Here is a 225,691-nt window from a genome sequence, read left to right on the forward strand (position 1 = left end):
AGTCGGTCGAACCCCGCGTCAGCGAGTTGTGAAAGGGTCTGTTCTCGGCCGGCCGACGAGAAGAACATCTGGCCGCCCATCCACCCACGACGGACGGTTTCGAACCGGCCTCCGGGAAGCGTCATGAGCAGCACCCCATCGGGTTTCAGGACACGGGCGAACTCGTGGTAGACTGCCGGGTGCGCCTCACGTGGGACGTGAAACACGGCGTGATACGCTGTAATCGCGTCGACTGTCTCGTCACGAACTGGAATCGAGCGCATGTCGGCCAGCACCAACCCGGCGTCTGGAACGACTTCGCTGGCGAGTTCGAGTCCGCGTCGAGAGAAGTCGAGTCCGAGACTTCCCGGCGGGAGATTCGCGAGTGTTCGGGCACCATCACCGCATCCAACGTCGAGGACGACGGGATTTTCGGGCAGGAAAGCGACGAGTTCCGACACCAGTGCGGCATCAGACCCCGTCGGGTCTCGTGTTCGAGCGTACGTCTCAGAGACAGACTCCCACGCCTGTCGAACCGCGTCTCTATCCATGGCAGTGGTAGGGAGGGAGACGAGATAACCGTCGTCTGAGACGACGAGAAAAACGCGTCAGAACCCACGACAAACGATGCGTGCGCGTCGGTCTCTCTCAGAGAACCGACCCGTAGACGAACGACCCGACGAGCGTCGCCCCGGCCATGACCCCGAGTCCGAACCCGAGGATACGGGCCATCGCACGACGAGCGTCGGGTTCTGTCCATCCCGTATGCGTGTCGAGATGCTCTTGCATCGCCTCGATACCACGGCCGAGTGCGACAGCACTAGACCACCCGAGAAGCCCGAATCCGAAGACGAGCGACCCGAGGGCGAACGCAGTGTCGATGGCGGCGGTCAGGTCACCCAACAGGGTGGCCCCGACCAGCGCGACAGTGACGACGGCCACGCCAGCGACGAGTGCCGTTCCGACGAGATGGAGTCGAACACTCGCCTGTTCGGTGAGCGGTGGGCGTTCGTCCGCCGGAAGGTCGGGTGCTGTGGACATCGAGCGTTAATCGACCGCTTCGCGCATCCGTGGGTCCAGCGCGTCGCGCATCCCGTCTCCGAGGAGGTTGAATCCCAGCACGGTGAGTGCGAGGAAGAACCCTGGGAAGAACGACCACCACCAGACGCCAGTGAGGAGGCCCTGACTCACGCCGTTCGAGAGCATCAGCCCCCACGACGGCGTCCCGGCCTCGGCACCGAACCCGAGGAACGAGAGCGCCGCGAGGTCGATGATAGCGAGGCCGAAGTTGAGCGTACTCTGCACCGTGATGGGTGCGAGACAGTTCGGCAGGACGTGTCGAGCGAGGACACGTGGGTCTGCCGCACCGAGCGCGACAGTCGCGTCGATGTACTCGTTTTCGAGGACGGTCAGCGCTGCCCCGCGAACGACGCGGGCGAACCGCGGCGTGTAGACCAGTGTGAGCGCGGCCACCGCCCGCCAGAGACCGAGGTCGTCTGGGAAGATGGCGACGAGTGCGAGCGCCAAGAGCAACGACGGGAACGCGAGTAACACGTCCATCGTCCGCATGATGACGTTGTCCGTCACGTCGCTGTAGTAGGCGGCGATGATGCCGAGACTCACACCGAGCGTCGTCGACGCCGCGACGGTGACGGTTCCGAACAGCATCGCGTACCACGCGCCGTATGCGACTCGCGGCAGGATGTCACGTGCTTGCCCGTCGGTTCCGAACGGGAAGTCGAGACTCGGCGCAGCGCGGTTCGGGTTCGTCCCCAGTTGCGACTGGGTGATGACGTCGAGGTCGACGAACAGTCTGGCGTAGATGGCGATGAGAACCATCGCGACGATGATGGTAATCCCCGCCAACGCCAAGCGATTCGAGAGGAGTCGGGAGACGAACGGCGACGCTGTGAAGCGGTCGACGAGACCACGTTCTTTGGCGTCCACCGTCGATTTTGTCGTCGTTTTCGTGTCGGTGCTCATTGTTCGATGCGTGGGTCCAGGATGGAGTAGGTGATGTCGACGCCGAGGTTAACCAGCGTGAACAGGAACGCGAATGTCAGGACCGTCCCCTGGACGATGGGATAGTCACCGACCTTGATGGCTTCGACCAAGAGCGTCCCGATGCCGCCGATGGCGAACACCGTCTCCGTGAGCACTGCGCCGCCGAGGAGGCCACCGAACTGGATGCCGATGACCGTGATGACGGGAATCATTGCGTTGCGGAAGCCGTGTTTGAGGACCGTAATCTTCGCACCTTGGCCCTTCGCCCGAGCAGTCCGCATGTAGTCTTGCCGAATGACCTCCAGCATCGACGAGCGCATCATCCGTGAGATGAGCGCCATCGAGTAGATGCCGATGACCGACGCTGGGAGAATCATGTGCCTCGCTGCCGAGACGAACATCTCCCACTCGCCGGCGAGGAGCGTATCGACGGTGACCAGACCCGTGACGCGGATGGCCTCGACGTTGTAGAGGACCGAAATCCGGCCGCTCGTCGGGAGCCATCCCAACGTCTGGGCGAACAGCAAGATGAGAAGCGGGCCGCTCCAGAAGATAGGCACGCTGATACCGGCGAGCGCGCCGATACGGGTCGTGTGGTCCGTGAAACTGTCCTGCTTGACGGCGCTCAAAATCCCGAGCGGGATACCGAGGAAGATGCCGATGAGTTGCCCGTAGATGGCGAGCTCCAGCGTAACCGGCAGTTTGTTCGTGAGAACCTCACGAACCGACGTGTTCCGCTGGATGATGAAAGACTCGCCGAACTCGAACTGCGCAGCGTTGGCGAGGAATCGGCCGTACTGGACCCAGATTGGGTCGTTCAGTCCGAGACTCTCTCTGACCTGCTGGACGAACTCCTCGCTCGCCCGCTCCCCAGCGATCGTCAGTGCTGGGTCGCCCGGAGAGAGGTGCAAGACGGCGAAGACGAGCGACGCCACTCCCACCAACACCGGGACAAGCAACAGCAGCCGCTTGAGTACGAATCGTGTCGAAATCATGGAATGGAAAGACGAGGTCAGGCCCTATTCGAGCGTGACCAGGTTGAGGTACGGACCGCTGATGGCCGCAATCTGGAATCCACTGACGCGCGTGGAGACGCCACGGAGTTCGTCGGCGTAGTCCAGGTAGACCCACGGTGCCTCGTCGTGGGCAATCTGGTTCGCCTCGAAGTACAGCGACTCGCGCTCGGACTCGTCGTAGGTCGACTGGCCCTGCTCGACGAGGTCCATGTACTCTTGGTTCGCCCACGCAGAGCGGTTACTGGTGTTGTAGCCTTCGGTGTCGAAGCTAACCCAGTCCTGCCCGTCGGTGAGTTGGTCTTCTTCCACCTGCGGGTGGAGCAGGACGTACATGAAGTTGTCCGGGTCGGCGTTGTCGGTGTACCAACCGAGGAAACAGGCGTCGTGGCGTCCCTGTGCCGTGTATTCGAGGAACGGACCGAACGACTGCTGGTTGATGTCGACTTCGATGCCGACGTCGCCGAGGTTGGACGCGACGGTCTCTGCGGTCTGAATCGGCGACGGGTTGTACCCACGTGGGTTCTGGAACGTCGCGAGTTCGAACGAGAAGCCGTCACCGTAGCCGGCCTCTTCGAGGAGGCTCCGTGCCTGCTCGGGGTCGTACGGGTACGGGTCGAGGTCGGTGTTGTGACCGAGGACGTTCGGTGGGAGTGGCTGGCTCGCCTGCGTCGCGAAGCCGGAGTAGATCTCGTTGACGATTGCTTCCGTGTTGATGGCGTAACTGACTGCCTGACGGACGCGCTTGTCGCGGAACTCCTCACGGCTGGCCATGTTGAACGCCATGTAGCCGATGTTGATACCCTCGGTTCGGACGAGGTCGGCGTTACTCGCGTTCTCGACCTGAATCGACGACTGTGCACCGAGACCGTCGATGATGTCGAGTTCACCGCTCGCGAGTGACTGCGCACGCGTGGAGTTCTGACCGATCGTCACGAAGACGACTTCGTCCACGTTGGGACCGTCGCCCCAGTAGTCGGTGTTCGCCGACAGACGGATGAGTTCGTTCGCGTCGTCGAGGTTCTCGAGTTGGAACGGACCGGTACCGACTGGGTTCTTGTTCAGGTCCGTGCCGAGTTCCTCGATTGCGGCCTTGGAGTGAACGGCAGCCGCGAACATCGCCAGGTTGCGCAGGAACGGCGCGTACGTCTGGGTCAGCTGAATCGTCATCGAGTAGTCGCCGTCGACCTGAATCTCGTCGATCCAGGCACCGAGCGTGAACGGACCGTAGGCGGAGACGTAGTCGTCGCCACCGTAGTACTCGTAGTCGCTGTCGACGAAGCGACGGTACGTCGCGACGAAGTCCTCTGCGGTGAACTCTTCGCCGTTGTGGAACGTGACACCCTCACGGAGCGTGATGGAGGCCGTCTGGCCTTCGAGGCTGTACTCGGTCGCGAGTCCTTGCGTCAGCGTGGACTGGCCCGGTTCGAAGTTGATGAGCGTGTCGTAGAGCTGTTCGGTGACCTTCGCGACCTCACCACTCGTACTGTTCTGGAAGTCGAGCGTCGGGGAGTGACTCCCGCGCCCGTAGCGGAGAACCTGTGGGGACCCGTCGTCGCCACCGTCGCCACCCTCGGTCTCGGTTTCGGTCGCGTCGCCGCCACCGTTTCCGCCTTCGGTGGTGGTTTCGTCGCCGTTTCCGCCGCCGGTACAACCAGCGAGTGCCGCGGTGGCCGCGGCCGTCCCCGCCGCGCTCAAAAAGCGACGTCGGGAGACGTTATTGCCATCTTGTGACATACGAGTAACTATCTATCACAGCCTATAAAAATAACGAAGCGACCGTTAGGTGAATGCGAGACAACACCGCCTCTGTCCGATAAATGTGGGTGAAAATACAATACTCGATTTGCTCGAAATCGAGTAGTGTCCTCGTTAGTTATTCAACAGGTGGCACGCCGCAGGATGTTCCCCAGTTCCAAGTTCGGGAGAGTCTCGTTCACAGACACTTTCGAACTGGTCTCGAAGGACCTCACTCGCCCGGTCCCAGTCGTCGTCCACGACGAATCCGAGTGCTCGGTCGACGACGTCGGTCAGGTTGGGAGAGAGCGTGTGTGAGAGGTGTGACTCGCGGAGTTCTTCGACGACGGCGCTTTGGTCGGGCGCCCCACCATCGGCAGAGACCTGCGTGGCCTCGGCGTGACTGCCCTTTGTCGCTTCGTCGCGCGCGGTGGCAACGTCGAGCGTCTCACGCTCGATTCGCTGACGGAGGTCCATCACCTCGCGATAGGCCGCCTGTTCGATGTCGAGGTCTTCGGGTGGGATGACCTGTGGACACCGCGTCCGGAAGTGACAGCCAGACGGTGGGTTGATGGGACTCGGCACGTCGCCTTCGAGGATGATTCGGTCGTCGGTGGACGCCGACGGGTCCGGTTCGGGGATGGCCGACAGCAGCGCTTGCGTGTAGGGGTGCTGTGGGTCGTCGAACAGTGCGTCGGTCTGTGCGACTTCGACGATTTCTCCGAGATACATCACGGCGATTCGGTCGGAGATGTGGCGAACGACCGAGAGGTCGTGTGCGATAAAGAGGTAGGTGAGACCGAACCGTTCTTGCAAGTCTTCGAGGAGGTTGAGAATCTGTGCTTGGACACTCACGTCGAGCGCCGAGACGGGTTCGTCGGCGACGATGAAATCTGGGTCGACGGCGAGTGCACGGGCGATGCCGACACGCTGGCGCTGACCGCCGGAGAGTTCGTGTGGGTACCGGTCGTACTGGCCGACCTCTAACCCGACGGCGTCGAGCAGTTGGTTGACGCGGCGACGTTGTCGCTCACGGTCTGACTCACCTGCAGTGACCGACACGTCGATGGCCGTCACCGTCTCGCCCTCGCGTTCGACTTCGACGTCGACTCTGAGGCGTTCTTCGATGGAGACGTCCACCTCGGTTCCGGTGACGGCCACGTCGACGTGTGCCGTCGCGACCCCATCAGACGACCCGACGATGGCGTCTATCTCGTCGGAGACGCTGACGGTGACGCGGTCGGGGTCGATGCCCGAGATGTCGACGTCAACTTCGCCACGGACACCGGGGGTAGACGCCGGTAAGTCGTGAACTTTCAGCGGTTCTCGGATGGTCTGACCGACGGTCATCCGCGGGTCGAGCGACGACAGCGGGTCCTGGAATATCATCTGCATGTCGCGCCGTGTCTTCCGAAGTTCGTCGCTGTCGAGGTCCGAAAGGTCTGTCCCGGCGAAGACGACGCGACCGTCGGTCGGGGGCGTCAGATGCAGGAGACTGCGACCGGCGGTGGACTTTCCACACCCGGACTCACCGACCAGACCGAGCGTCTCACCTTCGAAGACCGTGAAGTCGATTCCGTCTACCGCTTTCACGCTCTGCCTCTCTGTCCCGACGAAGCGGTCCAAGAGGCCTTCTCCTTGCTGGTAGTACTTCTGAAGCCCATCGACTTCGAGCAGTGGTTCGTCCGACGGTTCCGACGTCGATTTCTCCCCGATGTACTCCGTCCCGTACTCGTCGGTGTCGAAGTCGTCGAGGACACACTTCGCCCGATGTTCGGTCCCGGTGGGACCGTGTTGCTTGTACGGAATCTCGCCGGCCGTACACTCCGGTTGGGCCCACGGACATCGCGGTGCGAAGTGGCACCCGTCGGGCATGTCGATGAGGTCGGGGACGTTGCCCTCGATGGGCGTCAAGCGCTCTTTTTCTTCGCTCGGGAGCGATTCGAGAAGCGTGTAGGTGTAGGGATGCGACGGGTTGTGGAATATCTCTTCGACTGGCCCTTCTTCGACGATTTCTCCGGCGTACATGACGGCGACGCGGTCACACGTCTCGGCGACGACGCCGAGGTCGTGCGTAATCATCAGGACAGACATTCCGAGCTCCTCTTGGAGGCCGTCGATGAGGTCGAGAATCTGCGCCTGAATGGTCACGTCCAGCGCCGTCGTGGGTTCGTCCGCGACGAGCATTCGGGGTTGGCACGCGAGAGCGATTGCGATGAGGACGCGCTGGCGCATCCCACCGGAGAACTCGTGTGGGTACTCGTCCACGCGAGCACCGGGTTCCGGGATGCCCACCGATTCGAGCACCTCGATAGTCCGCTCGACGATTTCGTCGTCGATGTCGCGGCTGATTCGCGGCAGTAGTTCGCGAAGCGCGTTGAACCACGAGTCTTTCCGGCGACCACCGTACTGGTGGAGTCGGAGACTCTCGGCGACCTGTTCGCCGACCGTCAGCGAGGGGTTCAGCGAGGTCATCGGGTCCTGGAAAATCATCCCGATTTCGCTGCCACGGACGGTGCGGAGAGCTTCTTCGGGTGCCTGTACGAGGTCGATGATATCGCCATCGACGAACTCGGGGTTGTCGTACTGGGCGCGGAACTCGTCTGCGAGATGTGCGCTCTCCAGTTCGACGCTCCCAGAGACGATCTCACCGGGGTCGTCGACGAGTCCCATCGTCGAGAGGGCCGTCACACTCTTTCCGGACCCCGATTCGCCGACCAAACCGACCGTCTCGCCTTCACGGACAGTGAGGTCGAGTCCATCGACTGCCTTGACACGCCCTCGGTCTGTCGAGAACTGTGTCCGGAGGTCCGAAAGAGAGAGCAGATTCGTCATTGTTTGTCAGTGACCATCATATGATAAAATATCTTTTTAATTATTACTGGACCCGAGCACGTCGACACAACTCGCGTTCGACTCCTGAGACGACGAGACGTGGTCTCTGACCTCGTCTCTGCCGCTCTCGTCTGCGGACCCGACAGCAAAGCGAAGGTTTAGGTAGCGCACTCAGACACCATGCCACATGGAAGAACATCCGCTCTCGGATTCGTCGAACACCTGGGAAACGGTCGTCGAAGAGTGTGAGGCAGTCGCGGACGAGTATCGAGAGCGCGACTGGCACGTCGTCGTCGCTCTCCCCGGAGACGTGGTTCCCGTCCCCGCACCGGGTGACGAAGTCGTCGACCACGTCGGCCTGGATGTCGTCGTCGGTGACGACGTCTACCCCGACGTCGAATCGGCCGTCGAAGGCGTGACCATCGACGAGTACGAAGCCTTCCGTGCAGTCAAAGGCGGACTCGTCTACCTCACGCTCGTCCTCCGTGCCACCGCAGACGAAGTCGCGATTTGTCTCCCGTTGTACTACCGCCTCGCAGAGACCGACCGGATGTTCTCACTGCTCAAAGAGGGCGAGACGATGCGGACGAAAATCCACCCGCTCGACCCGGAGAAGGGCGTCGAGTTCGTCCACGAAGACCCGAACCCGTTGCTTCCGCCGGACTGGGACAAGAGCGTCGTCGACGAATAGCGGGCGACAGCGCCCTGGGAGAGCGTTCTCAGGACGCCTGTTCGGTTGCTTCGTCTTCGTCGTCCGTTTCGCCTTCACCGTCTGTTTCGTCCGCGTCGTCGTCTGACTCACTGTCGTCGGTCGGTTCACCGGTCGTTTCGCCGGTCGTTTCGTCGCCACGGACGTCGAGCGAGACAGGGTCGTCTGTCGGGGTCTCGTGGGTGAGCAGTTCCTGTTCTCGGAGTTCTGCTGCGCGGAGTTCTGCTCGCGTGTACGCGTCGTAGATAGCGAACAGCCAGACTGCAGGAAACAGGAGGAACCCGACGAAGACGAGCGTCGAAAACGCCGCGAAGACCGTCGCCACGATGAACACGAGTCCGCGTTCGAGTTCGCGGTTGTATATCTGGCCGAGTCCAGGGAAGACCGCCGAAAGGAGGGCCGCGACGAACGGGTTTCCGCCTTCTAAGAGGTCGCCGAGCGCCGAATCGACCGACGATTTCGGCGGCGCACGCTGACGCACCCCGCAGGCTGGGCAAATCTCTGCTTCCCTGTCGATGATGGCCCCGCAGTTGCGACAGAATAGCTCGTGTGGGCCGCGGTCGCGACCCGCCGTGTCAGAATCAGACGACATACTCGAGATAGTCCTCCGACAGTCCTAAAGATACCTCACGGGAGACCCGCGGGTCACACGCAGTACATGAACGGGTTGACGAGTGCGACACGGTCGCCGTCTTCGAGTTTGGTATCTAACCCCTCGAGGTTCTCGTTGAAGTTCCCGTTCACCATCACCCGTGCGTACGCCCGAGTCTGTTCGCCTTCGGGATTCTTTCGCCACGTTCCGGGGGGACGTTCGACCGTAACCCACCCGCGAGTCGTCGCCTCTGCGTCTCGCTTCGCCATCACCAGGTCGCGGACGTCGTACTCGTCGAAGAACGCGTCGAGGAACTCACGGAGGGTGTCGCCCTCGAAGGTGTACTCCAGTCGGTGTGTCCCAATCGCCGTCCGCACGTGGCCGGTGAACCGCGCTTCGACCGTCGTCGTCGTGTGTTTCCTGCCCGCTCTGGCCTGGATAGCCCTCGAATCCATAGGTCGATATACGCGGGCAAGACCCATGAAGAAGTTGCCGAACGTATTCGTCCTATCGAACGGTCTCAGACCCGTTATCGACGGAACCCGAGAGACTGTTCGTGTCTGTAACACTGTATGTAAAGTAAGAATGTTGACATAGTTTGATTATGTTACCCTGTCTATAGTGAGTTATGCTGGTATCGTGTCGTCACTGGGTACAGACAGTGTTTACTGCGACTGACTTGCCCGGATTCGACGAGTGTGCCGATGGGAACACCGGCCGGAATAGCGGGCGGGGGAGTCTCGGTCGGTCGGTCTGAAATGTACTGGGTAAGACAGCGATTCGCGGGAGGAGTTCGACCATGACGACCGTTCTCGTGACCGATGGGCAGGGTCGAACCGCGCTCGCAATCGCTCGGTCACTGGGTCGCCACGGCGTGCGCGTCGTCTGTGGTGCGTCGACTCGACTGGCGACCACGTTCGCCTCGAAACACGTCGACGAACGGTTCGTCTATCCAGACCCACGGGTGTCCCCCGACGCCTTCGTCAGCGCACTCTACTCGTACCTCCAGAACAACGACGTCGACGTGCTCCTCCCGGTCGACCACGAGACGACCTACCTCGTCAACCAAAACCGGGGGTTACTGGCGGAACACACGGTGGTTCCAGTCGCCGGTGCCGACTCGTTCGACCGCCTCGTGCGGAAGGATTTCGTGATGGACCGAGCAGCGGCGTTGGGAATCCCACATCCGAAGACGGTCTATCCCACGAGTGCCGACGAAGCAGACGAGTTAGCCTCGGAACTGACGTTTCCGGTCGTCGTCAAACCACGAACGTCGGCAGGGTCGAAAGGAATTCAGTACGTCGACGACCCGTCGACGCTCCGGGAGGCGTACCAGGCAGTGAGTCGGTGGGATTCGGCCCCGATAATCCAAGAACAGGTCCCGAGAGACGGTCGCGGGATGGGAGCGGCGTTCCTCCGGTGGGACGGCGAGATAAAAGCCCGATTCGAGTATCAGCGACTCCGCGAGTTTCCGCCGAGTGGTGGTCCGTCGACACTCCGCGAGAGTATCCACGACGACCGACTGTTCGAAGCGGGAAAGAAACTCCTCGAAGACGTGGACTGGCAGGGTGTCGCCATGGTCGAGTTCAAAAACGACCCGCGGACGGGTACGCCGAAGTTGCTCGAAGTGAACCCTCGGTTCTGGGGGTCGCTCCACCTCCCGTATCGCGCCGGCGTCGAGTTTCCGTGGCTCTTGGTGCAGTGCGCACTGGGAGAGGACCCCGACCCCGTGCTGATGTATCCCGCCGGTGTTCGCTGTCGGTACTTGCTCCCTGGCGACCTGATAAACCTGTTCAGCAGACGCGACAAAGCCGCCCTCCGAGAGTTCTTCCCCCTCGTCGAAGACGGGGTCTACTTCGATATCATCGACCGGTCGGACCCACTCCCAGCAGTCGTCCAACTCGCCTCGATGGCACGGCAGTCACTCGACTATCTGCCGTCACGGCGGTCGGCACCGAAACCGACGACGGTTATCCCCACCGAGATGGACTCGATTACTTCCCGTCGGTGACAGAACGACTATCACCTCACCGACTGTGTGAATTACCATCATGACTATCGACGTGAGCAAGCAGGTGTACGAATCAGAGGCGACTGGCTGGCAGCGTGGACTGTACGACGACATCAAGACGACGTTTCGGGCCCCGGTCGTCAACTGGTTCTTCCGGACACTCATGGCCAACCAACCGGAGTTTCTCCGATACGCGTGGGGGCAACTCAAACCAGCCTTCGAGACACGAGCGTTCGCCCAGTACGAGGTGACGTATCGCGATACGGTTCTTTCTGTCCTCGAAGACGACCACGCACTGCCACAGTACACCCCAACTGCCGTCGGTGTCTCCCCGGCGGAGTTCCGCGAAGCACGTGGACAACTCGCGACACTCGACACGGTGATTCCTCGCCTCGCCTTCGTCTTCGAGCTACTCGACACCGCGCTCTCCGGCGACGCTGTTGGTTCGTCCCCCAGCGAGGGGTGGGAATCGACTGCACCCTTCCCCGACCTCGACCGAGAACAGAGTCGGTCGGTCACGATGACTCCATTCGAGGACGTACCCGACTCACTGGCGGATACAGTAACTGCCATTCAGAACCTTCACGGATTCGACTCGGGCCTCCCGACGATCTACCGAAGTCTCGCCCAGTGGCCGTCTCTTCTCGATACGATGTGGAACGACCTCGAATCGGTTCTCGAATCGGACGCGTTCGAGGTGGCCTGCGTCTCGTCGTGGTCGCACGCCGAAGCGCACGTCTCGTCGCTCCCCTACACACCGCGACTCGCCCCGTCTGACCTCCGAGATATCGGTCTGACCGACGACGACGTGACCGCACTGCAGGAACTCGCCGACCAGTTCCGACACGGCCCCGTCGAGACGGTGCTTCCGGCAGTGACGCTCTACGCGAACGTGCTCGGTGCGATTGGCCCGCGACAACTGTGATGACGACGGAGTCGTCGTGTGCTAATACAGCCGTGGAGAGGTAAACGATAACACGACACTTTCCGTTGATACTTCTCACTGAGTTCGACGTATCGCTCGCCTTCGACGCGACTGACGAGAGGTGGGAGAGTGGGAGAGGGTCACCTATCCGAACGGGTCTCCCTCGACGCAAAACGCGAGAGGTGTCCAAAACTTCCAACCTATCCTTTTAAACGAAAACTTATAGTTATTTAGAATATACAGTGTGCTAACACGTGTTTTCGGTATGAGAAGAAACGTAGAGATACTCCTTGTAATCTGCCTCACTCTCCTGGTCGTTACTGCACCCGTGACTGCAGTGACGACTGTCGGTCGGGTAGACGGGGCAGAGTCGGGAGTTGGGGCGGGGCAGAAGGGTGCGCTCGAAGCAGAGACACAGGTCGACGCAGTGTCGAGCGTCGACGCGAGTATTCTGAACTTCAATCAAGATTCTGGACAGTACGCTCCGGGAGAGACCGTCACTGCGGGGGTCGAAGTCAGAAACACTGGCGACTCGACACACACGTTCTTCGTCGGTTACAGTGTCAAGGGTCCGAACGGAGAGTGGTACGACAACGACGGGGGGACGGGTCAAACAGTCACACTCGACCCCGGTGAACGGACGTGGATTACCGTCTCTTGGACCGTCGAGGCTGGCGCACCGGCAGGTTACTACGACGCGGTGACGTCCGTCTGGAAGGAAAGCGACCCAGACAACCTCTACACTCGCCTCGATAGCGAAGAGCGGACCAGTTCTTTCGAAGTCATCGAACCCAGTGTCGATGCACAGATTACTACCTTCGACGTCGACGCTGGCGACTATACAGAAAACGAGAACGTCGACGCGACCGTCCGAATAGAGAACACGGGGAACGTCGAACACACCTACTTCGTCGGCTACAGCGCCCGTGGGCCGGATGGACAGTGGCGAGACAACGGTGGGGAGACCGGCCGGACCGTCACACTCGCCTCCGGTGAGGCGAGGTCCGTCTCGGTCGACTGGGACGTCGAGTCGGGTACGCCAGAGGGGTACTACGACGCGAAGGCGTCGGTGTGGAAAGAGAGCGACCGCGACAACCTCTACACTCGCCTCGACACCGCCGGTGACAGCAACGCCTTCGAAGTGGTCGAACCGACCGACGTCGATGCCGAAATCGTCGGTACGAGCGTTGACAGTGGGTCGTACGTCGAAGGAGACACAGTCGACGCGACCGCACGAATCGAAAATACTGGGAACGTCGAACACACGTACTTCGTCGGCTACAGCGTCCGTGGGCCGGACGGACGATGGTACGATAACGACGGGCAGACCGGCGGGACGGTCAGGCTCGGTCCCGGTGAATCAACCTACGTCGCCCTGAACTGGGACGTCGAAAGCGGCGCACCGGTAGGAACGTACGACACAAAAGTCTCGGTGTGGAAAGAGAGCGACCGTGACAACCTCTACACCCGCCTCGACACACAGGGTGACGGAAGTGCATTCGAAGTCGCAGATTCCGTCTCCGTCGACGCGCGGGTTTCCACTCTCGACGTCGACACCGGGGAGTACCGTGACGGGGACTCGGTTAGGGCGACCGCACGAATCGAAAATACTGGGAACGTCGAGCACACGTACTTCGTCGGCTACAGCGTCCTCGGACCGAACGGAGAGTGGCGAGATAACGATGGGTCGACAGGGGGAACGGTCAGGCTCGGTCCCGGTGAATCGACCGACGTCACTCTGAACTGGGACGTCGAAAACGACGCGCCCGCAGGAGCGTACGACGCAAAAGTCTCGGTGTGGAAAGAGAGCGACCGCGACAACCTCTACACCCGTCTCGACACAGAAAGCGAAAGCAGCGCGTTCAGCGTCGCCGACACGACCACCGTCGACGCTCGTATCACGAATTTCGACGTCGACAGCGGAGAGGTCACCAGTTCGGACCGAATAGAGGCCACAGTCCGGGTCGAGAACAATGGAGATGTCGAACACACGTACTTCGTCGGGGTCAGTGTACAGGGGCCCGGCGGCCAGTGGAGAGACAACGATGGAGAGACCGGGACCACAGTAACGCTCGGCCCTGGTGAGTCGAGGAGCGTTTCGACAGAGTGGCGTGTAGAGGACGACGCGCCCGCAGGAGCGTACGACGCGAAGGTCTCGGTGTGGGAAGAGAGCGACCGTGACAACCTCTACACCCGCCTCGACACGGAGACCGACTACGACGTGTTCGAAGTAGGCAGCCAAACACGTGCCGACGCTCGCATCACGGGAATCGAGCAAGAACGTGACAGGCTCGAGCCCGGAGCGTCTGCGACGGTTACTGCGACGGTCGAGAACACCGGCGACGTCGAACACACGTTCTTCGTCGGATACAGCGTTCTCGGCCCGAACGGACGATGGTACGACAACGACGGGACGACTGGGAAGACAGTGACGCTCGGCCCAGGCGACTCGACCGCTGTCACTCTGTCGTGGGACGTCAGAGAGACCGCTCCAAGCGGAGAGTACAGCACCAAAGTATCTCTCTGGAAAGAGAGCGACCGCGACAGCCTTCACACGCGACTCGACAGTGAACGTCGAGACGAATCGTTCGTCGTCGTCGACCCAACTGCTGTCGGCGCCGAGGTCGTCGAGTTCGTTCCCCCATCGGGAGAGTTCGCCGCCGGCGACGCCGTCGAAGCAACGGCAACCATCGAGAACACCGGCGACGTCGAGCACACGTTCTTGGTTGGTTACAGCGTCCGTGGGCCGGAAGGGGCGCTGTGGGACAACGGTGGACAGACTGGCAAACCGGTCACGTTGGGTCCGGGAGAGACGGCCACCATCTCACTCACGTGGGACGTCGAAGAGGACGCACCGAGCGGACCGTACGACGCAGTCGTCGCAGTTTGGGAAGAACGTGACCGCGACACGCTCACCACGAAAGTCGACGCTCGTGAACAGGACGAGGCATTCACACTCGTGAGACAGACGCCGACGACGACAGGTGGTGGCGTCGAGACGTACGAGGTTCACGTTCGGAGTGATGATGGCCCAGTCGAAGGTGTGACAGTCGACTTGTTCGGTCCGAGTCGGCTCACTGCCCAGACAAATACGAACGGTGTGGCAGTGTTCGAGAGCCTCCGAGAGGGTGAGTATACGGTCTACGTGACTGGAAGACAACTCGCCGACGGCCGCTCGAAAGAGGTGAGTATCAGTCCGAACAGGGCGCGGTTGCAGACGACGGTTCTCGCGTCCGTCACCGAGAAGCAAGAACGAGCGAGTCTCGAAGGGAACGTCGACTACTCGTTCCGGTACGACCCTCAGTGGGACGTCGACGTCGAGGTGAAGATATACACCCAGTACGACAGCGCCACGGCCGACGTCTCAGAAGACGGGTCGTTCGAATTCGACGAGACGTTCGCTCCCGACAAGCGGTACACCATGCACGTGTTGCTCGACGGAGAGAGCGTGAGTTACGAACAGTTCAGGCTCAATCCAGGGCCGAACTACCGGCAGGTTCCGATGGTCCTGGACGCGTACGAATACGACCGCTTCTCCAGTCAACAGGCGCCCAGTTCGGTCATCGAACAGTTCCGAGAACTCGGTAGCCCGACCAAGTCGGCACGTGACAATATCTTCGGAGAGGAGACGAGTTTGCCGCAGGCGAACGAGTACTGTGCGAACACTCACACGACCGCGGACACCGAGTGTCTCGCCTACGCGAGGCACACCGACCCGCACTTCGACATCATGCTCAGTGCGAGTTCTGCTGGATTCTACGAGGCGCTTCAGGACACACTCAACGTGGTCAAGAACACCCCACAGGCGATTCTCGCGATGGTTCGACTGCTGAACCCGTTCGAACTCGGAAAGCAGGTCGCTCAAACCACGATTTTCTTGATCGAGAATCCCGACATCGTCTCGAAGATCGCTAAAAACGCCCCGAAAGCCATCCACGACAAACAGCGGCAGTACAACACACACCCTCGCGGAACGGAGAAATCGAAGGTGTATTCGTCGGCGTGGTGGGGTGGATACATCGTCTACCAAGTCGCCGAAATCGCCGTCCTTCGAGGCGGGGGGAAGGCAGTGAAAGCCACGAAATACGGCACGAAAGCTAGCACCATCGCTGGCGAGGCGAAGTCGATGCTGAAGATAGACGCTGGACGAGAGCTGATTGTTCAGCATATCACCCGCAAATGGCGGGCGAGAAACGGAGACGGGACGACAACGACTGCACTGAGTTCCGACCTCGCGAAGGCGATGGACGACGACTCCACGGCGTTGGAGGGAGATTGGGGCCCCGATAAGAAAGACGACGACCTGGGTCCCGACCCCGACGGGAGCGCCAAATTCACCAGTGCGCTGACGTTCAACGAGAAATACGTCTTCGCACACCTGATGGTCAAAGAAGGCGTCGACCCCGGCCGAATCCAACAGTTCAAACGACTCGCTGGGGCCGATGGCGCGGCGTTCACCAAGCGGGCAATCGACGAGGGTGACCCAGAGACACTCCGTCGACTCTTCACGATCGACAAGACGGGCGCTGACACTAACTTCGACACCTGGCGCGTTCAGGTCGCCCGTCGTCTCGCGACGACAGACAGCGACGCGTACCCAGATCTTAAACTGTACATCGACCGGACGTACAGAGTCTCGGACCATCCCAAAATCAAGGGCGCAGACAGAAGCGACAGTAACGACCCGAGTATGTTCGAAGCCGTCGACGAGAGTCAAAATGACCACACTCGGTTTACCAAGGCCGCTGCAGAAGCAGACACTGCGCTTCGGTACAGCGAACGAGACGACGTCACGTACGTCGAACTAAACCCACGAAAGTTCGACGACAGCAAGAAAGACGTCGACGTCCGAATCAAGACCGACGACGGGAGCGAAATCTACGCTGAGACCAAACACCTCACGGCCGATAATCTCCTGACGATTCGTGATAACGTCGTGAACATCAATGGAAAGTTCACGGCGAACACGAGAGCCTCCGGGGCAGACGCCACGATTCCGAGAAGTGCCGAGCGAGTCGGTGAGATATACATCGATTCGAAGGAACTCTCTCGAAGTGAGGTCCTCGACACGATTAGTTCGACTGTCGAAGCGGCGGACGATGTCGGGATTACTTCGGTGAGGGTCTACTTCAGACGAGACGGGCAGAGTCCGTTCTCTGACCGGGAACCAGTCGTCGGGAAGTACGATACCGCAGACGGTGAGTTCGAGTGGGAACAGCGCTCCTCGTCTCGATCGATATCGTCCCCCGACCGACTCGGTGTTCAGATGGTGGCCGAGGTCGCACCGCTACAGACGACGGGAACGCACGCAGTGGCGTAGTTTCCGACTCGTCATTCGACGTCGAAGACCATCTCTTTGAACAGGTCAGTAGCCTGGTCGGACCTGTACCCACGGACGTCCGATGTCACCACGAAGTAGACCACCCGACCGTGTCGGTCGAGAAGTAGCGTATTGTACTCCCCATCGTCGGTCCTGTACGTGACTCTCGTTCCGGAGACGCCAGCAGAGATGTCGGCCTCGCTCACCTGTTTGTTCTCGAATTCGAGGCTATCTACGAGGTTTTCCGCGCCTGCTTTCGCACTTTCTCGGTCGGAGAACACGGCGACTGCAGAGAACACCAACTGAGCCTGAGGCGAGTCGTCCCTCTGGCTCGAGTCCGTAAACACACGCTCGTGTCTGAGTCGGACACCATCGGTATCGAACCGAGTCACCTGACTCTCGGATTCGTTCAAGCGTTCTTTTGACTCACCCGAGAGCGAGTACGTCCCCGGCATCTCTGCCAAATTGAGTACCATCGACCCAGTCTCGTACTGCTCGATGGTCGGGGTAACCGTGTTGGTTCCACTCGCCTCTTCGGTCACGCTTTCCGAAGCGCCTCCCTGGCCAAACCCGAATCCACTAAACGCGCTACACCCGGCAAGCAGCACGAGTAGCACTGTCGCCAAAGCCGCCGTTTTCAGTTGTCCTCGCATACGTCTCCTCAACTCGTTAGATGGTTACTCGATGGGGGGTGTTAAGAAATTATGAGAAACCGACAGGTGCTCGGTCGGACCGACCTTCGGTTCGGTGTTCGCAGTAGTGGCTGCGCCGACCTGCTCGGCGTCGCCATCGCAGGGGGTTTCGAAATCCTCTAACTCTCAAAAGCGATATTTTTGAACGCGATTTCCCACACTCAAGTATCATTTACGCAGTTACGCTGATTCTCGAAATGTGCGTTAGAACGCTTCAAACAACTGTAAAAGACCCAATTACTGCTGCCTTCCGACGAATCGACAGCACGGTCAAATTTTAAATATGAACGTCTGACAACTCCGGAGTATGACTACCAGCGGTGATACCGAGGGGACTGAGCGGCCCACTCCGACGCTCGAATTCGGCCCAGCGTCGACGTCCGAGGACGACGGAAGCGTTCCCGCACCGGTACCCCCAGACGACCCCGCGGCCTGGTACGCACCGTCGGTTCGGTCGCAGTACGAAGTCGCACCCGATACGGTCGTAACCATCAGCGACGCGGCCCACGGGTTCGAGTACGACGTTCGCGAACCGACGGTCGGCACACGGGAGTCGCAGGCGTTAGAGACCGTTCGAGACCACTTTTCGACGGTCGTCCGGCGGCGACCACTCACTCGTGAAGGTGCCGCAGAACGCGCGTCTGCTGGTCTATCACCGAAGTATCGTCGCATCCTCGACAGACTCCTCGACCTCACACCGTCTGCTCGGCGGCGGGTCGAACATTACGCACTCTCGGACTTGCGTCTCCTCGGTGACGTGACACCGCTCGCACTCGACGGCCGTATCGAAGTCGTCGATGCCGGCCGTGGTGACGGGTCCGAACGACTCGTCGTCCACACCGAAGATTTCGCACCCGCGACGACGACGTTCGACTCGGACGTCGCCTTCGCGGACCGTATCGCCGCCGAGCGTATCCAGCACTACACCGTCCCCTTCGCCGGATACGACGTGGACGTCGTCGTCTACCGTGACCGCCTCCTCGGTGACGACCGCTTCGCCACCAAGTACGCGGTTCTCGAACCGGACCTCGTCCCAGGGGACACCGAACTCATCGAGGAGTGTAAAGAACGTATCTGGGAGGCGAACGTCGACGACGTCGTCTCCGACCGCGTGGGGTTCGTCCGCGAACGTGCCCGTGAGTTCCTCTCTCGCCGACTCACCGCCCGAAACACGAAGGCGTGGGTCGACGCGACACGATTCCGGGTTCGGTCCGCACTCGCGGAGTACGGACTCGCCCTCCCGCCGGTCGACCGGCGCTTCGCAGAGGACCGACTCGACGATTTGGTCTACTACGTCCTCCGTGACTACGTCGGAGAGGGAATCCTGACGGTCCCTATCCGGGACCCACATCTCGAAGACGTGGAGGCAAATCGCGTCGGAGAGCGCGTGAAAGTCATTCCGAGAGCGAGCGTCACCGGTCGAGGCGGCCTCCGCGTCCCGACGAACCTCGTCTTCGAAGACGAGACCGAGTTCACCAACGTCGTGACACAGCTCGCGGCCGCAGACGGCGTCGAGTTGAACGCCTCGAACCCGAGTGCGAAAGTGAACCTCCGTCCGGGGTCGGTCGGTGGCGACCCAGCGAAGAACCCAGACGAGACGATTCGGTGTGCGGTTGCGTTGCCCGTCATCTCCGAAGGCGGCCCGCACGTCTCGATACGCAAGCAGTCCGGTGACGTCCTCACGCCGGTCGACCTCGTCGAATCCGGGTCGCTCTCGACCGAACTCGTGACGCTGCTGTGGTTGTGTTACGAACACCACCGTGTCGTGCTGTTTTCGGGGTCGACCGGCGTCGGCAAGACGACGCTGATGAACGCGCACATGCCGTTCATCCCGTACGACCATCGCCCGATAAGCATCGACGAGGGGTCCAGAGAGGTCAACCTGCCACACGAGACTGGTGTCTCGCTCACGACGCGTGACCACGAATCCGAGTTCAAGCGCGTCTCGATGGCCGACCTGATGACCGAAGCGAACTACCTGAATCCGGACGTGGAAGTCATCGCCGAAATCAACACGCCGGCGTCGTTCGCGACGTTCGCAGAGACGTTGAACACCGGCCACGGCGTCATCGGTACCACACACGCCGCCGACGTGGAGACGCTCGTCAACCGCGTCATCGAACAGGGACTTCCCGCCTACTTGCTCCGCGAACTCGACCTCGTCGTATTCCCGCACAAGGTCGATGGCGAGCGATACGTCGCCGAAGTGGTCGAACTCGTCCCCGAGTCGGAGTACGACGAAACGTGGGGTCGGCGCGGCGTCGTCGAGAAAGACGGGCGAACACTCCACTGGAACACCATCGCGCGACGGACACCCGACGGGTCGTTCGACCTCTCGTACGAACATCCGCAGTTGGGTGACGACCACCGACGCGTCGGGATTCGACTGTTCCATCGCATCGCCGACGCCACGGACCGAGAGGTCGAAGCCGTCGAACGTGAGTTCCACCGCAAACACCGATACGTGGAGTACCTCACACAGGAGAGCGTCACCGACGTCGACCAACTGTTCGGGTTCCTCTCTGACCTCCGAACCGACGAGGCCGCGACGGTCGAACGCGTCCGTCGCCGGATGGCCGAACGCGACGCGGCAGGAGAACAGTGAGCGAGTTCGACACCAGCCTCGGCGACCGAGGAGTCGGACACGTCCGTTCGCTGTCCGTCCTCGACAGGGCGCTGTACGCGCTGTTCGCCCGGCACGTCGACGCGTCACGACACGACCGAGACAGGCGACGCTACCGCGGGACCGACCTGCGGATGAGTTTCGACCTCTATCTCGCGCGGGCGTACGGTCTCGCGTGGCTCGTCGGGTTGTTCGTCGCGCTTCCGACGGCGCTCGTCGTCCTCGCGGTCCCCGACAGTGCGATAGACGGCGTCTTGAGCGTTCTTCGCGCCGTCGTTCCACTCGTCGAGCGCGTCTCGATACCCGTGGTGCCGCGCGTTCCCGTCGCGGCGCTTGCTGCACTCGGCGTGGCGGTGGCGACACGGCGTGCGGTCCTCCTCGTCGCCGGACGCTATCTCGGGTGGCGGGCCGCCGCCCGACGAGAGAACATCGAGCGGACGCTCCCCGGTGCTGTTCGATATCTCCACGTCCTCTCGTCGGGGAGTGACGGCCCTCGAGAGATGCTTCGGCGCGTCGCCGAGACGGACGCCTACGGCGAGACCGCAGTCGCCTTTCGGGGCGTCCTCAACACCGCCTCGCTGACCGGAAACGTGAACGAAGGACTCCGTCGCGTCGCCCGCGACACGCCGTCCGAGGGGATGCTCTCGCCGTTCCTCTTGAAGTTCCGCGAACACGCCGGACAGGGTGAAGACGCACTCCGCAACTACCTTCGGATGGAGAGTCGGATGCTCGGTCACAGACAGGACCGCGCTCGCGACAGAGCAGAAGGGTTCCTCGAACTCCTCGCGGAGTTGTTCATCGTCCTCCTCGTGTTGCCGTCGCTTCTGGTCATCGTCCTGACGGTGATGAGCGTCATCGCTCCCGGACTCTCGGCACCCGTCGTCACCCCGGTCGGAACGACGACTGTCAGAGGTGTCGTCGTCTACGCCAGCGCGGCGTTCATCGTCGGTGTCGGGCTTGGTGCGAGTCTCCTCGTCGCCGGACTTCGACCACCGGACCAATCTATCGAGTACACCCGCCCCGAACGAACGCTCGACACCCTCGCCACGGCAGTTACAAATCCGGCGAGTGCCGCAGTCGTGTTCGCCCTTCCAGCACTCGTCGTCGCCGGGGGCACTGCTCTCGTCGGTGCCGACGCGGTCGGTATCGCACTCGCTGGTTACACCGCCTACGCGATACCGGTCGGTCTCGTCGGCGTCCGACGCGCCCGCATCGACGACGCGAAAGACCGCGAGTTGAAAGACTTCGTCCACGCCGTCTCGGGACACGTCAGCCTCGGCCGCCCCTTCGCGGCGGCGGTCGAGAACGTCGGAGAAGACGTCGACCTCGGTCCGCTGAACGCGGACGTGGCAGACCTCGCGCTCAACCTCAGACTCACCGCACCGAGCGCGGGAACCGACGTCAACCTTCGAACCGCCGCGCTCGAACGCTTCGTCCAGCGTGTCGGGACACCGATGGCCGAGCAAACGATTGGACTCGTCGTCGGTGCGCTCGACGGCGGGAGCGACACCGGAACCGTCTTCGACACGCTCCAGACCGAGATTGGCCGTCTCTACCACGAGAAGCGGGCGCTGCGCTCTGGACTCCTCGTCTACGTCGCCGTCGGGTGGACCACCGCACTGTTGGTCGTCGGTATCACCGTCGCCGTCAACGTTCACGTCTTCGACGGGTTCGCCCAACTCTCGTCGCTCTCGACGACAGGGTCGTTCGCCATCAACGCTGGAGCAGTCGACCTCTCACGTGACCGCTACCGCATGTACGTCGTCACGCAAGCGACGATGCTCGCGTCCGGGTGGTTCGCCGGGATGGCGAGTCGTGGCCGATACGAAGCGTTCCTTCACTCTGCTGTCCTCGTCGCTATCTGTTACCTCGTCTACGCGGGAGGTGGGTTGATTTGAGCGCCGAGACGGAAACTCGACGCGGCGTTAACACCACCACCACCAACACCACCACCACCACCACCACCACCACCAACACCGCCATCCGCGGACAGGCCAACGTCGTCGGCGTCGCGCTCTTGCTCGGCATCGGCGTCGTCGCAATCGGCCTGCTGACTGCGAGTGTCGGCGGTCTCGTCGACGCCCAACTCTCGACCGCCGACGCCGACGCGGCGACGAACGGGTTCTCCTCACTCAGAGACGGTGTCTTCTCGGGGGCGAACGGGACCCACCCGGTTCGTGTCACGGACGGTGACCTCTCGCGGGTCAACCGAACCGTCCGCGTCGTTCCAGACGACGGAGTGAACAGAACCTACGACGCCGACGGCTACGTCGCGACCTTCGGTGGCCATCGCGTCGCGTTCGTCGGTGGTGCCGTCGTCAGAGGGACTGCAGAGAATGCACGTCTCGTCACGCCCGTTCCACTCTCGTCTGCCGGTGACGCGGCGTTTCTTCCGCTTTCGACGCTAACCGGAGAGTCGACCGACGGCGGCGGCCTCGGAGGCGGGGCCGAACTTCGAGTCGAGTCGAACCGGACGGTGACCGACCTCCCGGCCGGTACGTACACTGTCGCCGTCGAAACTGCGACGCCCGAGGCGTGGGAACGGTCGTTCGAAGGACGAGGGTACAACACGACGCGAACGGATTTCGACGGTGACGGCGTGCCGAGTGTCGTCGCAGCGATTCCCGGAGAGCGAACCCTCGTTCTGGCGGAGTACGACGTCACGGTGGTGGTCACTCGTGGATAGCGACCGACCGGACCGAGAGAAACGAGTTGGCCGCGGCAACCGACCGGACCGAGAGAAGCGAGTTGGCCGCGGCAACCGACCGGACCGCGGCCACACATCCTCGCTCCACACTGCTCGGCGTGCAGTGGTTCCAGTCGTCGGGAAGGCGCTGGAAGCCGCAATCGTCGTGCTGTTCGTCGGCCTGTTGACGACCACGCTGTTCGGTGGTGTCGTCCCCGACCACCGCGATGCAGTCGCTCACGAACTCTCGGAGCGGGCACTCTCGACGGCGACAGACCGCGTCGAGACGACCGCTTCGGTTCCCGAGTCGGCGATTCGTGGAGACCGACTCGCGGCCGTCGACGTGCCACGAACGATTCGTGGAAGCACCTACCGAATCGAATACGTGCGAAACGCCTCGTTCGGAAGCGACCCAAATACGACGACACCTGCACTGGTCCTCGACCACCCACGTGACGCGTTCGACCGACAGGTCCCGGTCACACTCCCGTCGTCGGTGACCGTCTCTGGGTCGTGGGACAGCGGGAGTGACTGCCAGGTCCGCGTCGTCGTCGTCGGGAGCGACGAGACGACACTCGAACTCCAGAACGGAGCGACTCTGGGGACGGGAGGCCGCGATGCCTAAGCCGAGACCGTTCGTCGAACGGGGAGGGCCGAACCCATTCGAGACTCGCCGTGGACAGACGACGCTCGCAGGCCTCGCAGTCGCGCTCGTCCTCTTGACGACGGTGACTGCAGGTAGCATCGTCGCCGCCGACCGGGCACTCGCAGACGCAACGAGTTCGCCGCTCGAACAACATCGGGCCGAACGTGCCGCCGAAGCACTCGTCACGGACGGGCCGATAACGACGTCGGACGGGTACGTCTCACCCTCGCTCGCGAACGAGACGAACGCGTCAGAGCTTTCGACGGCAGTTCCTGCGCTCCGTGGCGTCTCGTTTACTGTCCGCTTTGCCGGCCGAGAAATCGCCAGACAGGGGACGGTCACTGACGGCAGTCGTGTCTCACGCGGTGTCGTCGTCGTAGAGACCCGCACCGACAGCGAGCGCATCGAACTCGAAGACGGGATGGTGGGAACGCTCGACGGCCAGACCGACGAGATTCAGGTCGACATCGACCCACGGAACAATACGACCGTGCGAACGATTCGGGTCGACGACCGAGTCGTCCTTCATCGGCCGACTGGACTCCGTGGCACACACACTGTGGCCGTCTCCTCGTATGCGTCCCCCGTGGTTCGCGTCGAAGCCGCAGGCGACGACCCGGAGGGGACGGTTACGGTGACTGCGACAGTGTTCGAGACGCGGACCGAACGAGTCGAGGTGAGCGTCGATGCGTGACGGAGCTCCCTCGCCACGCGCGTATTCCGACTCACGTTCCCGTGGACAACTCTCGTTGACCGTGGTCGAAGCAGTAGTTGCCACGCTCTTCGTGCTCGCTGTCGCCGCGAGTTTTAGCCTGTTGCCGACACCGACGACCACGCTGTCGCTCGACCAGCAAGCGGCCGACGCTGCATCGCTGGTGGCGGAAGCGCCGTCAGATGGCCCTGGAACCATCCTCGGGGCCGCCTGTTCGTCGGCAGGAAACTTCGACGCACGGAGCGGACAGTTGCACACCACCGCGTCGATGGGCCTCCCAGACGGAGCGTTCGTGTCGATTCGGACATCGCTCGGGTCCGCTGGGAGACCACCGCCAGAGAGTGCCCGAACTGGGAGCGCCCGTGCAGTGGTTCCCGAGTGCACTGCGACGATCGAGGTGTGGTATCCGTGAGTCGTCGCTGCGGCGAGAGACGGAGTCGAACCGGTCTCTCAGGCGACGGCCGGGGGCAACTCGTCCTCGTCTCTGGCGCCGTCGTCGTCGTCGCGTTGTTCAGTCTCCTCGTCGTTCACGCCCAACTCGCACCCGTTGGTGGGGGGTCGCCCCCGCCAATCGACGACGTCGCGACGGCGACCGACGACGCTGTCGAGGCAGCGACTGCAGGCGTCGCTGGGAGATACGATTGGGCGGCCAGAGAGTCGGCAGTCGGCGATTTCGACTCTCGGCTGGACCCCAATCTCGTCAGAATCGAACGGGCCTACACCGGCGACGGCGGTGTCGCGCTTTCGACGAACGACTCCGCTGCCGCGGGATGGGCGCTCAGAAACTGCCCAGACGGCCCCGCCCGAGAGTTCGGCTCGTGTGTCGCCGACGATGGCGTCGTCGTCCAAGAACGAGCGGGCGAGACGGCAATCGTCGCCGTCGCCATCGACGTGGTCGTCGCGACACCGGAGACGAAGACAGACCTGACACTCGTCGTCCGGCCCGAGTGATGTGTGGTAGCGACTGGTCGCACACTCACCACTCCAACCGACTACGGCAATTATTGACAATAGTTAACATGCCACAAGACGTACGGCTACCTGGTGTCTGCCCCGGAGTGGCAACGCAAGACGCGACCATCCGGTCGGCGACACGATGGAGAAACACGTATGGCATCAGCAAGTACACCGACACGCACGCCCGAAGCGGCCGAACTGGTCGCACGGCGATACCCTGAAGACGTAGCGACACAGGGCAACATCGACCTCATCGACGAAATCTGTACTGAGGACGTCGTCGACCACAGTCCACTCGGAGAACTCACGGGGCGTGAAGAACAGAAAGCGCAGATTAGGATGCTTCGTGAGGCGTTCGCCGACTTCTCGGCGACAGTCGAAGACGTAGTGACAGAAGGCGACGTGGTCGCCATGCGGATTACACTGCGAGGAATGCACAAAGGCCCCTTCATGGGTGTCGAAGCGACCGGGAACACGTTCGAAGTCTCGAACATGGTGTTCACGCGCGTCGAAGACGGACTCATCGCCGAGCGGTGGGTCATCCCGGACATGATGGGAATGCTCACCCAACTCGGCATCGTCGAACTTCCCAAGATGTAGTCGCACGGCACGACTATTTTTCAGTCGATTCCACGGATTCACTCGGTCGGGCGGTCCGCAATCGGCATCGTGTAGCAGACGGCAGTCCCCGTCAAGACGACGGTGCCGTCGTCGCGCGTAATCTCTGTTTCGAGTTCGGTAATCGGCTTGTCCTCGCGGACCTTCGTGACCTCGACCCACCCAGTAATCGTGTCGCCGGGGCGGACGGGAGCGGTGAAGTTCCAGTTCACGTTGAGGAACACCGACCCCGGACCGGGGAGGTCTTCGGCAACGATAGCGTTGAGAAGCGCGCTCGTGACGCCGCCTTGTACGACGATTTCGCCGAACTGTGACGCTTTGGCGACCTCCTCGTCGTGGTGGAGTGGATTGTAGTCGCCGCTCAGTTCTGAGAACAGTTCGATGTACTCCGGTTCGATGGTGCGCGAACGCTCGGCGTACTCTCCAACTCGCGGTGGGCCACGCGGCCAGACGTCGTCGATAGCGGTGTCGTCCATACGAGACTGATTGGCGTTCTGAGACGATAGCCGTGCGGGACGTTCGACGTCGACGGCTACGACTCGCTCACGAACGACGTCGAGAGAAGTAAGAGCGAGGGCGGCCGGGCACCCGCCCACACTCCACGGACACTGGGGAAAACTCCCCGGTATACGCAACCCAAGTGCAGGTATCTACCTGCAGTATATCCGTACATTCTCAGAGGTTAAAACATTTTTCAAATGTCATTTGCGCAGTGGGCACAAATAGCGTGGTGTCACTGTTGGCCGTCGGAACAGACCCAAGTACACATCAGTAGTGTCTCCCCTCCGGAAAAACCGTCCGCTAGCAGCAGCGAGCAAACTGGCGGATAGTGGACGACCCTGGGGACACTCAGTCTGAGACGATGTCTTCTTCCAGGCCGGCAACTGCGGTCATCACTTCTTCGATCTCCTCCGGAGGAACGTCGAACTCCTCGAGTGCGCCCTGGAGATGTTCGGCGGTCACCGCGAAGTCCTCGTGTGACAGCCCGAGGTGGTCGTGTGCGGCGCGCATATCTTCGCCCGTGTACTCGACGGGTCCACCGGCGACAGAACTGATGAACTGCGTCTGGTGTGCTCGCTGTGCGACCATGTCCACGTCTTCGAAGTAGTGTGCGACTCGTTCGTCAGCAAGCATCCGGTCGTAGAACTCGTCGACGACTGCTGAGATGGCGTCACGCCCACCGAGGCGTTCGTACAGTGATTGGGTGCCCGACATAAAGGGGATATTAAATCACTATGTGATAAGTTTATCTTGGAATGTAAGTTATCTGATTGAAACTATTTTATACGATTACATAACATATTATCGTCTACGTGTGATTACGACTACCTTCCCCCTGTCTTCGGCCCGGGCACCCCATCGACTATCGCCGCGAGCGTCTGGAGGTCGCTGAGTCGTGCACGGAATCGTTCTCAACCAGTTGAAAAGCTTCGTCGTCGAGACGTACGACCGCGATACGTGGGCGACGTTACAACGTGAAGCGGGACTCCCCGGACGGCTCTACGTCCCGGTATCGGAGTATCCCGACGAGGACGTCCTCGCACTCGTCGAGACGGCGTCCGAACTGACGGAGATACCCATCCCGGACCTGCTCGAAGCGTTCGGTGAGTTTCTGGTCCCCCCACTCCTCGAAACCTACGGTGTCCACGTCGACAAAGAGTGGACCGGACTCGAACTCATCGCCAACGTCGAACGATACATCCACATCGCACTCCGAGCGAAGCAGATTTCGACGTACACCCCGCCCGAACTGGAGTCCGGATGGCGAGACAACGACACGGTGAGCGTGGTCTACGACTCAGACCGCCAGTTGTGCCACCTCGCGAAGGGGATAATCAACGGTGTCGGTGACCACTTCGACGAACCGTTCGATATCGAAGAACCGACCTGCATGCTCGACGGCGACGACCACTGTGAACTCGTCGTGAGCCACGCCGAAGGCGCCTGAAACGGGCCATCGATTCGGTCGTTCGACCGAACGCGACGACCATAGCGATGAGGACTCACGTCCGTGACCCCGGCCGAAGCAGAGCCAACGAGAGGGCATTCAACGCCCCATTTACGCCCGTTAAAGCCGGCATATAATGCCAAAATAGTTTTTCAAACGGACTGTCAATATTGTGCGAAGGTTTATAGTATCAGATGAGACATTCGTGGCATATGGTAGATATACTCGGTCTCCTTCTACCTAGGTTCATACGCCGACGGTACGCACTTCGGTTCGGAGTGGTACTGGGCAGCATCGGCGTTGTCATCGGTGCGGTGGCACTAGGTGTGGGGCGAACAACAACGTATCAAATTCCGACGGACATCGTCGCTGCGGCCGTCGGCGGTGTCGTCGTGAGTGGGGTCCTCGGCGGGCTGATGGTTCGGAGTACGATGAAATCCGTCAGTACCCTCGATTCGAGTACCGAGGAGTTGAAAGACGGAAACTTCGACGCACAGGTCGAACAGAACCGAATCGACGCCATCGGGCGTCTGTCGGGGACGGTCGCCGCCTTCCGCGACACTGTCGTCGAGCGACTCGAACAGACGAGTTCTGACCGAGACGAACTCGAAAAACAGATTCGGAGAATCGAAGCGATTGCGGGCCACTACACCGACGACCTGGAGACGGCCACGTCGGACCCGTCGGTTCGCGTCGACGAGAGCGCCACGAACGAGGCGATGGCGACGCTCGCACTCACGACGAACGAGATTCTCGACGCGCGCGAAGCACAGGCCGCCGAACTGGCGGACGCCCGCCAGCAGATTACCTCGCTCCAAGAAGAACGCGACCGGCTGGACATGGAAAACCAGCAACTGAGAACCATGGCGATGGAGTACGCCGAGGTTCTCGAGGCGTGTTCGGAAGGAGACCTCTCCCAGCGGATGGACGAGGACGTGGACAACGAGGTTGCTGCACGGTTCGCGGCGCAGTTCAACGAGATGATGTCCGGGTTCGAGGAGTCGATGGTCCAAGCCGAGAACTTCGCGAAAGAAGTCGCGACGCTGAGTAACGAAGTCACCGTGAGCGCCACCGAAGTGCGCGAAGGGAGTGAACAGGTCTCTGGTAGCCTCCACAGCATTTCTGACGTCGCAGAGACCCAGTACGACAACCTCGAATCGGTCGCCATCGACATGAGCAACCTCTCTGCGACCATCGAAGAGATCGACGACTCGTCGAGCGACGTCGCAGACCTCGCCCAGCAAACAGTCGAAACGGGCCGTGAGGGGCGAGAGGCCGCCACCGAGGCAATCACGGGGATGAAAGAAATCGAGCAGGAGTCTGTCGATACGGTCGAGGAGATCGAGCAACTGGAGTCCGAAGTCCAGCAAATCGACGACCTCATCGACTTCATCCGTGAGATTGCAGAGCAGACGAACATGCTCGCACTGAACGCCAACATCGAGGCGTCTCGTGCCGGCGAGTCCGGGCAAGGGTTCGCTGTGGTCGCCCGCGAAATCAAGGAACTCGCAGAGGGGACCAAAGAGGCGGCGACGGACATCGAGACGCGTCTCGAAGAGATTCAGTCACAGACCTCCGAGACAGTCGAAGAGGTCCGCGATACGCGAGAGCAAATCGCCCGACACACTGGCTCTGTCGAGAACGCCGCGGAGGCACTCAACCAGATTGCCGAGAACGCACAGGAGACCAACACCGGTGTGCAGGAGATCAGCTCGGTGACGAGTCAGCAGGCCGAAGCGACCCAGGAGGTCCTCTCTGCGGTCGATAACGCGACCGAGATTAGCGCCGAAACGGTCGAAGAAGCAGAGACCGCCGCGGTCGGTGCAGAAGAACAGACGCACGCACTGAGTGCAGTCTCCGAGCGTGCAGGCGCACTCGCGACGCAAGCGAATCGCCTCTCAGAGACGTTCGACGAGTTCCACACCGAGATGTCGGTCGTGTTGGACGCAGACGAAGACGACGATTCCGCCGTCGACGATGCACTCGGCGACTCCGACGCCGAGGACGAACCCGTCGGAGAAGACGAACCCGTCGGCGAATCCACCGAAGAAGTCGCAGACGACCCGACCGATTCGACTGCAGACAGCCCAGCAGAACTGGCCGAGGAACCAGACGCAGTGGCTGAAGCGGACGCCGACCCACTGGCTGAGGAACCGGGCCCGTTGGCTGAAGCGGACGCCGACCCACTGGCTGAGGAACCGGGCCCGTTGGCTGAAGCGGACGCCGACCCACTGGCCGAAGAACCGGACTCGCTGGTCGAAGAGCCAGTTGGCGACGACCCTATCGACGACGAGTCGACGTTCCGGTTCGACGACGACGCCAACGACCCGATCGTCCTCGACGACGTCGCCGAAGAAGAGGAGACGCCAGACGAGCCGGAGACCGAATCGAGCGAAGAACCAGACGGCGAGAGCCACGAATCGACTGTAAACAACTCAGCAGAGCGATGATGCAACCGAGAACCGCGTACCACTGCTCAGTGAGGGGGGAACGATGAGCGAGCAGTCAGTCGGAATCGACGACGACGAGAGCGTCTCGCCGGAGTCGGTCATCGAGTTCCTGGAGTTTCGACTCGACGGGAACCGGTACGCGCTGGAGTTGGGTCGGGTCAGCCAAGTCATCCGAAAACCACCCACAACCCGTGTCCCGAACGCTCCAGATGGCATCTACGGGTCGGTGACGGTCGAAGGCGACGTCGTCGTCGCCGTCGATACGTACGCAGTCGTCGGACTCGACCGACCATTCGCTGACCCCGAGAACGCCTACCTACTCCTGTTGGACAGTAGTGACACACCGCAACCCGTCGGCCTCCTCGTGGAGGCAGTCGACGGTATCGAGCGACGTCACGTCGAGTCGGTCTCGCCACCGACCGAGGGAGGCGCTCCACTGGACGACCGCTGGTTTCGGGCCGCCATCACGGACGATGACGCCCCCGACATCCACGTCTTCGACAGCCATCAACTCATCGCCGCGCTCCACCCGGTGGATGCGCGATAACACTGCGGACCGAACACACAGACAACGACAGATGAACACAACCGAACCGAGGTTAACGTAGGACGCACACATGTCAATCGGGATTTTAATCGTCGACGACTCCAGCTACATGCGAAGTAGGCTGAAGAGCGCGCTCGACGATGACACGTACGAAATCGTCGACGAAGCACAGAACGGCGCTTGGGCAGTCCAGAAGTACAAAGAACACGGTGACGACATCGACATCGTCTTGATGGACATCGTGATGCGGAAGGCCAACGGGGTCAAAGCCACCGCGGCCATCAAGCATCTCGACAAAGACGCCCGTGTCATCATGTGTACGAGCGTTGGACAGCGAAAGAAGATGGAACTCGCTGCACGGGCAGGCGCAGACGGCTACATCACGAAACCGTTCGACGACGACGAGATAGTCAAAGCAATAGAGAGTATCCTCTCAGACGAATCATGAGACACTCAGTGGCACCGTCAACGACCATCGCCGGCAGTCGAGGGAGGCCACCGTGAGCCGAGACGACGAGTTCGTCCGTGAGACACGGGCGTCCGTCCGGCAGTTGACGAACGGCCTCGTGGAACTCGAACGCGACGGCAGTAGTCGTGAGTTGGTCGACGAGTTGTTCCGCACGGCACACACGCTGAAAGGCAACTGCAGTATGGCGGGACTCAACGGCGCGAGTCGTCTCGCTCACACGGTCGAGGATTTCCTGAGTTGCCTTCGTGACGGGTCACTGAAGCCGAATCCAGACCTGATAGACGCTGCGCTCGCGGCGGTCGACGACATCGACGCCAGCCTCGGAGAGTGGCACAGTGGCGACGACCTGACCATCGACCCCGAGCCGTCGTCCTCGGCGCTCCGGGAGGAGATGGACCGCTATCGAGACGAGTCACAGGTCGCAACCGAGACGGCCCCCGAGTCCGCCGACAGTTCGGACGACTCGGCCGGAGTCCCCGACGAACCGACGGACGAGTTCGACCCGACCGTCGTCGACGCCCTCGAATCCGCGAGCGGGTTCGACGACCTCGAAGGGTTGCTCGCAGAGATGGACGACCCCGACGACGAGGACGCAGCAGGCGACGAACAGGCCCGCTGGGGGACGTTCGACAAGAGAGAGTCGGTTCCCACCGACAGTCCGGAGTCAAACCGACAGGGCGACAGCGACGACGCGACCGAGACGACACAGGAGACGCCCGACGAATCCGAAGGCAGTCGGGAGACCCCACCAGGGAAAGTCGAGTCACCCTCACCGTCGGGGTCGATGAACGAGTTCGACTCCATCAAGAGCGGCGTCGAGCAGGGCGACGTCTCGTCGCTCGACCGCGAACTCGACGAAATCGAGTTCGGAGAGTTCGACCACGACGACGGCCTCTCGATTCAACAACTCATCGACGGGGAACTCGACGACGAAGACCTGCCGGACGAACAGGCAGACACTGACGCCGACGACGTCACGGACCACCCGGCGAGTTCGTCGGCCACTGCCGACACTGCGAGACGAGACGACGCCATCCGACCCGAGGACTTCGGCTACGAGTCGGCCACCCCATCGACGTCCGACAGTGGTTCGAGTGCAGGCGACAGTGGTTCGAGTGCAGGCGACAGTGGTTCGAGTGCAGGCGACAGTGGTGCGACGGAGCCAGAAGGCGTGACGGCAGCTGCTGGCGAATCGAACCCGTTCGAAGGTGTCGACATCGTCGACCCAGACGACGAGTCGGGAGCCGATTACGTCTCGTCGGTCGATATGGGTGCCGACGCCGACACCGACGCAGTCACCTCGGACGAACCATCCGACGTACGGACCGACGAATCCGACGAGGAACAACCCATATCGTTCCCCGACGGAGAGACGTTCGGGCCTGCCGACGACGAACCCGGAGTCGCCGAAACGAGTACGGACAGCCCCTCCGAAGACGGCCCCGAAGTTGCAGAAGCGAGTACGGACAGCCCCTCCGAAGACGGCCCCGAAGTTGCAGAAGCGAGTACGGACAGTCCCGCCGAAACAGGTACAGACAGTCCTGCCGAAGCGGCCCCTACTGACGAAGTCGTCGCCGACACGCCAGACTTCTCAGAGACGTTCGAAGAGGACGACTCCGGCCCCGACGAGATATCCACCGACGACTTCCCCGACGAGTTCGGGGGAGACGGAATCGCCTTCTCGGAGGGCGATTCCGAAGCAGCCAGTTCGGGAGACGTTCCGGACGGCGACCTCGACTTCCCCGAAGGCGAGTTTTCGGACGACTTCTCCGGGGCAGACGCAGAAACGGCCGACGACGGCCTCGAGACCGACGTCACAGAAGAACTTCCAGACGAGTTTGCCGACGAGACGCTCCCCGACGAGTTCGACGACGGGTTCGACCTTCCCGACGACTTCCTGGGTGGAGATATCGGCGTCGGAAGCGAGCGTACCCGAGCGGACGACGTGGGTCCCGAAACCATCGACATCGGGGTGGCTTCAGAAGGAAGTACCGAAGACCTCGACTTACCCGATATCGACCTCCCAGACGTCGACGAACTCACCGCGTCCACCCTCGGCGACGAGGACGACGCCGACCGTGCGGCCACGAGCGTCTCGTTCGAGCGCGACGAACACACGATGGCGTTCGAATCGCGGTTCGCCGAACGCTTCGGCGGGAGCGTCGGCGACGACAAAATCCAACTCGTCCAGGTGGCGTCGGCGACGATAGAAGAGAGCAGTCTCGACGCCGCGAGATACCAATCCAGCGGAACGGCGGACTACCCACTCGACTTTGGAGATACACGTGAGAGCGACCAGATTCAATCGCTCACCGTCGACGTCGAGAACGCAGACTCGCTGTTGAACCTCGTCGAAGAGCTATCGTTGACGCAACTGCGTATCAAACAGTCAGACGGTGAGGACCTCGACGACCACCTGTCGGTGATGGACTCGGTGACGGGTGAACTCCGGCGAGCGGTGATGACGCTCCGCTTGATGCCGCTTTCGACGGCAATCGACGGGCTTCCGCGGGTCGTCCGCGACATCGCCCGCAAGCAGGGCAAAGACGTCGCGTACGAGGTGTCCGACGAGGGTGTCAACCTCGACCGAAGTATCGTCGAGAAACTCGGTGACCCACTCGTTCACCTCGTCCGCAACGCCGTCGACCACGGTATCGAACCACCGGACGAACGCGAACGACAGGGCAAGCCACGCGAAGGGAGTATCGAACTTCGCGCGTGGCGTGACCGCGAGCGAGTCGTCATCGAAGTCGAAGACGACGGCCGCGGTATCAGCGCAGAGCGAATCCGCCAGCAGGCAATCGACAACGACATCATCTCCCGAGAACGCGCCGAGCGCATGTCGTTCGACGAGGTGTACGACCTCGTCTTCGAACCTGGCTTCTCCACTGCGGAGGAAGTGACCGACGTGAGTGGCCGTGGAGTCGGGATGGACGCCGTCCGGCGGACCGTCAACTCGCTCGACGGGACGGTCGACATCGACAGCGAACCGGGATCGGGAACGACCGTCAGAGTTCGCCTGCCCGTCTCTGTCGCCGTCTCGAAGATGCTGTTCGTCGGTGTCGGCCCCGAACAGTACGCGATTCCGGCGAGCGTCGTCGCAGACGTCGAACTCGTCGACGAGTCCACTCTCGGCGACGACGGAACAGTCGCCGTAGACCGGGCCGACGAGGCGACAGACGACTCAGAGCGCATCCCGTACCGTCGCCTCAGCGACGCACTGGGTGTCGAAACGGAGGCGACGGGAGGCGCGTCAAGGGAATCTGTGGTGGGTGACGTGGGCGACGCGAGCGGTGCGAACACGCCCGAGGACGTCCCAGCAGGCAAGCGAGTTCTGGTTCGGCTCGACCGCGAGACACGGAACTTCGCACTCGTCTGTGACGAGGTCGACGACGCCCGTGAGGTCGTCGTCAAACCGTACGAGAAACTGCTCGGCGGCGTGCCCGGAATCAGTGGGGCGACGATGAGTGGGGATGGAACGCTGGTGAACATCATCGACGTAACAACACTATGACGGAAATGGACCAAACGACGGAAGCGGTGCACCGAATCGACATCGAAAAGCTCGGCGTCCTCAACTATCTCGGGAAGTTGGGTGTCACCGGTGTCGAATCCCGACTCGGCAAACTGGCAGGCAAATCGACCGCAGTCAGGTCGGAAGTCGTCAAGAACGGCTACGTCGACGATTCGAGCGTCGACCTGGCGTTCCCGGACGAGAAACGCCTCGGCGTCAGAGTCGGCCTCAACGGCGTCCCACACGGGTGTATGCTCGTGTTGTTCCCGCCGGCGAGTGCGAAACGGGCCGTTCGGATGATGCTGGCGGACACGAACGAAGACGTCGCAGAGGTGTCGAACGACATGGCGGTCAGTTCCATCGTCGAACTCGGCGGGATGGTCGCAAACGGCTTCCTCGACGCACTGGCGGACACGTTCGACCAGCACATCGCCACGTGGCCGCCAGTCACGCGAAATAGCCAACTCCCACAGATTATCGAGCGCGCAATCACCGACGAAGAAGACAGAGGCCTCTACCTCGAAACCAAGTTCCACATCACGAGTCACAACATCGACGTCGAACTCTATCTGTTCCCGGAGAACGAGGTGTTCGTCGAGATTCTGAACCGACTCGACATGGACGCGGTCAGTGCAGGAGGCGACTCGTGAAGTTAAACGTCAACGCACTCGGCACGTTCTACGAGATGGCCCGTGAAGGCGCTGGTCTCGCGGCGACGCGCCTGAACTCGATGTCGGAGTTCGAGAGTCGCGTGAAGGTGACGCGACTCCACTTCACCCACCGCTCGGAGATACGCAACGAACTCGACGACGGGAACGAGAAAGTCGGGATTCGCGTCTCGTTAGACGGCGAACTGTCCGGGTCGTCGTTGCTGTTGTTCGACCACGAGAGCGCACGCTCCGTCGTCGGAACGCTCGTCGACGACGTCGACGAAGAACCCACGAACGAACTGGCGACGAGCGCCATCGTAGAACTCTGTCACATCATGAACAGCGGGTTCGTCGATGGCTGGGCAGACGTCTTGCAAGCGGAAATCGACGTCTCCGCTCCGGAGTACGTCATCGGCGACACTGCCACCGCGTTCATCGACGAAGACGAGTTCGAGAAGATGCACGAAGAGTTGGCACTCGTCTTCCAGAGTCAAATCGAGACGACGGGAACCGAGTTCGGATTCGAACACTATCTCATCCCCGAACACGACTCGATTGCCCGGCTCTTCGAGACGCAGACAGAAGACGAGGGAATCGAGTACGACAAACTCGCTGGATTCGACCAGATGGCACAGCACGGTGCCACCCGCGTCGCCGAGAATCTCACGCGGATGACGAACATCGAGATGGACGTCGATATCCGCCGTATCAACTTCATCTCGCTCGACGCCATCCCCGAGACGGTTCCGAACGAACCGCTCGTCAGCGTTGCGTTCAGTTTCAGCGGGACGCTCGGCGGCTATCTCCTGTTTCTGTTCGAACCCCAATCGGCGAACGAACTCGTCGCCGCAACCGTCGGTGACTCACCCAACGGTGGCTTCGGCGCGTTCGAACAGGACGCCATCAAAGAGTTGAGCAACGTCATGACGAGCGGCCTCCTCGACGGGTGGGCGAACATGCTCGACGCGACTATCGACCACTCGACGCCCGCGTACTCACACGACATGGGCGCGGCCGTCGTCGACCCGCTCATCGTCGGTCTGAGCGAGGTTCAAGAGTTCGCGTTCGTCTTCGACACCCGAATCCACGCCGTCGACAGAGAGTTCGACGTCGACATCTACGCGATTCCAGACGAGACGGACCTCGAAGCGGCACTGGACCGACTGGACGAACGGCGTATCGACGAATCGCTCGAACACGACGTCGAAGAGACCGAGTTCGTCGCCGAAGAGTTCGACCCCGACCTGGTCGAAGAAATCGCCGCTGGCACGTTCGAGGAGGTCGAAGACCTGTGAAGACGTTCAACTTCGGCACGGACGACGACGAAGAAGAGACGCGCGAGGAGCGCCTCGTCGGCGTCTCGGGATATCACGTCACGAACGAAGGAGAGACACTCGTCGCCTACGGCCTCGGTGCCTGCGTCGCAATCGCGCTCTGGGACACCGACACCGGCGTCGGGGCACTCGCACACACGCTCTTGCCGCGACAAGATTCGGGTCAGGGTGCCTCGTCGGGCAAGTACGTCGACGCCGCCATTCAGACGATGCTCCGTGAGATGGTCGAGGCAGGTGCTGGCTACTCGTCTATCGAGGCGCGACTCGTCGGCGGCGCAGATATCTTCGAACTGAAGGCACTCGGAAAGGGTGTCGGCAGGAAGAACGCAGCAGTCGCCCGCGAAGAACTCGACCGACTCGACGTCCCCATCGTGGCAGAATCGACAGGTGGGGAACACGGGCGAACCGTGGAGTTCGACACCTCGACCGGACGGGTCGAGGTCACCACAGCGCACTCAGACGAAATCGAAGTGCTGTAACGGTTTTTCGACGGAACCATTCGAAGAAAGCCGCAGTCGTCGGACTACGCCGACGACTCACGTCTCGAGAAACAGGCTCTCCAGCGCAGTTGACTCGCTTACTGGTTGGTAAACGAGAGCGCGAGCGGAGTGCCGTTTGCCAGGTTGTCGCTCACCGGGCAACGCGCTTCGACCGTCGAAAGCCACGTTCGAATCGTTTCGCCGGAGGCGTCTACGTCGGCCGTGACGTTCACACGAATCTCTTGGAACCCAGCACGTTCGTCGTCGCTTTTTCCCATGAACGTTGCGGGGTCGAGACCGCCCTCGAGGCTGATTTCGAGATTTTGGACATCGAGGTCCATCTCACGGGCGACCACGTGGGCGGTGACGTTCAGACACCCGGCGAGTGCGCCGAGGAGGTATTCGACAGGGTTCGGTCCGTGGTCGGTGCCACCGAGTGAGTCCGGTTCGTCGATGACGAACTCGAAGCTTCGAGTCGAGACACGGGTCTTGGTGGGGGATTCTGCCTGCGCACTGACGTCGAAGGTCAACAGTTGAGGGGGAAAGTCTACGGACATAATTGTACTATCACACGCGGAGGTGATAACCCCAAATAACACTTCTCAGCCCCCGAGAAGCGTGTTAGTGGTTCTCTGGCCTGGACAGAGTCACACCGGGGTCAGTGGCAGTATCAGCTTAGTCTTCGAGCACGTCGTCGAGTCCCCACTCTGCCGCACGTGCGCGGGCCTCGTCTCTCGCTTCTGAGCGAATCGCCTCGATGGCGTCTTCGTCGGCGAGAAACGCCTCGACTGCACTCTGGTCACGACCCTCTTCACGCCGGGGTTCGGGAGCCGCGTCGGTCGTCTCCGTCGCCAATCGCTCGTCGCCGGCGAGGACTCGCGCCGGTTCGCCCGGTGGCACGCGAAATTCGGTCGTCTCGTGTGCGTCGGAGAGTTCCTCGGAGTCGACGGCGTGGACTGCGACACGGTTCGGCCCGGTGACCGCGAACCCTTCTAACCCGTCACGTCCGCCGCGGTCACGTTCGGTGTCGTACGCGAGGACCGGAATACCCTCCTCGAAGGTGACGACACCGCGAGTCGCCTCCCCGAGAAGCAGCGCGTCTTGGGGTTCGAAGACGACGTACCCGGTGAGTTCCTCGTCGAGGACGGTTCGGAGGACGTCACCGGGGTCGTCGACGACCCGTGACCGAAGCAGCGCCCCTCGTGGAATTCTCATACGCGGTCGGGGACGACGGCACTTTTGAACCGCTCTGCGACGTCTCGGCCGTCGCCGTCGCGGACGTCTAACCGGGCGGCCGCCTCTCGGAAGGCGTCTGCCGCTGGGTCGTCCGGGGCGTGTGCCAAGAGCGGTTCACCTGCACGCCGGGCGGCGCGAACTGCGTCACTCTCTGGAACTGACGCGAGCGCCTGCCCGCCGAAGTACCGGCCGGCCTGCTCGGCAATCCGGTCGACGTTCTCGTCTGGCCGGACGCGATTGAACACCACGCCTGCCGTGTCGGTTCCGTAAGAGTGTGCGTACTCTTGGACCTTCAGGCCATCAGAGAGCGACGGCACCGTCGGTTGCAACACGACGACGATGCGGTCGGCCAGCACGATGGGTAAGACAGCGCTCTTCGACCCGAGCGCCGCCGGCGAGTCGAGCAAGAGGACGTCGGTGTCGTGGGCGAGTTCTGCGACGACGTCACGAAGTCGTGCCGGGTCGGCCGCCTCGAACGACGCCAGACTCGTTCCACAGGGGACGACCGACATGCCGAAACGCTCGTAGACGGCGTCTTCGACCTGAACGTCCCGTTCTTCGATGAGTAAATCGTGGAGTGTGACGTCGGCGTCGTCTAATCCGGCGTGGAACAGCAGATTCGCCATCCCCGTGTCGGCGTCGATGACAGTCACGTCGTATTCGGTGGCGAGCGCCATCCCCAGCGCGAGCGTACTCGTCGTCTTTCCCGTGCCGCCCTTTCCGCTGGCGACGGCGAACGCCTCGACCATGACCCCACGTGTTCGGTGATTTTGTATAAGTGTTCGGAAGGCTGAGAGGCAGACGTCGTGGGGACCTCTTGCCAAATAGTAACAATCATTAATAGACACCAGATTCTGTGGACGTGTGTAGAGCAATGATTCAGATATCGTTCGGTGCGTTTGCTTTTGTGGTCGATGAATCGACGATAGCGGCGTTTGCGACGCTGCTCACGGTCGCCGTCATCGTCTATCTGAATCGGTAGCACCGCCGTCGTCGGGTGAGTGAGTGGATATCGACCGCGGGCCCGGTTCAGACTGCTTCTGCGAGGGCGTCGAGAAGCGCGTCGTTTTCGTGTGGTCGCCGGACGTTGATTCGGACGTGGGAGTCGAGACCATTGTAGTAGCGAGCGTCTCGAACGGCGAAGCCACGCGTTCGAGTCTCGTGGAGGACCGTGTCGACGTCGTCGGTTCGGAACAAGATGAGCGAACTGTCGGCAGGGTAGACGTCGTAGCCGAACGAGTCCAGTTCGTCCACCATCCGTTCGCGTTCCCGTTGGATACGGTCTCGGGTCTCTTCGAGGAAGTCGTGCTGTTTGAGACAGTAGGTCGCCGCCTCGACGGCCGGTAACGACAGCACCCACGTACACCGGGCACGGGTGAGTGCCTCGCGGAGGTGTCCGGTCGCCGCCGCGGATCCAGCACGGAGTGAGGGCACGCCGAAGACGTTCGTCACCGAGTGAAGGGTGATGACGCCGTCGAGGCCGGCCGTACTCGGCAGGCGGGTAAAGCCGAGGAACGACTCGTCGACGATGAGCGGCGTGTCGGCCCGACGGCACTGTTCGACGAATCTTCGGAGTTGGTCCGTCGAGTACGCCGTCCCAACCGGGTTACTCGGATGGCTCAAAATCACCGCAGTGTGTTCGTCGGGGTCGACTTCCTCGAAGATGCGGTCGTACCGGACGTGAACCGGTTTCCCACCCTGTAACCGAACTTCGCGAGCGTACTCACCGCAACACGGCTTGGGAATCACGACAGAATCGCCGGGTGAGACGGTCACCCCCAACGCGAGTCGGAGCGCCTCGATGACGCCCGCCGCTGGGACGACGTGGGCAGGGTTACACCCGACGTAGTCGGCCGCCGCAACCCGGAACTCCGAGTAATCGTCCAGCGAGTAGCGTCGCGACGTGGAGAACGCCGACTCGTAGATACTCGCGAGCCCCGGCGGTCGCTCGGGGTTCGACCCGAGACTGAAATCCACGAGTGAGTGGTCTGCGGTCCCACCGTGTGTGACGGGGTCGACGTTGGGTACCGAACCGGGGTCCATAGATACGTCTGGATACCGATTATATTCAATTCTTCTTAATAGACCACATATTTACCACTGAACGTTTCTTGGCCATCACCCGAAATTATCTACCCTTCGAATCGGTGTCACCGTCGCCCGGTCGGCGGCGACGACACCGAACCGTGCGGACTCGACGCTCTGTGGAATCGACTCGTTCGCGTATCGGGAGTCGAGACTGGCCAGAACTGCGTCGCGGACACAGATTCGCGCTGCGTGACCGACTGGTGTCGCACTCCCCGTGAACGTCTCCGGTTCTCCAGCGGGGTCGCAAGCGGCCACGATGGCGTCTGTCGTCGTCCCTGGCGACCCACATCGAGCCAACAGCGTCGCCGCCTTCGCTTCCGCAGCAACTGCGACGAGATTGGCCAGTGCCCCCGGTTCCAGTGACCGCGACGTCCCGACGACGACGTTGACAGTTCCGACGTGGTCCGCCTCGGTGTCGGAGGCGTTGGTATCACTGCCAGCAGAACCTTCGTAGTCAGCAGAATCGCCCTTGCCAGCAGAACCCTCGTCGCCAGCAGAATTGCCCTCGCCAGCAACTCCACCGGCACCGACATCCATCGGCAGTGCCGCCGGATTCGACACGCCAGCAGTTGCGATAACTTCGACCGGGCCGTATCGGGCGCGCCGGGCGTGCTGTTGGTCTACGCCAGTCAGCAGCGCTGGGCCGTCTTCGTCGAACCCGGCGTCAGAGAGTCGCTGTGCGACGTAGCTGTCGAGGTCAGTTTCAGGCCACCCCTTCGGAACAGTGACGTTGTAGGCTACGGGGCCGCGAGACTCCCCGCCGTCGTATCCAGTCGAGAGCCACCGCGTCTCGGGGCAGGAGATTCGACAGACACCGTCGCGGCGAGTCGTCTCAAACATCCGTGAGTGCGCGGAGTAACTCGTCGTTCTCGTCGGGGCGTTTCACGGCGACGCGGACGTGTGAGTCGAGCGTCGGGAACGTCGTCGCGTCGCGGATGGCGACACCCCGTTCGCGGGCCGTCTCGACCACGGTGTCCACGTCTCGTTCACCCACGTCACACAAGAGAAACGGCGCGTCCGACGGGTGGACGTCGAACTGTGGCGACAGCGAGTCGGCCAACCGCTCGCGCTCGCTCGCGACTCGTCTGCGGGTCGCTTCGACGAACTCGGTCTGTCGCATGCAGTAGGCCCCGACTGCGGCCGCCGGCGTCGAAAGTGACCACGACCGACGTGCGACGGCGAGTCGCTCTCCGAGTTCGCCCGTCGCGACGGCGAACCCCGCGCGGATACCCGGAAGTCCGAACAGTTTGGTCAGCGAGCGAGCGACGACGACACCCGGTTCGCCGGCCAGACTCGGCGCGTCGGTGAAGTCGAGGAACGCCTCGTCGACGACGAGGGTCGTCTCCGACTGGCGACAGTGGTCTGCAAACGCACGCAGACGGTCGGAATCCGCGAGTTCGCCGGTCGGGTTGTTGGGCGTACAGACGACCGCAACCTCGTACGGAGCGGGGTCGGTGTCGAGGAGTTCGTCGGCCGCGACAGCGACGGGGTCGGCCCCCTGAAGTCGAATCTCGCGGTCGTACTCACCAAAACTCGGTTCGGGGACGAGCGCGGAGTCACCGGGTGCGAGTGTGACTTCGAACGCGAGTCGGAGCGCTTCGAGGCCGCCAGCGGTCGGAACCACCGAATCGGCGTCGCATCCGACGTAGTCGGCGGCGGCCGCTCGGAACGTCGGGTAGTCGTCGTCTGGATAGCGGGTGGCCGCCGAGAGTGCTTCGGCGTACACCGCTTCGACGCCGTTGGGCCGGTCCGGGTTGGTGTTCGCACTGAAATCGAGCACTGACGAATCGGTCGCCCCGCCGTGTGGGACGCGTGTTGTCCGAACGACAGCGTCAGGGTCCATCTTCGACTCCGTCGACGGCCTGCGGGTCGAGTCGGGACAGCACGTCGAGCGTCGCGGCCTCTACGTCGTCGACGACGCCCATCCGGTCGGCGAGCATCAGCGCACCGCCCATCCCTGCTCCTTCTTTCGCTTCGCCGGCGGCGTACCGGTCCAGCGGGGTCGTCTCGAATCCAGGGTCGGTGACGACGAGGTCGACGTCGAGTTCGGCCGCCGCAGATTCGAGTTCGGGCACGTCGTCCGCGAGGTACGACGTCGTCGCCAGCGTCAGGTCACCCGCCGCACCTGCGTGTCTGGCGAGTGCCGACGCCGCGAGCAGTTGGGTCCCACCGCCCAGTGTCACGTCGCTCCCCGATTCGAGCGCCCCTACGGTCAGTCCTGCGACGACCGGGAGGACGGGGTCACCGACGTACCGCGTCGCGAGTTTCGGTTTGTGTGCCGCGTCGCCAGGCGACAGTCCGGCCGACTCGAGCGCCTCGGCGACGACGTCCTCCTTGAGACTCGTCGGATTCGATGGGAGCGACGACGAGACGGGGAACGTCTCACCGAGCGCGCGGAACACCGCGAGGGCCGTGGTCGTTCCGCCGGGGACGGTCTCGCCGATGACGAGTTCGTCTTCCGGGAGGGCCAACCCCATCCGTCGGGCCGCCTCGAACGCGCCAGGTGCGGTCGGCACGGGTTCGGGTTCGCGGATGTCGCGTCCGGGGCGCGCACCGACGTCGATAGTCGGTGCGGCGGTCGGTTTCGCGAGGCCAGCGTCGACCGTGAGCACGTCGAAACCGGTGAGTTCGCGGACTGCACGTGTGATTGCGGCAGGCGTCGGACACCCGGTCGGACTGACGGGCGTCACGGGCGACCGGACGGTGTCACCGTACTCGATAATCTCTGCGTCCGCGCTCGGGGTGTGACCGACGAGCGTCGGGTCTGCCCCGGCGGCGCTGATTTCGGGTATCTTCGCCGTTGCCGTCGTCCCGGCGACGAGGACTACTCGCATCGGTCCTCCGCGAGTACGATATCTCTCGGGCGGTTCACGTTGAGTGCCAGTCTGAAGTCGGTAGTGAGGTACACGGTCGAATCTGTGTCTTCGGGTTCGGTGTGTTCGCTGTTCGGGTCTGCTTCGGTGTGTTCGCTGTTCGGGTCTGCTTCGGTGTGTTCGCTGTTCGGGTCTGCTTCGGTGTCTGGACCGACGACGCCCAGTCCGGTCGGGCAGACTGCCCTGCCGCGGTAGTCGAAGACGAGTGAGTCGTCGAGACTGCTGCCCAGTGTTCGTTTCTGTCCGACGGGGACGCACGCCGTGAGCGACCTCCCCTCGGCGGCTTCGATGACTGCGTCGACGTGGTCGGGAGTCAGGAGTGGCAGGTCCGCGACGACGGTCACGACTGGTCGGGAGACCCGGTCCAGTGCGAATCCGAGGTCGGAGACGTAGCCAGCACCGGGTGCGTCGATACAGTGTACGCCGAGTTCGCTCGCGCGCGTTCGCGTCTCGGGTGTGTGTGGTGAGGTGACGGCGTGGACGGTCTCGACTCGCGACGCACGGAGTGCCTCGACGATGCGGTCGAACATCGGTCGGCCACAGACTTCGACGAGCGGCTTTTCGACTGGCGCGGCGAGACGGGTTCCGCGGCCACCACACATCACGAGAGCGTCCACGTCACCACCCCCACGTGAATCGCCGTCGCGCGAGCGAGTTCGTTCGTCGCGCCGATGAGGTCACCCGAGACGCCACCGAGGTGGTTCCGTCCCCACGCTCGAACGAGGAGGGCCACGACAGGCCCGCAGAGGAGTGTGACGACGATGGCAAGGAGACCAGTATCCGGTGCGAGTGCGACGACTGGAAGGCAGACCACAGCAACGGCGAGGAGTCCCGATGGGGCGTTCTCACCGACGAGTGCCGACCCGAGACCGTCGTGTGCTGGTGTTCCGAGGCAGACGAGTGTCGCCATCCCAGTTTTCGCGCTTACTTCTGCGGTGAGTGCGATGACGACACCCACCGTTAGGCCGAGTCTACCCGTCGTGAAGCTGAATCCACCCGTTGGGAGGCCGAGACGCCAACCGACACCGGCGAGACCGAACGCACCCATTGCGAGGACGACCAGCGTCACTCCGAGTGCGAGGAGGCCGCCAACACCCGTCTGAGAGTCTTTCAGCACAGACAGGCGGCGCTCGGCGTTGCCGTGGACGACGGCCGCGTCACCGAGGTCGGCGAGGCCGTCGGCGTGGGTGACGCCCGTCACGAGGTAGAGCGTCACGAGGTAGAGCGCCGCGGCGGTCGGAATCGGAAGCGGGAGCAGAAATGGGAGTGCAGCGAGTCCGCCGACGACGTAGCCAACCAGTGGGAAGACGACGGGTGCTCGTCTGAAGGCGTCCCACTCGGCTTCGCCACCGCCGACGGGGAGACGCGTGAGGAATCCGAGGCCACCACGAACCGCGTTCAGAACCACACGACCACCCCCGTGAGGGCGAAGGCAGTGAGTCCAGCGCGGGAGACGAGTCGAACCCCACGCGTCGCGACCACCGTGTCGGGAAAGTCCGGGCCAGCAGCTAACAGATAGTGACCGGGTTTCTCGAGTCGCGTCCCGAGCAGTGTCGCGAGCGTCGCCATCGGCCACCCGGAGTTCGGAGAAGCGGGACGACGAGCGAGTGTCCCGACTCGCGTGAGAACACCGGGCGACCCGGCAGCGATAGCCAGCAAGAGCGCCGACAGACGGGCCGGAAGCCACATCACCGCGTCGTCGAGTCGTGCCGGGACGGTCCCGACTGGTTTGTGGTGATATCCGAGCATCGAGTCGAGTGTGTTTACGGCTTTGACCCACGCCGCGGCCCCCGCGCCGAGGGGGAGCGAGACCGGTGCGAGGAGTGCAAACGCGAGAAGTGGTGCGACGAGTCCGTCAGCGAGGTTCTCGGCGGCACTCTCGACCGCAGCGCTTCGAATCTCGCCTGCGGAGAGTGACGACGGGTCGCGGCCTGCGAGGGCGCGCAGTTCCACTCGGGCCGTCTCGACGTCTGTCGCTGTTGCGGAGACGACTGTCGCTGTCGTATCGACCAGCATCTGCAGACTCGTCGTCGAAAAGAGCGCGAGTGCGGCGACGCCGACGCCGACCCACGGAGAGACGAGTGACGCGCTCCACGTCGCGCCCGCGACGATACCCGCCGCAAGCACAGGGAGTGCGACTGCGACGAGCGTGCCGACTGCAACTGGATGTGACCACTCGCGGTCGAACGGTCCGATGGCCCTGCCGAACAGGGCAACTGGATGGACCCGTGCCGGTGGTTCTGCGAAGACGCGGTCGAGTACTGCGGCGATAGCGACGGCGACTGTTACGGTCACCGCCACGAGTACCTCCCATCTCGAAGGTCGTTCGCGAAGTCGTCGAGTGTCGTCGTCTCGAGGGTCACAAAGGTGCCGCCGACGTCCTCGACACCGCCATCTGACGCCGGGTCGTCGCCGACGTGGACCAACGCCGACGGGTCGACGTCGAGATTTCGGGCCACTGCTTCGAACGCCTGCGGATGGGGCTTTCGCCACCCACAGGCGACGCTCGTCGTGATGGCGTCGAACCCACGGCGGTCGAGGTCAGACCTGATGAGCGTCCGCGCGACGAGTTCCGGAACCGAGCAGTTCGACAGGAGGCCGACTGGCCCGGCGTCGCGCGCCGCTTCGACCGCTTCGACAGCACCGGGTCGCGTCGTCACGTCGGGGTCGAACGCCGTGATGACCGCGCGCCGAGCAGCGTTGTCCGGTGAGTCGACACCGCGAGAACGCAGTGTCGCCGCGACGTGTGCGGGGAGTGGAACCTCCGCACCGTCTGGTGCGTCGATGTGAACCTCGCGGTAGGCGTCGTCCCAGTCGTCGGGAACTTCGGCACCGTACTCTCGGAGTGCGTCTGCAACTGCCACACCAGGGTCTTCGGGATACGCGACGTCGACGAGCGTTCCGAAGAGGTCGAACGTTACTGCCACTACAATTGCATTGGTGAAACTCTACTTGAATTTAGCGAAGGGCGTGGGCAGACAGTCGGAGAGCGCTACACGCGGATGGTGTTCGACTCGATGTCTCTGGGGAAGTACGTGAGCGTCTCAGTCCCAGACTCTGTGACGAGGACAGTGTCCGAGTGTCGATAGCCGGCCGTCTCGGTGTAGAGGCCCGGTTCGATAGTGTACACCTGTCCGACGCCGACGTCGGCGTCAGATTCGGTGTGGTCTGTGACCGGGTCGGCACAGTGGTCGGCCCACCCGCGGTCGATATACGGCGGTTCGTGCGCGCCGAGTCCGATGTTGTGTCCCACGTGGTGTTGTGCGAGGTTGGACACGCCCTGTTCTTCGAAGTACTCCCAGACCATGTGGTCGACGTAATCGATGGGGACGTCAGGTCCGAGTGCGTCGATAGCGATCTCCTGTGCTTCGCACATGAGTTCGAAGTAGTACTCGTCTTCGTCCGACGGGTCACCGAGGAACATCGTCCGTTCCAGTTCGGAGTGATAGCCGTCGACGTTCGCCGTCGCACCGGTGATGATGACGTCGCCTTCGGCGAGGTGTTCGTTCGGTGTGAACCCGTGAGGGCGGGCGGTCTGCGCCCCAGAGATGTAGCCTGCACGAACCGGCCCGGACCCACGAGTCCGGACTGCGTATCTGTCTCCTAGCGTGTCGAGCATCGCGCGTGACGCCTCCATCGACGCCCGTTGTGAGACGGTAATCGGATGAGCACCGACTTCCGTGAAGTCTACGAGATACTGGTGACCGAGGTTGGCCCACCGAATCGACTCGCGGATACACGTGACTTCTGCGTCTGTTTTCTCCCAGCGCATTCGGTCGGCCCACGACTGTTCGACTACCTCGAGCGACGCCGAGAGTTCGGCCCCGTGATAACCCATCGTTCCCGGTGCACCGTCCATGTCGGCAGCGACGCGACCCACCTCGAGTTCACGGAGCGTCTCGACGACCGTCCCCATCGGGTCTCCGCTGGGATAGTCGAAGTACGACCGGATCCGGTCGACGCGCGGTATCTCGGACGCGCGTTCGTATTCGAGTCTCGGAACGACGAGTTCGACCCGGTCGTCGGTCACGACGAGGGCGACTGGACGCTCTGTCTGGACGTGGTTGAATCCCGAGAGATACTCGATGTTCACCGCGTCGAACCAGATTGCGGCATCCGCGTCGGTGTCTGCGAGACTCCCCCTGATCGCATCGAGGCGCGCGGCAAACTCACTCGAAGGAAGACGTGAAGACATAACTGTACTATCATGTTGTGTGTGCATAAGTGACGTGCTCGAATTCACGCTTCTGAACGGGTTATCGTCCTATTCACGAGAAATACCGCCCCCTCAGAGAGTTATGCACCGGGGATACCCAACCACCCCGAGTATAGATACACGCAGTCCATCGACTCGGTCGATGAGTCTGCTGGGAACCGAAGCCCCCGACTTTACACTCGAACGCACCGCCGGCGACGAAGTAACGCTCTCTGAGACGCTGGAGAGCGGTCCGACTGTCGTCCTCGTCAACCGTGGCCACTGGTGTTCGTTCTGTGCCGAACAGCTCCAGACGTTCGACGAAGTCGCCTACGACCTCTGGTTCAACGACGGCGTCGACGTGCTGCCGGTCGTCACGAGCGACGTCGGCGACCTGACCGAGATGCGAGACCGGTTCGACCTCGACTTCCAACTCGCGGCCGACCCCGACGGCGAGGTCGCAGACCAGTACAGCGGCACCGAAGAAACGAGCCACGGTGTCACCGGCATCGCGGGAACGTACGTCGTCGACGAAGACGGAATCGTCCAGTACGAACAGGTTGCAGACCACCCCGCCGACCGTACCTACGGGAACTGGGTTCGCTACTTCGTCCGTAACGACTACGAAGATATCTTCGCGTAAGGACACCGTTCACGCCGTCGCGTACCCGACACCGTCCACGCGCATTTTTTGCCCCCGACGGTTCGGACTGTCTCGTACTCCCCCACTCGGGGGCGACATGCTCTCTCCCTCGAGAGCGACTTCCGTCGTCGGCCGACAGTCGGTGGTGACGAGGAGATGCCAGTTGGCCCATGCGAATAGTTATCTCGTCAGTTTACCGATGGGGCGGTGATGGATATCGACCCAAAACACGCTGTCGACGATATGTATCGACTGCTGACGAGCCTCATTATCCCCCGCCCGATAGGGTGGGTATCGACACGAGGTCCCGACGGAGTGGACAATCTGGCACCGTACAGCTTCTACATGGGTATCATCGAGGCAGAACCGCCGGTCGTGATGTTCTCGGCCGAACACCGAGCAGACGGCACGCTGAAAGATTCGGCACACAACGCCGTCGAGACGGAGGCGTTCGGCCTCAACCTCGTCACCGTCGACCTCGTCGAACAGATGGACCGGTCGAGTGAGCACGTCAAGCCGGGCACCGACGAGTTCGACGTCGTCGGACTCGAGAAACGTGCGGCAGACACCGTGGACGTCCCACTCGTGGCTGCAGCGAAGGCGACGATGGAGTGTACGCTCTACGACACGATGGATATCGGAGACCACACCGTAATCTACGGAGAAATCCAACGCATCCACGTCGACGACGAACTCCTGACCGACGGGAAAATCGACGTGACGAAAATCGACGCAGTCGGCCGACTCACTGGGTCGTACTACGCCCGTCTCGACCCGTTCCAAGTCGACCGAGAGTGGGAGTAAACAGCCGCGGCAGTCGACGCTCCCCTCGGAGATACCTCACCTCAGTTGCGAGTGAATTGGGGGTCATCGCCGCGGCTTACAGGAGACCGCAGAAACGTGTTTGCGCTGTTTAGTCTGGAATTGAATCGAGCGACTGTTCGTGGCGAGTGGGCAAACCACAGTGATTTGAACTCACTCGTTCACTGCATTCCGTGACATGACCGACAGTGATAGCTGGATGATAGTTTTACGAGAACAGAACGTGAGAGTACGGTATGAACAGCACTGACAGCATGTCCTCACGTTCGTTCCTTCTCCTTTTGCTGATACTCTTTGGAACACTCTCGTTACTCTTCGTCCTCCCATTCCTCCAACCCGTCCTCTTGGGTGGTCTGCTGGCGTACCTCGTTTACCCGGTTAACCAACGGCTCACTCCCCGATTGGGGCGCACCGCTGGGTCCACCGTGACGACGCTCGCGACGGTTACCGTCATCGTCGCTCCACTCCTCTTCATCCTCGGTGCTGCAGCATCTCAGGCGGCCACACTGCTTCGGGGTGCCGAACTCCCCGACTCCGAGGCCCTCGACGCATTCTCTCAGGAGCAGTTCGGGACGAACGCCCCAACTGTCGACTCACTCTCCGGGCCGGTCAGCAACGCAGTGCAAACCGGTATTGGTGGAATTCTGGGCGACATCGGTGGAATTCTCGGTGGTATCTCCGCGTTTCTCGTGGGGGCGTTCATCCTCCTGTTCACTCTCTTTTTCCTCCTCCGAGACGGCGACAAGCTCATCGCTTGGCTCCGAAACGTCCTCCCACTCGATACAGAGACGACCGACGAACTCTTCGAGCGCACGAACGACCTGCTCTGGGCGGCCGTAATCGGGAACGTCATCGTCGCCGCGGTGCAGGCGATACTGACCGTCCTCGGCTTCCTCGTCATTGGGTTCGACAACCTCATCTTCTGGGGCGTCGCCACGTTCGTCCTGTCACTGCTGCCCGTAATCGGCGCATCCGTCGTCTGGATTCCGGCAGTCATCTACCTCGTCTTCGTGGGGAGCATTCCGGAGGCAGTCGGACTCCTCATCTACGGCACGTTCATCATCAGTGGGTCGGACAACATCATCAGGCCCCTCGCGATGGAACGCGGCGCGAAACTCAACTCCGGTATTCTCATCCTCAGTATCTTCGGAGGAGTCGCAGTCTTCGGATTCATCGGTCTCTTCGTCGGCCCCGTCGTCTTCGGGTTGACGAAGACCATCGTCGAACTGCTCGCTGACGAACGTCCCGAGCCAAGCAGTTCGTGAGGTGCGACGCACACCGATTTGAACTCACTCGCTCACGGGAGCGGAGGACAAGCCACGCTCACCACTTGGATTCAAGAGAAGTCCGCTCTCCCCGTTCCCGCGAGTTTCACGAGCGGGTGCTCGTGACGAGCAACGCGAGTCACGGTGATTTGAACTCACTCGCTCACTCCGTTCGCTCGCTGCTCAAATCGAGTCGAGGTGGACGTTTCACTGCTCACGTTGTTCGCAGGAAAAGTCCGCTCTCCCCGATTTGAACGGGGGACAAGCCGATCTACAGTCGGCTGCTCTGCCAGGCTGAGCTAAGAGCGGTCACTGAATTCTATCCGGTGGACGGTTTTAACGATTATCATTCGACCCGCTCACGTGTGACCTCTGTCAGACGGAGGCGAACATTGATAAGGTGACAAATTGATTGCCGGATAGATGACGAAAATCACGTTCCGCGCCGACGATGACCTCGTCGAGCGACTGGATACCCTCGACACCTCGAAGAGTGAGGCGATGCGCGAGGCACTCCGCCAGTACCTCGACCAGGTGGAACGTGGTGGTGAAGACGCGTTGGAACAGTCGACACCCGAGACGCGCACCTACGAAGACGAAAGCGAACTCGACGCGGTACTGTCCGCACGGGTCGAATCGATCGTAGACGAACGACTCGACGAACGACTGCCACCCCTCGTCGAGGAAGTAGTGACGACTCGCACTGCCAACCGAGAATCCTCCGAGGTGAACGTCAATATCAACATCGACGGTGTCGGCGCTGAGTCCGGCGTAAACGCGGAGTACGGTCCAGAAACAGCTTCGTCACAGGTGCGTAAGACACCGGAAGACACCGAGGAAACGACGACCGACGAGACAGACACGTCGTGCAATCAGTGTGGTGAATCGGTAGACGCAACTCACGTCTACTGCCCGAACTGTGGCGAGAAGGCAACGCACCGTGTCTACTGCGAATGTGGTGACGAGCTTCGGTCGGACTGGGCATTTTGTCCCGATTGCGGCCGTCGGACTCCTGCTGCCGACGTCCTCGAATAGTATAATCACCGATTAAGCCCCGTATACGGGCAATTCAGGTGTTGTCTTACAATCGGCGTTACATTTATATCCTATCGCTCTGTGGTGACTTACGCGTAAGACGGTTGTCTTACAGCCACCCAACGGCGGCCCGAAACTCGGCGCCGTACGTTGGTTTTGGTGCGTAAGACACTCGCACTTGTGTGCGGCGCGCCGTCTTACCGGGGGAATGAAAATATGGAGCGTGTGACACTACGAATTCCGAAGCAGCAAATCGAGGAGGTCGAGCGAATGGTCGAGACGGGGGAGTTCCCGAATCGGTCTGAAGCCATTCGATCCGCCGTTCGCGAGATGCTCAACGAACAGACTGCCGACAAACGCCAGCGCGAATCTACCAGCAAGCGCAGCTGGGCGAAGGTGTAAAACGATGCAAGATATCGTTCGCGAGGCGATGGAGCGAGACGAGGCAGAGCGCAAGACCAAATTAGAGGACACTGACGACGACCAGTTCGGTGACCCTCGTATCGTCATCGTCGGCTGTGGTGGTGCAGGTAACAACACTATCAACCGACTGTACAACATCGGCGTCGAAGGCGCTGACACGGTCGCGATCAACACCGACAAACAGCACCTGAAGATGATCGAAGCGGACACGAAGATCCTCGTCGGGAAGTCCCTGACGCAGGGTCTCGGTGCCGGTGGCGACCCCTCGATGGGTGAACGCGCCACCGAGATGGCACAGGGGACCGTCAAAGACGTCCTCGGTGACGCCGACCTCGTGTTCGTCACTGCGGGGATGGGCGGTGGCACCGGGACCGGTGCAGCACCCGTCGTCTCCAAGATCGCAAAAGAGCAAGGCGCAATCGTCGTCGGCATGGTCTCGACTCCGTTCAACGTCGAGCGTGCCCGCACGGTGAAGGCCGAGGAGGGACTCGAAAACCTCCGCAACGAGGCCGACTCTATCATCGTACTCGACAACAACCGCCTCCTCGACTACGTCCCGAACCTGCCTATCGGTAAGGCGTTCTCGGTCATGGACCAGATTATCGCCGAAACCGTCAAAGGCATCTCGGAGACGATTACCCAGCCGTCGCTCATCAACCTCGACTACGCCGACATGTCTACCATCATGAACCAAGGCGGCGTCGCGGTGATGCTCGTCGGTGAGACCCAAGACAAGAACAAGACCCAAGAAGTGGTCAACGACGCGATGAACCACCCACTCTTGGACGTCGACTACCGTGGCGCGTCTGGTGGTCTCGTCCACATCACGGGCGGCCCTGACCTCACACTCAAGGAGGCCGAGGGAATCGCGAGCAGCATCACCGAGCGACTCGAAGCAGCTGCGAACGTCATCTGGGGCGCTCGCATCCAGGACGAGTACAAAGGGAAGGTCCGCGTCATGGCCATCATGACCGGCGTCCAATCGGCGCAGGTTCTCGGCCCGACGACGCAAAAGCAGGCCGACAAGTCTCGCCAGAGTATCGAAGGACGGCAACAACACACGGAGTTCGACAGTTCGCAGCGTGCCCAAACGGCACAGAACGGAACGTGGTCTGACGGTGGACGAAACGAGACCGAGAAGAACCACGGTCTCGACGTCATCAAATAACCGGCAGACTCGGTAGACTCGTTCGGACACACATCGCGTCCGTTCGACACGGTACTGTCGTGGGTTCGGCCCACTTTTCGACTATCGCTACTCGAAGACGAAGAGCGACGCCACCGGGCGGGAGACGGACTCTCTGGCGTCTCTTACACTGCCTCTATCGACTCGATGAGACGGCACTTTCGGCAGATGTCGCCCGCAGTCTTCGACCCACAGCGCGCACACTCGTTGAGGTCGACCTGCCCGTCGCCGCGGTACTCTTCTGCGACCAATCCGGCGAGTTCTTCGTATCCTGCCATGATCGAATGTCGGGTCCCAGGATGGTTCTCTTCGAGTTTCAGCAGTAGTTGCTGAATCTCGCCGCGGTAGGCCTCCGACGAGTGTGGACACTCGGTGATGTGTGCAGGGAGATTTTTCAGGTGTGCGTAGAGCGCGACTTCCTTTTCGGGAACGTCGCGGAGTGGTTTGGCTCTCGGGACGAAGTCACCGCCGTCTCGGCGCTGTTCGAAGTCACCGATACTGGCGTCGAAGTGTTTCGCTACCTGCCGAAGGTCGCCTTCGAAGAAGTTCATCAGTGCGGTCTGTGCCTCGTCGTCGAGGTTGTGGCCCGTCAGCAGTTTGTCCGCGCCGAGTTCGTCGGCGAAGCGTTCGAGCAGGTCACGTCTGAACACGCCGCAGTACGCACAGGCGGCCATGTTTTCGGGGTCTTTCTCGACGACGTCGTCCATCTGCACGCCGAATTCGTCTTCGTACGAGACGACTTCGTGGTGCATGTCGAGGTCTTCTGCGAGTTCGACGCAGGCGTCGACGGATTTGTCGCGGTAGCCTTCGATTCCTTCGTGGATGGTCAACGCGACGAGTTCGATACGCGGGTCGCGCCCGAACGTCTCGTCGAGGATGTGGGTGAGGACGACGCTGTCTTTCCCGCCAGAGAGCCCGATGACCCAGGTCTGTGGGTCCTCGGGTGTCGCGTCCCGCGGGAGCATGTTGTCTTCGCGGATACGGCGACGCACGCGTTTTTCGACCGAGGCACAGAAGTGGTCGTCACAGAGATGTGCCCCAGAGTAAGCCGCGTGCATCACCGCGTCCCGACTGCACTTGTCGCACTCCATTGCCGGACGCTTGCTTGGCAGGAGGGATACGGGTTTCGCCTCGCGACAGGCGTGAGTTCCTGTCGCAACCGGTTTTGCCGTTCGCTTCTCACAGACACCCAATGGAACGAGACACCGCCCTCGACCGAGTCGAACGCGTGGTCGACGCCGTCGAATCCGAGACGCTCCCGGTTCCGGTCCGCGAGGTGTGGGTCTACGGCGACGTGGCCCTCGGACTCGACCCGCTGGACCGACTCGACGTGTACGTGACGAAAGACATCCTTCTTCGGGGTGACCCCGACGCTGCCGCCGAGTTCGAAGAATCACACGGCGTGAAGGGAGTCGGCAAGAGCATCCGCGCCGAGTGGGCACGCGAACACCCCGACTTGATTCGGGCGAACACGAACGGCTACGCCGCACCCGAGAAGTGTCTCGCCGCACACCTCCTGCCCGACGACGACGAACCGGCCCACCTCGAAGTGTGTAACGCCTCGTTCGAAGACAACGTCACCCAGCGACTGAAGGGTGCGATGGCCCGCGAGGCGTACGAGCAGATTCTCGACCCGCGCGGCGTCTGTCTCTACGCCGATGGCCAGCGTTCACCGAGTGCGATGGAGAAACTCCGAAACGGCGAGTTCGCCTTCCCGACACTCACTGCCGCATTGGAGATGCTCGGGGTGGAGGGTGACGAGGCAGAGGCGGCAGTCGAGGCGATGCGGGCCCACCGCGCCGAACAGACAGGGACGACAGTTCGTGGCGACGTCGTCTGAAGTCATTCTCTCCGGCGTGACGACTGGTTGTATCGGGCACCTTCCTCTCTGGCTCGGCGTTCCGCTTCTTTTCGGTCCATCGTTGGGAGGTTCTCGGTCTCCTGTTGCATCGCCCAGTAGAGGACGACCGGGACGCCAACCGCGAGGGCGAAAAAGAGCACGAAGACGAATCCGTCGGCGGCCATACACGTTCGTCGAACGGGACCGTCGTAGCTGTTTGGGCATCAGATTTATGCCATCTTCGAGAGCAACTGTCGGTATGAGCCCTCCAGCAGACGATGACCGAGAAGGCTGTCCGAAATGCGGCCACGCCGAAGCCGAGACAGACACGATTGCGACTTCGGGGAGCGGGTTGACGAAGATGTTCGACATCCAGAACCGCCAGTTTACCGTCGTCTCGTGTACGAACTGTGGCTTCTCGGAACTCTATCGCGGCCGCTCCAGCGGTAACATGATAGACCTCTTTTTGGGCTAGCGACGGCCCCACCCCCAGTCCGAGTGAGATTCGTCCGACGTGTCAGACCCGACCGGTCGTCACGTCGAACGGGACGACTTCGGCCCGGCGGTACTCCCCGTCTCGAATCTGTTCGACCACCTCGCGACCCATCTGCCGCCATTCACGCCGAATCGACTCGTAAGACACGTCGTCGAGTCCGCGTCGGAGGTCTGCTTCGTGGCGGTCGAGACCCTCACCGGTCGCTTTCTGTGCCGCACTCTGGATATCGCCTTCGTCGTACGGTGGTTCGGTCAGTTTTCGGTGGTGGTAGCGTCGAGTTCCGACGACTGAGAGGCCAGCCTCGTCGAACAGTTCCCGAACGCGGTCACCCAGTGCGACGTCGGTCTGGACGCCCGCGAGGAACGCCTCTCTAACAGAGCGTTCCAGTGGTACTTCCGCAGCAACGGTCGAATCGACGCCGACGGCGGCGTTGTCGGGTTCGACCGTCGCCACGAGGTCCGACGAGACACGCACGAACTCCCGTAACGCGGCCACTGGGTCCGGGAGGTTCACGAGCAACGCCTGGCAGACCACGAGGTCGAAACTGTCGTCGGCAAATGGGAGGCGTGTGGCATCGCCGGTGACTACCTCGATTCCGGGGCGGTCGGCAGCGACCGAGAGGAGCGAGTCGTCGGCATCGACGCCGACGACCTGCGCGTCGGATTCCTCGGCGAGGACGCGCGTGAACTCACCCGTGCCACAGCCCACGTCGAGGATACGCGTTCGACTACCAAGATTCAGGTCGTCGAGGGCGCCCCGCGAGTCGTCCCACATCCCCTGTCGCGTCCGCTGGAGATACGATTCCGAGAAACGTCGCACACTCGAAGTCGGGTTCCGCGAGACAAAAAGTCAGTCGGAAGTCAGTCGGAAGTCAGTCGGAAGTCAGTCAGAGCACAGTCCGAAGTCGGTCCGAAAACAGACGGAAGTCGGTCGGGGTAGTGAGTCGAATTCAGTCCGCAGTTCAGTTCGCGTCGGCGCGGTACTGACGGACGCGTTCGATGTTCCACGCGTAGCTCTTGCCGTCTTCCGTCGGTGTCTCCAAGACGAGTGGGACGTCGTTGTCGACGATTGCGGGGTGGTTGACGAACGCGCGCATGCCGTCTTCGCCGATGAGACCCTCACCGATGTGGGCGTGTTCGTCTTTGTTCGTCCCGCAGGCGTGTTTCGAGTCGTTCAGGTGGACGCACTTGAGGTGTTCCAGACCGACTTCTTCGTCGAGTTGTTCGAACGTCTCTGCGACGCCTTCGGGTGTCGAGAGGTCGTAGCCTGCGGCGAACGCGTGGGCGGTGTCGAGACAGATGTCGAGGTCCTGTGCAGAGTGTTCGAGGACGTATCCCAGGTGGGCGAAGTCGTCACCCATCTTCGTTCCTGACCCGGCGTCGGATTCGAGGAGGATGGTGACGCCGTCCGGCACGTCGATGTCGTCGAGGACGGAGACGGCGTTGTCGAGACCCTGTTGTTCGCCCGCACCGGTGTGTGCTCCGAGGTGGACGTTCACGTACGGGATTCCGAGTTTGTCGGCCATATCGACTTCCGTCTGCATCGAGGCGAGTGACTTCGAGCGAAGGCCGTCTTTCGGCGTACAGAGGTTGACGAGATACGAGGTGTGGATGACCCACGGTCCGTCGAGTTTGCCGGCAGTTTCCTCGCGGAACAGTTCGGCCTCTTCGTCGGAGATATCGGGGTCTCGCCACACTTGCGGTGAGGTGGTGAATATCTGTCCACAGTTGCCGCCGACGGCGACTTGTCGGAAGACAGCGTTCGCGACGTTGCCGTGCGGTGGCGTCTCCTCGTCAGAGGCGGTCTTCGAACTAGACATCGAGACGTGTGCGCCCACTTGCATGCGAAACCCCACGGCGTACCCGAACAAAGGGACTTCGGAGTCGGCTAATGGTGAGGCGGAACGAATATCAGGAATAGTTACCATTTGTATGTATGACTGGACTCGCCGTCGGCGAGACTGCCGACGACGTCGAGCTGCCGCTCGTCGGACCATCGGGTGACGTGACAGACCGGTATCTCTCGGAACTCGTCGCAGACAAACCTGTTCTGCTGTGTTTCTACACCGCCGATTTCAGCCCCGACTGTACCGACGAGTGGTGTGCATTCCGTGATTTCGACTGGTTCGCCGCGGGGCAGCACGTGACCGTCGTCGGGGCGAGCAAATCGAGCGTCGGAATGCACCGCCGATTCATCGACCGGCACGACCTGACGTTTCCGCTGTACGCCGATACCGACCTCGAACTCGCGTCGAAGTTCGACGTGGTCTACCGGACGTTCGGTGTCTCGAAGCGTGCCCACAGGTCGTGTTTCCTCCTCGACGAAGACCTGACTGTCCGCTATCGCTGGATTGGTGACCACTGGTTAGACCCGACGCGGGACGTTCCACCACTCACGGAAGTTCACGAAGGAATCTCTGAAGCCTTACAACTCGAACCCGCAGAGAGTTTCGGGTTCTGACACCAGGTTCTGAGACCACTCCCGCGAACCGATTCCGAGACAACTACCGCGAACCAGGCCTTCTGCGGACCCAGTCGTCGGTTGCGTACTTTTCTTCGACCTTGGTTCGTGCTGCGTCGAGTTCGTCGTCGGTCCACGAGCCGTCTTCGGCGTCGACGAAGTCGGCCAGCGAGTCGGTCACTGCCTCGACGAACGTCTCTCGGGAGACGTCTGCGAGTTCGTCGATGCCGACGACGCGTTCTCGGAACTCTTCGGGCGTCACGTCGTGGCCGTCGAACACGCCGAGATGCGTCTCGGCGTCGACCGAGTAGGTGAGAGAGCCATGTTGGACGACGGCGTCGCGGCGGCGGTACTGAGCGTTGCCGGCGACTTTCCGGCCTTCGGCGACCATGTCGTGTGCGGGGTGGAGCGCCCGGAGGTAACACGCCGGATGCCAGATGACCGGGACGTCTTCGTCGACGAAGTCCACGTCGACGCCCACGGACCGAATCGCGTCTAAAATCGGTTCGCACAGGAGGTGATAGCAGTCGATGAGGTCACCCGGTAACTCCGATTTCGGCGCGACGATGGAGTACGCGACGTCGCCGTGCCTGTCGTGGTAGATGCCGCCGCCGCCGGTCGGCCGGCGTGTCACGTCGATTCCTTCGCGTTCGCAAAACTCCCAATCGACCGTCTCGGGGTCTTCACCGTAGCCGAGAGAGAGACAACTGGGTTCCCACGAGTAGACCCGAACCGTTCGCGGACCACCCGCCGCGGCAGTCTCTCCCGCGACTTCGTCGAGGGCCATCTGCATCGGACCGGGGCGGATATCCTCACGAATCAACCGCCACTCTCGGTCGGCGAGTGCGCCCTGCGAGTCGTTCATAGTCGAGGGTTCGGCAACGCGCGAGAAAGCGATTTCGGCGCAGACCCGCAGACGCAGGTCCCCACGGACTCACGACGATGGAACGAACGATTCGTTTACACCCCCCGGAACAGATGGCTAGCGTATGCACTTTCACCGCGTCGCTATCGCCGCGGCCGACCCAATCTCGCTGTGTGAGTTCTACACCGAGACGCTCGGGTTCGGCGCCGTTTCGGGGTCACAACGCTCGGTCACCGCTGGGGAGACCACGCTCTGGTTCGAACTCGGAGACACCGACGCCGACCACCTCGCTTTTACCGTCGATGCCGACGTGGAGTCGGTTATCGCGTGGGTAGACGAACAGGTCGGTGTTCTCGAGACCGACGAAGGACCGAGTATCAGATTCGACTTTCTCGACTGCGACTCCGTCTACTTCGAAGACCCGGAGGGGAACATCATCGAGTACATCTGTTACGACGGCCAGTCCTCGGGGACCTTCGACCCGGAGACCGATATCGTAGGCGTGACAGAAGTCGGAATGGCCGTCCCCGACGTGCAATCGTTCGTCGCGGAGTTGACAGACGCCCTCGACGTGGAGATTCTAAGTGAGTTTGGCGGCGGAACCGTCGCGTTCATCGGTGACAAGACGGGGAGGTTCGTCGTCGCCCCCACCGGTCGGCCGTGGTTCCCGACCGACAGAAACGCCGCGCTCGACCCAGTTTCCGTGCAGTGTGACGCAGAAGGGACGTTCGACCCCGAGGGACTGCCGTATCGGGTGAACGTCCAACAGTAACGCGACGAGACTGTCCTTTCGAGCGGCGAGAGAAGCGGAGCGGCATCTTCTCGGGTCAGAGGTCACTGCCAATCTGCACGCCGTTGGCCGATTTCGTATCGTCGCATGAGATTTATCGAACGTCGGTTCGCCGACTCGCGGCCCTTTTACGCCTCGCCCGCGGACACAGGGGCATGGTACGGAACGTCGCCGGCGTGATGGCCGAACTCGAGTCTGAGGATTTCTATCTCCTCTCGGGCGTCGAGCAGGGCATGCGCTTTAGCGAGTGGGTCAATCGTGAGAAGCTCCCGAAGAACTCGGGGATGACCGCCGAAGAGGTCGACTATCGCATCGACCGCTGTATGACCCGCGACCTCGTCGAGCGCAAGACCATCCAGTACGAGGGGTACAAACTCACGGTCGGAGGGTACGACGCACTCGCCTTGCGGACCTTCGCCCAGCGAGACACCATCCAGGGATTCGGCGCGCCACTCGGCGTCGGCAAAGAGAGCGACGTGTTCGAGGTGCAGTCGTTCAAACCGCTCGCGCTGAAGTTCCACCGCGAAGGCTACACGAACTTCCGCGAAGTCCGCCGCGAACGGGATTACACATCCGACAACCACCACGTCTCGTGGCTCTACACTGCTCGCAAAGCGGCCGAACGCGAGTACGAAGCGCTGGAGACGTTGTTCCCGAAGGTGTCTGTCCCGCGTCCGGTCGACCACAACCGCCACGCAATCGTGATGTCGAAACTCGACGGCGTCGAACTCGGGAAGGCACGGTTGGACTCCGAACAGGTCGTCGGGGTGCTCGACTTGGTGCTCGACGAGATGGCCTCGGCGTACGAAGCAGGGTTCGTCCACGCGGACATGTCCGAGTACAACGTTGCCGTCAGCGAGAAGGGAATCACCATCTTCGACTGGCCACAGGCCGTCCCGACCGACCACGAGAATTCCCGCGAACTCCTCACGCGCGACGTGAAGAACATCGTGAGCTACTTCCGGCGGAAGTATCCCGCCGAGATGCCCGACGACGTCGACGTCGACGACCTCTCCGACGCGATCGCTCGAAACGAGTTCGAGAGCGTCCGGAACTTCAGCGCCTAAGCCCCGTTTCGGACCACGTTCTGTGTCTCCCTTCGGTACCGAGTGCTCGGTGGCACGCCATGCGATAAATCGAGTATCGCGATAGAGAATCAGCAATCGTCACGTCTGAACGAGTGACTGGTCAGAAACCGACTCCGAACAACTGTATACACGGCAAGTGGAAACCCCTTTCTCTGAACAGGTTTAAAAAGAGATTGTCGGGTAAAGCCAACATTTTCAAAATATCTCCATAGATAATTTGACCCCCGCCATTATGTGGTCAGTTCCACACGTTTGGTCGTGGACCAGTCACTTTCCCGGATTCTCCCGGCGCGATTTCACGAACAGTACTTGTACAAACTCGTCGCGATGTTGAGTGTCCTCGTCGTTCTCACGTCGGGGGTCGGTGCGTATACCTACTTCACCGTCTCCGACGAGCTCCACGAGTCAGTCCACGCGGAGTTAGAGAACACCGCCAAACTGCAGGCGGACGAACTCAGCGTCTGGTTAGACGAGCGAACACAGATTACGCGAATGTTGTCGGGATACCCCATTCTCGACAGTAAAGACCCCACAAAGATATCCGCGTTCCTCACCGACGAGATGACCAAGCTCCCCGACGACTTCGTCGCCATCCACTACGTAGACACGGCGTCGAACGAAGTCCTCGCGAGTTCGGCACAGGCGCGCGTCGGAGGGGCTGCAATCGCCACCGACAGAAAGTACATCCACGGGTCGGACGCGTTCTCGAACGACGACGAGGTCGCGATTACCGAGATGTACCAAGAAGGTGGGGAGACGCACATCTCCTTCGTGAGCCCCGTCGCCGACGCAGAGAACCGCGCCATCGTTCTCGTCTCGTCTGCCGCACATCTCCGAGAAGTCTTCCACGCACCGTTCGAAGGGTCGTTCGTCCAAATCATCGACCGTGAAGGTGTCGTCGAGTTCGACGAACGGAACTCCGTCAGCGGCGACGCGTACGGCGAACAAGACGCACAGTTGCTCACCGATGGCTTCAGCGGTGGGTCTGGTGCCTACGAAGCGGAGGCGAACGACGCCTTCGGTGAGAAGCACGTCGTCGCCTACGCGAGCGCAGACGACCTCGTCGTCGCCATCCACGCACCGACGAGTTCCGCATACCACCTCCAACAGACAGTCATCACCGACATCGGAATCCTCCTCGCAGTGTTGCTGGTCGGCATCAGCGGTGTTGCGATGGCGCTCAAGCGTGGGATGCTCGACCCACTCGATGGCCTCGAATCGAAGTTGACCCGTCTTCGCGGTGGCGACCTCCAAGTCGACCTCGAAACGGAGCGACGAGACGAGTTCGGGTCGGTCCTCGGTGCGGTCGATTCGCTCCGAAACGACCTGGTCGACCAGCGTCACGACGCAGAGCGGTACAGCACCGTGATGGACACGGCCGCAGACGGCGACCTCACCGCTCGAATGAACACAGACAGCAACTCCTCCGACATGCAGACCATCGCGACGTCGTTCAACGAGATGGTCGACGAACTCGAGACGACCGTCGGGTCGGTGATGGAGTTCGCAGACGAGGTCCAGATACGCAGTGACCAGGTCGCACAGGGTGCCCGCGAGGTCAACGCCGCGAGCGAACAGGTCGCCCAGTCGGTCGAACAGATATCACACGGTGCGGACGAACAGTCGGGACGACTCACGCGTGTCTCCGAAGAGATGGACACGCTCTCGGCCGCCGTCGAAGAGATTGCGACTGCCGCAGACCAGTTAGCCGCGAACTCTGCAGAGGCGGCCGAACTGGGAGCAGACGGACAGGTCGCCGCAGAGGGTGCGCTCACCGGGATGGACGCAATCCGGAGAGAGACGCAATCGACAGTCGACGACGTAGCCGAGTTCGGTGCGCTCACCGAAGAAGTCGGAGATATCGTCGGTGTCATCGGCGACATCGCCGAGCAGACGAACTTGCTCGCGCTCAACGCGAACATCGAAGCGGCCCGTGCAGGCGAAGCAGGCGAAGGGTTCGCCGTCGTCGCCAACGAAGTGAAGCAACTCGCAGAAGCGACTGGAGAGTCGGCCGCCGAAGTCGAATCGCTCATCGAGGACATCAAGTCACAGCGCGAGACGGTCGTCAGTGGTGTCGAACAGATGAGCGAACGCGTCACCCAAGAATCCGAGTCGGTCGAGACGGCGATAGACGCACTCGACGACATCACCGAACGCGTCGAAGAGAACAACACGAGCGTCCACGAAGTCACCTCCGCGACGGACGCCCAGGCGACGTCGACAGAGGACGTGAGTGCGATGGTCCAAGAAGTCGCGAGCGTCAGCGAAGAGACCACCGCCGAAGCAGAGACGGTGTCCGCGGCAGCGGAAGAACAGGCCGCCTCACTCAATCAGGTCTCGACGAGTGCGGAGACGCTGGCGTCGAACGCCGAAGACCTCCACGATCTCTTAGACCAGTTCGAGGTCGAGACCCACGGAAACGCACGGGAAGACACTCACGAACAGTCCAGTAGCGTGAGTTCGGTCGTCGATTCGAGCGTCGGGTACGGCGCCCAGTCACCGGCCGTCAGCGACGGCGGGTTCGACAGGTAAGAGCGGCACACTCGCCGAGTCGGGTACATTCGCCGACTACGGCACATTCGCCGAGTCGCGGCACATCCGTCGACTCACCGTGAGTTACCCCAGGTTCACTCGATTTCTTCGGTGTGGTCAGACCTGGCCAGTGTCTCGTGAACTGCGAGGACGAACGCAGGGACGACGACCATGAAGACGTGTTCTTCGAGGGGGATTCCGAGGAGTTCGACACCCGTCCGCAGTGGAATCGAGAAGACACCGACTTCGAGCGTGTACCAGTCCCAGACGTACGCGACGGGGTAGACGACGGCGACAGTTCGAGCAACTCGACGAACCGCGTCACGTCCGGACCGCACGAGCAACGCGGCGGCAATCGTCCCGAATAGAATCTCGGTTACGAGATATGTGTACGGTCCGAAGACGCCGATATCAGGGAGTGAAACACCGGAGAGCGGGCGGAACGCCACGGCGACGACGAGGAGGGCGAGAAAGACGTACGACCCGCGGACGAGCATCATGGTCGCGAGTCGCGGCGGGGCAGGGCGGGCGAGGACGACGACGAGTGCGAAGGCGAGTGCGGCGACTGCTGCGAACGGCGGAAACGTCCCCGAAATAGACCCGGCGACGACGAAGAAGATACCAGCACCGACGAGTGCGTACGCGAGTCGAAACGAAGCGTCCAGTCCGAGTGCGACCGCGACGGTCCGCTTGTCGATAGACTCGTCGTAGTCGTAATCCTTCGCGTCGTCGATGATTTTGATGCCCGCGAGGACGAGAAGGAGGACGCCCGCGAACGCCAGTGGCATCGCGGCGAGCGTCCCCGTCTGGACGTAATAGCCGCCGAGGATAGCCAGCGCGATACCGAGTGGGTAGCCTCCCGTCGTCGTCACGGGATTGGTGTCCAACTGCGGGGCGTGGAAGTAGCCCAACAACCACCCTGGGATGGTGAAGGCGAGAACTCCGACGTCGACCAGAGCGACGAGTGCCCCTGTACAGAGGACGAAACCGAGCGTCGCACCAGCGATGCCGAAACGACATCCGCGCGGCGTCATCGGGTGGTCGTCGTCCTCACCGCGCTGGTAGAAGTCGACGTATCCGTCCTTGACGTGCGCGGTGTACACGCCGAAGAACACCGCGGCGGCGTAGAGTGTGCCGGGGACGATGGAGAACTCGCCAGCGAGGACCGCGCCGAACCACGACGCTGCCACGGGAGGGAGCATGAACACCGGGTGCACCTGTGATGCGAGTGCACCGACTGCCGCTTTGACCCCGGTGTCGTGACGTGCGATAGACATGTAGTGACATACGACGGTCGACGCCAAAAATGGTACAGCGAGCGCACCCGTCCTCGACGTGGCGTCTTCGAGCGGGCAATCGGACGGGTTTCGAGCCGGGAGAGTGTCGCGCAGACTGTGAGAAACAGCCGAAATCGTGCGGTCAGGAACTCGGGGTGAGTTCGACGTATTCGGCCTCGAAATCTTCGATGAACGCACCGAGCCCACCGATACTGTAGGTTCCGTCGTCGGTCTCGATGACGAGCGTGTTTTCGACCGGGAAGGAGTTGGTCGCAGGTTCGAGCAGTCCCTGTCGGATATCGACGATTCGACCGTGGAGTTCGGTCGGGCCATCGGTGTGGACCATCCGTCCGTGGGCGGTCACCGTGAGGTCGGTTCCGGCCCGGTCACAGAGTGCCGCCTGCAGGACGGCGTGACGGAAGTTGTGATACGTCGCTGGGAGTGGGTCCGGTTGGGTCGTGTACGCCTCGGCGGCCATCGGCCAGTAGTTCCCGAAGAACGACCCGACGATGACGGGGCCGAGATGTGGTTGGGCGAAGACGATTGCTTGCGACTCTGAGTTCGAGCGAGCGACCATCTCACCCGGTGCGACGAGGCCGATGCGCGAGTCCACGGTGAGCATCGTCGGCATGAGTTCGTGCCAGACACGCACCAACGACGCGAGTCCGTCGAGCGACAGGTCGTCGTGTGGTTCGACCCCACTGACGACGAGCGAGACGAGCACGCCTCGCTCACGGGCGGCGCGTAACTCGTCTGCAACCTCGTCGAGAACGTCGTACGGGAGCGAGAGCGTAATCTCGGACTCGGAGCGGGCGATGAGTTCGGCGATTCGTTTGAGAACGGTGACTCGAGATTTGATGACCTCGAACCGTTCTTCGTCACGGGCGGTCGTCGTGTATCGTTCTTCGAGCGCCGGTTGCATCGACTCGACGCTCTGCGAGAGCGACTCGACGACCGCTGCGGGAGGCAGTGGGCGAATCGTCGTCGGAACGACGTGGTCGTTCACCTCGACGAAGCCACGCGCTTCGAGTTCCTGACTTACGCTGTAGACGTAGCGCTTGGAGACTCCCGCCGCGTCAGCAATTTGGCTCGCCTTCGCCTCCCCGAGTTCGAGAAGCGTCAGATACGTGTCGATGACCTTCTCGGAGAGGCCGAACTGCTCGAGAAGGTCGGCGAGTTCGCGGTCGTCCATAATCGAACAAACATCGACGCTGGTACTTAATCACTCGAATCTCCAGCGACCCGAGGGTGCGGCGACACTGAATCTCGTCGCCGACGTGACGGGTTCGACGCCCGTCAAAAGTGTGAAGGAACATTACACCAAGATTATTATCCGGGGAGGACGCAGGAGACATCAATGCAATTACGAGACGCACTGGCCGACTACAAACGGCACGCTGAGCACCCGACTCGGTTTCCGGGTGAGCGACGGACGACGAGTGGTCTCTTCTCGGGACTCGGTGGGCGACTCGTCCACGTCGAACGAGACGGGTCGCTTCGTGACTTCGGCTATCCACTCTCTGGTCGGTGGGGTATCGAGCGCTCACGATTCGGAGTCCGACCGGTCGATGGCGACTCGGGTGTCGTCTGGTTCGACGAGGACGCGACGCAGTGGTACGCCGGAGACGGTGGACTCGTCGTCACCGAACACGAGACGCGATACGGCGACGTAACTCAGCACGACCTGACAATCGACGACGCCCACGTCACGCGGTTCGAAACCGACGCCCCCGTCGAACTCGTCTCGTTCGTCCACTTCCAACCCGATGGCCGAGACACGTTAGTCGGACAGTTGCTCCACGGCGACGCCGTCGAAGCGTACCACGCTGACGAACACGACTTCCTCGCCGCACAACCCTCGTTCACCAGCGTCGAAGGCCGCGTCCCTGAACAGTTCGGAGAACTGCTCTCTGACACCGAAGTCGAACTCCCGCGTCCGCTCTCTGACAACCGATACGAGGAAGGTCAGTTGAGCGGAGCAGTCGTCGCCACCGTCCCGTTCGAGGCGGGCGAAGCGACGGTCGGAACGCTCCTCACCGACGAAACCGAGACGAGTCGCGACGAGGCACTCGAACGTGTGCGCGCGCTCGTCTCACTGGGCCGAGAGAGTCTGCCGGCGCGCGCCGAAGCGCAAGTCGATGGCTCGATTCCCGACCACGACGAGGCCGCCGCGATGCGTGACGACGTTCGTGTCCTCTCTCTTCTCTCAGGGTCGCTCGGTCTGCGTATCGCCGGCCCCGACTTCGACCCATACTACGCCTACTCCGGTGGCTACGGATACACGTGGTTCCGCGACGACGCGGAGATATCGACGTTCCTCCTAGAGTCCGACCACAAACTCGGCCTCGGTCTCTCCGAGTGGCACGAACGGAGTGCCCGTGCGTACTGCCAAACACAGCGTGACGACGGGTCGTGGCCGCACCGCGTCTGGCCATTCGATGGCTCCCTCGCACCCGGATGGGCGAACGCCCGTCTCGAATCGGGTGACGACGCCGACTATCAGGCCGACCAGACGGGGAGCGTCATCGCGTTCCTCGCGACGTACTACGGCGACTGCGACGACCCATCGCTCCGTGCCGACATCGAAGCGACACTCGAACGCGCGCTCGATTCGCTCGACGAGACGCTCGGTGACGACGGCCTCCCGGTCGATTGCCAGAACGCGTGGGAGAACATGACCGGCCGGTTCAGTCACACGACGGCGACGTTCCTCGAAGCGTACTCGGCGCTCGCGCTGTCAGCCCTCGACGACGACCTGACCGACCGCGCCGCAACGCGCGCACGGGAAGTCTACGAGAGTGTCGACTCCCTCTGGAGCGACGACGCCGACTGCTACGCGCTCCGTCTGGTCGACGGCGAACTGGACGACAGATACGATTCGGCCGCGCTCGCACTCGTCTCTGCCCACCGCACCTACGACCGACTCGACGGCGTGGACGACGAACGCCTCGACCGACTCGCTCGCCACGTCGAGTCGATATTCGACGGTCTCTGGCACGACCCCGACGAGAGTGACGTGAAAGGACTCGTTCGGTTCGAGGGCGACGACTGGCGGATGCGCGAACAGACCTCTGAGAAGATTTGGACCGTCTCGACGGCGTGGGGTGCGAACGCGGCGGTCGAACTCGCTGCCCTCCTCGCGACCCACGACGACGACCGAAGCGCGTCGTTCGCAAACGAAGGCCAGGCGCTCCTCTCGCTCGTCCTTCCCGACGGACCGTTGTGTACCGACGAGGGCTACCTCGCAGAGCAGTTCTTCGACGACGGGACACCCGACAGCGCGACGCCGCTCGGCTGGCCCCACGCACTCCGACTGGCGACTTTGGCGACGCTCACAGACGAAGGGTTGCTGTAACACCCGGCCACTGCTCTGAAAACACGAACTGTCGGTTCACGCCTCCACGAAGTAGAGAATTCAGTTACTGAATCGGTGTCGTTCGGTACTGAACCGGTGTCGTTCGGTACTGAACCGGTGTCGCCTGTTACTGCGTCGCCGTCGCTTTCTGCTTCGACTCCCGGTAGAGCAGCGACTCGCCCGTCTCGGGGTGGAAGACGTGGAGGTCAGACTCGTCCAACGTGACGCCGAGCGTCTCACCGGGGGAGGGGTCGACGTCCGAGTCGACGCGGGCGATGAAGTCGGGACCGACGTCGAGGTGGAGGTAGTTGTCCGACCCGATTGGTTCGACGACACCCACCGTCGACTCGACGACGTTCGGGCCAGTCGAAGTCGTCTCGACGTCTTCCGGGCGGATGCCGACACGAAGCTCGTCTTCGCCCGTCGCCTCACGAAGCGTCGCAGAGAACGACTCGGAGAGGCGGTACGAGAAGGACCCGTCGTCGTCGACGAGCGTGAGTCGGGTGCCGTCGCGTTCGACACGCACGTCGAGGAAGTTCATCGACGGCGACCCGACGAACCCGCCGACGAACTCGTTGGCTGGGTTCTCGTAGACGTCTTTGGGGCGGCCGGCCTGCTGGAGGCTACCGTCGTTCAGGATGACGATTCGGTCGCCCATCGTCATCGCCTCCTCCTGGTCGTGAGTGACGTACAGCGACGTGATGCCGAGTTCGTTCTGGAGGCGCTGAATCTCCGTCCGCATCGTCGTGCGGAGTTTCGCGTCGAGGTTCGACAGCGGTTCGTCGAAGAGGAACACGTCGGGTTCGCGGACGATGGCGCGGCCGAGTGCGACGCGCTGTTTCTGCCCACCGGAGAGTTCGTCCGGTTTGTCGTCCAGCAGGTCTTCGATGCCCATCATCTCCGCCGTCTCGCGGACGCGCTCGCGACGTTCGTCTTTCGAGAGGTCCGTGCTCATCCGCAACCCGAACGCCATGTTCTGCATGACCGTCTTGTGCGGATACAGCGCGTAGTTCTGGAACACCATCGCCACGTCGCGTTTGCGGGCGTTCTGGTCCGTAACGTCCTCGTCACCGATGTGAATCGACCCACCGGACGGCGATTCGAGTCCTGCAACCATCCGAAGCGTCGTCGATTTCCCGCACCCCGAAGGTCCGACGACGGTGATGAACTCACCGTCGTCGACGTCGAGTGAGAGGTCTTCGACCGCGACGACGCGACCCCTGTCGTACTCCTTCCGAAGTGTTTCGAGCGTGAGACGTGCCATTACTCCCCGTCTATCCCCATCGTCCATAATCGTTTTCCTCCATTCTGAATTTGTGATGCAATAGTTCGTATTAGATTTATTCGATGCCCGTATGTCGAGATATTCTGTGTTCTCGGCCCCCAGACAATATTTTACAACTCGGATTCGGATAATCATATTGCGTCAGAATAGCCTCTTTTCCTAACTATTAAATATATGAACACATAGTTCATCATAGATTCGCAATGTCAATGAAGCGCCGTGAAATTCTGAAACGACTGGCTGGCACGACGGCCGTCGGGGCACTCGCAGGGTGCGTCGGCGTCTCGGAGACCGACTCGACGTCGACGCCCGAGGAGGGCGGTTCCGACGGTTCTGACGAGTCCGACGGGAGCGAAGAGACCACCACGCAACAGGAGACGGGAGCGTCCGTCCCCGCTGGAACGTTCAAGCTCTGGCACCAGCGCGCGGAAGCAGAGAAGAAGGCACTCGAACAGAACGCCGAGGCGTTCTCCTCGGAGACGAAGCACACTGCAGACCCCGCCGAGATTGCCGACCTTCGGAAGAAGACGACGTCGGCTATCCCCGCCGGACAGGGCGCGAGCATGTTCGACTGGGCACACGACTGGACCGGCGAGTACTACCAGAACGGCTTCCTGTCGGACCAGAGTGAGAACCTCGACGTCGACCTCTCTGTGTACACCGAACCCGCACAGAAGGCAGTCCAGTTCGACGGCGCGACGCTCGCGCTCCCGTACGCCGCAGAGACGGTGGGCCTCATCTACAACAAAGACCTCGTCGACGAACCGCCGGAGACTGTCGCCGAGATGAAGGCCATCATGGAGGAGCACCACGACCCCGACAACGGGAAGTACGGACTCAGCTACCCGCTGAACGCCTACTTCATGAGTGCGTGGCCCCACGCCTTCGGTGGCTACTACTTCGACGAGTCGAACGTCGAACTCGGCCTGTCGAACGAGGCGACGCTCGAAGGCTTCCAGTTCGTCCTCGACAACTTCGTCCCGTTCCAGCCGAAAGACACCGGCTACGGTCCGCAGGCGTCTGTCTTCCTCGAAGGCAACGCCCCGTTCGCCATCAACGGCCCGTGGTTCCTCGGTGACGTGAAGTCCAACGAAATCGACGCGGGCATCGCACGACTCCCCTCGCCAGAGGGCGACGCGGAGCCCAAACCGTACACGACGGTCAAACAGCTCTACTTCACGACTCGAGTGGACGACGACGAAGCGAAAGCCGCCGCAACCCGCGCGTTCGCCGAGTGGTACACGACGAGCACAGAGGTGCTCTCGAACAACGCCGAAGAGTTCGGTTACATCCCGGTGTACAAAGAACTCGCCAACAGCGGCGACCTACCGGCGGCCGTCGAAGGCTTCTCGAAATCCGTCAAACTCGGCACCCCGATTCCGTCCCACCCGAAGATGGGTGACGTGTGGGGGCCGCTCGAAGACGCCTTCAACAGCGTCAAAAACGGCGACGCAGAGCTGAAGGCGGCGTTCGAGAAAGCAGAACAGAACATCCGGTCTAACTGGGAGTAAGGAGATGAGCGTCGTCGACAGCGCCGTCGAGCGAGCCAAGAACACCCCAGTGGTGACCAAAGAGGACGCACCCCTCTTACTCGTCCTGCCGGGGCTGTTCATCTTCCTCGCGTTCATGCTCTTTCCCATCATGTACCTGGTCTACCTCTCCTTCACCAACGCAGAGCCGGCCACGCTGTTTCAGGGGAAAGAGCAGTGGGTGGGCTTCGCCAACTACGTGAAGGTCCTCACAGACGGCCAGTTCTGGAACTCGATGTGGGTGACGTGGCTGTTCGTCGGCACGTCTGTCGCACTCAAGGTGCTCGTCGGTATCGGCGTCGGCCTCGTCGTCACCGGGGCGCGGGTCCGCGGCAAGCGATTCATGCGAGCACTCATCATCATCCCCCTGGGCCTGCCAGGTATCTTCACCATCACCATCTGGCGCGGTATCTTCAGTTCGGCCGAGTTCGGACTGGCGAACCAGTTCCTCCGACTGGGTGGATTCCAGTCGGTCGCGTGGCTCTCGGAACGCTGGATGGCCTTCGTCGCCTACAACGTCACCGAGGCGTGGTTGGCCTACCCGTTCATGGTCATCATCACCGTGAGCGCACTACAGGACGTCTCCGAAGAGCTCCACGAAGCGGCGATGATAGACGGGGCCGGGTTCTTCGCTCGGTTCCTGCACGTGACGCTTCCGTCTATCAAACGTCCGGTGCTGTTCGCGTCCATCCTCACGGCCGCGGCGTCGTTCCAGCAGTTCCTCATCCCGTACGTGTTCAATCAGGGCGGTCCGTCGCGGACGAACGAACTGCTCATCGTCTACGGCTACCGCGAGGCGTTCCGCTTCCAGAAGTACGGTGAGGGAGCGGCAATCATGCTCGTCGCCGTTCTCGTCATCGGTGCGTTCATGATGTTGAACGTCTGGAAAGGCAAACTCGCAGACGGGGTGGACGACGCATGAGCGTCCTCTCCGACATCGCCGCCGAGGTGAAAGACGACGTTCGCGCAGTCGCACAGACGCCTGTCGAGGCAATCAAAGACGCCCGATACACGCTCGACGGCATCCGGGAGGGGCGTGTCAGCGCCGCGTCCGTCGCCAAGACGGCGGGGGTCACCGCAGGCGCAGTCGTCGTCGTCGCGCTCCTGTTGTTCCCGCTCTACTGGGTCGCCGTCGGTGCCTTCTCTGGGACCGGTGCGTCGCTCTACTCGTCGAGCGGGATTCGCCTGTGGCCGAGCGACCCGACCATCAGGCCCTTCCTGTGGGTCGTCGGTGACATCATCGTCCCGAGCTATCGGATTACGTTCGGCCTCGGTGGGTACGAACTGTTCGTACAGACGCCGAAACTCGCACTCTTAGACGTGTCGAACTACGGCGTCACCGAGACGTCGAACTTCAAGAAGTTCTTCGTCAACAGTCTCACCGTGGCCATCCCGACGGTGTTGCTCGCGATGAGCCTCATCGTCCCCGGCGCGTACGCACTGTCGCGTCGGAAGTTCATCGGTCGCTCGAAGATTCTCTACGGCTACGTCCTGTTCACCCAAATCGGCGGAGGACTCGGCGTCGCACTGCTCATCGCGCTGTACGCACTGTTCGTGCAGTACGGGTTCAACGACAACAAACTCGCCCTGTCGGCGTACTACGCGGCGACGGCGGTGCCGTTCAACACGTGGCTCTTGAAGACGTACATGGACGGCATCCCCGTCTCCTACGAAGAGGCCGCGATGATGGACGGCGCGCCGTCGTGGAAGATTGTGACCGAGATAATTCTGCCACTCTCCAAGGCGGGACTGGCGACGGTGTTCATCTTCACCTTCCTCACCGGGTGGACCGAGTTCGTCGTCGCCCAGACGTTGCTCTCGACGGACAACTACACCCTTCCGGTGGGACTCTACTCGCTGGTCGGCCGCTACTCCATCCCGTGGGCACGGTTCTCGGCGTTCGCACTCACGTTCGCCGCACCCATCATGCTCATCTACCTGTTCGCACAGCGCTACATCGAAGGTGGCCTGTCGTTCGGTGGGATGGAAGGCTGAGGGCATCCTGCCGGCACCTCGATTTTCGTTCTATCGACCCCTGTCGGAAGCACTCGGAGCGGTGACGTCCTCTCTGCTACGACTGCAGATTCTCACGGCGTAAGAGTTTGCACGTGGGGAGATATCGCCAGGCAACGTCTCTCTAGGCTGCTATGAGTCGAAACTGGACACGGTGGCTCACTGGTGCAGGTATCCTGCTCGGAGTCGCAAGTGGTGCGCTGTGGCGGTGGCAACAGCGACTCCTCGCTGACCTCGCGGCCGGGAGCGAACTCGTCGAGACCGAACACGGGACGATCGAAGTCGCCACACGTGGGTCTGGCTACCCGGTACTCGTCCTCCACGGCACCCCCGGTGGATACGACCAGGCCTTGTTCGCAGGCGAGGCCATGTTCGATGGCGTGCAGGTTATCGCCCCGTCTCGGCCGGGGTTCCTTCGCACGCCGCTGACCGACGACGGGTCACCCCGTGCAGAGGCCGCCCTGCTCGACGCGTTGCTGGACGACCTCGACGTCGAGGAGACGCTGGTCGTGGGCATCTCGGGTGGAGGTCCGGCAGCGCTCCAACTCGCCGCGGAGTACCCCGAACGCGTCTCGGGGCTGATTTTGGGGGCGGCGGTGACCATCGAAACCGAGTCGCGGACGTACGGTGTCCCCGTCCACCCACTGGTCGACCCGATTCTCACGTCGGCACCGGCTCTGGCCCTCCGCTCGGGGGTGTTCGGCTTGCTCCAGCGGTTCGCTCCCGACCGACTCATCGAGATTACACACAGTAAAGCGTCGACCCTCGAAGGAGATGACCTCGAAGCGTACGTCGCGTTCGTGACGTCGAACCCCGAGCATCGCCAGCGGTTTTTGGATATGGTGTCGACGGTACGTCCGGCCGGCGCACGCGTCGAGGGGACGCTCAACGACGAACGCTGGTTCGAACACCTCCCGCTCGCTGACTACGGGGCGATCGAATGCCCAGTGCTGGTGCTTCACGGGGAGTTCGACGCACCAGTCCCGATGACTCATGCGACTTTCGTGGCCGAACGAGTGCCAGACGCCGAACTGGTTCGCCTCGAAGGCGACCACTTCCTCATGGTCGGCCCAGATGCCGAACGAGGTGGCGAGGCGATACAGCGGTTCTCCGAGTCGATTATCGCTACCAGCGAACAGCGAACAGTGTGAACGTCACCGGTCTCGCTTGCGCTAGCAGACGCGACAAGTAACGTCTGCAAAAAGAAGGCAGGATAGTACCTCGGTACCACTGATGGCCGCCGATATCCAGAACCGCGTCACGCACGTGACGAGATGGAGTCTGTGGAGAGGGTTCGAATCAACGGCCAACGAGTCGTCTGTAAAACGTCGTCTCGACGCTGTACGTCAGATAACTCGCCACCCCGAGCGCAGCGACGATCGGCACGAGAATCGTGACGAACGAAGGCGAAACCCCGATGTCGAACACCGACACCCCGAGAATGGAGAGGACGACCGAACCAAGACCCACCAAGACTGCGAGTGCGAGCACCGACGGCAGGAAGATGACGAGAAATTCGGCGGACCGGTCCCCGTCGCGCCCGGTATCACCAAAGGCGTACCCAGCAAGCGCGCCGAGACAGACCCCCGCGACGATTCCCGGTCCACCGCTGAGACTGTAACTCGTCTGTGTCGCAGCGAGGTACGCGCCGTAGACGACGAATCCAACGACTCCGAGAACCAGTCCGACGACGGCACCCCGTGCCGTGCCCAGTAACTTGTCGCGATGGCGACGGTACCACTCCGTCTCGACTCGATAGGCGAGCAGGTACGCCCCGCCAAACGCCGAAATCGCCGCGAGCGTTGGAAGGACGAAGAACGGCACGGTGAACAACCGGTCACCAAGCAACCACTGAAACGCCGCCGTCGGAACGATGGCGAGCGCCCAAGAGACGAGCAGTGACCCGACGAAGACGACGCGGTTGCGGTGTGCTGGGGCCGACGTCGCGGCCCGACCGCTCGTCACCCAGCGATAACCACCGAGTCCACCGACGAGGAGGGCAAGCGGTGCGGCGACCTGAATCGAGAACACCCAATCAGGAGCGTAGAGCACGTCCGTCGTCGCTCGGTAGTAATTTCGGAGCAACCGGGCGACGGTGTCGAGGACGAACGCCTGCACCAGGCCCCACTGGAGGGCAGTGACGAGTGCCTGTTTCTGCGTGGAGGGGGAATCCGGGGACGACATGTTCGGATACTCTCGGCAGTTCGTATTATAACGTGTTGACAGAATTGCCCGGCAAATCTGTCCCGTGTCGCACACCCACACACCCGCTCACAATCCGAAGTTCTTAACCCTCACCCTAAGGTAGTTTCGCCAACTCGCTGGCACGCGGGCCCGCCAGTGGGCACCCGTCACGAACGGGACGAAATGTGGCCGAGGGGAGACTCCCCGAACGCTGAATCGCAAGCGCCCGCGGTGATATACAATGGCAAAAAGCTTCTATTCCCACATCAAGGAAGCGTGGAAGAACCCGAAGGAAGGCAAACTGGCCGAACTCCAATGGCAGCGCAAACAGGAGTGGCGCAACCAGGGCGCAATCGAGCGCATCGAGCGACCCACCCGCCTCGACAAGGCGCGTGAACTCGGCTACAAGGCCAAGCAAGGAATCGTCGTGGTTCGCGTCTCCGTCCGCAAGGGTGGCGCACGCAAGCAGCGACACAAGGCTGGCCGCCGGACGAAGCGGCAGGGTGTCAACCGCATCGGCCGCCGCAAGTCCATCCCACGCATCGCCGAGGAACGCGCCTCGCGCAAGTACCCCAACATGCGTGTGCTGAACTCCTACGGCGTCGGACAGGACGGCTCCCAGAAGTGGCAGGAAGTCATCCTCGTCGACCCCGAGCACCCCGCAATCCAGAACGACGACGACCTCAGCTGGATCTGCGACGATGCCCACGACGGCCGCGCCTTCCGCGGTCTGACCAACGCGGGCAAGAAGAACCGTGGCCTCCAGAACCGTGGCAAGGGTACGGAACACGTCCGTCCCTCCATCACGGCCGGTCGCCGCCGCGGCAAGTAACGCCCCGCGCACCGCACAACCTTCTCTCTTTATCGACTGTTGAGCGACTGCGCTAAATTCACACAGACTACCTGCCGAGGCTCTGTTGAAAAACCCTTAGTCACTGATAGTTTGGCGAGGTCGTGATGAATACAGCGCGCGTGTGTGTCAGGGAGCTGGATAGTGTTTAATTACCCTTGACCAGTTGTTCTCTAAATGACGAGTGAGGATTCAGCTACTGATGATTTACGCGAAATTTTCGTTCAAGAGGCGAGATACAGTTCCCCATGGGCTGTCGTTTGTATCCTTGGCTGGGCGATAGTGGGAGCGATTATCTCCTTGTTCAGACAACACCCTGTAATCACTGCTGGACTTGCAGTAGCTTCTTGGGGCGTCCTTGTAGGCACAGTCGTCTCTGTGAGATGGGTTGTTGGGATAGATTGGGGAATTCTGAAGGCCAATCAAAGAATGGTCTGGCTGATTAGTGGAGAAATCTTCATAGGTTTCGTGATAATGCTCGCAGTACTATTACTCGGGGTTCCCATCGAAGTGCTGTTACTCTACGGCGTGGTCGCAGGAATTGGAAATTACTTCCTCAGCCAATAAACTGCCGGACTTTCGACCCCTATCTGCTGCACCCACCCTCTGTATATTGCACGCCGCTGTTGACACCCCCCTGATAGGTTTCTATGGGCGTGCTGAATACAGGGCGCGAGTCGGTCACGCGGTGACAAATTCAGATATTCAGCCCTCGAGCGAACGCATCTCTGCGGAATTCGGTTGAAGAACGCGATTCAGTCGTCGAGGGGCGCTGCCAGCACGGACGCCCGACGCCGGGCGAAAGACGTCGTCCCGTAGACGAGGATGATAACCAGCGCGAATAGGACGTTCGTTCCGGCGATGACGTACGCCGACAGCAATTCACCAGTCACGTTTGGTTGAAGCGCGACCAACCCGTTAGACACGTTGAGTAAGCCATGAAGCACTGTGACAGCGAGAACGCTGCCACCCGTGTTGTTGAACAGCCAGGTGTAGATGAACGCGGTGGCGACTATCGAGACACCCCACAGGGCTAACGGAAAGCCGCCGTTCGCCCCATCTACGAACCGCAGCGGTAGGTGCCACAGGAACCAGCACACCCCAAGGACGAGGCTGGCGACGGCGGCACCGAACCTGGCCTGTAACAGCGGCAGAAAGTACCCACGCCAGCCAAGTTCCTCCCCCAAGGCGAGCAGCATCGTCGCCCCTACCATCACGCCGAGGACGACGACCCCAGCGGGCTGGTCGAGGAGGAATAACACCGGGGATGGCAGCGATGGCCCACCCAACAGGAGGTACGCACCGTACGGTACGGCGACGAGGAGTGGGCCGAGCAGGACAGTGACGGCCCACCATAACCGACCGAACCGCCACGAAGTGACAGAATCGACGGCATCTCTCAGGCCACTGATCCCGTCGGAGGCCAGGTGAAGGGAGAGTGCTACGACCCCCGGCGTGCAGATAGCGAATATCGAGAGAGCCCCAGACACCCAGGGGTCGGTGAGTGCGGGAACATCAACCCAGCCACGCGTTGCAGCGATGACCGGGAGGTAGACGGCGAGTGAGAGCCCGAACGTGAAGACCAGGAACGTCGATGCACGTCGGACTGCAGTCGACGCGCCGACATCCGTACTCACGATATCGCTGCTTCGGTCAGTGCCAAGAGCCATGGTTCAGACCACCACCAGGTTGTAGGCGACGAGCCAGACAAGCACTATTCCGACGGCGACGACGACGAGTGCGAAGTGTACCTTCCCGAGCCGACTCCACCCCGGAGCCGACCTGGCCGAGAACCCAGTCACGGCTGCTCCGATCAGCAGCAGACCAGCGACGACGGGAAGCGCAGTGACGGGACCGAGGAGCGGGTGAATCCCGACCCCGAACGCGATGCTGTCAGTAGCGAACATGTACACGAGTCCGGCGAACGTTCCGAGGACCGCGAGCGTGGCAGTGCCGGCGAAGAATCGAGCACTGGTAACTGTGGCCGAAAGTCGACGACCGCCGTCGGATCGGACGACGGTGGTGTCGCGGTCGTGCTCGATGTGCTTGGGACGTCGTCCTCGTCGCACTCGGCGATAGAGTGCGCTGACGGGCCAGCCTACCAGCCCGGAGAGGGCGACGAGGAGGCTCACTCCGAGGACCGCGAAGTGGACCAGTGGACGTTCCGTCGGACCGACCTTTCGAAGGTGGTCAGCGGGGAAGCCCGAGGTGACCAGGTAGGTCTCTCCGTCGTGGGAAACGAACGCGATTCGGTTGGCACCCTCCCGTGCCTCGAACACGTAGGGCTCGACTTCCACGTACTCAGCGATCTGACCGCCGATACTGAGCGAGAGGACGCCCTCGCCGACAGCCTGCACGGATATCACCTCGATGAGTCCCATGAACTTCGTGTGGTCCGTCTCCGAGACACGACTCAGTCGGTACTCACCGACGATTTCGGCCGCACGGTCGTCGAAACCGGGGACGATGCCGGTCAGCGAGGCGTCCTCGACCGGGAAGAACTCGTCCATGAACGCGGCGTACACTTCATTCCGGACGGTCGCGCCGCCAGGGGCGTTGAACGCCATGAAGACGCCGAACTCGTGGTCGGGAAGCAGCCACATGTCGGCGCTGAAGACGCTGTCGTCACCACCCTTCCCGAGGACGCGCTGGCCGTTGCGGTCGTACTCCTCGTAGCCGAAGGCCATACCCGGAACGTCGGAGGACCCACGGAACTGCGTGGCGTGGAGTTCGTCGACAGATCCGGAATCGAGGATACAGCGGCCGTCGACACAGCCCCCTTCGAGGTTCGCGCGGAGGAACTGCCCCATGTCGGCACCTGTGGTCGCGAACGACCCTGCGGGTGCCAGACGGACGTAGACCGGGTCGGCGACGACGAGCTCGCCGCCTTCGACGTGGTAGCCGGTCGCGAGGTCGGCCTGCAGGTCTGCGGGGAGTACCCCGACGGACGAAGAGTGGGTCATCCCGAGCGGCTCGAACAGTTCCTCCCGTGTGTAGGTCGCGTAGGCGCGACCGGACTGCCGTTCGAGCACGTAGCCCATGAGCGCCCAGCCGTGGTTGTCGTAGGTGGACACAACTCCTGGTTCCCGGACGCGGGCCGGAAGCTCCGTCTTCACGACCGTCTCCACCGTCGGGACGGCCGCGGGGTCGGTCGCGAGGACGCCGTCGTTCACGTAGTCGAAGCCCGAGGTGTGGGTCGCGAGTTGGCGGAGGGTGATGGGGTCGTCGTACGTGTCCGGGATGTCGACGTCGACGTACTCGGAGACGTCGGTGTCGAGGTCGACCTCCCCCGCTTCGGCGAGTTGCATCACGCCGGTGGTCGTCACGACTTTCGCGACGGAGCCGGTGTGAAAGACGGTCGTGTGCGGGTTGACCGGGGTCGCTGTCTCGACGTCTGCGTGGCCATACCCTCGCAGGAGGACGACTTCACCGTCGTGGACGACGGTCAGAACCCCCCCAGGGACGTCGTTGCGCGCCATGCTGGCGGGGAGTTCGCGGTCGAAGAACGCCTCGACCGCCGCCGGGTCGGTGACGTCGGAACCTGTGATGGATGAGACAGCCGATTCCGCTTGGCTGGCGCCAGCAGCGGGAGCGACTGTCGCCACGAGGAGCAACACGGCCAGCGCGAGACTGGCCAGACGAACGTGGAAGGTGTGGTGTTTTTTCATCGACAGGATGGACGAGAGAGGAGGGAATAACCGCTCCCAGAAGTGAATTTCTGCGTCTCACGGCCACCGCGAGGGAGGCGATCGAGTAGATCCGGATGGTCCGTTCGAGGGAGACAGGCAGATATCGAACGATTCCGCCACGAGCGGCGTCGAAGCCACCGAGGCCCCTATCGACGAACTCACCGGAGAAGGACCAACGTTCAGCGAACCGGACAGAAACCCACTTCTGGAGACGGTTATCGCCTGGGTCGGCGTCGAGAGGGTCGATGTCTACTCGATCCCGAACGGCCCTCCTCGCGGTCCTCGTCCTCGTCGTGTCCGCGGGGTGTCTCGCCAACGGCCCCGAAGAACCGAGCAATACCCCCACCGGGACGTGGGTCCAGGGAACTACCCCGTCCGACGGGAGTCCCCTGGTCCCGACGGACGCGGTCATGGAACGGTTCACCACGGGCGTCGGCGTCTGCGAACGCTCGAACGTCCCGGTGCGGATGAACACCTCCCAGAGCGCCTTGGAACCCAACGTCACGATAACTATCGACGGCGCCATCGCCGTCTCGTCGGCGAACCGACGTGCACCACCGCCGGGTCTCTCCGAACCCGAGCCGAACCGGTACGTCCTCTACGTCTCGACCCGACCGATTCCCGACACCGAAGAAGAGCCCTGTGACAGCCAGGGGCACGTCCCCTACGAGGCGATACTCGTCTTCCCACACGACTCGCTCGACGACTTCCACCTGACGATCGTTCACGACGACGAACCGGTCGCCACGTGGGGCAACGAGTCAGTCTGAGACCGCTTCGAGTTGTCAGTATAAGTTCGACGTGAAGAGTCAGCGCGAGTCCGCCGCGAGAAACGACCGCACCGCGTCGCTCACCTCTTCCTGTCCCATCGGTGAGAGGAAGTGCCGCTCGTCGGTGAGTACCCGCGTCTCGACCGGTCCGAGGAGCCACGCAATCGCGCGGTCGAGCGTCCGCTCGGGTGGGAAGAACGGGTCACCGTCGGCGACGACGACGAGCGTCAGTCCATCGAAGTCGGCCAGTGCGTCCGGACCGCCGGGCCCCGGAAACTCGGCGGACAGATCGCTCGTCCGGAGCGCCAGCGCCACCGTCTCGACGACGACGTCCGGCACGTCGTCGACGGGGGCACTGAACAGCGGTCCGAGCGCCCACCGAAGGAGCCGCCGGTTCGGAATAAGCCGGTAGGCGAGCGACGGGACGACGACCCGGGCCAGTGCGGGCGTAATTGCCGTCCCGAAGCCGGCAGGGACGACGAGGGCTGCCGCCGCCACACGGTCGGGAGCGACGGTGGCCGCCTCCAGCACCACGCCAGCGCCGTGGGAGAGACCGACCATCGGCGCGGCGTCGAGGTCGAACGCGTCGAGCACGTCGACGACCCACGCCCCGTAGTCAGCGGGCCGCTCATCGGCCGACAGTCCGGGCTCCCCAGGTGTGTCGGGGGCGACGAGGCGATAGTCGTCGGCGAGCGACTGCACCCACGCGAGGGTGACGGGCGTCGTGACGTTGCCACCCTGAAAGACGAGCAGTGGTTGCGCGTGCTCGTCGCCGGCGACGAGGCAGTGTGTCGGACCAGCCAGCGTATCGACCCACAGCGACTCGACGGAAACCGAGAGCAGGTCGTCGACCGCCCGGTCGTACAACGAATCGAATAGATTTGTCCCCCGTGACCGACTCGAAGAACGCTTCGGAGGAGACTGTGAAGCGGTCACTGCTCGACTCTCGTCTCGTCCGCGGCCTCCCGTTCGAACGTCACGTCGATTCGGGAGTGGACCTCTTCGCTCCGATGGTGGACTTCGCGGCCTGTTCCTTCCTGGTCCTTGTCGCTGTCTTCCGGTTCGTGGTCCTCACGGATCGTCGCGAGCAGCACCTCGTCACCTGCCCGAATGCGTTTCTCGACGACGACTGGCTCCTCGGAGAGCATGTCACCCGACTCCTCCATGAGGAAGGGGAGTCGCCAGAACGGCTCAGACTCCAGATTGACCCCGTGTTCGTGGTGGAACGACACGACAGCAGGGTCTCGCATCAGGTACATCCCGAGCGAGATCTGGCTATCTTTCGGACAGCGCTCGCACTCGTAGGCAACGAGGCTCACGTCGACGTCCTCGGTCTGGTGGCGTAACTCGGGGTCGACCCTCGAGTGGCAGTTCGTACAGATGCCGAGACGGAGCGTCTCGACGGTGAGCCGCCCCCAGTGGTCGAGTGCCACGTGGACCTGCTCACGTCCGTACTGCTCGAGGATTCTGGGGGGAACGTACGTGCTGAGTGTGAAGGTCGGACAGGTGGGACAGAACACCCTGGCGTGTTCGTCTTCGTAGGTCGCGAGCAGCGTGGCGTCGCAGTTGAGACAGGCGTCGCCGAACGCGTACGGTGGGACGCGGTCAGACGTGGTGTAACTCCCAGAGAGAATGGCACCGAGGACGAGCACCCCGGCACTCGACAGTCGATACCGGTTGTCGTCTTTCTGGACGAACCGACCGACGAGCTTGTTGAGGTGGTAGTTAAACTGTCCGCTGTCGCGCATCCCGACCGCAGCCTGCAACTCCGAGAACGTCGCTTCCCCGCCGGGGACCCCCCAGAGCGAGCGGACGATTCGCAATCTCGTCTCGTTCCCGAGGGTGGCGAAGGTCGCCGTCATCTCCTCGGCGGTGTCCGTTCCATCGGAGTGTTTGTTCGGTTCGTTCATTGGGAACAGATGGTCATACTGTGGCATGAAATTGTCGTCAGAACAACACGAACTGACTCGGTGGTTGGCGCCATCGATCGCCTTACGGATCACGTGCTTTCCGGTCGACGATGAGTACGAAGTCAGGCGATCAGTGTGCCTCGAAGTTCGCATCCGAGGCAACCTCAGTGTCCACGCCTCCGTCCGCTGCCTTCGGCTGGTTGACGTTCTCCGCACGGAGCTCAGTGATACCGAGCGAGGGGTGAATCCGGAGCGTCCCTTGTGTCAGCCGGGCGTATCCGAGGACTCCGAGCAACACGAGGGCCCCGGCGAGAATCCCGAGTAGACCGGCCTCAGGTCCGAACGCTCCGCCCGTCCAGATGGCGCCTCCTCGCCCGTTCCCCGCGAGGACGAGGACCTGCGCCGGTGCCTCGACCCCTGAGACGCGGTACCCGAGTAGCACCCCCAGTGCGACGTTCCACCCGAGGTGCAGCCCCACCGCGAGACCGATCCGACCGGTGAGGACGGTCGCGGCTCCGAGCGAGATGGCAATGAGCGCGACACTGATGGTCGAGCCCAGTGAGGCCCCACTGTTCATGAGGTGGACAGCACCGAACAGCAGGCTCGAGACGGTGACGGCCACGACCGCGGCCAACGCTCGACCTCGACCGGTGAGCCCCTCGACGATGTTCTTCAGGACGAACCCACGGAAGACCAGCTCTTCGGAGAGGCTGGCCACCCCGAACAGGATGAGGGACGCGACCAGCGCGAGCACGAAGCCTTCCGGACCGGCACGGAACGTGTCGACGATGACGACCACGTCGGCTCCGAGTTCGACGACGAGGACGGCCACCCAGACGACTACCGCCAGTGCCACGCCCACGACGAGGTCGCGCCACCACGCGTTCGCGCCCCGCATACCGTATTCCGCGACCGGGCGTCGGTCGACCCACCGGGCGACTGCACCGATGCCAATCACGGCACCGATGCCGAGGCCGACCGTGGAGCCGACGACGACGTACGCGAACGGCCGGTCGGGCCAGACCGCTGCTGCGAGAAGTTCGGCGACGAGCGTCCCTACGACCGCTAGGAGTGCGATCAGGAGGAAGCCGACGCCTACCCTGACAGGTGTCCGAGTGCGTCGGTCTCCATCGGTCCAGAGGAGTGATCTCCAGTGCATATCACTCGGACGTCGAAGGGTAAGATAACCTCTCACAGAAACGGATTTCTGTCCCATCGACGGTCGGACGAACGTCCCGTATGGGAGGAAGCTCCCGATCCGGAGCGGGAGTCGCCTCGATGGTGAACATCCTCAGCTTGCCCGGCTCCCTCCACGACAGAAATCCACTTCTGGGAGCGTAGATATCCTCGGGTGGCGTCTCCGTCACCGATGACACCAGTAATCGAGACGAGTGGGTTGACCAAACAGTACGGCGAGGTCCGTGCGGTCTCCGATCTGACGCTGACAGTGAAACCGGGAGAAGTGTTCGGCTTCCTCGGACCGAACGGGGCCGGCAAGTCGACGACCATCGACATGCTCCTCGATTACGTCCGACCGACCGCCGGGACCGTTCGCGTCTTCGGACTGGACCCGCGGGCAGACATTAAGGAAATTCACGCTCGCATGGGAGTTCTCCCCGACGGTGTCGCACTCTACGATCGTCTCACTGGCCGGCACCACCTCGAGTTTGCAATCGGAGTGAAAGGAGCCGACGACACCGTCGAGGACCTCCTCGACCGCGTCAGTCTCGACAGAGTGGCGGCGACCAGACGGGTCGGATCGTACTCACGGGGGATGCGCCAGCGCCTCGCGCTCGCGATGGCACTCGTCGGGTCACCGGACCTGCTCGTCCTCGACGAACCGCAGAACGGGCTCGACCCCCACGGGATGCGAGAGATGCGCGACATCATCTGCGCGGAAGCAGACCGAGGAGCGACCGTGTTCTTCTCGTCGCATATCCTCAGCGAAGTCGAGGCGGTCGCTGATCGCGTCGGAATCATGAATCGGGGCGTCCTCGTCGCCGTCGACAGCATCGATAGCCTTCGAACAGATCTCGAGGGTGGTGTCATCGTCGACCTCGTCGTCGAGGGGGCCGTCGACGAAGACGCACTCGCCGCGATCGACTACGTCACAATCGGCGTCGTGGGGCAGTCGCTCACCGTCGAATGTTCGCAAGACGTTCAGAAGTCGGCCCTGATCGCAGACATCGAAGCGACCGGTGTGACCGTTACAGATGTCGGGACTCGTCGGGCGTCGCTCGAAGACCTCTTCACGGCGTTCACTACCGACGTCGATTCTACCGACCAGTCGACGGTCGGCGCGGGCGTTCCCGAATCGGAGACAGACGAGACGCAGGAGGTGACCGCATGAACTGGACGTACGTCGCCAGGAAGGACTTCGCCGACGCCGTCCGCTCGAAGCTCGCGCTCTCGTTGCTGGCGCTGTTCAGTTTGCTCGCGCTATTCTCCGTCGCCGTTCCGCGCCTGATACTCGGGCCGGATGCGACCGTCCAGGAATCGCTGGGGCTGATCGCCGGACCCGTTCAGCTCGTTGTTCCGTTCGCCGCACTCGTCGTTGCGTACCTCGCTATCGCTGGTGAGCGAGAGTCGGGAAGTCTGAAGCTCTTACTCAGTTTCCCCCTCACACGCCGCGATGTCGTCGTCGGAAAACTCGTCGGTCGGAGTGGTGTAGTCGTGCTCGGTGTCGTCACCGGATTTCTGGTGTCGGCGGCACTCGTGGTCGCACTATACGGCTCGCTGCCCGTCGTCTCTTTCGCCGTGTTCGTCGGGGTGACGGCGCTGTTCGCAGTTGCATACGTTGGAATCGCTGTCGGGCTGTCGGGATTCGTCGCCAGTCGGGGACGCGCTATCGCGGCCGCACTGAGTTTCGTCGTTGTGATGGAGTTCTTCTGGGACCTGGTGCCCACTGGGTTGTACTACCTGCTGAACGGGGCGATGCCAGGTCAACAGCTCCCAGCCTGGTACTTCCTGCTCGACAGGCTCAGTCCGTCCGGCGCGTACACGTACGCTGTCGAACTCGTCGCTCGCGTTGGCGCCGCCGGTCTCGTCACCACGTCTGATTCGAGCGCAGAAACGGCTGCCGCGATTGCCCCGTTGGCCGACCGGCTCGTCGGGGAGGTCCCATTCTACCTTGAGGGATGGTCGGCTATCGCCATCCTCGTCCTCTGGGGGACTGTCCCTGTTGCACTGGGGTATCTACGATTCCGGCGTGCAGACCTCTGAATACCACCGAAGCCACGGTCACTGCTCGGTCGCCCGGTGAAGATCAACAACAAAAACAGGGGCTCGGAGGAAGGCCGGAATAACCCAACACTCGCTGCTGCATACAGCCTCTGTCTGTGTCACGCCATGCTTGTCAATCTCTGGGTATCTCGACAGAGTTTCTGTCGAAACCACAGTGTCAAGCCGTAGAAAAGAGGCTCTATCGAGCGGTCAGAACGGCGAAGATGGCCCGACGTCCGACTCGCCTTCACTCCCGCGTTCGACGTCACCGTTCCAGCCGTCGAATCCGCCGCGGAGACTGCTCACGTCGGCATCGACGTTCTGGTCGAGGACGGAGGCGACGCGCTTCGAACTCTTCCCGACGTAACAGGAGACGACCACTTCGTCGGGCCACTCTCGCTCGAATATCTGTGGGCCGAGCGTCGACGACGGGAGGTTCTCCGCTCCAGGGATGTGTCCCGACGTGTAGGACGACGGGTCTCTGATGTCGACGATGGCCACGTCGCGCTCGTCGTCAGCGAGTTTCTCGTGCAGTTCGTCCGGCGTCGTCTCGACGACCATATCGGTGTTCGTGGACCGAAGCGGCAAGTGTGCGTCGCTTTCGATATTCGGACCACTCCCGCCCGACACCGACAGGTCCGGTGTCGGTGACCGCTGTGCCGCGGGTTTATTCGGTGGCGACGCCAACGTCGAGGTATGACACTCTCACTCGACGCCACCCAACTCGACCGGTATTCGAGACACATCATCATGGACGAGGTCGGCCCGGAGGGCCAAGAGCGACTGCTCACCTCGCGGGTCGTCGTCGTCGGTGCGGGTGGCCTCGGGTCGCCAGTCATCCAGTATCTCGCTGCCGTCGGTGTCGGCGAGTTGGTCGTCGTCGACGACGACGTAGTCGAACGGAGCAACCTCCAACGACAGGTTATCCACCACGACGGAGACGTCGGCGTTCCCAAAGCCGAAAGCGCCGCCGACTTCGTCCACAACCTCAACCCGGACGTCCAGGTCGACCCAGTCCAAGCACGCGTCGACAAGTCGAACGTCCACGAACTCGTCGAAGGTGCAGACGTGGTCGTCGACGCGTCGGACAACTTCCCGACGCGGTATCTCCTCAACGACGTCTGTCGATTCGAAGGGATTCCGCTCGTCCACGGCGCGATATACAAGTTCGAAGGGCAGGTGACGACGCTCCTGCCAAGCGGGCCGTGTTACCGCTGTCTCTTCCCCGAGGCACCGAAACCGGGGACGGTCCCAGACTGCGCGACCACGGGCGTCATCGGCGTCCTCCCTGGAACTGTCGGGTGCATTCAGGCGACCGAAGCGGTGAAAGTCGTCCTCGACGTGGGCGAAGTCCTCGACGGCCGACTCATGTTCTACGACGCGATGGACATGACGTTCGAGACGGTGCCGTACCGGCAGAACCCCTCGTGTCCAGTCTGTGGCGAGAGTGGAGTGGACTCTATCGCCGACATCGACTACGTCGAGAGTTGCGCTATCAGTATCGAGTGACGAGGATACGACAGTCGCGTGGGGAGGCGAACCTGAATCTGGTCGGCACCCCGAGCGCGAACGCATCTGGTCCTCAAATCGTCACAGAGGATAGAGAGCTGCCGACAGACCTGATTTCCACGTCGTGGTAATCGTCGTCTCTCTTCATTGTACTGACACTCGAACTCGTGGCTAGGATGCCATTAGAAGAGACGTCACTGGAAGCGTTACAGAGTCGATTGGACGATGTCGAATCGAAAGCGGCCGCTCAGCGATTGATGGTGGCAATCGCCTACAAGCAGGGGCTATCGAAGGCCGAACTCACCGACTGGTACGGGTTCCCGGCACCCACCGTCGAAGAGTGGTTCGAGGAGTTCGAGTCCAACTCTATCGACGAAATCGTCGACGAGATAGAACGGTTCGAACTGCCCGGTCGGAGCGTCAAGCCGTTGGTCCGTCAACCGAACCGGTCCCGACTCACGTATCTCAATTACGAGGTGATACAGGACCAGGGATGGGACATCGACGACGACGACCTGTTCGAGAAGGCTTCGGCCGCCCACCTCGACTCAGAAGATTACGGCCGGATAGTGGTCGAACGAGGTGAGTCGATTCTCGAAGCGGTCGAACGGCGAGGATACAATTGGCCGTACGCATGTCGCGGAGGTGCGTGTTCCAACTGTGCCGTGTACCTCAAAGACGGTGAGATAGCGATGCCGGGCCAACAGATTCTCCCAGAAGACGCCATCGAACGAGGCGCCCGTCTCACCTGCGTTGGCGTCCCGGTCACCGACCACGTCGGGATTATCTACAACGCGAAGTACATCGACTTCCTCGACGAACTCCGACTGCCAGCGACGAGGTTCTCTAAATCGCTCTAATCTCCTCGGTCGCGCCAGAGAGCACCCCTCGTTCTGGGTAGGGGTCAGCGACCGAACTGAAACCCGCCGTCGGTGTCGTTGTCGCGTTCGACGGTGGTTTCTCGAAGAACCGACGCACCGCCGTCGGTTCGGGGCTCGACGCCTCTACTCGATTCGCCGCCGTCGGTCGCAGCGTGGACCTGCGTGAGTCGCTGGACTTCGTCCACTGCGCTCGCATCGCCCCCGACGAGTTCGTCGACCTGTCCCGCGAGTGCGTCGAGTGCGAGCGTCTGTTTGGACGTGGCGTCGGTGATGTCGGTGGTCGCTTCTTCGGCGGACTTGGCGTGGTCCTGTGCGATTTGAATCGTCGTCGTGACCTCCTCGATGTTCGTCGCCTGTGAGTCGGTCGCGCGGGCGACTTCCGTGATGCCGTTCGCCGCCGACTCCGACGCGTCGGCGATTTCGGTCAGCGACGAGAGGACGTCGGCAATCTCGCCGGATGCGACCTGAATCTGTTCGTGTGACTGCTCGGAGGCCATCACCGTCTCGTCGGCTTGTTCTTGAATCTCGTCGATGCTGTCGGCTATCTCTTCGGTGTGTTCGTGCGTCTGGTTGGCGAGTTGCTTCACTTCGTTGGCGACGACGGAGAAACCCTCACCTGCTTCGCCCGCACGGGCCGCCTCGATGTTGGCGTTGAGCGCGAGCAGATTCGTTCGGTCCGCGACTTCTGCGATGACTTCGACGACTTCTTCGATGGCGCCCATCCGCTGTTGGAGTTCCATCACGCTGTCGAGCAACTCGTCGGAGATGTCGATGACGTGGTCGGTGGCCGTCCGAATGCTCTGTCCTGCTTCGCGGCCGTTCTCTGCGGCGTTCCGTGCCTGGTCGGCCGCTGCGGCGACTTCGTCGGACGTCGCGGCGATTTCTTCCATGCTCGCCGAGAGGTCCTGCATCTCTTCGGACCCTTTCGAGAGCAACGCCGCCTGCTCTGTGACCTGTGATTCGATGTCGTCGGCCGCCGTCGCCGCATTCCGAATGGCGTCACCGAGGTCCGCCGTCGTCCCATCGACTTCGGTGGCGAGACGCTCGAAGCGTGCCGCCATCTGGTTGAGGTCGGTGACGACTCGCCGGGTTTCCTCGTTGAGAACACCGCGGTGGTCGTCGAACTCCGCGCGTGACGAGAGGTTACCGCTGGTCAGTCCGCCAATCGTCCTCGACACTTCTTCGACGAGTTCCTCAGAGGCTCGTTGTTTGTTCACGACGTCGGTGCGGTCGTGAACCGTCTCGACGACGCCGACGACGTCGTCACCGTCGAAAATCGGTTGGGCGGTGAACGCGATGTGTCGGTCGACACCCTTCCGGTCGGTCATCGTGCTCGTGTCGCGGTAGAGATACCGAGCGGGGTCGACGAGTTCGAGACCGTGTTCGTCCGCGGCCGTTCGTGGTGAGTCGAGTACCTTGTCTGCGAGCGTCTTCGCCCGGCGGCCGTCTGGGTAGAACAGTTCGCTCACGTGTTCCGACCCGAGTGCGTCCTCCGGTGGGGCGCCCGTCAGTTCTGTGATCGGTGCGTTCCACGCGATGACACGGTGGGCCGCGTCGAGGACGAACACCGGCGTCCCGACTCCGTCGAGTAAATCTCCGACACGAAGTTGCGCTGCTGCTGCAGCCACTGTCGCACTCTCGTCTGTCTGTACGCCCCCATCAGCACGTGCCCGAGCCCCGGCCCCCGGAACCAGCGACGCGAATCGCGAAAGCAGGTCCATGTGTCCGTGTGTCGAACAAAGGGGGCATAACCCTACTGCACAAATTATCAGAAGCGATATCTGCAGACGCCCCACAGAGAGCCCCAAAGTCCCGAACGACGGGCGAGTATCAGCGTGGAGAGAGAAAACGTCGAAGAGAATCGGCCGACGAGAGTTCAGTCCCACCGGCTGGTTCGTCGTCGGTGGTGACCACTCGGCGACGAGCACCTGCGTACCTTCGAGTGCACCCTCGGAACAAACTTCCCGTCCGAGTGCAAGGAGGCCAACCGGCAGGTGCCATCGTAGCGTTTTATCCGCCCGCCCTCCCACGTGCGCACATGACTACTCAGGGAATCGTCGGACAGTTCCTCTCGTTGAAAGAGGAGACCGACGCCGACCTGCTCGCCATGCAGTGCGGAGACTTCTACGAGTTTTTCGGAGACGACGCCGAGACGGTCGGGCGCGAACTCGACCTCAAGGTGTCACAGAAGTCGTCGCACGGGTCGTCGTACCCGATGGCGGGCGTGCCGTTGAACGACCTGACGCCCTATCTCAAGGCGCTGGTCGAACACGGCTATCGGGTCGCCGTCGCCGACCAGTACGAGACGGAGTCGGGTGACTTCGGCCGACGCATCACGCGCGTCGTCACGCCCGGCACACTCCTCGAAACCTCGCGGGCAGACGCACAGTTCCTCGCCGCCGTCGTGAGCGGACCCGACGGCGTGGGCCTCGCGTTTGCCGACATCACCACCGGACAGTTCCTCGTTACTGAAGCCACCACTGTCGAGGACGCGGCCGCCGAACTCTACCGCTTCGCGCCGGTGGAAGTTCTCCCCGGACCAGACCTCCGCTCCGACGACGAGACGCTCTCGCGTCTCAGAGAAGCGACAGACGCCTCGTTCTCACTGTTCTCTGCCGAGGCGTTCGCACCGGGTCGCGCACGTCACGCCGTCCGCGAGCAGTTTGGCGAATCCACCGTCGAGAGCGTCGGCCTCGACTCCGAGTTAGCGACGCAAGCGGCGGGGGGTATCCTCGCGTACGTCGAGGAGACGGGCGCTGGCGTGCTTCGGTCGATGACGCGACTCCGCGTCTACCATCCGAGCGATATGCTCGAACTCGACGCCACCACACAGCGAAATCTCGAACTCACAGAGACGATGCACGGCGACCGGTCGGGGTCGCTGTTCGACACGATAGACCACACGATGACCTCGCCCGGCGGGCGTCTCCTCCGGGAGTGGTTGACCCGTCCCCGTCGTGACCAAGACGTCCTCTCACGCCGTCTGGACGCAGTGGAGTCACTGGCGTCCGCCGCGCTCGCCCGCGAACGCGTCCGTGAGGTACTCGACGGTGCGTACGACCTCGAACGACTCGCCTCTCGTACCGCGTCGGGAACTGCCGGCGCGTCGGACCTGCTTTCGGTCCGCGACACACTCGACATCCTCCCCGCCCTTACAGACGCCATCGAAGGAACGGAACTCGCCGATTCGCCGCTGGTCGACGTCGTGGCGCGACCCGACAGAGGCGCCGCGGCGGCGCTCCACACAGAACTCGCCGACGCACTCGCAGACGACCCGCCGAAGACGGTCACACAAGGCGGGTTGTTCCAGAAGGGCTACGACGACGACCTCGACGAACTCATCGACCGACACGACGACGTGAAGTCGTGGCTCGACACGCTCGCCCAGCGTGAAAAGCGCCAACACGGCCTCTCACACGTCACCGTCGACCGCAACAAGACCGACGGCTACTACATCCAGGTCGGCAAGTCCGTCGCCGACCAGGTCCCCGACCACTACCGACAGATAAAGACGCTCAAGAACTCCAAACGGTTCGTCACCGAGGAGTTAGAGGAGAAAGAACGCGACGTACTCCGACTCGAAGAAGCCCGCGGCGACCTCGAATACGACCTGTTTCAGGACCTCCGCGAACGCGTCGCCCAGCACGCCGAACTCCTCCAAGACGTCGGCCGTGCGATAGCAGAGGTGGACGCACTGGCGTCGCTTTCGACCCACGCCGCCGGAAACGGGTGGACACGCCCAAGCCTGACCGAAGCGGGACCGCTCCACATCGAGGCGGGTCGCCACCCCGTCGTGGAGACGACCACAGAGTTCGTCCCGAACGACCTGCACATGGACCGCGAGCGTGGCTTCCTCATCGTCACCGGGCCGAACATGTCGGGGAAATCTACCTACATGCGTCAGGCGGCGCTCATCACGCTCCTCGCACAGGTCGGGAGTTTCGTCCCCGCGCGCTCGGCCACCATCGGCGTCGTCGACGGCATCTACACCCGCGTCGGCGCACTGGACGAACTCGCACAGGGTCGGTCGACGTTCATGGTGGAGATGCAGGAACTCTCGAACATCCTCCACTCGGCGACAGACGAATCGCTCGTCATCCTCGACGAAGTCGGCCGCGGAACGGCCACCTACGACGGCATCTCCATCGCGTGGGCGGCCACCGAGTACCTCCACAACGAGGTTGGCGCGAAGACACTGTTCGCGACCCACTACCACGAACTCACGAGTCTCGCGGACCACCTCGACAGAGTAGCGAACGTCCACGTCGCGGCGGACGAACGCGACGGTGACGTGACGTTCCTTCGGACCGTCGTCGATGGGCCGACCGACCGGAGTTACGGGATTCACGTCGCCGACCTCGCCGGCGTCCCGCGACCCGTCGTGGACCGCGCCTCAGACGTGCTCGACAGACTCCGCGACGAGAAGGCAATCGAGGCCAAAGGCTCCGGGTCGTCCGAACCGGTTCAGGCCGTCTTCGACGTCGGGAGTGGCCAGATGAAGGTCGCGAGCGGCGGTGGAAGCGGGAATCCTGCGAATGGGTCGGCCCAAAAGGCCGCGGCCGACACGGAATCCAAACCCGACCCAAAACCAGCAATCGACCCCGAGATGGAGGCCGTCCTCGAAGAGCTCAAATCGACCGACGTGAACGCCACCTCGCCGATAGACCTGATGGCGAAGGTGCAAGCGTGGCAGTCGAAGTTGGACGGCAACCAGTCGGAAGGCGACCACTCGGAGGGTGGCCGATGACGTCCATCAAACAGCTCGACGCGAAGACTATCGACCGAATCGCCGCGGGCGAGGTGGTCGAGCGACCCGCGTCGGTCGTCAAGGAACTCTTCGAGAACAGCCTCGACGCCGACGCGACGCGCGTCTCAGTCGCCGTCGAATCTGGCGGGACCGACGGAATCCGCATCCGCGACGACGGCGTCGGGATGACCGACGAGGAACTCGAACTCTGCGTCCGCGAACACACGACGAGCAAGATTAGCGACATCGAGGACCTCGAAGCGGGTATCGGAACGCTCGGATTCCGCGGCGAGGCGCTCCACACCATCGGTGCCGTCTCGCGGATGACCATCCGGTCGAAACCCCGCGGCGGTGACGTCGGGACCGAACTCCGATACGAAGGCGGCGACGTCGAAGAGGTTCGCCCCGCTGGCTGTCCCGAAGGAACGGTGGTCGAAGTCGACGACCTGTTTTTCAACACGCCCGCCCGCCGGAAGTTCCTCAAGACGACGGCGACGGAGTTCGACCACGTCAACACCGTCGTCACCCACTACGCGCTGGCGAATCCGGATATCGCCGTCTCGCTCGAACACGACGACAGAGAGGTGTTCGCCACCGAAGGGCGCGGCGACCTCCAATCGACCGTCCTCTCGGTGTACGGGCGAGAAGTCGCCGAGTCGATGGTGCCTGTCGAGTACGACGCGCCCGGCATCACAGTCAGCGGCTTGGTGAGCCATCCCGAGACGACCCGAAGTACCCGCGACTATCTCTCGACGTTCGTCAACGACCGCTACGTCACCGACCGAACCCTCCGAGAGGCCGTCTTAGACGCCTACGGCGGGCAACTCGACGCCGACCGCTACCCGTTCGCGGTCCTCTTCGTCGACGTCGCACCCGACGCCGTGGACGTGAACGTCCACCCGCGCAAGATGGAAGTCCGGTGGGACGAAGAGTCGCAGGTCAAACGCGACGTGACCGACGCAGTCGAAGAAGCACTGTTGAACAGCGGCCTCGTCCGCTCGTCGGCCCCCCGTGGGCTATCGAAAGCCGACGAGACACCGGTGACGCCCGGCGGTGATGACGATGGTGAGAACGCAGACCCACACGACGTTCGGGACGTTGCTGACGACGCCGACGAGGAAGACGGATTCGACCGGCCGACGGCCAGAGACGTGCAATCGACTCGTGAGGGGCGACACGCCGCCGCCGACTCGACCGACTCTCGCTCGTCGCAGTCGCCATCGTCACAGTCGCCGTCGTCACAGTCGCCGTCGTCACAGTCGCCGTCGTCACAGTCACCGTCGTCCACACCCTCTTCGACGCCACCGACGCCGCCGCGCGAATACGACCTCGCGCCGGGGCCGGAGACGACAGAGCAGTCGTCACTGGAGACTGACAGTGATGCCTCTGGGTCTGCTGGAGAGGCCTCGTCGGGGTCCTCCGACTCGTCTGCCGCAGGCGACGGTCCCAACGGGTCGCCGCGTCGCATCGCCGCCCCGACGACACAGCGTGACCTCTCTGGCGACGAGGCGTCGCTGACCCCCGAGTTCGACTCGTTGCCGTCGATGCGAATCCTCGGCCAACTGCTCGACACCTACATCGTCGCCGAGACGAGCGAGGGACTGGTCCTCGTGGACCAACACGCCGCCGACGAGCGCGTGAACTACGAGCGACTGAAGGCAGAGGTCGAAGGCGACACGCCGACACAGGCGCTGGCGGAACCCGTCGAACTCGAACTGACGGCCCGTGAGGCCGCCCTGTTCGAAGAGTACCGCGAGGCGCTGGCACAGGTCGGATTCCACGCTGGACGGACGGGCGACCGAATCGTCTCCGTCCGAACCGTGCCCGCCGTCTTCGACGCCGCACTCGACCCCGGACTCGTCCGCGACGCGCTGACGGCGTTCGTCCGTGAGGAGGCCGATGGGGGCCAGCAGACCGTCGATGCCGTCGCCGACGACCTGTTGGCCGACCTCGCGTGCTATCCGTCGATTACCGGCAACACGTCGCTCCGCGAGGGGTCGGTTCTGGACCTCCTCGCTGCGCTCGACGACTGCGACAACCCCTACGCCTGCCCCCACGGCCGGCCGGTCGTCATCGAGGTCGACCGCGACGAGATAGAAGCGCGATTCGAACGCGACTATCCGGGTCACGGCGGGCGACGCACCGAAGACTGACCGCTCGGCGGCGCGCCGAGGATTAAAGTCGGGACGCCGAGAGGTTCGGACGATGAACCCACTCGTCTTTTTGGGAGTTCTCTTCGGGCCCCTCGTTCTCGTGGTCTCGTATCTCTTCACGGCCGCGACTGGGCCGGGAGTCCCACCGTGGGCGGACGTCGCGGGCGGTGCGATTCGACTCTACGGGACGGCCCTCGCGGCTATCGTCGCCCCGATTGCGCTCCATCTCGACCGACTCACCGTCGCTCGACAGTCCGACTGGGTGCCTTCTCCTATTTATTACCTCGTGGCCGTGCCCTTCCTGAGTATCCCCGTCTCGGTCGTCTATCTCGTCCGGCGGTTTACGTCGGTCTGAGGACCGAACTCAGCGCGGGACGAAGACAGAGAATCGAGAGCAGTCGCGCCATTCGACACCAACGCCGGAGGTTTATACCGCGACTGCGAACCCCCGTGCATGACAACTCTCGTGACCTTCGGTGAGACGATGCTTCGCCTATCGCCGCCGCGTGGCGAGCGACTCGAGACGGCCCGCGAATTCGAAGTCCAGGCGGGCGGTGCAGAGAGTAACGTCGCCGTCGCCGCGGCACGACTCGGCCACGACGCAGCGTGGTTCTCGAAACTCCCCGACTCGCCGCTCGGCCGCCGCGTCGTCGGCGAACTGCGAAGTCACGGCGTCGACACCGACGGCGTCGTCTGGGACGACGACCACCGGCAGGGACTCTACTATCTCGAACACGGTGTCTCCCCGCGCCCGACGAACGTCGTCTACGACCGAGCAGACGCCGCGGTGACGACGCTGGAGACGGACGAACTCGGCCTCGACGCGGTACGGGAGGCAGACAGCTGCTACACGAGCGGAATCACGCCCGCGCTCTCGGAGACGCTTCGAAACACGACAGCCGACGTGCTCGCCGCGGCACAGGAGGCCGGAACGACGACGGCGTTCGACCTGAACTACCGGTCGAAACTCTGGGAACCCGAGGCGGCGGCCGATGCCTACCGTGACCTGTTCGACTCCATCGACGTCCTGTTCGCGGCACAGCGAGACGCCGAGGCGGTTCTCGGGCGCGAGGGAGACGCCGAAACCATCGCCCGCGGACTCGCCGCCGACTTCGACTTCGAGACAGTCGTCGTCACCCGCGGTGCCGAGGGGTCGCTCGCACTCACCGACGGCGAAGTGTACGAACAGGGCGTCTACGAGGCCGAAACCCACGACGCCATCGGAACGGGTGACGCGTTCGTCGGCGGGTTCCTCGCGAAACGACTCGACGGCGGCGACGTCGCCGAATCGCTCCAGTGGGCCGCCGCGACGGCGTCGTTCAAGCGAACCATCGAGGGCGACGTGGCCGTCGTGACGCCCGACGACGTCGAACGCGTCGTCGCAGCGGAAGGCGACGGAATCTCGCGGTAGGTGTGACGGACGCCCTCGACGTCCGTCGTCGGGCGTACCGTCGAGAACCACACTTCAGTTGACGGTCTCTTTTTGGGGTTCGAGTGACCCTCCCGTGTGTTCGAGAGTCACGAGCCAGAGTTTCGGATGGTAGTGAATACCAATAACACGCAATTCCATTCCAGTTTTCTTTGAGAATTGTCTCTATTATTGTACGTTTAGACAACAATAATGAACATTCATCTCGTTCAAAAAGTCAGATTCAAATCCGAGACCACGATAACCCGGTTCGGAAATGGCATCACTCTCGTTCGAACCGCTGACGTACGACGACATCCCGGACGACGAGCGTCCGTCGTTCGCACAGGCGCTCGTTCCCGTCGTCGGGATGCTCGTCTTCCTGAGTGTCGGAGTCATCTGGCTCGGCCTCGACCCGCAGTTACCGCTCCTGTGGGGTGTCATCCTCACCGGCGCAGTGGGTCGGTACTGGCTCGGCCTCTCGTGGTCTCGACTCTCCGAGGGCATCCGTGACGGCATCAACATGGGTATGTCGGCACTGCTCATCCTCCTCGTCGTCTACATGCTCATCTCGACGTGGACCGCCGCAGGGACGATTCCCGCGCTCATCTACTACGGACTCGACCTGCTGTCGCCGGCGGTGTTCCTCCCGGCGGCGACGCTGCTCTCGGCCGTCGTGACGTTCGCCATCGGGTCGTCGTGGACCACCGCGGCGACGCTCGGCGTCGCCTTCATCGGCATCGGGTCGGGTCTCGGCATGCCGAACGCCATGACTGCGGGTGCAGTCCTGACGGGCGCGTACACCGGCGACAAGATTTCGCCGTTCTCGGACACGACGAACCTCGCAGCAGCAGTCACGAACACCGACCTGATGACACACGTGCGGACGATGCGCGTCGGCACGAGCATCGCACTCGCCATCTCGCTCGTCGCCTACACCGCGCTCGGACTCACGGCGTCGGGGAACATCCCGGCAGGTCGCGTCGTCGAGATTCAGACGGCAATCACCAGCACCTACAGCGTGAACCCGCTGGTGTTCGCGCCGCTTCTCGTCACCTTCGTCCTCGCACTCCGTGGCTACCCGGCACTGCCCTCTATCGTCGCGGGCGTCGTCGCCGGCACGCTCACCCAACTGTTCGTCCAGGGGCCAGTCGCCATCGACACCTTCGTCGGCGCGTGGAACGTCGCCTTCGCGGGCACGTCTCCCGAGACGGGCGTGAAGACGGTCGATTCGCTCCTCGCGTCGGGCGGGTTGCTCGGGTCGTCGTGGACGATGACGGTCATCCTCGCGTCGCTGTCGCTCGGGGGCATCCTCGAACGAACTGGCTGTATCGCCGTCATCGCCCACGAGATGCGTCGTGTCCTCACCTCGGTGTCGTCGCTCACGATTGGGACGGCAACCTCGTCGCTGGCGATGAACGCCATCGCCGCCGACCAGTACATGAGTATCGTCGTGCCGGGGATGAGTTTCCGCGGCCTCTACGACGAGTTCGAACTCGACAGCAGAAACCTCTCTCGCGCCGTCGAATCCGCCGGGACGACGACGAGCGCGCTCATCCCGTGGGGGACCGGTGGCGCGTACATGGCCGACGTACTGGGTGTGCCGACGCTCCAGTACGCCCCGTACTACTTCCTCGGATTCCTCTCACCGCTCGTCCTCGTCGTGATGGGACTGACCGGGTGGCGCATCACGAAACAGGAGTCTGATACTCAGGCCGGTCTGCGCGGTGCGTTCGCGTCGTTGGCCGACGACGACGACTGACGCAGCGAACTCTCCGTTCGCGGTAGCCGAGTAATCGACCGGCAGGTGTATTTTGGTCCATCCAGTAGCCGACGATATGGAGGTCACGACGGCCGGGAGATTCCGCGTCTACCGCAGTCCACGAGACCGAGACGAGTTGCTCTTGCTCGAACGACCCGACGAGGCCGTCGACTGGACCGACCCGAACGCCGTCGCGAACGCCGACGACGCCTTCTCACCGACGTACGTCTCGCAGACGGGATACGACGGCGACCTCTCGGAACGCGTCTCGGAACTCGAACCGGGGAACGAAATCGAGGCGACGCTGACGTGGGACGACGGCACTCCGCGATTCGCGTCGGTGTCGGTCGTCGACCGGACGCGATTTCGGTTCGTCGGGGCCGCGACGGGACTGTTCGAGGCCGCCCGCGACACGTGGCGGTCCGTCCCTGACGGCGACGCCATCGGCTCTCGCGTCACCTACGGAACCGACGGCGACCCGAACGCCGTCCTCTACGTCTTCGCAAAACAACCTGGTGCGCGCGACCTGTTCGAGGAGTTCACAGACGGTGTCGTGCCGCTCGACCCGCTGTTAGGGCGACTCGCAGTCGAGACCCGCAGTGCAGATGCGACGGGCGAGGTCACCGTCCCCGACGCGCCCCGTGAGGTGTTCGTGATTCGGCCACTCGACGAGGAGTTCGTCCTCGTCGCTATCGCGTTCGACAGAGACGGGTTGTTCGCGGAGACGATGCGCGAGACGTACTGTTGAGTCACTGCGGCGCTGCTCTCATCTCACTCGGAGTCTGCCTCTGCTTCGTTCGTCACCCGAGAACCACACTCTGAACACCGGTAGACTGCACGCCAGCCACCTCCGGTGACGTATCGTCGTCGAAAAGAGTGTCTCGCCCCGCACTCGGGGCAGACCGACGGAAGGTCGTCGGGTTCGGCCATGCCTCCACTTGTGTCGGAGGTGACCTAAGTGTCCTCCCGGCCGGCAGACCGCCGCACGCTTGCTCGACTGCTCAGTTCCACTCGGGTTCGACGCGTGCAGTCGGTTCTTCGCCCTCGAAGACCCGTTTGACGTCAGAGGCAGTCTGTTCGTTCACCTCGGCTTTCGCCTCGACCGAGCACCACGCGGCGTGTGGCGAGAGGACGGCGTTCTCTAACTCGCGGAGTGGCGAGTCGGCCGGGAGCGGTTCTTCTTCGAACACGTCGAGTCCGGCGGCGGCGATGTCGCCCTCGCGGAGCGCCTCGGCGAGCGCGTCTTCGTCGATGACGACGCCGCGGCCCGTGTTCACGACGATGGCCTCGTCGTCGAGCGCGTCGAACGCGTCGGCGTCGACCATGCCGCGCGTCTCCGGGGTCGCCGGCGCGTTGACAGAGAGATAGTCCGACCGAGCGTAGAGTTCGTCGAGGGTGACGCGTTCGGCACCGAACTCGTCGAGGACCTCGTCGTCGACGTAGGGGTCGTAGACGACCATCTCGAGGCCGAATCCAGCACAGATTTCGGCGGTGCGCCTGGCGATTGCGCCGAACGAGAGGAAGCCGAGCGTCCGGCCCTTCATCCGATGGAGGTCACGACCGGGTGCCGCTGGCCACTCTCCCGCTCGGACCGCCCGGTCGTACGTAGGCGTCGCCCGGATACACGACAGGAGGAGGGCGACGCTGTGAGTCGCCACCTCGTCGGTGCAGTACGAAGGGACGTTCGTGACGACGACGTCGTGCTCTGCGGCCGCTTCGACGTCGATGTTGTCGAATCCGACGGCGGCACGAGCGACGACGGTGAGGTCGAGTTGGGAGAGCGCCTCGGCGGTGACCGGCGTGTTGATGTCGGTGACGACCGCGTCGGCGTCGGCGGCGCGGCAGGCCTCGACGAGTGCATCTTCTGACCCGAGTTTGGCGACGTGTAACTCGGCAACGTCCCCGAGGAGACGACGCTGGTGTTCGGGGTCCACCATATGAAAGTCGCTGAGCACGACGTTATAACTCATATTCGGGTAAACTATTCTGGCGGAGCTACTTGATTGTGTCCCGTATTCCCGGTAGACAACTACGCTGAACGATGATGAGAGACGCTCTGTCGGCTACTGAGGGCGAAATGTACCTGCCGGTGAATTACTCGGATACCGAGAACAGAGATTATCGCTCTTGTGACCACCGCTGGTAGAGGCTGGACCCACCGATGACGGCGAAGACGAGTGCGGCGAGAATCGAGGCACCCACAGAGGAGATGAGCGGGACGTCCACGGTGACAGCGACCATGAGCACGAGGCCGAGTGCCGAGAGCGTGGCGTAGTACTCACTCCACGAGAGTTCGCCCTCGGGAACGACTTCCATGTAGACGGTGACGTCGCCTGCTTCCGCCAGCGACACTTCTTTCGACTCTTCGTTGTACTCGACGATGTCCAGTTCGTCGAGTTTCGGGATGTGTGTCTGCTGGAGCGAGACGTACGCACTCTGTCGGATGTTCCGTGGTGGTGGTGACTCACCCGTCTCGGCCTCCGCGATACGTTCTGCGAGCTCTCGGAGCGTCATGTTCCCGTCCTGTAGGAACTCGATCGCCATCCGACGGCGGTCGTTACTCAGTACCTCGTGAATACGCGTCTCGGATAGTTCGGTGTCAGGTGATGTCGCCATACGAGGAGTCGATTGTTTCGTGACTGGTCGCTTCTCCTATATCAACAGTTCGCCTCGGTTATCTCTGGTGAAAACGGCCATCGATGCCGAATCCGACCAGACCGACCGGTAGACGCGACGTATCCCTCATTTTGACTGAACTCACGAGAGAGACAGGTGCGCCACCGACGAGAGTGTGCTGCAACACTGCGGCGCAGAAACCGGCGAGGATGCCAATGTTTATTAATTTTGCATGCAGGATTTAATATATGACCGTCGTCAGCGTCTCCATGCCGGAGGAACTGCTGGAGCGTATCGACTCGTTCGCCGAAGAACACGGATACACCGGGCGGAGCGAAGTCGTGAGAGAGGCGTCGCGGAATCTTCTCGGAGAGTTCGAAGACAAGCGACTCGAAGACCGGGAGTTGATGGCCGTCGTCACCGTCATCTTCGACTACGAGACGACGAGCGTCGAAGAGCGGATGATGGGCCTTCGCCACGAGTACGAAGGACTCGTCAAGTCGAACTTCCACAACCACGTCGGGAACCACTACTGCATGGAACTGTTCGTCCTCGAAGGGAAACTGACCGACATCTCGACGTTCGTCGGGAAGATTCGGGCGACGCGCGACACGCTCAGTGTCGATTACTCGGTGATGCCCATCGACGAGTTCACGGGAATCCCCGAAGAGTGAGATGAGCGACGCGGTCCCCATCGTCGTCTACACCAGAGAGCAGTGCCACCTCTGTGAGGAGGCAGAAGCCACCATCCGCGAGGTTGCCGAGGCCGAGGAGATTCCAGTCGAGGTGGACCTCGTCGACGTCGATACGGACAGAGAGTTACTCGAAGAGTACGGCGACAGAGTCCCCTACGTGTACGTAGACGGTCGGCCCGCGTTCAAGTTCGAAGTCGACGCCGACCGACTGCGTGAGAAGTTACACGCGGCGTCGGCCTGAGCGTCGAACGTTCACCGCCCGCGCTTCTTGAGAGTCACCCAGAGCACGCCGTCGTTGTACGATGCCGAGACGTGTCGCTGGTCTACCGGACCCGGTAGGCGGACGATTCGTTCACGTTGCCCGCGACTCCGTTCGCGCTGGAGGAGTGTTCCTTCGACACCACCGCCAGTGCCGGTCGCGATTCGGAGTCGGTTCTTGTGGACCGTCACGTCGATGTCCTGTTTCTTCACGCCCGGCAACTCGGCCGTGACGACGAACTCTTTCGGACGCGCTTCGATATCGACGGGGAACGAACGGTCCTCTGAGCGAGCAGTAAACCGGTCTTGAATTCGGTCGACGACGTTTTGGTCGGTACTCACTGAACAATCACCCACCGACGGTACGACGTATTTCGGTATCAACCTGTGTACAGGCGAAAAGAATGGTCACGGCGACGAGAACGTCACCTGAGGGCGTTCCCACAGGGAGCGTCGTCCACCGCCACTGCTCACCGGCGACGTGGTGGTGCGGTCAACCACCAGCCGAACACTTTCGACCAGTACTCGTCGGGGTCTGATGGCGGTTTCTTCGTCTCGTCGTGGGTCTTCCCTTCGAGTAACTGTCGCTCGACGATGTTCCGCGCGAGGTGGAGCGCGTGTGACGCGCCGTACCCCTCGCCCGTCCCGACGAAGTGACCCTTGTCGGTGAACAGACGGATGCGCGCCATGATGAGCGGCGTCCCACGGAGTTTCTCGTCGTGTTCGTGCAGGTAGACGTTCGCTTCGAGTATCGTGAGCCCGCCGTACTTGTCTGCGAACCCTTCGACCAGCTCGACGACTTCCTCACGAGAGATGTCGTCCAGCAGGTTGACGTTGGTAATCTGAACCGGCAGTCTCGACTCGCCGGTCCACGTCAGTGATTCGAGGACGTCGGTCTTCGTGACGATTCCTGCCGGTTGGTCTTCTTCGATGACGATGAGCGACGAGACGCCGTCGTCTAACATCCGTTCGACGGCGTCGTCGAGTCCTTCGTTCGGGAGAATCGTCGCGACGGGTTCGCTCATCACGTCGACGACGGGCAAGTCGAGCATCCGTTCGAGTTCGCCGGTTCGGTCACCCATCCCACCGGGCGAACGGAAACCGGGTCCAGCATCGCCGCTCGCGACGTCGAATCCGCCTGATGACCCGCCAGACGGTTTGTTCACGGCCCGTGTCGTGAAATCGAGGATGTCGTAGAGACTGACCACACCGACGACGTTGTCGTCTTCTTCGACCGGAAGATGTGTGATGCCGTTCTTGCGGAACGTGTTGAGTGCGTCACCGAACGTCGCGTCTCGGCCGACGGTGACGAGCGAGTCGGAGTAGACGTCTTCCACAGTGAGGACGCCGAGGAACTCCGCGACTTCCTCCAGGACGCGGTCTGTCGAGATGACGCCGTACAGGTCGTCTCCCTCGAAGACAGGGAGCACCTCACTCCGACTCGAGAGGATGAGGCGAGCGACGCGCCGAACGTCCTCGTCGCGTTCGACTTTCGCTGGATGCCAGAGGACGCTTCGCGCCTTCGCATCCGGGTCGCGGTGGGTGACGTTCATCTGTCGTAACGTGACCATACCGAGATACTCGTCGTCCTCGACTACCACGATGGCCTTCGTGCCCGTCTCGTGAAACACTCCTTGTAGTTTGGAGACGCGTGTATCGGGACCAACTGTCGGAAAATCTCTCTCGACGAGATTCGAGATGTCCATACCCAAACTACGCCTGACGAGGAGTTGAATGTTGTCAGTAGAGTAATTGGAATGTTCTATCGCACCAACTTATGCAACATGTTGGCATAGTTACGGACGGTGGTGGTCCGATGGTCGAACTCAGCAACATCGAAGAGAACGTGTACGAAATCGAACGAACCGGTGCGATGCGGGTCCCAGCGCGCGTCTACGGGTCTGAGCAACTCATCGAGGAGATGCTCGAAGAGGGTGACCTCACGCTCACACAAGTTCGAAACGTAGCCACGCTCCCTGGTATCCAACGGTTCGCGCTCGTCTTACCCGATGGTCATCAGGGGTACGGATTTCCCATCGGTGGCGTCGCTGCAGTGGACGTAGACGACGGCGTCATCAGTCCGGGTGGAATCGGATTCGACATCAACTGTGGCGTCCGGTTGCTTCGGACCGGGCTTTCGTACAAGGATATCGCCGGTCAGGGGTCGATTCTCGCGGATAGACTCTACCAGACCATCCCGACAGGACTGGGCAAAGGCGGCTATCTCCGCACGGACATCTCCGACGTTCGCGGCATCCTCGAATACGGGATGGAGTGGATGCTGGACAACGGCCACGCCAGGGAAGCCGATTTGGACCACTGCGAAGAGAACGGCCGACTGCCGGGGGACCCAAACGCAGTTCCGACCGAGGCGCTCAAACGCGGCGTCAATCAGGTCGGCTCGCTCGGGTCGGGAAACCACTTCCTCGAAGTCCAGCGCGTCACCGACGTGTACGACCCAGAGACGGCGGCGGCGTTCGGTATCGACACCGACGACATCGTCGTCATGATTCACTCCGGGTCACGAGGACTGGGCCACCAGACCTGTTCACACTTCATCCGGACGTTCGAGCGGGAGTACTCGGAGCTCGTGGCGTCACTTCCAGACAAGCAACTCGTCTACGCACCGCTCGGTGACCGCCTCGCAGACGAGTACTGGGACGCCATGAACGCCGCCGCCAACTTCGCCTGGGCGAACCGACAGGCGATGACGCAAGCGGTCCGCGAAGTGTTCGACGCGCTCTTCGAAGCCACCGACGTCGAAGTCGTCTACGACGTGTGTCACAACGTCGCCAAAGAGGAACGCCACACCGTGGGTGGACGGGAGAAATCGCTGCTCGTCCACCGGAAGGGTGCGACACGCGCGTTCCCCCCTGGCCACCCCGACGTTCCAGAAGCGTACCGAGACGTCGGTCAACCCGTCTTCATTCCGGGGAGTATGGGGTCACACTCGTACGTGCTGGCCGGTGGCGAACGCTCACTGGAACTCAGTTTCGGGTCGACGGCCCACGGTGCAGGGCGCCTCAAGTCGCGGACGCAAGCGAAGTCGGAGTACACCGCTGGCGAACTCCAGAAGGCGCTTCGAGCGCGTGGAATCTACGTCAGAGCACGCTCCGGCGGAACGCTGACCGAAGAGGCCCCCGGCGCGTACAAAGACATCGACGAAGTCGTCCGCGTCAGCGACGCCCTCGGAATCGGCACGAAAGTGGCCCGAACGGCCCCGGTTGCGAACATCAAAGGGTGAGAGTGGGCTGACCGACGAGGCGAGCGAGAACGCCCCGTGAAGCAGTTCAGCGTGTCTGTTCGGCCCCGCTTTTGGGCGTAATCATATCACCTCGGCGCACTACTATACGACTATGGAAGCCGACAGACAACGCCTCCAACAGGCCCGAGAGCAACTCGACGGGTGGACCTACACGGCGCGCGACCAGGCGTATCGTGAACTGTTCGACGGCGACAGCGCTGTCGTCACGAGCGAGGAGCGTCAACTTCTCGACCGCGTCGACGAAGCGCTCGCCAGCGACGGCGACGACGGTCTCTGGGGCGTCGACGACTACGCCATCGTCATGGGACATCCGAAGAATCACCCGCTGTCGGTCGTCTGTACGCGTCACCCCCAGATTCCCGTCGAGTGGTCACGCGGTGAGGAGAGTCTGTCCGAACCGGAGCGAGAACAGTTCAACGACCTCTTGTGGGACTACTGCGAGCGCGTCCGACGATACATCCAAGACGAAGTAAACGAGTTCGTCGGCGTCGCGAGCGTCCCCGAAGAGTAACCCCACGCAGAACGATGCGCGTCATTCACCCCCCAGAACGACGCCCCTGTTACCAGTGCGGTGACCGGTCGACCGTCGTCGTCGCTCGCGGCCACGAGATGTGGTATAGCTGTTGGGACTGTTCTGCCGATTTGTTGGAACACGGCGGTGTCATCGTCGCTGGCGACCTCAGTGGTCGACGGAGACGGAGACAGTCGTAGTCGCCCGAGACACAGTGACGAGTCTGTGCCGTGTCTGTCGTGCGTTCTGAACGGGCTCGCTTCCGGTGAAAATATCCCACCGAGGGCACCCCCTCTCCGTTTGCGTTGCCCCCATTTCTGAGGTCATCGATTCAAGGCCAATGAGTTCCTAGGGAAAGACAATGGTAGATACCGATCCATTCGGTGCAATCCGAGAACTCGAACACGGAGAGACCACGTACAAGATGGCGGACCTGACCGTCCTCGAAGAACAGGGCCTCTGCGAACTCGACAAACTCCCGGTGAGTATCCGAATCCTCCTCGAATCCGTTCTGCGAAACGTCGACGGTGACATCATCACCGAAGACGACGTCCGGAACGCGGCGTCGTGGGAACCCGACGTCCCGAACGTCGAAGTCCCGTTCACCCCGTCTCGCGTCGTGTTACAGGACCTGACTGGCGTGCCGGCCGTCGTGGACCTCGCCGCACTTCGGTCTGCGGCCGACCGAGCAGGAAAAGACCCCAGAGTCGTCGAACCCGAGGTGCCGTGTGACCTCGTCATCGACCACAGCGTGCAGGTCGACTACTTCGGAACCGGCGACGCCTACGAGAAGAACGTCGAACTCGAGTACGAGCGCAACGCAGAACGCTACAAAGCGCTCAAGTGGGCACAGAACGCCTTCGACAACTTCAGCGTCGTGCCGCCGGGGACGGGTATCGTCCACCAGGTGAACCTCGAACACCTCGGACAGGTCGTCCACGACCGAGAGTGGCGCGACGACCAGTGGCTCTTGCCCGACACTCTCGTCGGAACCGACAGTCACACGCCGATGATTGGCGGTATCGGCGTCGTCGGCTGGGGTGTGGGTGGAATCGAGGCCGAAGCGGCGATGCTCGGCCAGCCGATTACGATGAAACTCCCCGAAGTCGTCGGTGTCAAACTCGACGGCGACCTGCCCGAGGGTGCGACGGCGACCGATCTCGTCCTCCACGTCACCGAGCAACTCCGCGAAGTCGGCGTCGTCGACCGGTTCGTCGAGTTCTTCGGCCCCGGCGTCCAGAACCTCTCGGTGCCAGACCGTGCCACCATCTCCAACATGGCACCCGAACAGGGGTCGACCATCAGCATGTTCCCGGTGGACGAGGCGACCCTCGACTACCTCGAACTCACTGGTCGCGACCCCGAACACATCGAAGTCGTCCGCGAATACCTCGAATCACAGGGGCTGTTCGGCGAGCAACACCCCGAGTACACCGAGACGGTCGATGTGGACCTCTCTGCCGTCGAACCGAGTCTCGCCGGCCCCAAGCGCCCACAGGACCGCGTCGCGATGGGCGACATGAAGACGCACTTCCGTGGCCTCGTCCACGGTGAGTTCGAAGACCAACTCGACGACTACGACGAGTACGAACTCCAACAGTGGTTAGGCGAAGGAGGTGGCGGGTCCGAACTCGCCGGCGACGGCGGAGCAGTCGCCGAGACGGCCGACGAGTCCGACCTCCACCCGCTGACCAAGCGCGTCACCGTCGAGATGGACGACGGGACCGAAGCCGAAATCGGCCACGGAAGCGTCGTCGTCAGCGCCATCACGAGTTGTACGAACACGTCGAATCCGTCGGTGATGCTCGCGGCGGGACTCCTCGCCCGCAACGCAGTCGAGAAAGGCCTCGACGTGCCGGACTACGTCAAGACGAGTCTCGCACCCGGTAGTCAGGTCGTCACGGAGTATCTGAAGAAGGCCGAACTGCTCCCGTACCTCGAAGACCTCGGGTACAGCGTGGTCGGATACGGCTGTACGACCTGTATCGGCAACGCCGGGCCACTCCCCGAAGCCATCGAGAACGCCATCGACGAACACGACCTGTGGACGACGAGCGTCCTCAGTGGGAACCGGAACTTCGAGGCTCGTATCCACCCGAAGATTCGCGCCAACTATCTCGCGAGTCCGCCACTCGTCGTGGCCTACGGCCTCGCCGGACGGATGGATATCGACCTGGAGAACGAACCGCTCGGAACCGACGACGACGGCGAGCCAGTCTACCTCGCAGACATCTGGCCGGACACTAGCGAAGTCCAACAGACCATCCACGACAGCGTCGAACCCGAGATGTTCCGCGAGAAGTACGCCGAAGTGTTCGAAGGCGACGAGCGCTGGGACGCACTCGAAGCCCCGACCGGCGACGTCTACGAGTGGGACGACGACTCCACCTACATCCGCGAACCGCCGTTCTTCAAGGACTTCCCACTCGACGAACCCGGCGTCTCTGACATCGACGACGCTCGGTGTCTGCTGACGCTCGGCGACACCGTGACGACCGACCACATCAGTCCCGCCGGCCCGTTCGGTTCGAGCCTCCCCGCAGGCCAGTGGCTCGTGGACCACGGCGTCGACCCCGTGGACTTCAACACCTACGGCTCTCGCCGGGGCAACCACGAGGTGATGATGCGCGGGACGTTCGCCAACGTCCGCATCGAGAACCAGATGCTCGACGACGTGGAAGGTGGCTACACCATCCACCACCCGACCGGCGAAGAGACGACTGTCTTCGAAGCGAGTGGTCGCTACCGCGACGAAGGAACCCCGCTCGTCGTCCTCTCGGGTGTCGAGTTCGGGACTGGGTCCAGTCGTGACTGGGCGGCCAAAGGAACGGACCTCCTCGGCGTCCGCGCGACCATCGCAGAGAGTTACGAGCGCATCTACCGCGACAACCTCGTCGGCATGGGCGTCCTGCCCCTGCAGTTCGAAGACGGAGACTCGTGGGAGTCGCTGGGCCTCGATGGCTCCGAGTACTTCGACATTCAGGGCCTCGACGACGGCCTCGAAGTGAACGACGAACTCACCGTCGTCGCGACGAAAGACGACGGCACGGAAGTCGAGTTCGACGTGACCGCGCAGGTCGGCACGCCCGCCGCGGTGAAGTACGTCGAAAACGGTGGTATCCTCCACTACGTCCTGCGCCGGCTGCTGACCCAAGACTGACCAGGACTGTCGGCGGGTCTCTCTGACTCGTTCGATTGAAGTCCGGTCTTTTTTCGGTCGTTCACGTCGTGTGCCGCGCAGTTCATGCGCGGTGGTGACATAGTACATGTTGCTATGTCAACGATAACACCCACTGTTCGTCCGACTCGGTCCGTTCTCGTTCGACGGGGACTCACCGCCGTCGCTCTCTCCCTCGCCGCGAATGCGCTCGTCTTGGCGCTCGTCCTGGCGAGTGGGGCAGTCCAACCGTTCGCCCCACTCTCGTACCCATCGGTGTTGTTCCTCTCGGGAGCAGGTGCAGTTGGGGCGACGCTCGTCTACGGCTATCTCACGACGCGCGTCGAGAACCCCGACCGAACCTTCCTTCGCGTCGCACTCGCAGTGTTAGTCGTCTCGTTCCTGCCGGACATTGGCCTGCTGTTCGGCGACCCGCAGGCGACGATTCCGGGCGTCCTCGTGTTGATGGCGATGCACGTCGTCGTCGCAGGCGTCTGTGTCGGGACGTTGACGAAGATTGGGCGAGAACCCGACGCGGTCTGAACACTCCCTCTTGCCGGCCTCGTTTTGGTGCGAGTCGCTGAAGTCGAAAGATTCGCTCTTTCGTCGGTGGGGCCGTCTGAAACTAGGGGAGTGCATACGCCGTGCAAAGATCAGTGATTGGACCCGATAAATGACAGCTCGAATAACTTCCTTCAAGTGATAATTGTATCTCTAAATCACGGTGGATAAGGCCGGAGATAGAAGTAAACAGAATATTTCAGATTCTACATTGTCGATGATTATATATAATTGGATGACAACTAATTTTCTACAACACGAGATTGGTCCTCCGTGACGGTCGACCGCATCAACTGTGTTGAGATACATGTCTAAGAATGATACTAACGGCAAGTCTGAATCGTCCTCGTCCCTCCCGCGAACCTCCGTCTCCCGCCGTTCGATACTCTCCATGCTCGGCGTCGGCGGCCTCGGGGCCGTCGGTGTACTCTCAGGAGTAGCCAGTGCACACCCAGGTGGCGTTACCGACGACCCATCCGAGTCGGACGGCCACGAGGTCCACCGCGGTCTGAACGGCCACGGGGCACCTGACCCGAGTCAACCGCTCAGCGACCTCGACGCCGAGCACAACAGTGTCGTCAGCAGCGGTCCATCTGCTCACGTCGTCAAGAATCTCGCACTCGCGGGACGCGGTGAACGCCTCCTCCCAAACGGAACGACCGACGTGTGGGCACTCGATGGCTATGCCTATATCGGGACGTTCAACACGCCCTGTGGGACGGGTGCCGGAGCCGGAAGTGGCGAACTCGTAGACGACCTACTCGGCCCCGGAATCACCGTCTTCGACGTCAAGAACCCCAACAAACCGAAGTACGTCGGCAGCGTCCCCTCCGTGGCTGGCAGTCGAACTAACGACGTGAAAGTCGCGAACATGAACTCCGGTCGTATCCTCGCGCACTCCAACGAGTCCTGTGGCGGCGGCCCAGGTGGCTTCGAACTCTACAACGTCGACGACCCGCTCGCACCGCAACACCTTGCACACGTCCAGACCGACGATATCAGCGCGTTCATGCGTGTCAACTTCGGATTCGTCGACTTCGGCGTCCACAACCTCTGGTTCTTCACGCAAGGTGCGAAGGACTACATCGCCGCCGTCGTCGAGAGCGAGTTCGGCAACTTCCAGATATTCGATATCACGGACCCGGAAAACCCAGAGCTCGTGAGCGGATGGGGTGCCGAGAGCCTCCTGTTCCCCGACGTCGATTGGGCTTCGACGACCGACTTCAACAAGATACTCGAAGCAGACGCCTACCTGTTCAGTGGCTACGGTACCTCACAGAACCGCTTCCTGCACGACGTGACCGTCAGCGAAGACGGCACCCATGCGTACCTCGCCAACTGGGACGCCGGACTGGTCCTCCTCGACATCTCGGACCCGGCGAACCCAGAGCTCGTCTCGGTTGCTATCGACCCGTCAGCAGGCGACGGCGAAGTCAACAGTCACCAGGCGTTCCCGAACGCAGACGGCAGCGTCGTCGTCGAAAGTGAAGAGGACTTCAACCCGTTCTCGCTCACGTTCGATATTACGAGTGGCCCCAACGCGGGCGGATATCCTGTCTCGGAAGGGGCAATCACCAACCCCATCGCCGACCTCCCCGACGGCACGATGAGCGGTCCAACGACGTACGTCGGCCTCGCGTGTGACGCAGCCACCGTTCCCCCCGCACCATCTCCAGACCACATCGCGGTCATCCAGCGCGGGGTGTGCGCCTTCTCCTCGAAGGGCCAGAACGTCATCGACGCTGGCTACGCAGGCATGGTCGTGTTCAACGACGAAGCCCGTGGCGACGCACTCGTGACGATGGGGGGAGACCCAATCGACATTCCCGGTGTGTTCGTCGGCCACTCGACGGGCCTCGCGATTCTCGGCGTCGCCGACGATTCTGGCCTCGCTGTCGGCCAGAGCGGTGCGTCAGTCGAAGTCGAGAGTGGCTACGGTCGCTGGGGCAACCTCCGCATCTGGGACTACTCGAACGAATCGAGTCCAGTACTCGCCAGCGAGTTCGACACGGTGTGCAGCGCCAACCCCGACGATGAGAGTTGCGACGGTCGTGGCACCTACTCGGTCCACAACATCATCGTCGAAGACGACATGGTGTACATCTCGTGGTACTCCGACGGCGTGCTCATCCTCGACATCAGCGACCCCTACAACCCCGTCGAAGTCGCTCGGTACAGTCCGGGTGGGGAAGACTTCGAAGACCAGAACGGTGGCATCCAGGACGTCTGGGGCATCGACAAAGAGAAGAACAGCCCATGGATTTACGCTTCCGACCGCAACGGTGGTCTGTACGTCCTGAAGGAACTCGGCTCTGGCTCCGAAAAGCGAAACCGGTAACGACACCAACCGACAGGTCACCGTGACCTGAACAGACGGACCGAAACGCCCGACTCGAGACACCCGAAGGCGAACGAACTCGTCTTCGGATACTCGTCGAACGAGACGAGGATTTTTCCGAGTACATCATCTCGCGACGCAACACCGAAAACGCGCTCGGCACGCCCGTCGAACCGACACCAAAAATGAGAGTCTGTGTTCTTCGCCGCTACGCGGCGGGTTCGATGTTCTGGTTCACGTGGAAGAAGTTCTCGGGGTCGTACTTCGCCTTCACCTTCTGTAACCGCTCGAAGTTGTCGCCGTAGGTGGCGCGAATCCGCTCGCTTCCTTCTTCCATCATGAAGTTGACGTACGACCCACCGAGGGTGTGCGGGTGGACTGCTTCCCAGTACGCTTTGGCCCAGTCGGTCAGTTTGTCGACGTTCGCCGGGTCGGGGTCGACACCGACGATGACCATCGACCAGTTCGCGTCGCGGACGGACCACGCAGTCTCGTCGCTGTCCACGTCGTGGACGGCACCGTCTATCGGGTAGAGGTGCATCGACGACTGTGGGGTCGGCACTTCCGCGAAGCGCTGGTGTTCGTCGATAGCTTCGTCGCTCAGTTCGCGCACGAAGTCACCTTTCCAGTACCACTGGTCGCCTTCCGGATAGAGGTCGTCGAACATCCCTTGGAGTGCGGGGTACGGCATCTCTCCGACGTGTTCGAACATCGGTTCGGCCACGTCGCGGGCAGTTTGGAGCATCGATTCGGCTTGCTCCTCGCCTCCCAAGCAACACCACATCAGTCCGCACATCTTCTCGCCGTGAATCTCCGGTGGGAACGGGTCGCCTGGAACCTCACCGACGAGGTAGAAGGCGTACACGTCCTCGGGTGCCTGCCGCACCCAGTCACGGTACCAGCGCATCGTCGTCTTCAACTCCGACAACGGCCAGAACATCGGTCCGGCGACGACTGTATCCACTGGGTGGAGCGTGAATTCGAACGAGGTGACCACACCGAAGTTGCCACCGCCGCCACGAATCGCCCAGAACAGGTCTTGGTTCTCTCGTTCGTTCGCGTGTACCAACCGCCCGTCGGCTAGCACCACGTCGGCACCGACTAGATTGTCGATCGTCAGGCCGTACTTCCGTGTCAGATAGCCGTGCCCGCCGCCGAGCGTCAGTCCGCCGACACCCGTCGTGGAGATGATTCCGCTGACCGTCGCCATGCCGAACGCGTGGGTGGCGTGGTCGACGTCACCCCACCGGCAGCCTGCTTCGACAGAAACGGTCTGCGCGTCGGGGTCGACACGGACGCCGTTCATCTCCGAGAGGTCGATGACCAGTCCGTCGTCCACCAACGACAGGCCCGGTCCGTTGTGTCCGCCGCCCCGAACCGCCGTCTCGAGTCCGCTCTCGCGGCCGTAGTTGACCGCTGCGATGACGTCCGCGACGTCAGTGCACTTGGCAATGAGCTGCGGACGCTTGTCTATCATCGCGTTGTAAATCGCTCGTTCTTCGTCGAACTCCGGGTCCCCAGGGCGTATCAAGTTCCCCCGGAACGAGTCCCGAAGTTTGCCGGTAATCGTTGCATCGTCTCTTGCTGTAGCCATTGTTGCCTCACGCGCACCCCCACCATCGTTTGTTCGTCGTCCGAATGCAGAAAGTGCGCTAGCTCTAGTACTCCACACGGTGTGTTATTCGTTACCATTTGTCTCAGGGAACACCGAGTTCCCGAGATAGTGGACAAAATGCGCCTGAATTCGTGGACTTCACTCACTCTTGAGAGTCGGTCGTCGAGACACAGAACACGGGGTGTCGACGGCAAAACAGGACTCGACTGCCGAGTTCGTCGACGACGTTACTGTGTCGCCGATTCCGATTCCGATTCCGATTCCGATTCCCGTCGCGGTTCACGAAACGCCGAGAGCGCGTCACCGTCTTCACCTGCTCGAGAGAGGATGGTCACGATGTCGTCGGGGGAGACGATGGTGTCACCGTGCGGCGTGAGTTCGCGGTCGTCGCGTTCGATGGCGATGACGAGCGTGTCCTCGTCGAGGATGCCCTGTCGAGCGGCCTCTTCGAGCGCGAGGTTGGCGATGGGGGCGTCGGACTGAACGGTGACTTCGACGACGCTCGCGTTGCCGGTGAGGCTGATGAAGTCGTTCGCTTCGGGCGTTTGGTCACCATCGTTGGGGTCGAAGGGGCCGTACGGGGCGAATATCTCCTCTTCGACGAGGTCTTCGTCCTCGATGTGGATACCGATGTCCGTGAGGCGTCGGGCGATACGTCGGAGGTCGCTGGTACTCTCACCGACCGCGAGGACGTGGAGGTTCCGACGGCCGGTCATCAGTGTCCGAACGTTGATCACGCCCGGAATCGCGCGCGCCTCGTACGCGGCCGCCTGGCGTTCGGTCACAGGCACGTCACAGAGGTAGAGGTTGGTGAGTTTGCCGCCGGCGAGTTCGAAGTCGACCTGTGTGTTGTATCCACGAATGATGCCGACGTCTTCGAGTTTGTGGATACGATTTCGGATGGTCGCCCCCGAGACACCGGCCGCTGCCGCGAGCGCGCTCGCGGAGGTGTCGCGGGCGTCGTCCATGAGCGCGTGGAGGATACGTCGGTCGATCTCGTCGAGCCGGTGGTCGATGTTGCGGTATGGCATGTAGCTGGAAGAGTTAGGTTTCCGAAATTCAATACCACCGTTTCTCATATAACGCTTTTCTCGTAGGGTCGGAGTTTGCGACACAGAATATGCAGGCGTGTTCCGACAGACGCCTACCCGATGGTTCGAGCGCGTTAGGGCCGATTCGACGACTCCACCCAGGCCGTGTGTCCTCCGTCGCGATTGGTTCGGAAGTGAAAAAATATTGGGCACTATATTGCTGATTCAAAAATTGAAAGAGAACATTTATCTCACATCCCAACCTGGGACAGCCATGAATGGAGTGACAGCCGACAGTGGTCCGCTGGACGGACATCGAAAAAAAACCGGTTCGCTTCGCCTCGTCGGAGAACGGGGTGTCGTCCAACGGTGGATAGCCCGCAACCACCAGGTGAGTCGACGTCGGTACCCACCGACGGTCAGCGGAGGTGGCTGAAGAGATGTCCATCCTCGAGCGCGTCGTCGTACCGGTTGCTGACGAACGAGACGCAATCGCGACTGTGACTGCACTGGCTCCGTATCTGGCCGACATCCAGCACGTGACCGTCGTACACGTCATCGAGAAAGGTGGTGGAGTGGTCGATAAAGCACCCATGGAGAAACGGGTCACCGACGCGAACGGATTCCTGTCGACGGTCGAAACACGACTCGGCGAGCGCGTGACCGTCGAGACGCGAGTCGAGTTCGGAACGAACGTCGCCGAGAAAATCGTCGCGACGGCGCGTGAGACCGACGCGACGGCAATCGCGTACCACTCTCGTGGTGGCACCCGTCTCGCGCGGTTCCTCTCCGGAGATACCACGACCCGACTCGTGACAGACCCCGAACTGCCGGTCGTTTCGCTCGACTCGGCAGGGCGTGTACACACGTCACCGAATCGGTACGGCGGAGACGACGACACCGAGGTCAGCGGATGAGTGACGAAGAACTCGCGAAAGACCTCGGTCTCCTCTCGGCACTGACGATCGGCATCGGGACGATGATCGGAGCGGGTATCTTCGTCTTGCCAGGCGTCGCGGCCAGAACTGCTGGCCCGGTGGTCGTTGCCTCGTTCGTCGTCGGTGGCCTCATCGCGCTCGTGAACGCGTTGTCCGTCTCCGAACTCGGGACGGCGATGCCGAAAGCTGGCGGCGGCTACTACTACGTCAATCGCGCACTCGGTCCGCTGTTCGGTTCCATCGCGGGCCTCGGTGACTGGATGGGGTTAGCGTTCGCGTCGGCGTTCTACAGCATCGGCTTTGGGCAGTATCTCGCCACGCTAGTCTCGATGCCGGACGTCCTGTTCCTCACCGACGTCCAGGTCGGTGCGCTCGTCGCAGGTGCCATCTTCGTCGGTGTCAACTTTATCGGCGCGAAGGAGACCGGCGGGGTGCAGACGGTCATCGTCACCATCCTGCTGGCGATTCTGGCCCTCTTCGCGATACAGGGCTGGCTGTCGTTCGACCTCGCGACGCTTCTCGGTGACGGTGGCGTCGCCCCGCTGGGGTACGGTGCGATTCTCCCAGGGACGGCACTCGTGTTCGTCTCCTTCCTCGGCTACGCGAAGATTGCGACCGTCGCAGAGGAACTGAAGAATCCAGGGCGGAACCTCCCGCTCGCCATCGTCGGCAGCGTCGTCATCGTGACCGTCCTCTACTCGATTCTGGTGAGCATCATGCTCGGTGTGGTTCCGTGGCCGGACCTGAGCCAGAGTGCACCGCTGACCCAGGCGACACTGGTGGCATTCCCCGGCGGGTTTGCGGGAATCGCGGTCACTATCGTCACCCTGGGTGCCCTGTTGGCGACTGCCTCCAGCGCGAACGCGTCGATTCTGGCGTCCGCCCGAATCAACTTCGCCATGGGGCGAGACCGAATCGTGACCAACTGGCTCAACGAGATTCACCCGACGTACGCGACACCGTACCGCTCGATACTCGTCACGGGCGCAGTGATCATCGTCTTCATCGCGGCGCTCGGCCGCGACATCGAAGTGCTCGCGAAAGCCGCGACGGTCCTGCACCTCGTGGTCTACGCACTCATGAACGCCGCGCTCATCGTCTTCAGGGAGACCGACCCCGAGTACGACCCTGCCTTCACCGTTCCCCTCTATCCGATTACGCCGATCGTCGGCATCGCGCTGTCGCTCGGTCTGCTGGGATTCGTCGGGGGCGACGAACTCCTCCTCTCTGGGTTGTTCGTCGTCGGTGCCGTCGTCTGGTACGTCGTCTACGCGCGGAAGAACACCACCGAACAGGGGTTGCTCGGACGGTACATCCTCGACAGGGACGGCGACCTGCCTCCAGCAGTCGTCGGTGCAGCGGCGACCGTCGCGCCCGATGGCTCGGGGTACGCCTCGGACACACCGTCGACGATGGTTGCCCTCTCGAATCCACGAACCGAGCGGGCCCTCGTGACGCTCGGAGCCACACTCGCAAAGCACGACGGCGGCCGTCTCGTCGCGACGCACGTCATCCAGGTACCGGACCAGACCTCGTTGGAAGCTGCAGCAGCCCAGCGTGACCGCATCTCGACGACGTCGAACCAGCTCATGGCCGATGCACGGCGCGACGCCGAGGAGTTAGACGTCCCAGTCGAAACTCGGACCATCCTCTCCCACGAAGGGCTCCGCGAAGTGTTCAACCTCGCGCGCGAGGCCGGTGTCGACAGATTAGTCATGGGCCACAGTGGGACGAAACTCCACGGCGGGCGGGTCGAGGGCGCGCTCGACGAACTGACCCACGACCTCCCGTGTGACGTCCTCGTCCTCGACGAACGGGGGTTCGACGCGAGCGACGTTCTCCTCCCGACAGCGGGTGGTCACTCCTCGGACCTGTCTGCGTCCGTCGCGAAAGCGTTGCAGGAGACGACCGGCGCACGAATCTCGGTCCTGCACGTCGCCGACACCGTCACCGAGGGCCGTGAGTTCATCGAACAGTGGGCCGCAGAACACCAACTGGACGACGTGGAACTGCTCGTCGAGACGGGAGACGTCGAGACCGCAATCGGCGACGCGGCGGCCGGTAAGTCACTCGTCATCGTCGGAGCGACAGAGCGAGGACTGGTGTCCCGAATCGTGGGCGGGTCGTTGAAGCTCTCGGTGCTCGACGACCTCGAGACGACCGTGTTGCTGGCCGAACGGCCACATCCCCGGTCGATTCGGGAGCGTCTGTTCGGCTGAACCGACACGGCAGGGAAAAAGCCCTCTGGGGTTCAGATTTCACGGCGCGCTGACGTTCGCAGGAAAGTTTGGGCTCTAAGGGAAGTGATATTTCAGGCCTTGGCCCGGCGTTGTATTCCGAATAGTAGTATCCATGCATTGTCACAAATCGTCAGGGGTGAAACGTTCCGCTCGCAGAGAGTACCGTTCTTGAGCCCGGTGCCGGTATCTGGTCGGTGCCGGAAGCAAAGCGCACTCTCCTCGCGGTCGAAATCAAAGAGATAGAGCGCACGAGCCCCACCGAGACGGCAGGGAGTTCGCCAGAGAAGAAGCAACGCGACGTGTTCCGGGCGTCGTCGTCCTGATGGCGATGCACGTCGTCGTGGCTGCGGTGTGTGGGGGGACACTGACGAGGATTGGACGAGAGAGTCGCGGCGTCTGAACGACTTATCTCTGCTCCTACTTCGCCGTGAGTCGTTGGAGGTGGGGCGACGTCACCCAACATCTGCGCGTCTTCGTTTGTAGTTTCGATACGAAGTCACAAATCGTCCACATTCCTTTTATACCATCGCTCGAAGTCCACCGTCCGTTTATCGTTCCAAATGTCGTTGAAGTTGTTCTCTAATATTTCGACGACGTTCCTGTCTTCTGTCCAAAATTTAGCCGTCCGTCTGCCATCTTGTATAGTGGGAGTCAGCAGGAAACCAGCGCAGTGTGAATCGATGAACACGCCGCGGAACCACGGCGTCGTTCGGTAGAGCCTGACGTGTACATTCTTCCACTTCTCACTCTTTAAATTGTCATAGAACCAATCAAATTGTCTTTCGAATTTGTCATTCGTTATTAACTCGTTATCTTGGAATTTCGATCGGCGTGCGGCCTCGATGCCCGACAGACCAGCGTCGGAGGCATTCGACTCTGCCAGGGGGTCCAACAACAAGATTCGATGTTCAACGTTTGGATTCGGGAATTGCTCGTCCTGTATCTTGTCCACTGTCGCCATGTGCATCGAAATCATATCGACTTTGACCGCAGCGTTATCTGCTGCTGGTTTGATGAGGTTCTTGAAGTCGATGGAGTCCTCGACGACTCGCACATCGGCGTGAGGTGAAAATATCCCCGAGATAAGCTCGGGGCGATACCTCTCTTCGAATATCTCAGACAGTTCCACGATTCGCTCTCTGAAAAACCAGATTCCGGTTATTATCGTGATGATTGCAGAAATCGTGAAAATAGATGGGGAAAGGCCGGCCATTATGTATTTATTTTATCAAATCTGCCGTATTAAATCCCCCAGTCGCCTCGTGCTCGTCTGCAATTCTGGCGATATCGAGTGAGTTCGTACGGGTCACGGGTTCGAACCTCGGTCGCAACGAGTTGTTCTCTGATTCGAACCGCGATAGCGGTTCAGATTTCACTGCTCACTGGCGTTCGCAGGAAATATGGGCCCTATGGGGTTCGAACCCATGACCACCCGGTTATGAGCCGAGCGCTCTGACCAGACTGAGCTAAGGGCCCTCGGTCGATTCTTTTCCGGCCGTCCTCTTATGTCTTATCAGAAGGCGTCGCCATCGAGGAGTCGAATCACAGTCGCTCACCGAGTGACTGAAGCGAAAAGCGCCGCCGCCAGGACTCGAACCTGGGACCACCTCGTGTCTGCGGACGGCAGCCGAAACTGCGGTCCCTAACAGCGAGGTGCTCTACCAACTGAGCTACGGCGGCTCGCACTCGATTGTATCGAGAGCAGTTTGAAGTGAATTTCGCTTTGGACGAGGTGTCACCACTTCGGAATCGGGTCGTGCAGACGCTCGAATAACGGTACGACTCGAAGTCAGTGAAAGTGAGAGAAGCGCCGCCGCCAGGACTCGAACCTGGGACCACCTCGTGTCTGCGGACAGCAGCCGGGACTGCAATCCATAACAGCGAGGTGCTCTACCAACTGAGCTACGGCGGCTTTCGTCTGCATTGCTTCGTATTCGACGTTTCTTGATAGGGCTTTCGTTTTCACCCGACGGCTGGCAGATGCCAGCGACTGACGAGGTCACCGCTGCACCGTCACGTTTTCGCCGGCAGGGGCGGAACCCACCTCCATGACACACTCGGACCTCGACTCGGTCGTCGCCGCGGTCCGCGAGCGTATCGACCCCGACGAAGAGGAACGTCGGGCGCTCGTCGACGCGGCGGCGGAACTAGAGTCACGCGTCCACGACGCCCTCGCGGACCTACCCGTCGACGCCGACGTGCTGCAAGTCGGCAGTACCGCCCGTGGCACGTGGCTCTCCGGTGACCGCGACATCGACCTCTTCGTCCGGTTTCCCGAGGACCTCTCGCGCGAGAAGCTGGCGGAGTACGGCCTCACCGTCGGCCACGCCGTGCTCCCCGATGGGCACGAAGAGTACGCCGAACACCCCTACGTCAAAGGCGACTACGAGGGCTTCGACGTGGACCTCGTCCCCTGCTACGACGTGCCCACAGCGCCCGACATCCGCTCGGCAGTCGACCGGACGCCCTTCCACAACACCTACCTCACCGAGCGCCTCGACGACGACCTCGCGGCCGACGTGCGCGTGTTCAAACGCTTCTTGAAGGGAATCGGCGCCTACGGGAGCGACCTCCGAACAGAGGGCTTCTCGGGTTACCTCGCCGAACTGCTCGTCCTCGAATACGGCGGGTTCGAACCGCTGCTCCGCGCCGCCGCCGACTGGAAGCCACAGGTCGAGTTCGACCCCGAAGACCACGGAACACGGAGCTTCTCGGACCCACTCGTCGTCATCGACCCGACCGACCCCGAGCGAAACGTCGCCGCCGTCTGTTCGGCCGAGAACGTTGCCCGGCTCCAGCATTACGCCCGCAGTCTCCTCTCGAACCCCCGCGAAGAACTGTTCTTCCTCGCCGACCCGCCGGCGCTGGATGCCGAGGGTATCTGCGACCACCTCGAACGCCGTGGGACGACGCCCGTCGCTATCGTCTTCACCGCGCCGGACCTCGTCGACGACCAACTCTATCCACAGCTTCGGAAGTCCCTCGACGGCGTCGCAGACGGACTCGACCGTCGCGAGTTCGACGTGTTCAGGAAGGCGACGTTCGCGGCCGGCGACGCGGTGCTGTTCGTCGAACTCTCGGTCGCAGAACGCCCCCGAGTCGAGCGCCACGATGGGCCACCGGTCCACGTCAGAAACCACGCCGAAGGATTCTACGGTGCCTACGCCGACCACGGCGACGACCATTACGGCCCGTTCCTCGATGGAGACCGGTTCGTCGTCGAACGACCACGTGAGTTCACGACGGCGACGGCGTTCCTCACGAGCGACGCGCTGTTCGACGTCGCACTCGGGAAACACGTCGAGTCGATGCTTCGAGAAGACGGCTACGAAGTTCTCGTCGGCGACGAGGTTGCGACGCTCGCCGACTCGTTCGGAGACGAGTTGGGTCGCTACTTCGACCCGAGGCCGTGAACGTCTCGAATCTCGTCGACGAGTTCGACGTTCTTCTGGTCGGGTTCTTCGTCGGGGTCCATCGCGAGTCGGCCGTCGAACGTCTCGTGGACGATTGCGACGCCTTCTGACAACGTATCGAGGCCGTACCCACCTTCGAGAACGAACGAGAGCGCGGTGTCTGTCTCCTCGCAGATGTCACGGACACGCTCGGTGAGCATCGCGTACCCCTCCGTCGAGACGCGCATCCGGGAGATTGGGTCGTGTCGGTGGGCGTCGAATCCGGCGCTCACGATGAACAGGTCTGGGTCGAACTGCTCGACTGCGGGGCCAATCGTCTCTTCGAACGCGTAGACGTAGTCGGCGTCGCCCGCACCTGCCCGGAGTGGAACGTTGAGGTTCGTCCCCTCCGCGTCGCCCGTGCCGGTCTCTTCGACTTCGCCCGTTCCGGGGTAGAGTCCGTCTTCGTGAATCGAGGCGTAGAACACGTCCTCACGGTCGTAGAAGATGTCCTGTGTTCCGTTTCCGTGGTGGACGTCCCAGTCGAAGATGGCGACGCGCTCGGCGAGTCCATCGTCGATGACCGCCTGCGCGGCAACGGCGGCGTTGTTGAAGAAACAAAAGCCCATGGCGTCGTCTTCGACGGCGTGGTGTCCCGGTGGGCGGCCGAGTGAGAACGGCGTGTCGCGTCCGTTCTTCCCGTCGAGGGCCGAGCGTGCGGCCCACTCTGCGAGACCAGCAGACGCGAGTGCGGCGACCCACGACGCCTCGACGGCGACCGTGTCGGGGTCCCAGTTGCCCCCACCGCGCTGGCAGAACGATTCGAAATCGTCGACGTAGTCGGTGTCGTGGACGGCGGCGACCGTCGATTTGTCGGTCGGGGGTGCTTCGATGTATTCGACGCCGTGGCGTTTCGCCAGTCCTCGTCGAATCGCGCGGAGGCGGTCCGCAGTCTCTGGATGTCGCGGCCCAGTATCGTGCTCGAGACATGCCTCACTGTAGCCGAAGCGCATTATTCGAACAGGGAGAAGTAGGTCTCGATATCCTCGGCTTGGACCGTCCGCCGGTCGGCGTGGTGAGCGAGTTTGACCGCCGCACTCGCCACGTTGTTGGCGTAGTCTTCGAGGATATCGGCCAGAGCGATTCGCGCGTCCATCGCGACGCGGTAACGGTCGTCGATTTGGAGCCGTGCGATACGGTCGATGGGTGCGACGGGGAGGTAGAGGTCGTCTCGGTCGACGACCTGCTGGACGCCGAAGTCTTCGGCCATCAACGTCTTGCGACCGTCCGCAGTCGCCCGTTCGGCGGCGTCGATCGCCAACTCGGAACCGCGCTCTTGAATCCGGCGAGCGAGTTCCTCGGCCGCACCCGCACTCACCCGTAGGTCACCCGCGTTCTGCCGGATAATCGCGTCTACCGGGGCGAACGGTAGCTCGACACTCATACCCACATATCGGGTCCGTCCGGCGTATAATCCTTTCCGTCGCGGCGGCTTCTGGATTTTATCCAAACCGCGTCGCTGGATACCCGTCTGATTCGGCGACACACAGCCCGTCCTGTGTGACTCGCGTGTCGTCGGTTATCGCTTCGCGCCGGTGTGAACTTCGACGGAGTCTGCGGTGATGCGGCCGTCAGTCTCGGTTCCGTTGACGGTCACGTCGTCGCCGAGTCCGAGTTCGGCGTCGGTCTCGACCGTCTTGGTCTGCGTGCCGTCGTCGAGGATGACCGGGTTGCCGGCTTGAACGACCGTTCCCGTGAACTCGACCGCTTCACCGTCGGCACTCGACGCGGACGTCTCCGCAGTTGTACCACTGGATTCGGTGGACTTCGACGAGGCGTTCTCACCGGAGAACGCACCGAGGCCCTGGTCGCTCGTCGAACCCGACGTGTCGTCGGTGGTCCCACTCGCGCCGTCGGGAGCGTCGTCCATGACCGTCACAGACGACCGCCAACCAGCAGAGGCTTCCAAGTCGTCCTGCCAGCCATCTTTGATTTGGACGTCGGTGACGACGACGTAATCCGCGAGGTCGACGTCGGTGTCGGCTTTCTCGCCCCAGAGTGCGACGCGGATGTCACCGGTGTCGTCTTTCACGCGGATGTTCCGGACCTGACCTTGCGACCCGTCGTCTCGGTCGAACGTCCGTTTGCCGTCTGCTTCGATGACGCCACCTGCGATGTCGACCGTCTGGCCGATTTCGAGGCTGGCGATATCCGTCGTCTCGGGGACGTACTCGATAGACTCGTCGATGACCTCGACGGCACCGCGCGACCCGACGTGGAGTTCGAGGGAGCCATCTCGCTCGCGGACGTATCCATCGACGACTTCGACGGACACGCCGGGTTCGAGTTCCTCCGCGAGGTCCGCTCGTTCGTCCCAGAGCGTGACGCGGATGCGGCCCGTCGAGTCACCGAGCGAGAGGTTCGAGACACGGCCTTCGGTGCCGTCGTCGCGGTCGAACGTCCGGACGTCGCCCGTATCGAGGAGTTTCCCTTTGAGGTTCACGTCCGACAGACCCAACGCGAGGTCTTCGACGCGGTAACTGTCGAGAATCTGGACGTCGACCTCGGCCTCGATGTCCTCTTCGACCTTGCTGGCGCTGACTTCGACGCCGTTGTAGCCGTCTTTCGGCCGGCCAGCGATACGGAGGACCGTCCCGACTTCGAGGTTCTCTTCGGCACCCGCGGCCATCTGGTCCCACAACGAGACGCGAATCTGGCCCGTTTCGTCCGCGACTTCGATGTTGAGGACGCGCCCGTCTTCGTCTTCGCCGTCGCGTTCGAAGGTCCGAATCTCGCCGATGCTGACGACCTTGGCGAGGAACTTCACGTCCTCCATGCCGGGTTCGATGTCGGCGATTCCGTTGACCTCCTCGTCGCGGAGTTCGTGGGCGATGAGCATCGCTGCGGTCTCTTCGTCCGCGAGACCACCCATCTGTTCGACCTTGTCTTTCACCGCGGCCTCGAACTTCTCGAATTCGACGTCTGTGTCGAGGTCCTCGTAGACGTCTTCGATGACGCCCATCAGACGTCACCCCCCTGTCCACTGTCCGCACGTCGCCGCAGACCACACGTCGTACTCATTCTAGCGTCGAACAGGGAAGGGCGGCGCTTAAGCGTTGTTTTCCTCGTGGTTTGTACGGTGGAGCAGTGACCCGAATCAGACGGCATACCGAGTGGTGGCCTCGGCATCACGTAAGAACCTTCGCGGCGGTATCGAGACGGTCGAGGGCGTGAACCACGCTTCGAAATCAGGACTCATATCTCGCGTTCTGCGACCGTCCGGGTCCCGTTCGCGTCGTCGTGGACGACGACGACACGTCGAGGGAGTTGGTACTCGAACCGAAGTTCCACTCGATAGCCGAGCGCAACGAGCGCCTGTGTACACGCTTCGTCAGGGGAGACGTCTTCGACAGTCTCGGTTGTGACGCTGGCAGTGTCCGAGTCGGTGTCGTAGTCAGCGGCCGCGAGGCGGAGCACCGAACACCCAGTCGGTCCCCAGAGACACCCGTCGATGGGGACGACACCGTCGGTGGCAGTGTGGATGGTCGCCTGTCCCTCAGTCGGGCAGTTCTCCGCCGATTCCGGGGAGAGCGACCGTTCGACCAACACGGGGAAACTTGGTGTCGGTTCTGTCGTCTTCGCCGTCGTCGTCTGCTCGTCGTCGGCGTCTCCGTCGTCGGCCGCACATCCCGCGAGCGAGACGCACAAGCCAGCGACTCCAGCGAGGATGGCGCGTCGATTCACTGTCGGGGGTACGACACGTCCGCAAAAAGTCCTTGCGTCGAGGTGGTCACACCCGGCCGAAACACTCGCCTCGGTCGGTCGTCTCGTACTCCGTCCCCGTGCCGTGGTCCCGCGGTTCACTGAGAGTTCACATCGTAACCGTCTTAAGTAACCACCCAGTACCTGTGAGTGCAGCAAGACAGTCCTGATAGGGTAGTGGACTATCCTCCTGGCTTGCGGAGCCAGGGACCGGAGTTCAAATCTCCGTCAGGACGTTTCTCTTCAGAACCCAACCTTCGAGAGCCCTCCGTGGCTCTCGATTCGTTCTGTATGTGTACGGACTCCAAGGAGATTTGAATAGGGAGCAAATCTCTGATTTGCGAGTGGATTCCCGCGAGTCCACGAGCGGGAGTTCGTGAGGCGTGAAGCGTCTCACGGTGTTCAGATATCCGTTAGAGCACCCACTACGTTCAGCCCTGACGTTTCTCTTCAGAACCCAACCTTCGAGAGCCCTCCGTGGCTCTCGGTCTGTTCGGTGTGACCACCCCAGAGAACCCTCTCTGTCTCGGGGGCACGGGCGCTCGATTTCTCTGTCGGTAAAAACCAGTATCGACGAGACTACCGCTGACACACAACACTGACCGACCGGCGTCGTCACTCAGAGCCAGTCGAAAATGTGAGTTTAGGCCTCGTCGTACGGGGGTTCGGGCCCAAAGGTCTCGTCGTCCTGTCGAGGGACAGTCGAGGGTGTCCTGGCACTGCGTGGCCGGGGACGTGGAGGCACCTCGGACCGAGGAGCGACAGCCCAGGCTTCGTGGCAATCTGGACAGTAATTGCCTTTGTACATCCGGGTGAACATGTAGTTGTCACCACAGCGGATACACACGGGAGACTGAGTCATCGTTCGAAACCTCGGTCGAGGGTTGAGTGGGCGTTCATGTGCTATCACACCACATATGTCGCCGAGACGGATAAGTATGACCTCAATTTACAGGGTAATCCCCACACGGCACAGAGTTATCGCTATACTAACCACTACCGCGTAGACGTGACCAAACAGTGACACTGAGTCGGGGTGGGTGTGTCAAACGTGGCAGATTTCGAATATCGTCGCGAATAGTATCTGTTTTCGAGTGAAGTTCAACCGCAGATTCTGACGCGGTGGCGCGGTGGATGCGGACGTTTTTACGCGACAACGGCCCACTACGCCCATGGACGACTCGCTTCGGGCCGGTGTCGCCATCTACAACGCCGGGTCGTATCGGGCGGCCCACGGCGCGTGGGAATCGACGTGGCTGGACCTCGAAGACGGGAGTGACGACGAGCGGTTCCTCCACGGACTCATCCAGTTTACTGCCGCCGTTCACCACGCCCGCGAGGGAAACCACTCCGGTGCGACCGGACTGGCCGAGAGCGCCCAGGGGTATCTCGATGGCCTTCCAGACACCTACCGGGGCGTCGAACTCGACGGGGTTCGCGCGTATCTCGCGCAACTCGAATCCGACCCCGACGTGGCCGTTCGAGACGACCCACTCGAACTTCGTGTCGACGGCCACGTGGTCACACCCGACGAACTCGATTTCGACGCGATCGCCGTCGCCGCCGAGGTGCTCGCAGAGGAGTTAGACGGATACGACGAGGCAATCGTCGCGGACGCGGTCGCGTACGCCCGCGAAGAAGTCGCCGACGGGACACAGACACAGTTCACGGCGATGGTGTTCGACTTCGTGCAAAACGAGGTTCAGCGCGGACTCGTCTATCAGCGAATGGGAGAACACGTCCGATTGCGGCGGCGGCGAAAAGACGACGTCAGTGGGCTGTTCGAGTAGTCAAAAATCGACGCAGGTTCAGACTTCGTCGAGCGGTTCGCCCTCGAACGTATACTCGGCAGAGTTGTCGACTGGGTCGTAACCGAGCACGTCGCGGGCGCGGTCGATAGAGTAGTACTTTCGGTCGTTGTTGGAGATGCCGTAGACGATTTCGAAGTCGTAGTCGGCCTCGACACAACACTCGAAGAGATGTGCACAGTCGCGATACGAGAGCCACATCGCCTGTCCACGTTCGTACTCTTTGGGCGGGTGGTGTTGCGTGAGATTGCCGATACGGACGTTGACGACAGAGATGTCGTGGTGGTCGTGGTAGTACCGACCGAGCGTCTCACCGGTGGCCTTACTCACACCGTAGAGGTTGCTGGGGCGAGGGAGTTCGGTTCCATCCAGACGGAACTCGTGGTGAGAGCGGTACATGTCCGGAGTGCGCTCTTCGGTTTCGTACGCGCCGACAGCGTGGTTCGACGACGCGAAGGCGAACTTCTCGACACCCGCCTCGACCGCCGCTTCGTACATCTTCTGGGTACCGTCGATGTTGTTCCGGAGGACGCTATTCCACGGTGCCTCTGGGCGGGGGTCACCGGCGAGGTGGATGACCGCGTAGACGCCTTCCATCGCGTTCTTCACGGCAGTTTCGTCGGTGATATCCGCCACGTACACGTCCGTCGGGTCGACGGAGTCAGGAATCTTCTCGTCGGGTAATGGCTCGCGGTCTAACAGCCGCCAGTCGTAGGCGTCGCCGATGTGACCCAGTATCGCCTGGCCGACGCGCCCGCCAGCCCCCGTAAGCAAAACCGGCTGGTCCATTCGGTTCAACGTCCGCCGAGGGAGGCTAAGTAAGGACCGGTTCGCGCCTGCAAACACGTTCAACCGGCGAACTTTAGCCGCGAACGACATATCACTCGGCATGGTCACCGACCCACAGACGGCCTGCTTCGAGGCAGGCATCAAGTTCGGCACGCTCTACCACCAGTTCGCGGGGACGCCCGTCTCGCCGGCCAGTGCACGCAGTCTCGAACGCGCGATGGCAGAGGCCATCGAGAACCAACCGTACTGCGAGTCCGTCTCGGTCGACATCCTCGACGACGAACTCGACGCAGAACTCGCAGACTCGGCGGCCGACTACACCGAACTCACGGGTCGGTTCATGGAAGTCGAGATGCGAATCGAGTACGAAGGCGTCACGGTCGACACGCGAATGGAGATGGAAGACGGCTACCCGTTGATGAAACTCGTCTCGGTCGAGTGAGGGTAGTCCATCCGACGCGAGAAATCGGCCTCGACTCCCACCGAGTCGCGCGATTTCACTTTCACTTTCGGGGTCGTTTTTAAACCCCCACGTGCCGAACGTGTTGGCATGAGTCAAGCTACCCTCGGCGACGACGACCTGTTCGGAGAGGCAGCAGCGGAAATGCGTGCAGATGTCGAGGAACATCTCGACGAGGCGCGTGCGGTTCTCCCCGACGCAGACGACGTGTGGAACGCCGACGCCGACAACGTTCTCGGCGTTCTCAACGGCCTTCGCTCCTCGCTGAACGTCGAAGACGCCACCGAACACCTGCGACAGGCCAAGAAGTGGTACGTCATCGGCGAACGCGCCGACGCGTTCGACGACCCGGAGGACCTCGAAGAAGCAATCGAAGACCTCGAAGAACTCCTCGGGATGGTCGAAGAGGCCCACGAACTCGTCGGCGAACTCACCAACACGATGCCGCAACTTCGTGGCGCACTCACCGACGCGGCAGAAGCGGCCGACGACGAAGAAGAAGAAGAGGAAGAAGAGTAACCGAACCCGAAGAACCGACAGCCAACTACGCGTCCGTGTCGAACGGTCGCCGTCTCACTCGCGGCCACGCGCCTCGACTGCGTCGAGGAGTGACGCCAGTGCGTCGGCCGCGAGCGACGCCAGTTCTTCTCCACGCGCCGCGTCGCCATCGGCCGGGTCGCCGACGACCCCGTTGTCGGTGAATTCGTCGGAGTCGTGGGCGAGGTTGACGCCCGAAACCCACTCTCCCCAGCGAGCTGCTGCGCCATCTCTCGCCTCGTCGATTCGGTCTTCACGGACGAGTTCGGGGTGGGTATGCCGGAGGAGTGCCGTTTCGAGTGGGCCGGCGTGGCCCATGTCTTTCGAGTGTTCTCCGACGGCGTCGAACCACGTGAACGCGACAGCGTAGGCGTCGCCCGTCCGCGAGAGTCGCCGACAGACTTCCGCGAGCGCTTCGACGTTGCCGCCGTGACCGTTGACGACGACGACGCGGTCGAATCCGTGGAACGCGAGCGACTCGATAGTCTCGCGGACGTACGCGCGGAAGGTGTCGGGAGAGACCCACAGCGTCCCGTCGAAGGCGCGGTGTTCCTCGGCGATACCGACCGGAATCGTCGGGGCGACGACGACGTCGCCGTCGAAGGCGTCGGCGCCTGCTTCGGCGATAGATTCGGCGTTGAGGAAGTCCGTGCCGAGCGGTGCGTGCGGCCCGTGTTGTTCGGTACTCCCGACGGGGAGGACCGCGAGGTCGGTGTCGAGGTCGGCGGCGTCGGTCCAGGTGGCCTCGGAGAGTCGCATAGCGAGAGAATGGGTGGGGTGGCCTTAGTGGTAGGCGCTTTCGTCGGAGAGTCAGAGAGTGGGAGAGTCAGAGCGTCGGAGAGTCAGAGCGTCGGAGAGCGAACCGGAGGCCCTCTTCAATCGTCGCTGGCGTCGACTTCCGCCTGTCGGCGCGCGGCGCGTTCGACGAACTCGTCGGGGAGTTGGTCGATTTCGCCGGCTTGAACGCCCCAGAGGTGTGCGTAGAGACCGTCGGCAGTCAGCAGGTCGTCGTGGGTGCCGCGTTCGACGATACGACCGTCTTCGAGGACGACGATTTGGTCTGCGTCCTTGATGGTCGAGAGGCGGTGAGCGATGCTGAACGTCGTTCGGTCGGCGGTGAGTCTGTCGAGCGACCGCTGGATGAGCATCTCCGTCTCGGTGTCTACGTCCGAGGTCGCCTCGTCGAGGACGAGGATTTCGGGGTCTTTGAGGATTGCGCGGGCGATAGAGACGCGCTGGCGCTGGCCACCCGAGAGTTTCACGCCGCGCTCTCCCACTTTCGTGTCGTAGCCCTCTGGGAGGTTCGAGATGAACTCGTGGGCTTCGGCGGCCTTGGCGGCGGCGACGATGTCCTCGTGACTGGCGTCGAACGTCCCGTAGGCGATGTTCTCTTCGACGGTTCCGTAGAACAGGAACGTCTCTTGGCTGACGTAGGCGATAGACTCGCGGAGACTCGATAGTGCCACGTCGCGGACGTCCTGTCCGTCGATTCTGACCGACCCGTCGTCCACGTCCTCAGAACTCTCTGAGTTCTGATGGGCTGTGGCAGACTTCTTCGAAGTCGGCCAAACGTCGTACATCCGCATCAGGAGTTTGAGCACGGTGGATTTGCCCGCGCCGGTCGGACCGACGAGTGCGAGCGTCTCACCGCCGCCAACCTCGAACGAGATGTCTTCGACGATGGTCTCGCCGTCGTCGTATCCGAACGTGACGTCGTCGTATTCGACGCGACCCTCGGAGACGGTGAGGTCAGGTGCGTCGGCCTTCTCGGCGAGGCGGGCGGGTTCGTCCATCAACCCGAAGATTCGGGCGCTAGAGGCGTGCGCACGCTGGTACATGTTGATAATCTGTCCGAACTGGGCGAGTGGCCAGACGAACTGTTGGGTCAGGAGGATGAACGTGACGAACTCACCGACTGCCAGCGTCCCCGTGAACGGACCGGGTCCTTCCCCGTTGATGACCCAGAGACCACCGACGACGAAGGTGAGCGTGAATCCGATGCCGGCGAGGATTCGCAGTGCCGGGAAGAACTTGATTCGGGTGTTGATGGCGTCCCAGTTGGCGTCGAAGTAGTCCATCGAGACGCCGTCGACGCGGTCGGATTCGTGCGACTCTGCGTTGAACGTCTTGATGACCTGGATACCGCCGAGGTTGTTCTCCAACCGCGAGTTGAGTTTGCCAACAGACGAGCGGACGTCGGCGTACTTCGGTTGGATGATGTCCACGAACTTCCACGTGAACAGGGCGATGAGTGGAATTGGCAGGAGGGCGACGAGCGCCAGTTGCCAGTTGTACGAGAGCAAGACGGCGGCGATGGCGAGGACCATCACGGACAGGCGGAAAAAGGAGTTCATGCCGTCGTTGAGGAACCGTTCGAGTCGGTTCACGTCGTTCGAGAGGACGGACATCATCTCGCCGGTCTGTTTGTCCGCGAAGAAGTCCATGTTGAGCAGTTGCATCCGGTCGTAAGTGTCGACGCGGACGGCGTGCTGGATGTTCTGCGCGTACGAGTTCCAACCCCAGTTTCGGAGCCAGTGGAACACCGCACCACCGGTGAAACTGAAGACGATGATTCCGACGGCGAAGAAGAACTGCCCGGACTGTGTCGCGGGGACGAACGGTGCGACCCACGCTTCGGGGATAACGGGGAATCCGGCCGCGAAGGACTTCTCTTGTCTGATGATGGCGTCGATGGCGAGACCAAGAACGACCGGTGGGACCAAATCTAAGACGCGGGCGGCGATGCTGGCGAAGAGACCGACGAGAAACTGCAGTGTGTTCTCACGACCGTATTCGGAGAACAACCGCCGCATCGGGTTTTCGACCCGTTCTTTCTGGTCTTCGAACGGGTCGTCGTCTGTATCAGGAGGCACGAACACGTTTCAAGGGGCGCTCACAGTAAAGTTCTCGGGTGCGGGTGGCCTCCGCCGGTTCCCAGTCGGTCAGTTCGTGGCCCGAAGCGCTCGGACGGTGACGACACCCTGTGCGACAGAGCGGGCGAACGTCGCCGCGATGAGCGCGAGCGAGACAGGGAGTCTGAACTCGGGGCGACCGACGGCGAGGAACAACGAGAACAGATAGCCGCGGGCCGGGATGAAGTCGCCCCCTACAGTTTTCTAACGTCGGAGACGACCCGGCGGTACTCGGTGAGCCCAGATTAACATCCAACTTTGCACATTTGACTTGTAGTTTATTGTAGTAGTATTCGATAAATTTGGAGTGAGCAGTAGTTTGAATAGGGCGTGTGAGTAAACGCTCTTATGCTGGGGTGCCTCTGAAGACACCAGCACTGTCTCCTATCCGGGGTGCCCGGCCCGGTGTAGGGGACAGAGGGATTTCCCTCTCGCTTGTCCATCTCTGCGGAGTCCGCTGAGAGCGTGAGAATAACCAGGTAGACGAGAGCGAGAGCTCTCTAACGTCTCCGAATCGGCGATTGTGAGCGAGTGCGGCCGCAGGTGGAGGCGGTCGCCCTAGAGAACACGAGACTCTATCTCTGGGTCGAGTCCCGACTCGGCCAAGTCCTCCCGGATTCGTGTCCGAAGCGGGTCTGGAACCGTGCCGCGTCCGACCGGGACCGCCGTCTCGCCGTCTTCTTTCACCTTCCAGTAGAGGACACAGTTCGACGGTTCGTAGTACTCGATGCTGTAGGCGTCGTCGGCGCCGCGGTAGTGGACACGTGCAGCAAACTCCTCTGCGAACCAGCCTTCGAGTTCGGATAGCGCGTCAACGTGGTCGCCCATGTGAGCAGACACAGTGGCCACCCCTTCGGTCGTTTCGCTTTCAGTCGACGAGGACCTGGTCGCCCACTTCGATATCCGTCTCGTTCGTGTAGCCGTAGGGGAGTTCGAGGACGTACTTCCCCGTCCCACGATACCGGGTGAGGTCCGACTCGCTCGTCCCTTCGGGGTCGAGTTCGGCGTGGTGAATGGTGGTTATGGTGCCGTTTTCGGCGACGAAGACGATGTCGAGCGGGAAGTCCATATCGCGCATCACGTAGGCGTAGCTCCCCGGCGAGTCGTGGACGAACCACATTCCCTCGTCTTTCGCGAGCGACTCGGTGTCGCTCAATCCGGTGTAGCGCTTGGCGTAGGTGTCGGCGACGCGTGCGTCGACAGTTGCGAGCGTTTCGCCCGTCTCGTCGTCCACGACCGTCAGCGTGGTTCGCTCGTAGTCGTCGGTCGTTCCCGGCACGGCAGCAGGGTTGGTGAGATAGGCAACGGTGGCGACGACGACGACGACGGCCGCGACGAAGAGGGCGATTCGTGCGCGAGAGATCATTCAGCTACAGAGATGGCAGCCGTATGTCTAAGCGTTCCGGGGGTCGGACGAAACAATAACCGTTATTTGCGCGAACCGGTTCGAATGAATTGCAGGGCTCGTGGTCTAGTTGGTTATGACGCGGCCTTTACAAGGCTGAGGTCGGTGGTTCGAATCCGCCCGAGCCCACTAATTCTGTGCGAGCGACAGCGAGCACGAATTCGTAACCGAGGGCGATTCGAATCAGGGAGCGGTAGCGACCGAGGTTCGAATCCACCCGAGCCCACAAATTGGAGTTCGAATCCGCCAGTGCCATCGTTCAAATCAGACCGACTGTGGCGAGCACACCGAAGAACGCGAACACCCCACCGACACCGAGACTGGCCTTTGCCGCACCCCGCGACGGCCATATCGAGTCGTCGCCCCGTGGGTTTCGGTCGTGACGGAGGAGGACGGCCACGCCGATTGTGACCGAAACGATTGCTTGGACGAAGTAGAGGTTAACCTCGACGGTCAGTACGAAGAACGCCCCGCCGAGATAGGCAGCCAGCGTGAACGACAACTGCGGCCACGGGTCGACGTCGTCGGAGTCGAAGTACGGGAGAAACAGCGTTGGATGGTACCACGGTGCAATCCCGATAAAGAGAAAGAAGCCGCTGATTCCGAGACCGACGAGTAGGTCTGGTATCACGACCTGTCCGACGAGCGAGATGATGAAATCGTTTTTCCCGACTCACACGAACCCTTTTAGCCCAAAACGCACCCACTCTCGTTCAGTGAGCGCCATCGACACCCTCCGTGCACACCCTCGACGCACCCTCGTCGTCCTCGGATACGCAGTCGTCGTCTTCGTCGCCTCAGTGTTGCCAGCGGCGTCGGGGAGTCTCACGCCCACCGGACCGCTCGGCGTCGTCGGACTCGACAAGTGGATTCACGCCGTCGGGTACGCGGGTCTCGGGTTCGGTGTCGCGTACGCTCTGCAGGCACGAGGGGTGACAGAGAGTGGGACTGCAGTCGTCGTGGCGGCTGTCTTCGGCGCGTGCATCGAACTCGTGCAGGCGCTCCTCCCGTACCGGTCGTTCAGCCTGCTGGACATGGGTGCGAACCTGTTCGGCGCGTTCGTCGGTGGCGTCCTCTGGTACGCTGTGACCAGATTACAAACTGGCAGGTAGCATTATCACACCCCCCTGTCTAACACCAGCCGAGAAGTGAGGCACATGGGCACACAACGCGTACTCCGGGCACTTGGACGGGCACTCGGGACTGTGGGACTCGCGCTGACTGGCGCGTATCTCTTGGCACTCCGACCGTGGCACAGGCGATGGGGTGCGACAGACGCTGAGGCGACAGGCACACTCCCAGGCGACGACTTCGTCGGTGACGCCGACGTGGTATCCACGCGGGCGATTACGATTGCGGCGTCGGCGCGGGCCGTCTGGCCGTGGGTAGTCCAGTTAGGACAGGGTCGCGGTGGGTTCTACAGTTACGAGCGACTGGAGAACCTCTTCGGGCTGCAGATACACAACGCCGACCACATCCTCTCCGAACACCAGCATCTCGGCGTCGGTGACGAGATTCGACTCGGCCCACCGGGTTCGAACGCACCGTCGTTTCGTGTTGCCTTGATAGACCCCGGTCGGACGCTCGTCTTGAGCGCACCGGGGTGGGAAACCGGCTCGAGCGAGGCGACGTGGACGTTCGCGTTGCACGAAGTGTCGCCCAGTGCAACGAGACTTATCGTTCGGTTCCGCGGGCACTCACCGTCGCTTGGAAGTCGTGTGGTGAACCGTCTCGTCGTCGAACCCGTGCAGTTCGCCATGGAGCGGAAGATGCTGAAAGGTATCCGCAAACGGGCTGAACGTGCGCGAGCGAGCGCGACGGAAGGTCGGCGTCGGTAACCGGTTCCCGACAGGCGATTCGAAAGTCTTTTTCGTTGCCTCCGGCTTCGAGAGAATGTAAGCCGCCTTAGCTCAGACTGGGAGAGCACTCGACTGAAGATCGAGCTGTCCCCGGTTCAAATCCGGGAGGCGGCATTTTCCTGCGAACCACGTGGGACGAGAACAGCAGTTGTGTGGTTTTACCCCGACGAGCAACCCACCCCGTGCGACCGAGAGAATCACGTTCGCGTCGGCCGGAAACTCCACCACCATCGACCCACGTAACGTCTCATCTAACCGGCAGATACCAAGGTGGTAAACCACGTTAGTACGGCGTAAATCCGCTGTAAGCTACGCATAACAATACAACATACTTGTCAATCAAAACCGATGAAAGACCCTTCGAGTTCTCGCGGCGACTGGTCGCTGAACAGACGGTCCGCGCTCAAGTTGACAGGTGGGCTTCTCCTCGCAAGTGCGCTCGGTGGACAGGCCGGTGCAGTTCATGGTTTCGACACGCCACAGCGAGTGTATCGTGTGAAACAGGGGAGCCGAGAATTCGAGGTGAGCCTCCTCACGGGCGACGTGCCCGTTCGCGAACTCTACGACCTTCGAATCCCGAGTTACTACAGCGGAGACAACGGTTCGACAGACCCCGGAGAGGGACCGTACTACGAGTCAGTTGGCCTCTCGTATCTGCTAGCGGAGTCCTCGACTGTGATGTTCCTCTACCACGGGCCAGATGGCGTCAGTCTCGTCGCCGTCCACGGTGGAGGGAACAGCGAAGGGAACGTCACGTGGCGAGTCACCGGCGTCCCGAGCAGCGCGAAGTGGCTGGTGAAAGACGACCTCTACACCTACCCGGACACGGGAGAACTCGCCCGGTCGAACAACGACCGGTGGGACGTGACCGGCAGCGAGCACGTCATCGACTGGACGTGGCGGAACAGTCAGACGGACGGTGGGGTCCTCGGCTATCTCGACGGTGACTTCGCTATCACCATCTATCCGGGGTATAACGAGGCCGCAGCGTTGTACGGAGAACTCTACGAGGGAGACATCCGTTCGTGGCAGATGCTCACTGGAAGCTGGAACAGTTTGACACGCCAGTCGCTGAATCTCACAGACCCGGTGACGATAACCTGTGAGACCGTCGTCGAAACCGAGACACCGGTCTCTCCCGAACCGGTAGAGGAAGAACCAACCGAACCGGTCGAAAAAGAACCAACCGAACCGACAAAGGAAGAACCGGCTGAAAAGCCTACTGAGCAGTCCAGAGACCAGGAAAGAGAAGAAAAGAAAGAGAAACCGGAGTGGAAAGAGGACCGCGACGAGGCACGCGAAGAGTGGAAAGAAGACCGCGACGAGTGGCAGAAAAAACGCGACGACGGCGACGACGACTGGAAAGAAGACCGCGACGAGGCACGCGAGAAACGGAAGGAAAAACGAGAGGACTGGAAAGACAAGCGGGACGAGTGGAAAGACGACAAGGACGACGACGACGACGAGGATGACGACGACGACCGAGACCGCAAGAAGGGAAAGAAGGGAAAGAAGGGAAAGAGAAGCGACGACGACTGGGACGACGAGGATGACGACCGCGACGACGACTGGGACGACGACGATGACGACCGCGACGACGACTGGGACGACGACGATGACGATGACGATGACGACGATGACGACTGAACCAGCGACGAGAATCGGTCTCGGGGGCTGACCCAGCGGTTCTACTCTCAATTCGTGAGAGCGGGAGTGTCAATTCATCGTGTACAGTGACGAACAGTTACGTATGACAGACCAAAGAGCGAACCATATCGACGAGATTCTCGTTCCGACAGATGGGAGCAAAGCGGCGATGCGTGCGGCAACGCAGGCCGTCGAACTAGCGAACGAGTACGGCGCGACAGTACACGCGATGTACGTCATGGATATGGGTGACGTCGATTACGTCGCAGTCCCGAGTGACATCGCCGAGACCAGAGAGCGACTGACGAAGAAAGGTCGGAAGTTCGCGACGCAAGTCGAGGACCTCGCCTCGGAAGCGAACGTCGAGTGTGTCGTCGTCGTAGAATCGGGTATCCCGGAAGAGAAGATTATCGAGTACGCCGACGAGATGGATATCGACCTCATCGTGATGGGAAAGCGAGGACGAAGCGACCCCGACAAGTTGCTCATCGGGTCGACGACGAAACGTGTCGTCGGGCACACCGACGTCCCCGTACGGGTCGTGTGAAGAACTCTCCGAAGCGGGCATTCGAGCGAGGGTGTAGCGCCTCCAGAACGTGACGGTGGGGAGACACCCTTGGAGAGAGACGACACCGAGAGAGTTCGAGGAGGGCCAAATCGTGCATCTCCCTCCTCCTGTTCTCTTCACAAGACTTATCCGTGCGACGCTCGGGTATCCAAAGGCAATGGCGAAAGGTAAGGTTGATTTCTTCAACGACACTGGCGGCTACGGTTTCATTTCTACTGACGACGCGGACGACGACGTGTTCTTCCACATGGAAGACGTTGGCGGCCCGGACCTCGAAGAGGGTCAGGAGATCGAATTCGACATCGAACAGGCCCCCAAGGGTCCCCGCGCGACGAACGTCACCCGCCTCTAAGCAGGTCTTCGTTCACCGCCGGTAACTTCACACACTGACGAACTTTCTTCCGTTTTTCACCGCTCGTGAGCGGTTGCGTTGGGCGTCCAGTCGCTCGATTCAGAACAGCGACTGAGACAGGCGGAAGGGTTAACTGTTCACAGGGTCGTTATACAAAGGCAATGGCGAAAGGTAAGGTTGATTTCTTCAACGACACTGGCGGCTACGGTTTCATTTCTACTGACGACGCGGACGACGACGTGTTCTTCCACATGGAAGACGTAGGCGGTCCGGACCTCGAAGAGGGTCAGGAAGTCGAATTCGACATCGAAGACGCCCCGAAGGGCCCACGCGCGATTAACGTCAAGCGACTCTAACGGTCCGAACACCAACACAGACGTATCGCTTATTGAACCCTATTTTACACACCGACGAGCGACAGCGCCGACGCGCCGTGGCGGATAGAATTGTAATGTTTTGCAATACTCGAATGGCTGAATGTCTCCTCAGGTAGGCAGAAGGTTCATACCCTTCGGCAGTTGTGCATAGAATGAACAACAATGTCTGCCGAGAGGGAGCGCACAGCCCACCCCGTCCCACCAGATTCGCACATCGGTGCAGACCTCTTCGACGAGACGATGGGTCCTGGGTCGTCGTTCGCCCACCTGTATCGTGGAGAGATTCACCGGATGAAGTCGTGGCGTGAGCGACTGGACCGGACGAGTAACTGGGCGATTACACTGATGGCAGGGATACTCACGTGGTCTTTTTCAGCACAGACACATCCCCATTACATCATCTTGCTCGGCCTCGTGACGCTGAGTATCTTCCTCGGAATCGAGTCTCGACGGTTCCGTGCGTACGACATCTGGCGCTCACGCGTTCGGATGTTCCAACAGAACGTCTTCGCGTACGCACTGGACCCCGAAGGTGGCGTCGTCGACGAGAACTGGCGACAGAAACTCGGGAGCGACTACCGCACACCGAACATGAAGATACCGTTCGAAGAGGCGGTCGCACACCGACTGAGACGGGTGTATCTCCCGTTGTTCCTCGTGATGCTCGTCGCGTGGGTCGTCCAACTGACCGCGTACACGGACCACGCGAGTCTCGTCGCCAGTGCGGGCGTCGGGACCGTCCCCGGACACGTCGTCGTCGCCGTCGTGGCGGGCTTCTACGCGACACTCGGGGGTATCGCGTTCCGGCCGCGAGAGTGGAACGTCAATGGTGAACTCATCCCCAGTGACGTAACAGGGTGGAACCCGCCGGAACGAGACGACTCCTAGCGCGGCAATCCGAAATGGTTTTTTCTCCCCTGTGCGTCTGTCGAATTGCGCCGCCTTAGCTCAGACTGGGAGAGCACTCGACTGAAGATCGAGCTGTCCCCGGTTCAAATCCGGGAGGCGGCATTTTCCTGCGAACTACGTGAGCAGTGAAACTGCTCACAGAGTGGATTTGAACTCGGGAACGAAGTGACCAAAGTTCAAATCCGGGAGGCGGTACTTCTGTAATTCTGACCGGTGAGCGGAGCGAACCGCAGCAGAATCCAGAGTGCGACCCGAGCGGATTCTGAACCCGGCGAGTCGCAACCGCGAACGACGTGAGCGGTCCGTCTCGACTCGGTTCAAATCCGGGAGGCGGTACTTCTGTGATTCAGAACCAGCGAGCGAGTGAGGTTCACGCGAGCAGACGAGACGAAGTCTCACCACGTTCAACTCTGTCGAAAGGAGACACACTCCGTCTCTCCGTCGACCTCAGAGAGTTATCTCAGCAAAAGAGCCAGCGAGAAGAGCCGATTCAGGCAGTCACAGTCGATTCCTGACTCGCGTCGAGGTGCGTGATACGTACTTCTAACCCGGACGAAGAGACGGACACAGTCACGTCGTCGACTGCACGCGTGTACTCGGCAGTGTGTTTCCCAGACCGAGAGATACGGAGACTCTTCGAGAGGAGGCCAGTCTCCGTGAGTGGTTCGAGTTTGCGGTACGTCGTCGAAAGAGGGAGGTCACAGACTTCAGAGATTTCGCTCGCAGAGAGTGCAGTTTCGTCCGTTGCTTCGAGAATGCAGCGGCAGCCTTCGTCGTCGAGCATGTCGAAGAGTGCGTCCACCGTCTCTTGGTCGTCGACGACGGTTTCGTCAGAGGTGTTGCGAATGTGAGAACGAATGGATTGTGGAAGCGATGCCTGACTCATACCTCTGTAGAGTAACTGTACAGTGACTAACGGACAACCACGTTATCCGGGGACGTTTATATACTCCCTCGCTGGGGAGGGTGAGAACCACCGCTATCCTTCTTCGAGGATATCGCCCAGAAGTTTCGTCTGAGCGGCCGCGAGGTGTTCGGAGAACGTCGATTGGCTGATGTCTAGTTCGGCGGCGACTTCGGTCGCGTTTGCCCGTCTCGGACGCTCGAAGTAGCCCATCTTGTAGGCGGTCTGAACCACTTCGAGCTGTCGAGCAGTGAGTCGCGCCCGGTCGACGAAGATGTTGTCTTCCGACGATTCGCCGGTCGGAGACCTGACGAGTCGCTTGATATCGACGCTCGGGAACCGGTTTCGGAGTTCGCCGATGACGTCCTGCAGTTGTTCGTAGCCAGCGGCGTGAAAGACGAGCGTGACGTTTCCACGGTTGGTGAAGTAGCGGTCTATCGGGCAGCCGAACTCACCGAGACACTCACAGGGGCAATCGACGCTCCCGTCGTGTGAGATTCGATAGACGTGTTTGGTCCCGTACGAGAAGATGGGTTCCACGTCGACGTCCTCGGATGGGTCTTCGGCATCGACGACGAACTCGGTGACGCTCACCGATTCTGGAGGCGTCGCGACACTCGTCGAAACGGAACTGACGATAGAGTCCGTCGCTTGGGCAATCGACGCAATTTGACAGACCGGCGAATCGAATTCGACGGTTGCACGAATTCCGGAGGGCATGAGAGAGTTACGCGTTCTGACGACGGTTGGATTCGGCCGAACAAATAGTTGTCACTGAGACGCCGAGACGGTGGGATGGAGTCGTGTCTGTGCTGAGCAGCGTGCTCATTTGGCGTCTTCGTCGAGGTCGACGCGAACCTCACGGCCGCTCACCGACTCTGGAACGAGTTCGAAGAGTTGGATGTCGAGGTCACGTTTCGTGTCCGCCCAAATCTCGAACAGTGGGCGTTTCGCCTGCCCGTACTGGACGATTCGTTCGGGGGTGAGATCGTCCGTCGAAACCCGCTCGAGTGTCCCCGTTGCGATGACGCTTCGGTACACACCTTCGCCAGACTCCTGGACGACCAGGCGAGCGTCCGGCGACGAGGTGAGGAACGCACGTTTTTCGCTCTCGGGCGTCGATACGAGACGGAGGTAGAACCGGCCACCGACGGTGTCGTACCCGTAAGAGATGGGAATCGCGTACGGTTCGTCCGCTTTCGCGAGCGACAACACTCCCGTCTCGTGGCGCGAGAGAAGCGCGTCGACGTCGTCAGATGAGAGGTTTGTCTGTTGGTCCAAAGACATCGGTTCGTATGGTCTGACTCGCGGGGGACGTTATCATTGTTACTTATCGGTGCGAAGGCGTTTGAAGTCGGCAGATTGCCACACTGAAGTGGTGAAACCGGCGTTTCAAGCCCGAGAGAACGACTGACTCGAGACTGACGACGCGCAGACGACACATCCGTTTTCGATGAGTGCGTCGCGCATTGGGCCGTTTACCACCATGGACTCTGCGCACTCGGGGCAGACGAAGGTGAAGTCTGTGCCGTCGGGCATGTACATCATACTCGTGATTCACACGTATATGTAGCCTACTGTTTCTCCGAGCGGAAGAACAGATACCAACAGAAAGACGAAGAAAAGAGGGGTGTAGGTGTCGAATGCGTGAGAAATTCGAGACGAACCGCCTATCTGGTCGAAACCGGAGAGAATGCGGTGGGCGAAACCGACGCGGTGCAGACCGGACACCCGCGTTCGAGGAGCGCGTCTCGCATTCCGTCGTTGACTTCGAACTGTTCTTCACACTGTGGACACTCGAACACGTACTCGTTCGCTGCGGAACCCGTCATCATTAGTCTACCTCAGGTGATTCGAGGGCGTCTTCCATCCCGGTCTCTTTGAGAGTTATCGCCACGTCTTCTGCGATTTCGATATCCTCTGCTCGGAGTTCTGTCACGGTACTGGCGACGATATCCTGTGGTTCGGTCAGCGTCGTCTGGCCAGTGAGTTCGACGAACAACTTGCCGAAATCACGCGTGAGTGGGCGTTGGGCTGACATCGGACTCAGCGCCCCTTGGTCTCTTCACCACCGTCGGTCGCGACCTGTCGGAAGTTGACCGAGACGCCAGCGTCGAACGAAAGCGAGAGCGAGTCGAACTGCGTCGAGAACTCTCGGGGGTGGTGTGCGTCTGGTTGGATGCGGCGACCTTCGTCGAGAAGTGACGCGTCAGAGAGCTGTTCGAGTTTACGGTAGACGCTCGACAGCGGGATGTCGCACAGGTCCGCACACTCCTGTGCGGTTCGTGGTTGGTCCTCGCACACTGCGAGGATACGCCGACTGTCGTCGTCGTTGAGGGCAGAGAGGACGGCAGCTGGTTCTGCGGTGTTCTGTTGCCGAGAGTCGAATCCGAGAGTACCGTTGGCGGTGAGCGTAGTGGACGAGTTCATACTCAGAAACACGAGCGTTATCCGGAGGTATCTATCACCGCGCTATCTGGGGTAGTTTAAGTACTCCCCCGAACGGAGGCCGAAAACGAGGGTCGCTCAGGTCGTGGTCCGCGTCTGCGCGTCGAGGAGTCGACTCTCCTCGTCGATTCGCGTTCCCGTCTCGATGTGGGCTTCGAGGCCTTCGAGAACGTCGGCGAGCGTCTGCTCCAGTTTGGGCTTCATGAGCAGTTTCGCCACTACCCACCCGAGTGGACCGAACTTCGGGACGAACCGCGAGGTCAGCTCCACTTCGGTGGTCTCGTCGTCGAGTTCGCGGACACGAATCGAGGCGTGCATCTCTTTGACCGGTATCGACCCGACGTCGACGAAGTCTACGTCGTATCCCGTTTCGGGGTCGTACGATACGATTCGCTCCTGAACCGACGACCCGTCGTAGAACTCACACTGGCGCGTCGCACCCTCACCGGTCTCGATGCCGTTCGTGATGTGCGCGTGTTCGACGTTCGGGTTGTAGTTCTCGACGCCGCCGAAGTCGTCGAGGACGGCCCAGACGTCGTCGAGTGGTGCAGGAATCGTTCGTCGTTGGCTTACTGTGTGCATGTCGGTGGTCGCCTGTTGGCGTATACGATAGAGAGCACGCTCTCCACCAAATCGACCACTCGGTCGTGCGTCGGTGACGCCTCGCGCCTACTGGCCGCCCCCGCCATTTTCGACCCGTTCTAATCGGTCGCGGAGCGTGGCGTTCGCCGTCGGTGCGAGGATGAAGTGGCCCGCGCCCATGGTCACGCTCCGAAGGAACCACCGGACGGCACGTTTGACCGGTTCGTACCGGCCGTCGGTCAGGGCAACTGCACCGCGCCAGGCGTTCCGGCGACCCTCACGAAGCGTGAAAAACGAGAGCGTCTCGTCGAGCCTGCCGAGCGATTCGTCGATGTCGGCGACGCCGTCGGCGTAGCGTTCAGCGATGAGGTCTTGTTCTTCGTCCACGAGTCGCTGGAGGACGTGGTTGATACGGCAGTGGTCCTCGTACTTCGCCCGTCTGTCCGGGTCGATTCCGACTTCAGAGAGCGCCAGGGCGAGGTCGTAGTTCACGTGCGCGTTGATGCCCAAGAGGACGTCTTGAGTCACGAGCGAGTGTCCACTGAGTGCGGTCTCGAACGCGAGACGCCATGGGTCGGGAACAGCCTCGAAGCGACCGCGTTCGAAGGCGTAGAACGCCCGGCGGTAGTGGTCGGCGAAGGTGACGAGGTACGCTGCAACCCACGCGGAGTCGGCGAACTCCTCGTCTTCGAGTCCGGCGTCGACTTCGGCGGTTACCCGCGCGTAAATCGTCAAGAACGCTGCCCGTCGGTCACCGCGCTCGTAGAGGAGTGATTCGAGTGCCACGAGGCGGTCGTGCGCGTCGGCAACGTCGCGAAATGGCGCTTCGACGAGTCGGAGTATCTCGGACGACGGGTCGGGACGAACAGCAGAAAGCGACGGGTTCGAGGTTCGGACCGCCGTCGCAAGTTTCCGACCTTCGGTGAGTGTCGTCCGGCGCATACGATGAGGAGTCGATACGCGCGTCGAATGCATAACGATGCCGTCGCCAGGAAAATCAGGACAGCGGCAGTGTCAGTGTGGACTGACGCTCCGCGAAGTCGGTTACCCGCGCCCACCGGCCAACTTCGCGGCACTGGGATGCCGTCGAAGTCGCCACATCGCGAGCGTGCCAACAGCAGGACCGAGGGCGAGCGGTGCGAACGCCCACTGCCACCCCACGGCGTCGGCGACGATGGGCGTGAGTTGGATGGAGACGACGGTCAACAGGAACCCGAAGGCCGTCTGGAGTGTGAGTGCCGTCCCGACGTAACTGGCGTCTGCGAGTTCAGTCACGGCGGCAGAGAACTGTGCGGAGTCGGCGACGATGACGAACCCCCACCCGAGGACGAAGGGGACGACGACGAGTGGTGACGCACCGAAGACGAGCCCAACCGTAAGACTGGCGAGGCCGCTCAGAACCATACTCGCGGCTGTGACGGTAGTTCGCCCCCAACTGTCGGCCGCACGTCCGGCGACCAGCGCACCCAGACCACCGATAGCGATAGCGCCGAATGCAGTCAACGCGGCCGCTTCGGGCGTCGCGAGCGGGTGGTCGGAGGCGTCGTAGGCGAGTGTGAGAAAGACGGGAAGCCAGGTCCAGACGGCGTAGAGTTCCCACATGTGACCGAAGTAGCCAGTGTTGGCGAGGAGCGTCGGCGGGTCACGCACGATGCGCCGAACTGCGGCAGGGTCGAACGGTGCAGCAGGGGACTGGTACGGTCCGGGGCGGACGCGGAGAACGATGGCCCCGCCGACGGTTGCGAGTGCCGCCGCACCGAGGAGGACGAGTCGGGGGCGGTCGATGCCGCCGACGGCACGGAGCAGATGCGGAAGCGCAGAGCCGACGGTGAGTGCACCGATGAGGGCCCCGATAGCGAGTCCGCGTTCTTCTTTGAACCACCCGGCGACGAGTTTCATCCCCGGAGGGTAGACGCCGGCGAGGGCGACGCCGGTGACGAACCTGAGCGTCAGTGCGACAGTGGGTGACGTGACGACAGTTGCGAGTGTCGCCGTCGCGACCGCACCGACGAGTGCCGACCCAGCGAGGAGATAGCGCGGTGGAAGCACGTCCGAGAGCGTCAGCGCGGCCGAGGCGAGCGCCCCGACGACGAATCCGAACTGGACGGTGGTCGTCAGCAACCCTGCTTGCTCGGGGGCCAACCCCCACGCCGTGGCGAGTTGCGGGGCGACAGCGCTCGCGCTAAACCACAGCGACATCGCGAACAGTTCGGCCAGGGCGAGCGTCCCGAGAACTCGCCACTTCGACGCACTCACAGTTGACGTGACGGTAGAGAGGACAAAAGATGAACCGCGGGAGTGCGGTCAGTCTGCGCAGACGCGATACCCATCAGCCGTGTCGCTGAATTCCCGACCGCTGGTCGATTCGGAGTTCCCACCCGAGGATGTCCTGCATCGATTCCGTCTCCGAGAAGAGACTCGGATATTTCGCGTTGTCTTCGAGGACGTCGCAGACGTGGTGCCACTCGTCGTCTTCGATGGGGTGGAGTTCGCCCTCGACGATGACGCTCTGCCACTCGTAGCGCGACGGGAACTGCCACACAGTGAAACTCGCCCGCGCAGTTCGCTCTGCGAACTCTGTCTTCCGTGACGTCTCGCCGGGACGGAGGAAGACGAAATAGAGTCGGTTTCGGTCGGCGTCGTAGCCGAACGAGAGTGGGAGACCGTAGGCGACGCCGTCGTCGGCGAGCGAGAGAACGCCGACACCCTCCTCACGGAGTATCCGGTCAATCTCTTCGTCCGGCATTACGATGCGGTTGGTCTCCGCGGATTCAGGGGCCATGTTACCAGTACGCATGGGGAGGAGATAAGCATGCAAGCGAACCGAAACGTTTCCGACGACGACGGGGGGCTTATGCCCGACGGTCACGAATCGCTGGGCGACACCCGGATGACGGTGAACACACTCCACCGACCGACCCATCGCGACGCACTCGTCCACCTCGAATCGGCGTTCGAGGATGGCGAGATGTGCACCGTATTCGGACGGTGTACCGTAGAGTACGACGGCCGCGCGACGAGCGAACTCGGCCCCGGTGACCGACTGGTGATTCTGAAACCGGACGGCTCCATCCTCGTTCACACCGACGAAAAGCGCACACCAGTCAACTGGCAACCACCGGGATGTACGCACTCCGCGAGCGTGCGCGATGGCCGCCTCCGCATCCGAAGTACGCGCTCGAATCCCGACGAGCGTCTCGACGTTCACTTCGAACGCGTCGACCAGTGTTCGGTCTACAGAGTGAACGACCGTAGCGACCTCGAACTCACGGGGAGCGAAGAAGACCTGCGACAGCACATCCTCGCAAATCCGTCGATTCTCGAAGCAGGGTTCGAACCACTCGAAACGGAGCGTCAGAGCGACGCTGGCCCGATAGACATCTTCGGTGAAGACGCCGACGGCGTCCCCGTCGTCGTGGAGTTGAAACGCCGGCGTGTCGGCCCCTCTGCGGCGAGCCAACTCCGGCGATACGTCGACGCCTTGCACCGAGAGTTCGGTGACGACGAACGGGTTCGTGGCGTCCTCGTCGCGCCGTCGGTCACCGAGCGGGCGACGAGTTTACTCGAGCGCGAGGGCCTGGAGTTCGTCGCACTCGACCCCGAGACGGGCGAACCACCGGTCGAAGACGACGAGGGTAACGAGAACGACGCGGCCGACGAGAACGACGAGAACGACGCGGGCGAAGGTGGCGAAGATGGCGAATCGGACGAAAAAGCGGCGTCAGACGCGTAGTCAGTCGAGACCGGCGAGTCCAGCGAAGTTTTCGACCGTTTTCACGGCCGTCACGTCGTCGAAGTCGCGGTTCTCGTCGCCGTCGGGCCATCCGAAGTCGTCTGCGATGCGGTCGAGGAGTGCCGCCGTGAACTCGGGGTGGTACTGGACGGTCCAGACTGGCGCGGACTCGTGTCGCGTGGCGAGGTGGTCGTAGTAGTCGGCAGCACCGATGGTCTCCATACGGTCACCGGGCTCGACCACGTAGTCGCCGTGGACCATCGGAATCTGCCCCGAAACTCCCTCGAACACTGGGTCGTCGGCCAACTCGATATCGACGAGACCGCGTTTCTGGTCCCCGGATTCGACGGTTCCACCGAGTGCGTCGTTGACGAGTTGATGGCCGAAGCAGACACCGAGTGTCGGAATCTCGCGCGCGACGAGTTCACGGACGAGGCGGTGGCCGTCGTCTATCCACGGGCGCTCTGCGGTCTCGTAGACGCCTGCAGTACTTCCGGTGACGACGACGGCGTCGACGTCTGAGAGCGTCGGCAGGCCATCGCCAGGTAACGAGTGAACGACACCGTCGCGGCCGTCGAGCGCGAGCGACGCGAGCGCGTCGGTAAAGTACGACGGGCCGTCCTGTGGCATGGTATCGCAGACGAGCAACATCGACCGGACCGAAGCGGTGGTATCTGATAAGCGTGTGGTAGTGTCACGTGCGTTCGTGACCGCTCGAAACCCACAGACCGTGGGAAACGACGGCCTCTAACCGGTCTCGTGGGGGATTTCGGTGAGCAACGCGACAAGGTACCGCCGAAAATGAAGAACTTTCGTGTGAGACGCTCACACAGGCCGAGAGACGGTGAATCTTCGAAGCGTTTTTAGCCCGCCTAACCCTTCGGTTTCACAAGTAACCATGTCAGACAAACCCGCCTCTATGTACCGGGAAATCAAGAACCCGGCGTACACGCGACGCGAGTACATCACGGGAATTCCCGGTTCCAAGATCGCACAGCACAACATGGGCGACCTGCAGGCGGCCCCCGAGGACTACCCTGTCCAGATCTCCCTGCGAGTCGACGAAGAGTGCCAGATTCGCCACGGTTCGCTCGAATCCGCACGCCTCTCGGCCAACCGTCTCATGCTCAAGAACGCCGGTGAGAAGCAGTACAAGATGATCCTGCGCAAGTTCCCGCACCACGTCATCCGCGAGAACAAGCAGGCAACCGGTGCAGGTGCAGACCGTGTCTCTGACGGAATGCGCCAGTCGTTCGGTAAGGTCGTCGGCACCGCCGCTCGCATCCCGCGCGGCGAGGCCGTCTTCACCATCTACTGCGACGTCGAGGACGCGGAAATCGCGAAGGACGCCTTCCGCCGCGCCTACAACAAGATGTCGCCACCGTGCCGCATCGACGTCGAACGCGGCGAAGAGCTGCTCGTCGCGTAAGCGTTCATTCGCGCAGTGACTCTTCGACGGGTTCGCTGAACGCGGCGAAGAGCTGCTCGTCGCGTAAGCGTTCATTCGCGCAGTGACTCTTCGACGGGTTCGCTGAACGCGGCGAAGAGCTGCTCGTCGCGTACGTTCGCACTCGCGTAAAATCGCACACTCGATTCACGCGAACCACCTCACTTTTGACCGAGGCCGTCTCCTCGTAGCGTATGCTTCGTCTGGCGGTGACGACCAGCAGCGAGACGTTCGAGCGAATGCGCGACCCACTCGCTGCGCGCGGCATCGACGTGGGGCACCTCCGTGCCGAACAGTTCGCACTCGACCTCTCGACACCGCCAGCGAGGGAGTTCGACGTGGGATTCGTCTATCCGTCGCGGACGATGGAAGGCGGTGTCGTCGCCGCGAGACACGACATCCCGTGGGTGAACACACGTGCTGACATCCTCACCTCGCGGAACAAGGCAGGCGTCGTCGCGGCACTCTCACGGGCCAACATCCCCGTACTGCAGAGCGTCTACGTCTCGAATCCGACCGACGACGAGTCGCTCATGGACGCCATCGAGCAGGCGGGACTCGACTATCCCGTCGTCGTCAAGCCGAACTCGACGACCCGTGGTGTCGGTATCGCGAAGGCCCACGACCCAGATTCGCTGTCTGGCCTCGTCGACCACCTGAATCTCGTCCACGACTACCGTGCGACCGGCGACAAGTCGTATCTCGTCCAAGAGTGGCTTCCGGACGCCCGCGACTACCGTGCGATGGTCCTCGACGGGTCAGTCGTCGGTGCAGTCGAACGTCGCCTGCCCGAGCGCGCACGTGCGGACGGGCGATGGAAACACAACGTCCACCGGGGTGCAGTGGCAGTCGGCGTGACTCTCCCGGACCGCCACCGGCGTCTCGCAGAAGCCGTTGCAGCAGAACTCGACATCAACTATCTCGGCGTCGACCTCCTCGAATCCGACGGGCGGGTCGTCGTCTCCGAGACGAACGCGCGACCGACTATCGACGACGACACCAAGTACGACGAGGACTTCTTCGATAGACTGGCGGCGCTCGTCGAACGGGTCGCGAAAAAGTCGTAGTGCTGCCGTTTCAGCCGTCGATTATTCGACGTCGATGGCGGCAGAATCCTCAGCGCGGTCGAACGTGACCTGCAGGACGCCGTTGTTGTAGGTGGCCTTCGCGGAGTGTTCGTCGACGCGTGCCGGGAGGCGGATGCGTTCGTCGAACTCGCGGCGGTCACTTGCGGCGCTAATCGTCAGGGTCTCTCCGTCGCACTTGAGGTCGATTGCGTCTTTGTTGACGCCCGGAAGGTCCGCGACGAGTCGGAGTGTAGAACCCTCATCGTATACGTCGATATGGGTTTCGGAGGCAAAACCGGCGTCTCCTCCAGTCATGTCGTTCATCATCCGTTCGATTTCATCGAAGATGTTGTCGAACGGGTCGTCGCGGTCGTCTCTGACCATGGGGGCCGCTATGAAATCGGAGGATAAAACGTTTCTGTCTGTGACAGTCACTTGGCAACGAATCGTGACGATTTCGGACGCGAGACGGACGCTCTCGGCCACCTAGCTGTCTGTCGGTTGGCGTGTGAATCTGGTTGTTTGTGTTCGTTTAGTTTGTTTTGTGATCGGGTGTGAAAGGTAACGTTCGATTTGGTCGGATTTACCGAAACAGATATACTGCTGGCACGGCGATGTCCAGGTGGAAACTACTCGAATATGAGTGAAAAATCCTACCTCAGCGCGGGCGAGAACGTGGACGAGTCGGACGTGGTGCGGGTGGCACTCAACGGCTTTGGTCGAATCGGCCGGAACATCTTCCGTGCCGTCCTCGACAACCCCAAAGTCGAACTCGTCGCCATCAACGACGTCATGGATTTCGACGACATGGCATACCTCGCGAAGTACGACTCCGTCATGGGCCGCCTCGACGGCGTCGAACGCGACGGTGACTCGCTGACTATCGGCGGTACGTCTGTCGGCCTCTACAACGTTCAGTCCCCGGCAGAACTGCCGTGGGGCGAACTCGACGTCGACGTGGCGCTCGAATGTACCGGCATCTTCCGCACGAAGGAAGACGCCTCGTCGCACCTCGACGCAGGTGCGGACAAGGTCGTCATCTCCGCACCGCCGAAGGGAGACGAACCGGTCAAACAGCTCGTTTACGGTGTCAACCACGACGAGTACGACGGCGAAGACGTCGTCTCCAACGCCTCCTGTACGACGAACTCCGTCACGCCGGTCGCGAAGGTGCTCGACGACGAGTTCGGCATCCAGAACGGCCTCATGACAACGGTTCACGCCTACACTGGAAGCCAGAACCTCATCGACGGACCGCACGGCAAGCAGCGCCGTGGCCGCGCCGCCGCCGAGAACATCGTCCCGACGACGACTGGTGCCGCACAGGCGACCACCGAGATTCTGCCGCAACTCGACGGAAAACTCGACGGGATGGCGATTCGCGTCCCCGTTCCGAACGGTTCGCTGACCGAACTCGTCGTCCAACTCGACGAGAAACCGTCTGTCGAGGAACTCAACGACGCCTTCCGCGCTGCCGCCGACTCCGGCCCGCTCGCGGGCGTCCTCGGCTACACTGACGACGAAGTCACCTCCCGTGACATCCTCGGACTGCCCTTTTCCAGCACCGTCGACCTCAACTCGACCAACCAGGTCAACGACGGCGGTCTCTACAAGATTCTGACGTGGTACGACAACGAGTACGGGTTCTCCAACCGCATGCTCGACGTCGCCCACTTCGTCACCCACCAGTAATCTCACACCCGCGCTTCGGTTTTCTTCGTTTTTCGACCGGCCAGTCGAGAGTCCGTCGTGTCGCGTCGTGTTGCGTCGTGTTGCGTCGTGTCGCGTCGTGTTGCGTCGTGTCGCCACCCTCGGCCGACGACCGACACAACACCCAACGACCAACACAACACCAATACGGCAGGCGCGTGACACTCGACTGATGCGTCGCAGACAGTTCCTCCAATCGGCCGCTTCGGTCCCTGTCGTCACCGCGCCACTCGCCGGTTGTGCCGCGCCGACGACGTCCAATCCGACACCACTCTCCGACCCAGATGAAGGAGAAATCCGTGGCGGGCCAGCCCTCGTCTACAGCCGTGACGACGACCGACTCGTGGAGTTCCGCGTCGACCCATTCGAAGACGCAGACGACGAGTCGGATAGTGACGTGGCTGCGTTCGACGTCTACGCCAGACGGGGCGAGCGAGTGACGTTCGACTCGGTTCGGTACGCGTTCACGACGAGTTCACCCGGCATGCACCCCGTCGTGTACGTGAGACGCCACACGGTCGGGTTCCCGCCGTTCACGTTCGCCGAGTCCGGACAGAGAAACGCGACGGTCGTCCTGGTAGACGAGTTCGACGAGTTCGAGTTCTCCCAACTCCCCATGCACTTTCTCTTGTACGACGACGAGTTGCCGACGGAACTGACCGTCGCGGCCCGAATCGTCGTGACCGAACGCGACGGTGGGCGCCGGTACGTCGCCGAACCGACGGTGACGGTCGAACTCACCGAGTCGTGAGGCAGTCGTCGCCCGTTTTCTACACCACTAAGTGACTCGCCTACGTTCTTCGAGGTGATGACCTTCAAGACGCTCGACGACCTCGAACCCGGCCAGCGTGTCCTCGTCCGCCTCGACCTCAACTCCCCCGTCGAGGACGGCGAAGTACAGGACAACCGTCGGTTCGACCGACACGCGGAGACCGTCCGCGAACTCGCCGAACGTGGAGACAGAGTCGTCCTGATGGCCCACCAGGGCCGCCCCGGTGGCGACGACTTCGTCTCGCTCGACCAGCACGCCGATATCCTCGCAGAGCACGTCGGCCACGACGTCCAGTTCGTCGCCGACACCTACGGCGACGAGGCTATCGACGCCATCGAATCGCTCGACGCGGGCGAGATTCTCCTCCTCGAAAACACCCGGATGTGTGACGAGGAACTCCCCGAAGAAGCCCCCGAAGCCAAGGCCGACACCGAGTTCGTCCAGACGCTCGCTCCCCACTTCGACGCCTACATCAACGACGCGTACTCGGCGGCCCACCGCTCGCACGCCTCCCTCGTCGGGTTCGCCCTCGCCTTGCCCGCCTACGCCGGGCGCGTGATGCAAAGCGAGTACGAGGCGAACTCGTCTATCGCAACCCGTGAGTTCGACGGACAGGTGACGATGGTCGTCGGCGGGACGAAAGCCACCGACGTCATCGACGTGATGAACAACCTCGGCGACAAAGTCGACCAGTTCTTACTCGGCGGTATCGCCGGCGAGTTGTTCCTCCGCGCCGCCGGCAACGACGTCGGGTTCGACCTCGAAGGCATGGACTTCTTCGACGACCAGTGGGAGGCCAACCGAGAGACTATCGAGTCGCTGCTCGACGAACGCGGCGACCAGATTTCGCTCGCCGTGGACCTCGCGTACGAAGACGAGAACGACGAACGCGGCGAAGTCGCCGTCTCGGACATCGACGAGAAAGACCGCGCGTATCTCGACGTCGGGACCGAGACAGTCGAGACGTACGACCCCGTCATCCGCGACTCCGAGGCCGTCTTCGTGAAGGGTGCCCTCGGCTTGTTCGAAGACGAGCGCTTCTCTGTCGGGACGGTCGGCGTCCTCCGCGCCATCTCCGAGACGGACTGCTTCTCGGTCGTCGGCGGTGGCGACACCTCCCGCGCCATCGAGATGTACGGCATGGACGAGTCCGACTTCGGCCACGTCTCTATCGCTGGCGGCGCGTACATCCGTGCGCTGACCGGTGCGCCACTGGCCGGTATCGAAGTCCTGAAACAGGACTGAGAACGGGGCAGTCTGTTCGTACACAAACAATATTGACCGCCCCTCCGAGCAGGGTAGTATGCAGGACGCCTACATCGTCGACGCCGTCCGGACGCCCTTCGGGAAGCGAAAGGGGTCGTTCAGCGGCCTTCATCCACAGGACCTCGCCGCGAAACCCTTGCTCGCGCTGGAGGACCGCCTCGGATTCGACGGGTCCGAAGACCCGGAAGACGTCGTCTATGGCTGTGTCACACCCGTCGGCGAACAGGGGATGAACATCGGCCGACTGGCGCCGATGGTCGCTGGATGGGGTGACGGCATCCCCGGTGTCCAACTGAACCGGATGTGCGGGTCTGGCCAGCAGGCAATCAACTTCGCCGCCGGGCAGATTCGTGGGAGAATGCACGACGTGCTCGTCGCTGGCGGTGTCGAACACATGACGCGTGTCCCGATGGCGTCGGACTCCGCCGTCGACCGACTGACGTTCGCAGACGCCTCGAACGTGACAGAGACCTACTTCGACCACTTCGACGAACTCACCTCACAGGGAGAGGGTGCCGAGCGAATCGCCGAACAGTGGGGCCTCTCACGAGCAGACGTCGACGAGATTGCAGTGGACTCGCAGTCGCGCTGGGGGCGTGCCGCCGAGGCAGGCAAGTACGACGAACAGGTCGTCCCAGTCGAAGTCGAGAGAGACGGCGAGACACGCGTCGTCGAACAGGACGAACATCCGCGCCCCGAGACAGATATGGAGACACTCGAAGGCCTCCCGCTCGTGTTCCGCGAGGAGGGCGACGGTGTCATCCACCCAGGGAACGCGTCCGGAATCGTCGATGGCGCGGCGGCGACGCTCGTCGCCTCGGGTGACGCCTGCGAGGAGTATGGCTGGGACCCCATCGCCCGTATCGTCGATACCCACGTCGTCGGCGTCGACCCCAAGACGATGTTGACGGGGCCGATTCCTGCGACGACCGAGATACTCGCGGAGAACGACCTCGACATCGACGATATCGACCGGTTCGAGGTGAACGAGGCGTTCGCGTCGGTCATCGGTGCGTGGCTCGAAGAGACGGGTGCAGACTGGGAGAAGACGAACGTCTGGGGCGGTGCAATCGCCCACGGCCACCCACTCGGTGCGACCGGTGCGGCGCTCCTCGGCAAACTCCCGTACCAACTCGAAGACTGCGGCGGCCAGTACGGCCTCTCGACGATGTGTATCGGCTTCGGACAGGGAATCGCGACGCTCGTCGAACGGGTCTGAACGCCGGACTGTTTGGTGAGAGTCGGCGTTACGCCATACGTGGCCCGTGAGGGCTGACCGCCGGAGAACCTTTCACCAAACCACCCAATCGGTGAGTCATGTCTCTCCAGTCGAGTCTCGCCCTCGTCGGGGTCGGCATACTCCTGTACTTCTTCCCGAGTTTCCTGACGTTCGGGCTACGGGTGGGGCCGTTCACTCACGGTGGCCAGTCCATCGACACCCGAGGCGTCGCCTTTCGGTTCGTCGGTGTTATCCTCGTGGTTGTCGGCGTGGCGAAGCTTCTCGGCTTGTAGGCCGGGGGACACCGACACCTACGCCGCGTCTCCTCTCGCCGCGAAGAGGCCGGCAGCACCCTGCACGAGGAAGACGACGCCGACTGCAAAGACCAAGAGCGTGAAGAGTGCACCGAGGGCATCGGTGTTTGGAAACGCACCCGCCGCGCGAATCGCGAGCGTCTGGGCCGCGTCGAACACCGAGATTCCGACGAGGATAGCGCCAGCAAAGACGTTCCCTCTGTCACCGGTTACGAGGACGAGCATCTCTGAGTCGGACGATTTCAGGGTATTGGCGTGTTCGTCGTCGGTCACGGGCCGGCCTCCAGTTCGTCGGTCTGCGGGGACATAGATACGACAGCGAGCGCCCGCGACATAAGTGTCGGCCAACGTTGAAATCGGATGCCGCCGAATCGACGGCCATGAAACTCGGCGTCGTCTCCGACACGCACGACAACCTCGACCTCGTCGAGGCGGCGGTATCGCACTTCGAACGCGAGAACGTAGACGTAGTCGTCCACTGCGGCGACATCGTCGCACCCTTCTCGGCCACACCGTTCGACGCAGACTTCGACTTTCACGCGGTCCGCGGCAACAACGACGGCGAGTGGAAACTCCGCGAGGTAGTCGAGTCGTTCGGGACGTACCACGACGACGTGGCCCAGCTGACGTTCGACGAGACGGACATCGCCGTCTACCACGGCACGGAGGTGACCCTCGTCGACGCACTCGTCGAGTCGGGGACCTACGACTACGTCTTCCGAGGACACACGCACCAGCGGACGTACGAACAGCGAAACGGGACGGTCCACGTCAACCCTGGCGGCCTTCCGATTCCGGGGGCCGACGAGTCGTTCCACGTCGCCGTGTTGGACCTCGATACGGGAACCATCTCGTTCGAAGCGTTGTAACTCGAGGTCGAGTAGAAGACGAAAGAACGAGTGAGAAGGAGGGTGAACAGACGATTCGCTGATTAGTCGTCAGCGAACTCCGCACGCGCCTGTTCAGAGAACCCAGAAGGGTCGCCGGAGATGCCGACGCCGATCTTCCGGTCGGTCAGTTCCATGCTCGTCTTCTGGTCTTCGAGTTCGAACATCGCGCGAATCGCGTCGACGTTCTCGGGAATCACGTCGGACTCCTGGTGGATAGCCTGGAACAAGTAGAGGTCGCGGCCGTTGACGCCGATAGACTCGCCCCAGACACAGTTCTCCCAGAGGTCACCGCGCGGGCGTTCGGCGTCGAGTGCGAGGTCCTTGAGTTTGCCAGCACCGTCGATGCCGAGGCCCTCCGGGATGACGTAGATGCGGCCTTCGCCTTCGAGCAGTTGGCGGACGTGAGCGCCCGTCACGTCGTCTTTGAGGGTGACGTTGAGGGCGTGGACGTGCATCAGCGTCGCCGGAACCTTCAGACCGAGCGTGTCGATTTCGAGGTTCGGGAAGATGGTCTTCACGTCGGGACCGTGGTGCGAGGGGACCTTGATGGGGTTCGGCAGGATGTCGTTGATGGGACCACGAGAGTTCTGACCAGGGTCGCCACCGCGACGAACGAGCGTCGCGCGGACCTTCTCGACACCGTACTCCTCTTCGAGCGGAGCGATGATGCGCGAGAGTCCGGTCGTGTTACACGAGACGACGCGGACGTAGTCGACGTCGCGGGCCGCGTCGTAGTTCGACCGCGCGTTGAAACTCACGTCGGCAACGTCTGCGTCTTCGCCGCCCTGGAAGATTGCGGGCGTGTGGTGTGTCTCGTACAGTTCGCGGTTCTTCGCACCGATGCCAGAGGGCGTACAGTCGACGATGACGTCCGCTTCCGCGACGAGTTCGTCTACCTCACCGGCGATGTCGATGCCGGCCTCGGCGAACAGCGGGGCCCGTTCGGGGATGGCGGCGTACATCGGGTAGCCTCGTTTGACGGCGGTGTGCGCTTCGAAGTTGGGTTGCGTCTTGGCTACGCCAATGATTTCCATATCAGGTTGCGCCTCGACTGCGTCAGCGACGCGCTTCCCGATTGTTCCATAGCCGTTGACACCCACTCGTATCATAGAAGACAAACGGCCGTAGTCGACCATAGTTATTTCGATGGTTAATGCCCAGAAATTAACTCCAAGGTGAGTGAGTCGCCGGATTATTCCTGGAGTGAGTGAAGTTACCTGCGAGGGGTTTCGTCGCGACAGTGCTGGCCAGAACCGACCGAGGGTGTCCAGATGGGAACGCCTAACCCACCCGGAGACACAGCAGTGACCATGACGACGGACGACTCCGAACTCCGCGCCGCCAGCGAGACGGCGATTTTCCAGTGTCTCGACCTGCAAGCCGACGAATCGCTGCTCGTTGTCACCGACGACAAGCGCGAACGTATCGGTGAAGCACTCTACGAGGTTGGGTGCGACGTGACCGACGACGCCTCCATCGTTCGGTACCCGCCGGGGAGCCAGCACGGTGAAGAACCGCCCGCACCTGTCGCGGCAGCGATGGCAGAGGCGGACGCCTTCCTCGCCCCGACGACGAAGAGTCTCAGTCACACTCGCGCCCGTGGCAACGCGTGCGACGAAGGGGCCCGTGGAGCGACACTCCCCGGCATCACCGAAGACGTGTTCGTCACCGGTCTCGACGCCGACTACGACGCCATCTACGACCACAGCGAAGCGATGCTCGACGCCGTCGGTGACGCCGACGAGGTTCGCGTCACCACCGAGAAAGGCACGGACATCACCTTCGTCCGCGGTGACCGCGAGTGGCTCGCAGACACGGGTGACATCTCCGAGTCGGGGTCCTTTTCGAACCTCCCCGCGGGTGAAATCTTCCTCAGTCCCGAATCCGCCACCGGCACCTACGTCGTCGACGGGACGATGATGCCTCACGGCCTCTTAGACGACGGACAGGACCTTCGGTTCGACGTCGAAGACGGCTACGTTACTCACATCTCCGACGACGACATCCGCGAGCAGGTCGAGACGGCGGCCGAAGCAGTCGGCCAAGACGCGTTCAACCTCGCAGAAATCGGCATCGGAACCAACGTCGGCGTGACCGACCTCGTCGGTTCTGTCCTCTTAGACGAGAAGGCCGCCGGCACGGTCCACATCGCAATCGGTGACGACGCGGGTATCGGCGGCGACACCGACGCACCGCTCCACTTAGACGGTATCATCCGCGACCCGACGGTGTACGCCGACGGCGAGGAAGTCGAACTTCCACAGCCGTAGGTCGGTTCTACTGCCATCGTTCGTTTTCGCAGTATCGGTCGTCGGTCCGTCTACTCACGGCACGCCGACGTGCCGGTGCCGGTTGAACAGGTAGACTGCCGCGACGACGGGCAAGAGGCCAAGAACGAGAAGTGCCGGCAAGACGTATCTGCGGGTTCCCGGCGTCCATTCTATCGTGCTCCCTCGAACTGCCGTGAGGTCCGCTGCGAGACCGAACGAAAACAGCGCCACGCCGGTTCCGGTGAGCAGGCTGAAGCCAGCGGTTCGAATGACGAAGTTCTCTAAAAACGTCAGTGTGTCCCCGAACGGAACCACGAACACACCGAGTCCCGCGAGGAACAACACCGGTCCGATGGCAAGCGGATACCACCAGCGCGAGGTGACGAGGCCGTGAGTTAATTCTGTTGTCAGTTTGGGCTCGGGCCGTCTACCTCCCGAGACACCGACCAGCGACTGACGGTCCACAGGATTCGAAACACAGCAACTCACCGCGACCCAGCGCGAGGTACGCCGCGCCATCGACGACAGCGAGTCCGCCGGTATCGGGCGACCCTCCGACCCGTCCCGACCCACGAACGGTCCCGGTGGTGGCGTCGAGCGCGTACAGGTAGTTCGGAGAGCCGTCTTCGTTCTGCCGTTCGGCGACGACGTAGACCGTCGTGCCGGCGACCACTGGCGTCCAACTGAGTGAGACGGCCGGTGTCGGCCCGAACGACCAGACGAGTTCACCCGTGTCGAGTCGGCGCGCCACGACCATCCTATCGGCACAGTAGTAGACGAGTTCGCCCGCAACGGCCACGCCCGACTCGGTGCGGCGTCCTGCCGGGAACTGCCAGCGAGTCTCCTGCGTCCGGCGGTCGATAGCCAATATCGACTCCGGGTCGCCATCGAGTGGGACGAGCATCGTCTCGCCAGCGACGGTCACAGGACCATCGGCCGGGAGCGACAGTTCCCACGCGCGCCGGCCGGTTTCGATGTCGAGTGCGACGAGACCTGCGTCGCCTCCGAGGAACGGCACGTAAGCCGTGCCGTCGGCGGCCGAGAGCGTCCACGGCACTTTGTGGGCGTTGAATCCAGCGGTCCATCGCGGGCGACCGGATTCGGCATCGACGCCGACGACGTAGGACGGGGGGGTTCGGTCACCGAACGTCGCCGTCACTGCCACCCCGTCGGAGACGACGACCGGAGCGACGACGGGGTACGACTGTTCTGTCGTCGGAACGGGGTGTGACCACAGGAGTTCCCCGTCGGTCGTCAGAGCATGGAGTTCCTCGAAGGTTCGCGCGTAGAGACGGTCGTCGGCGACGTCGTCGAGCGCAGTTCGATGGGCAGCCGGAGCGCGACTCGTTCCGGCGACGGCGAGCGAGTCGTGGTGGTAGACGGGTTGGTCCGTCGTGGTCACCGAGATGGTCGTTCGCCACAGTTCCTCGCCGGTTGCGGCGGCGAACGCCGAGACGACAGATTCGTGTTCGACGTCGTGCCCGCCGCGCGTGTGAAGGTAGTAGACCCGTCCGTCGGAGACGACCGGCGAACTCGTCGGGTACGCCTCGAACACCGACGCGCGCCACGCGGTGGTGAGGTTCCCGGTCGGGCCGTTCGCCGGCGTGAACCCCGTTCGGGCGTCGTCGAACCCCCGCCGCGACCACTCGCCGGCGTAGGTCGGTTGGTCGCCCCCAGAGACGCACCCGGCGCTGGACGTGAAGCCAGCGGTTCCGACTGCGGCGAGGAACTGACGACGGGTGAGACCAGACACCACAGAAGCATAGGCGGGGCGACACGAAAAGCGTCACACATGGTTCGGCCGGTGGGAACGGTCCCCGACACCGACTCCCACGCGGACGAACAGAAAGGCGGCTTTTTACGGCCTGACGGGTTAGCGACCCTCATGAGCCTACCCGACGCCGGCGAACGCGTCCCTCTCCCCTGTCCGTCGTGTTCGCCCGACGAACCCACCGTCCACGAGGTGCTGAAACCCGGCGGTCAGTCGACCGTCCGGTGCACCGAGTGCGGTCAGGTCCACAAAGAGAAAGTAGAGATTCCCGACGAAATCGACATGGACGTCGTCGTCTCCCAGGACGGGTCGTCCGTCTCGACGACAGTCTCGGCACCAAAAGAAGCAGACATCGAACTCGGCGACGAGTTCATCGTCGATACGCCCGAAGCGATTCAACTCGTCCGCGTCACGGGCATCGAAGTCGGCCCCGACGAACGCGTGGAGGAAGCCCTCATCAAGGACGTCCAGACTGTCTGGACCCGCGTCGTCGACAACGTCTCGGTGAACGTCACCATCCACCCGAAAGACGGCAAGCGCGAAGAGACGCGCAGCATCACCGTCAACGTCCCCGGCGACTACGAGTTCGTCGTCGGCGAGACGGAGTCGTTCGGCGACGAAGAAGTGAAAATCGAGGGGCTCGTCGTCCGCGCCGACGCCCCCGAATACCGCCACGGAAAACTCGACCACCCCGGCGACATGGTCTACGCCAAAGACGCAAAGCGCGTCTACACCCGTGACCAGTCCTCGTCGGCGTGGTCTGCCTGGTAGTCGAACCCGACGACACACCCCACGACACACGTCCTCGGTCACGGCCGCGCGTCTCCGGCCACGACTGACACGGAACGAATTTTCTCCCCACACCTCGTCGGTGTGGATATGCCTACTCGCGACCGGTCGCACTCCTCGGTCGAATCACTCGCACTCCTCTGGGCCGCCCGTGAGAGCGGCGTCATCGACGCGCTCACGTCTACTGCAGGAACCGCCGAGGCCGTCGCGGACGTCGCGGACATCGACCTCCGAGCGGCGAGAATCACCGTCGAAGCGCTGGCGTCGATGGGGTTCATCAAACGCGTCGGCGACGAGTACGAGATAACGAATCGGGCGCTCGGATTTCTCGCCAAGCGAGACGTTCGGTCTATCGGCCGCCTCCCGCACGCACTCGACTACTTTTCACTCTATACCGACCTCCCCGAGACGATGGCGAACGGCGTCGCTCCCGACCTGCCGGACGAGTGGGTCCGAAATCGCCTCGGCGCAGAAGACGCCACCGACGAATCGGTCGTTCGTGCCTGCGTGACCGCCGCAGTCCGCGAGTCACCCGACGCGACTCGCGTCCTCGAACTGGCAGGCGGGTCCGGCGTCTTCGCCCGAGAGTTACTCGAACGCGGGTTCGACGTAAGTTACGTCGACGAGGCCGAGACGGTCGAAGTCGTCCGACCGCTCCTCTCGCGGGCCGGCGTCGACCTCGTCGCGGGCGACCCGACAAACCCACCAGTCACCGGGTTCGACCTCGTGTTCGTCGGTGACGCGTTCGACGGCCGGAATCCCGACGAGGCGGCGGCGCTCGTGACTGGCGCGTTCGACGCACTCGCACCCGGTGGGACCGCCGTCTTCGTAGACACGCTTCACGGACGGTGTTCGACGGACGCGACGACCAGCCGGGCAGTCGATGCGCTCGCACGCGGGCGTGGTGACCTCTACGACGAATCGACGGTCCGGTCGTGGGTCGATTCGGCGGGATTCGCCCGCGAGACGGTCCGGAACGTACCGGGGACCGACCTGCAGGCGGTCGTCGCCGAACGTGCGGTTGATTAGTGCCCGTCTCCGAACGGGCGTATGGACAACTCGGTGCTGCGCCACGACATGGTCGATGGGTTAGAAGAGACCCTCGACCAGTTCCCCGACGCCCTCAGCGTCGCGATGCGCAGCGTCCCGCGACACGAGTTCGTCACCGACGGACCGTACCAAAATCGCCCGACTGAGCACCGCAAGACGAACACGACGATTCTCTCACCGACGTCGGTCGGCCGCCTCCTGTCGGCACTCGCGGTCGAACCGAACGACGAAGTGCTCGTCGTCGGCGCTGGCGTCGGCTATACGGCCGCCGTCCTCGCCGAAATCGTGGGGGACTCGAACGTCCACGCCGTGGACATCACACGGACGCTCGTCTACGAGGCCCGCCAGAACCTCGAACGAGCGGGATACGCCGGCGTGCTCGTCGACTGCCGAGACGGTGCGGACGGTCTTCCGGAGTACGCGCCGTTCGACCGCATCCTCGTCGAAGCCTCGGCGGTCAAGCCACCACGTCGCCTCCTCGCGCAACTCGCCGACGACGGGCGACTCGTCATGCCGATGGGCGTGGGCGAACAGACGCTCGTCGCCATCGAAGACGGCGACGTCGCCGAGAAGTTCGGCCCAATCTCGTTTAAACCCTTACTCGTAGACGGCGAACAGACGGGGAGCATCGTCCGCAACCGAACCAAGCGCGAAGACCCAGAGTACGAAGGCCGCGGGTGGCACGCCGGCCACGGGTGGGAACAAGAGTGGATCGACTGGGGGAGCCAGGGCTGACGGAGTCAGGGCTGACGAGTGCGCATGGCGGCGACTATCGAGTTCTCCCTTCGAGGTAGCCGACCCAGAGGCCTTTTATCGAGACCACGAGCGACCACACTGCGAGTGCGGCGAACGCCGACCCGAGCAAGAGTCCCGCCGGTTCGAACCCACTTGCGACGAGGTAGATGACCAGCGTGAGCGTGAGAAACCGACCGAGTGGCTCGTCTTCGCCGGGGAGGACGTAGGAGACGCGGAACATACTGTACTGTTCGACCGAGGCGGCAAATATGTTGATGGATAAACAGGTATGCGAGACAGATAGTCACGGTTCCTTCACGGCGAGAACCGCCTGCATCGAATATGGCTGTGTGACACCTATCGTCACACGGTGAATCAACCATGGAGAAGAACGTCGGCGGATACGACCGCATCGCTCGGGCCGTCTTCGGTCCGGTACTCATCATCGTCGGTGCTGCAGCACTCGCTGGAATCCTGACGATTGCAACAGGGACGCTCGGACTCGTCGTCGCGGGGGGCGCACTCCTCGTCGGCGCAGTGCTGACGACGACGGCAGTGACGCAGAAGTGCCCGCTCAACAGAGCACTCGGCGTCAACACGTACAAACCCACGACGAAGACTGAAGCAGAGACCGCAGGAAAAGCCCGGCCACAGTAACTCTTTCTTGGAATTCGCGCGTCGAATCCGCAGGTGGCGAGTTCAGCTCTTGAGTCCGCTCCCAGTGAGTGGCACGACGACGTCTTCGTCGTCACCGATTGCACCCATCAGGCGGAGTTCACGGAGCGCGGCGGGTGCGACGGCGCAGGTCGGTTCGGTGTAGAAGCCGTGACGGTGGAGTCTGTCGAGTTCGTCTTCCACCGCGTCGGCAGAGAGCGCGATGGCGTCGCCACCTGTCTCGTCGAGTGCTTCGTGAATCTCCGACTCGCGGACGGGGGAGAGAATCTGGATGCCGTCGGCGACGTCGTTCGTCTCGTCGGCGGCGGTGTAATGGCGAGCCTCTGCAATCGGGGCGTAACCAGCGGCCTGTGCGCCGTACAGACGCGGGATGCGGTCTATCCACCCTGCTTCGTAGAGGGCGTTGAACCCTCGGTACGCACCGAGGAAGAGCGTCCCGTGTCCGAGTGGCGTGACGACGGCGTCGGGGACGTCCCAGTCACGCTGTGCGGCGACTTCGTAGGCGAACGTTGCCGTGCCCGCGAAGAACGCAGGATTCCACGCGTGACTCGCGTACCACGCGTCGTTGGCCTCGACTGCTTCGACGCAGGCGTCGGTGACGGCTTGTCTGTCGCCTTCGACGCGGACCGGTTTCGCGCCGGCGCGTTCGATAGCACGGAGTTTCGAGGGCTTGACCGACGCCGGGACGTAGATTTCGGCGTCGATGCCGGCGCGAGCGGCGTAGGTCGCGATTGCGGCCCCCGCGTTTCCAGAGGAGTCTTCGACGACGCGGTCCACGCCGAGTTCGCTCGCCACGGAGAGCGTCGTCGTCGCGCCACGGTCTTTGAACGACCCGGTCGGGAAGACGTACTCCAGTTTGAACGAGGCGTCCCACTCGGAGGCATCGACGAGTGGCGTCATGCCCTCGCCGAGCGTGGCGTGTGGGCCAGTCGGGAGGAACTCGTCGAACGTCCAGAGGCCGCGACGGTAGTCGAGTGCGGCGTCGGCGGGCGACGATTCCACAGGGACGAACTCGGTCGCAAAGTCGAGTGGTGCACCGCAGGAACACCGCCAGCGCCACTCGTCGAACGAAGAGCCACAGGTGTCGCAGGCGAGGCGAAGATGGGACGGGAGGTTAGTGGTCGAGGTCATCGTCGGTCAGTACGTGTCGATGTCGATGCCGACCGAGCAGACGTACTCACCGCTGGCGACTTGCGGGAGTCGACGGGCGCGCCAGAAGATACCGGCGTGGTCGGCGGTGATGCGGGCTTTGAGTTTGCCGAACACGTCCGTCACTTCGAAGAGCACGTCGCCAGCGGAGACTTCCTCACCGAGGTCGCGCTTGAATCGGACGAGTCCACCGACGGGTGACCCGTACTGGTCGAATCCACGTGCGCGAGTCTGCGCTTGGAGTTCCACGTCGCCGTCGAGGAAGCCGTATCCGCGGAGGACGTTGAAGACGCCCTGAACGCCTTTCTGGATGCTCACTTCGTCCCACCCGACACAGCCGCCGAGTTCCGGGTCGATAGTCGGAACGCCAGCGTCCGGGCCGGCGCGGGCGAGTTGGCCGTCCGGGCCTTTCTGGTCGAGAACGTACCCGCATCCGAACGTCTTCGCGAGACGGAGACACTTGGCGTGCATCCGGTGGTGACGGCCACAGCGGACGCGAACCTCGTTTATCATCCGACTGGTCGACCCCTGATGCAAGTCCAAGATGAGGTCGGCGCTGCGGGCAGCCTCGAACGTCGCCGCCGCGATACGCTCCGACGAGGTCCCGCGTTCGTCGCCGGGGTACGCGCGGTTCATCTTGGTGTCGTCGATGGGGTTGCGGTGCTGTGCGACCTGAAACGCGTGGTAGTTGACGATGCCGACGACGAGAATCGACCCGGAAATCTCGGCCGGGTCGAGTTGCGGGACGACCCGCTGGATGACGCCGACGCCGTTGAGTTCGTCACCGTCTGAGGCGGCCTGCATGTAGAGCGTCTTCCCCGCAGACGCGCCGTTGATGACGGCAACGGGCAGGCCGACAGTTCCACCGTCACGGGACTCACCTACCTCCAGGCGGCCCACGTCCATCTCCCCGGGGGCCGCGCTTGCCGTTCCCAAGGTAATCATATCGAAAAACTCGGAGCCACCTCCCTTTAGGGGTTCGGTCCGGCGAGTATCGCCACAGAATTCGACGGGAGGTGTTCATCCGTCGAAAGCGGTGGCGCTTTGGTCCCAGGGTCGTAACTTCGAATCGTGACAGACGACGTTCCCGAACGCCCACCTGCTGCAGGGCTCATCGAGGCGCTGGACGTGCCACGAAACGCTGCCATCGGTGCCGTCGTCGGCTTCGGCCTCGCCGTCGGTGCCTACCTCTTCCGTGTCCTCGAGCTGTTCGGCCCGTTCGCGGGCACGCGTGAGTATCCGATACTCGGACCGGAAGGATGGTTTCTCATCCTCGCGTTCGTCCTCGCGTCTGCGACGGCGCTCCTCGTGGCGACGGTGTTGACAGTCGTGTCGGCGTATCGGCTGAGTAAAACGCTCTGAGAGAGATTCGAGCGGCCTGCGTCACGCGCTCGAAACCTGATTCGCGCCCTCTCGGGAGCTCACATCGAGTCGCCGAAGCGGACACCGCCGACGAGTCGCCAACCCGACTCGGATTTCTGTTCGAGGAGGATTTCCGCATCTTGGTAATCGAACGGTTCGTCTAACCCGAGCGTCCCCTGGTCCAGCGGGTACGAATCCCCGACGTCGAACGACTCGTCGTCAGTCAGGTCACCGAGTGGGTACGTCCCGTCCGCACCGCCTGCGTTGGAGATGGTCACTCTAAGCGCCGACACAGGCACACTCGAGTCTCCCGAGTTGTACTCCACGGCCAGTCGGTTGGGGCCGACCGGTGGAATGTCGAACTCCCGGCGTGGTCTGGTCGATTCCGACTCGTCACCCGACTGCCCGCTGAAACGATTCTTGGAGACGAGTTTCCACCCGCTCTCGAACTGGTACTCGATATCGACCGTCGACTGCTGGTAGTCGAGGGGTTCGTCCAACCCGAGCGTCTCCTCGGTGAGGGGGTACGAATCACCCACGTCGAACGTCTCGTCGTCGGTGACGTCGTCGAGTCGGTAGGTCCCGTCCGCACTGCCTGCGTCGGTTATTCTCACGCGGAACTTCGACACCGGCAGGCTCTCTGTTCCCTCGTCGTAGACGACGTCCAACTGGTTCTGGGCCGCTGGAACCGCCACGAACACGACGTCACGGCCGAAGCCTTCGGTGGGTTCACCACCGAATTCCACGGTCGTGACGCGTTTCCAGCCAGACTCGAATTCGAATTCGAGGCGAATCGTCGCGCCGTCGTAAGTCAACGGTTCGTCCAACCCGAGTGTCTCCTGGTCGAGCGGGTACAAGTCTCCGACGTCGAACGACTCGTCGTCGGTCAGGTCACCGAGGGGGTACGTCCCATCCGCACCGCCTGCGTTCGATATTTTCACACGGAACTTCGACACCGGTAGACTCTCTTCTCCTTTTTTGTACTCGACAGTTAACTGGTGGGGCCCGGCCGGGGGCACGTCGAACACGACGTCACGGCCGAATCCCTCGGTTTGTTCGGGAGCGCCGTTACCGGAGCCGAACTGGATAGCCGTGACGAACTCCCACCGCCACCTGCCTTTGGCCTCGAGGCGAATCACTGCGTCGTCGTACGTCAACAGGTCCTCGACCCCGAGCGTCTCCTGGCCGAGTGTGTACGAGTCACCGACGTCGAACGACTCCTCGTCCGTCACCCCAGCGAGTGGGTACGTTCCGTCGGCATCGCCAGCGTCGAACAGCACTACTCTGAGCTTCGACAACGGGAAGCTCTCTGTCCCTCGTTCGTACGTGACAACCAACTGTCCATCGTTCGAGGGCGAGATGTCGAATCTGACGTCACCGCCGAGTTCGTCTGCTGGGTCGTCGGCCGTCATTGCGGAACCAAACTTCACACCGGTGACGGACCTCCAACCGATGTCGGAGTCGAAGTCGAGGTAGATGACTGCATCTGCGTAGTCGAGTGGTTCGTCCAACCCGAGCGTCTCCTGGCCGAGTGTGTACGAATCGCCGACGTCGAACGTCTCGTCGTCGGTCACCGTACTTAGCGGGTACGTCCCGTCGGCACTGCCCGCGTTGAAGATGGCCACGCGGAACTTGTCCACTGGCTTCAGTTCGTCGTCACCCGAATTCGAGAGGCTCAACCGATTCTCACCGTCCGGCGAGATATCGTACCGAGCGTCCGGTCCATCGTCGGTCGTCGAGTGACCGTCGAACGTGGGTCCCTGTCCTTGACAACCTGCAAGAATCCCGAGAGTTGCGGTCCCCATCCCGGCTAAAAGCTCGCGGCGGGAGAGGCCAGCGTCCGTGAGTTTCACACCTGAACAGATTCGGCTCCCTAGAAAGATACTTCGATTATCAGGTCGCCGTGCTGTCGCGTCCGCCCGTTGCCGCCGCGTCCCGAGTTACTCGTCGAACTCGCGTTCGTCGCCGACGAGTTCGCCGAGCCGTTCGGCCCCGGCACGCGTCCCCTTGGCGATGATGAGGTCGTTGTCGTTGAGTCGCGTCCTCGGGCCGGGCGAGACGACCCACTCGTGGCCACCGGCGCGGCGAACTGCGATGACACGCATCCCCGTCTCGGTCTTGACGCGACGGTCACCGAGCGTCGAGTTCGCGAGTGTGCTTCCGGGCGCGACGCGCAAGCGGATGATGACTTCGTCGGACTCTTTGACGGCGGCGGCGACGACGGGGTGCGCGTCGATACCGCGGAGGACGCCCTCGGCGATTTCGAGCGCTGCGTCGCTTATCGTCTCCGTCGCGCCGGCTAGTTGGACGAGTCCACGGAGGGAGACAGGGTCTTCGACGCCACTCGCCGCGCGGAGCGTCCACGCCTCGAACCGCGACTTCAGAGCGTCGACCTCGGCTTCGAGCTCTTCGACTTCTTCTGCGACACCCTCGCTGTCGAACAACACGGCACCGTAGGCGAGGTCCACCGCGAGTTCGCTCATATCCTTCATCAGGACGATGGAGTCGACGGCGCGTTCGAGGTCCTCGATAGTCGGTTCTTCGACCTCAGGCGGGTCGTATCGGATACCAGTCGCGGCCTCGTGGACCGTCCGGAGTCCCTCGTCACGGCCGCGGAGGAGGAGGACGTCGCCAGGGCGGAGCGTCGTGTCGTGGTCTGGGTTGGTCACCCACTGCCCGGCGCGGGTGAGGGCGACGACACGCACGCCGGTTTCGGTCTCCATGTTGATGTCACCGAGTGACTGACCGGCGTACGGAGACGTGGCGGTGAGTTCACACCGAATCGTGGTCTCGACTGCTTCGGGAAGTGCCGCACGAATCGCGTCCGGGAGGCCGATGTCCTCGATGACGACTTTCGCGATGTCGCCCGCGGCGTCAGAAATCTTCTCTGCGGCCCCGACGACACCGAGGACGGGGGCGAGTTCCTCGGCGTCTTCGGGACTGCGCGCGGCCATCATCAGACTCATGCGCGCTTGCAGTTGCAGGATGTCCATCCGCTCTTCGAGGGCTAAGACCTCGGCCGCGAGGTCTTCGTTCGCGTGGAGGACAGACGAGTACGAGAGGTCGATGAGTAACTCTGCAGTATCTTTCATCTCTGCGAGCACGGCCTTCACGCTCACAGGTTCGTACTCCACGTCCTCCGGATTCATGCGCCCGCCTTCACGACGTGACGGGAAAAGACTTGCCAGGAATATCGGTGCCACCGTTTCTCGTGTACCCCTACGTCGTCATTGCATATGAACCTCGGCGAGCCATCGTGTCACGTGACACACAGAATCACCCCTCATATAATGGGGAGATAATATCGACAACTGTCGAGAGTCAGTTTTGTCGAGCCGCTCGAGTGAAATCGGCGTACTGCGTTGCAGTGATATGTGTATGCCGGTCGATAACATATGCATGGAAACGATAACGCTTTTTTGATATGGTAAGCAACCTTCTGGGTATGTCAGGCGAACTGAAGCGGGGGCTGGAAGGTGTGCTGGTCACCGAGTCGGAGCTTAGCTTCATCGACGGCGATGCGGGACAACTCATCTATCGAGGCTACGACATCGCAGACCTCGCACGCGATACGAGTTACGAGGAAGTGCTGTATCTCCTCTGGCACGGGAAACTTCCGAATCGCGAGGAACTCGACGACTTCTCCACAGAACTGGCGGCGCACCGCGACCTCGACGACGGCACACTCGACGTGGCACGGGAACTTGCCGAACAGGACGAGTCGCCGATGGCGGCGCTCCGCACGCTCGTCTCGGCGCTGTCGGCGTACGACGAAAACGCAGACTTCGAGGACGTGACCGACCGCGAGGTCAACCTCGAGAAGGCAAAGCGCATCACGGCGAAGATGCCGTCGGTGCTCGCCGCCTACGCGCGCTTCCGCCGTGGCGAAGACTACGTCGCTCCGAGCGACGACCTGAGTCACGCTGCGAACTTCCTCTACATGCTCAACGGCGAGGAACCGAACGAGGTTCTCGCCGATACGTTCGACATGGCCCTCGTGCTGCACGCAGACCACGGCCTGAACGCTTCGACCTTCTCCGCGATGGTCACTGCGTCCACGCTCTCGGACATGTACAGTGCAGTCACCTCGGCAGTTGGCACGCTCTCGGGGTCGCTGCACGGCGGCGCGAACGCGAACGTCATGCGGATGCTCAAAGACGTCGACGACAGTGACATGGACCCGACCCAGTGGGTGAAAGACGCCCTCGAACGCGGCGAACGCGTCGCCGGATTCGGTCACCGCGTCTACAACGTCAAAGACCCCCGCGCGAAGATTCTCGGTGAGGAGTCCGAGGCGCTCGGAGAGGCCGCAGGCGACATGAAGTGGTACGAGATGTCCGTCGCAATCGAGGAGTACATCGGTGAGGAGAAAGGTCTCGCGCCAAACGTGGACTTCTACTCTGCGTCGACGTACTACCAGATGGGAATCCCCATCGACCTCTACACCCCCATCTTCGCCGTCTCTCGCGTCGGCGGATGGATTGCGCACGTCCTCGAACAGTACGACGACAACCGTCTCATCCGGCCGCGCGCACGGTACGTCGGGGACAAAGACCTCGACATCCCGGCGCTCGACGACCGATAACGACGGCGACAGGGCACGGGTTCTTTTTTCAGTCCGAGGCTGGCACGCCGCGGACCGACTCACAGAACAGAGACGTCTGAACCGTCGTCGCTCTCGGCCGACGGTTCGGCCGTCCCCACCGTCTCGAACACGGCCTCAGAGACGAACCCCCAGCAATCACGTTAGTATATCGACAGGGGCACGACACCTGAATGACGAGCGTCATACGCCGAAATGAAGTCGCCGCAGTCTGTCGATTATACTTTCGCCGTGGGTGGGGGACGTTTATATACCTAGGGGCCAGAAAAGAACTTGCACGTCACACGCGTGCATTCCCCCTTTCCCCCACTTCCACACGCCGAGCGACAGCGCCCCGTTCGGTCACCGTGTGGGTCGGCAACACGTAGTCGAAGGGAACTATCCCGAACGATTAAACACGAAAGGCGGCGATTCGTGAGCATGCTCTCTCTTTCCGACGTCCAAGACGCACGCGAGCGCGTCGAAGCGGTTGCCCGACGGACACCGCTGGAGTACTCGCACACCTTCTCCGACATGACGGGTGCCGAGGTCCACCTGAAACTGGAGAACTTCCAGCGGACCGGGTCGTTCAAAATCCGGGGTGCGATGAACCGAATCGCCACGCTCTCCGACGAAGAACAGCGCGCAGGTGTGGTGACCGCGAGCGCCGGCAACCACGCACAGGGTGTCGCGCTCGCTGCCACGCGCGCAGGCGTCGATTCGAAAATCGTGATGCCGGAGTACGCACCCATCACGAAGGTGAAAGCGACAGAACGGTACGGTGGCGACGTCGTCCTCTACGGTGCCGACTACGACGAAGCACAGGCGAAAGCACACGAAATCGAACGCGAGGAAGGCCGGACCTACGTCCACGCCTTCGACGACGAGTACGTCATGGCCGGGCAGGGGACGATTGGCCTCGAAATCGCAGAGGACTGCCCCGACCTGGATACCGTCATCGTCCCCATCGGTGGTGGTGGTCTCATCTCCGGCATCGCCACGGCCATCAAAGAACAGTACCCAGAGGTTCGCGTCATCGGCGTCCAAGCCGCCCAGGCGTCCAGCGCCGCCGACTCGCTCAACAAGGGCGCAGTACAGGAAATCGACGAGGTAGACACCATCGCAGACGGTATCGCAGTCCGTCGAATCGGAGACAAGACGTTCGAAGTCATCCAAGAACACGTCGACGAAATCGTCACCGTCTCCGACGAAGAGATTGCAGTCGCGCTCACCTACCTCCTCGAACGCTCGAAGACGCTCGTCGAAGGCGCAGGGGCAGTCGCACTGGCCGCGCTCGTCTTCGAGAAGTTCGACTACGAAGCGGACGAGGTCATCGTCCCGGCGCTCTGCGGTGGGAACATCGACATGAACACGCTGACCACCGTGGTGATGCGTGGACTCGTCGAGACGGGGCGCTATCTCAAGATTCGGACCGAACTCAAAGACCGCCCAGGGTCGCTCGAACACCTCATCGGGATTATCGCCGAGAAGAAGGCCAACATCTACGCCGTCCGGCACGACCGAACCTCGCGGAAGATCGCCCTGAACGCGACGGAAGTCGAAATCGACCTCGAGATGCGTGGCCCCGACCACGTCGATTCGCTCCTCGCGGCGCTCCGCGGCGAGGGGTACGAGGTCGAAGTTCTCGACTGAGCCTCCTGTTTTCCTTAGCCTCTCGTTCCCATCTATTTTATCACGCCGTGGCGAATCCTGCCGGATATGAAGCGAGTCATCAACACGGACGAAGCACCGGCCGCAGTCGGTGCGTACAGTCAGGCAACGACGAACGGGTCGCTCCTCTACACCGCCGGCCAGATTCCGCTGACGCCGGACGGCGAACTCCTCGACGACGAAGACATCGCCACGCAGACCGAGCAAGCCCTCGACAACCTGCTCGCCATCCTCGAGGAAGCGGGTGCCGACGCCGGCGACGTGCTGAAGACGACCGTCTTCCTCGGCGATATCGGTGACTTCGAGGAGATGAACGAGACGTACGCGACGTACTTCGACGACGAGCCGCCGGCCCGGTCGGCCGTCGAAGTGGCGAACCTCCCGAAGGGTGTCGGTGTCGAAATCGAGGCCGTCGCCGTCGTCGACGAGGAGTGAACCGCCGCGTTCGCTCTGCCCTCGCGTGGGGGGCGGTGAGTCTCCTCCTCGTGGGCGTCCTCGCACAGAGTGCGACCCTGCTCGGACTCGGTATCGAGGCGTCGGTCGGAGCGGTCGCAGCAGTCGCTGTGGTCTCCGGCATCGTCGTCGCGTCTGTGACATACGTCATCGAACCGCGACTCGAACGGAAAGGAAGGGCTTAAATTAATCAGGCGGAAACGTTGCGTTGTAAGCCAGCCAGGATGGCCGAGCGGTAAGGCGCACGCCTGGAAAGCGTGTTCCCTCTGGGATCGGGGGTTCAAATCCCTCTCCTGGCGCTTCTCTGAAAACTACGCTCCGAGCGATGCGTCTCGGCGCATCGCGGACAGCCGTTTTCGTGAAGCGTCTTCGAGAGGGATTTGAACCAAGGAGCGAAGTGACTGAGGTTCAAATCCCTCTCCTGGCGCTTCTTCCGAACTCAACTCTCATAGCAGCGCGTCTCGTCGCGCTGCGGGCGGCTTGGTCGGGAGGACGCTAACAAAGAGGGAATGAACTAGCGAGCAACGCAGAGCGTTGTGGGGTTCGGCGGAGACGCCATCTCTGCTACCCCATAGATTCAAGACCTGACGAAATTCATACAAGTCAAGAGATGCCGTCTCGTCGTGAGGTACTCCGGTTCGGTGGACTCGTAGCGGCTGGTGGGGTCACCGCGCTCACGACGTCGAGAGTCCGGTCCCAGCACGCGACGGGTCCCGAGCACTCACGGCCGTTGGACCCCTCGTGGAAGCCATTCTCTGCTGGCCGGTGGACCGAACAGTCCCGCCAACGCATGCCCGGAGAGCCAAACGCCATCACACCGTTCGAAGACGGGCGGTTACTGATAGCCGGAACACGCACTGTCGAAGACGAACCCCACGGCTGGGTCGCCATCGTCGGCACCGATGGTACCGTGGAGTCCTCCCAGACGTTGGACAGGGGCAGACTGTTCACCGCAACACAGACCGCCGAAGGCGTCCTCGTCGGTGGTATTTTGAACGATCACACTGCTGCCCAGTTCGTTACTGTCGGTTCGAACGGAACGGTCAAAGCGAACGACACTGTTGCACCTCGTCGTGGTCAAGTCGGAGTATTCGAGCTCGAGGCAGTCCCATCGCGAAATGGGGGCAAGCCACGTGAGGCACTAGTCGCTGGTGGACTCATCTCGTCCAACGATTGGTGGGATTCGGTCTGGCTCGTCGGGCTCGATGCGAGAGGGCAAAAACGATGGCGGCGAACCTACGATGCTTCCGTTCTGATAATTACCGGTGCGCTCGTTGCCGGTCCGTCTCGGGTGCATCTCGTCGGAAACCTCGATGGGAGCGACGGCACCGCTAATCGAGCAGGCATCGTCTCGATAACGGATGGTGCCACCGATTGGCGACAGATTTACGCAGCAGACATGTTCTGGGACGTCGCCTCTCCGCACGACGGCTCTGGAGATATGCTCGTCGTCGGCGACGTGCGGCAACAAGACGGACCGGATACAGGGTTTCTGGCCCGCCTCGACGACGACGGGAAGATTCGATGGTGGAAGACCATCGGCCAGTTGGAGGGTTCAGTTTCTGTCAGACGCGTCGTATCAACAGCACAGCAGTGCCTGGTGTTCGGGAGGGTTTCACGTGATGAGAAGTCCGACCGAGAGTTCATCCTCTCGACCGATGGGTCAGGCTCGCAGGCGCGTGGCTACTGGGTAGAAGAACCGGTCGAGTCAGCCACACTACTCCCAGACGGCAAGCTGGTAGTTGGCTCAGGAACCGACGGTTCGTACTCGATTCGAGTGCTGTCTCCCGAGGGGGGAAGATGAGCGCCGCTCGCTTCACTGGCGTCCTTCGGTGGGCACGACGATTCTGGTCGGGGTTCACCTCGAACCGATTGCTCGGAACCGTGACTGTGACCGCTGTGACCTGGAATTCGCTCCCGACCTTTACGTCCGTGCCAATTCTGGGAGTTCTCGCGAGAGGACTCGCTGAGATACAGTCGGCGCTACCGAGTTCGGGGATTTCCTTCGGGTTGAGCGTCCTCCTATTGGCGATACTCATCGCTTCGTATCTCCCGCGCATCTATCTGGATGTGTTCGCTGCACCGGTGCGGGACCACCTGCGCGTCCAGGCGGTGCTTTCGGGGCACGCGTTCGTGACCGCAGTAGTCGCGTACGCGTTGTTCCTTTCGACGGCGTACAACGGACTCCCATTCGGCCTCACTGGAGTACCGTCGTGGACACTGAGTGCTGTCGCCTTCGCGGGGATTCCCGTCGTGCTTCTCACGTTGCAGTCGGTCGAATCTCGCTCCCTGGAGAATCCGGACAATTACTTCACCCGGCCACTGGTGTTCCTCTCAGGTGATGAGAACCCGAGAGAAGCGACTCGTGAGGGGTTCGAACCCTATCAGAACGATACACGAATGAATCAGTTGGTCTCACTGTTCGTCCCCATCGCAGGAGCTACGGCATACACGTTTCCTGCCACGTTCTTCGGTGCCTTCGCGGGCGCGCTCAACCTGTATTATCCCGTCTTAGAGAGTGTCGCCTTCGTAGGTATCGTCGGGACCTGGGTGTTACAGAGTGAGCGAACGCCCGCGCCAGAATCGCGACTCGGTGCGGGGTTGAAATCGGCGACCGCAGTCGACACAGGATTCTATCGACAGATTCAGACTGCGACGAATCCGAAGGCCTGGGGGGCGTTCGGTCTCCTCTTTTTCGGAGTCCTCCTCTCTGTGATTCCACTGCTTTTGGGGTCTTCCTTTCACACCCCCATCGACGCGTTTGCCCCCGACACGCTTCTCGCAGCATACCGCGACGTCTTCAGACTGCACACCCTCGAGGCTGCTGGCTACGCGGGAGAGAAAACAGGCGACTTCGTGGTCTGGGTCGGACTGACCGTGACGCCCTTCTTGGTCGTGTGTTACGGCCTCTGGTATTGGTACCACACCGCTCGGCGGCTTCCCTCGATGCTATACGAAGGGGGAGAGTCACAGTTTAGCCAGAAGTTCACCGCGCGGGCTCGTCATCCCCCGGTCAGTCGGCCACGCGGGTACTTCTTGCCACTCACCATTCCCGTCTGGGCGTGGTTGGAACACCGATTCACCTGGGGTGAATCGTTTATCTCACTCCCCGTCGCCAGCAACGACTTTGGGTTTCTCATCGTTTGGACGCTCGGTGTCGTCGTCGTCGGCTGGTCGATGGTTTCGACGTGGAAACGCCAGCCAGAACCGTCGGCTGGATTTCTGTTAGAGCTGGTCGTTCCACTCGCCGTTCTGTTCCTGACTGTCCTCGATTTCAGCCAGGACAAGTTCACCGAACTCGGTGGGACCGCGTTCATATTCGTTCTCACGATTCTAGTGTTCCACGGCAACAATCTACTCGACCGGCTCTACGAGTTCCCACCGTGGAAACGGACCCTAATAGTGTGTACCTTTAGTGGAAGCTTCGGCTTTAGCGTCGGCGAGTACTTCGAACCGTTCGTTGGTGTGGCCGCCGGTTTGGCTTTGTTTGGCGTTCTCGTCGCCGAGGGGAAGATGCACGACTTCGAAGAGGCGTCCGACGAAGATTCGATGTCGGACGGATGAGGTGGGAGTTCCGAACTCTCTCGTACCCTGGGAGACAGACCCGGCCCGCCGACCACCCTCAAGCCCACCAAAGACGCACCACACCCACGTAACCACCGTCGCGATTCCCGAAAAACGAGAACCCACGCGGGTGTCTTTTTCCACTGCAGTGCTACGTTCACCTGCAGATAAGCCAACTGCCATCTGTTTCAACATGGGTCGGCGAGACGCCTTCGAGGCGTCCCGTATCAGTATAGCGTCCAAAACATTCATCACTGTGCGAAGCAATACCACGTTTGACAATGCCTGACACCAAAACCGGCCGTGAGAAGAAGGGCCTCAACAAGCGGACCCAGCTTACCGAACGGCTGTATGAACGAGAATTGTCGGTGTTAGACGGCGAAGACGACGAGCCCGAACTCGACGACACCGAGGGTGAGTTCATCGCCGAGGAACTTCCGGACGAATCCTGACGCGACACGCCAGTCTCGTTCGACTGGCCACGCGGATTTTTTATCGACGCTCACGTAGCCTCCGAGCGTGCCACATCGTGCGAACTACGCAACTGTGTTCATCGGGGCGCACCTCCACCCACCGGACGAGACACTGGACCTCGACTGGGCCGACGACGTCGGTGACGAGACCGACGTCTTCGAGTTCGACGTCCCGACCGACGACGCGCAGGAAGCCTACCTCGGCATTCAAGCGTTCGACGTCGGGGAGTACGGCCACGAGATTCACATAAACGGCGACGCGCTCTCCGGTTTCGACATCCCACCGAGTGATGGCTGGCAGTACTGGGTCGATACAGTCGCCGGCGCAGAACTCGTCGAAGGGACGAACACCATCCAACTCACCCGCGACGAGTCCACCGACGACGCCTTCGCCGTCGGGACGATAACCGTCCACTGGAAGGAACCCGTCGAAAAATAGTATATAAACCAGGAGAAATTCACGGATATTGTGTCATGTGATGTCGTGCCACACAATCGCCGAATTGCGGGTCTAAGCCCACCCAGTCGCCTAATTACGCGGGTATTTCGTCACGCACTCATCTATCACTCCGCGAGCTCGCGGCGTAGCATTTATATAGAATCACAAACAATCAGGCGATGACTATGAGCCAGCGAATGCAGCAGGGTCAGCCGATGATCATTCTCGGTGAAGACTCCCAGCGCGTCAAAGACCGTGACGCGCAGGCGTACAACATCCGCGCCGCACGAGCGGTCGCAGAGGCAGTACGCTCGACACTCGGTCCGAAAGGGATGGACAAGATGCTCGTCGATTCGATGGGTGACGTCACCATCACGAACGACGGTGTCACCATCCTCAAAGAGATGGACATCGACAACCCGACGGCCGAGATGATCGTCGAAGTCGCCGAGACGCAGGAAGACGAAGCAGGCGACGGCACGACGACGGCAGTCGCTATCGCGGGTGAACTCCTGAAGAACGCCGAGGACCTCCTCGAACAGGACATCCACCCGACGGCAATCATCCGTGGCTTCAACCTCGCTTCCGAGAAGGCACGCGAGGAAGTCGACGACATCGCAGAGCGCGTCGAACCCGACGACGAGGACCTGCTGAAGAAGGTCGCCGAGACCTCGATGACCGGCAAGAGCTCCGAACTCAACAAGGAGCTCCTCGCGGACCTCATCGTCCGTGCCGTCAAGCAGGTCACCGTCGAAGCCGACGACGGTTCCTACGTCGTCGACCTCGAAAACATCTCCATCGAGACGCAGACCGGTCGCTCCGCGTCCGAGTCTGAACTCCTCACTGGCGCTGTCATCGACAAGGACCCCGTCCACGACGACATGCCGGTCGAGTTCGACGAGGCCGACGTGCTCCTCCTCAACGAGCCGGTCGAAGTCGAAGAGACCGACATCGACACGAACGTCTCCATCGAGAGCCCCGACCAGCTTCAGAAGTTCCTCGACCAGGAAGAGGCACAGCTGAAAGCGAAGGTCGACCAAATCGTCGACTCCGGTGCCGACGTGGTCTTCTGCCAGAAGGGTATCGACGACCTCGCCCAGCACTTCCTCGCGAAGAAGGGCATCCTCGCCGTCCGCCGGACCAAGAAGTCCGACGTCAAGTTCCTCAAGAACATCACGGGCGCGTCCATCGTCTCGGACCTCGACTCCATCGAGGCCGCCGACCTCGGCCGTGCGTCCATCCGCCGTGACGACGCCGACGACCTGTTCTACGTCGAAGGTATCGGCGAAGACGTCCACGGTGTCACGCTCCTCCTCCGCGGTTCGACCGACCACGTCGTCGACGAACTCGAGCGCGGTGTCCAGGACGCTCTCGACGTCGTCGCTTCGACGGTCGCCGACGGCCGCGTCCTCGCAGGTGGCGGTGCCATCGAAGTCGAACTCGCCTCGCGCCTCCGCGACTACGCAGACTCCGTCTCCGGTCGCGAGCAACTCGCAGTCGAAGCGTTCGCCGACGCGCTCGAACTCGTCCCGCGCGTCCTCGCCGAGAACGCTGGTCTCGACTCCATCGACACGCTCGTCGACCTTCGTGCGGCCCACGAAGACGGACAGGTCCGCGCTGGCCTGAACGTCTTCACCGGCGACGTCGAAGACGCATTCGAAGCAGGCGTCGTCGAGACGGCCCACGCCAAAGAGCAGGCCATCTCCTCCGCCTCCGAAGCCGCGAACCTCGTCCTCAAGATAGACGACATCATCGCTGCTGGTGACCTCTCGACCGGTGGCAACGACGACGAAGAGGGCGGCGCACCCGGCGGCATGGGTGGCATGGGCGGTATGGGCGGTATGGGCGGCGCGATGTAAAGGTAGGCTTACGCCCCACACATCCACACCCACACCGACTTCCGCACCGCACGACAGACCGATTATTTTTCGACAGAAGAACTATCCCGAAGAGCCGAGTAGCCGCGGCTATGCCCTCCAGACGCGACTACCTCGCTAGCTTCGGTGGGGGCCTCGGGACGCTCGGACTCGCCGGGTGTCTCGACGCTGGGCCGCCGACACAATCCGCGAGAGAGACGAGGACACCGACGCCGCCACCGGAACCACACGCGTTCGGCGAGCGCGCGATTCTTGGGTCGGTGGGAGTGGCACCACAGGTCGTACAGGTACAGGAGTCGTTTCATCGCGTTCTCAACAGCAGTTGGGGCGCAGTCGAGCGTGTCGAAGACCACTGGGTCGTGTTCGTGGAACTCGCCGTCGACACGCCAGAGACGGCCAGCATCCCAGTAGACTCGATACGACTCGTCGCCGGCGACGAGGTGTTTGTGGCGCAAGAAGCCTTCGCCGACGTCCCGGCGAGAGACGTCTACCTCGACCACCTCATCAGTCCCCAACTCCCGTACGACCCGGACTCGAACCGCACCGGGTGGGTCGGGTTCGTCGTGCCGAGTGAGTACTCGACGCCCGACGACGTCACACTGCAAATCCACTACGGCGGAGACGTTGTCGCGTGGACGCTCCCATCGGCGAGCGCGGGCCGCCTCTCCGACCCACTCCCGACGTTCGAACTCGTTTCGTTCGACGGGCCAGAGACGACACCAACCGATGGCACCGTGGAGTTGAAGATTACTGCGACGAACGACTCCGCGGTTGCTGGCGTCTTTCGCGCGTGCGTCAACACGACCGGACCCACTGGGGTGCGCCGACCACATCGTCGGCGCGTGCCGCTCGACGCAGGAGCGGAAGCGACGACTACGGTCGAGTTGACGACGTCGAACTACACGACAGAATCGGAGACCACATTCGAGTGTTACCTCAGAACCGCCGATGTCGGGCGGAGTCTGTCGATTTCGGTCGTCGACTGAGCCGACAAATAGCAACCGTGCGAACACCCCGCATCCCAGATGATTTGGACGTTTCTCTCACTTTCATATTCAGAGTTGGAGTTGCGTTCAGAAATAGAACAAACTAAGTAGGGGGTACGGGAATGAGTGACTATGCCGACGACGCTGTTACTGAACAAAGACGACGTCAACGAGAACGTCCAGATGCCGGAACTCATCTCGGCTATCGAAGACGCCTTCGCGGCCTACGAGACCGGCGACGCCCAGATGCCGCCGAAATCGTACATCGACCTGCCAGAGTACAACGGTGACTTCCGGTCGATGCCCGCGTATCTCGACGCCGGTGACTGGGACGCAGCAGGCATCAAGTGGGTGAACGTCCACCCCGACAACGGCGACAAGTTCGGGCTGCCGACCGTCATGGGGACGATGATCTACTCCGACCCCGAGAACGCCTTTCCCCTCGCACTGCTCGACGGGACGGAACTGACGATGCTCCGCACGGGCGCTGCTGCCGCCGTCGCCACCGACTACCTCGCCGTCGAAGACGCCTCCTCGATGGGTATCATCGGTGCCGGTGTCCAGTCGTACACGCAACTCCGTGCCATCAGCGAAGTCCGCGACATCGAGGAAGTCGTCATCTCTGACCTCGACGAAGAACGCGTCGCCGACTTCATCGACGCCTTCGAAGCCGACTTCGACATCCGCGCAGGGTCTATCGAAGAGGCCGCCCAGTGCGACGTTCTCTCGACGGTCACGCCCGTCGAATCACCCATCGTCCCCTTCGACGCCGTCGGCGAACACACCCACATCAACGCGATGGGTGCCGACGCCGAAGGCAAGCACGAACTCGACGACGAGATTCTCCTGAACGCCAAACTCGTCATCGACGACCACGCCCAGACGACCCACTCGGGCGAAATCAACGTCCCGTACCACGAGGGCGTCCTCGGTGACGACGACATCTTCGGTGCCATCGGCGAAATCGTCGTCGGCGACAAAGCCGCCCGGACCGAAGCAGACGGCATCAGCGTCTTCGACTCCACTGGACTGGCGATTCAGGACGTCGCGGCCGCTCACGTCGCGTACGAACACGCTATCGAGAACGACAACGGCTACGCGTTCGACCTGCTCGGTCTCGCCGACGAATAACGCGACGTCGACACTCGCGAGTCTATTTCTGCATTTTTTCTTCGCTACTCACCAGTTCCACGCTGGTTGGAGAGATAGCCGAACACCTTCGACACCACGTAGACGATGGCGATGAACGGCAGGAGCGGGATGAAAAGCATCACGAGGATGAGAAACATGGCCCACCCGATAGAGTCCATCTCCATGTCGGGGCGCATGCCTGTCCGCGGTGTGACCGTTCGGTAGACCTTGTGTGGAATGGAGAGTGACTCCTCTTGGCTCATGTATTCGTGTACGTTTGCCGAAACGATAAGGTGACCGGCGAGCAGGGTGCTCGCGGTTATTCGAGGTGGACTGCCGGACGGAACGGAATCGCCTTCGAGGCCCGGTCGGCCGGGTCGACGATGTCGTCGGCGTCTTCGACGTACACCTCGACGTCGGCGTCGAACTCACGTGCGAGGAAGTCGGCGGCACGCTCGTAGGTCGCCGATTCGTCGAGGTCGAGTTTGGCGCGGAGTGCCGCCTCGTCTTGGCCACGCGTTTGGCTCACGAGGTCCTGCACGAGGTCGTTGACGGCGTTGCCCTTCTCGCGGAGGTCAGGGTCCTGCATGACCTGCCCCATGATGGCACCGACGTTGTCGCCGTTGTCGACGACCGTCTCGAACACGTCGCGCTTCCAGTCGGCGGCGACGTAGACGCGGAGCGTGTCGGGGTCGGAGTCGGTCACGTCGATGATGTCGCGGATGTCTTCGGTCAGGCGTTCGACCTGCTGTTCTTCGAGTTCGACCGTCTCGTCGTCGAACTCAGTGTCCGGTTCCGGCCACGGAACGTCTTCGGCCGCCGTGCCGGTCAACTGCTCGTGGAGTTCGTTCGTCATGAACGGGACGAACGGGGCGAGCAGGCGCAGGCGCGTCTCGAGGACGGTTCGGAGCGTCCACTTCGCAGCAGGGCGGTCGAGGTCCGTCCGGCGGCGGTACCACCGCAGGTCCTCTTCGAAGTTGTAGAAGGCGGCCTGACTGGCCGAGCGCGTCTCGGATTCGTCCATGGCCTCGGTCACGTCGCGGACCGTGTCCTGCAGTTTCGACAAGAGCCATCGGTCGATGGTCGCCAGTTCGGGGCATTCGTCCGGTCCGGGGTCTGCGATAACCTCCTGTGCGCGGTTCCAGAAGCGCTCGAGTTGGTCCTGGACCGACCCGACGAGTTCGGAGCGCCAGTCGTAGTCTTGCCACGGTTCGGCCGAGTTGAGCAGGAAGAAGCGGACGGTGTCGGCACCGTACTCGCTGATGGCCTCGCCGGGGAGGACGACGTTCCCCTTCGACGACGACATCTTCTGGCCTTCGAGCAGGCCCATCCCCATGATGACGATGCCCTGTGGCCACTGTGGCTGGTCGAACAGTTCGCCGTGGTGGAACTGGTAGAACGTCAGGTGGTTCGTGATGAGGTCGTTCCCACTGAAGCGGTAGTCGACCGGGTACCAGTAGTCCCACTCCTCGCGCAGTTCGAGGGCGCGTTCGTCGGCCTCGTCGGCCGCCTCTGGGCCGTAGAACAGCGTGTCGAAGAAGTCCTGCGTCAGGTCTTCGGTCGGGATGTCCTGCAGGCGGTGGGCGATGGTGTAGTACGCCATGTAGATTGTCGAGTCCGACAATGGCTCGATGACGAACTGGTCGTCCCACGGCAGGCGGGTTCCGAGGCCGTAGTTACGGATACACGGCCACCCGTTCAGCCAATCGATGGTGTGGTGGTACTCGTCGCGGGTGTTGTCCGGGATGGCGTCCAGACCGTCGGCGACGTCGTGTGCAATCTGCTTCCAGTCTTCGTCGTCGTACGACAGGAACCACGTGTCCTGTTCGGCGACGACGACGTCGCCGCCACAGCGACAGACGACTTCCTCGGAGAACTCCTGCATGACGTCGAACTGGCCGGCGTCGATACCGTCGGCCTTGTAGTCGTCGCGAACCTTCTCGACGAGTTCGCCGGCGTAGTCGCCGTAGAACTCCTTGAGTCGGCCAGCGTGGAACTCCTTGTTGTAGAGGTCCTTCGTCGCCTTCTCCAGCGCGGGGTCGTCAGACGACTCGATGCCAGCGTTCTCGACGGCGGATTTGGCGGGAATCTCGCCGTACTCGTCGTCCTCGCTGTCGATGTCGAGGATTGGAATCGGCTCGATGTCGGCCACGTCGGCAGGGTCGATGCCGAACGATTCGAGGAATGCGGTGTCGGCTTTGGCCTCTTGCAGCGCGACGTAGTCGTCGGGGCTGTGTGCCGGGACGGACATGACGACACCTGTCGCGTTGTCGGCGTCGACGAAGTCCGCTGGCAGGACGAGCACTTCGTCACCAGTGACGGGGTTCTGGACGGACTGGCCGACCAGTTCGGAGCCTTCGACGGTCTCCAGAATCTCCACGTCGTGTGCCTGGTACTCCAGTTTCGCGGCGGCGTACTCGGAGACGAACCACGTCTCGCCTTCGACGTCGGCGACGACGTAGGTCGCCTCGGGGTCGATGTAGGCGTTCGTCACGCCGTGGACCGTCTCGGGGCGCAGCGTCGCCATCGGGACGACGACTGACTCGCCGTCGCGTTCCCAGCCGAATCGGACCAGCGTGTACTCCTGGAACTCGGCGTTCTCGCCTTCGAGCAGGTCGTGGGTCGTGACCGGTTGCTCTTCGTTCGTACAGAACTTGACGGGGTGGAGGCCCTTCTCCAGTCGGCCGCGTTCGCGGAGCGTCCGGTACTGCCACTCGATGAACTTCGAGTAGCGCTCGTCGTTCGTCGTGAACTCACGACGCCAGTCGACGGAGAGCCCGAGCGACTGCATCCCCTTCTTGTAGTGTTCCTCGATGAAGTAGCGTGCCCACCCCATCGGCGTCTCCAGGTCAGAGAGCGTGTCTTCGGAGACGTTGTAGGTGTCTTTGAGGACGGACAGTTGCTTCTCTTCGCCTTTCTTCAGTCGCTCGACCGCGCCGATAATCGGCGTGCCGGTGACGTGCCAGGCGATTGGGAACAGGACGTTGTCGCCCTGCTGGCGTCGATAGCGGGCGTACACGTCCGGAACCGTGTAGGTGCGTGCGTGCCCGATGTGCATCCCACCACTCGGATACGGATACGGAACCGTGACGAACGTCGCGTCGTCGGCGTCTGCGTCCGGGTCGGCCTCGTATCGGCCAGACTCGGCCCAGCGCTCCCGCCAACGCGCCTCGAGTTCCTGCGGGTCGTAGTCCATATCCGTGGTAGTGGCACGCCGACCTAAAATAACTCCTATACTCGACTTCTGGGCCTGTCTGATTGCGGCAGATATTGTCACATTTTGACATGGGCGAGTCGCAAAGTACGCGCTGGGCGAGACGAAATCAACGGGACAGAGAAAATTTGATTCAGTCGTTCAGACGGACGAGGGCCGAGCGACCGACTCGACTCAGTCGATGTCGATGCGGTGGGATTCGTCGGGCGTCACGTCCATCTTGGGGAGTTCGATGGTGAGGACGCCGTTGTGGTACGACGCCGAGGCGTTCTCTTCGTCCACTGCTTCGGGGAGTCGGAGGGTGCGGCGGGCAGACTGCTGGCGCCGTTCGCGGTGGAGATACTCGCCTTCTTCACGTTCTTCGGTCATCTCACGCTTCGCCTCGATGGTCAGGGTTCGGTTGGCAATCGAGAGCGAGATATCCGACTTTTCGTAGCCTGGGAGGTCAGCAGAGAGGACGAGTTTGTCGTCGTAGTCGGAGATATCGACGGCCATGTCGTGCAGTCGGGGCGCTGGCATCGTGCCCGAGCGGTCGAACTGGTGGCCCATCTCGTCGAACTGTCGGGAGAGTCGTTCGAACAGTTCTTCTATGTCTTCGAATGGATTCGTGCGTCGCATCATCGGTAATTCACCGAGGGTTAGGAACGTCGCCCGAGGAGATAACCATTTCCGGAACAGGAGTAGCAATTAGCACGCTACGAGGCGTCTCGCGCCGACATTCGAAAAATTGGTCGGTTATTCGATGTCGATGCTGCTGGAGTCGTCAGCCACCGGTTCCGCCTTCGGGAGCGTGATCGTGAGGACGCCGTTTTTGTAGGTTGCCTTCACCTCGTCGCGTTTGACTTCCGTCGGGAGCGTCACCGACCGGGAGACCGACCGCTGGGTTCGCTCGTGTCGGATGTAGTTATCTTCGTCGACGTCCGTCGACTCCTCTCGGTCGGCGGCAATCGAGAGTTGGCGGCCACGAACGCTCACGTCGAGGTCTTCTTTCTCGAATCCGGGCAGGTCGGCGACGACCTCGACACTGTCGTCGGTCTCGACCATGTCGAGGGAGATGTCTTGGAACCGCGCGAGGCCGGAGTCCTCGAAGGACCGACCCATCCGGTCGAACAGGTCTTCGATCTCGTCGAATGGATTTCGTTGCATACATCTCGGTATTCGACGCGCATCTCAAAGAAACATGTGGTCAGTCTCACATGAAAAGTGGGAGTACGTGCCCACTCTCGTCGAGTGACCAGAGAGACGACGGGTGTCTCTTTACACGAACGGCTCCGAAAATCGACGCTCGAGAGTCAGTACAGAACGTGACGCGTGTCGTACGACCCGAGCACGCGAACCCACCCGTTTTGGGCAATCTCTTCGACGTCGGCGAGCGCCTGTTGCATCCGCTCTTCGTAGAGTCCGGCGTCGGCGTCGATGTGGAAGAGATAGTCGCCGAGGCGGTTCCCGCTCGGGCGCGACTCGATACGCGAGAGGTTGACGTCGCGCTCGGCGAACGCTTCGAGCAGTTCGAGGAGGAGGCCGGGGTAGTTCGCGTTCGGATAGACGACGATAGACGTCTTCCCGCCGGCGTCGGAGCGTGCGGACTCGGGTGCGACGACGAGGAAGCGCGTCGCGTTCGACGACCGGTCCTGGATGTCTTCGGCGATGATTTGGAGGTCGTCTCCCTGGTTGTCCGGGTGCCCGATGCCGGCTACAGAGGGGTCCGCACGGGCGCGTTCGACACCCCGAGCGGTGCTGGCCACCGCTTCGAGTGCCACGTCGGGGTAGTTCTCGTCGAGATAGGACCGACACTGCGCGAGCGCCTGTGAGTGACTGGCGACGACGTCGAACTCCTCACCCTGCGCCAAGAGCGCGTGGCGGATGGGCGTCACTATCTCTTGGACGACGCTCACGTCGGAGTTCGCCACGGCGTCGAGACTCTCCGAGACGCTTCCTTCGATACTGTTCTCGATGGGGACGACGCCCCGTTCGAACGAGCCGTCTGCGACTGCGTCGACGATAGACGTGACCGATTCTCTGAAGGCGACGTCGTCGGCGACGGCGCGGGCGGCGCGGTGAGAGTACGTCCCCGCCGGGCCGAGCGTGACTGCCTGCATACCGCCCCATTCACGCACGGACGACAAAAGGCCGTCGGGGGAGGCAGATTCGACCTATCGGTCCGCGCAGAATTCGACGAAGTTGCGGAGGATAGTCAGTCCGGTCTCGCCGGACTTCTCGGGGTGGAACTGCGTGCCGAAGACGGTGCCTTCCTCGTTGGCGACGACGGCCGGGAACTCGACGCCGTAGTCCGTCGTCGCGACGATGGCCTCGTCGTCGTCCGGGTCGGCGTAGTACGAGTGGACGAAGTAGGCGTACTCCCCGTCGACGCCCTCGACGATGGGGTGGTCACGCTGGACGTGTAGTTCGTTCCATCCCATGTGCGGGACCTTCTGTCCTTCGGCAAAGCGGACGTTTCGGCCGGGGATGAAGTCGAGACCTTCGACTTCGCCCTCTCCGGCGTGGTCTGCTTCCTCAGAGGAGGTCAAAAGCATCTGCATCCCGAGACAGATACCGAATATCGGTGTCCCAGCGGCGGCGGCATCTGCGAGTGGTTCGCGGAACGGTCCTGCGTTCTCCATCCCTTCGGAGAACGCCCCAACACCGGGGAGGACGATACCGTCTGCGTCTTCGAAGTCCGCTGGGTCGTCGGAGATGACGACGTTCGCACCCGCACGTTCGAGGCCGCGCATGGCGCTCCGGAGGTTGCCAAGGCCGTAGTCGACCATCACCACGTCGGCGAGGGTCTCCTCGGACGCCTGTGTCGTGCTCATATCTGTCTTTTGCAGAGCGTGGGCAAGTGAGTTTCCGTCTCGGCGACCATCGTGGGGAACACCGCTCGACAACAGAGTTATAGAAACCCGTAGTGGGAGTGAACGAGTTTATATTTGGGGGTATTAAAGGGAAATAATAGGAAGATTTAACCTCAATCTACCAGAGAGTTTGAACGAACTACATGTCCTCACGGCGAAACTTCCTCAAGAAGACCGGTGCGGTCGGTGCACTCGGTATGGCAGGACTGAGCGGGTGTATCGGGAGTATCGGGGGTGGGTCGGACTCGGTGTCGTTCCTTCTAACACCGTCGGAGTCGGACGTCGACATCAAACAGCAGTATCAACCGCTCTTCGCGTACCTCGAAGAAGAAGCGGGTGTCACCGTCGAGTCGGAAGTCGCTGCCGACTACGCTGCAGTCTATCAGGCGTTCAAGTCCGGTCAGGCCGACCTCGCGGACTCCTCGCCGACGATTGCGATTCAGGGCGGAAACGAAGGCGTGACAGAAGTCATGGGCATTCGCGTCGCCTACGGTGCGGCGAAGTACTTCTCGCTCATGACGACGACGCCCGACAGCGGCGTCGAAGAACTCGCCGACTTGGAAGGGAAGACCGTCGCCTTCGCAGACCGCCTCTCGACCAGTGGGTCGCTCTTCCCGCTGTACATGCTCCAGCAGGCCGGACTCGACACGGGCAACGCCCCCGACGGCGACCCAGTCGACTTCACCGGTCAGTGGTCCGACCACTCGACGGCACGCGAGACGCTCGTCAACCGCGACGAAGTGGTAGCCGCAGGGACCGGCGCGTTCTCCGTCGCTGCACACGTGCCGAAAGACCAGTTCCCACAGCAGTTCCTCGACGTCTCCGCCGAGAACGACGGTGACCTCGGGACCGAGTCACCGCAACTCGACCTGCTTGCGGCGTCCGACCCCATCCCACGTGCACCGATAATCGTGCGCTCCGAACTCGAAGACGGGATGAAGTCGTCGCTCACCGACGCACTCACGAGCGTCACGCAGGACGACCTCATCAACGAGGACCTCGGTGAAGACGAACAGCTCTGGTTCACTGGCGTCGAACCCGGCACGGTCGAAGACTACGAACCGATCAAGAACGTCATCGACTCGCTGGGCATCACGCTCGGACAGTAATCACCTCACAAACAATTCCATTGCAGTATCATTTTGGCGGTGCCGTACACACGACGGATGAACGCGGGAACTCCGCCGACACATTATGAGTACCATCGAAGTACGTAACCTCACGAAAACGTTCGGCGACGTTCGAGCGTTGGACGACGTCTCCTTTACCATCGAGGATGGCGAGTTCGCTGTGCTGCTTGGGCAGTCCGGCGCAGGGAAGTCCACGCTACTGCGTTGCTTGAACGGAATCACGAAACCCACGTCGGGTGAGATTCGAATCAACGACGAACCGGTCAGAGGACCACGCAACGACGTGGCGATGATCTTCCAGCAACACTACGTTCTCGGCCAACTCAGCGCCTACGGAAACGCGCTCACGGGTGCACTCCACCGAACGCCGTTCTTCCGCAGTCTCGTCGGGTGGCACTCCCGACCAGACAAGATGGAAGCACTCAGCGCACTCGAAACGGTCGGCCTGCTGGACAAAGCCGACCAACGGACGCGGAACATGAGTGGTGGACAGCAACAGCGCGTCGGTATCGCGCGAGCGCTCGTCCAGCAACCGAACCTCCTCCTCGCCGACGAACCCGTCGCGAGTCTCGACCCCGCCAGCGCCGAGACGGTGATGGGGTACATCCGAAGCGCGGCCAAAGAGCGTGACCTCTCGACGCTCGCAAGTCTCCATCAGGTCAACCTCGCCCGCGAGTTCGGTGAGCGGTTCCTCGCCCTCCGCGACGGGGAACTCGTCTTCGACGGCTATCGCGAAGACCTGACCGTCGACATCATCGACCGCATCTACGGCGACGTCCAGACACAGGACATCCGTGAAGGGACGGAGGCCCACGCATGAGCGAGCGAGACGACGCGCCGACCGACGACGAGTCGTCGAATCCGAGACCCGATGGCGGAACCGTCACGGGCAATCTCGAGGGTGCACTTCGTGACATCACGCTCACGAAACGCATCAAGTGGGGGATGGCGTTCGTCCTCTCACTCGTCTTCGGCTATCTCTTCTTCCAAGCCCTCGCGGAAGTCGGGTTCTCGGTTGCCGAAATTCTCTACTACTGGCCCGAGTTCCAGAGTGCCCTCGGGGAGTTCTTCCCGCGAACCTCGCTGTTCGGCGTCCTCCCGTTCGTCGACTTTGGTTCGTACTGGCAGTTCATCCAGGAGCGAAATCTCTTCGGCGCAGCAATCGTCACGCTGGCGATGGGGTTTGCGGGGACCGTACTCGGCATCCCCGGTGCGCTCCTCCTCGGCGTGCTCGGGTCTGAGCGCGTGACGCCCTACCCGTTCAACTTCATCTTCCGTGGAACGATGAGCGTCATCCGTGCCATTCCAGCACTCGTCTGGGCGCTCATCTACATCCCGCTCGGCGGCGTCTCACCGTTTACGGCGACGCTCGCTATCGGAACCGACACGATGGGGAACCTCGGCCGACTGTTCACCGACGCACTCGAAGAGGTCGAAGACGGACCGATAGAAGCCATCGAGTCGACCGGTGCGAACCGCCGACAGACCGTCGTCTTCGGGATGCTCTCGCAGGTGTTCACCCCGTTCATCGCGTGGACGATGTACATCCTCGAAATCAACACCCGGATTGCGGTCACGATGGGTCTCATCGGTGGTGGCGGTATCGGCTACATCTTACAGACCCAGCGGAGTCTGTTCAAGTACACGAACATGATGGCGACGATTCTCGTCATCTTCCTGCTCGTCGTCTCCGTCGAGTTCGTGAGTCAGCGCGTCCGGTCGTACATCCGTGGCGAAGAAGAGGGACTGAGTTTCCTCAAACTCGTCGTGGAGTTCCCACAGCGGATGGCCCGTTCGCTCTGGGAGTAATCCACCCGTCTCGAACGCGGCGGATTCCGCGACCCGCGGCACTGTTTTTTAGTGGTCGACGACGTTGCTGAACGTATGCTGAGGTCACCACGTTCTGCGTCGTCTCCACTCGCACTCGTGGCGCTGGTGGCCGCAAACGTCGTCCCACTGGTCGGCGTCGTCTGGTTCGGTTGGAGTCTGAAGGCACTGCTCGTCGCCTATTGGCTCGAAAGCGGCGTCGTCGGACTGCTGAACGTCCCGAAGATTCTGGCGGCGAGTGGGTCCGGCGACGGCGGGTCGTCGATAACCGCGACCATCAACGGCCGACAAGTCGACCTCTCTCCTCCCGAGAACCCACGCGACGGATTTCACTTCTATCAGTCGAGCGTCCCCATTGCGGGGTTTTTCCTCGTTCACTACGGTGTCTTCTGGGCCGTCCACGGCGTCTTCGTCTGGACGCTCGACGCGTTCGCAGTGGGTGGCGTCGGCGGCGTCCCAGTGATTCCCGTCCTCCTCGCCGCGGGTGCGACACTGCTCAGTCACGGTGGGTCGTTCGTCGTCAACTTCGTCGGCCACCAGGAGTACCGAACGATATCTCCCGGCAAACAGATGTCAGAGCCCTATCGCCGTGTTATCGTCCTCCACCTGACGATTATCTTCGGCGCGTTCCTCGTGGGTGCGTCCGGCGCACCGGTGGCGGCGCTCGTCGTCATGGTCTTCGTCAAAACCATCCTCGACGTGGGTGCACACCTCAGAGAACACGCTCAGGCGCGGAAGCGAGCCAAGAATCGCCGCGAGACTGCCACCGAGACCGAGATTCTCGACGCTCGCGACACGTCGGCGTGAGGAGACGGGGGCCGCCGTTCTTCAGAAGTCACCGAGGCTCGACTGCCCGTCCGACGAGTCAGCGAGTCCTGAGAGGTCAGCAGCACGCGCGATAGTCTCGAAGAAGCCCTCTCGCTGTCCTCGGTCGTAGAGCGTCGCGGCGGGGTGGACAGAGAGGAGCACGCGATACGAGTCGTCTCCGAGTCGGGCGTCCACGACCGACCCGGACTCGTTCGTGATGGCGACGCTCCGGTCGAGTAGGTGTTGTGAGGGAACCTTGCCGAGCGTGACGACCAGTTCGGGGTCGACGAGTTCGAACTCACGGGCGAGATAGCCACGACAGTTCGACAGTTCGTCTGCCTTCGGGTCGCGGTTGTCCGGTGGCCGACACCGCACGCAGTTCGTGATACGGACGTCGGCGCGGGCGAGGCCGGCCTCACGGAGTGCGTCGTCGAGAACGGTCCCAGAGCGACCGACGAACGGTTCTCCGCCTTCGTCTTCTTTCGCGCCGGGCGCCTCGCCGAGGAAGAGCAGGTCGGCGTCGTCGGGACCGACCCCGTTGACGATTCGACTCCGCGAGGCCACGAGTTCGGGACACTTCTCGCAGTCGGTCACGCAGAGGCCCTCCATGTGTTCCATACCCGCTTCGAGGAGGGCGACGGCTTAATTCCCCACGAACCGTCGCGCCGCGCGGGCGGCCATCCGTGCGACGCGAAGCGGTTCGGGTCGGCCACCGGTCGGCGTGAACGCCCGGACGACCTTCGTCGCCTCCTCGTCGTCGCACCCGGCGGCGCGGACGAAGAGTCGCTCACCGTTTACCTCGACGGCACGCCTCGGTGGCGCGCCGCGATAGATATCGAGGCGCCGAGAAAGCGCGTCACCTGAGAACTGTTCTGCGAGCGCAGACTCCAGCCCCTCGCTCTCCTCGAAGGAGACGGAGAGCACCGGTCGGTCCAGTTCGGACGCGAGGCGGCCGATATCGACCAGGTTGAACCACGCTGGCGCGATGCCCGACACGAGGACGTAGCGGACGTCCTCACGGCCGAGCGAATCGTACAGCGAGACGATGGCGTCGGTTGCGTCGTCACCGCCGACGGTGCACGTCCCGTATTCGAGACCATCCACGACGCCATTCGCTCGAACGACGGCACCACAGAGGATACTCTTCGGTGCGGAGTCGCGTGAGTCGTCACTCGTGGATGTCGCGTCCGTCGAAAAAGAGTGCTCACTCGAATCGTCTGTGGACGCACGCGCAGAACCGGGGTACGACTCTGCAATCCCGAGCGCGCGAGTCCCGGACTTCACTCCTCTTTTATCTCCTGCAGGCGGTCAAGTAGTTCGTCGTTCGATGCGCCAATCTCGAAGTCGACTTCCCCCTCGTGTTTCTCGTTGTCAGTCTCTACGCCGTCTTCTTCGTCGAAGTCGACGTTCTGGTCTTGCTGCTCTGACTCATCGTAACTCCCGAATCCCATACAGTTCACACTACACGACCGAGCCTGAAAAATGGTTTGTCGCTCGAATTTCACGGTCCGGCGTTCTGTCGTTGCAGCGGTAGCTCTCGTCGGCCGACTTTTTCCTGTCGGAGGACGTAGGCGAGTGTATGGAAGTCATCACGGTCACCGCCGACGCCGACGTGTTCACCTGTAACGCTTATCTCGTCCTCGGCGACCGAACCGTCCTCGTCGATGCTGGGACGATGACGGGCGTCGAAGACGTCGTCGCAGAACACACCGACCACCTCGACGCCGTCGTCCTCACCCACCAACACTCCGACCACGTCGGGGAGTTAGACGCCGTCGTCGACCGATTCGAACCAGACGTCTACGCCTACGCCGACCATCCGTTACGAACGCACGAACTCGAAGACGGAGACGACGTCGTGATGGGCGACGAGTCGTTCGAAGTCGTCTACACGCCGGGGCACGCCGACGACCACGTGTCACTCGTGAGTGGACGCTCGCTGTTCTCCGGCGACGTCGTGGTGTACAACGACGGTGCGTACGACGACGGGAGTTTCGGTCGAACCGACATGCCTGGACAGTCGCGTGAGCGACTCATCAGCAGTCTGCAGACGCTCCTCGACCGACTGCCGGAGACGGTCGAGTCGATGTACGCCGGTCACGGCGACGTCTTCGAGACCGAACGAGGCGGTGACACCGTCCGCGACGTCGTGGAACGCGCGCTCGGACGTGCCGAAGAACGCAAGCCAAAGTACCCGGAGGAGTGAGATGGCGACCACGACCCGGCCCGAACTGACGCGCCTCCACTATCTCGGTGTCGTCCTCGCGGCGATAACTGGACTCGTCCACCTCGTCCTCGGCGCTGTCGTCCTCTCGTCGAATCCGGCCGACCCACTCGCACTCTCGTTCGTCGGGGCGGCAGCGGGGTTCGCAGGTGGCATCGTCGCCGTGCTCCGCGGGAGCGAGCGCGCACGGACGTTGGCGATACTCCTCGGAATCCCCTTCACCGCCGGACAGATTCTCCTCTACGTCGTGCTGAACTGGCCGGATATCTTCACCGTCGTCGGCGTCGTGGACAAACTCGTCCAGCTCGCGCTGGTCGTGGTGCTGGTCGTACTGTATCAGCGAGAACGGTAGCAGAAAACCCGAGAATTACGCAGCGCGGCGCTCTTTCGACTTCGGTCGAAGGTGCTTGTATCCGCACTTGCGGCACGATTGTGCTTTCTTCGGGTTTCGCGCGTTGCAGCGCATGCAAATCTGCTTCTCGAGCGTCCGCTTCGTCGCAGCGTCACTAGCCATGCATACGAGTCCCGTCGCCGTTCGTATAACGCTTGCGAGACACACCGCCGCCGCTCACGGTCGATTCGCGTGGGTCGAAGAACGGAGCGTGTGCGCTTACGCGCCGGCTTGTTTCAGTGCGGACTCGATGTCCTCACGCTGGGTCACGCCCACGAACCGGTCGACGATTCCGTCGTCGTTCTCGATGATGAGCGTGGGCAGCGAGCGAACCTGGTACTGGTTGGCTACGTCTTGTTCTTCGTCGACGTCGACCTTCTCGAACTCGACGTTCTCGAAGTCGCTCTCGAGGTCGTCGAGAATCGGGTCCTGCGTCTTACAAGGGCCGCACCAGTCCGCGTAAAAGTCCAAGAGTCGAACAGTCATCGTATCCCGACGCACGGTTGCTTGCCCCCGCGCATAAGGATTACTCATGCGGCGGCACGACCCGCGGAGTTCTAGCCGTCGGCACCAGCTCACACGGGGGCGACGAGTACGAGCCGAAACGTTTAGGCGGCGGACGCACAGACGATGGAGTATGAGCAAGGGCCAGAACAGTGGCGGTCTGATGTCGAGCGCAGGTCTCGTCCGCTACTTCGACGCGGAAGACCGCAACGCAATTCGAGTCGACCCGAAGACCGTCGTCGCACTGGGAACGCTGTTCGGCATCGGCATCTTGGTGCTGAACGCCCTCGCGTTCTGACGACAGCGCACCGAACGAACGGTCGATTTTTGTCCTCACATTCCCCAGACTCGTCTATGAATACGCTACGCGCCGGTGTCGTCGCCGTCCAGGGCGACGTTACCGAACACGCCGACGCAATCGAACGCGCGGCCGCCGCCTACGGGGTCGAAGTCGAAATCGTCGAAATTCGGAGCGCTGGCCACGTCCCCGACTGCGACGTGCTTCTGATGCCGGGCGGGGAGTCGACGACTATCTCACGACTCCTCGAACGCGAAGGCATCGACGAAGAAATCAAAGCCCACGTCGAGGCCGGAAAGCCCGTCCTCGCGACCTGTGCAGGCCTCATCGTCGCGTCCAGTGACGCGAAAGACGACCGAGTCGAGACGCTGGACCTCGTCGACGTCACCGTCGACCGCAACGCCTTCGGACGGCAGGTAGACAGCTTCGAAGCGCCACTCGACGTTTCGGGCCTCGACTCGCCGTTCCCGGCAGTGTTCATCCGCGCACCGCTCATCGACGACGTCGGAGACGACGTCGAAGTGCTCGCGGAGTGGGACGGCACCCCTGTCGCCGTGCGCGACGGCCCCGTCGTCGGCACGTCGTTCCACCCCGAACTGACCGCAGATAGCCGAATTCACGACCTCGCGTTCTTCGACGAACTGGAAGTCGAAGTCGAGGCATAACCACCCGCCGCCGGAATCAGAGAGCCTTTTTCTACCGCCGCCCGTCGTGCGACCATGGACGCCGATACGCCGACCGACGAGGTTCTCGACGAACTCTTCGCGACTATCGAGTCGCGGAAAGCCGAGTTACCCGACGACTCCTACACGACGACGCTCTTTACCCACGAGAAAGGCGAGAACTACGCCCTCGAGAAACTCGGAGAGGAAGTGACAGAGACCATCCTCGCCGCCAAGGACGACGACCGAGAGGAACTCCTCTACGAGAGCGCGGACCTCGTCTACCACCTGCTGGTCGTCCTGGCGATGAACGACGCGTCGCTCGACGACCTGCGAGAAGAACTGAAGAACCGATTCTAACGCCGAACGGGGACGCTTCGAGCGCCGATTACTGGAAGCGAACGCCCAGGTCGTTGAGCCCCTCGTTGTTGTGCGCGACGTTGATGAGAAGCGGCGTGAGCGCCTCGATTTCTGCGGCGTTTGCGAGTCCGCCACCGTCGAGTGGGCGAAGCCCCTCGATTCCGTCTGCGAGGAGGCGAACCGTCTCTTTCGCGTCGGGGTCGTCTGCGACGAGGAGCGTGTCGATGCCGAGGTCCGCGTCGAGGTCGGCGAGGCGGCCGGCCGCGAGGTTGTGGAACGCGCCGACGACCGGGATGCCGTCGGGAGCAGCGTCGACGACGAGTGCCGTCACGCTCCCGGCACTCGGCGGGTGGTAGTGGAACCCGTCGTCGTCGCGCTTGATTCCGGTCGCGGGCGTGACGAGGATGTCGCCGTCTTCGAGCGAGTCTGCGACGGCCTCGATGGTGTCGGAGACGTGGTACGGCGGGACGGCGAGAACGACGACCGACGCGCGCTCGGTCGCCATCTCGTTCGTGAAGCCGTTTACCTTCACGTCGCGGCCGCGACTGGAGAGTTCGGTCTCGTACTCTTCTGCCTTCGCGCGGGCCTTCTCTGGGTCGCGCGACCCGATGATGACCTCGTGGTCGGTGTGGTAAGCCCAGCGGAGGGCGAGTCCTTCGCCGATGTCGCCGGTTCCACCGAGGAGTGCGATTCGCATACTCACATGTGCGAACTGGGACGACGTAAAGGGTTACGCGACCGGAGGGTTCTGCCTCTGTCTGCTGTTCGTCCGGACTGCGCTCGACAGTGCTTACTCGTCGTCGGGTTCGAACAGCGCTTGGACCCGGACGAAGCCGTCGCGGTAGACCAACCACCACGAGACCGCCGGTGCGAGCAACAGCGCGGGGCCGACCAAGAGAAGTTGCAAGAATGGGTCTGGCGGGGCGAGGAACGACCCGACGACGAAGATGACCGCGTCGAGGGCGAGGAGCGTGACGACGAACGCGCGGAAGTCACCCATCAGCGACCACCCAGTGTCTGTGTCATCGTACTCCACCCATCAGTCGAGCAGCTCCGGAACTTCGTTTACGTCCTCGACGACCGCCGCGGCACCGATTTCGGCGAACTTCTGTCGGCCGTCGTCGCCGGTCAGCCCACCCGAGAGGACGCCGATACCGTAGTAGACCCGCTCAGGGTCGGCGGCGTCGGCGTTCAGCGCCGTCTTCACGTCGTCGAGGGTGTCGCCGACGAAGACGAGAGACTGCGCGTCGAGGCGCTCGGCGACAGTGACGAGGGCCGCCGGGTGGGGCTTTCCTTCGTCCCAGTCGTCCATCGTGAACCGGTGGTCGTCGTCCACGTCGAGGGCGACACGGTCGAGGGCGATGTCTGCCTCTGCGGACGGCCGACCGGTCACCACGCCAATCTCGCGGTCACCGAGTGCGTCGAGCGTCTCGGGACGGAGCAAAACGGGTTCGTCGTGGATGTAGCCGGGTGCGTCGAACGGTGGGTCGCCACCTTCGAGGTCACGGTAGAGGTCCGACCCGAGGTAGAGCGCCTGAAACGTCTCCCGAAGTCCATCGGGATTCCACTGGTCGAAGACGGTGGTCGGGTCAGAGAGGAGTGACTCGACCGTCGCTTCGGCCGCGTCGAGGCCGCCCCCGCGTGCTTCGATATCGTCGGTGAACGCCTCGAGAGAGACGGCTGTCTCGCGTGCGGTGAGAACGTAGAGCGCCGCCGCGTAGGTCAGTTCCCAGTCGTTGTTGAACCCGCCGGCGTCCTTGAACTGCTGGACGTCGGCGCGGGAGATGGTCTCGTCGTAGGTTCGGTCGACCGACTCGACGATGGCGCGCCGATAGGAGTCGGCGACGTCTACGAGTACCCCGTCGATGTCGAAGACGACAGCGTCCGCGTGCATACCGGAACCGCGGGACGGGGAGGCAAGTGCCTTACTCTTATCCTCGGGGACCCGGTGCGTCGTCCGCGACGTAGAGCGTATCGCCGGGAATCGACTCACGGCGAACCGGTATCGAGGGTTCGTCGAACCCGAGCGTCGTAAAGAGGAACTCTGCACCGGCGCGTCGGGCGACACGAGCGGTCGGGGCGTGGAGTTCGACGGGGATGTTCAGTGCGTAGATTGCGTCCACGCCTTCGTAAGGCCCGAGTTCGGGGTCGTCCGCGCGGGCGACCACGTCGTCACGGACGAATCGGACACCCTCGGGAACTGGAACGTCGTAGACGTCGACGGCGGTGACGTCCACGCCGTGAGCGGCGAGTTCGGCGGCCACCGACGAGGCCCGACCGACGCCCACTTCGACCACTCGGTCGTACTCTCGCAACCGAGTCACGAGCGCGTCGCGCAGAAAATCTCTCACGTCGGGATATTTATGAAGCGCCATCGCTTAATCCCTCGCATGCTTGTCGATATCGTACCTATCGGGGATATTTCTGCTGCGGTCAAACGGGAGGCGTCCGCAGGACTCCGGTCCGTCTACGACTGCGACGTGACCGTTCAGTCGAACCAAGCCATCCCGGAGGGTGCGTTCGATAGAAGCCGGAATCAGTACCGCGCAGAACAGTTTATCGAGCTGACGAGTCGTGTCGGGCGCGGTGAAAAGAACATCGGCATCACGTCCCAGGACCTCTACTACCGTCGCCGGAACTACGTCTTCGGACTCGCGTACCTCAACGGCAACGGCTCTGTCATTTCGACGTACCGCCTCCAGACCTCCACCGACGGCGGTATCACCAACAAACCCGCCGACGAAGTACTCTCGGACCGCGTGCGGAAGGAAGTCGTCCACGAGATTGGCCACACACTCGGCCTCGAACACTGCGACAACAACAAGTGCGTGATGTCCTTCTCGCCGACGGTCCGCGAAGTCGACGTCAAAGAAGAGAACCTCTGCGGAACCTGCAGTCGCCTCATTCACTAGTTCTCTCGGGACGGTAGCAGTGTCCTCCTTTTTTCTCGTCACGACACGTGTATACAGTCATGAACTTCATCGTCGCAGTTGATGGGTCTGAGTCTGCCGACCGCGCCCTCGAATACGCTCTCTCGATGGTCGAACCGCTGGGTGCGACGATTACCATCGTCCACTCGGTCGAACCACACGTCGTCGTCGAAGGCGGCGAAGAACCGATAGCGGGCGTTCCGACCAGTGGCGACCACATCGTCGTCGAGAGTCTCGAAGACGCCGAGGCCCGCGGTGAACAGGTCCTCGAAGAAGCGCGAGCGCAGGCGACGGAAGCGGGCGTCGATTCGACGAGTGAACTGCTCTACGGCAACCCCGTCGACGCACTCACCTCGTACGCGACCACCACCGGCGCAGATGGCGTCTTCGTCGGCCACCGCGGTATCTCGAAACAGTACGAGGGACTCGCTGGGAGCGTCGCCAAAGAACTCGTCGAACGAGCGTCGTGTCCGGTCACCGTCGTCCGCTGAATGCTCCGACTCGACGGAGACGCAGGCGGCGGCCAACTCGTTCGGACCGCACTCTCGCTGTCGCTCGTGACGGGCGAGTCGTTCGAGATGGAAAATATCCGTGGCAACCGTTCGACACCGGGGCTCAAAGCACAACACGTCGCGTGCGTCTCGGTCGCTGAATCGGTTGCGAACGCCGACGTAGACGGTGGGAGCGAAGGCTCTTCGACCCTCCAGTTCGACCCAGAGTCGGTGACGAGCGACCCCGTCAGCGTGTCGGTCGGAACGGCCGGAAGCACGACGCTCGTCAGCGAGACGCTTCTTCCCGTCGCCGTCGCCATCGACGACCCGCTGACGCTCACCGTCACGGGTGGGACCGACGTCCGGTGGTCGCCGCCCGCAGACTATCTTCGGTACGTGAAACGCCCGTTGTGTTCGGCGTTCGGTGTCTCGTTCGACGTGGACGTCCTCCGGCGAGGGTTCTATCCCGCCGGTGGTGGGAGACTCGCAGTTCGAATCGACCCCGCCAAACCGACTCCAGTCGACTTGCTCGGCCGTCCACCACTCGACGGAATCGACGTCTATTCGGTCGCGAGCGAGGCGCTCGCAGACGCGTCGGTGGCAGACAGACAGGTCGAAGGCGTTCGAACTGCCCTCGCCGCAGAAGGCGTCGAGACACCGGTTCGAGCGTCTGTCGCGTACGACGAGAGCACCTCTCCGGGGACTGCTGTCGTCCTCGCGGCCCGGTGTGGAGACGTCGTCGCCGGATTCGACGCCTACGGTGAACGAGGTGTCCGCGCCGAAGAAGTCGGCGCACAGGCAGTCGACGCGTTCGCCGACTGGTACCGAACCGACGCACCCGTGGACCGGCACATGGCCGACCAACTCCTCGTGTGGGTCGCACTCGCCGGCGGCCGCGTTCGGATTCCGGCGGTCACCGAACACGTCCGGACGAACCTCGACGTGATTCGAGCCTTCGGCTACGATATCGACGTGCGCGAGACAGACGGTGGTGCTGTCGTCGAACGAGTCGAGTGAAGAATCAGGGTCTCAAGGCGCGTACGTCCCGGTCAGTCGCGCCTCGTCCAGAACGTGCCCGTCGATAGCCGCTTCGAGGTCTGATTTCGTCGCCCCCGACCCAAGGTCGAGTGCTGTGTCGAGTGCGTACAGGACGAACCGATAGGTGTGTTCTCTGTCCGGCGGGTTCGGCCCGCCGTAGCCTCGCTTCCCGTAACTGTTCGTCCCTTCGTCGGCACCTGCGGGTACAGAACCCTCTGCGATGTCGGCCGTTTCGGGGTCGATGTTCCAGACGACCCAGTGGTCCCACACCTTCCCCGCCGGTTTCATCGCGTCGGGGTCGTCCATCACGAGTGCCAACGACACGGCATCGGTTGGGACGCCCTCGATTCCGAGCGGCGGACTCGTGTTCTGATTCGTGTAGCCGTACTGCCGTGGTATCTCGGTTCCGTCGTCGAACGCGGGACTCCGAAGGCTGAGTCTACCCGACGCGTCGCTCTCGGTTGGTGCCATACCCTGTAGTTGGTAGACCAATGACAAAACGGTTCGTTCAGCCAGTCCGACTGGTCTCGGCGTCGGTTACGCCGAAACGACGACGCGCAGTTCGATTCCGTCGGGGTCAGAGACGACGAGTTCGTCGCCCGACACCTCGACGGTGTGGCCTGCCTGTTCCAGCGAGTCGCGGACGCCACCGAGTGTGTCGGTGTCGGGGACGACGACTTCAAACCAGTCGACGCCGCGACTCCCGCCGGCCGGTTCAGACCGCTCGTTCCACCGATTCAGGCCGACGTGGTGGTGGTAGTCGCCGGCGGCGACGAACGCGGCACCGGGGTAGCCGTCGTCACGGAGGTTCATACCCAGCGCGTCGGTGTAGAAGTCGAGCGACCGAACGAGGTCGGTGACTTCGAGGTGGACGTGTCCGAGGTCGGTTCCGGCGGGAGCGTGGTCGTCGCCATGGGCGTCAGCGAGGAGTGGTTCGAGGTCCAGATGGAGGGTGTCCATCTTCACGCGCCCGTCGGCCGTCCGGGGCCACTCGTCGCGTGGGCGGTCCCGATAGATTTCGACGCCGTTGCCCTCCGGGTCGCGGAGGTAGAGTGCCTCGCTCACGAGGTGGTCGGACGCTCCAGACAGCGAGGTGTGGTCTCGAATCCGAGCGAGTGCGTCACCGAGTGCCCCCCTGTCGGGAACCCGGATAGCGAGGTGGAACAAACCGGCCTGTTCACGGGTGCGCGGCGGTGCGTTCGGGGCTTCGTCGAGGACGACGAGTGGGTCGTCGCCGGCCGAGAGAACGGCCCGGCCGCCTTCGCGTTCGACGTCGAGTCCGACGACGTCCCGGTAGAACGGAACGACGCTGTCGAGAGAGCCAACCCGAAGCGAGACGCGTCCGAGGTGTGTCGCATCGGAGAGGCCAGTCGTCTCGGGAACTGTGTCAGTCATCACTCACACTTCGCGCGTGAGTGTCAAAACGGTCGTAGTATCACGAGTGTCACCGAGAGACTGTGGTGGTACTGGGTGTGGTCAAAAAGGACGTGGTGAGAGAAACCGAGACGAAAACACCGGAAACACCGGAAACGCCGAAGCCGACTACTCGGCGTAGTAGTACTCGCCAGACCGCTTCTGCTCGCGGTCGAGTTGGGAGTCGGGCTTGTTGATACGCGGGCGCTGCGTGCGCTCGTCACGGCGGAACGTGATGTCGAGGTCCGACAGGAAGTCGTTCATCCCGTCGCGCATCTCCTGTGGTTTCGAGGCGTGACCTTCGATAGAGGGTTCGCCGTCGAAGACCATCAGGCGGTCAGCGAGCAGGTCCATCATGTAGATGTCGTGGTCGATGACCATGACCGTCGCGTCGTGGTTCTCGGCGTAGCGGCGAATGGCCGTGGTAGCCTGCACGCGCTGTTCGACGTCGAGGTGGGCCGACGGTTCGTCGAGCAGGTAGAGGTCGGCGTCCTGCGAGAGACACGCCGCGATGGCGACGCGCTGACGCTCACCACCGGAGAGGTCGGTGAGGTTGCGCTCCATGATACGGTTGAGTTGCAGCGGGTTCGCGACCTCGGTGTTCCAGTACGACGACCCGAACTGGTCGGTAATCGACGAGAGGAACGCGTCTACACGTATCGGTTGGTCGATTTCGATGTACTGTGGCTTGTACGAGATGTCGAGTGCGAAGTCGAGTTCGCCCGTGTCGGGCGTGAGGTCGCCCGTGAACAGCTGGGCGAGTGTGGACTTCCCGATTCCGTTGGGACCGACGATGCCGAGCACTTCGCCGTTGTAGATGGTTCCGGCGTCCACGTCGAGGGAGAACTCACCCTCACCGTAGGATTTCCGGATTTCGGGGTACTCGATGAGTGGTTCGGCCTTCGTCGTCTCACGCGGTGCGTGTTCTTCGAAGGTAATCGCACCCGGTCGGATGCGCATGTTCTCGTTGGTGAGATACCCTTTCAGATACTCGTTGATGCCGTTTCTGACCGACTTGGGGTCGGTGATGACACCGAACGCGCCGGGTTCACCGTACGCCACGTGGAGCGTGTCGGCGAGCAAGTCGAGAATCGCCAGGTCGTGTTCGACCACGAGGACCGCTCGGTCTTCTTCTTCGGCGAGTTCGCGGATGAGACGCGCCGCGGTGACGCGCTGGCCGATGTCGAGGTACGGCGAAATCTCGTCGAGGAAGTAGAAGTCGCGGTCGCGAGCGAGCGTCGCCGCGAGAGCGACGCGCTGGAGTTCACCGCCAGAGAGCGTGTCGATATCGTTGTCGACGACGGGACCGATGTCGAGGCGGTCGATGTAGGAGTCGAGCGCACCGCGTTCGTCGGTCGCCTCGAGCAGTTCGCGTGCCTTCCCGTCGAACTGTTTGGGAATCTGGTCGACGTACTGCGGTTTCCGTGCGATGGACACGTCGCCGTCTTGCACTCGCTCGATGTAGTTCTGGAGTTCGGTGCCGCGGAATCGGTCGAGGACGGCTTCCCACGTCGGGTCGACGTCGTAGTTGCCGAGGTTCGGCACCATCTCGCCGGCCAGCGCGCGGACGGCGGTGGTCTTCCCGATACCGTTCGGACCGAGGATACCCGTGACTGCACCCGGTTCGGGCACCGGCAGTCCGTACAGGGAGAAGGCGTTTTCACCGTAACGGTGGGTCGGTTCTTCGTCGAGTTCAGACGGGAGGTTGATGATCTCGATAGCGTCGAACGGACATTTCTCGACGCAGATTCCACAGGTCTCACCGAGACAGATCTCCTCGGAGATTCGGACCTGGTCTGGACCTCCCTGTTCGGCGTCCTCGCCGCGGAGCGTGATGCACTCTTTGCCCGTTCGGTTCGGCGGACAGAAGTTCGAGCACTCGTAGCTACAGCGGTCGGGGGAACACCGGTCCAAGTCGACGACTGCGATACTATCGTCCGCCATGATTAGAGCTGAACACCCGAGGTCAGCAAGATAGCGAACGAGATGAACCAGAGCGCGAACGTCATGAACGTGACGTAGAGGTAATCTTTCGCCCCGGAGATGTCGATGCCGATGGCTCGGAGCACCGGGAACTGGACGAGAACGAACGCGCCGAGGACACCCACGGCCAACTGATTGGTCGCGGCCTCGACCGTCGTCCCGACCAGCACACCGGAGAGCACCGCTGCGGCGATGCCGGCGAGACAGGCGAGTGTTGTGACCGTCACTCCGCGAAGGTGTCCGGAGAGTTCGGTCTGCGTTTCCGTGGCCATGTGTTCCCCTGCGATAGCCTGCATCAAAAGGCGTTCGTTCCTCCCGCGCGTCCGCCGATAAAGCGTTGTCGGCTAATCACAGCCAACAAGGTTTATGCTGGTGGCACGTCTCGATTCGTAACGATGGCTGGAACAGAAGAGGAGAGTCTAGACGACCTCCCACCGAGTGCGAAGCTCGTTTTCAAAGTACTCGAATACAACGGCCCACTCACCCAGAAAGGTATCGTGCAAGAGTCGATGCTCTCCGCACGGACAGTTCGATACGCACTCGAACGACTGGAGGGTATTGGTATCGTCGACGAGGACGTCTACTTTGCTGACGCTCGCCAGAATCTCTATCAGTTGACCGACCTCGCGCCACAGCAAGCGCAGGCGAAAGCCGACGGCGGGAAAGAAAAGGCCTGCTGCGCCGAATAGCGACTGACTACCCGACGTTTCGCAACCTGTCTCTTCGACTCCCGTTGCGACGGGCAACCGCAATGAACTCGACGACGGTCCGGTCGTCCAGTCCGTTAGGCCGGGACGGCCGTGATTTGTTGCTTTTTGTCGATTGCGTTCTCCAGTTCCTCAGCGATGGCGCTGCCGCGTGAGACCTGAATGTCGCCGCCGCGACCGACCGTCGCCGTGAACAGGTACTCGTCGTTCGCGCGTACTTCGACCGTCTCACCGACGTGACCGTCCATGCGGACGATGACGTGGCGAGACGTGACTTCGGGCGTGACGACGACGCCGTCGTTCGACTGCCCGCCCGTGGACGAGTCACTGGACGCCTGCCCAGCAGGCGCGCCCTGCGATGGCTTCTCGTCGTGCGTCCGCACGTCGATGTCGATGCCGAGGCGGTCTTCGACGTCCGAGATGCGGCCGCCACCTTTCCCGATGACGTAGGAGATGTCGTCGTCTTCGACGTAGACGACCGCACGGTTCTGCCCTTTCAGGTCGACTTCGACGTGCCCGCGGGCGATAGACCGAATCTCGCGCTCGATTTCCTGCTTGGCGAGACGGGAGACACCGCTTTCCTTCTTGTCGCCTTCCTTCCCGAGTGGGACGGTGACGACCTGCCGGTTGAACGTGTAAATCTCGTACTTCGGCGTGCCAGTCTCGAAGTCGCGAATCTGGATGACCGGGCGGGCGAGGTCCTCTGCGAAGAGACCCTCTGGGACCTTCACCTCGGTGCTCACGTCGTACACAGTGTGGACCGCACCGTCTTCGATGTAGACGACGGTGTCGACCACTTGCGGAATCATCCCGAGTTCGACGCGGCCGACGAGACGCTGGAGTGCGTCGATAGCCCGCGTCGCGTGGACGACACCGACCATCCCGACGCCAGCGAGGCGCATGTCGGAGAACACCGAGAAGTCCTCGGTCTTTCTGACTTCGTCGTAGATGGTGTAGTCGGGGCGGACGAGGAGGAGTGAATCGGCCGTCTTGGCCATGTCGCCACCGAGTGCCGTGTACTGCGTGATGTCGGGGCCGACCTGCAGGTCACGCGGTTTCTCCATGGTCTTGACCGCGTAGTCGCTCTCGTTGAGGAACTCGGCGACGGCCTGTGCGAACGTGGACTTCCCGGCACCGGGCGACCCGGCGATGAGGACGCCGCGCTGGCGTTCGGCGAGGCGGTCACGGAGTTCGTCGGCGAACTCGTAGTCGTCGAGTTCGGTCTTGACGATGGGTCGAACCGCCGTGATTTCGATGCCGTCTGCGAACGGTGGGCGAGCGACGGCGATACGGAAGTCGCGGAACTGGACGATGTCCATCCCCGGTTCGGAGAGTTCGATGAACCCATCCGAGGCGGCGCGAGCGGAGTTGACGATGTCGTCGGCCCACTCTTTCATCGTCGCCTCGTCGGTTACTTCGTCGGCGATGGACTGGTAGTGCATCTCGCCGATTGCCCCGCGTTTGGCCTTCGGTTTGGTGCCCGTCTTGAGGTGGACGGACATCGTCTGGTCGTCGAAGAACTGCTCGATGATGAGGCCGCCAGACCCGCGAACGACGGGTTCGACGTAGTCGACCCTCACGCCTTTCGCTTTGGCGACTTCGGCTTGCACCACGTCGCTCGTCAGGAGTGTCGCAGAACGCTCGGCCGCAATATCGCGGATGAGCGCGTCGATGTCGCCCTCGTGAGCGCCTTTCGTCTCGCCAGCACTCGGGCGGCGACCGACGTAGTTCAGTTCGATGACGCCGTCGTCCGCAAACTCGGCGAGGCGTTGGAGTTCAGAGAGACCCTCCCAGCCCGTATCGCGGCCATCGTTGGCCTGCGACTCGAGTTCGCTGACGACTGCTTCGGGGACGAGAACGTCGGCACCGTCGTAGGTTCCGTCGTCGACTCGCTCGGACACGCGACCGTCAATGACCGCGCTCGTGTCCGGCACTATCTTCATGCGCGAAATTTCGTGTCGGGGACGGATAAGGATATAGATGGAGCGGTTCGCATTGGATGCGAATCTGTGGCACAGCGGGGCCGACGGCGACCCGAGTTCGTCCGCTCCGCGGGGCCAGTCGTGGTGTATAGTTAATAGAATGACACGACAAGATACTCGTATGTCAGGAGAACGCTCCAGTCGAGCCATCCGACGCGCAGCCGAAGTGTACGGGTTCTCCCTCGACGACGAGGGAGTCGAAAGATACGTGGCGGAACTCGACGCGACGGCCGAGGCGCTCGGGATGCTCGAAGCGACCGACCCTGCCGCCGAGCCAGCGACCGAAGTGGACGAGGGAGACGACCCCCACAACGCCATCCGATACAGCTTCTCACTTCCAGGCGATGACGCGGCGAGCGGACCGCTCTCGAACTACCGACTCGGTGTGAAGGATAACCTCGCCGTCGCCGGCGTGCCGATGACCTGCGGGTCGGCGGCGCTGTCGTACACCCCCGACTACCACGCGACGGTCGTGCAGCGACTCGTCGACGCCGGCGGCGACGTCCGCGCGACGACCAACATGGACGAGTTCGCGTTCTTCACGACGGGCGAAACCTGTGCGCATGGTCCAATCGGGAACCCCGCCGTCGATGGCGCGGTTCCCGGTGGGTCGTCGAGCGGCAGTGGAGCGGCGGTCGCTGCGGGACATCTCGACGCCGCGCTCGGCAGCGACACGGGCGGGAGCGTCCGAATCCCCGCGTCGTACTGCGGTATCGTTGGACTGAAACCGACTCACCGCTCGGTCTCTCGGTTCGGATTCGTCGACCTCGCCCCGTCGCTCGACCAGGTCGGTGTCCTGGCAACGTCGGTCAAACTGGCAGGAGACGTGTTCGAGACGGTCGCCGGTCCGGACATCCGTGACCCTTCGACGCTTGGGATGCCGACGCCAGACGTGAGCGTCCCAGACACCGTCGACAGCCTTCAGGTTGGTGTCGTCGAAGAGGCGATGACCGACGCCGACCCGTCCGTTCGAGAACAGGTAGACGCCACCGTCGAGGCGCTCGCAGACGCTGGCGTGGTCGTCGACCGAATCTCACTCCCGACGTTCAGAGTCACACCGCTGGCGGTCTTGGCGACATCCAACGTCGAGTTCGCCCGCCTCGTGGCAGACAACGGCCAGGTGTACGGGACGGGGACGGGCTACAGCGAGGGCCTCCGGACGGCACTCGACGACCTCGACTCCAGCCGACTTGGCGACAACGTCGTTGGCCAACTTCTCGTAGGCGGTGGACTCCTCGAAACGACGGGCGGGAACCACTACGTCGCCGCCCAGCGCGTTCGTGAAACGTTCACTCGAGAGGTCGACGACGCCCTCGCGGCGTACGACGCGCTCGTGCTCCCGACGACGCCGACGACGGCACCGTCGTTCGGGACTGTGACCGACCAAGAAGCATTCGTTCGGACGATTTCGCACACGGCACCGTTCAACCTCACAGGGAATCCAGCGCTGTCTGTTCCCTGTGGGACTGCAGACGGCCGGCCCGTTGGGTGTCAGTTCGTGACCGCCCGACACGACGAGTCGACCGCGCTCGCCCTCGGGTCGGCCGTCGAGCGGTCGTCGTAACTGTGTCGTAGCGTCACTCGTCGACCGAGTTATCCCGTTTTCATTCCGCCTCGATGACCTCGAACGACTCGACGAGCCCCTCGAGGTTCGCCGCACGAGACGAGAGTATGGTGGCCTGTTCGGCGAGGTCGTCGATAGAGTCCGACTGACGGTCGGCCGTCTCGACGACCAGTTGTGACTGTCCCGTCGTCTCCTCGGAGATGTTCGCCACGTCGTCTACGCGCATGGCGATATCCTGGGCCGACGTCGCCTGTTGGTCTGTCGCAGCACTCACTTCGGCCACGCTCGCGTCGATGTCTGTAACCATCTCCACGATAGACTCGAACTCTGCGATGGCGTCACTAACCGTCTCGAGACTCCCGGAAACCTGTTGGTTCATCTTCCGGACGTCGGCGAGCGTCTCTTCGGAGTGGGCCGTGATGTCCGCGATGAGAGACGACACTTCGTCTGCGGAGTCTCGCGTCTCTTCTGCCAGCGACTTGACTTCCTGTGCGACGACACCGAACCCGTCGCCTGCCTCGCCGGCGTGTGCCGCCTCGATGGAGGCGTTGATGGCGAGCAGGTCCGTCTGCGATCCGACGCGGTCGATGAACGCGGCGATTTCGTCTATCTCCTCGATGCCGTCTGCGAGTTCTTCGACTGCGATCGCCGTCTCGTCGATGCGTTCTTCGACGGTGTCTAACTCTTGGATGGCCTCGGTTGCTGCGTCTCTGCCGACTGCACCCCGTTCGGCCGCCGTCTCTGCGGTGTGGGCAACTTCGTCCGCCGAGGCAGCGATCTCTTCGACTGTCGCCGAGAGCGTGTTGAGTTCGTCAGCGACCGTCTGGAGATGCTCTGTCTGCGACCCTGCGCCGTCGGAGATTTCGACCACTGCCGTCGCGACTTCTTCGCTGGCGGTGTTCGCTCGCTGCACGTGTTCCTGTGCGGCGTCACTCATCTGCGAGACTTCCGCTGCGAACGACTGTACCTCACCAATCGTCTCAGAGAGCGTATAGACGAGTTCGTTGTACGTCTCTGCGACTGCTTCGTATCGGTCGTCGTCGACGCCCCAGTCGGCGGTATCGATGGTCGCTGTGAGGTCGCCCGCTTGTGCGCGGGAGGTCGCTTCGGCGAACGCTTCGACGAGATGTTGCAGGTTGCGGGTGTAATCTGCGAGGTCACGTTGCATCCGGTCGAGTGCGTCGCCGAACTCACCCGGCATCTGCTCGTCGAGTGACGGGTGGTCGAAGTCCTGGTCGGCCAGTGCGGACGCTTGTGAGGCGACGATAGAGAGGTGGTTGTGCATCGACGCGAAGTCCGACGAGAGCGCCGCGACTTCGTCGGTCCCGCCGATGTCTGGTGGTGCCGTCGAGAGGTTACCAGCCGCGACTTCCGAAGCAGACGTAGAGATGGCCTCGATTGGGTTCGCGATGTCCTTGCGTGCGATGAGGATGGTGTTCCCGAACGCGAGTACTGCACCCCCGAACAGCGCCACAGTGAACACGAATCTGGTGGTCCCGCTCACGACCCACGGAAGGACGGCCTGTCCGAGGGACATGACGAACTGGATGCCGACGGCGGCGACGATTTTCCGTTCGACAGAGTCAGACACACCAAGTGCGTCCATACTGCCCCAGAGTAATCGTTCGTATGCCGAGAAGATGCGCATACACCAGCGTTTTCAGAATTGAGTATAAGTTCTGGAGCGTGTTCTCGCATACTGAGAACAGATTTGTCAATCAAGAGAGACAGGTTCTCAAAGATGAGACCAGAGACGAGGAGCATCTCTCGTCTGTTTGCTGACTCGTGTTCCACACCGAGACAGCGCATACTTTTCCGGTGGGACAGAGAGACACCCACATGAACGAACTCACCGACCTCACTACCGACCTCGTCTCGATACCCAGTCACGAAGACGAGACTGCCGCTGGCGACTTCATCGAGGCGTGGTTGCGAGCAGAGACGGACGCGGAAGTGACGAGAGACGGCGTTGGGAACGTCGTCGCTCGGGTCAACCCCGGCGTCGGTGAGTCACTGGCGCTCGTCGGGCACCACGACGTGGTTCCACCGGCAGAACGACAACTGACCGACGACGGTGAGTACATCGTCGAAACCCGCGATGGACGAATCTACGGGCGCGGCGCGGCCGACATGAAAGGCGCAGACGTGGCCGCCATGCTCGCCTTCCGAGACGCCGCGGAGTCCGCAACGAACGAAGTCGTCTTCGCGTCGTTCGTCGACGAAGAACTCGGTGGAAACGGTGTCCGGAGCGCCCTCGACGATGGACTCTCACTCGACTACGCCGTCGTCGCCGAAGGCTCGACGAACTACTCCGGACCGAACCGAACAGACCTCGTCGTGGCCCACCGTGGCCGCCGGGCGAGCGTCCTCGAAGTCACCGGAACTGCGTGCCACGCGAGCGAACCGGAGAAAGGCGAGAACGCCATCTACCGCGCCTGCGACGCCGTCGACATCGTCCGAGAACTGGACGTTCCCGACAGCGAAGTCCTCGGAAACGCCGTCTCGGGGAGCATCGCAGTCACCGAAATCGATGGCGGGAGCGCGTGGAACGTCATCCCCGACGAGTGTTCGGTCATCATCGACGAGCGAACCGTCCCCGGTGGGTACGCCGACCTCGCACAGACTGAATCCATCGAGGGCGTCGAGTGGGTCGTCGAACAGGACCTCCCGCCGATGGCATGCGACGACGCCGAGTTCGCCGAGCGAGTGTTCGACGCGGCCAAACGAGTCCACGACGCACGAGGCGACGACGCGCCCGAACAGGTGACGAAACCCCACGCCACCGACGCCGGCTGGTTGGCCCAGGAAGGGACGACGTGTGTCGTCTACGGGCCGTCTGAACCCGGCGAAGCGCACACGAAGAACGAGAGCGTCTCGCTGGACGTGCTGGAGCGGTGTTACGAGACGTATCGTGCCACTCTGGAGGAGTGGTGACACCTGTCGTTTCGGCGGTGACGAAGACGAGAGTGCCGGAACGAGGAGGAGTCCGAGACCGGCCAAGAGGAACCAACTCGGCCACGGTAAACTCGATTTTTATCGAAAACGCGACGGCAGTCGGGACTGGGTGGGACTGACAGCAAAGTTACTTGAACGCTGTTCCGAGGCCGGTGAGGAGCGATGGGACGCCACAGGGCCGACGACGCCCAACTCGTCAAAACCCTCACCGAAACCCCCGTCTCCTGCGTTTTAATATCTCCCCGCCCCGACCCGATACCATATGGCAGCAACCTCCACGGAAGACGCGTCGGCGTACGACCAACTGCTCGCGAAGTACAAGCGAATCGCCAACGTCGAGAACGCCGGTGGCATCCTCTCGTGGGACCAGCAGGTGATGATGCCCGACGAAGGGACGCCCGCGCGTTCCCAGCAGATGTCGGCGCTCTCCGCGCTCAGTCACGACCTCCTCACCGACGACGAGTTCGGAGAACTGCTCGAAGCGGCGGAGGCGGACGACCCGACGGACGAACAGGCCGATGTCCTCCGAGAACTCCGTCGTGACTACGAACGCGCCGTGCGCGTCCCGAACGACCTCGTCGAACAGATTTCGGCGGCGGCGTCCGAAGCGATTCCGGCGTGGAAGCAGGCGAAGGCCGAAGACGACTTCGACACGTTCGCGCCCCACCTGGAGAAACACGTCGAACTGAAGCGACAGTACGCCGAACACATCGACCCCGACCGCGACGCCTACGAGGTGCTGTTCGAGGATTACGAACCGTGTCTCCCACTCGACCAGGCAGAGGAGATTCTCGACGAAGTGCGCGAAGTCCTCGTCGAGATGATCGCGGAGATTCGTGAGTCGGACGTCGACCTCGCCGTGGACGCCTTCGAAGGCGAGTTCCCGGCCGACGAGCAGGAAGCACTCGTCCGCGACGCGCTCTCGACGCTCGGGTATCCGTGGGACCGTGGCCGTCTCGACACCGCACCGCACCCGTTCTCGTCGGGGACGCAGTTCGACGCCCGCGTGACCACGCGCTACGACGAGTCCGACCCCCTCGGGTCGCTTTTTTCGACCATCCACGAGTTCGGCCACGCACTCTACACCCTCGGCCTGCCGGACGAACACTACGCGACGCCCCTCGGAGAGGACCGCAACCTGTCGGTCCACGAGTCGCAGTCGCGTCTCTGGGAGAACCACGTCGGGCGCTCGCGCGCCTTCTGGCAGCACTTCCTGCCGACGTTCACCGAACACTTCCCCGAAGTCGATGGAACGGTCGAAGAAGTCTACGAAGCGGCGAATCAGGTGTACGAGGACAACTTCATCCGCGTCGAAGCGGACGAACTGACCTACCACCTGCACATCGTCATCCGGTTCGAACTCGAGCGTGCACTCATCTCCGGCGACCTCGCCGTCGAGGACGTCCCGGAGGCGTGGAACGACAAGTACGAAGAGTATCTCGGCATCCGTCCGGAGACCGACTCCGAAGGCTGTCTGCAGGACATTCACTGGGCCTACGGCAACTTCGGCTACTTCCCGACGTACTCTCTCGGCTCTATCATGTCTGCGCAGTTGTTCGCCGCTGCAGAGGAGGACATCGACGAACTCGACCAGAAGATTGCAGACGGCGAGTTCGCCGACCTACGCGAGTGGCTGCGCGAGAACGTCCACCAGTACGGCCGCCGCTACGAGACGAACGACCTGGTGAACCGTGCGACTGGAAAAGACTTCGCCGCCGACGACTTCCTCGACTACGTGGAGACGAAGTACAGCGCACTGTACGACCTGTAGTACAGCGAGATAGTCTCCCTCGTTGATTCTCGGAAGCTCACAACCTCCGTAGGAACTAAATATAGGCATGTCATACCATACCATGTATGGCCTCAGCACCCAGTGACGACATGTTCGATCAGTTTTTGGCTGACCGCGGTCACGAGACAGAACCGGTACGCTGGGACCGATCCTATAACAAACTGCAATGCCCCGACTGTGGGGCGTTGCACGACATGGGCGCGGCGACATGCACCGTATGCGGCTGGTCGCCGGAGGCCTAACGCGTCCGACGGCTGACCACGCCAGAGCACCTGTTCTCGACACACCCCACATAGTGGGGGTGTGCTGCGAACGCCCGGCCCGTCGAATCGATTCCGGGCGCGTTCGCCCTCGTCTGAAGCACGTCGTTTATCACCGATAAGGCCGTGAACGTGCACAATGAGCGAATCCGACGTGACCGTCACCCGACTATTCGGGGGTCCGGGGAGCGGGAAAACCACGGCCCTACTCGACAGGGTCGAATCAATTCTCGAACAAGACGACGTTACCATCCGCGACATTCTCGTCGTCTCGTACACTCGTGCCGCAGCGTCCGAGGTCCGTGAGCGACTCGCAGAACGGCTCGACATCAACCCACGTTCGCTGAAAGGGAACGTCTCGACGATGCACGCGAAGGCGTACGAGCTGCTGGGTCTCTCACGCAACGACGTGGTCGGCGAGAAGGACAAAGAGGAGTTCTGTAAAGAGTACGGCATCGAGTTCCAGGACGAGTACAGCGGTGCCGGCCGTCGGACGGCCCGTTCGACAACCATCGGCAACAAGATTATCGCGACGAGTCAGTGGCTTCAGCGGACGCGCCGCGACGTCGCCGACTGGTACGACGTCCCCTTCCAGTGGAACGTCGAAGAAGTCCGTCTCCCCCCCGAAATCGACCCGAACGCACAGGAAGGCAACAAGTACACGCCGACGTGGCCCTCCTCCGACGACCGAATCGACATCCCCGAGGCCATCCGTGCGTGGCGCGCCTACAAGGGCGAACACGGTCTCGTCGGCTTCGCAGACATGCTCGAACGGGTCAAACAGCGTTCGCTCGTCCCGAACGTCGATTACCTCGTCATCGACGAGTTCCAGGACATCACGACGCTCCAGTACGACGTGTATCAGGAGTGGAAACCCCACATGAAGGGTGTCCTCATCGCCGGTGACGACGACCAGGTCGTCTACGCGTGGCAGGGTGCAGACCCGAACCTGCTTCTCGACGCCCAGCGTGACCACGACGAGATTCTGCCGAACTCCTACCGTCTCCCGTCGAACGTGCTCAACGTCGTCAACCGCGAGATTCGACACATCGACAAGCGACAGGAGAAAGACCTCAAACCCCGCAAAGAAGGCGGGTCCGTCGAAGCGGTCGAGAGTCCGTCGATGCTCGAACTCGCGCGAAACGTCCGCTACACCGTCGAGCAAGACGACGGGACCATCATGGTCCTCTTCCGTGCGCGCTACCAGATGTTCCAGTTCATCGACGAGTTCCTCCCGTCTGGCATCCCCTTCTCGACGCTCACTGACCAGCGGATGTGGACCGACCGTCTCACCCAGTACGTCCGCGCCGTCGAGGCGATGGAGGCCGACGAGCCAGTCGACGGACTGGAAGCACGGCGTCTCGCCGACATGCTCCAAGACTCCGCGTTCGGAACGAACGACCGCGACGACCTGTTCGACGCCATCGACGAGCGACAAGAAGAAGCAGGCGTCGACGACATCACGGAACTCGAGTTCACACCGAAGGAGATCAAGAACTTCGCACCGTTCGCGCCCAACGGAAGCGCCGCCTCGGACATGGTCCGCAAGGTGACGAGTTTCCAGCGAAAATCCGTCGACGCGTACTTCTCGGGTGACTACGAGGGCATGGACCCCAACCGCGTCCGTGTCGGCACCATCCACTCCGCGAAGGGTCGCGAAGCAGACCACGTGTTCATGGCGACGGACCTGACCGAGAAGGTCGTCGAGCAGATGGCCGCGTCCGTCAGCGACGAAGAACTCGAAGCACGCGGAATCGAGGAGTTCACGTCCGCGACGAGTCCCGTCCCGCTCATCACGGACAACGAGCGCCGTGTCTTCTACGTCGGGATGTCTCGTGCCCGTGAGCGACTCATCATCCTCGAAAACCTCGTCAGCGGGGCACCGACGCTCCCCATCAGCGTCCTCCTCCACAACGAGATTCGCGACGAGGACACGCAGGAACTCGTCGAAGCGGCACAGGAACCCCCAGCGCCCGAACCCGAGGCGTAATCACCGATGCCGCCCGGTCCCCGCGGTGGCGACGCCATCGACGCCGCCATCGACGACAGCGGCGCGATTGGGTTCGTCTCGGTCTGTCGCGGCGACGACCCGACGAGTCGGTATCTGACTGGACTCGACGCCGAGTTCGACGTCGTCTACGTGCGCCTCCCCGGTGAGACGCATCTGCGCGTCCCGTCGACGGTCGACATTCCAGACGGAGACGCCGCGTCGATTCGTGTGGACGACCGACCGGCCGGACAGGCCGCCGCGGCAGTCCTCGCAGCCCAAGCAGAGACGGGGACGGTACTCACACCACAGACGGTTCCGCACGACGCCGCGCTCCACCTCGAATCGGCAGGCTACGAACTGTCGTCGACGACAGCAGTCCAGGACGCACGAGCCACGAAAGACGCCGCCGAACTGGACGCTATCGAGGGAGTACAACGGGCCGCAAAGCGCGCCATCAGCGCTGCGGCAGTCATCCTCGCGGACGCGCACGTCGAAGACGAGGCGCTGGTCTGGAGCGACGCACCCCTCTCGACAGAGCGAATCCGGCGACAGGTGAACGCGACACTCGCCGTCGAAGGCGTCGACTCCGCGGGGGCGACGACAGTGACGACTGGCACCCGCGGAGGGCGCGAATCGGCGGTCGAACTCGTCCCCGGAGAACCAATCGTCGTCTCGGTGTCACCCCGTGGCCCCACAGGATACCGTGGTGCGCTCGCTCGAACCTTCGTCGTCGACGCCGACGGCGGGTGGGAACGACGTGCGCACGTAGCCTGTGCCGCCGCCCGCGACGTGGCGCTCGTCGAGGCCGACCCCGGTGCAGACGCTGGGTTCGTCGGGAGTGAGATTCGTGCCGAGACGGCCGCGTTCGGCTTTTCGATGGCCGACGAAGTGACGAGAGACGTCGGCGGCGGACTCGGTCTGTCGGCCAGAGAAGACCCACCACTCGACGGAGACGCCGAACTGGCCACAGGGAACGTCCTCAGAGTTCGGTCTGCAATCACGCACGCAACTCACGGGCGGGTCGAACTGACCGACGTGCTCGTCGTCGAAGACGACGGGCCACGATATCTCACCGACGCGCCGACGACCCTCGACCCGTCTCGCTGGACCGAGTAACGACCACAGTCGAGAACGCTACTCGTCTTCGTCCGGTTCTTTGGCGACGCCGCCGACGACTTTCTCGGCGGCGAGCGTCGGAATATCCTGCGGCGTGGTCAGATACTTCGGGAGGGCGACCATGAGAACGGCGAGGAAGAGCATCCCCGCACCGAAGACGGTCCGACCGTCTGCGAGGAGCGTCAGACCGAAGACACCGAGTGGGATAGCGAAGATGAGCGACGCCCCCAGACCGACCATTTCCAAGATTCCGAGTCGCATCGAGCGCGGATAGTCCACGAGTAGACAAAAGCGTCGCGGCATCGTCGGCAGTGGACAGGACAGGTGGAGCAGAACAGGACAGGATAGGACAGATGGAGCAGAAACGAACGGGAGTCTCGTCACCGAGATAGTCACCCAGGCAAGCATTAAGCCGTCTCCGATTCGACGTTTCGCATGGTCGCGGTCACGACTGGCATGCTCGTCGTCTTCGCCCTCGTGGTCGTCACGATGGTGCTCTTCGTCACAGAGGCGGCACCGCCTGACGTGACCGCAATCGGTGTCATCGTCGCGCTCGTCGTCCTCGAGCCGTGGACGCAAGTGAGCCTTCAAATCGGTCTCTCCGGGTTTTCCAACGCCGCGACCATCACGATTCTCGCGATGTACGCACTCAGCGAGGGGGTTCGACAGACGGGGGCGATTCGCGTCCTCGGCAAGGAAATCGCTCGGTTCACTCGCGGGAGTGAGAGTAGGCTACTCGGTGCTGTCGTCGGTCTCACCGGCCCCGTCGCCGGAATCGTCAACAACACCCCAGTCGTGGCGGTGTTCATCCCGATGGTGTCCGACCTCGCGGACCAGACGAGTGTCTCGCCGTCGAAACTCCTCATTCCGCTCTCGTACGCGTCGATGCTCGGCGGCACGCTCACACTCATCGGGACCGCGACGAATCTCGTCGCGAGTGAGGCGTACGCGACCGCGACAGACAACCCGCCGTTTTCGATGTTCGTGTTCACACCGCTGGGCATCGTCGTCTTCCTCGTCGGCGCAGTCTACCTGTTGACCATCGCACCGCGACTCCTCCCCGAGCGAGTCGAACCCGGTAATCGAACCGCAAACTACGGTGTGCAACCGTTTCTCGCCCGCGTGTTGGTCCCGTCTCGGTCACCGCTCGTCGGGAACCCCGCACGAGAAATCGCCGACGACGCACACCGAGACCTCAACATCGACATCCTCGACGTCCTCCGCGGTGGCGAACACTTCATCGCGGCCGAGACGGACCGAGACGTCACAGGGCGAGACATCCTCACCGTCCGTGGCGACCCGCAGAAGATTCAGCAGTTCTGTGAACTCGCAGACCTCAGGTTCCTCCCACGCGCGGCCGTGACGGACGCCGAACTCGACCGACCGGACCGCGTGGCACTGCTCGAACTCGTCGTCCCACGCGAGTCAGGACTCATCGGCGACACGATCGGTGAGACACGCCTCCGTGAGCGCTACGACGCGACGGTCCTCGCAGTTCGCCGTCGTGGGGGAGACCTCATCCGCGAGCACTTCCGAGACGTGGACCTCCGCGCTGGTGACTCGCTCCTCCTCCAGACGACGCGTGAGGCGGCACGGTACCTCAAAGAGGCGGACGATTTCATCGTGACGAGCGAGGTGTCCGAGGAAGTGATGGAACAAAACGGGGTGTTGTCACCGACAGCACTCCGCGCGTTCGCTATCCTCGCGGCAGTTATCGGATTAGCCGCACTCGGCGTCGTTCCCATCGCAGTCGCGGCCCTCGGCGGCGTCGTCGCCATGATTGCGACCGACTGCCTCTCACCGAGCGACGCCTACGACGCGGTGAGTTGGAACGTCATCTTCCTCCTCGCGGGCGTGATTCCGCTCGGCCGCGCACTCTCACTGACTGGCGGTGTCGCCCTCATCGCAGACCTCGTCGGTGAGGCGACGGTGTTCCTCCCAATCGTCGCCGTTCTCGCCGCGTTCTACCTCCTGACGGGCCTGCTGGCCAACGTCATCACGCCCGTAGCCAGCGTCGTTCTCGTCGTCCCAATCGCCATCGACACGGCACAGCAACTCGGTGCTGACCCGTTCGGATTCGCTATCGCCGTCACCTTCGCCGGGAGTACGGCGTTCATGACCCCCATCGGCTACCAAACGAATCTCATGGTGTACGGTCCAGGTGGCTACCGGTTCGCCGACTATCTCCGAGTCGGTGGGCCACTCCAGTTGCTCCTCACCGTCGTGACGACGTTCGGAATCGTCTTCCTGTGGGGACTCTGAGAGGCTCACTCGGTTCTGTTCTGCTTCGACTTCGAACTCGACGTCGAGTGGACACTCCCATCGGTGTGGTCGTCACCGACCGAGTTCTCTGGCGAGTAGGCTGCCGGCCCCTCCGGGAGCGTCTCTGGGTCGTCGACGCTCAATCCAGTCGTGACGAGGAGGCGCAGGCCGCGACGGACCGGCATGTCGAGTTCGCGAATTTCGTCGCTGGAGAGCATGACGAGTGACCCGGCAGTTGGGTTCGGACTGTGTGGCAGGAACACCGTGTACAGGTCGTCTTCGGTCGCCTTCGACACAGATGGTGGTGCTTCGTTCGTGACGAAGCCGATAGCGAACAGGCCTTCGCGGGGATACTCGACGAGGACGACTCGGTCGTATCCTGCGGTCGGTTCGGTGAGCGACTCGGAGACCTGCCGGACGCCGAAGTAAATCGTTCGAACGAGTGGGAGGAGTTGGACACCACGCTCGAAACTCCCGAAGAGACGCTGTCCGATACTCATCGAGGCCAGATACCCGATGAGGGCGATGGTTACGGCGATGATGAGCGCCGCCAGAATCTGCGAGATGAGGACGATATCTCCCGAGTAGTTGAGCGCCTCCGCGAGGAACGGAGTTATCTCTCGGACGAGCGGGCGGAGTGCCGCAGTGATTCGGCTGAACAAGAACTGGAGGACGAACACGGTGACGGCGAGCGGCGCGACGAGAATGAGCCCCGTGAAGAAACTACTCCGGAGCCGAGCGAGCACGTCCATAGAGTCTCTGAGTCCGACGGCGACTAAATTGTATGGGCGACGGAAAGCATCACGGAAGCGTGACGGAGAACAGAAACGGTAGCGATTAAGGGCCACCCTCCGAAGCCGTCGGTATGTTCACTGGCATCGTGGAGGGGCAGGGCGAAATCGTCGGTGTGACCGACACCGAGGGTGGATTCTCCGCAGGAGAAATTACGTCGGACGAGTCGTCCGACGGCGGCCGCCGCCTCCGCATCCGAACCGACCTCGCGTTCGACGACCTCCACCACGGCCAGTCTATCGCCGTCTCCGGCGTCTGTCTGACCGTCGAAGAGTACGGTGACGACTGGTTCGAAGTCTTCCTCGCCGCCGAAACCGTCGACAAGACCTATCTGGGCACGGTCGAGGAAGGCGACGTCGTCAACCTCGAACGGGCACTCGCGGCGAACCAGCGGTTCGACGGCCACATCGTGCAGGGACACGTCGATGGGACCGCGACCGTAACCGGAATCGAACAGGTCGGTGACGACTGGTTCTTCGAGTTCGACCTCCCCGAATCGCTGTCGAAGTACGTCGTCCAGAAAGGCTCGGTCTGTCTCGACGGTATCAGTCTCACGGTGGCCGACCGACGCGACGACTCCTTCGCCATCGCCATCATCCCGACGACGTACGACCTGACGACGCTCTCGGAGAAGGACGTCGGCGACCAGGTTCACGTCGAAGTAGACGTGGTCGCCAAGTACGTCGAGTCGATGCTCGACGGCTATCTCGACAGATTACACGAAGAGTAGGAGACGACGCCGTCAGTCTTCGAACTCGGTCGATTCCGAGGGGAACGCCGACGCGGGGGGTCCCGTCTCGTTGGCCTCGTGGTAGGCGGTGCTGTAGCGACGAATCTTCCCGATGAGGTAGAGGCCGAAGATGCCGTCGTAGATGAGGACGTAGACGAGGAACGACGGGAGCGCGCCGAATCCAGTCAGTGACGAGACGATGGCCGCACCGATTCCGACAGTCGAGTTGTACGTCGCGTGGACGAGCGACGCGAGGATGAGGCCCTTGATGACGATGGGGCCGGCGTTCTGCTTGTTGAACTTCGCGAGCCCGAGGTAGTAGCCCGCGATAGCGGAGTAGATGACGTGACCGGGACCGGCGAGTGCACGAACCGCCGTGATAGTGCCGCCAGCACCGATGATGCCGACACCACCGGCCGTGCCGAGGTCGAGGCCCGACGCCATGAGGTTTCGCGTGATGTACAGTGCGTTCTCGATGGTCGCAAAGCCGAGTCCGGCCATCGCACCGTACACAGCGCCGTCCACGACGGCGTTGAAACTACTGTGTGAGTACGCGTACAGTCTGACTGCGAGCAACTTCACCGTCTCTTCGACCGGGCCGACGACGAGGAAGAAGAAGAGTATCGACCCGAAGAAGCCGATACTGAGCGATAGTTCGCTCGCAATCGTCTGCCCGACGTTGTTCATGAGTGAGTTGACGATTGCGGCGAACGTGGCCGTGAGAACGCCGAGGAGGAAGGTCACGACGAGCATCGAGAGCGGTTCGCTATCCGTGACGTCGGTGTAGTAGACGTAGCCCGCGAGGGCGAGTGCAGGGAGCGCAGAGAGGAGCGTGAGCGCCCCGATTTGTGGGTCGGTAATCGCCGAGAGACCACCGATACCGACGAGGATGAACAACGCAGTGAGGATGACCATCGCTCGAGTGGACGCGACCAGCAGTCGGTAGAGCGCGACGGCCAGACCATCGACGGAGGTTCGTTCCTCCCACGTCGCGATATCGTAGAGGTCAGTCGAGCCATCTGACGCGCGTTCGACCGGGTCCCGTCTCTGGTCCATCGTCTGACGTAACGCCTTAGCGACGGGTAATACCTTCGGCGAGCGGTGGTTCCGTGCCCGACCGAGTGAAGTTAAACCCTCCACGCCGAAATGGCCGATATGCACTTCGACCCCCGCGAACAGGCGGCGCTCCGCGAGGTTGGTCTCGACACCGACGACCTCCGAGCGGCGTCCGAGCACGTCCGCGAGGCCGTCGAGGAAGACGCCGAGCGTCTCGCGGCGTTCTTCGGTGACGGCGAAACGTTCTACTCGGATATGGAGATGGCACACAGCGCCAGCGACGTACAGGAACACTCGGTCGACCACGTCGACCTCTACACCCACGGTGCGTCCCTCCGTGGCTACCTCAAGTTCGACTCGTGGGGCGTCCCCATCGAAGGTGGCCGCGTCCTCTCCGAAGAGACAGTCGAACTCACCCTCGGTCCCACCGTCGACGGCCGCGTGAAGTTCGCCCGCAGCGCCGACGACCTATGAAGGTCCGCGTCCGCGGTATCTACACCACCGCACTGACCCGATTGTTCCTCGACGCCGGCCACGACGTCGTACAGGCCTCTGGTCCGATTCGAGAACGGTTCGACGCCGAGTTCGAATCCGCCGACCACGACGTCGCCGTCGAGACGACTCGTGACCGACAGGGCGTCGGCGTGGCCGGAGCACCCGATGCAGTCGCGACGGCGACCGAACACCTCTGTGCCCTCGGCCTCGACACGTTCGACTGGGACGACCCCGCTCCGACCGGTGCGGTGTTCGACGCGCGCGTCACCGAGACCCTCGGTGGCGGTGCAATCTGCGACCTCGGAGAGGTCGACGGCTATCTCTCGTATGGCGACATCGACGGCCGAGTCGACGTCGGTGACGAGGTCAGAGTACAGGTCTCCGAATCGGCCCCACCGTGGGCAGACCGACGCCCCGAACTGACTGGCGACGTCCGTGCCATCGCCGGCCTCGCGACACTCGAACCCGACTCGGAGGGCGTCCGCGTCGACACGAGAGACGAAGCGGCCGCCAGAGAACTCGCCGGGATGACCGACCTACTCGGCGGCGACCCACCAGACGGGTGGGGAATTCGCTGGCATCGCGACGCCGTCGAGGCCGACATGAGTGCGCTGAACGACGCACTCGACCGAGCGGCGGACATCGCGGCCGAACTCGATTCAGTCCTCGACGAACCGGTGGACGCACCCCGTGTCGTCGCATCTCCGACGGCGACGAACTGGGTATGGTTCGGCCGCGAGACGCGCTTCGAACTCGACGACCACCGCCGTGCCGTCGAGACGACGATGCCCGGTCACCACCGCACGAAGGCCGCCTCGCCGAAGGCGTCCGCCGGCGTCGACCTCGCGGAATCCCTCTGTGAGTCGGCCGGCGAGGGCGAATTCCCGTTCGACGTGGTGACGTCCCAGTTCGGCCCGCTCGAAGGAGACGACGTGGGAATCGGCCACGGAAAACCCGACGGTAGACTCATCGAACTCGGGTCGGGCGAAGTCTCTGACCGAGACCCAGACGGAACCATCGAGGTTCGGCGGCAGATGAGCGGCGGTGGCACGTACGACGCACTCGGTGTCGAACGCGCGTCTGGCGACGTTGCCGTCACGAAGTTCCGCGAAGGCCGCTGGTGGTATCCCACCGTCTACCGCGACGACGAGGGGTCCGTCAAGGGAACGTACGTCAACATCTGCACGCCAGTCGAGTGTTTCCCCGACCAGATACGCTACGTGGACCTACACGTGGACGTCATAAAACACGCCGATGGAACCGTCGAACGCGTCGACGACGACGAGTTAGACGAGGCAGTCGAGGCAGGCAATATCTCCGAAGAACTCGCCGAAAAAGCCCGGTCGGTGGCGTCGAGTCTGGAGTCGGCGCTGTCTGGATAAGAGAACGCGGTCACACGTGCCGACCGAACCGAGCGGAGCGAGGTTCGGCCTTTTTCCTCCAGGTTTTTACGGTTCGGGGTCGCGGAGCGACCCGCTCACCGTAAAAAAGTGGGTTTAGAAGTGCCCAGGGCCTTCGTCGCCGAACTGCAACTCTCCACCACGGCCACCCTCGACGGTACTGCTCCCGTGGTCGCCCGAACTTGGAACCTTCACCTGCACGTCTTCGATTTCGTCGAACGTCATGATGAGGTCAGACTGGATGTTCTGGGCCGTGACGTTGCTGATTCCGCACCCTGCGCAGGCCCCACCGAGTTCGACGACGACTTCCCCCGATTCGGCATCGGCTTTCCGCACGACGCTGTTGCCGCCGTGCATCTGGATGATGGGCATCTGACCGACCATCCACGTCTCGACGCGCTCTTTGAGGCTCTCCGACTCGTCGCTCATACCGTGACGGTTCGGGACCCACGGATTAGAATGGAACGGTTCTCCCCACACACCGACGGACGAGAGAAAGGCTGTCGCGGTCGTTCGTGATAGATTCCCCGTCAGCGTACGAACCCGTGTCACTCTCGACGGACACGGCGACGGTACAACCACCCAGCAGTGCCGACTGCGGCGACGCCCGCACCGACACCGAATCCCGGTACGTCGGTTCGAGAGGCGGTGGCAGTCTCGGCCGTCTCGGCGTCGGACCCACTCGTTTGGGTCGGCGTGCTGGTCGGTGTGGTGGTCGGCATGCTGGTCGATGGTTCGCGAGTCGTCTCCGGACCGAGCGGAGGTGCATCGACTTGCTCACCGTCGTGGTCGGGGAACGTGTAGAGTGCAGGAGAGACGTCGCCGACGCCCCAACTCGACGCCACGAAGACGCCTTCGTCGGCGAACGGATAGGCGTACCGCGCGGCCCAGAAACTCGCTCGGTCCGGGTCACGCCACCACGCGAGTTCGACCGGGTCCGTGGGGTCCGCGACGTCGTGTCGCTTGACACCGCCACGATACCACGAGGTGTAGAGTCGGCCGTCGTGGAAGTCGAAGTTGTGGGCAGTCGTCCAGACGCCACCGACCGTCGGTTCGGGACTCGGCGGCGGGTCGATAGTCGAGTACTGTGTCGGGTTCGACGGGTCGGAGACGTCCCACAGTTCGACACCACTCGGACCGCCGACGAGTTCCGTCGTCTCGTCGTCTCTGCTCACTCGGTTCGCCCACGATTCGATTCCGATTCCGAGGAGAGTGCCCGACTCGTCGGTGGCAGCAGAGTGGTGGTTACCCGGCGGAGTTCGGCCTGCAGTCCGCTGTTGGTCCGCAGAGAGCGACGTGAGTTCTGCGGGGTCGCCAGCACCAATCGAACCCACCACCGACGGGTCACCGGGGTCGGTGAAATCGACCATCCACGTCCCGGCGTCCCACAAGGAGATGTAGGCGACGCTCTCGTGGACCCACACGTCGTGGACGGCCCGAAGTCGCGTCGACACGTCCGCCCACCGCTCGTCCGCCGAGACGACGGACCACCGGCCGAGTTCAGCGCCAGTCTCGACGTCGAGGACGACGAGTGGATTTTCGTCGCCGTCGTTGGCGGTCAGGTACGCGCGGCCGTCGGCGGCGAAGCAGTTGTGGATAGGATAGGTCGTCTCGTGGAACGCGCGTTCGGTGGGGTTCGCCGGGTCGGAGACGTCGACGACCAGCACGCCTGCCGGAGAGCCAGGGAGCGGATTTGCTGGCCCGACGGCCAGAAGCGTGTCTCCGTCGAGTTTCACGTCGTAGATGTTCCGAAAGGGACCGTCTTCGTGGTCCGAGAGGAGTCCACGTCGCTCTGCGAGTACGTCCGGGCGGTCGGGAGAAGACAGGTCTACCGTGACGAACCCGCTCGTCGCGGCGACGAACGCGGTCTTTCCGTCGGGAGAGAGGACCACCTCTGTCGCCCCGTCGATATCGACGCGCCCGAGTGGTTCGAACGGTCCGGGGTGAGCAGTAGCGAGGCGTGACGTGCCGGCGACACCCGCGAGGAGGGTCCCACCGGTCACACGGAGGAATTGACGGCGGTCCACAGTACTACTCCGGGAGGAGAGGTAAAAAGTCGGACGGCGCTGCTCGTCTCGGTGAATCGGGCGTCCGAGAAGTGAAGAGACGCCGAAGAGTGAGGAATCCGGGTGGGTGGTGGGAGATTCCCCACATCGGCGTCGACGGACTGTGTCCGTCTGCTCGCCGAAAGAACTTCGGCGAGGTCAGTCGGCCGGTAGTGGTGGTGGGGGGTACCGGCCGGGTTCCCGTTCACAGCTTCCGGTGGAACGCCCGTGCACCGTTCAGGTCGGCGAGAACGGGAGTCGCCGACCGACGCACCCATATGTGGGCACAGTCGGGTGCACGTCATCGACTTTTTAGTAGACCATTATAAGAGTACGCCACTAATTATCGTACGAGATAACCGAGTTTTGAGACGGGTGTCAGTCACTCGACTGCTGTTCGTCGATTCGTCGACCGGAATTATCACACAGAGAAGTAACCGGCGTTCTCACCGTCGACCGGGGGTAGTGGTCTCGGTCTTACAGTCGCGACCGGTCACCGGTTCCGCCAGCGCCGAAACCGTTGAATGCTCTCGACCTTACAGCCGAGACCGGTCACCGGTTCCGCCAGCGCCGAAATCGTTGAATGCTCTCGACCTTACAGTCGCGACCGGTCACCGGTTCCGCCAGCGCCGAAATCGTTGAATGCTCTCGACCTTACAGTCGCGACCGGTCACCGGTGCCACCGGTCATCGCGCTCGCAAGTGCCCCTTCGACGACGACTTCGTCTCCGAGCGTGGTGAGTTGAATCTCGGGGATGTTCGACATGACCATATCGCTCATCTGCTCGCGAATCGGGTTCAGAATCAACTCGGGGTTGTTGAGGGCGACGGCCCCACCGACGTAGATGATGAGCGGTGCGTACGCGTGGACGATGTTGGCAACGCCCATCGCGTTCCAGTGACCGACCTGGCTGATAACGTGGTCGGCAAACTCGTCTTCGCCAGCGTGTTCGAACACGTCGACAGCAGAGAAGTCGGGGTCGTCGATTGGCAGTGCGGTCTCGACTGGGTCTTCGTCGTGGAGTTCGCGTGCGTACTTCGGGATGTTGTTGCCGGAGCAGTAGCCCTCCCAGTGACCGTTGTGGCCGCACCCACAGGTCATGAATCCGTGCGGGTCGAGCGTCATGTGACCGACTTCGCCGGCGTTCCCGTCCCATCCAGAGATAACGTGGCCATCGACACAGACGCCCGCGCCGACACCGGAGGAGATGGTGAGATAGACCATGTCGTCGGGGTTCCGGTCAGAGTGGAACCGCTCACCGATGACACCTGCGTTCGTGTCGTTGTGGAGGTAGACGTCGTCAGTGTCCAAGAGAACAGAAAGCGGCCCAGTCAACGGTATTCGGTCGATGGTGTCCGGCAGGTTCGCCGGGTTCTCGATTGCGCCTTCGGCTAAGTCGAGTGGACCGATCGCGCCGATGCCCGCTGCAGTTGCTTCGCTCGGTTCGATACCCGCCTCGTCACAGGCCCGTCTGACGACGCCGAGAACCGCCTCGGTGACCGCGATACCGGTCGGCCCACGCGGTGTTGAGTCACGGGCCTGTCCGAGGATCACTCCCTCGCCGTCGGCTACGACCGAGCGGACGTTCGTCGCCCCAAGGTCGACACCCACGTAGTACGCCATTGTCACAATAGGGATGCGCACGCCACTTAACTAAGCGGGATTTCGCGCTGATTTACTCGCGAGGCGGTAGCGATTCCCACATTCAGCGAGTCGAATCGGTTCGACTCCGACCACTCACTGTGGCGAACTCGATGGGAGTTTCGGGATGAGCCACGACAGGAACGAGTCCATACTCCGTGACTGGAGCCAGACAGTTCCCGGCCCCGTGAAGGTGCAGACGAGGCCCTCACCACTGAACAGCGTCGATTTGAGGCCGCCGACGCGTTCGACCGAGAAGTTCGTCGTCCCGTCGAAAGCGACGATGTGACCGGTGTCGACGGTGTGGCGTTCGCCTTCCTCGAGTTCGACTTCGTGGATGGCACCGTAACTCGACAGGTAGCTGTGGCCCGTCCCCTCTAACTTCAGGAGGAACAACCCTTCGCTCCCGAAGAACGTCTTCGCGCCACCGAACGAGGTGTCTAACTCGAGTGCCACGTCCGACGCGAGGTACGACCCAGACTGGACGTACATCGTCTCGTCTTCGAGACGCTGATGGACGATATCGCCCGGAAGAGGTGGTGCGAGCGACACGTCACCTGCCTGTTCCGCCACGAACGTGTTCTGGAAGAACGACTCGCCACCGAGGACGCTCCGTTTGAGCGAGCCAAAGATGCCGCCTCTCGCTTCCGTCTCGATACCGATTCCGTCGGAGTAACTCACCATCGCACCCGCTTCCGAACGTATCGACTCCCCTTCGTCCAGAGAGACGGTGAGGAGGGCGAACGCAGGACGGTATTCGATACTGTGGTCCATACACAGCTGTCGTTCCACTAAGGTATGTAGATGTCTCCGGTGAGTTAGAATCGTACAGAATCGCTACTTCGTGTCTGCCCGGACGAACGTCACGGGACAGGGTGATTCGAGCATGACCGCTTGTGCGAGACTGCCGAAGACGGCTTTCCCTGCCGGCGACCGCTTTCGACCGCCGACGAGCAGACGGTCGGCGTCTACCTCCTTCGCCAGTTCGACGAGTTTGTCCACGTGGTCGCCGACCGGGCCGCGAACCTCGTAGGTGATGTCCGCGTCTTCTAACTTCTCGGCCACTTTGCGGACCGTCGAGTGTCGGCGTGCGACGTCGTCGCCCGACACTTCTTCGGCCGTCACGTCGAACTCGAGATTGTCGAGTGCCTCGTTGTACTCCTCTTTCGTGAAGACGTGACTGACGACGACTGTTGCTCCGGTCGGGCCGGCGACGTCGATGGTCTCTTCGACGAGTCGGTCGACCCGTTCTGTATCACCTGCACCGACGGCGAGAACGATAGTTTCGATAGCCATGCGGAGTCATTCGGCCTCGTTTCACTTAACCGTGGCGGATATTTACTCACTACCGAAAAAATATTTTCTGACGCCGCTCACCGGCGCTCGTCTGGCGTGTCTCGTGGTACCAACTGTGTTCCGCGGCACCAATTGTGTCTCGTGGTACCACTATGTATGTTTCGTCGTGTCACACCAGTGAATGGTCTGGACGAGTCTCGAGGGCAGTCGTTCACCGGGGGAAAGTACGTGAGAAAGCCGAAGTCGAACGACCGATTCAGTAGTCCGGCGCGTCGTCTTCGACAGCGCGCTTCATGGAGTTGCGACGCGACTTGGCGTCGCG

General features: G+C 62.2%; 230 protein-coding genes and 9 tRNA genes (2 of these 239 cut by a window edge). 125 read left to right on the forward strand and 114 right to left on the reverse strand.

What is annotated here, in order from left to right; genetic code table 11:
- From GJR99_RS06285 to GJR99_RS06310, 6 genes are all read right to left on the reverse strand, one after another.
- Window positions 1-530, reverse strand: partial view of a class I SAM-dependent methyltransferase gene (locus GJR99_RS06285; RefSeq protein ID WP_151110349.1) — the 5' portion only. 151 nt of this gene lie to the left of the window's left edge; 530 of the gene's 681 nt are visible here — the first part of the coding sequence; its start codon is at window positions 528-530; the stop codon falls past the left edge of the window.
- 97 nt (window positions 531-627) lie between these two features.
- Complete coding sequence (locus GJR99_RS06290; protein ID WP_151110351.1) at window positions 628-1,020, reverse strand: DUF7268 family protein; 393 nt, start codon at window positions 1,018-1,020, stop codon at window positions 628-630.
- 6 nt (window positions 1,021-1,026) lie between these two features.
- The gene (locus tag GJR99_RS06295; RefSeq protein ID WP_151110353.1) at window positions 1,027-1,962 is read right to left on the reverse strand and encodes an ABC transporter permease; all 936 of its coding nucleotides are present in this window, start codon (window positions 1,960-1,962) and stop codon (window positions 1,027-1,029) included.
- Window positions 1,959-2,978, reverse strand: a complete 1,020-nt coding sequence (locus GJR99_RS06300; RefSeq protein WP_151110355.1) for an ABC transporter permease — start codon at window positions 2,976-2,978, stop codon at window positions 1,959-1,961. The genes GJR99_RS06295 and GJR99_RS06300 overlap by 4 nt, the downstream gene beginning before the upstream one ends.
- 24 nt (window positions 2,979-3,002) lie before the next feature.
- The gene (locus GJR99_RS06305) at window positions 3,003-4,733 is read right to left on the reverse strand and encodes an ABC transporter substrate-binding protein (RefSeq protein ID WP_151110357.1); all 1,731 of its coding nucleotides are present in this window, start codon (window positions 4,731-4,733) and stop codon (window positions 3,003-3,005) included.
- Window positions 4,734-4,868: 135 nt separating this feature from the next.
- A complete protein-coding gene (locus tag GJR99_RS06310) occupies window positions 4,869-7,568 on the reverse strand; it encodes an ABC transporter ATP-binding protein (protein ID WP_151110359.1) in 2,700 nt (899 codons plus the stop codon).
- A 187-nt stretch (window positions 7,569-7,755) separates the two neighbouring features.
- Here GJR99_RS06310 and GJR99_RS06315 point away from each other — a divergent pair, with 187 nt between their 5' ends.
- Window positions 7,756-8,259 carry a DUF7529 family protein gene (locus tag GJR99_RS06315; protein WP_151110361.1) on the forward strand — a complete coding sequence of 168 codons (504 nt, stop codon included), beginning with the start codon at window positions 7,756-7,758 and terminating at the stop codon, window positions 8,257-8,259.
- Window positions 8,260-8,287: 28 nt separating this feature from the next.
- Here the strand turns inward: GJR99_RS06315 and GJR99_RS06320 are convergent, their stop codons facing one another.
- Both GJR99_RS06320 and GJR99_RS06325 read right to left on the reverse strand, forming a co-directional pair.
- Window positions 8,288-8,869: a zinc ribbon domain-containing protein gene (locus tag GJR99_RS06320; protein ID WP_151110363.1), complete on the reverse strand. Its 582-nt coding sequence runs from the start codon at window positions 8,867-8,869 to the stop codon at window positions 8,288-8,290.
- 53 nt (window positions 8,870-8,922) lie between these two features.
- Complete coding sequence (locus tag GJR99_RS06325; RefSeq protein ID WP_151110365.1) at window positions 8,923-9,324, reverse strand: MoaD/ThiS family protein; 402 nt, start codon at window positions 9,322-9,324, stop codon at window positions 8,923-8,925.
- A 344-nt stretch (window positions 9,325-9,668) separates the two neighbouring features.
- On the opposite strand from GJR99_RS06325, the gene GJR99_RS06330 reads away from it, so the two are divergent.
- From GJR99_RS06330 to GJR99_RS06340, 3 genes are all read left to right on the forward strand, one after another.
- A complete protein-coding gene (locus GJR99_RS06330) occupies window positions 9,669-10,880 on the forward strand; it encodes a carboxylate--amine ligase (RefSeq protein WP_151110367.1) in 1,212 nt (403 codons plus the stop codon).
- A 40-nt stretch (window positions 10,881-10,920) separates the two neighbouring features.
- Complete coding sequence (locus tag GJR99_RS06335) at window positions 10,921-11,805, forward strand: halocarboxylic acid dehydrogenase DehI family protein (RefSeq protein WP_154325951.1); 885 nt, start codon at window positions 10,921-10,923, stop codon at window positions 11,803-11,805.
- Between the two features lie 265 nt (window positions 11,806-12,070).
- Window positions 12,071-17,125 (forward strand): hypothetical protein, encoded by a 5,055-nt coding sequence (locus tag GJR99_RS06340; protein WP_151110369.1) that lies wholly within the window; start codon window positions 12,071-12,073, stop codon window positions 17,123-17,125.
- 11 nt (window positions 17,126-17,136) lie between these two features.
- Here GJR99_RS06340 and GJR99_RS06345 read toward each other — a convergent pair whose 3' ends face one another.
- On the reverse strand, window positions 17,137-17,778 hold the full coding sequence (locus GJR99_RS06345; protein ID WP_151110371.1) for a hypothetical protein: 642 nt from the start codon (window positions 17,776-17,778) through the stop codon (window positions 17,137-17,139).
- 346 nt (window positions 17,779-18,124) lie between these two features.
- On the opposite strand from GJR99_RS06345, the gene GJR99_RS06350 reads away from it, so the two are divergent.
- The 8 genes from GJR99_RS06350 to GJR99_RS06385 all read left to right on the forward strand — a co-directional run bounded on the left by GJR99_RS06350 (window position 18,125) and on the right by GJR99_RS06385 (window position 26,041).
- Window positions 18,125-20,422, forward strand: coding sequence for a type II/IV secretion system ATPase subunit (locus tag GJR99_RS06350; RefSeq protein WP_151110373.1), 2,298 nt, complete (start codon window positions 18,125-18,127; stop codon window positions 20,420-20,422).
- A complete protein-coding gene (locus GJR99_RS06355; protein ID WP_151110375.1) occupies window positions 20,419-22,338 on the forward strand; it encodes a type II secretion system F family protein in 1,920 nt (639 codons plus the stop codon). Before GJR99_RS06350 ends, GJR99_RS06355 begins: the two co-directional genes overlap by 4 nt.
- Window positions 22,339-22,421: 83 nt before the next feature.
- Window positions 22,422-23,126, forward strand: a complete 705-nt coding sequence (locus GJR99_RS06360; protein ID WP_151113898.1) for a DUF7289 family protein — start codon at window positions 22,422-22,424, stop codon at window positions 23,124-23,126.
- A 124-nt stretch (window positions 23,127-23,250) separates the two neighbouring features.
- A complete protein-coding gene (locus GJR99_RS06365; protein ID WP_151113900.1) occupies window positions 23,251-23,751 on the forward strand; it encodes a DUF7266 family protein in 501 nt (166 codons plus the stop codon).
- Window positions 23,744-24,466, forward strand: coding sequence for a DUF7263 family protein (locus GJR99_RS06370; protein ID WP_151110377.1), 723 nt, complete (start codon window positions 23,744-23,746; stop codon window positions 24,464-24,466). Before GJR99_RS06365 ends, GJR99_RS06370 begins: the two co-directional genes overlap by 8 nt.
- The gene (locus tag GJR99_RS06375) at window positions 24,459-24,896 is read left to right on the forward strand and encodes a DUF7262 family protein (RefSeq protein ID WP_151110379.1); all 438 of its coding nucleotides are present in this window, start codon (window positions 24,459-24,461) and stop codon (window positions 24,894-24,896) included. Before GJR99_RS06370 ends, GJR99_RS06375 begins: the two co-directional genes overlap by 8 nt.
- Window positions 24,893-25,435, forward strand: coding sequence for a DUF7261 family protein (locus GJR99_RS06380; protein WP_151110381.1), 543 nt, complete (start codon window positions 24,893-24,895; stop codon window positions 25,433-25,435). The genes GJR99_RS06375 and GJR99_RS06380 overlap by 4 nt, the downstream gene beginning before the upstream one ends.
- A gap of 159 nt (window positions 25,436-25,594) precedes the next feature.
- On the forward strand, window positions 25,595-26,041 hold the full coding sequence (locus tag GJR99_RS06385) for an ester cyclase (RefSeq protein ID WP_151110383.1): 447 nt from the start codon (window positions 25,595-25,597) through the stop codon (window positions 26,039-26,041).
- Window positions 26,042-26,079: 38 nt separating this feature from the next.
- Here the strand turns inward: GJR99_RS06385 and GJR99_RS06390 are convergent, their stop codons facing one another.
- Together GJR99_RS06390 and GJR99_RS06395 are read right to left on the reverse strand one after the other, a co-directional pair.
- A complete protein-coding gene (locus GJR99_RS06390) occupies window positions 26,080-26,535 on the reverse strand; it encodes a MaoC family dehydratase (RefSeq protein ID WP_151110385.1) in 456 nt (151 codons plus the stop codon).
- 373 nt (window positions 26,536-26,908) lie between these two features.
- Window positions 26,909-27,274 carry a group I truncated hemoglobin gene (locus GJR99_RS06395; protein WP_151110387.1) on the reverse strand — a complete coding sequence of 122 codons (366 nt, stop codon included), beginning with the start codon at window positions 27,272-27,274 and terminating at the stop codon, window positions 26,909-26,911.
- A gap of 181 nt (window positions 27,275-27,455) precedes the next feature.
- Between GJR99_RS06395 and GJR99_RS06400 the strand changes: the two genes are divergently transcribed.
- The 8 genes from GJR99_RS06400 (at window position 27,456) to GJR99_RS17815 (ending at window position 37,450) form a co-directional block, all read left to right on the forward strand.
- The gene (locus tag GJR99_RS06400) at window positions 27,456-28,007 is read left to right on the forward strand and encodes a heme NO-binding domain-containing protein (protein WP_151110389.1); all 552 of its coding nucleotides are present in this window, start codon (window positions 27,456-27,458) and stop codon (window positions 28,005-28,007) included.
- A gap of 326 nt (window positions 28,008-28,333) precedes the next feature.
- Window positions 28,334-30,457, forward strand: coding sequence for a methyl-accepting chemotaxis protein (locus GJR99_RS17805; RefSeq protein ID WP_191967082.1), 2,124 nt, complete (start codon window positions 28,334-28,336; stop codon window positions 30,455-30,457).
- Window positions 30,458-30,500: 43 nt separating this feature from the next.
- Window positions 30,501-31,004 (forward strand): chemotaxis protein CheW, encoded by a 504-nt coding sequence (locus GJR99_RS06410; protein ID WP_151110393.1) that lies wholly within the window; start codon window positions 30,501-30,503, stop codon window positions 31,002-31,004.
- 70 nt (window positions 31,005-31,074) lie between these two features.
- The gene (locus GJR99_RS06415; protein WP_151110395.1) at window positions 31,075-31,452 is read left to right on the forward strand and encodes a response regulator; all 378 of its coding nucleotides are present in this window, start codon (window positions 31,075-31,077) and stop codon (window positions 31,450-31,452) included.
- Between the two features lie 52 nt (window positions 31,453-31,504).
- A complete protein-coding gene (locus GJR99_RS06420; protein ID WP_151110397.1) occupies window positions 31,505-34,987 on the forward strand; it encodes an ATP-binding protein in 3,483 nt (1,160 codons plus the stop codon).
- Entirely contained in the window at window positions 34,984-35,637 is a 654-nt protein-coding gene (locus tag GJR99_RS06425; protein WP_151110399.1) for a chemotaxis protein CheC, read from the forward strand. The genes GJR99_RS06420 and GJR99_RS06425 overlap by 4 nt, the downstream gene beginning before the upstream one ends.
- Window positions 35,634-36,932, forward strand: a complete 1,299-nt coding sequence (locus GJR99_RS17810) for a chemotaxis protein CheC (protein WP_151110401.1) — start codon at window positions 35,634-35,636, stop codon at window positions 36,930-36,932. The genes GJR99_RS06425 and GJR99_RS17810 overlap by 4 nt, the downstream gene beginning before the upstream one ends.
- Window positions 36,929-37,450, forward strand: coding sequence for a chemotaxis protein CheD (locus GJR99_RS17815; RefSeq protein ID WP_151110403.1), 522 nt, complete (start codon window positions 36,929-36,931; stop codon window positions 37,448-37,450). Before GJR99_RS17810 ends, GJR99_RS17815 begins: the two co-directional genes overlap by 4 nt.
- A gap of 98 nt (window positions 37,451-37,548) precedes the next feature.
- Here the strand turns inward: GJR99_RS17815 and GJR99_RS06440 are convergent, their stop codons facing one another.
- The 12 genes from GJR99_RS06440 to GJR99_RS06495 form a co-directional block, all read right to left on the reverse strand.
- Window positions 37,549-38,007, reverse strand: coding sequence for an OsmC family protein (locus GJR99_RS06440; protein ID WP_151110405.1), 459 nt, complete (start codon window positions 38,005-38,007; stop codon window positions 37,549-37,551).
- A 118-nt stretch (window positions 38,008-38,125) separates the two neighbouring features.
- Window positions 38,126-38,665 carry a hypothetical protein gene (locus tag GJR99_RS06445; protein WP_151110407.1) on the reverse strand — a complete coding sequence of 180 codons (540 nt, stop codon included), beginning with the start codon at window positions 38,663-38,665 and terminating at the stop codon, window positions 38,126-38,128.
- Complete coding sequence (locus tag GJR99_RS06450) at window positions 38,662-39,435, reverse strand: nucleotide-binding protein (protein ID WP_151110409.1); 774 nt, start codon at window positions 39,433-39,435, stop codon at window positions 38,662-38,664. The genes GJR99_RS06445 and GJR99_RS06450 overlap by 4 nt, the downstream gene beginning before the upstream one ends.
- Before the next feature lie 280 nt (window positions 39,436-39,715).
- Window positions 39,716-40,729 (reverse strand): pyridoxal phosphate-dependent aminotransferase, encoded by a 1,014-nt coding sequence (locus tag GJR99_RS06455; protein ID WP_151110411.1) that lies wholly within the window; start codon window positions 40,727-40,729, stop codon window positions 39,716-39,718.
- 75 nt (window positions 40,730-40,804) lie between these two features.
- Window positions 40,805-41,614, reverse strand: coding sequence for an adenosylcobinamide amidohydrolase (locus tag GJR99_RS06460; RefSeq protein ID WP_151110413.1), 810 nt, complete (start codon window positions 41,612-41,614; stop codon window positions 40,805-40,807).
- Window positions 41,607-42,617 carry a threonine-phosphate decarboxylase CobD gene (cobD, locus tag GJR99_RS06465; protein ID WP_151110415.1) on the reverse strand — a complete coding sequence of 337 codons (1,011 nt, stop codon included), beginning with the start codon at window positions 42,615-42,617 and terminating at the stop codon, window positions 41,607-41,609. The genes GJR99_RS06460 and cobD overlap by 8 nt, the downstream gene beginning before the upstream one ends.
- Window positions 42,607-43,608, reverse strand: coding sequence for a nicotinate-nucleotide--dimethylbenzimidazole phosphoribosyltransferase (locus GJR99_RS06470; RefSeq protein WP_151110417.1), 1,002 nt, complete (start codon window positions 43,606-43,608; stop codon window positions 42,607-42,609). Before GJR99_RS06470 ends, cobD begins: the two co-directional genes overlap by 11 nt.
- Window positions 43,599-44,249 (reverse strand): NTP transferase domain-containing protein, encoded by a 651-nt coding sequence (locus GJR99_RS06475; protein ID WP_151113902.1) that lies wholly within the window; start codon window positions 44,247-44,249, stop codon window positions 43,599-43,601. Before GJR99_RS06475 ends, GJR99_RS06470 begins: the two co-directional genes overlap by 10 nt.
- Window positions 44,249-45,055: an adenosylcobinamide-GDP ribazoletransferase gene (locus GJR99_RS06480; protein WP_151110419.1), complete on the reverse strand. Its 807-nt coding sequence runs from the start codon at window positions 45,053-45,055 to the stop codon at window positions 44,249-44,251. Before GJR99_RS06480 ends, GJR99_RS06475 begins: the two co-directional genes overlap by 1 nt.
- Entirely contained in the window at window positions 45,046-45,948 is a 903-nt protein-coding gene (locus GJR99_RS06485; RefSeq protein WP_151110421.1) for a CobD/CbiB family cobalamin biosynthesis protein, read from the reverse strand. Before GJR99_RS06485 ends, GJR99_RS06480 begins: the two co-directional genes overlap by 10 nt.
- Window positions 45,939-46,574, reverse strand: a complete 636-nt coding sequence (locus GJR99_RS06490) for an HAD family hydrolase (RefSeq protein ID WP_151110423.1) — start codon at window positions 46,572-46,574, stop codon at window positions 45,939-45,941. The genes GJR99_RS06485 and GJR99_RS06490 overlap by 10 nt, the downstream gene beginning before the upstream one ends.
- A gap of 65 nt (window positions 46,575-46,639) precedes the next feature.
- Window positions 46,640-47,842, reverse strand: a complete 1,203-nt coding sequence (locus GJR99_RS06495) for a M24 family metallopeptidase (RefSeq protein WP_151110425.1) — start codon at window positions 47,840-47,842, stop codon at window positions 46,640-46,642.
- A gap of 163 nt (window positions 47,843-48,005) precedes the next feature.
- Between GJR99_RS06495 and GJR99_RS06500 the strand changes: the two genes are divergently transcribed.
- The 3 genes from GJR99_RS06500 to GJR99_RS06510 all read left to right on the forward strand — a co-directional run bounded on the left by GJR99_RS06500 (window position 48,006) and on the right by GJR99_RS06510 (window position 50,572).
- Window positions 48,006-48,485 carry a peroxiredoxin family protein gene (locus GJR99_RS06500; protein ID WP_151110427.1) on the forward strand — a complete coding sequence of 160 codons (480 nt, stop codon included), beginning with the start codon at window positions 48,006-48,008 and terminating at the stop codon, window positions 48,483-48,485.
- Window positions 48,486-48,695: 210 nt separating this feature from the next.
- Window positions 48,696-49,289, forward strand: coding sequence for a flavin reductase family protein (locus GJR99_RS06505; protein WP_151110429.1), 594 nt, complete (start codon window positions 48,696-48,698; stop codon window positions 49,287-49,289).
- A 254-nt stretch (window positions 49,290-49,543) separates the two neighbouring features.
- Entirely contained in the window at window positions 49,544-50,572 is a 1,029-nt protein-coding gene (locus GJR99_RS06510; protein ID WP_151110431.1) for an AI-2E family transporter, read from the forward strand.
- 235 nt (window positions 50,573-50,807) lie between these two features.
- Here the strand turns inward: GJR99_RS06510 and GJR99_RS06515 are convergent.
- Window positions 50,808-50,881, reverse strand: a tRNA-Tyr gene (locus tag GJR99_RS06515).
- A gap of 114 nt (window positions 50,882-50,995) precedes the next feature.
- On the opposite strand from GJR99_RS06515, the gene GJR99_RS06520 reads away from it, so the two are divergent.
- The 3 genes from GJR99_RS06520 (at window position 50,996) to ftsZ (ending at window position 53,198) form a co-directional block, all read left to right on the forward strand.
- Window positions 50,996-51,607, forward strand: a complete 612-nt coding sequence (locus GJR99_RS06520) for a double zinc ribbon domain-containing protein (RefSeq protein WP_151110433.1) — start codon at window positions 50,996-50,998, stop codon at window positions 51,605-51,607.
- A 216-nt stretch (window positions 51,608-51,823) separates the two neighbouring features.
- Window positions 51,824-52,009 (forward strand): ribbon-helix-helix domain-containing protein, encoded by a 186-nt coding sequence (locus GJR99_RS06525; RefSeq protein ID WP_151110435.1) that lies wholly within the window; start codon window positions 51,824-51,826, stop codon window positions 52,007-52,009.
- A 4-nt stretch (window positions 52,010-52,013) separates the two neighbouring features.
- The gene (gene ftsZ, locus GJR99_RS06530; RefSeq protein WP_151110437.1) at window positions 52,014-53,198 is read left to right on the forward strand and encodes a cell division protein FtsZ; all 1,185 of its coding nucleotides are present in this window, start codon (window positions 52,014-52,016) and stop codon (window positions 53,196-53,198) included.
- Window positions 53,199-53,341: 143 nt separating this feature from the next.
- Here ftsZ and ncsA read toward each other — a convergent pair whose 3' ends face one another.
- Complete coding sequence (gene ncsA / locus GJR99_RS06535; RefSeq protein ID WP_151110439.1) at window positions 53,342-54,307, reverse strand: tRNA 2-thiolation protein NcsA; 966 nt, start codon at window positions 54,305-54,307, stop codon at window positions 53,342-53,344.
- A gap of 101 nt (window positions 54,308-54,408) precedes the next feature.
- Between ncsA and GJR99_RS06540 the strand changes: the two genes are divergently transcribed.
- Window positions 54,409-55,056: a DUF7095 family protein gene (locus GJR99_RS06540; RefSeq protein ID WP_151110441.1), complete on the forward strand. Its 648-nt coding sequence runs from the start codon at window positions 54,409-54,411 to the stop codon at window positions 55,054-55,056.
- A 2-nt stretch (window positions 55,057-55,058) separates the two neighbouring features.
- On the opposite strand, the gene GJR99_RS06545 is transcribed toward GJR99_RS06540, so the two are convergent.
- Window positions 55,059-55,241, reverse strand: a complete 183-nt coding sequence (locus GJR99_RS06545) for a hypothetical protein (RefSeq protein ID WP_151110443.1) — start codon at window positions 55,239-55,241, stop codon at window positions 55,059-55,061.
- A 74-nt stretch (window positions 55,242-55,315) separates the two neighbouring features.
- Between GJR99_RS06545 and GJR99_RS06550 the strand changes: the two genes are divergently transcribed.
- Window positions 55,316-55,531, forward strand: a complete 216-nt coding sequence (locus GJR99_RS06550) for a zinc ribbon domain-containing protein (protein ID WP_151110445.1) — start codon at window positions 55,316-55,318, stop codon at window positions 55,529-55,531.
- A 42-nt stretch (window positions 55,532-55,573) separates the two neighbouring features.
- Here GJR99_RS06550 and GJR99_RS06555 read toward each other — a convergent pair whose 3' ends face one another.
- Together GJR99_RS06555 and GJR99_RS06560 are read right to left on the reverse strand one after the other, a co-directional pair.
- Entirely contained in the window at window positions 55,574-56,326 is a 753-nt protein-coding gene (locus tag GJR99_RS06555; protein ID WP_151113904.1) for a class I SAM-dependent methyltransferase, read from the reverse strand.
- A 187-nt stretch (window positions 56,327-56,513) separates the two neighbouring features.
- Window positions 56,514-57,395 carry a deoxyribonuclease IV gene (locus GJR99_RS06560; RefSeq protein WP_151110447.1) on the reverse strand — a complete coding sequence of 294 codons (882 nt, stop codon included), beginning with the start codon at window positions 57,393-57,395 and terminating at the stop codon, window positions 56,514-56,516.
- Window positions 57,396-57,487: 92 nt separating this feature from the next.
- Here GJR99_RS06560 and GJR99_RS06565 point away from each other — a divergent pair, with 92 nt between their 5' ends.
- On the forward strand, window positions 57,488-58,012 hold the full coding sequence (locus GJR99_RS06565; protein WP_151110449.1) for a redoxin domain-containing protein: 525 nt from the start codon (window positions 57,488-57,490) through the stop codon (window positions 58,010-58,012).
- 43 nt (window positions 58,013-58,055) lie between these two features.
- Here the strand turns inward: GJR99_RS06565 and GJR99_RS06570 are convergent, their stop codons facing one another.
- Entirely contained in the window at window positions 58,056-58,877 is an 822-nt protein-coding gene (locus GJR99_RS06570) for a lipoate--protein ligase family protein (RefSeq protein WP_151110451.1), read from the reverse strand.
- Window positions 58,878-59,001: 124 nt separating this feature from the next.
- Here GJR99_RS06570 and GJR99_RS06575 point away from each other — a divergent pair, with 124 nt between their 5' ends.
- The 3 genes from GJR99_RS06575 (at window position 59,002) to GJR99_RS17820 (ending at window position 63,287) form a co-directional block, all read left to right on the forward strand.
- Window positions 59,002-59,649: a VOC family protein gene (locus GJR99_RS06575; protein WP_151110453.1), complete on the forward strand. Its 648-nt coding sequence runs from the start codon at window positions 59,002-59,004 to the stop codon at window positions 59,647-59,649.
- A 173-nt stretch (window positions 59,650-59,822) separates the two neighbouring features.
- Window positions 59,823-60,734, forward strand: a complete 912-nt coding sequence (locus GJR99_RS06580; RefSeq protein ID WP_151110455.1) for a serine/threonine-protein kinase RIO2 — start codon at window positions 59,823-59,825, stop codon at window positions 60,732-60,734.
- A 279-nt stretch (window positions 60,735-61,013) separates the two neighbouring features.
- Window positions 61,014-63,287: a methyl-accepting chemotaxis protein gene (locus GJR99_RS17820; protein WP_151110457.1), complete on the forward strand. Its 2,274-nt coding sequence runs from the start codon at window positions 61,014-61,016 to the stop codon at window positions 63,285-63,287.
- Window positions 63,288-63,382: 95 nt separating this feature from the next.
- Here GJR99_RS17820 and GJR99_RS06590 read toward each other — a convergent pair whose 3' ends face one another.
- Window positions 63,383-64,564: a lycopene cyclase domain-containing protein gene (locus GJR99_RS06590; RefSeq protein WP_151110459.1), complete on the reverse strand. Its 1,182-nt coding sequence runs from the start codon at window positions 64,562-64,564 to the stop codon at window positions 63,383-63,385.
- 142 nt (window positions 64,565-64,706) lie between these two features.
- A complete protein-coding gene (locus GJR99_RS06595) occupies window positions 64,707-65,756 on the reverse strand; it encodes a TrmB family transcriptional regulator (protein WP_151110461.1) in 1,050 nt (349 codons plus the stop codon).
- 165 nt (window positions 65,757-65,921) lie between these two features.
- Between GJR99_RS06595 and GJR99_RS06600 the strand changes: the two genes are divergently transcribed.
- Entirely contained in the window at window positions 65,922-67,919 is a 1,998-nt protein-coding gene (locus GJR99_RS06600) for a glycoside hydrolase family 15 protein (RefSeq protein WP_151110463.1), read from the forward strand.
- A gap of 127 nt (window positions 67,920-68,046) precedes the next feature.
- On the opposite strand, the gene GJR99_RS06605 is transcribed toward GJR99_RS06600, so the two are convergent.
- Window positions 68,047-69,183, reverse strand: a complete 1,137-nt coding sequence (locus GJR99_RS06605; RefSeq protein WP_151110465.1) for an ABC transporter ATP-binding protein — start codon at window positions 69,181-69,183, stop codon at window positions 68,047-68,049.
- 230 nt (window positions 69,184-69,413) lie between these two features.
- On the opposite strand from GJR99_RS06605, the gene GJR99_RS06610 reads away from it, so the two are divergent.
- From GJR99_RS06610 to GJR99_RS06625, 4 genes are all read left to right on the forward strand, one after another.
- Window positions 69,414-70,715, forward strand: coding sequence for an extracellular solute-binding protein (locus tag GJR99_RS06610; RefSeq protein ID WP_151113905.1), 1,302 nt, complete (start codon window positions 69,414-69,416; stop codon window positions 70,713-70,715).
- Window positions 70,716-70,719: 4 nt separating this feature from the next.
- Window positions 70,720-71,655: a carbohydrate ABC transporter permease gene (locus tag GJR99_RS06615; RefSeq protein WP_151110467.1), complete on the forward strand. Its 936-nt coding sequence runs from the start codon at window positions 70,720-70,722 to the stop codon at window positions 71,653-71,655.
- Window positions 71,652-72,728, forward strand: a complete 1,077-nt coding sequence (locus tag GJR99_RS06620; RefSeq protein ID WP_151110469.1) for a sugar ABC transporter permease — start codon at window positions 71,652-71,654, stop codon at window positions 72,726-72,728. Before GJR99_RS06615 ends, GJR99_RS06620 begins: the two co-directional genes overlap by 4 nt.
- A 152-nt stretch (window positions 72,729-72,880) precedes the next feature.
- Complete coding sequence (locus tag GJR99_RS06625) at window positions 72,881-73,897, forward strand: alpha/beta fold hydrolase (protein ID WP_151110471.1); 1,017 nt, start codon at window positions 72,881-72,883, stop codon at window positions 73,895-73,897.
- Between the two features lie 148 nt (window positions 73,898-74,045).
- Here the strand turns inward: GJR99_RS06625 and GJR99_RS06630 are convergent, their stop codons facing one another.
- Window positions 74,046-74,930, reverse strand: coding sequence for a hypothetical protein (locus GJR99_RS06630; protein WP_151110473.1), 885 nt, complete (start codon window positions 74,928-74,930; stop codon window positions 74,046-74,048).
- Window positions 74,931-75,171: 241 nt separating this feature from the next.
- Between GJR99_RS06630 and GJR99_RS06635 the strand changes: the two genes are divergently transcribed.
- Together GJR99_RS06635 and GJR99_RS06640 are read left to right on the forward strand one after the other, a co-directional pair.
- Window positions 75,172-75,762 carry a 50S ribosomal protein L15e gene (locus GJR99_RS06635; RefSeq protein WP_151110475.1) on the forward strand — a complete coding sequence of 197 codons (591 nt, stop codon included), beginning with the start codon at window positions 75,172-75,174 and terminating at the stop codon, window positions 75,760-75,762.
- Window positions 75,763-75,957: 195 nt separating this feature from the next.
- On the forward strand, window positions 75,958-76,347 hold the full coding sequence (locus tag GJR99_RS06640; protein ID WP_151110477.1) for a hypothetical protein: 390 nt from the start codon (window positions 75,958-75,960) through the stop codon (window positions 76,345-76,347).
- Window positions 76,348-76,535: 188 nt separating this feature from the next.
- On the opposite strand, the gene GJR99_RS06645 is transcribed toward GJR99_RS06640, so the two are convergent.
- Both GJR99_RS06645 and GJR99_RS06650 read right to left on the reverse strand, forming a co-directional pair.
- Window positions 76,536-77,450, reverse strand: a complete 915-nt coding sequence (locus tag GJR99_RS06645) for a CPBP family intramembrane glutamic endopeptidase (protein ID WP_151110479.1) — start codon at window positions 77,448-77,450, stop codon at window positions 76,536-76,538.
- Window positions 77,451-77,453: 3 nt separating this feature from the next.
- On the reverse strand, window positions 77,454-79,448 hold the full coding sequence (locus GJR99_RS06650; RefSeq protein WP_151110481.1) for a serine hydrolase domain-containing protein: 1,995 nt from the start codon (window positions 79,446-79,448) through the stop codon (window positions 77,454-77,456).
- Window positions 79,449-79,714: 266 nt separating this feature from the next.
- On the opposite strand from GJR99_RS06650, the gene GJR99_RS06655 reads away from it, so the two are divergent.
- Entirely contained in the window at window positions 79,715-80,239 is a 525-nt protein-coding gene (locus GJR99_RS06655) for a hypothetical protein (protein WP_151110483.1), read from the forward strand.
- 39 nt (window positions 80,240-80,278) lie between these two features.
- Here the strand turns inward: GJR99_RS06655 and GJR99_RS06660 are convergent, their stop codons facing one another.
- The 3 genes from GJR99_RS06660 to GJR99_RS06670 form a co-directional block, all read right to left on the reverse strand.
- Complete coding sequence (locus GJR99_RS06660) at window positions 80,279-81,106, reverse strand: alpha/beta fold hydrolase (RefSeq protein WP_154325953.1); 828 nt, start codon at window positions 81,104-81,106, stop codon at window positions 80,279-80,281.
- Window positions 81,107-81,171: 65 nt separating this feature from the next.
- A complete protein-coding gene (locus GJR99_RS06665) occupies window positions 81,172-82,149 on the reverse strand; it encodes an ArsR/SmtB family transcription factor (RefSeq protein ID WP_151110487.1) in 978 nt (325 codons plus the stop codon).
- Between the two features lie 130 nt (window positions 82,150-82,279).
- A complete protein-coding gene (locus tag GJR99_RS06670) occupies window positions 82,280-83,308 on the reverse strand; it encodes a CPBP family intramembrane glutamic endopeptidase (RefSeq protein ID WP_191967083.1) in 1,029 nt (342 codons plus the stop codon).
- A gap of 210 nt (window positions 83,309-83,518) precedes the next feature.
- Between GJR99_RS06670 and GJR99_RS06675 the strand changes: the two genes are divergently transcribed.
- Both GJR99_RS06675 and GJR99_RS06680 read left to right on the forward strand, forming a co-directional pair.
- The gene (locus GJR99_RS06675) at window positions 83,519-84,499 is read left to right on the forward strand and encodes an ABC transporter ATP-binding protein (protein WP_151110491.1); all 981 of its coding nucleotides are present in this window, start codon (window positions 83,519-83,521) and stop codon (window positions 84,497-84,499) included.
- The gene (locus GJR99_RS06680; RefSeq protein WP_151110493.1) at window positions 84,496-85,371 is read left to right on the forward strand and encodes an ABC transporter permease subunit; all 876 of its coding nucleotides are present in this window, start codon (window positions 84,496-84,498) and stop codon (window positions 85,369-85,371) included. The genes GJR99_RS06675 and GJR99_RS06680 overlap by 4 nt, the downstream gene beginning before the upstream one ends.
- A 210-nt stretch (window positions 85,372-85,581) precedes the next feature.
- Here GJR99_RS06680 and GJR99_RS06685 read toward each other — a convergent pair whose 3' ends face one another.
- The gene (locus tag GJR99_RS06685; protein ID WP_151110495.1) at window positions 85,582-85,932 is read right to left on the reverse strand and encodes a rhodanese-like domain-containing protein; all 351 of its coding nucleotides are present in this window, start codon (window positions 85,930-85,932) and stop codon (window positions 85,582-85,584) included.
- A gap of 135 nt (window positions 85,933-86,067) precedes the next feature.
- Between GJR99_RS06685 and ubaA the strand changes: the two genes are divergently transcribed.
- Together ubaA and fer are read left to right on the forward strand one after the other, a co-directional pair.
- Window positions 86,068-86,880: an SAMP-activating enzyme E1 gene (gene ubaA / locus GJR99_RS06690; protein ID WP_151110497.1), complete on the forward strand. Its 813-nt coding sequence runs from the start codon at window positions 86,068-86,070 to the stop codon at window positions 86,878-86,880.
- A gap of 176 nt (window positions 86,881-87,056) precedes the next feature.
- Window positions 87,057-87,740, forward strand: coding sequence for a ferredoxin Fer (gene fer, locus GJR99_RS17825; protein WP_151110499.1), 684 nt, complete (start codon window positions 87,057-87,059; stop codon window positions 87,738-87,740).
- A gap of 44 nt (window positions 87,741-87,784) precedes the next feature.
- On the opposite strand, the gene GJR99_RS06700 is transcribed toward fer, so the two are convergent.
- Window positions 87,785-89,482: a methyl-accepting chemotaxis protein gene (locus tag GJR99_RS06700; RefSeq protein ID WP_151110501.1), complete on the reverse strand. Its 1,698-nt coding sequence runs from the start codon at window positions 89,480-89,482 to the stop codon at window positions 87,785-87,787.
- A gap of 317 nt (window positions 89,483-89,799) precedes the next feature.
- Here GJR99_RS06700 and mutS point away from each other — a divergent pair, with 317 nt between their 5' ends.
- From mutS to GJR99_RS06730, 6 genes are all read left to right on the forward strand, one after another.
- A complete protein-coding gene (mutS, locus tag GJR99_RS06705) occupies window positions 89,800-92,508 on the forward strand; it encodes a DNA mismatch repair protein MutS (RefSeq protein ID WP_151110503.1) in 2,709 nt (902 codons plus the stop codon).
- Window positions 92,505-94,661, forward strand: a complete 2,157-nt coding sequence (mutL, locus tag GJR99_RS06710) for a DNA mismatch repair endonuclease MutL (RefSeq protein ID WP_151110505.1) — start codon at window positions 92,505-92,507, stop codon at window positions 94,659-94,661. Before mutS ends, mutL begins: the two co-directional genes overlap by 4 nt.
- 52 nt (window positions 94,662-94,713) lie before the next feature.
- Window positions 94,714-95,016 carry a hypothetical protein gene (locus GJR99_RS06715; RefSeq protein WP_151110507.1) on the forward strand — a complete coding sequence of 101 codons (303 nt, stop codon included), beginning with the start codon at window positions 94,714-94,716 and terminating at the stop codon, window positions 95,014-95,016.
- 99 nt (window positions 95,017-95,115) lie between these two features.
- Window positions 95,116-96,072, forward strand: a complete 957-nt coding sequence (gene kdgK1, locus GJR99_RS06720) for a bifunctional 2-dehydro-3-deoxygluconokinase/2-dehydro-3-deoxygalactonokinase (RefSeq protein WP_151110508.1) — start codon at window positions 95,116-95,118, stop codon at window positions 96,070-96,072.
- 274 nt (window positions 96,073-96,346) lie between these two features.
- Entirely contained in the window at window positions 96,347-97,831 is a 1,485-nt protein-coding gene (gene arcD / locus GJR99_RS06725) for an arginine/ornithine antiporter ArcD (RefSeq protein ID WP_151110510.1), read from the forward strand.
- 76 nt (window positions 97,832-97,907) lie between these two features.
- A complete protein-coding gene (locus GJR99_RS06730) occupies window positions 97,908-98,579 on the forward strand; it encodes a DUF6663 family protein (RefSeq protein WP_151110512.1) in 672 nt (223 codons plus the stop codon).
- 253 nt (window positions 98,580-98,832) lie between these two features.
- Here the strand turns inward: GJR99_RS06730 and GJR99_RS06735 are convergent, their stop codons facing one another.
- Together GJR99_RS06735 and GJR99_RS06740 are read right to left on the reverse strand one after the other, a co-directional pair.
- Window positions 98,833-99,801 (reverse strand): C-terminal binding protein, encoded by a 969-nt coding sequence (locus GJR99_RS06735; RefSeq protein WP_191967084.1) that lies wholly within the window; start codon window positions 99,799-99,801, stop codon window positions 98,833-98,835.
- Window positions 99,802-99,949: 148 nt separating this feature from the next.
- Window positions 99,950-100,447 (reverse strand): DUF7344 domain-containing protein, encoded by a 498-nt coding sequence (locus tag GJR99_RS06740; RefSeq protein WP_151110516.1) that lies wholly within the window; start codon window positions 100,445-100,447, stop codon window positions 99,950-99,952.
- A gap of 248 nt (window positions 100,448-100,695) precedes the next feature.
- Here GJR99_RS06740 and GJR99_RS06745 point away from each other — a divergent pair, with 248 nt between their 5' ends.
- Both GJR99_RS06745 and GJR99_RS06750 read left to right on the forward strand, forming a co-directional pair.
- Window positions 100,696-101,121, forward strand: a complete 426-nt coding sequence (locus GJR99_RS06745; RefSeq protein ID WP_151110518.1) for a CopG family ribbon-helix-helix protein — start codon at window positions 100,696-100,698, stop codon at window positions 101,119-101,121.
- A gap of 1 nt (window position 101,122) precedes the next feature.
- Window positions 101,123-101,383, forward strand: a complete 261-nt coding sequence (locus GJR99_RS06750) for a glutaredoxin family protein (protein WP_151110520.1) — start codon at window positions 101,123-101,125, stop codon at window positions 101,381-101,383.
- Window positions 101,384-101,394: 11 nt separating this feature from the next.
- Here the strand turns inward: GJR99_RS06750 and GJR99_RS06755 are convergent, their stop codons facing one another.
- Complete coding sequence (locus tag GJR99_RS06755; protein WP_191967085.1) at window positions 101,395-101,742, reverse strand: Hsp20/alpha crystallin family protein; 348 nt, start codon at window positions 101,740-101,742, stop codon at window positions 101,395-101,397.
- Between the two features lie 128 nt (window positions 101,743-101,870).
- Window positions 101,871-103,106, reverse strand: a complete 1,236-nt coding sequence (locus GJR99_RS06760) for a CBS domain-containing protein (protein WP_151110524.1) — start codon at window positions 103,104-103,106, stop codon at window positions 101,871-101,873.
- A 110-nt stretch (window positions 103,107-103,216) separates the two neighbouring features.
- Here GJR99_RS06760 and GJR99_RS06765 point away from each other — a divergent pair, with 110 nt between their 5' ends.
- From GJR99_RS06765 to GJR99_RS06785, 5 genes are all read left to right on the forward strand, one after another.
- A complete protein-coding gene (locus GJR99_RS06765) occupies window positions 103,217-104,644 on the forward strand; it encodes an RtcB family protein (protein ID WP_151110526.1) in 1,428 nt (475 codons plus the stop codon).
- Window positions 104,645-104,756: 112 nt separating this feature from the next.
- Window positions 104,757-105,176 carry a DUF7539 family protein gene (locus GJR99_RS06770; RefSeq protein WP_151110528.1) on the forward strand — a complete coding sequence of 140 codons (420 nt, stop codon included), beginning with the start codon at window positions 104,757-104,759 and terminating at the stop codon, window positions 105,174-105,176.
- A 361-nt stretch (window positions 105,177-105,537) separates the two neighbouring features.
- Window positions 105,538-108,336 carry an aconitate hydratase gene (locus GJR99_RS06775; protein ID WP_151110532.1) on the forward strand — a complete coding sequence of 933 codons (2,799 nt, stop codon included), beginning with the start codon at window positions 105,538-105,540 and terminating at the stop codon, window positions 108,334-108,336.
- Between the two features lie 114 nt (window positions 108,337-108,450).
- On the forward strand, window positions 108,451-108,876 hold the full coding sequence (locus GJR99_RS06780; RefSeq protein ID WP_151110534.1) for a DUF6069 family protein: 426 nt from the start codon (window positions 108,451-108,453) through the stop codon (window positions 108,874-108,876).
- Window positions 108,877-109,201: 325 nt separating this feature from the next.
- The gene (locus tag GJR99_RS06785) at window positions 109,202-111,232 is read left to right on the forward strand and encodes a PA domain-containing protein (RefSeq protein ID WP_151110536.1); all 2,031 of its coding nucleotides are present in this window, start codon (window positions 109,202-109,204) and stop codon (window positions 111,230-111,232) included.
- A 208-nt stretch (window positions 111,233-111,440) separates the two neighbouring features.
- On the opposite strand, the gene GJR99_RS06790 is transcribed toward GJR99_RS06785, so the two are convergent.
- Together GJR99_RS06790 and GJR99_RS06795 are read right to left on the reverse strand one after the other, a co-directional pair.
- Window positions 111,441-112,826 (reverse strand): FAD-binding oxidoreductase, encoded by a 1,386-nt coding sequence (locus tag GJR99_RS06790; protein WP_151110538.1) that lies wholly within the window; start codon window positions 112,824-112,826, stop codon window positions 111,441-111,443.
- A gap of 248 nt (window positions 112,827-113,074) precedes the next feature.
- Window positions 113,075-113,878: an Lrp/AsnC family transcriptional regulator gene (locus GJR99_RS06795; protein WP_151110540.1), complete on the reverse strand. Its 804-nt coding sequence runs from the start codon at window positions 113,876-113,878 to the stop codon at window positions 113,075-113,077.
- Window positions 113,879-114,318: 440 nt separating this feature from the next.
- On the opposite strand from GJR99_RS06795, the gene GJR99_RS06800 reads away from it, so the two are divergent.
- The 3 genes from GJR99_RS06800 to GJR99_RS17720 all read left to right on the forward strand — a co-directional run bounded on the left by GJR99_RS06800 (window position 114,319) and on the right by GJR99_RS17720 (window position 117,379).
- A complete protein-coding gene (locus GJR99_RS06800) occupies window positions 114,319-114,795 on the forward strand; it encodes a universal stress protein (RefSeq protein WP_151110542.1) in 477 nt (158 codons plus the stop codon).
- Window positions 114,792-117,035 carry an amino acid permease gene (locus GJR99_RS06805; RefSeq protein WP_151110545.1) on the forward strand — a complete coding sequence of 748 codons (2,244 nt, stop codon included), beginning with the start codon at window positions 114,792-114,794 and terminating at the stop codon, window positions 117,033-117,035. Before GJR99_RS06800 ends, GJR99_RS06805 begins: the two co-directional genes overlap by 4 nt.
- A gap of 215 nt (window positions 117,036-117,250) precedes the next feature.
- Window positions 117,251-117,379, forward strand: coding sequence for a hypothetical protein (locus GJR99_RS17720; protein WP_255518301.1), 129 nt, complete (start codon window positions 117,251-117,253; stop codon window positions 117,377-117,379).
- 173 nt (window positions 117,380-117,552) lie between these two features.
- Here GJR99_RS17720 and GJR99_RS06810 read toward each other — a convergent pair whose 3' ends face one another.
- The 4 genes from GJR99_RS06810 to GJR99_RS06825 all read right to left on the reverse strand — a co-directional run bounded on the left by GJR99_RS06810 (window position 117,553) and on the right by GJR99_RS06825 (window position 118,968).
- Entirely contained in the window at window positions 117,553-118,269 is a 717-nt protein-coding gene (locus tag GJR99_RS06810) for a hypothetical protein (RefSeq protein ID WP_151110547.1), read from the reverse strand.
- 188 nt (window positions 118,270-118,457) lie between these two features.
- A tRNA-Ile gene (locus GJR99_RS06815) sits at window positions 118,458-118,532 on the reverse strand.
- Between the two features lie 100 nt (window positions 118,533-118,632).
- Window positions 118,633-118,736, reverse strand: a tRNA-Asn gene (locus tag GJR99_RS06820).
- 128 nt (window positions 118,737-118,864) lie between these two features.
- Window positions 118,865-118,968 (reverse strand) — tRNA-Asn (locus GJR99_RS06825).
- A 136-nt stretch (window positions 118,969-119,104) separates the two neighbouring features.
- Between GJR99_RS06825 and cca the strand changes: the two genes are divergently transcribed.
- Window positions 119,105-120,469, forward strand: coding sequence for a CCA tRNA nucleotidyltransferase (cca, locus tag GJR99_RS06830; RefSeq protein ID WP_151110549.1), 1,365 nt, complete (start codon window positions 119,105-119,107; stop codon window positions 120,467-120,469).
- On the opposite strand, the gene GJR99_RS06835 is transcribed toward cca, so the two are convergent.
- The 4 genes from GJR99_RS06835 to GJR99_RS06850 form a co-directional block, all read right to left on the reverse strand.
- Window positions 120,448-121,461: a histone deacetylase family protein gene (locus GJR99_RS06835; protein ID WP_151110551.1), complete on the reverse strand. Its 1,014-nt coding sequence runs from the start codon at window positions 121,459-121,461 to the stop codon at window positions 120,448-120,450. The genes cca and GJR99_RS06835 overlap by 22 nt on opposite strands.
- Window positions 121,461-121,892: a histone gene (locus tag GJR99_RS06840; RefSeq protein ID WP_151110553.1), complete on the reverse strand. Its 432-nt coding sequence runs from the start codon at window positions 121,890-121,892 to the stop codon at window positions 121,461-121,463. Before GJR99_RS06840 ends, GJR99_RS06835 begins: the two co-directional genes overlap by 1 nt.
- A 135-nt stretch (window positions 121,893-122,027) precedes the next feature.
- On the reverse strand, window positions 122,028-123,470 hold the full coding sequence (locus GJR99_RS06845) for a single-stranded DNA binding protein (RefSeq protein WP_151110555.1): 1,443 nt from the start codon (window positions 123,468-123,470) through the stop codon (window positions 122,028-122,030).
- 233 nt (window positions 123,471-123,703) lie between these two features.
- Window positions 123,704-124,192, reverse strand: a complete 489-nt coding sequence (locus GJR99_RS06850) for a hypothetical protein (RefSeq protein WP_151110557.1) — start codon at window positions 124,190-124,192, stop codon at window positions 123,704-123,706.
- Window positions 124,193-124,373: 181 nt separating this feature from the next.
- Between GJR99_RS06850 and GJR99_RS06855 the strand changes: the two genes are divergently transcribed.
- Window positions 124,374-124,446: transfer RNA gene (locus tag GJR99_RS06855), tRNA-Arg, on the forward strand.
- 407 nt (window positions 124,447-124,853) lie between these two features.
- Here GJR99_RS06855 and GJR99_RS17950 read toward each other — a convergent pair.
- Window positions 124,854-125,072: a DUF7564 family protein gene (locus GJR99_RS17950; protein WP_151110559.1), complete on the reverse strand. Its 219-nt coding sequence runs from the start codon at window positions 125,070-125,072 to the stop codon at window positions 124,854-124,856.
- Between the two features lie 310 nt (window positions 125,073-125,382).
- Here GJR99_RS17950 and GJR99_RS06860 point away from each other — a divergent pair, with 310 nt between their 5' ends.
- Window positions 125,383-126,000: a DUF309 domain-containing protein gene (locus tag GJR99_RS06860; protein ID WP_151110561.1), complete on the forward strand. Its 618-nt coding sequence runs from the start codon at window positions 125,383-125,385 to the stop codon at window positions 125,998-126,000.
- 18 nt (window positions 126,001-126,018) lie between these two features.
- On the opposite strand, the gene azf is transcribed toward GJR99_RS06860, so the two are convergent.
- The gene (azf, locus tag GJR99_RS06865; protein WP_151110563.1) at window positions 126,019-126,807 is read right to left on the reverse strand and encodes an NAD-dependent glucose-6-phosphate dehydrogenase; all 789 of its coding nucleotides are present in this window, start codon (window positions 126,805-126,807) and stop codon (window positions 126,019-126,021) included.
- A 100-nt stretch (window positions 126,808-126,907) separates the two neighbouring features.
- On the opposite strand from azf, the gene GJR99_RS06870 reads away from it, so the two are divergent.
- Window positions 126,908-127,249 carry a dihydroneopterin aldolase family protein gene (locus GJR99_RS06870; protein ID WP_151110565.1) on the forward strand — a complete coding sequence of 114 codons (342 nt, stop codon included), beginning with the start codon at window positions 126,908-126,910 and terminating at the stop codon, window positions 127,247-127,249.
- A 108-nt stretch (window positions 127,250-127,357) separates the two neighbouring features.
- Window positions 127,358-127,786 carry a DUF5790 family protein gene (locus GJR99_RS06875; protein WP_151110567.1) on the forward strand — a complete coding sequence of 143 codons (429 nt, stop codon included), beginning with the start codon at window positions 127,358-127,360 and terminating at the stop codon, window positions 127,784-127,786.
- Window positions 127,787-127,840: 54 nt separating this feature from the next.
- Here the strand turns inward: GJR99_RS06875 and GJR99_RS06880 are convergent, their stop codons facing one another.
- The 5 genes from GJR99_RS06880 to GJR99_RS06895 all read right to left on the reverse strand — a co-directional run bounded on the left by GJR99_RS06880 (window position 127,841) and on the right by GJR99_RS06895 (window position 132,082).
- Entirely contained in the window at window positions 127,841-128,563 is a 723-nt protein-coding gene (locus GJR99_RS06880; RefSeq protein WP_151110569.1) for a creatininase family protein, read from the reverse strand.
- A gap of 116 nt (window positions 128,564-128,679) precedes the next feature.
- Window positions 128,680-130,677, reverse strand: a complete 1,998-nt coding sequence (locus GJR99_RS06885; protein ID WP_151110571.1) for an ABC transporter ATP-binding protein — start codon at window positions 130,675-130,677, stop codon at window positions 128,680-128,682.
- A gap of 69 nt (window positions 130,678-130,746) precedes the next feature.
- Complete coding sequence (locus tag GJR99_RS17725) at window positions 130,747-130,872, reverse strand: hypothetical protein (protein WP_255518302.1); 126 nt, start codon at window positions 130,870-130,872, stop codon at window positions 130,747-130,749.
- A gap of 402 nt (window positions 130,873-131,274) precedes the next feature.
- Window positions 131,275-131,544: a DUF7538 family protein gene (locus GJR99_RS06890; protein ID WP_151110573.1), complete on the reverse strand. Its 270-nt coding sequence runs from the start codon at window positions 131,542-131,544 to the stop codon at window positions 131,275-131,277.
- A gap of 40 nt (window positions 131,545-131,584) precedes the next feature.
- Window positions 131,585-132,082 carry a DUF192 domain-containing protein gene (locus GJR99_RS06895; RefSeq protein ID WP_151110575.1) on the reverse strand — a complete coding sequence of 166 codons (498 nt, stop codon included), beginning with the start codon at window positions 132,080-132,082 and terminating at the stop codon, window positions 131,585-131,587.
- Window positions 132,083-132,176: 94 nt separating this feature from the next.
- Between GJR99_RS06895 and GJR99_RS06900 the strand changes: the two genes are divergently transcribed.
- A tRNA-Val gene (locus GJR99_RS06900) sits at window positions 132,177-132,250 on the forward strand.
- Window positions 132,251-132,380: 130 nt separating this feature from the next.
- Here the strand turns inward: GJR99_RS06900 and GJR99_RS06905 are convergent.
- Window positions 132,381-132,752, reverse strand: coding sequence for a hypothetical protein (locus tag GJR99_RS06905; RefSeq protein WP_151110577.1), 372 nt, complete (start codon window positions 132,750-132,752; stop codon window positions 132,381-132,383).
- A gap of 85 nt (window positions 132,753-132,837) precedes the next feature.
- Here GJR99_RS06905 and GJR99_RS06910 point away from each other — a divergent pair, with 85 nt between their 5' ends.
- The 9 genes from GJR99_RS06910 to GJR99_RS06950 all read left to right on the forward strand — a co-directional run bounded on the left by GJR99_RS06910 (window position 132,838) and on the right by GJR99_RS06950 (window position 137,935).
- Window positions 132,838-133,233, forward strand: coding sequence for a VanZ family protein (locus GJR99_RS06910; RefSeq protein ID WP_151110579.1), 396 nt, complete (start codon window positions 132,838-132,840; stop codon window positions 133,231-133,233).
- 45 nt (window positions 133,234-133,278) lie between these two features.
- Window positions 133,279-133,959, forward strand: a complete 681-nt coding sequence (locus GJR99_RS06915; protein ID WP_151110580.1) for an SRPBCC family protein — start codon at window positions 133,279-133,281, stop codon at window positions 133,957-133,959.
- A 61-nt stretch (window positions 133,960-134,020) separates the two neighbouring features.
- Window positions 134,021-134,094: transfer RNA gene (locus GJR99_RS06920), tRNA-Phe, on the forward strand.
- 234 nt (window positions 134,095-134,328) lie between these two features.
- The gene (locus GJR99_RS06925) at window positions 134,329-135,627 is read left to right on the forward strand and encodes a hypothetical protein (RefSeq protein ID WP_154325954.1); all 1,299 of its coding nucleotides are present in this window, start codon (window positions 134,329-134,331) and stop codon (window positions 135,625-135,627) included.
- 103 nt (window positions 135,628-135,730) lie between these two features.
- Window positions 135,731-136,174, forward strand: a complete 444-nt coding sequence (locus GJR99_RS06930) for a universal stress protein (protein WP_151110582.1) — start codon at window positions 135,731-135,733, stop codon at window positions 136,172-136,174.
- A gap of 178 nt (window positions 136,175-136,352) precedes the next feature.
- Complete coding sequence (locus tag GJR99_RS06935) at window positions 136,353-136,547, forward strand: cold-shock protein (protein ID WP_004057907.1); 195 nt, start codon at window positions 136,353-136,355, stop codon at window positions 136,545-136,547.
- Between the two features lie 161 nt (window positions 136,548-136,708).
- Window positions 136,709-136,903: a cold-shock protein gene (locus GJR99_RS06940; protein ID WP_151110584.1), complete on the forward strand. Its 195-nt coding sequence runs from the start codon at window positions 136,709-136,711 to the stop codon at window positions 136,901-136,903.
- A 183-nt stretch (window positions 136,904-137,086) separates the two neighbouring features.
- Window positions 137,087-137,812: a DUF2270 domain-containing protein gene (locus GJR99_RS06945; protein WP_151110586.1), complete on the forward strand. Its 726-nt coding sequence runs from the start codon at window positions 137,087-137,089 to the stop codon at window positions 137,810-137,812.
- A 49-nt stretch (window positions 137,813-137,861) separates the two neighbouring features.
- Window positions 137,862-137,935: transfer RNA gene (locus tag GJR99_RS06950), tRNA-Phe, on the forward strand.
- Between the two features lie 388 nt (window positions 137,936-138,323).
- Here the strand turns inward: GJR99_RS06950 and GJR99_RS06955 are convergent.
- From GJR99_RS06955 to GJR99_RS07000, 11 genes are all read right to left on the reverse strand, one after another.
- Window positions 138,324-138,719 (reverse strand): winged helix-turn-helix domain-containing protein, encoded by a 396-nt coding sequence (locus GJR99_RS06955; protein ID WP_151110588.1) that lies wholly within the window; start codon window positions 138,717-138,719, stop codon window positions 138,324-138,326.
- Window positions 138,720-138,812: 93 nt separating this feature from the next.
- Entirely contained in the window at window positions 138,813-139,457 is a 645-nt protein-coding gene (locus GJR99_RS06960; RefSeq protein ID WP_151110590.1) for a helix-turn-helix domain-containing protein, read from the reverse strand.
- A gap of 105 nt (window positions 139,458-139,562) precedes the next feature.
- Window positions 139,563-140,024: a pyridoxamine 5'-phosphate oxidase family protein gene (locus tag GJR99_RS06965; RefSeq protein ID WP_151110592.1), complete on the reverse strand. Its 462-nt coding sequence runs from the start codon at window positions 140,022-140,024 to the stop codon at window positions 139,563-139,565.
- Between the two features lie 105 nt (window positions 140,025-140,129).
- Window positions 140,130-140,276: a DUF7560 family zinc ribbon protein gene (locus GJR99_RS17410; protein ID WP_191967086.1), complete on the reverse strand. Its 147-nt coding sequence runs from the start codon at window positions 140,274-140,276 to the stop codon at window positions 140,130-140,132.
- A 131-nt stretch (window positions 140,277-140,407) separates the two neighbouring features.
- Window positions 140,408-140,572 carry a DUF7560 family zinc ribbon protein gene (locus GJR99_RS06970; protein WP_394351055.1) on the reverse strand — a complete coding sequence of 55 codons (165 nt, stop codon included), beginning with the start codon at window positions 140,570-140,572 and terminating at the stop codon, window positions 140,408-140,410.
- The gene (locus GJR99_RS06975) at window positions 140,572-140,778 is read right to left on the reverse strand and encodes a hypothetical protein (RefSeq protein ID WP_151110596.1); all 207 of its coding nucleotides are present in this window, start codon (window positions 140,776-140,778) and stop codon (window positions 140,572-140,574) included. Before GJR99_RS06975 ends, GJR99_RS06970 begins: the two co-directional genes overlap by 1 nt.
- A gap of 5 nt (window positions 140,779-140,783) precedes the next feature.
- Window positions 140,784-141,167, reverse strand: a complete 384-nt coding sequence (locus GJR99_RS06980; protein ID WP_151110598.1) for a winged helix-turn-helix domain-containing protein — start codon at window positions 141,165-141,167, stop codon at window positions 140,784-140,786.
- A 96-nt stretch (window positions 141,168-141,263) separates the two neighbouring features.
- Complete coding sequence (locus GJR99_RS06985) at window positions 141,264-141,767, reverse strand: SRPBCC family protein (protein ID WP_151110600.1); 504 nt, start codon at window positions 141,765-141,767, stop codon at window positions 141,264-141,266.
- An 87-nt stretch (window positions 141,768-141,854) separates the two neighbouring features.
- Window positions 141,855-142,709, reverse strand: coding sequence for a DUF5995 family protein (locus GJR99_RS06990; RefSeq protein WP_151110602.1), 855 nt, complete (start codon window positions 142,707-142,709; stop codon window positions 141,855-141,857).
- Window positions 142,710-142,811: 102 nt separating this feature from the next.
- Window positions 142,812-144,023 (reverse strand): MFS transporter, encoded by a 1,212-nt coding sequence (locus GJR99_RS06995; protein ID WP_151110604.1) that lies wholly within the window; start codon window positions 144,021-144,023, stop codon window positions 142,812-142,814.
- Window positions 144,024-144,096: 73 nt separating this feature from the next.
- Window positions 144,097-144,549 (reverse strand): pyridoxamine 5'-phosphate oxidase family protein, encoded by a 453-nt coding sequence (locus GJR99_RS07000; protein WP_151110606.1) that lies wholly within the window; start codon window positions 144,547-144,549, stop codon window positions 144,097-144,099.
- Between the two features lie 108 nt (window positions 144,550-144,657).
- Between GJR99_RS07000 and nucS the strand changes: the two genes are divergently transcribed.
- Window positions 144,658-145,500, forward strand: a complete 843-nt coding sequence (gene nucS, locus GJR99_RS07005) for an endonuclease NucS (protein WP_151113906.1) — start codon at window positions 144,658-144,660, stop codon at window positions 145,498-145,500.
- Here nucS and GJR99_RS07010 read toward each other — a convergent pair whose 3' ends face one another.
- The gene (locus tag GJR99_RS07010; protein WP_151110608.1) at window positions 145,501-146,151 is read right to left on the reverse strand and encodes a type 1 glutamine amidotransferase; all 651 of its coding nucleotides are present in this window, start codon (window positions 146,149-146,151) and stop codon (window positions 145,501-145,503) included.
- Between the two features lie 247 nt (window positions 146,152-146,398).
- Between GJR99_RS07010 and GJR99_RS07015 the strand changes: the two genes are divergently transcribed.
- Together GJR99_RS07015 and GJR99_RS07020 are read left to right on the forward strand one after the other, a co-directional pair.
- Window positions 146,399-146,929 carry a 50S ribosomal protein L16 gene (locus GJR99_RS07015; protein ID WP_151110610.1) on the forward strand — a complete coding sequence of 177 codons (531 nt, stop codon included), beginning with the start codon at window positions 146,399-146,401 and terminating at the stop codon, window positions 146,927-146,929.
- A 212-nt stretch (window positions 146,930-147,141) separates the two neighbouring features.
- Window positions 147,142-148,014 carry an ATP-grasp domain-containing protein gene (locus GJR99_RS07020; RefSeq protein WP_151110612.1) on the forward strand — a complete coding sequence of 291 codons (873 nt, stop codon included), beginning with the start codon at window positions 147,142-147,144 and terminating at the stop codon, window positions 148,012-148,014.
- A gap of 21 nt (window positions 148,015-148,035) precedes the next feature.
- Here the strand turns inward: GJR99_RS07020 and GJR99_RS07025 are convergent, their stop codons facing one another.
- Entirely contained in the window at window positions 148,036-148,398 is a 363-nt protein-coding gene (locus GJR99_RS07025) for an Hsp20/alpha crystallin family protein (protein WP_151110613.1), read from the reverse strand.
- Between the two features lie 255 nt (window positions 148,399-148,653).
- Between GJR99_RS07025 and gap the strand changes: the two genes are divergently transcribed.
- The 5 genes from gap (at window position 148,654) to GJR99_RS07050 (ending at window position 153,274) form a co-directional block, all read left to right on the forward strand.
- Window positions 148,654-149,706, forward strand: coding sequence for a type I glyceraldehyde-3-phosphate dehydrogenase (gene gap, locus GJR99_RS07030; protein WP_151110616.1), 1,053 nt, complete (start codon window positions 148,654-148,656; stop codon window positions 149,704-149,706).
- A 190-nt stretch (window positions 149,707-149,896) separates the two neighbouring features.
- Window positions 149,897-150,475, forward strand: a complete 579-nt coding sequence (locus GJR99_RS07035; protein ID WP_151110618.1) for a hypothetical protein — start codon at window positions 149,897-149,899, stop codon at window positions 150,473-150,475.
- Window positions 150,476-150,532: 57 nt separating this feature from the next.
- The gene (locus GJR99_RS07040; RefSeq protein ID WP_151110620.1) at window positions 150,533-151,741 is read left to right on the forward strand and encodes a phosphoglycerate kinase; all 1,209 of its coding nucleotides are present in this window, start codon (window positions 150,533-150,535) and stop codon (window positions 151,739-151,741) included.
- A gap of 58 nt (window positions 151,742-151,799) precedes the next feature.
- Window positions 151,800-152,981, forward strand: coding sequence for a thiolase family protein (locus GJR99_RS07045; protein WP_151110622.1), 1,182 nt, complete (start codon window positions 151,800-151,802; stop codon window positions 152,979-152,981).
- Between the two features lie 98 nt (window positions 152,982-153,079).
- Window positions 153,080-153,274, forward strand: coding sequence for a hypothetical protein (locus GJR99_RS07050; protein ID WP_151110624.1), 195 nt, complete (start codon window positions 153,080-153,082; stop codon window positions 153,272-153,274).
- Window positions 153,275-153,292: 18 nt separating this feature from the next.
- On the opposite strand, the gene GJR99_RS07055 is transcribed toward GJR99_RS07050, so the two are convergent.
- The gene (locus tag GJR99_RS07055) at window positions 153,293-153,568 is read right to left on the reverse strand and encodes a hypothetical protein (RefSeq protein WP_151110626.1); all 276 of its coding nucleotides are present in this window, start codon (window positions 153,566-153,568) and stop codon (window positions 153,293-153,295) included.
- A gap of 107 nt (window positions 153,569-153,675) precedes the next feature.
- Between GJR99_RS07055 and GJR99_RS07060 the strand changes: the two genes are divergently transcribed.
- Entirely contained in the window at window positions 153,676-154,164 is a 489-nt protein-coding gene (locus tag GJR99_RS07060; RefSeq protein WP_151110628.1) for a metallophosphoesterase, read from the forward strand.
- A 62-nt stretch (window positions 154,165-154,226) separates the two neighbouring features.
- On the opposite strand, the gene GJR99_RS07065 is transcribed toward GJR99_RS07060, so the two are convergent.
- Window positions 154,227-155,294: a type II glyceraldehyde-3-phosphate dehydrogenase gene (locus GJR99_RS07065; RefSeq protein WP_151110630.1), complete on the reverse strand. Its 1,068-nt coding sequence runs from the start codon at window positions 155,292-155,294 to the stop codon at window positions 154,227-154,229.
- 201 nt (window positions 155,295-155,495) lie between these two features.
- Here GJR99_RS07065 and GJR99_RS07070 point away from each other — a divergent pair, with 201 nt between their 5' ends.
- On the forward strand, window positions 155,496-156,455 hold the full coding sequence (locus tag GJR99_RS07070) for an aminopeptidase (RefSeq protein ID WP_151110632.1): 960 nt from the start codon (window positions 155,496-155,498) through the stop codon (window positions 156,453-156,455).
- A gap of 54 nt (window positions 156,456-156,509) precedes the next feature.
- On the opposite strand, the gene GJR99_RS07075 is transcribed toward GJR99_RS07070, so the two are convergent.
- Both GJR99_RS07075 and GJR99_RS17830 read right to left on the reverse strand, forming a co-directional pair.
- Window positions 156,510-156,920 (reverse strand): hypothetical protein, encoded by a 411-nt coding sequence (locus tag GJR99_RS07075; protein ID WP_151110634.1) that lies wholly within the window; start codon window positions 156,918-156,920, stop codon window positions 156,510-156,512.
- Window positions 156,883-158,208 carry an outer membrane protein assembly factor BamB family protein gene (locus GJR99_RS17830; protein ID WP_151110635.1) on the reverse strand — a complete coding sequence of 442 codons (1,326 nt, stop codon included), beginning with the start codon at window positions 158,206-158,208 and terminating at the stop codon, window positions 156,883-156,885. The genes GJR99_RS07075 and GJR99_RS17830 overlap by 38 nt, the downstream gene beginning before the upstream one ends.
- Before the next feature lie 132 nt (window positions 158,209-158,340).
- On the opposite strand from GJR99_RS17830, the gene GJR99_RS07085 reads away from it, so the two are divergent.
- From GJR99_RS07085 to GJR99_RS07095, 3 genes are all read left to right on the forward strand, one after another.
- Window positions 158,341-158,997: an HVO_0476 family zinc finger protein gene (locus tag GJR99_RS07085; RefSeq protein ID WP_151113907.1), complete on the forward strand. Its 657-nt coding sequence runs from the start codon at window positions 158,341-158,343 to the stop codon at window positions 158,995-158,997.
- A 108-nt stretch (window positions 158,998-159,105) separates the two neighbouring features.
- Window positions 159,106-160,044, forward strand: a complete 939-nt coding sequence (locus GJR99_RS07090; protein ID WP_151110637.1) for a class I SAM-dependent methyltransferase — start codon at window positions 159,106-159,108, stop codon at window positions 160,042-160,044.
- A 21-nt stretch (window positions 160,045-160,065) separates the two neighbouring features.
- Window positions 160,066-160,800 (forward strand): protein-L-isoaspartate O-methyltransferase family protein, encoded by a 735-nt coding sequence (locus GJR99_RS07095; RefSeq protein WP_151110639.1) that lies wholly within the window; start codon window positions 160,066-160,068, stop codon window positions 160,798-160,800.
- Between the two features lie 34 nt (window positions 160,801-160,834).
- Here the strand turns inward: GJR99_RS07095 and GJR99_RS07100 are convergent, their stop codons facing one another.
- Window positions 160,835-161,041, reverse strand: coding sequence for a hypothetical protein (locus GJR99_RS07100; RefSeq protein ID WP_151110641.1), 207 nt, complete (start codon window positions 161,039-161,041; stop codon window positions 160,835-160,837).
- Between the two features lie 140 nt (window positions 161,042-161,181).
- Here GJR99_RS07100 and GJR99_RS07105 point away from each other — a divergent pair, with 140 nt between their 5' ends.
- Entirely contained in the window at window positions 161,182-161,457 is a 276-nt protein-coding gene (locus GJR99_RS07105; RefSeq protein ID WP_151110643.1) for a YgaP family membrane protein, read from the forward strand.
- Window positions 161,458-161,499: 42 nt separating this feature from the next.
- Here the strand turns inward: GJR99_RS07105 and GJR99_RS07110 are convergent, their stop codons facing one another.
- Entirely contained in the window at window positions 161,500-162,606 is a 1,107-nt protein-coding gene (locus GJR99_RS07110; RefSeq protein WP_151110645.1) for a pyridoxal-phosphate dependent enzyme, read from the reverse strand.
- 6 nt (window positions 162,607-162,612) lie between these two features.
- Entirely contained in the window at window positions 162,613-163,569 is a 957-nt protein-coding gene (locus GJR99_RS07115) for a succinylglutamate desuccinylase/aspartoacylase family protein (protein ID WP_151110647.1), read from the reverse strand.
- A 126-nt stretch (window positions 163,570-163,695) separates the two neighbouring features.
- Here GJR99_RS07115 and GJR99_RS07120 point away from each other — a divergent pair, with 126 nt between their 5' ends.
- The gene (locus GJR99_RS07120; protein WP_151110649.1) at window positions 163,696-163,986 is read left to right on the forward strand and encodes a DUF7536 family protein; all 291 of its coding nucleotides are present in this window, start codon (window positions 163,696-163,698) and stop codon (window positions 163,984-163,986) included.
- Window positions 163,987-164,045: 59 nt separating this feature from the next.
- On the opposite strand, the gene GJR99_RS07125 is transcribed toward GJR99_RS07120, so the two are convergent.
- A complete protein-coding gene (locus GJR99_RS07125) occupies window positions 164,046-165,839 on the reverse strand; it encodes a hypothetical protein (RefSeq protein ID WP_151110651.1) in 1,794 nt (597 codons plus the stop codon).
- A gap of 87 nt (window positions 165,840-165,926) precedes the next feature.
- The gene (locus GJR99_RS07130; RefSeq protein WP_151110653.1) at window positions 165,927-167,135 is read right to left on the reverse strand and encodes a potassium channel family protein; all 1,209 of its coding nucleotides are present in this window, start codon (window positions 167,133-167,135) and stop codon (window positions 165,927-165,929) included.
- Between the two features lie 296 nt (window positions 167,136-167,431).
- On the opposite strand from GJR99_RS07130, the gene citZ reads away from it, so the two are divergent.
- The 12 genes from citZ to GJR99_RS07185 all read left to right on the forward strand — a co-directional run bounded on the left by citZ (window position 167,432) and on the right by GJR99_RS07185 (window position 179,162).
- Entirely contained in the window at window positions 167,432-168,571 is a 1,140-nt protein-coding gene (gene citZ, locus GJR99_RS07135) for a citrate synthase (RefSeq protein ID WP_151110655.1), read from the forward strand.
- A 438-nt stretch (window positions 168,572-169,009) separates the two neighbouring features.
- Window positions 169,010-170,221 carry a threonine ammonia-lyase gene (gene ilvA / locus GJR99_RS07140; RefSeq protein ID WP_151110656.1) on the forward strand — a complete coding sequence of 404 codons (1,212 nt, stop codon included), beginning with the start codon at window positions 169,010-169,012 and terminating at the stop codon, window positions 170,219-170,221.
- 66 nt (window positions 170,222-170,287) lie between these two features.
- Window positions 170,288-170,674, forward strand: coding sequence for a RidA family protein (locus tag GJR99_RS07145; RefSeq protein WP_151110658.1), 387 nt, complete (start codon window positions 170,288-170,290; stop codon window positions 170,672-170,674).
- Window positions 170,671-170,877, forward strand: a complete 207-nt coding sequence (locus GJR99_RS07150) for a hypothetical protein (RefSeq protein WP_151110660.1) — start codon at window positions 170,671-170,673, stop codon at window positions 170,875-170,877. The genes GJR99_RS07145 and GJR99_RS07150 overlap by 4 nt, the downstream gene beginning before the upstream one ends.
- A gap of 33 nt (window positions 170,878-170,910) precedes the next feature.
- Window positions 170,911-170,991 (forward strand) — tRNA-Ser (locus GJR99_RS07155).
- Window positions 170,992-171,302: 311 nt separating this feature from the next.
- Window positions 171,303-172,496 (forward strand): hypothetical protein, encoded by a 1,194-nt coding sequence (locus GJR99_RS07160; RefSeq protein ID WP_151110662.1) that lies wholly within the window; start codon window positions 171,303-171,305, stop codon window positions 172,494-172,496.
- Window positions 172,493-174,256 (forward strand): hypothetical protein, encoded by a 1,764-nt coding sequence (locus tag GJR99_RS07165; RefSeq protein WP_151110664.1) that lies wholly within the window; start codon window positions 172,493-172,495, stop codon window positions 174,254-174,256. Before GJR99_RS07160 ends, GJR99_RS07165 begins: the two co-directional genes overlap by 4 nt.
- Window positions 174,257-174,537: 281 nt before the next feature.
- Window positions 174,538-174,708 (forward strand): hypothetical protein, encoded by a 171-nt coding sequence (locus GJR99_RS17415; protein WP_191967087.1) that lies wholly within the window; start codon window positions 174,538-174,540, stop codon window positions 174,706-174,708.
- A 67-nt stretch (window positions 174,709-174,775) separates the two neighbouring features.
- Window positions 174,776-175,168 (forward strand): DUF7383 domain-containing protein, encoded by a 393-nt coding sequence (locus tag GJR99_RS07170; RefSeq protein WP_151110666.1) that lies wholly within the window; start codon window positions 174,776-174,778, stop codon window positions 175,166-175,168.
- A 215-nt stretch (window positions 175,169-175,383) separates the two neighbouring features.
- Window positions 175,384-177,027, forward strand: coding sequence for a thermosome subunit beta (gene thsB, locus GJR99_RS07175; protein WP_151113908.1), 1,644 nt, complete (start codon window positions 175,384-175,386; stop codon window positions 177,025-177,027).
- A 110-nt stretch (window positions 177,028-177,137) separates the two neighbouring features.
- Window positions 177,138-178,031 carry a hypothetical protein gene (locus tag GJR99_RS07180; RefSeq protein ID WP_151110668.1) on the forward strand — a complete coding sequence of 298 codons (894 nt, stop codon included), beginning with the start codon at window positions 177,138-177,140 and terminating at the stop codon, window positions 178,029-178,031.
- Window positions 178,032-178,163: 132 nt separating this feature from the next.
- Window positions 178,164-179,162 carry an ornithine cyclodeaminase family protein gene (locus GJR99_RS07185; protein WP_151110670.1) on the forward strand — a complete coding sequence of 333 codons (999 nt, stop codon included), beginning with the start codon at window positions 178,164-178,166 and terminating at the stop codon, window positions 179,160-179,162.
- Window positions 179,163-179,206: 44 nt separating this feature from the next.
- Here the strand turns inward: GJR99_RS07185 and GJR99_RS07190 are convergent, their stop codons facing one another.
- The 6 genes from GJR99_RS07190 to hisH all read right to left on the reverse strand — a co-directional run bounded on the left by GJR99_RS07190 (window position 179,207) and on the right by hisH (window position 185,189).
- Complete coding sequence (locus tag GJR99_RS07190; RefSeq protein WP_151110672.1) at window positions 179,207-179,425, reverse strand: DUF7535 family protein; 219 nt, start codon at window positions 179,423-179,425, stop codon at window positions 179,207-179,209.
- A gap of 56 nt (window positions 179,426-179,481) precedes the next feature.
- A complete protein-coding gene (gene leuS / locus GJR99_RS07195) occupies window positions 179,482-182,358 on the reverse strand; it encodes a leucine--tRNA ligase (protein WP_151110674.1) in 2,877 nt (958 codons plus the stop codon).
- Between the two features lie 192 nt (window positions 182,359-182,550).
- On the reverse strand, window positions 182,551-182,997 hold the full coding sequence (locus GJR99_RS07200; RefSeq protein ID WP_151110676.1) for an Hsp20/alpha crystallin family protein: 447 nt from the start codon (window positions 182,995-182,997) through the stop codon (window positions 182,551-182,553).
- A 114-nt stretch (window positions 182,998-183,111) separates the two neighbouring features.
- Window positions 183,112-183,522, reverse strand: a complete 411-nt coding sequence (gene hsp14 / locus GJR99_RS07205; protein WP_151110678.1) for an archaeal heat shock protein Hsp14 — start codon at window positions 183,520-183,522, stop codon at window positions 183,112-183,114.
- Window positions 183,523-183,668: 146 nt separating this feature from the next.
- Entirely contained in the window at window positions 183,669-184,475 is an 807-nt protein-coding gene (pheA, locus tag GJR99_RS07210; RefSeq protein WP_151110680.1) for a prephenate dehydratase, read from the reverse strand.
- Window positions 184,476-184,529: 54 nt separating this feature from the next.
- A complete protein-coding gene (hisH, locus tag GJR99_RS07215) occupies window positions 184,530-185,189 on the reverse strand; it encodes an imidazole glycerol phosphate synthase subunit HisH (RefSeq protein ID WP_151110682.1) in 660 nt (219 codons plus the stop codon).
- A 182-nt stretch (window positions 185,190-185,371) separates the two neighbouring features.
- On the opposite strand from hisH, the gene GJR99_RS07220 reads away from it, so the two are divergent.
- The 4 genes from GJR99_RS07220 to GJR99_RS07235 all read left to right on the forward strand — a co-directional run bounded on the left by GJR99_RS07220 (window position 185,372) and on the right by GJR99_RS07235 (window position 188,992).
- The gene (locus GJR99_RS07220; RefSeq protein WP_151110684.1) at window positions 185,372-186,337 is read left to right on the forward strand and encodes a phosphate/phosphite/phosphonate ABC transporter substrate-binding protein; all 966 of its coding nucleotides are present in this window, start codon (window positions 185,372-185,374) and stop codon (window positions 186,335-186,337) included.
- Between the two features lie 85 nt (window positions 186,338-186,422).
- Complete coding sequence (locus GJR99_RS07225) at window positions 186,423-187,178, forward strand: phosphonate ABC transporter ATP-binding protein (protein WP_151110686.1); 756 nt, start codon at window positions 186,423-186,425, stop codon at window positions 187,176-187,178.
- A complete protein-coding gene (phnE, locus tag GJR99_RS07230) occupies window positions 187,175-188,167 on the forward strand; it encodes a phosphonate ABC transporter, permease protein PhnE (protein WP_154325955.1) in 993 nt (330 codons plus the stop codon). Before GJR99_RS07225 ends, phnE begins: the two co-directional genes overlap by 4 nt.
- 75 nt (window positions 188,168-188,242) lie before the next feature.
- On the forward strand, window positions 188,243-188,992 hold the full coding sequence (locus GJR99_RS07235) for a DUF6498-containing protein (RefSeq protein WP_151110688.1): 750 nt from the start codon (window positions 188,243-188,245) through the stop codon (window positions 188,990-188,992).
- Window positions 188,993-189,013: 21 nt separating this feature from the next.
- Here the strand turns inward: GJR99_RS07235 and GJR99_RS07240 are convergent, their stop codons facing one another.
- The 3 genes from GJR99_RS07240 to GJR99_RS07250 are packed head-to-tail and all read right to left on the reverse strand — an operon-like array spanning window position 189,014 to window position 190,443.
- Window positions 189,014-189,610, reverse strand: coding sequence for a uracil-DNA glycosylase (locus GJR99_RS07240; protein WP_151110690.1), 597 nt, complete (start codon window positions 189,608-189,610; stop codon window positions 189,014-189,016).
- 24 nt (window positions 189,611-189,634) lie between these two features.
- On the reverse strand, window positions 189,635-190,276 hold the full coding sequence (locus tag GJR99_RS07245; RefSeq protein WP_151110692.1) for an endonuclease dU: 642 nt from the start codon (window positions 190,274-190,276) through the stop codon (window positions 189,635-189,637).
- Entirely contained in the window at window positions 190,273-190,443 is a 171-nt protein-coding gene (locus GJR99_RS07250; protein WP_151110694.1) for a DUF5786 family protein, read from the reverse strand. The genes GJR99_RS07245 and GJR99_RS07250 overlap by 4 nt, the downstream gene beginning before the upstream one ends.
- Window positions 190,444-190,571: 128 nt before the next feature.
- Between GJR99_RS07250 and GJR99_RS07255 the strand changes: the two genes are divergently transcribed.
- Both GJR99_RS07255 and GJR99_RS07260 read left to right on the forward strand, forming a co-directional pair.
- Window positions 190,572-191,198 (forward strand): MBL fold metallo-hydrolase, encoded by a 627-nt coding sequence (locus GJR99_RS07255; protein WP_151110696.1) that lies wholly within the window; start codon window positions 190,572-190,574, stop codon window positions 191,196-191,198.
- A gap of 1 nt (window position 191,199) precedes the next feature.
- Window positions 191,200-191,568, forward strand: coding sequence for a hypothetical protein (locus GJR99_RS07260; RefSeq protein ID WP_151110698.1), 369 nt, complete (start codon window positions 191,200-191,202; stop codon window positions 191,566-191,568).
- A gap of 15 nt (window positions 191,569-191,583) precedes the next feature.
- Here GJR99_RS07260 and GJR99_RS07265 read toward each other — a convergent pair whose 3' ends face one another.
- Both GJR99_RS07265 and trxA read right to left on the reverse strand, forming a co-directional pair.
- Window positions 191,584-191,730, reverse strand: a complete 147-nt coding sequence (locus GJR99_RS07265; protein ID WP_151110700.1) for a 50S ribosomal protein L40e — start codon at window positions 191,728-191,730, stop codon at window positions 191,584-191,586.
- 96 nt (window positions 191,731-191,826) lie between these two features.
- The gene (trxA, locus tag GJR99_RS07270) at window positions 191,827-192,141 is read right to left on the reverse strand and encodes a thioredoxin (protein ID WP_151110702.1); all 315 of its coding nucleotides are present in this window, start codon (window positions 192,139-192,141) and stop codon (window positions 191,827-191,829) included.
- Between the two features lie 103 nt (window positions 192,142-192,244).
- Between trxA and GJR99_RS07275 the strand changes: the two genes are divergently transcribed.
- From GJR99_RS07275 to hisE, 3 genes are read left to right on the forward strand one after another with little or no spacing between them, the layout of a single operon-like run.
- Window positions 192,245-192,409: a preprotein translocase subunit Sec61beta gene (locus GJR99_RS07275; protein WP_151110704.1), complete on the forward strand. Its 165-nt coding sequence runs from the start codon at window positions 192,245-192,247 to the stop codon at window positions 192,407-192,409.
- 56 nt (window positions 192,410-192,465) lie between these two features.
- Window positions 192,466-193,074 carry a pyridoxal 5'-phosphate synthase glutaminase subunit PdxT gene (pdxT, locus tag GJR99_RS07280; RefSeq protein ID WP_151110706.1) on the forward strand — a complete coding sequence of 203 codons (609 nt, stop codon included), beginning with the start codon at window positions 192,466-192,468 and terminating at the stop codon, window positions 193,072-193,074.
- Between the two features lie 54 nt (window positions 193,075-193,128).
- Complete coding sequence (gene hisE / locus GJR99_RS07285) at window positions 193,129-193,431, forward strand: phosphoribosyl-ATP diphosphatase (protein ID WP_151110708.1); 303 nt, start codon at window positions 193,129-193,131, stop codon at window positions 193,429-193,431.
- 28 nt (window positions 193,432-193,459) lie between these two features.
- On the opposite strand, the gene npdG is transcribed toward hisE, so the two are convergent.
- From npdG to GJR99_RS07305, 4 genes are all read right to left on the reverse strand, one after another.
- Window positions 193,460-194,128: an NADPH-dependent F420 reductase gene (gene npdG, locus GJR99_RS07290; protein WP_151110710.1), complete on the reverse strand. Its 669-nt coding sequence runs from the start codon at window positions 194,126-194,128 to the stop codon at window positions 193,460-193,462.
- 93 nt (window positions 194,129-194,221) lie between these two features.
- The gene (locus GJR99_RS07295; RefSeq protein WP_151110712.1) at window positions 194,222-194,431 is read right to left on the reverse strand and encodes a DUF7534 family protein; all 210 of its coding nucleotides are present in this window, start codon (window positions 194,429-194,431) and stop codon (window positions 194,222-194,224) included.
- Between the two features lie 39 nt (window positions 194,432-194,470).
- On the reverse strand, window positions 194,471-195,325 hold the full coding sequence (locus GJR99_RS07300; RefSeq protein ID WP_151110714.1) for a TIGR01548 family HAD-type hydrolase: 855 nt from the start codon (window positions 195,323-195,325) through the stop codon (window positions 194,471-194,473).
- A 37-nt stretch (window positions 195,326-195,362) separates the two neighbouring features.
- Window positions 195,363-195,782, reverse strand: a complete 420-nt coding sequence (locus GJR99_RS07305) for a UPF0146 family protein (RefSeq protein WP_191967149.1) — start codon at window positions 195,780-195,782, stop codon at window positions 195,363-195,365.
- Window positions 195,783-195,821: 39 nt separating this feature from the next.
- On the opposite strand from GJR99_RS07305, the gene GJR99_RS07310 reads away from it, so the two are divergent.
- From GJR99_RS07310 to rtcA, 3 genes are read left to right on the forward strand one after another with little or no spacing between them, the layout of a single operon-like run.
- The gene (locus GJR99_RS07310) at window positions 195,822-196,343 is read left to right on the forward strand and encodes an archaemetzincin family Zn-dependent metalloprotease (RefSeq protein ID WP_151110716.1); all 522 of its coding nucleotides are present in this window, start codon (window positions 195,822-195,824) and stop codon (window positions 196,341-196,343) included.
- A gap of 59 nt (window positions 196,344-196,402) precedes the next feature.
- Window positions 196,403-196,852: a universal stress protein gene (locus tag GJR99_RS07315; protein ID WP_151110718.1), complete on the forward strand. Its 450-nt coding sequence runs from the start codon at window positions 196,403-196,405 to the stop codon at window positions 196,850-196,852.
- The gene (gene rtcA / locus GJR99_RS07320; RefSeq protein WP_151110720.1) at window positions 196,853-197,869 is read left to right on the forward strand and encodes an RNA 3'-terminal phosphate cyclase; all 1,017 of its coding nucleotides are present in this window, start codon (window positions 196,853-196,855) and stop codon (window positions 197,867-197,869) included.
- A gap of 12 nt (window positions 197,870-197,881) precedes the next feature.
- Here rtcA and GJR99_RS07325 read toward each other — a convergent pair whose 3' ends face one another.
- The 4 genes from GJR99_RS07325 to GJR99_RS07340 form a co-directional block, all read right to left on the reverse strand.
- Window positions 197,882-198,361: a YbhB/YbcL family Raf kinase inhibitor-like protein gene (locus GJR99_RS07325; RefSeq protein ID WP_151110722.1), complete on the reverse strand. Its 480-nt coding sequence runs from the start codon at window positions 198,359-198,361 to the stop codon at window positions 197,882-197,884.
- A gap of 66 nt (window positions 198,362-198,427) precedes the next feature.
- Entirely contained in the window at window positions 198,428-199,285 is an 858-nt protein-coding gene (locus GJR99_RS07330; RefSeq protein WP_151110724.1) for a VOC family protein, read from the reverse strand.
- Between the two features lie 147 nt (window positions 199,286-199,432).
- The gene (locus GJR99_RS07335) at window positions 199,433-201,247 is read right to left on the reverse strand and encodes a ribosome biogenesis/translation initiation ATPase RLI (protein WP_151110726.1); all 1,815 of its coding nucleotides are present in this window, start codon (window positions 201,245-201,247) and stop codon (window positions 199,433-199,435) included.
- 2 nt (window positions 201,248-201,249) lie between these two features.
- Window positions 201,250-201,558 carry an EMC6-like membrane protein gene (locus GJR99_RS07340; protein WP_151110728.1) on the reverse strand — a complete coding sequence of 103 codons (309 nt, stop codon included), beginning with the start codon at window positions 201,556-201,558 and terminating at the stop codon, window positions 201,250-201,252.
- A gap of 123 nt (window positions 201,559-201,681) precedes the next feature.
- Between GJR99_RS07340 and GJR99_RS07345 the strand changes: the two genes are divergently transcribed.
- The gene (locus GJR99_RS07345; protein ID WP_058571267.1) at window positions 201,682-201,975 is read left to right on the forward strand and encodes a MarR family transcriptional regulator; all 294 of its coding nucleotides are present in this window, start codon (window positions 201,682-201,684) and stop codon (window positions 201,973-201,975) included.
- 95 nt (window positions 201,976-202,070) lie between these two features.
- Here GJR99_RS07345 and GJR99_RS07350 read toward each other — a convergent pair whose 3' ends face one another.
- Window positions 202,071-203,936: a PINc/VapC family ATPase gene (locus tag GJR99_RS07350; RefSeq protein WP_151110730.1), complete on the reverse strand. Its 1,866-nt coding sequence runs from the start codon at window positions 203,934-203,936 to the stop codon at window positions 202,071-202,073.
- Window positions 203,937-204,096: 160 nt separating this feature from the next.
- Here GJR99_RS07350 and GJR99_RS07355 point away from each other — a divergent pair, with 160 nt between their 5' ends.
- Window positions 204,097-205,539, forward strand: a complete 1,443-nt coding sequence (locus tag GJR99_RS07355; protein WP_191967088.1) for an amidase — start codon at window positions 204,097-204,099, stop codon at window positions 205,537-205,539.
- Between the two features lie 40 nt (window positions 205,540-205,579).
- On the opposite strand, the gene GJR99_RS07360 is transcribed toward GJR99_RS07355, so the two are convergent.
- Window positions 205,580-207,187, reverse strand: coding sequence for a methyl-accepting chemotaxis protein (locus tag GJR99_RS07360; RefSeq protein WP_151110734.1), 1,608 nt, complete (start codon window positions 207,185-207,187; stop codon window positions 205,580-205,582).
- 191 nt (window positions 207,188-207,378) lie between these two features.
- Between GJR99_RS07360 and GJR99_RS07365 the strand changes: the two genes are divergently transcribed.
- The 5 genes from GJR99_RS07365 (at window position 207,379) to GJR99_RS07380 (ending at window position 213,652) form a co-directional block, all read left to right on the forward strand.
- Window positions 207,379-208,473 (forward strand): M20 family metallopeptidase, encoded by a 1,095-nt coding sequence (locus tag GJR99_RS07365; RefSeq protein WP_151110736.1) that lies wholly within the window; start codon window positions 207,379-207,381, stop codon window positions 208,471-208,473.
- Window positions 208,474-208,756: 283 nt separating this feature from the next.
- Window positions 208,757-210,265, forward strand: coding sequence for a carboxypeptidase M32 (locus tag GJR99_RS07370; protein ID WP_151110740.1), 1,509 nt, complete (start codon window positions 208,757-208,759; stop codon window positions 210,263-210,265).
- A gap of 86 nt (window positions 210,266-210,351) precedes the next feature.
- Window positions 210,352-210,528, forward strand: coding sequence for an HVO_0416 family zinc finger protein (locus GJR99_RS17835; protein WP_305037510.1), 177 nt, complete (start codon window positions 210,352-210,354; stop codon window positions 210,526-210,528).
- A gap of 157 nt (window positions 210,529-210,685) precedes the next feature.
- Window positions 210,686-212,536 carry a UvrD-helicase domain-containing protein gene (locus GJR99_RS07375; protein ID WP_151110742.1) on the forward strand — a complete coding sequence of 617 codons (1,851 nt, stop codon included), beginning with the start codon at window positions 210,686-210,688 and terminating at the stop codon, window positions 212,534-212,536.
- Between the two features lie 6 nt (window positions 212,537-212,542).
- Window positions 212,543-213,652: a M24 family metallopeptidase gene (locus tag GJR99_RS07380; RefSeq protein WP_151110744.1), complete on the forward strand. Its 1,110-nt coding sequence runs from the start codon at window positions 212,543-212,545 to the stop codon at window positions 213,650-213,652.
- 18 nt (window positions 213,653-213,670) lie between these two features.
- On the opposite strand, the gene GJR99_RS07385 is transcribed toward GJR99_RS07380, so the two are convergent.
- A complete protein-coding gene (locus tag GJR99_RS07385; RefSeq protein WP_151110746.1) occupies window positions 213,671-213,913 on the reverse strand; it encodes a DUF7533 family protein in 243 nt (80 codons plus the stop codon).
- Window positions 213,914-214,087: 174 nt separating this feature from the next.
- Between GJR99_RS07385 and GJR99_RS07390 the strand changes: the two genes are divergently transcribed.
- Window positions 214,088-215,914, forward strand: a complete 1,827-nt coding sequence (locus GJR99_RS07390) for an SLC13 family permease (RefSeq protein WP_151110748.1) — start codon at window positions 214,088-214,090, stop codon at window positions 215,912-215,914.
- Between the two features lie 5 nt (window positions 215,915-215,919).
- On the opposite strand, the gene GJR99_RS07395 is transcribed toward GJR99_RS07390, so the two are convergent.
- The gene (locus GJR99_RS07395) at window positions 215,920-216,666 is read right to left on the reverse strand and encodes a DUF502 domain-containing protein (protein ID WP_151110750.1); all 747 of its coding nucleotides are present in this window, start codon (window positions 216,664-216,666) and stop codon (window positions 215,920-215,922) included.
- Window positions 216,667-216,779: 113 nt separating this feature from the next.
- Here GJR99_RS07395 and GJR99_RS07400 point away from each other — a divergent pair, with 113 nt between their 5' ends.
- Entirely contained in the window at window positions 216,780-217,436 is a 657-nt protein-coding gene (locus tag GJR99_RS07400; RefSeq protein ID WP_151110752.1) for a riboflavin synthase, read from the forward strand.
- A 12-nt stretch (window positions 217,437-217,448) separates the two neighbouring features.
- On the opposite strand, the gene GJR99_RS07405 is transcribed toward GJR99_RS07400, so the two are convergent.
- Window positions 217,449-218,492, reverse strand: a complete 1,044-nt coding sequence (locus GJR99_RS07405) for a PrsW family intramembrane metalloprotease (protein ID WP_151110754.1) — start codon at window positions 218,490-218,492, stop codon at window positions 217,449-217,451.
- A gap of 99 nt (window positions 218,493-218,591) precedes the next feature.
- Here GJR99_RS07405 and GJR99_RS07410 point away from each other — a divergent pair, with 99 nt between their 5' ends.
- Both GJR99_RS07410 and GJR99_RS07415 read left to right on the forward strand, forming a co-directional pair.
- A complete protein-coding gene (locus GJR99_RS07410; RefSeq protein ID WP_151110756.1) occupies window positions 218,592-218,966 on the forward strand; it encodes a DUF7532 family protein in 375 nt (124 codons plus the stop codon).
- Window positions 218,963-220,369 carry a DUF402 domain-containing protein gene (locus GJR99_RS07415; protein WP_151110758.1) on the forward strand — a complete coding sequence of 469 codons (1,407 nt, stop codon included), beginning with the start codon at window positions 218,963-218,965 and terminating at the stop codon, window positions 220,367-220,369. The genes GJR99_RS07410 and GJR99_RS07415 overlap by 4 nt, the downstream gene beginning before the upstream one ends.
- A gap of 114 nt (window positions 220,370-220,483) precedes the next feature.
- On the opposite strand, the gene GJR99_RS07420 is transcribed toward GJR99_RS07415, so the two are convergent.
- The 6 genes from GJR99_RS07420 to GJR99_RS07445 form a co-directional block, all read right to left on the reverse strand.
- A complete protein-coding gene (locus GJR99_RS07420; RefSeq protein ID WP_151110760.1) occupies window positions 220,484-220,816 on the reverse strand; it encodes a NifU family protein in 333 nt (110 codons plus the stop codon).
- Between the two features lie 119 nt (window positions 220,817-220,935).
- Entirely contained in the window at window positions 220,936-222,414 is a 1,479-nt protein-coding gene (locus GJR99_RS07425; protein WP_151110762.1) for an LVIVD repeat-containing protein, read from the reverse strand.
- A gap of 672 nt (window positions 222,415-223,086) precedes the next feature.
- Window positions 223,087-224,055 carry an ROK family protein gene (locus GJR99_RS07430; RefSeq protein WP_151110764.1) on the reverse strand — a complete coding sequence of 323 codons (969 nt, stop codon included), beginning with the start codon at window positions 224,053-224,055 and terminating at the stop codon, window positions 223,087-223,089.
- Between the two features lie 114 nt (window positions 224,056-224,169).
- A complete protein-coding gene (locus tag GJR99_RS07435) occupies window positions 224,170-224,847 on the reverse strand; it encodes a TIGR00266 family protein (protein ID WP_151110766.1) in 678 nt (225 codons plus the stop codon).
- A gap of 63 nt (window positions 224,848-224,910) precedes the next feature.
- Window positions 224,911-225,369: a universal stress protein gene (locus GJR99_RS07440; RefSeq protein ID WP_151110768.1), complete on the reverse strand. Its 459-nt coding sequence runs from the start codon at window positions 225,367-225,369 to the stop codon at window positions 224,911-224,913.
- 256 nt (window positions 225,370-225,625) lie between these two features.
- A protein-coding gene (locus GJR99_RS07445; RefSeq protein WP_151110770.1) for a DUF5611 family protein crosses the window boundary here: on the reverse strand, window positions 225,626-225,691 show its end. 315 nt of this gene lie beyond the right edge of the window; the window shows 66 of its 381 coding nt (coding positions 316-381); the start codon falls outside the window, past its right edge; the stop codon is at window positions 225,626-225,628.

Source organism: Haloferax marinum (genome assembly GCF_009674625.1).
GTDB classification, from domain to species: Archaea; Halobacteriota; Halobacteria; order Halobacteriales; family Haloferacaceae; genus Haloferax; species Haloferax marinum.

Bases quoted from the DNA above. Each gene is read 5' to 3' on its own strand.
- GJR99_RS06290 (WP_151110351.1), bottom strand. From the start codon at position 1,020: ATGTCCACAGCACCCGACCTTCCGGCGGACGAACGCCCACCGCTCACC.
- GJR99_RS06295 (WP_151110353.1), bottom strand. From the start codon at position 1,962: ATGAGCACCGACACGAAAACGACGACAAAATCGACGGTGGACGCCAAA.
- GJR99_RS06300 (WP_151110355.1), bottom strand. From the start codon at position 2,978: ATGATTTCGACACGATTCGTACTCAAGCGGCTGCTGTTGCTTGTCCCG.
- GJR99_RS06305 (WP_151110357.1), bottom strand. From the start codon at position 4,733: ATGTCACAAGATGGCAATAACGTCTCCCGACGTCGCTTTTTGAGCGCG.
- GJR99_RS06310 (WP_151110359.1), bottom strand. From the start codon at position 7,568: ATGACGAATCTGCTCTCTCTTTCGGACCTCCGGACACAGTTCTCGACA.
- GJR99_RS06315 (WP_151110361.1), top strand. From the start codon at position 7,756: ATGGAAGAACATCCGCTCTCGGATTCGTCGAACACCTGGGAAACGGTC.
- GJR99_RS06320 (WP_151110363.1), bottom strand. From the start codon at position 8,869: ATGTCGTCTGATTCTGACACGGCGGGTCGCGACCGCGGCCCACACGAG.
- GJR99_RS06325 (WP_151110365.1), bottom strand. From the start codon at position 9,324: ATGGATTCGAGGGCTATCCAGGCCAGAGCGGGCAGGAAACACACGACG.
- GJR99_RS06330 (WP_151110367.1), top strand. From the start codon at position 9,669: ATGACGACCGTTCTCGTGACCGATGGGCAGGGTCGAACCGCGCTCGCA.
- GJR99_RS06335 (WP_154325951.1), top strand. From the start codon at position 10,921: ATGACTATCGACGTGAGCAAGCAGGTGTACGAATCAGAGGCGACTGGC.
- GJR99_RS06340 (WP_151110369.1), top strand. From the start codon at position 12,071: ATGAGAAGAAACGTAGAGATACTCCTTGTAATCTGCCTCACTCTCCTG.
- GJR99_RS06345 (WP_151110371.1), bottom strand. From the start codon at position 17,778: ATGCGAGGACAACTGAAAACGGCGGCTTTGGCGACAGTGCTACTCGTG.
- GJR99_RS06350 (WP_151110373.1), top strand. From the start codon at position 18,125: ATGACTACCAGCGGTGATACCGAGGGGACTGAGCGGCCCACTCCGACG.
- GJR99_RS06370 (WP_151110377.1), top strand. From the start codon at position 23,744: ATGCCTAAGCCGAGACCGTTCGTCGAACGGGGAGGGCCGAACCCATTC.
- GJR99_RS06375 (WP_151110379.1), top strand. From the start codon at position 24,459: ATGCGTGACGGAGCTCCCTCGCCACGCGCGTATTCCGACTCACGTTCC.
- GJR99_RS06385 (WP_151110383.1), top strand. From the start codon at position 25,595: ATGGCATCAGCAAGTACACCGACACGCACGCCCGAAGCGGCCGAACTG.
- GJR99_RS06390 (WP_151110385.1), bottom strand. From the start codon at position 26,535: ATGGACGACACCGCTATCGACGACGTCTGGCCGCGTGGCCCACCGCGA.
- GJR99_RS06395 (WP_151110387.1), bottom strand. From the start codon at position 27,274: ATGTCGGGCACCCAATCACTGTACGAACGCCTCGGTGGGCGTGACGCC.
- GJR99_RS06410 (WP_151110393.1), top strand. From the start codon at position 30,501: ATGAGCGAGCAGTCAGTCGGAATCGACGACGACGAGAGCGTCTCGCCG.
- GJR99_RS06415 (WP_151110395.1), top strand. From the start codon at position 31,075: ATGTCAATCGGGATTTTAATCGTCGACGACTCCAGCTACATGCGAAGT.
- GJR99_RS06425 (WP_151110399.1), top strand. From the start codon at position 34,984: ATGACGGAAATGGACCAAACGACGGAAGCGGTGCACCGAATCGACATC.
- GJR99_RS06440 (WP_151110405.1), bottom strand. From the start codon at position 38,007: ATGTCCGTAGACTTTCCCCCTCAACTGTTGACCTTCGACGTCAGTGCG.
- GJR99_RS06445 (WP_151110407.1), bottom strand. From the start codon at position 38,665: ATGAGAATTCCACGAGGGGCGCTGCTTCGGTCACGGGTCGTCGACGAC.
- GJR99_RS06450 (WP_151110409.1), bottom strand. From the start codon at position 39,435: ATGGTCGAGGCGTTCGCCGTCGCCAGCGGAAAGGGCGGCACGGGAAAG.
- GJR99_RS06455 (WP_151110411.1), bottom strand. From the start codon at position 40,729: ATGGACCCCGGTTCGGTACCCAACGTCGACCCCGTCACACACGGTGGG.
- GJR99_RS06460 (WP_151110413.1), bottom strand. From the start codon at position 41,614: ATGTTTGAGACGACTCGCCGCGACGGTGTCTGTCGAATCTCCTGCCCC.
- cobD (WP_151110415.1), bottom strand. From the start codon at position 42,617: ATGGACCCTGACGCTGTCGTTCGGACAACACGCGTCCCACACGGCGGG.
- GJR99_RS06470 (WP_151110417.1), bottom strand. From the start codon at position 43,608: ATGCGAGTAGTCCTCGTCGCCGGGACGACGGCAACGGCGAAGATACCC.
- GJR99_RS06475 (WP_151113902.1), bottom strand. From the start codon at position 44,249: ATGTGTGGTGGCCGCGGAACCCGTCTCGCCGCGCCAGTCGAAAAGCCG.
- GJR99_RS06495 (WP_151110425.1), bottom strand. From the start codon at position 47,842: ATGTCTTCACGTCTTCCTTCGAGTGAGTTTGCCGCGCGCCTCGATGCG.
- GJR99_RS06500 (WP_151110427.1), top strand. From the start codon at position 48,006: ATGAGTCTGCTGGGAACCGAAGCCCCCGACTTTACACTCGAACGCACC.
- GJR99_RS06505 (WP_151110429.1), top strand. From the start codon at position 48,696: ATGGATATCGACCCAAAACACGCTGTCGACGATATGTATCGACTGCTG.
- GJR99_RS06510 (WP_151110431.1), top strand. From the start codon at position 49,544: ATGAACAGCACTGACAGCATGTCCTCACGTTCGTTCCTTCTCCTTTTG.
- GJR99_RS06520 (WP_151110433.1), top strand. From the start codon at position 50,996: ATGACGAAAATCACGTTCCGCGCCGACGATGACCTCGTCGAGCGACTG.
- GJR99_RS06525 (WP_151110435.1), top strand. From the start codon at position 51,824: ATGGAGCGTGTGACACTACGAATTCCGAAGCAGCAAATCGAGGAGGTC.
- ftsZ (WP_151110437.1), top strand. From the start codon at position 52,014: ATGCAAGATATCGTTCGCGAGGCGATGGAGCGAGACGAGGCAGAGCGC.
- ncsA (WP_151110439.1), bottom strand. From the start codon at position 54,307: ATGGAGTGCGACAAGTGCAGTCGGGACGCGGTGATGCACGCGGCTTAC.
- GJR99_RS06540 (WP_151110441.1), top strand. From the start codon at position 54,409: ATGGAACGAGACACCGCCCTCGACCGAGTCGAACGCGTGGTCGACGCC.
- GJR99_RS06545 (WP_151110443.1), bottom strand. From the start codon at position 55,241: ATGGCCGCCGACGGATTCGTCTTCGTGCTCTTTTTCGCCCTCGCGGTT.
- GJR99_RS06550 (WP_151110445.1), top strand. From the start codon at position 55,316: ATGAGCCCTCCAGCAGACGATGACCGAGAAGGCTGTCCGAAATGCGGC.
- GJR99_RS06555 (WP_151113904.1), bottom strand. From the start codon at position 56,326: ATGTGGGACGACTCGCGGGGCGCCCTCGACGACCTGAATCTTGGTAGT.
- GJR99_RS06560 (WP_151110447.1), bottom strand. From the start codon at position 57,395: ATGCAAGTGGGCGCACACGTCTCGATGTCTAGTTCGAAGACCGCCTCT.
- GJR99_RS06565 (WP_151110449.1), top strand. From the start codon at position 57,488: ATGACTGGACTCGCCGTCGGCGAGACTGCCGACGACGTCGAGCTGCCG.
- GJR99_RS06570 (WP_151110451.1), bottom strand. From the start codon at position 58,877: ATGAACGACTCGCAGGGCGCACTCGCCGACCGAGAGTGGCGGTTGATT.
- GJR99_RS06575 (WP_151110453.1), top strand. From the start codon at position 59,002: ATGCACTTTCACCGCGTCGCTATCGCCGCGGCCGACCCAATCTCGCTG.
- GJR99_RS06580 (WP_151110455.1), top strand. From the start codon at position 59,823: ATGGTACGGAACGTCGCCGGCGTGATGGCCGAACTCGAGTCTGAGGAT.
- GJR99_RS06590 (WP_151110459.1), bottom strand. From the start codon at position 64,564: ATGTCTATCGCACGTCACGACACCGGGGTCAAAGCGGCAGTCGGTGCA.
- GJR99_RS06595 (WP_151110461.1), bottom strand. From the start codon at position 65,756: ATGGACGACCGCGAACTCGCCGACCTTCTCGAGCAGTTCGGCCTCTCC.
- GJR99_RS06600 (WP_151110463.1), top strand. From the start codon at position 65,922: ATGCAATTACGAGACGCACTGGCCGACTACAAACGGCACGCTGAGCAC.
- GJR99_RS06605 (WP_151110465.1), bottom strand. From the start codon at position 69,183: ATGGCACGTCTCACGCTCGAAACACTTCGGAAGGAGTACGACAGGGGT.
- GJR99_RS06610 (WP_151113905.1), top strand. From the start codon at position 69,414: ATGAAGCGCCGTGAAATTCTGAAACGACTGGCTGGCACGACGGCCGTC.
- GJR99_RS06615 (WP_151110467.1), top strand. From the start codon at position 70,720: ATGAGCGTCGTCGACAGCGCCGTCGAGCGAGCCAAGAACACCCCAGTG.
- GJR99_RS06620 (WP_151110469.1), top strand. From the start codon at position 71,652: ATGAGCGTCCTCTCCGACATCGCCGCCGAGGTGAAAGACGACGTTCGC.
- GJR99_RS06625 (WP_151110471.1), top strand. From the start codon at position 72,881: ATGAGTCGAAACTGGACACGGTGGCTCACTGGTGCAGGTATCCTGCTC.
- GJR99_RS06630 (WP_151110473.1), bottom strand. From the start codon at position 74,930: ATGTCGTCCCCGGATTCCCCCTCCACGCAGAAACAGGCACTCGTCACT.
- GJR99_RS06635 (WP_151110475.1), top strand. From the start codon at position 75,172: ATGGCAAAAAGCTTCTATTCCCACATCAAGGAAGCGTGGAAGAACCCG.
- GJR99_RS06640 (WP_151110477.1), top strand. From the start codon at position 75,958: ATGACGAGTGAGGATTCAGCTACTGATGATTTACGCGAAATTTTCGTT.
- GJR99_RS06645 (WP_151110479.1), bottom strand. From the start codon at position 77,450: ATGGCTCTTGGCACTGACCGAAGCAGCGATATCGTGAGTACGGATGTC.
- GJR99_RS06650 (WP_151110481.1), bottom strand. From the start codon at position 79,448: ATGAAAAAACACCACACCTTCCACGTTCGTCTGGCCAGTCTCGCGCTG.
- GJR99_RS06655 (WP_151110483.1), top strand. From the start codon at position 79,715: ATGTCTACTCGATCCCGAACGGCCCTCCTCGCGGTCCTCGTCCTCGTC.
- GJR99_RS06665 (WP_151110487.1), bottom strand. From the start codon at position 82,149: ATGAACGAACCGAACAAACACTCCGATGGAACGGACACCGCCGAGGAG.
- GJR99_RS06670 (WP_191967083.1), bottom strand. From the start codon at position 83,308: ATGCACTGGAGATCACTCCTCTGGACCGATGGAGACCGACGCACTCGG.
- GJR99_RS06675 (WP_151110491.1), top strand. From the start codon at position 83,519: ATGACACCAGTAATCGAGACGAGTGGGTTGACCAAACAGTACGGCGAG.
- GJR99_RS06680 (WP_151110493.1), top strand. From the start codon at position 84,496: ATGAACTGGACGTACGTCGCCAGGAAGGACTTCGCCGACGCCGTCCGC.
- GJR99_RS06685 (WP_151110495.1), bottom strand. From the start codon at position 85,932: ATGGTCGTCGAGACGACGCCGGACGAACTGCACGAGAAACTCGCTGAC.
- ubaA (WP_151110497.1), top strand. From the start codon at position 86,068: ATGACACTCTCACTCGACGCCACCCAACTCGACCGGTATTCGAGACAC.
- fer (WP_151110499.1), top strand. From the start codon at position 87,057: ATGCCATTAGAAGAGACGTCACTGGAAGCGTTACAGAGTCGATTGGAC.
- GJR99_RS06700 (WP_151110501.1), bottom strand. From the start codon at position 89,482: ATGGACCTGCTTTCGCGATTCGCGTCGCTGGTTCCGGGGGCCGGGGCT.
- mutS (WP_151110503.1), top strand. From the start codon at position 89,800: ATGACTACTCAGGGAATCGTCGGACAGTTCCTCTCGTTGAAAGAGGAG.
- mutL (WP_151110505.1), top strand. From the start codon at position 92,505: ATGACGTCCATCAAACAGCTCGACGCGAAGACTATCGACCGAATCGCC.
- GJR99_RS06715 (WP_151110507.1), top strand. From the start codon at position 94,714: ATGAACCCACTCGTCTTTTTGGGAGTTCTCTTCGGGCCCCTCGTTCTC.
- kdgK1 (WP_151110508.1), top strand. From the start codon at position 95,116: ATGACAACTCTCGTGACCTTCGGTGAGACGATGCTTCGCCTATCGCCG.
- arcD (WP_151110510.1), top strand. From the start codon at position 96,347: ATGGCATCACTCTCGTTCGAACCGCTGACGTACGACGACATCCCGGAC.
- GJR99_RS06730 (WP_151110512.1), top strand. From the start codon at position 97,908: ATGGAGGTCACGACGGCCGGGAGATTCCGCGTCTACCGCAGTCCACGA.
- GJR99_RS06735 (WP_191967084.1), bottom strand. From the start codon at position 99,801: ATGAGTTATAACGTCGTGCTCAGCGACTTTCATATGGTGGACCCCGAA.
- GJR99_RS06740 (WP_151110516.1), bottom strand. From the start codon at position 100,447: ATGGCGACATCACCTGACACCGAACTATCCGAGACGCGTATTCACGAG.
- GJR99_RS06745 (WP_151110518.1), top strand. From the start codon at position 100,696: ATGACCGTCGTCAGCGTCTCCATGCCGGAGGAACTGCTGGAGCGTATC.
- GJR99_RS06750 (WP_151110520.1), top strand. From the start codon at position 101,123: ATGAGCGACGCGGTCCCCATCGTCGTCTACACCAGAGAGCAGTGCCAC.
- GJR99_RS06760 (WP_151110524.1), bottom strand. From the start codon at position 103,106: ATGGACATCTCGAATCTCGTCGAGAGAGATTTTCCGACAGTTGGTCCC.
- GJR99_RS06765 (WP_151110526.1), top strand. From the start codon at position 103,217: ATGGTCGAACTCAGCAACATCGAAGAGAACGTGTACGAAATCGAACGA.
- GJR99_RS06770 (WP_151110528.1), top strand. From the start codon at position 104,757: ATGGAAGCCGACAGACAACGCCTCCAACAGGCCCGAGAGCAACTCGAC.
- GJR99_RS06775 (WP_151110532.1), top strand. From the start codon at position 105,538: ATGGTAGATACCGATCCATTCGGTGCAATCCGAGAACTCGAACACGGA.
- GJR99_RS06780 (WP_151110534.1), top strand. From the start codon at position 108,451: ATGTCAACGATAACACCCACTGTTCGTCCGACTCGGTCCGTTCTCGTT.
- GJR99_RS06785 (WP_151110536.1), top strand. From the start codon at position 109,202: ATGTCTAAGAATGATACTAACGGCAAGTCTGAATCGTCCTCGTCCCTC.
- GJR99_RS06790 (WP_151110538.1), bottom strand. From the start codon at position 112,826: ATGGCTACAGCAAGAGACGATGCAACGATTACCGGCAAACTTCGGGAC.
- GJR99_RS06795 (WP_151110540.1), bottom strand. From the start codon at position 113,878: ATGCCATACCGCAACATCGACCACCGGCTCGACGAGATCGACCGACGT.
- GJR99_RS06800 (WP_151110542.1), top strand. From the start codon at position 114,319: ATGTCCATCCTCGAGCGCGTCGTCGTACCGGTTGCTGACGAACGAGAC.
- GJR99_RS06805 (WP_151110545.1), top strand. From the start codon at position 114,792: ATGAGTGACGAAGAACTCGCGAAAGACCTCGGTCTCCTCTCGGCACTG.
- GJR99_RS06810 (WP_151110547.1), bottom strand. From the start codon at position 118,269: ATGGCCGGCCTTTCCCCATCTATTTTCACGATTTCTGCAATCATCACG.
- cca (WP_151110549.1), top strand. From the start codon at position 119,105: ATGACACACTCGGACCTCGACTCGGTCGTCGCCGCGGTCCGCGAGCGT.
- GJR99_RS06835 (WP_151110551.1), bottom strand. From the start codon at position 121,461: ATGCGCTTCGGCTACAGTGAGGCATGTCTCGAGCACGATACTGGGCCG.
- GJR99_RS06840 (WP_151110553.1), bottom strand. From the start codon at position 121,892: ATGAGTGTCGAGCTACCGTTCGCCCCGGTAGACGCGATTATCCGGCAG.
- GJR99_RS06845 (WP_151110555.1), bottom strand. From the start codon at position 123,470: ATGGGCGTCATCGAAGACGTCTACGAGGACCTCGACACAGACGTCGAA.
- GJR99_RS17950 (WP_151110559.1), bottom strand. From the start codon at position 125,072: ATGACTCAGTCTCCCGTGTGTATCCGCTGTGGTGACAACTACATGTTC.
- GJR99_RS06860 (WP_151110561.1), top strand. From the start codon at position 125,383: ATGGACGACTCGCTTCGGGCCGGTGTCGCCATCTACAACGCCGGGTCG.
- azf (WP_151110563.1), bottom strand. From the start codon at position 126,807: ATGGACCAGCCGGTTTTGCTTACGGGGGCTGGCGGGCGCGTCGGCCAG.
- GJR99_RS06870 (WP_151110565.1), top strand. From the start codon at position 126,908: ATGGTCACCGACCCACAGACGGCCTGCTTCGAGGCAGGCATCAAGTTC.
- GJR99_RS06875 (WP_151110567.1), top strand. From the start codon at position 127,358: ATGAGTCAAGCTACCCTCGGCGACGACGACCTGTTCGGAGAGGCAGCA.
- GJR99_RS06880 (WP_151110569.1), bottom strand. From the start codon at position 128,563: ATGCGACTCTCCGAGGCCACCTGGACCGACGCCGCCGACCTCGACACC.
- GJR99_RS06890 (WP_151110573.1), bottom strand. From the start codon at position 131,544: ATGGGCGACCACGTTGACGCGCTATCCGAACTCGAAGGCTGGTTCGCA.
- GJR99_RS06895 (WP_151110575.1), bottom strand. From the start codon at position 132,082: ATGATCTCTCGCGCACGAATCGCCCTCTTCGTCGCGGCCGTCGTCGTC.
- GJR99_RS06915 (WP_151110580.1), top strand. From the start codon at position 133,279: ATGGGCACACAACGCGTACTCCGGGCACTTGGACGGGCACTCGGGACT.
- GJR99_RS06925 (WP_154325954.1), top strand. From the start codon at position 134,329: ATGAAAGACCCTTCGAGTTCTCGCGGCGACTGGTCGCTGAACAGACGG.
- GJR99_RS06930 (WP_151110582.1), top strand. From the start codon at position 135,731: ATGACAGACCAAAGAGCGAACCATATCGACGAGATTCTCGTTCCGACA.
- GJR99_RS06935 (WP_004057907.1), top strand. From the start codon at position 136,353: ATGGCGAAAGGTAAGGTTGATTTCTTCAACGACACTGGCGGCTACGGT.
- GJR99_RS06940 (WP_151110584.1), top strand. From the start codon at position 136,709: ATGGCGAAAGGTAAGGTTGATTTCTTCAACGACACTGGCGGCTACGGT.
- GJR99_RS06945 (WP_151110586.1), top strand. From the start codon at position 137,087: ATGTCTGCCGAGAGGGAGCGCACAGCCCACCCCGTCCCACCAGATTCG.
- GJR99_RS06955 (WP_151110588.1), bottom strand. From the start codon at position 138,719: ATGAGTCAGGCATCGCTTCCACAATCCATTCGTTCTCACATTCGCAAC.
- GJR99_RS06960 (WP_151110590.1), bottom strand. From the start codon at position 139,457: ATGCCCTCCGGAATTCGTGCAACCGTCGAATTCGATTCGCCGGTCTGT.
- GJR99_RS06965 (WP_151110592.1), bottom strand. From the start codon at position 140,024: ATGTCTTTGGACCAACAGACAAACCTCTCATCTGACGACGTCGACGCG.
- GJR99_RS17410 (WP_191967086.1), bottom strand. From the start codon at position 140,276: ATGCCCGACGGCACAGACTTCACCTTCGTCTGCCCCGAGTGCGCAGAG.
- GJR99_RS06970 (WP_394351055.1), bottom strand. From the start codon at position 140,572: ATGATGACGGGTTCCGCAGCGAACGAGTACGTGTTCGAGTGTCCACAG.
- GJR99_RS06975 (WP_151110596.1), bottom strand. From the start codon at position 140,778: ATGTCAGCCCAACGCCCACTCACGCGTGATTTCGGCAAGTTGTTCGTC.
- GJR99_RS06980 (WP_151110598.1), bottom strand. From the start codon at position 141,167: ATGAACTCGTCCACTACGCTCACCGCCAACGGTACTCTCGGATTCGAC.
- GJR99_RS06985 (WP_151110600.1), bottom strand. From the start codon at position 141,767: ATGCACACAGTAAGCCAACGACGAACGATTCCTGCACCACTCGACGAC.
- GJR99_RS06990 (WP_151110602.1), bottom strand. From the start codon at position 142,709: ATGCGCCGGACGACACTCACCGAAGGTCGGAAACTTGCGACGGCGGTC.
- GJR99_RS07000 (WP_151110606.1), bottom strand. From the start codon at position 144,549: ATGGCCCCTGAATCCGCGGAGACCAACCGCATCGTAATGCCGGACGAA.
- nucS (WP_151113906.1), top strand. From the start codon at position 144,658: ATGACGGTGAACACACTCCACCGACCGACCCATCGCGACGCACTCGTC.
- GJR99_RS07010 (WP_151110608.1), bottom strand. From the start codon at position 146,151: ATGTTGCTCGTCTGCGATACCATGCCACAGGACGGCCCGTCGTACTTT.
- GJR99_RS07015 (WP_151110610.1), top strand. From the start codon at position 146,399: ATGTCAGACAAACCCGCCTCTATGTACCGGGAAATCAAGAACCCGGCG.
- GJR99_RS07020 (WP_151110612.1), top strand. From the start codon at position 147,142: ATGCTTCGTCTGGCGGTGACGACCAGCAGCGAGACGTTCGAGCGAATG.
- GJR99_RS07025 (WP_151110613.1), bottom strand. From the start codon at position 148,398: ATGGTCAGAGACGACCGCGACGACCCGTTCGACAACATCTTCGATGAA.
- gap (WP_151110616.1), top strand. From the start codon at position 148,654: ATGAGTGAAAAATCCTACCTCAGCGCGGGCGAGAACGTGGACGAGTCG.
- GJR99_RS07035 (WP_151110618.1), top strand. From the start codon at position 149,897: ATGCGTCGCAGACAGTTCCTCCAATCGGCCGCTTCGGTCCCTGTCGTC.
- GJR99_RS07040 (WP_151110620.1), top strand. From the start codon at position 150,533: ATGACCTTCAAGACGCTCGACGACCTCGAACCCGGCCAGCGTGTCCTC.
- GJR99_RS07045 (WP_151110622.1), top strand. From the start codon at position 151,800: ATGCAGGACGCCTACATCGTCGACGCCGTCCGGACGCCCTTCGGGAAG.
- GJR99_RS07050 (WP_151110624.1), top strand. From the start codon at position 153,080: ATGTCTCTCCAGTCGAGTCTCGCCCTCGTCGGGGTCGGCATACTCCTG.
- GJR99_RS07060 (WP_151110628.1), top strand. From the start codon at position 153,676: ATGAAACTCGGCGTCGTCTCCGACACGCACGACAACCTCGACCTCGTC.
- GJR99_RS07065 (WP_151110630.1), bottom strand. From the start codon at position 155,294: ATGATACGAGTGGGTGTCAACGGCTATGGAACAATCGGGAAGCGCGTC.
- GJR99_RS07070 (WP_151110632.1), top strand. From the start codon at position 155,496: ATGACGACGGACGACTCCGAACTCCGCGCCGCCAGCGAGACGGCGATT.
- GJR99_RS07085 (WP_151113907.1), top strand. From the start codon at position 158,341: ATGAGCCTACCCGACGCCGGCGAACGCGTCCCTCTCCCCTGTCCGTCG.
- GJR99_RS07090 (WP_151110637.1), top strand. From the start codon at position 159,106: ATGCCTACTCGCGACCGGTCGCACTCCTCGGTCGAATCACTCGCACTC.
- GJR99_RS07095 (WP_151110639.1), top strand. From the start codon at position 160,066: ATGGACAACTCGGTGCTGCGCCACGACATGGTCGATGGGTTAGAAGAG.
- GJR99_RS07100 (WP_151110641.1), bottom strand. From the start codon at position 161,041: ATGTTCCGCGTCTCCTACGTCCTCCCCGGCGAAGACGAGCCACTCGGT.
- GJR99_RS07105 (WP_151110643.1), top strand. From the start codon at position 161,182: ATGGAGAAGAACGTCGGCGGATACGACCGCATCGCTCGGGCCGTCTTC.
- GJR99_RS07110 (WP_151110645.1), bottom strand. From the start codon at position 162,606: ATGACCTCGACCACTAACCTCCCGTCCCATCTTCGCCTCGCCTGCGAC.
- GJR99_RS07115 (WP_151110647.1), bottom strand. From the start codon at position 163,569: ATGATTACCTTGGGAACGGCAAGCGCGGCCCCCGGGGAGATGGACGTG.
- GJR99_RS07130 (WP_151110653.1), bottom strand. From the start codon at position 167,135: ATGAATCCGGAGGACGTGGAGTACGAACCTGTGAGCGTGAAGGCCGTG.
- citZ (WP_151110655.1), top strand. From the start codon at position 167,432: ATGTCAGGCGAACTGAAGCGGGGGCTGGAAGGTGTGCTGGTCACCGAG.
- ilvA (WP_151110656.1), top strand. From the start codon at position 169,010: ATGCTCTCTCTTTCCGACGTCCAAGACGCACGCGAGCGCGTCGAAGCG.
- GJR99_RS07145 (WP_151110658.1), top strand. From the start codon at position 170,288: ATGAAGCGAGTCATCAACACGGACGAAGCACCGGCCGCAGTCGGTGCG.
- GJR99_RS07160 (WP_151110662.1), top strand. From the start codon at position 171,303: ATGCCGTCTCGTCGTGAGGTACTCCGGTTCGGTGGACTCGTAGCGGCT.
- GJR99_RS07165 (WP_151110664.1), top strand. From the start codon at position 172,493: ATGAGCGCCGCTCGCTTCACTGGCGTCCTTCGGTGGGCACGACGATTC.
- GJR99_RS17415 (WP_191967087.1), top strand. From the start codon at position 174,538: ATGCCTGACACCAAAACCGGCCGTGAGAAGAAGGGCCTCAACAAGCGG.
- thsB (WP_151113908.1), top strand. From the start codon at position 175,384: ATGATCATTCTCGGTGAAGACTCCCAGCGCGTCAAAGACCGTGACGCG.
- GJR99_RS07180 (WP_151110668.1), top strand. From the start codon at position 177,138: ATGCCCTCCAGACGCGACTACCTCGCTAGCTTCGGTGGGGGCCTCGGG.
- GJR99_RS07185 (WP_151110670.1), top strand. From the start codon at position 178,164: ATGCCGACGACGCTGTTACTGAACAAAGACGACGTCAACGAGAACGTC.
- GJR99_RS07190 (WP_151110672.1), bottom strand. From the start codon at position 179,425: ATGAGCCAAGAGGAGTCACTCTCCATTCCACACAAGGTCTACCGAACG.
- leuS (WP_151110674.1), bottom strand. From the start codon at position 182,358: ATGGACTACGACCCGCAGGAACTCGAGGCGCGTTGGCGGGAGCGCTGG.
- GJR99_RS07200 (WP_151110676.1), bottom strand. From the start codon at position 182,997: ATGATGCGACGCACGAATCCATTCGAAGACATAGAAGAACTGTTCGAA.
- hsp14 (WP_151110678.1), bottom strand. From the start codon at position 183,522: ATGCAACGAAATCCATTCGACGAGATCGAAGACCTGTTCGACCGGATG.
- pheA (WP_151110680.1), bottom strand. From the start codon at position 184,475: ATGCAGGCAGTCACGCTCGGCCCGGCGGGGACGTACTCTCACCGCGCC.
- hisH (WP_151110682.1), bottom strand. From the start codon at position 185,189: ATGAGCACGACACAGGCGTCCGAGGAGACCCTCGCCGACGTGGTGATG.
- GJR99_RS07220 (WP_151110684.1), top strand. From the start codon at position 185,372: ATGTCCTCACGGCGAAACTTCCTCAAGAAGACCGGTGCGGTCGGTGCA.
- GJR99_RS07225 (WP_151110686.1), top strand. From the start codon at position 186,423: ATGAGTACCATCGAAGTACGTAACCTCACGAAAACGTTCGGCGACGTT.
- phnE (WP_154325955.1), top strand. From the start codon at position 187,175: ATGAGCGAGCGAGACGACGCGCCGACCGACGACGAGTCGTCGAATCCG.
- GJR99_RS07235 (WP_151110688.1), top strand. From the start codon at position 188,243: ATGCTGAGGTCACCACGTTCTGCGTCGTCTCCACTCGCACTCGTGGCG.
- GJR99_RS07240 (WP_151110690.1), bottom strand. From the start codon at position 189,610: ATGGAACACATGGAGGGCCTCTGCGTGACCGACTGCGAGAAGTGTCCC.
- GJR99_RS07250 (WP_151110694.1), bottom strand. From the start codon at position 190,443: ATGGGATTCGGGAGTTACGATGAGTCAGAGCAGCAAGACCAGAACGTC.
- GJR99_RS07255 (WP_151110696.1), top strand. From the start codon at position 190,572: ATGGAAGTCATCACGGTCACCGCCGACGCCGACGTGTTCACCTGTAAC.
- GJR99_RS07260 (WP_151110698.1), top strand. From the start codon at position 191,200: ATGGCGACCACGACCCGGCCCGAACTGACGCGCCTCCACTATCTCGGT.
- GJR99_RS07265 (WP_151110700.1), bottom strand. From the start codon at position 191,730: ATGGCTAGTGACGCTGCGACGAAGCGGACGCTCGAGAAGCAGATTTGC.
- trxA (WP_151110702.1), bottom strand. From the start codon at position 192,141: ATGAGTAATCCTTATGCGCGGGGGCAAGCAACCGTGCGTCGGGATACG.
- GJR99_RS07275 (WP_151110704.1), top strand. From the start codon at position 192,245: ATGAGCAAGGGCCAGAACAGTGGCGGTCTGATGTCGAGCGCAGGTCTC.
- pdxT (WP_151110706.1), top strand. From the start codon at position 192,466: ATGAATACGCTACGCGCCGGTGTCGTCGCCGTCCAGGGCGACGTTACC.
- hisE (WP_151110708.1), top strand. From the start codon at position 193,129: ATGGACGCCGATACGCCGACCGACGAGGTTCTCGACGAACTCTTCGCG.
- npdG (WP_151110710.1), bottom strand. From the start codon at position 194,128: ATGCGAATCGCACTCCTCGGTGGAACCGGCGACATCGGCGAAGGACTC.
- GJR99_RS07295 (WP_151110712.1), bottom strand. From the start codon at position 194,431: ATGGGTGACTTCCGCGCGTTCGTCGTCACGCTCCTCGCCCTCGACGCG.
- GJR99_RS07300 (WP_151110714.1), bottom strand. From the start codon at position 195,325: ATGCACGCGGACGCTGTCGTCTTCGACATCGACGGGGTACTCGTAGAC.
- GJR99_RS07310 (WP_151110716.1), top strand. From the start codon at position 195,822: ATGCTTGTCGATATCGTACCTATCGGGGATATTTCTGCTGCGGTCAAA.
- GJR99_RS07315 (WP_151110718.1), top strand. From the start codon at position 196,403: ATGAACTTCATCGTCGCAGTTGATGGGTCTGAGTCTGCCGACCGCGCC.
- rtcA (WP_151110720.1), top strand. From the start codon at position 196,853: ATGCTCCGACTCGACGGAGACGCAGGCGGCGGCCAACTCGTTCGGACC.
- GJR99_RS07325 (WP_151110722.1), bottom strand. From the start codon at position 198,361: ATGGCACCAACCGAGAGCGACGCGTCGGGTAGACTCAGCCTTCGGAGT.
- GJR99_RS07330 (WP_151110724.1), bottom strand. From the start codon at position 199,285: ATGACTGACACAGTTCCCGAGACGACTGGCCTCTCCGATGCGACACAC.
- GJR99_RS07335 (WP_151110726.1), bottom strand. From the start codon at position 201,247: ATGGCGGACGATAGTATCGCAGTCGTCGACTTGGACCGGTGTTCCCCC.
- GJR99_RS07340 (WP_151110728.1), bottom strand. From the start codon at position 201,558: ATGGCCACGGAAACGCAGACCGAACTCTCCGGACACCTTCGCGGAGTG.
- GJR99_RS07345 (WP_058571267.1), top strand. From the start codon at position 201,682: ATGGCTGGAACAGAAGAGGAGAGTCTAGACGACCTCCCACCGAGTGCG.
- GJR99_RS07350 (WP_151110730.1), bottom strand. From the start codon at position 203,936: ATGAAGATAGTGCCGGACACGAGCGCGGTCATTGACGGTCGCGTGTCC.
- GJR99_RS07355 (WP_191967088.1), top strand. From the start codon at position 204,097: ATGTCAGGAGAACGCTCCAGTCGAGCCATCCGACGCGCAGCCGAAGTG.
- GJR99_RS07360 (WP_151110734.1), bottom strand. From the start codon at position 207,187: ATGCGCATCTTCTCGGCATACGAACGATTACTCTGGGGCAGTATGGAC.
- GJR99_RS07365 (WP_151110736.1), top strand. From the start codon at position 207,379: ATGAACGAACTCACCGACCTCACTACCGACCTCGTCTCGATACCCAGT.
- GJR99_RS07370 (WP_151110740.1), top strand. From the start codon at position 208,757: ATGGCAGCAACCTCCACGGAAGACGCGTCGGCGTACGACCAACTGCTC.
- GJR99_RS17835 (WP_305037510.1), top strand. From the start codon at position 210,352: ATGGCCTCAGCACCCAGTGACGACATGTTCGATCAGTTTTTGGCTGAC.
- GJR99_RS07375 (WP_151110742.1), top strand. From the start codon at position 210,686: ATGAGCGAATCCGACGTGACCGTCACCCGACTATTCGGGGGTCCGGGG.
- GJR99_RS07380 (WP_151110744.1), top strand. From the start codon at position 212,543: ATGCCGCCCGGTCCCCGCGGTGGCGACGCCATCGACGCCGCCATCGAC.
- GJR99_RS07385 (WP_151110746.1), bottom strand. From the start codon at position 213,913: ATGCGACTCGGAATCTTGGAAATGGTCGGTCTGGGGGCGTCGCTCATC.
- GJR99_RS07390 (WP_151110748.1), top strand. From the start codon at position 214,088: ATGGTCGCGGTCACGACTGGCATGCTCGTCGTCTTCGCCCTCGTGGTC.
- GJR99_RS07395 (WP_151110750.1), bottom strand. From the start codon at position 216,666: ATGGACGTGCTCGCTCGGCTCCGGAGTAGTTTCTTCACGGGGCTCATT.
- GJR99_RS07400 (WP_151110752.1), top strand. From the start codon at position 216,780: ATGTTCACTGGCATCGTGGAGGGGCAGGGCGAAATCGTCGGTGTGACC.
- GJR99_RS07405 (WP_151110754.1), bottom strand. From the start codon at position 218,492: ATGGACCAGAGACGGGACCCGGTCGAACGCGCGTCAGATGGCTCGACT.
- GJR99_RS07410 (WP_151110756.1), top strand. From the start codon at position 218,592: ATGCACTTCGACCCCCGCGAACAGGCGGCGCTCCGCGAGGTTGGTCTC.
- GJR99_RS07415 (WP_151110758.1), top strand. From the start codon at position 218,963: ATGAAGGTCCGCGTCCGCGGTATCTACACCACCGCACTGACCCGATTG.
- GJR99_RS07420 (WP_151110760.1), bottom strand. From the start codon at position 220,816: ATGAGCGACGAGTCGGAGAGCCTCAAAGAGCGCGTCGAGACGTGGATG.
- GJR99_RS07430 (WP_151110764.1), bottom strand. From the start codon at position 224,055: ATGGCGTACTACGTGGGTGTCGACCTTGGGGCGACGAACGTCCGCTCG.
- GJR99_RS07435 (WP_151110766.1), bottom strand. From the start codon at position 224,847: ATGGACCACAGTATCGAATACCGTCCTGCGTTCGCCCTCCTCACCGTC.
- GJR99_RS07440 (WP_151110768.1), bottom strand. From the start codon at position 225,369: ATGGCTATCGAAACTATCGTTCTCGCCGTCGGTGCAGGTGATACAGAA.